We start from the raw sequence: 228,996 nt of genomic DNA on the forward strand, positions 1-228,996 counted from the left end.
AGAAATGACCGAGGAACCTACCAACGACATCGGCCAGGGCCTGTGGCAAGCCTGCGTAGAGCAGCTCAGCCAAGACCTGCCGGAGCAGCAGTACAACACCTGGATCAAGCCCTTGACCGCCGCCGTGGCCGAGGACTTCTCCAAGGTCACGGTCTACGTGGCCAACCGCTTCAAGCTCGACTGGATTCGAGCCCAGTATGCGGGCCGCATCGCCGCGCTGCTGGAGTCCTTGTACGGCCAGCCCGTGACACTGGAGTTGGCGCTCGCACACCGCGAAAGCGTTGTGCGTACTTATGTTCGCCCCGTCAACCCGCAGATGTCGCACGCCGCAGGTGCCGATGCATCGGTGGGCGCGGCCCCATCGGTCAACGAAGAAGTGGCCGCCCCGGTCTTTCGCACCCGCCTGAATCCGGCCCTGACCTTTGACACCCTGGTCGAAGGTACGGCCAACCGCATGGCGCGCTCGGCCGCCATGCATGTGGCGGGCTCACCCGGCCACCTCTACAACCCCTTGTTCATCTACGGCGGCGTCGGCCTGGGTAAGACCCACTTGGTGCATGCCGTGGGCAACCAGCTGCTGGCCGACAAGCCCGACGCCAAAGTTCTCTACATCCATGCCGAGCAATTCGTCTCGGATGTGGTCAAGGCCTACCAGCGCCGCACCTTCGACGAGTTCAAGGAGCGCTACCACTCCCTCGATCTGCTGCTGATCGACGACGTGCAGTTCTTTGCGAACAAGGACCGCACGCAGGAAGAGTTCTTCAACGCCTTCGAGGCCCTGCTGGCCAAGAAGAGCCACATCGTGATGACGTCCGACACCTACCCCAAGGGTCTGGCCAACATCCACGAGCGCCTGGTCTCGCGCTTTGACTCGGGCCTGACGGTGGCCATCGAGCCGCCCGAGCTGGAAATGCGCGTGGCGATTCTGATCAACAAGGCGCGCGCCGAAAACGCCGAGATGCCCGAGGAAGTGGCCTTCTTCGTGGCCAAGAACGTGCGCTCCAACGTGCGAGAGCTCGAAGGCGCGCTGCGCAAGATCTTGGCCTATTCGCGCTTCAACCAAAAGGAAGTCTCCATCCAACTGGCCCGCGAGGCACTGCGCGATCTGCTGTCGATCCAAAACCGCCAGATCTCGGTGGAAAACATCCAGAAAACGGTGGCCGACTACTACAAGATCAAAGTCGCCGACATGTACAGCAAGAAGCGCCCGGCCAGCATTGCCCGCCCGCGCCAGATTGCCATGTACCTGGCCAAGGAGCTGACGCAAAAAAGCCTGCCCGAGATTGGCGAGCTGTTTGGCGGCCGTGACCACACCACCGTGCTGCACGCGGTGCGCAAGATTGCCGGAGAGCGCCAACAGCTGACCGAGTTGAACCAGCAGCTGCATGTGCTGGAGCAGACGCTCAAAGGCTGACAACGGCTCTATTACTATTACGCCCCAGGGGCCCTGCCGCATACATAGCTTGTGCGGGGCTGCCGGGGCACAATGCGGTGTTTGGGCAGCGTGAGGGAGCATGGAAGTCCATGCCGCTGGCCCAGATGCCGCTCCCGATTCATCATCAGAGGTTGACATGATCGTCCTGAAAGCCACACAAGACAAAGTTCTCGCGGTCCTGCAATCGGTGTCCGGCATCGTCGAACGCCGCCACACCCTGCCTATCCTGGCAAACGTGCTGATCAAGAAGACCGGCAACGCGCTGCAGCTGACCACCAGCGACCTGGAAATCCAGATCCGCACCACGGCCGAGCTGGGGGGCGACACCGGGGACTTCACCACCACCGTGGGTTCGCGCAAGCTGATCGACATTCTGAAGACCATGCCCGCCGACCAGACCGTGAGCCTGGAGACGCAGCAGTCCAAGATCATCCTCAAGGGCGGCAAGAGCCGCTTCACCCTGCAGACCCTGCCGGCAGAGGACTTTCCGCTGGTGCAGGAAGCCGCCGCCTTCGGCCCCGCTTTCAGCGTGCCGCAAAAGGTCTTGAAGGACTTGATGGGCCAGGTGTCCTTCGCCATGGCCGTGCAGGACATCCGCTACTACCTGAACGGCATCTTGTTCGTGGCCGAGGGCAACACCCTCTCCCTGGTCGCCACCGACGGCCACCGTCTGGCCTGGGCCAGCGCCGAGCTGGATGTGGAAGCCGCCGTGAAGCAGGAAGTGATTCTGCCGCGCAAGACCGTGCTGGAGCTGCAGCGCCTGCTGTCCGACGTGGGTGGCGAGAACTCGCCCCGCATCGAGATGCAGTTCGCCAGCAACCAGGCCAAGTTCACCTTTGGCGGCATGGAATTCGTCACCAAGCTGGTCGAAGGCAAGTTCCCCGACTACAACCGCGTCATCCCGCGCAACCACGGCAACAGCATCACCCTGGGCCGCGCCCCGTTGCTGGCCAGCCTGCAGCGCACGGCCATCATGACCAGCGACAAGTTCAAGGGCGTGCGCCTGAACCTGGAGCCCGGCCTGCTGCGCGTGGCATCGACCAATGCCGAGCAGGAAGAGGCGGTGGACGAGCTCGATATCGACTACGGCGGCGATGCCATCGAAATCGGCTTCAACGTGACCTACCTGATCGACGTGCTGGCCAATATGGGCCAGGACATGGTGCAGGTGCAACTGGCCGACGGCAACAGCTCGGCCCTGGTGACCATTCCAGAAAACGAGCGCTTCAAATACGTGGTGATGCCCATGCGCATCTGAGGCACCGCACCGGTGCCCCAACACGGGTGCTAACAAAAAGAAGAGCAGCATGTGCATGCTGCTGCTTCGTTTCCACCCGTTACTTCGTTGAATTCAAGGCAGAACAAGCTTAGCAAGCTCTTGTTTTTGCAGCATCAAGGCAATTTCATTCATGACCGCAGACAACCAGCCAGACACCCAGAACCCAGCCCCCACCGGGGCGGACGCTAGCGGCTATGGCGAAGGCGCGATCCAGATCCTCGAAGGTCTGGAAGCCGTGCGCAAGCGCCCCGGCATGTACATCGGCGATACCTCCGATGGCACCGGTCTGCACCACCTGGTCTTCGAAGTGGTGGACAACTCCATCGACGAAGCCCTGGCTGGCTACTGCGACGACATCCTGGTCTCCATCCACGCCGATGGCTCGCTGTCCGTCATCGACAACGGCCGCGGCATCCCCACCCGCGTGAAGATGGACGACAAGCACGAGCCCAAGCGCTCGGCCGCCGAAATTGCGCTGACCGAGCTGCACGCCGGCGGCAAGTTCAACCAGAACAGCTACAAGGTCTCGGGCGGCCTGCACGGCGTGGGCGTGTCCTGCGTGAACGCGCTGTCCATCTGGCTCAAGCTCACCGTCAGCCGTGACGGCCAGCGCCATGAGATCGATTTCTCGCGCGGCTTTGTGCAAAACCGCCCCATCGAAATCGTCGACGGCGTGGAAACCTCGCCCATGCGCGTGCTGGGCCCCAGCGACAAGCGCGGCACCAAGGTGCACTTTCTGCCCGACCAGGAAATCTTCAAAGAGAACTTCGAGTTCCGCTACGAGATCCTGGCCAAGCGCCTGCGCGAACTCTCCTTCCTGAACAACGGCGTGCGCATTCGCCTCAAGGACGAGCGCGACGGCCGTGAGGACGACTTCTCGGGCGCCGGCGGCGTCAAGGGCTTTGTGGAGTTCATCAACGGCACCAAGAAGGTGCTGCACCCCACCACCTTCCACGCCACGGGTACCCGCCCTGCCGACAGCTACGGCGGTATTCCCGGCACCGAAATCGGCGTCGAAGTGGCCATGCAGTGGAACGACAGCTATGCCGAGCAGGTGCTGTGTTTCACCAACAACATCCCCCAGCGTGACGGCGGCACCCACCTGACCGGCCTGCGCGCCGCCATGACCCGCGTCATCGGCAAGTACATCGCCGACCATGAGCTGGCCAAAAAGGCCAAGGTCGAAGTCACCGGCGACGACATGCGCGAAGGCCTGTGCGCCGTGCTTTCTGTGAAGGTGCCCGAGCCCAAGTTCAGCAGCCAGACCAAGGACAAGCTGGTCAGCTCCGAAGTGCGCGCCCCGGTGGAAGACATCGTCGGCAAGCTGCTCACCGACTACCTGGAAGAAAAGCCGAACGACGCCAAGATTCTCTGCGGCAAGATCGTCGAAGCCGCCCGCGCCCGTGAAGCCGCGCGCAAGGCCCGCGAAATGACGCGCCGCAAGGGCGTGCTCGACGGCATGGGCCTGCCCGGCAAGCTGGCCGACTGCCAGGAAAAAGACCCGGCGCTGTGCGAAATCTACATCGTCGAGGGTGACTCCGCCGGCGGCTCCGCCAAGCAAGGTCGCGACCGCAAATTCCAGGCCATCCTGCCCCTGCGCGGCAAGATCCTGAACGTGGAAAAAGCCCGCTACGAAAAGCTGCTGTCCAGCCAGGAAATCATCACCCTGATCACCGCCCTGGGCACCGGCATCGGCAAGGCCAGCGAAGAATCCGGCAAGAGCGGCAGCGACGACTACAACGTCGACAAGCTGCGCTACCACCGCATCATCATCATGACCGACGCCGACGTGGACGGCGCCCACATCCGCACCCTGCTGCTGACCTTCTTCTACCGCCAGATGCCCGACCTGGTCGAGCGCGGCCACATCTACATCGCCCAGCCGCCGCTGTACAAGGTCAAGAACGGCAAGGAAGAGCTCTACCTCAAGGACGGCCCGGCGCTGGACCAGTTCCTGATGCGCATCGCCCTGCAAAACGCCAGCGTCAGCACCGGCGGTGACAACGCCCGCACCATCAGCGGCGAAGACCTGGACAAGCTGGCCCATATGCACCTGGCCGCCGAGGCCGTGATCGAACGCCTCTCCGCCTTCATGGACGCAGAAGCCCTGCGCGCCATTGCCGACGGCATCCAGATCAAGCTGGGCCATATCGAAGAAGCCCAGGACAGCGCCGCCGCCCTGGAGGCCAAGCTGCGCGAGCTCAGCGCCACCGGCATCCCCGCCGCCGTGACGGCCGAGATCGACCCCAACTCGCAAAACCCGGTGCTGCGCATCAGCCGCCACCACCACGGCAACATCAAGAGCTCCATCCTGACCCAGGAGTTCGTGGCCAGCCACGACTACGCCGCACTGGCAGACGAGGCCCAGAACTTCGTCGGCCTGCTGGCCGAAGGCGCCAAGGTCACCCGTGGTGAAGGCGAAAAAGCCAAGACCGAAAAAGTGGGCGACTTCCGCCAGGCCATGCGCTGGCTTATCAGCGAAGCCGAACGCACCACCGGCCGCCAGCGCTACAAGGGCCTGGGTGAAATGAACCCCGAGCAGCTCTGGGAAACCACCATGGACCCCCAGGTCCGCAGCCTGCTGCAGGTCAAGGTGGGCGACGCCATCGAAGCCGACCGCGTGTTCACCATGCTCATGGGCGACGAAGTCGAGCCACGCCGCGACTTCATCGAAGCCAACGCGCTGCGCGCAGGGAATATTGACGTGTAAAGCTGAGGCAGAGCAGAGCACGACCTCATGATCCACCGCCTGCCTCGTGCCGAATCGCTGTCGGTTGAGTTCAAGAGCGACCTGAAAAAACTCCCCGACCGCGAGTTGGTCGAGGCCCTGGTCTGCCTGGCCAATGCCGAAGGCGGCGAACTATGGCTAGGCGTAGAGGACGACGGCAGGCCTACCGGCCTGCATGCCGAGCACCTCAATCTGGCGGGTCTGGCCGGGCTGGTGGCAGCGCGGACCTCGCCCTCGCTGCGAGTCCAGGTGGAGCAGGTCGATGCAGCCGGTCTGCCCGTGGCACGCATTGCGGTACCCAAGGCACAGTCCATCGTGGCCACAGCGAACGGCGTCTACCTGCGCAGGCGGCTCAAACATGACGGCACACCCGAGTGCGCCCCCATGCTGCCGCACGAGCGTGAAAGCCGCGCCAGCAGCCTGGGTCTGGAGGATGTATCGGCCCAGCCGGTGGCGGGCGCCACACTGGCCGACCTGGACCCACTGGAGCGCGAGCGCCTGCGCCAAGCAGTACAACAGTACGGTGGCGACAGGGTGCTGCTGGAGCTGGACGATGAAGCACTGGACGGTGCGCTGGGCCTGACGACACGCCAGCCCGATGGCACGCGTGTGCCGACGCTCACCGGCCTGCTGCTGGTGGGACGAGAAAGTTCGCTGCACCAATGGGTGCCCACCCATGAGTTCGCCTTCCAGGTGCTGGCGCAACAGGCTGTGCGCTTCAATGAGTTTCGCCGCTTTCCGCTGCTGAAGGCGCTGGACTGGCTGGAAACCAATTTCCGCCCCTACAACCCAGAGGAGGAGATTCAGGTCGGACTGTTCCGCGTGCCAGTGCCCATGGTGGATATGGCGGCCTTTCGCGAGGCCGTGGCCAATGCACTGATTCACCGCGACTACCACCGCCTGGGTGCGGTGCATGTACGGCTGGAAGACGATGCGCTGGCAATCAGCAACCCCGGTGGGCTGGTGGACGGCGTGACGCTGGCCAATCTGCTGGTGACCGAGCCACGCCCACGCAACCGCGCTCTGGCCGATGCCATGAAGCGCATCGGCGTGGTGGAGCGCTCGGGACGCGGTGTGGATACGATTTTTCGCGGCATGCTCAAGTTCGGCCGCCCGAGTCCCGACTATTCGCGCACCGACGCCCACAGCGTGGTGCTGCGCCTGCCCACCGAGCCCGCCGACCAGGACTTCCGCCGCCTGGTCGTGGAAGAGGAGCGGCGCCGGACTGCCGAGCTGCCGATAGACAGCCTGATCGCCCTGGCAGCAATTCGCGCGCTGAAGCGGGTGACAGCCGATGAACTGGCCGAACGCATTCAACGCGATGCCGCCAGCGCCAAACGTACGCTGGAGGCGCTGACCGAGGCGGGGTTGGTACAAGCCCATGGCCACACCCGGGGGCGCAGCTATACGCTGTCGGCCTCTGTATACCGAGCCGCGGGTGACAAGGCAGGCTATACCCGCCAGGCTGGTTTCACCCCGATACAGCACGAGCAAATGGTGCTGAGTTACGTGCAGCAGCATGGGCAAATCCGCCGTGCGGAGATCATGGACTTGTGCCACTTGAGTGAAGGGCAGTCCAAGGATTTATTGAAACGGATGCAAGGTTCGGAGTTGCTACGACTGGAAGGTGCAGGGCGTGGGGCGTTCTATCGGATGGGAGAGCGTGGGCAAAAACGGATGAAAACGGATGAAAACGGATGAAAACGGATGAAGAGCATCCGATTCTGCTGGCGGGGAGAGCGTTGAGGGGCTGGGAGCTGGAAAACGCCGAGAAGCCATTTTTCGCGCAAATCTAGGCGCTGGGCAGGTCATACCCCAACCCCGGCGCCGCAGCTTTTCTGAGCGCATCCAGAGCAGCGTACAGCCCTCGCTTGATGGTGTTCACCATGCCCCTGGACACCTGGCTATGAAGCCGCCTGTCTACGCACCTTCCTCAGCAGAGGAAAAAAATCATCCCGGCAGGGCACGCATGGAGATGCAAGCAGCCTGCCTTGGCATATTTCAACCGCTCTGCTTTTCGCAGCTGCCGCAGCCGTCATTGCACCACTTTCACGCTGATAGGTATCTACAACGCGCTGTACATGGGCACAGACTGCTCACTTTTTCCGCTGCTGGTTTTGGATGCAGCCCAAGCCAACGGCTGCACTCCAGCGTGCTCCGACAACCGCCGTTGGGGCAGACGTTGAGGCAGGCGCTGGTTGTCAAAAATCAGGCTGCCGACGCCTTGCGGCCACGCGTTTTTTTGGCGGGGGCTTGGGCTGCACGCGCCTCGCGCAGGCGGCGCAGCAGCTCGGTTGCGGGCTCGTCATTGGGGTCTTGCGGCACCAGCTCGCCGCGAAAGGCCTTGGCCAGCAGCGCGGGGGTGAGGCGGTCGGCAGCGGTGCGGGCAGTTTGCAGCCGGGCTTCCAGCCGGTCGGCATAGGCAAACAGGATTTCGACGCGACGGACGATTTCGGCTTGTTCTTCATATGAAGGTAGTCGAAATACCAATGAATAAATTTTCTGACCAGAAATAACAGGTTGAGCCGTTGAGGAAATATTCTCACGCAAGTTAATCCCAAGCAGTGAAAAATAGAGAAAATTTTTATCTAGTATTTCGCTATCAAACTTAACTTTCAGCGCATTATCTGTAACCCAAGCGTGCTTTGGCGTTAAGTAAACACTCCCACAATAATAACCAACACGTCCAATAACGATTGTTGGTTCATAAACATTAAATCTATCGTGATATCCATTGACACCATTCCCGCCATAAACGGGGATATTGCCTTCTGAATTCATATTTTTTGCAACTAGCCCATCTCCGGAAGAGACTTTTATTATGTTTTTCAACAAGCATCGTTTCACCTCACCAAATGCACAATCCTCCGTCAACCGCCCCGAAGTGGCGGCAGCCAAGACGGACTGGCGGAAGCGTTTGAGCAAAGGGGTGATGCGGGCGAGGCGGTCGTTCAGGACATCGACGCGGGTCAGGATGGTGTCGAGTTTGTCGGCGATGCGGCGTTGTTCATTGCGTGGAGGAACAACAATCTGTGTCGCTTCAAACTTTCCTTTGGTGACGTGCTGCAATCCTGCGCCGCCGTGCGCTTTCCCAATTAAATCATTGAGCTTTTGATTGATTGCATGTCGAAATAACCTACGATCCAAAAATGAATCATCAAAATCAACACGAAAAATGTGTTGGTTTAATAGCGCCTCACCACCACGCCACACATGAGCTCCAAAGGAAGTACCCGGAGTCCCCGACCAAGCGAAAAGCAATTCACCGCCTTTTAAAAAATACTTATTCTCGTATTCACCTGAGTAACAATTAAATGAAGCATTTGGATTGTTTAAATTTTGAATTCGAACAATCGGCAAGCCTTCTAGGCTCCATTCAGTCGGTTTAAATGCTCGTCCATTTTTTAAATCGCAAAGCGAGCCAATCTCAGAAACTGCCCAAGAGCTAGGTAGCGAAGTACTCATTCCGCCCCCTCCCCCAACTCCGCCAAAATCCCTTCCAGCTCCTCCAGCGCCGCATTCAGCTCATCGGTAATCTCCCGCGCCAGCACAGCGGGTTCGGGCAGGTCGGCCGCGTCTTCCACGCTATCGTCCTTGAGCCAGGCAATGTCCAGGCTGTCTTGCTTTTCAGCGCGAATCCATTCGCGGCTGAAGCAGCGCCAGCGGCTTTGTTCGCCGCCATCGGTGCGCGTGCTCTTGCCGTTCGCATCCTCGCCATAGGCTTTGATGAAGTCCGCAAAGTGCGCGGCGGTCAGCGGGGTGCGTTTGCCAAACTTGGGGGCGTTGGCGCGCATGTCGTACACCCATACGTCTTGGGTGCTGCCGGTGGCGGCTTCGCCCACTTTTTCAAAGAACAGCACATTGGTTTTCACGCCCTGGGCATAGAAGATGCCGGTGGGCAGGCGCAGCACGGTGTGCAAACGGCATTTGTCCATCAAGGCGCGGCGTATGTCTGCGCCCACGCCGGCTTCAAACAGCACGTTGTCGGGCAGCACCACGGCGGCGCGGCCGCCGTCTTTGAGGTGTTTGACGATGTGCTGCACAAAGGCCAGTTGCTTGTTACTGGTCACATAGGTGAGGTCATCGCGCGTGGGGCCACCGCCGCCCTTGGCCGTGCCAAAGGGCGGGTTGCTGAGGATGATGTCGCTTTTGGGCAGACGCTGGCCGGCCGTGCCCAAGGTGTTGCCCAGGTGAATGGCGCCTTCCTGGTCACCCTCAATGCCGTGCAGCAGGCAGTTCATCAGCGCCAGGCGCCGGGTATTGGGCACCAGCTCCATGCCGGTGTAGGCCTTGCGAATCTGGAAGGCGCGCTGGGCTTCGCTCAGGTCAAGCAAGTCATCGGTCTGGGCGCGGATGGCGCGGTCGGCGGCAATCAAAAAGCCTGCGGTGCCTGCGGCGGGGTCTTGGATGGTTTCGCCGACTTGCGGGCGCATGACGGCAATCATGGCGTCAATCAGCGGGCGCGGCGTGAAGTACTGGCCTGCGCCGCTTTTGGTCTCGCTGGCGTTCTTTTCCAGCAAGCCTTCGTACAGATCGCCCAGGCCGTCTTTGTCGGTGTCGAACCAGTCGATGCGGTCCAGGTCGCTGATGAGCTGCTCCAGGTGGCGCGGCTCGCTCAGGCTGGTTTGGGCGTTGGCGTAGATGGCGGCAATGCGCGGGCTGGTGGACTCGGACAGCTGCTGCAGCGTGCGGCGGTAGGTGTTGAGCAGGTTGATGCCGGAGAGGCCACGCAGCTGCGTCCAGCGGGCGTATTCGGGCAGCAGCGGCGCTTGGATGACGCCGGATTCCAGGTTTTCATGCTCCATCTTGATGAAGAGCAGCAGCACGAGCTCGGTGACGTAGTCGCTGTAGTTGATGCCGTCGTCGCGCAGAACGTCGCAAAGGTTCCAGAGTTTCTGGACGATGTCAGAGGTGGTCATGCCAATGGAAAAATGTATGCTTTGTTTTGGATAGCTGCCTGTGCTTGTCAGCCAACGGCTTCAGCATGATTGGTGCATGAAAGCATTGAGCGGTAAGCACCAGCAGCTCTTATTTTTGAAGAGGCGACCCGCAGGCCCATACCGGGGTGAAGGCGGGCGCAGAGGCGGGTGCAAAGAGCGCTGAGCATAGCGCTTCGCCAAGCCCCATCAGGCCGCTTTTTGCCACAGCGCTTCGGCCAGGTGGCTGACCACGGCATCCAGCTGGCCGCCCAGAACTTTGTCGACCTGTTTGGTGCCGCCTTGCTGGCGGAAGGCTTCGTTGAGGAAGTTGCTGTCCACCACGGTTTCATGCTTGAGCTGCTTGGCAATGCGGTCCAGCCAGCTGCGCTGCGCCGTCGTCCAGCTGTGCAGGCTGTAGATGCGCTGCATGGCGCGGTTTACACGCTCTTCAAACGAAAGCAGGGCTTCGCCCAGCGCGGCTTTGCGGATATGGGCCACGATGCCGGCCGCAATGTCCTGGTTGCTTTGGCTGCGCCAGGCTGCTTGGAGGGCGGCTTCGCTGTAGCCTGCGCCATCGAGCAGCAGGCGCACTTCGCGCAGTTGCTCCCTGGTGAGGTCTTTGGGGCGGTTGACCACCACCGACAAGGCCACGGACTGGTTGAGCTGTTCTTTGATGAAGCTGGCAAAGCCGTCGAGGTAGTCCTCTGGCTTCGCATACTGGCCCCAGTTTTGCTGGCGCTCTTTCAGCTCATCATGGTGGCTGGAAATCACTGGGCGATAGGCTATGCCCATGAGCTCCTGCACCTCGCCCAGTTGCTGCAGCAGCCGGGTGTTGTCGCGCAGAAAATTGGCTGCCGCTTGCGTGCCCTGCTTTTGGGCCACTTCATGCAGATGGCGGTGCAACTGGGCCGGAGGCACACCCCAGCTTTGCTCCAGCTGCTGCAGCCGCTCTTTGAGCGCAGGTTTTTTCTCGGCCTTGTGCGCGGCCTTGCGCAGCACGCGCATGAGTTTTTGGTTCAACTGGTCCAGCACATCGTCGGCATGCTTGCGCTCTGGCGTGCTGCCTGGTGCCTGGTAGGACACGGGGTTGTGCAGCTCATCCAGCAACTGGTCGATGGTGATGTTGGGGTTTTTCACCAGGGGCTGCATGGTGTTCACGTTTTGCAGCGTGGCATACAGGTCCACCGGGTCGTAGATGCGAAAGACGGTTTTGCCAATCTCATCGCAACGGCGTGTGGCGCGGCCAATCATTTGCTCGTACAAGATGCGCGAGCGCACACGGCGCATGAAGACAAGGTTGCAGATGGGGGGCACATCAATGCCGGTGGTGAGCAGGTCCACCGTGACGGCCACCTTGGGATAGGCCTCGTTCTTGTAGTTGCGGATCATCTGGCTGACTTTGTCGGTCTTGCCAGTGATTTTGATGACGCTGGCCTGGTTGTAAGCGTCGCCATGCAGCTCTTTGAAGGCCTCGCCCAGCATGCGCACCACGGTGTCCGCATGGGTGTCGGTGGCGCAGAAGATCATGGTCTTCTCGTCACTGAAGGGGTCCAACTCCTGCGCCAGCTGGTTGCAGATGACGCGGTTGAAGTTGTCGTTGAGCACGCCTTTGTTGAAGCTGGCCACGTCGAAGTGCAACTCATCGTCCAACTCTGCCGTGTCGATTTCACCGGTTTGCAGGTGGATGCTTTCCACCGCATCGCCTTTGGCAAAGTGGATGCCGTTTTGCGTGAGCAGCGTGGTGTAGCGAATGGGGGGCTCGTGGTCGATCAGCCAATCATCGGCCACGGCTTCGCGGTAGCTGTAGGTGTAGATGGGGTGACCAAAGATGTCGCTGGTGTGCTTGGCTGGTGTGGCCGTGAGGCCCACTTTGATGGCGTCAAAGTAGTCCAGCACGCGGCGGTAGGTGGACAGGTACTGGGCTTGGTCGCGCAGCTCCAGCTCGCCTTCGGTCATGTCTTGGTCCAGCGTGTAGCCCCGGTGGGCTTCGTCCACGATGATGCAGTCAAACTGGTCCACGGGCGGCGGGCTGTCGCTGCCAAAAACACGCTTGACCATGGCTTGCACCGTGGCAACCTGCACACGGTCTTCCGCCTCGGCCGCCATATCGCCCAGTTCGGCAATGTTGTAGAGCCTGGAGAGCGGCATGTTCTGCTCCAGCACCATGTCGCCAAAGGCTTCCAATGCCTGGTCACCCAATGCCGTGCGATCGACCAGAAACAGAATGCGCTTGAAGCGCTCGGCCTTGAGCAGGCGGTAGATCAGCCCAATGATGGTGCGCGTTTTGCCCGTTCCTGTGGCCATGGCCAGCAAGCAATTGCGCTGGCCATGGGCCAGGCGTTGCTCCACCGCCTGGATGGCATTGAGCTGGTAGTCACGCAGGCCCAGGTAGATGGCGGCCTCGGTCTCCAGCTTGGCCTGTGCCTTGGCGATATCGCGGTGCAGCAGGTCCTGCAAGCCTTCTGGTGAATGAAAGCCCTGCAAAGGCTTGGCCAAGTTGGCCGTATGACGTAGGTCTCGAAACCATGTGCCACTGGATTGCTCGTGCTGCTTGACGTAGGGACGGCCATTGCAGGAGTAGGCAAACGGAATCTGGAACCAAGCACCTTGCCCGTCAGCCCATGGCTGCGCAGGCTGCAGTGCGCTCCAAGCCATCTCTGCATCACCCGCCACGGCAAAGCTACGTGCATAGCGCTCGGCCTGCGCAATCTTGCCGGCCACGTTTTGATTGAGGCGCTTGGCTTCCACCACGGCCACAGGCACCAGGCCGGCAAACAGCACATAGTCTGCGCTTTGCATGCCTTGCATGGGCCACTCGGCAATCGCCAGGTTCTGCCCGCGCACAGGGCGTGCGCCCTTGGCATAGGTCAGCTCGACGGTATCGGCCTTCCAGCCGGCATCGCACAGCATTTGGTCAATGATGAGGCGGGTGGCAGCTTCATCCATCTGCACCAGGCTTGCGGCCTTGCGAGAACGCTCACCCCAGGCGCGCACAGACTCAACGCTGGGGGCTTGTGCACTGGCTGCAGCTGCCTGTGCTTGGAGCAGGTCGGCCTGGAGTTGCTCAATGGTGGCGCTGGCTTCACTGGCCAGTTGCTCGTAAATATCGCGCTCTTGCAGCGCTTGAGCGGCCAGGCTCTTTTCCTGATCGGCTTGCTGCTGCAAGAGCTGGGCCATGGCCTCACGGTCGGATAGCAGCGCTTGTTCACTGCTCAGTCGCTCATTCAGCGCTGCAATTTGTTTTTGCAGCGCATAGAGCTTTTGACTGGGGTCATCCGGCAATTGAAATGGCCCAGGCTTGAATTGCGGGTTAGATCCAAAGGTTCGATGAAACCAGAGCGCTACTTCGCGAGCAACTTTGAGGCTTTCCAGTGCCTCGCGGTATCCAATGAGGGCGCCCACTTCATGCACCGCGTCGTTGCCACGCGTGCGCAGCAGATGAAACATCTGGCGCAATTGCGGATCCAGGCCAAGGCGGCTGTCAATGGCGCGCAGCAACTCGGCTTGTGTGGGCTGCTGCAACTGGATTCCAATGCGGTGGCCCACCTCTTTGGCAATGGCTTCCGCCAGCAAGCGCAGCTTGGCCACGCAGCTCGGTGGGTCGTGAGGAAAGATCTTCTCAGCAGCCAGGCCCAGAGCAGCCAATGACTGGGAATGCGTGCTCAGAAAGTCAAAGTTACTCACTCGCCATTGCCTCTATTTCTTAACGTATAGACACATTATGTGATCGTCGGCATGACGTTCTGAATCGACCTGCTTTCCCAGGGGCGCAGAAAGCTTCACGGCGTTGCCACATATTTCGGCTTCCCCGCATGCTTGGCCCGAATCCTGGCCATGGTCTCCGGCTGGCTGATGCGCTCCAGCTCGGTGTCGGCCTCGGCATGCATGTCCACGCCGCCGGCCTGGCACAGCGATGCCAGCGTGACCATGACGCCGCCCACCTCCTGCTGCAGCGCGCCGGCGGGGCGGCTGAAGACATAGTCCACCCATTGGTGGGCCTCGCTGGCGGTGCAGCCATTGGCCTGCACCAGCTCCAGCGCCTCTTCCAGAAAACGGCGGTTGCGCTCGGCCGGGTCGGCGGCGATCTCGGCGCCAAAGCATTGCTGCAGCCAGGGCTGCACGCGGTGTTGAAAGCTCTCGCTCATGTCATGGGTCCATCCGCTGCACCGGCATCACCCCTGTTCCATGCTGCGCGGCAAGCAAAGAGGCGCTCACCATGCGCTGCCAGAGCATGGCCAGCCAGGGTGCAGCCGTAAAAATTTCAGCAAAATACGGTGCTGATGCAGCATACATCAACACAGATAGCTATCAATTGATGAGTATTATGCCGCCCAGGCAACACATGGCGGCGCCCGCCCCTCGCCATGGCTACGAATATCACAGAGGTCCTTATACCAACCGCTATTCAAAATTGGTAAAACGAAAAAACTCGATTATCAAGGTTTCTTAATCTTCATCTTGGACGTTTGCTTGATTCTTGTAAGCTTACTTTTCCCTGACATTCATTATGGTGAATACAGGAAATTTCAGTAATTTCTGAAATTTAAAGAGGTTGCTTGGGATTTAGTCTGGGAGTGCCGTTGGCAACAACGCGCGGCATATCCCGTGCAAGGCCTTGGCCTTGTGTCTTGCCTTCCGCTGCGGCGGCCTGGTTGCACCTGCAGCCAGCAGGCGCTCATTTGTGGTGTCACTGATAGATAGGCCCTTGGTGCAAGCCTAGGCCGCTGCATTGCCATTGCAAAACAAGACAAAGGAAAAAGTGGAGGGAAAGGGTATGGAGTTCAACCGCTTGCGGTTATCAAACCCTTGATGAATTGAATCTATGACAGTGCGCACTCTCATTTTCTTTTCATGGATTTTGATTATCCCTGCGCACTCCTGAATATCTCTCTTTCCCCGCCTCCCAAGCAGTTGCTGTATTGCCTGCAGCACCAGCCATTGATTGGCACGACATAAGAAGTCCATGCGATGAAATTCAAACTCAACGGAAAAATGGTGGATGCCAACAAGGCATCCGGTGACACGCCATTGCTTTATGTGCTGCGCAACGATATGCAGCTCAACGGCCCCAAGTACGGCTGCGGCCTGGGTCAATGCGGCGCCTGCGCCGTGCTCATCGACGGCAAGGTAGCGCGCTCCTGCTCGGTGCCGCTGTCGGTGGTGCAGGGCAAGGAAGTGACCACGCTGGAAGGGCTGTCGCCCGCTGCCACGCAGCAGGCCCAGGCCGGCGTGGCGCAAGAACCCCAGTTCAAGGACATGCAGGACGCCAGCTTTGCCGTCAAGGCTCCCGTCACGGCCGCGCCCATCAAGCTGCACCCGGTGCAACAGGCCTTTATCGACACCCAGGCCGCGCAATGCGGTTACTGCGTTAACGGAATGATCATGTCGCTGACGGCCTTGTTTGATAAGCGCCCCAACGCCAGCAACGACGAGATCAAAAAGCAGCTGGCCCACCACCTGTGCCGCTGCGGCACGCATTTGGAAATTCTGGACGCCGCCTACCGCGCCCGCACGCTGATTGCCCAAGGCCATAGCGTGAAAGCCGCTGCCGCCACCGTGCAAGCCGCTTGTGAGCAACCCACTTGTGCCAAGGAGCTGGCGTGATGTTTGGAAAAAAAGACAAAGCGCTGGAATCCAGCCCCGCACAACTGACACGCCGCCAGCTGCTGAAAACCGGTGGCCTGATCATGGTCAGCGCCGCTGCCATGCCGCTGGCCACGCTGGCCAACGGCCCGGTGCTGCAGCCACCTGTGGCCGCGCAAGGCCCTTTCCCCGTGCCCGCCGGCACGCTGGTGGACAGCTTTATCGCCATCAGCGCCAATGGTGAAGTCATTGGCTACAACGGTCACGTGGACCTGGGCACCGGCATTCGCACCTCGCTGGCACAGATGATTGCCGACGAGATCGACACCGATTTCGCCCGCGTGCGCATGATCCTGGGCCACACCAGCCGCACCCCCGACCTGGGCCCCACGATTGCCAGCGACACCATCCAGAACTCGGCCACGCCCATGCGCCAGGCCGCGGCCCAGGTGCGCCAGCTGCTGCTGGACCTGGCTGCCAAGCGCTGGAATGTGCCGGCCAAGCAGCTGCGCACCGAAAACGGCTTTGTGATCGGCGCCGGCAAGCGCATAGGCTACGGCGAGCTGGCCGCAGGCCAGGACCTGCACGTGGACCTGGACACCCACATGCCGCTGCGCTCCAGCAAGGAGCACAAATACATTGGCCAATCGGTGCAGCGCGTGGACATTCCCAACAAGGTGCTGGGTGCGCTGACCTATGTGCACGATGTGCGCCTGCCGGACATGCTGCACGCCCGCGTGGTGCGCCCGCCCTATACCGGCGCCGACTACACCGCGCCGCTGGGCAACAGCCTGATCGCGGTGGACCATGACTCCATCAAGCACCTGCCCGGCATCGTCAAGGTCGTGGTCCAGGGTGACTTCATCGGCATCGTGGCCGAGCGCGAGGAGCAGGCGATTGCCGCCATGCACCAGCTCAAGGTGAAGTGGAAGGACTGGGCCGGCCTGCCCGATCTGAGCCCCACCGGCCTGCGCGACGCGCTGATCCAGAACGAGAAGACCGAGCGCATGCTGCGCGAGGACCCGGACTTCGCCGAGGCCAGCAAAAAGGTCAAGACGGCGATCGAGCGCGACTACATCTGGCCCTACCACATGCATGCCTCCATCGGTCCGTCCTGCGCCGTGGCGCGCGTGGCCGATGGCAAGGTGGAAGTCTGGACCGGCACCCAGAATCCGCACGATCTGCGCAAAGACCTGGGCAAGCTGGTGGACCTGCACCCCGACTTCGTCAACATCCACCGCCTCGAAGCCTCGGGCTGCTATGGCCGCAACTGCGCCGACGACGTGGCCGCCGACGCCGTGCTGCTTGCCCAGGCCGTGGGCAAGCCGGTGCGCGTGCAGCTGATGCGCGAGCAGGAAGCAGGCTGGGAGCCCAAGGGCACAGGCCAACTGATCCGCGTCAGCGGCGGTGTGGACGACAAGGGTGGTGTGGCGGCCTACCAGCTGCAGACCAGCTACCCCTCCAACCTCTCGCCCACGCTGGCCCTGGTACTGACCGGCAAGGTCAAGAACGAAAAGCGCGTGCTGCAAATGGGCGACCGCACCTCGGTGCCGCTGTACGACTTCCCCTCGGTGCGCATCGTCTCGCAAGACGCGCCCCCCATCGTGCGCGCCTCGTGGCTGCGCGGCGTCTCGGCCCTGCCCAATGTGTTCGCGCACGAAAGCTGGATCGATGAGTGCGCCTATCTGGCCCAGGAAGACCCCATCGCCTACCGCCTGCGCTATATGAAGGACGCACGCGCCGTGGGTGTCATCAAGGCCGCGCACCGCCTGGGCAAGTGGCAGGACGGCCCGGCCCACCGCAAGCCCGCGCCCGCCGACCAGAAGATCGTGCATGGCCGCGGCTTTGCCTATGCACGCTACTTCCACAGCAAGTTCCCCGGCTACGGCGCTGCCTGGGCCGCCTGGGTCTGCGATGTGACGGTGAACCGCGAAACCGGTGAGGTGAAGGTGGACAAGGTCTATGTCACCCACGACTGCGGCGCCATGGTCAACCCCGCCGGCGTGCGCCACCAGGTGCACGGCAACATCGTGCAGTCCACCAGCCGCGTGCTCAAGGAATTCGTCACCTTCGACAAGCAGGGCGTGACCTCGCTGGACTGGGGCGGCTACCCGCTGCTGCGTTTTGACGAGCTGCCCGAAGTCGAGATCGAGCTGCTGGAAATGCCGCACGAGGAGCCCATGGGCGCCGGCGAATCGGCCTCCGTGCCCAGCGCCGCGGCCGTGGCCAACGCCATCTTCGACGCCACCGGCGTGCGCCTGACCGAAGTGCCCTTCACCCCCAGCCGCGTGCTGGCCGCGTTGAAGCAGGCCAAGTCCAGCCAATAAGACAGACAAACACCGATGAAAACAGCCAAGAAAATCATCTACGGCGGCCTGGGCCTGGCCGCGCTGCTGGCCGGCGGCTTTTTTGCCGTCACCCACCATGCAGAAATCGCGCCGCGTGCGGCCATTGACGTGCAGGAGTTCTCGCCCGCGCTGATTGACCAGGGCAAGCTGCTGGTGACCATGGGCGACTGCGCGATCTGCCACACGGCCAAGGGCGGTGCGGAAAACGCGGGCGGCTTCCCCATGCCCAGCCCCTTTGGCCTCATCTACTCGACCAACATCACGCCCGATCCGGAAACCGGCATCGGCAAATGGTCGTACGAGGCTTTTGAGCGCGCCATGCGCCACGGCATAGACCGCGAAGGCCGCAACCTCTACCCGGCCTTCCCTTACACCGCCTTCACCCGCGTGACCGATGAGGACATGCACGCCATCTACGCCTATCTGATGTCGCAGCCGGCAGTGAAGAACCAGGCGCCCAAGACCGATTTGGGCTTTCCCTTCAACATCCGCCAGGGGGTGGCGCTGTGGAACTGGAAGTATCTGACGCCCGGCCCCGTGGCGCCCGATGCCAGCCAGACACCGGAATGGAACCGCGGTGTCTACATCGCCGAAGGCCTGGGCCACTGCAGCGCCTGCCACTCGCCACGCGACCAGTTTGCCGGCGAGAAAAAAGGCATGTTCCACCTGGCCGGTGGTTCTGTCGAAGGCTGGGATGCGCCCGCGCTGACCTCCGCCACGGCAGCCCCCCTGCCCTGGACGCATGAAGACCTGCTGACCTACTTCCGCACCGGCATCTCCGAGCGCCACGGCGTGGCGGCAGGCCCCATGGCGCCGGTGGCCCACGGCTTGGCCCAGTTGGGCGAGTCCGATCTGCAGGCGCTGACGACCTACATCATGTCGTACAAGGACGCCAAGGCCGAGCCCGGTGACGCCCAGGCCCTGGTGCAAAAGACCAACGACACGTTGCGCGTGCCGGCCGATGCCGAAGGCCTGCGCCTGTACCAAGGCGCTTGCATGAGCTGCCACAGCAGCGACCCCAAGAGCTTGCTGGCCGACACCACATTCGGCAGCCGCCCGCAGCTGGCGCTGAACACCAATATGCACGCCGACTCGCCCACCAATGCGGTGCTGGTGATGCTGGAAGGTATTCAGTCTCCGGCCCACCCCGAGCTGGGCACCATGCCCTCGTTCCGCTACACGCTGAGCGATGCGCAGATTGCCACCCTGCTCAACACCATGCGGGCCCAGTACGGCCTGCCCGAGTGGCAAAACCTGCAACCCGCCGTGGCCAAGCTGCGCGCCGAAACCGACCCGGCCAAGGCCTTGCACTAAGCCCTCGAACCGCTGCCGCGCTGCGCGCGGTGGCAGTTGCAGCCTGACGGCGCCGCCGTCAGGCCCAAAAAATTTTGCTCTACACAGAGGATGTGGGATGTCTGCAGGAGCGGGCCCAAGCAGTCCAGCAGGCACTGAATCCCACCCCACAACGGCCAGACAGCGCTTCAGGCGCGGCGTGTGCCCGCAGACAGTACTTCGGTACGGCAAGGGCGCACAACAAAGCATGAAGCGCTGTCTGGCCGCCTCCCAACGAGGCAACAGCCCAAGGACTTCCCAATGAACCACATCGACATCACTGTGCTGGAACAACTGCAGCGCTGGCGCGCACAGGGCCAGCACGCCGTGCTGGCCACGGTGGTGCGCACCTGGGGCTCCTCACCCCGCCCCGTCGGCGCCATGATGGCGCTGTGCGAGAACGGCCAGAGCGTGGGCTCGGTCTCGGGCGGTTGCATCGAAGACGATTTGCTGCAGCGCTTCACCCGCGTGGGCACGCAGATGCAGGACGCCGCCTGCTGGGCCCAGGCGCCGCAGCGCGTCAGCTACGGCCTCACGGCCGATGAGGCCCACCGCTTTGGCCTGCCCTGCGGCGGCACGCTGGAGCTGGTGTTGGAATTTGACCCCGACCCCGTGCATTTGCAGGCCCTGGTGCAGCAGCTGCATGGCGGCGCCCTGGTGCGCCGCAGCCTGGACCTGGCCAGCGGCCGCGTCACGCTGCGCGCCACCACCACGCCCGAGGAGCTGCGCCTGGACACGCACAGCCTGCACAACGTGCTGGGCCCGGGCTACCGCATGCTGCTGATAGGCGCCGGCGCACTGGCCGAGTACCTGGCCACCATGGCGGCCTTCAACGGCTTTGTGGTCACACTGTGCGACCCGCGCCAGGAGTACATGGATTCGCTGCAACTGCAGGGCCTGCAGCGCATGCACTCCACCACAGCCATGCCGGATGATGCCGTCATCGCCTTCCGTCCCGATGCGCGCAGCTGCATCATCGCCCTCAGCCACGACCCCAAGTTGGACGACATGGCCCTGCTCGAGGCCCTGCACAGCCCGGCTTTTTATGTGGGTGCCATTGGCTCGCGCCGCAACGCTGCCAGCCGCCGCCAGCGCCTGCAGGAACACTTCGACATCACCGCCGACGCCATGGCGCGCCTGCACTCGCCCGCCGGCCTTTACATAGGCAGCAAGACACCGGCCGAGATCGCGGTCAGCATCATGGCCCAGGTGATTGCGGCGAAGAATCTCTCCCCTGAGGCGCTGCGCGCCTTGCCCCCGCTCTTCGCGGGCTGCGCTCGCGGGCAGGGGGACGGCAACCTCGCTGCGGAACGGCCCTTGCACGGTGTCCCTGGCTAAAAAGGTCTCGGCATGCAACTGGGGGCTCTTGCTCCCTCGCCCGCTTGCGGGAGAGGGCAGGGGTGAGGGCGCTTTATAAAATTTGGATATGCAATCTCTTGCCACCGATGTCACCGCCGTGCTGCTGGCCGCAGGCCAGGCGCGGCGCTTTGGCAGCGACAAACGCCGCCTGCCCTGCCCGCCCCACGACAGCCTGATGGCCGCCGCGCTGGCGCCGCTACAGGCCGTGTGTGGCCGCGTCATCGTGGTGCTGCGCCCCGGCGATGCCTGGGGCGCACTGCAATGCCGCAGGCTGGGCGTGGATGTGGCCTGGTCGTTCCAACACCACCTGGGCCAGGCCGCCTCGCTGGCCGCGGTGCTGCCGCATCTGGCCTGCAGCGCCAGCCCACCGCAGGCCATGCTGGTGGCCCTAGCCGATATGGGCCAGGTGCAGGCCAACACGCTGCGCCAGCTGGTGACGGCCTGGCGCGCCGCGCCGGATCGTCTGGTATTGCCACACTGCCAGGGCCGCTCCGGCAATCCCCGTATCATTCCGGCGCCGCTGTGGCCGCTGCTGACCAACGCCACCGGCGACGACGGCGTGCGCCGCGCCCTGCCCTGGGCCCAGGCCTTGCTGCTGCCCGTCCACGACGCCGGCGTGCTGCAGGATGTGGACACGCCGCAGGATGCGCAGCAGTTGCTCCCGCCGCGCGCAACGCCGCCGTATCCTGCCCATTGAATCCAGCCCATTAAAAAGTGAGCTGTTTGTGTATATACGCCCTTGTTTTCAAGCTGTTTAAGGCTTGAAAGCCAGGGTGTATACGCACCAGCAGCTCCTGTTTTTTACAGCCCCTGACGCATGAAATCCTCCATACGCATCGTCGATGTCGACCGCCTGGAAACCTGGAGCAAGTACAAGCCCGGCCTGTGCGACAGCTGCGCGGCCAACTGCTGCACCATGCCGCTGGAGGTGCGCCTGCCCGAGCTGGTGCGCCTGGGCCTGGTGGATGCATTCGAAGTGGAACACATAGAGCCCAAGCTGATTGCCAAGCGCCTGCTGAAGCTGCGGCTGATTGACCATTTCAACCCCAAGCACGAGATCTTCACCATGGCCCGCCGCGCCAGCGGGGACTGTAATTTTCTGGACGCCACCACGCGCCGTTGCACGGTGTATGACAAGCGCCCGGACACCTGCCGCCTGCATCCCAAGAAGGGCCCAAAGCCCGGCTTCTGCGCCTATGGGCGAAAAAGCCCCCCCTGAGCCGCTGCGCGTCTTCCCCCTCTCTAGCGCTACGCGCCGGAGGGGGACGGCACCAGCGCGGCGGGACGGCCCTTGCGCGGTGCCCTGGCTTGGGTTGCGCCAGTTTTGAAGACTGTGGGTCAATTTGAGCGAAGAGGCCAGCCACTTTTCTGCTGACTGCAGGAGTGGGCCTGGGCAGCAAGCATTGGTGCTCAAGCCACCCCACACACCCCAAACGATTCAACAGACTTCATCCCAAAAACATGCACCATTTGCACATTGCCACCGCCTGTTTGTTCAACGCCCAAGGCCAGCTGCTGACCGTGCGCAAGCGCGGCACCCAGGCCTGGATGCTGCCGGGTGGCAAGCGCGATGGCGAAGAAACGCCGCTGCAGGCGCTGCTGCGTGAGTTGCAGGAGGAGTTGCAGCTGGAGCTGAGCGCGCAGGACTTTGGCGCGTTGGGCAGCTTCAGCGCCAGCGCCGCCAATGAGGCTGCCACCCAAGTCCATGCCCATGTGTTTGTGGGCCGCAGCCCGCTGCGCCAGCCCGTGCACATTGCCGCCGAGATTGAGGCCCTGCAATGGCTGCCGCTGGATGCGCCCTTGCCCGCCAGCCTGGCGCCGCTGCTGCGCGAGCAGGTGATTCCGGCGCTGCGGACGCAGCAGCTGCCAAGGCCAATGCCTGCACTGGCAGCATAAAAAAGGCTGCCCCAAGGCAGCCTCATGTTCCCCAAAGTCACCCCGCGCAGCGCACCGGGCGGTGCAGCACGCGGGGAGTTTTAGGGCGCTTCGATCACATGGTCCTGCAGCCTGGTGGCCTGGATCTTGTCGATGATCTTGCCGTCCATGTCCACCACTTCAAACTGCCAGGAATCCCAGACCACCTTGTCGGTCTCGGCAGGCAGCTTGCCGGTGAGCAGCATGATCATGCCGCTCAGGGTCTGGTAGCGGCCGCGGTCCTCTTCCGGCACGCTCTTCAGGTTCAGGCGGTCCTTCAGTTCCACGATGGGGATATGGCCGTCCAGCAGCCAGCTGCCGTCATCGCGCTGCACGGCCCAGGCGTCGCTGGGGTCTTCGGTCACGAATTCACCGGTGATGGCTTCCATCAGGTCGCGCACTGTCACCAGGCCCTGGACCACGCCGTATTCATCGATCACAAAAGCCATGGGCACGCCCGAGCTCTTGAAGTCTTCCAGCAGCTCCATGCCGGTGATGGTTTCGGGGATGTACAGCGGCTTTTCCAGAAAGGTGCTGGTGGGCATGAGCTCGCGCTCGCCCTTGAGGGCATGGGCCATCCACTCGCGGGCATTGACCACGCCCAGCAGATCTTCAAAGCTGCCGTTGATGAGCGGAAAGCGGGCATGCCCGTGGGTTTCGATCTGCGCCATGTTCTCTTCGAAGCTGGCGTTGATGTCCAGGCAGGCCACGTCGGAGCGCGGCACCATCAGCGAGGAGATGGGGCGGTCATCCAGGCGGAACAGATTGCGCACCATGGTGTGCTCATGCTGTTCGATGGCACCCGAGCTGGTGCCTTCGGCCAACATGGCGTGGATTTCGTCCTCGGTCACCATGGATTCGGTCTGCTTCACGCCCAGCAGGCGCAGCAGGGCTTGCGTGGAGCTGGTGAGCAGCACCACAAAGGGCTTGGTGAGCTTGGCCAGCAGATTGATGGGGCGGGCCACCAGGCGGGCAATGGCTTCGGGATTGGTCTGTCCCAGGCGCTTGGGCACCAGTTCGCCCACGACGATGGAGACATAGGTGATCAAGACCACGACCACGGTGGTGGCGGCGGTGCTGGCGTACACGGCCGGCACCCCCCATTGCACCAGCCAGACGGACAGCGGCTGGGCCAGGGCGGCTTCGCCAAAAATGCCGTTGAGCACCCCGATGGAGGTGATGCCAATTTGGATGGTGGAGAGAAAACGCGTGGGGTCTTCCCCCAGCTTGAGCGCAGCAGCAGCAGCGCTGTCGCCCTCATCGATCAATCTCTGCAGTCTTGCCTTGCGGGCCGTGACCAATGCGATCTCGGACATGGCAAACAGGCCATTGAGGAGGATGAGGGCGATAAGTATCGGAATTTCCATGATGGTGGGTTGCGGTGGCCTACCGCATGAGAGCTCCTAAAGAACAGGTGAAGGAATCAGGCCAAAGTGCAGACCCGCCAGAATCAGCAGGCCGCGCACTACACGGTACACAACAAAGAATGTAAAGCCCTTGTGTGACATCGGCGGTATCCGCCATGGGGTGAGAACGTAAGCAAGGGCAAAACCATGTCAGGCATGGCGTGCGCCCGCTGCAGCTACCGAGATCGGCAGCACGCAAAGCGGACACATGCTGCCCGAACCGCCCAGTGTAGCGCTCAGCCCGAAATATCAGCTATCGGGCCCCATGGCCGCCGCCTGCTGGGCCCAGCTGGGACGGCGCGGGTTGATGACGGGCAAGGCAATGGAGGCCACACCGCACACCCGGTTGCGCCCCTGCTCCTTGGCCTGGTGCAGCAGGCTGTCCGCCAGCCTGAACACCGAGTCCATGGTGTCGTCGCTGCGCACCTGGGCCAGGCCTATGCTCACCGTCACATAAGGGGCCGTGATCGAGGCGTCATGCGCCAGGTTCAGACCGTGCAGGTCTATGAGCAGCTGCTCCATGCGCGCGCGCAGCGAATCCACGCTTTCGTCATAGGCGGCCAGTGCAAACTCCTCACCGCCCAGACGCACCGCCATGTCCAGCGGACGGCGTGCATACCGGGCCAGGAGGTCTCCCACCCGGCGCAACACCTCATCGCCGGCCTGGTGGCCATACAAGTCGTTGTAGAGCTTGAAGTGGTCGATATCGATCAGCGCCAGGAACAAGGGATCTTTCTCACGCTTGGCATGCAAGATGTTGCGCTGGAACTGCTCGCGGAACATGCGGCGGTTGGCCAGCCCCGTCAGCGGGTCATGGCAGGACTCCCAGTCCAGCAGCTTGCGCAGCAGAAACTGCTCGCGCCATGCCCGCTCGCGGAAATAGGCCGTCACCCCTGACAGCACCAGCGTCAGCCACAGCATGGTCACCATCACCCAGTGCTCCTGCATCTGGGCCGGCGTCTCTAGCAACCAGGGCCCTGCCACGGTGGCGAAGATGCACACCGTGGCCGCAGCCGCCAGGGCCTGGCGCAGGCGCACACCCAGGGGGTACAAGGCCACCACCACCGTCAGCAACATGACGATGCTCACCTCTGGCGCCCCCAGAACCTTCAGCGTATAGGAAGACACCACCAGACCGCAGCCGCAGGCCACCACGGACATCTCCACCCACACCACATGGGTGCGCAGCCGGGTACGTGGGTGCAGCAAGATGTACAGGGTGCACAGAAAACAGCTGATCACCACCCAGCGCTGCAGCATGACGCCCAGCACAAACTGCAGCTCCTTGCCCGTGCCCAGAATGGACTGTATGCGCCACCAGTCAAAGGCCGCAAAAAACAGCCACAGCACTCCCAGAAAACCCAGCGTAAACAAGGTGCTGCGCCGCTGCTGCTGGCGCAAATCCTGGGCGAACTCCTGCTCCAGCGGTGGCGCAAAACGCAGCCACGCCAGCGGCTTGCCCATTTGCTGGCGCAACACATTGGCTTCGTTTGAAGAAAGAGAAGAATTCACCATGCAGCTTGATCCCTAAGTCTCCAGCCGCTGCAGCATGTGCTCACATCAAGGACTGCGCCGCTGGAGCCTCATTGTCGTCACCACCAGTTACATGCGACATCCTTCAATACATTTAACCAATGTAGGACAAGCCCTATTTATGACCAGTGCTTGATACCTGTCGGTATCGCACGCATGCACCGGCCATTCCGGGCAGCGGCATCGCGCCCCCGATAATCATCGGAGGCAAGCTTCCGCTCCCCCCCATTCCAGAAAGCACCACCGTGACCCAGGACGCGCGCAACCACATCCTGCAGCAGTTCGACCATCTGAGCCCCCAGCTTCAGGCTGCGGCCCGCTTCGTGGTGGACCACCCCAATGATGTGCTGATCCGCTCCATGCGCTCTGTGGCAGAGCTGGCCGGCGTGCCCCCTTCCACGCTGGTACGGCTGGCTCGCCAATTGGACTATGACGGCTGGCCAGCGCTGAAAGACGGCTTCGCCCATTCCATGGGCTTGGATGGCCCCCAAGGCTATGCCGACCGCGCCCAGCGCCTAAGCAACCAGGCCCACACGCACACCCTGGCAGATGAGCTGTTTGACGCGCACGGAGCCAACCTGGAGCGCACCCGCCAGCACAGCGCCTCCTTGTTGGTGCCGCTGGCGCAATGTCTGCAGTCGGCCAACCAGGTATATGTCGCTGGATTTCGCGCCAGCTACCCACTGGCCTTTGCTCTGCTGTACGGCTATCGCTTGTTCCGCGACAGCGTGCAATCGCTGGATGCGCATGCCCACAATCTGGAGATGCAGCTGCGCCCTCTGGGTGCTGAGGATGTGCTGGTCGCCATAAGCTTTGCGCCCTATTCGCGCGAGTGCCTGGAAGTGGCCCATATCGCCAAGGAGCGCGGTGCCCGCATCGTGGCGCTGACGGACAGCGAGGCCTCGCCGCTGGCGCGCATGGCCGATCATGCTGCGCTGTTCGCGGTGGACAGCCCCTCCTTCTTCCCCTCGGTCGCTGCTGGCATGGCCTTGGTGGAAGCGCTGCTGGAGCAATTGGTGGCCCTGGGCGATGCGCAGCTGCCCCAGCGCATCCAGAAAGCAGAGTCCGCGCTAGTGGACGGCGGCGCCTACGTGCAGGGCCGGCAAGCGCTGAAAGCGTTTCGCCACCGATAGCGCCTGCACACGGCGGCTCTCATCCGTATAAAGCTATTAAATACATAGCACCACCAGCCCATAGCGCAATGGGTTGCTGGGTATTTCTCATGCACCGCATATGTGTGCCCTCCCCAAACCGCGCCTGGACCTGGGCATGGCCGTGCTGCGCCAGCCATGGCCGCATGGCCTGCACTCTCTAGGCCGCGACCCCATCACGGCTGGACGTCTCGTGGTTTGCCCCATGGCGGGCTTCCCCTATTGGCACAAATGTTGCAAACAAATAAAACACGGATCGTTTGTTTCAATCACAGGGCCCACCACCGCCCCGGCGCTTTGCCGGTCGCACTGCCCGCCACCAGGAGATTCCTATGCGCACCGCCTTTCTTCCCGCCGCCCTGGCCTTGGCCGCTGCATCGCTGGCCGCCCCTGCGGCCATGGCCCAGTCGGCCAAATTCGTGACCATTGGCACCGGCGGTGTGACCGGCGTGTACTACGCCGCCGGCGGTGCCATTTGCCGCCTGGTGAACAAGGACCGCGCCAAGCATGGGCTGCGCTGCTCGGTGGAATCCACCGGGGGCTCGGTGTTCAATGCCAATGCCATTCGCTCTGGCGAGCTGGACATGGGGGTGTTGCAGTCCGACGTGCAATACGGGGCCTTCAAGGGCGAGGGCCAGTTCAAGGCCGCAGGCGCCTCGCCGGATCTGCGCGCCATGTTCTCCATGCATCCCGAGCCCATGACCGTGGTGGTGCGCAAGGAGCTCAATGCCCAGTCGCTGACCGATTTGAAAGGCAAGCGTTTCAACATCGGCAACCCCGGCTCCGGCCACCGCGCAGGGGCCGATGAGCTGCTGGCGGCCTTTGGCATGAAAACCAGCGACCTGGGCCTGGCCTCCGAGCTCAAGGCCGACGAGCATGGCCCCGCGCTGTGCGACGGCAAGATCGACGGCTTTGTCTTCGCCATCGGCCACCCCTCGGCCAATATCCAGGACCCCACCACCGCCTGCGGCGCCAAGCTGCTCAGCCTCAAGGGCGAGGGCGTGGAGAAGCTGGTGGCCAGCCACAGCTACCTGGCCAAGGCCCATATCCCCGGCGGCACCTACCCGGGCAACCCCCAGGCCACCGACACCTATGGCGTGCTGGCCACTTTTGTGACCAGTGCCAAGACCCCGCCAGAGACGGTGTATGCCGTGGTCAAACAGGTGTTCGACAACTTCGAGGACTTCAAGAAACTGCACCCTGCCCTGGCCCATCTGAAGCCACAGGAGATGGTCAAAAACGGCCTGAGTGCACCGCTGCATGAAGGCGCTGCCCGCTACTACAAGGAAAAGGGCTGGCTGCAATAAGCCCTGGAGCGTCCACCCACGCTTTCACTGCCGCAGCGGATCTCCCCCCTCACCACTGCGGTCCATCAACCGCCGGCCCCATGGCCGGCGGCCGGGGACTGGATTCACAAGGGACATGCGCTGAGCGCATGGCAACCCCATGGCAACTGATATTGAAAAAGCCCCCCAAGCCTTGCAAACCCTGGTTGCGGACAGCGACACGGGAGGCCGCAGTGCCCGGGGCCTGGCGGCCGGCGTGGTCTTCACCGTGTCCATTTTTTGGGCCCTGTTTCAGCTGTGGCAGGCCTCGCCCCTGCCCTTTGCGCTGCGCTGGGGTGTGCTCAACGACACCGAGGCCCGCTCCATCCACCTGGGCCTGGCACTGTTTCTCGCGTTTCTGGCCTTCCCGGCCTGGCGCAGCGCCAATGCGCGCCAGCAAGTACCCTGGTTTGACTGGCTGCTGGCCGCTGCGGCCGCTTTTGCCGGCAGCTTTCTCTTCACCTTCTACCAGGAGCTGGCCACCCGCCCTGGCCAGCCCAGCACCCTGGACATCGTGACCGCCACGGCCGGCATGGTGCTGCTGCTGGAGGCCACGCGCCGCGCCGTGGGCTGGCCCATGGCGGCACTGGCCATGGTCTTTATTGCCTACTGCCTGCTGGGCCCGTGGATGCCCGATGTGCTGGCGCACAAGGGCGCCTCCTTCAACCGCATGCTGTCGCAGATGTGGCTGGGCACGGAAGGCGTGTTCGGCGTGGCCCTGGGCGTGTCGTCCAGCGCCATCTTTGTCTATGTGCTGTTCGGCGCACTGTTGGACCGCGCCGGCGGCGGCAACTACATGATGCAAGTGAGCTTTGCCGCGCTAGGCCATTTGCGCGGCGGCCCGGCCAAGGTCGCCGTGGTGTCGTCGGGGCTGAACGGGCTGATCTCGGGCTCCTCCGTCTCCAATGTGGTTTCGGGCGGCATCTTCACCATTCCGCTGATGAAAAAGGCCGGCTATGGCGGAGTGAAGGCCGCCGCCATCGAGACCATGAGCTCGGTCAACGGCCAGATCATGCCGCCGGTGATGGGGGCCGCCGCCTTTTTGATGGTGGAGTACGTGGGCATTCCCTATTCCGAGGTCTGCAAGCACGCGTTTTTGCCCGCCATCCTCTCCTATATCGGCCTGTTCTACATCGTCCACCTGGAGGCGCTGAAGCTGGGCATGGAGCCCATGGTGAAGCCGCTGCACCGCAAGCTGCGCGACAAAGCCTTGCGCACCGCCCTGGGCTGCAGCGGCACGCTGGTGCTGGTGTGTACCTTGTACTTTGTGCTGGAAGCCGCCAAGGCCGTGCTGGGCGACCACGCGGGCTGGGCGATTGCCGCCGTGATGCTGCTGCTCTACCTGGTGGCCGTGCGCATGGCCGCACGCGAGCCCGATCTGCCCGAAGACATTGACGTGCAGCAGCCCAAGCGCCTGGACACCTGGGCCACCGTCAAGGCCGGCATGCATTTTCTGCTGCCCATTGGCACCCTGGTGTGGGCGCTGATGGTGGAAGAACTCTCGCCCGCGCTGGCCGCATTCTGGGCCATTGTGGTGCTGGTGCTGCTGATGGCCACCCAGCATGTGCTGATCGCGTTTTTCCGCCGCTCCGGCCAGCCCATCACCCAACTGCGCACCGGCCTGAATGATGTGGTGCAAGGCCTGAATGCCGGCAGCCGCAACATGATTGGCGTGGCCGTGGCCACGGCCACGGCCGGCATCATCGTGGGCGCCATCTCGCTCACCGGCCTGGGCCTGCGCATGACGGAATTTGTCGAGTTCGTGGCCCAGGGCAATGTGATGCTGATGCTGCTGTTCACGGCCTTTGTCTGCCTGGTACTCGGCCTGGGCGTGCCCACCACGGCCAACTATGTGCTGGTGGCCACGCTGATGGCCCCCGTCATCGTGGAGCTGGGCGCGCAAAACGGCCTGATCATTCCGCTGATTGCCGTGCACCTGTTCGTCTTCTATTACGGGCTGCTGGGCGATGTCACCCCCCCTGTGGGGCTGGCCACGTTTGCCGGCGCCGCCATTGCCCAGGAAAACGCCATTGCCGTGGGCATACAGGGCTCGCTCTATGGCCTGCGCACGGTGATCCTGCCCTTTATCTGGATCTTCAACCCAGCCCTGTTGTTGATTGGCGTGGACAGCTGGCTGGAGGTGGCCCTGGTCGCCACGGCCTCGCTGCTGGCCATGCTGGCCTTTACCGCCATCACCATGAACTGGTTGCGCGTGCGCTGCAAACCCTGGGAGCTGGCCCTGCTGGCGCTGGGTGCCTTCTTTCTGTTCCGCCCGGATTTCTTCATGGACCGCGTGGCAGCGCCCTACACCAGCGTGCCGGCCGCGCAGATCTACGCCGTGGCCGGCAATGCACCCGAAGGCGCACGCCTGGTCACCGTCATCACCGGCATGACGCTGGAGGGCGACGAGCGCACCAAGACCGTGGCCGTGCCCCTGGGTGCCGCCAACGCCGACGGCCGCAAGCGCGTGATCGACACCGGCCTGCAGCTGATGGTGCTGGGCGACAAGGTGCAAATCGCCGCCGTGAAGTTTGGCAGCGCGGCGCGCAAGGCGGGCTTTGAAGAAGGCTTTGAGGTGGCCGAAGTCCAGCTGCCCACGCCACGCCCATCGCCCTACTGGTTCTACCTGCCCGGCCTGCTGCTGCTGGCCTGTGTGTGGTGGCTGCAAGGCCGGCGCATGCCTAGAACATCTGCATCTAAACCGCTGGATACGCGCACTGCATAAGCATTGACAGCTCTTTTTTTCATAGAGACACCATGACCCACATCATCCACCGCTCCCTGCTGAAAACCCCGCGCATGGCCCAGACCTCGCAGGGCATCACCATCACCGACACCCAGGGCAAAAGCTATATCGACGCCAGCGGCGGCGCTGCCGTCTCCTGCCTGGGCCATGCCCACCCGGATGTGCTGGCCGCCATGCATGCCCAGCTCGACCAGCTGGCCTATGCCCACACCAGCTTTTTCACCAGCGCCGTGGCCGAGGAACTGGCCGACCACCTGGCCGACCATGCGCCCCAGGGCCTGGACCAGGTGTACTTTGTCTCCGGTGGCTCGGAAGCCGTGGAAGCCGCGCTGAAGATGGCCCGTCAGTATTTTGTGGACATAGGCCAGCCCCAGCGCACCCGCTTTGTGGCCCGCGGCCAGAGCTACCACGGCAACACCCTGGGCGCCTTGGCCGTGGGTGGCAACGAATGGCGGCGCAAGCAGTTCGCACCCTTGCTGATGGACGTGGGCCGCGTGGCCCCCACCTATGCCTACCGCGACCAGCGCGCCGATGAAAGCCCCACGCAATATGGCCAGCGCCTTCTGGCAGAGATCGACGCCCAATTCCAGGCCCTGGGCCCGGACACCGTGATCGCCTTTGTGGCCGAGCCCGTGGTGGGCGCCACGGCCGGCGCACTGACCGCGCCCCCCGGCTACTTTGCCGGCGTGCGTGCGCTGTGCGACCGCTATGGCATTTTGTTCATTGCCGACGAAGTCATGTGCGGCATGGGGCGCACCGGCACGCTGCACGCCGTGGAACAAGAAGGCGTGGTGCCCGATTTGATGACCATTGCCAAAGGCCTTGGCGGTGGCTACCAACCCATAGGTGCGGTGCTGGCCAAGGGCCAGGTGGTGGAAGGCATGCGCCGCGGCAGCGGCCTGTTCCAGCATGGCCATACCTATCTGGGCCACCCCATGGCCGCAGCGGCGGCGCTGGCCGTGCAGAAGGTGATACAGCGCGACCAGCTGCTGCCCCAGGTGCGCGCCCGCGGCGACTATCTGCGCGCGGCCTTGCAAGACCGCCTGGGCACACATGCCCATGTGGGCGATATCCGTGGACGCGGCCTGTTCATGGCGGTGGAGCTGGTGCAGGACCGCGCCAGCAAGGCCACTTTTGACCCCGCCCGCAAGCTGCATGCCGCCGTCAAGGCCCAGGCCATGGAGCTGGGCCTGCTGTGCTACCCCATGGGCGGCACCATCGACGGTCAACATGGCGACCATGTGCTGCTGGCCCCTCCCTTTATCGTCAGCGAATCCGACATCGACCAGATCGTGGACCGCCTGGCCCTGTCCATTGACGCCGCACTGCGTGCCACCGCCTGAATTTTCTGGAACCCCCAAACCCCATGTACACCCTGCAAGACGATCGCCTGCCGCCGATTCCCGAAAGCGAATGGACGCCCGAGCAGCGCCAGCTGGCCCAACCCATCATCGATGGGCCACGCGGCGCGCTGATTTCACCTTTTGTACCGCTGCTGCGCAGCCCCGAGCTGATGGACCACGCCCAGCGCATGGGCGAGTACCTGCGCTTTCGCAGCCGCATCGGTCTGCGCCTGTCGGAGCTGGCCATCTGCATCACTGCCCGCCAATGGTCGCAGCAGGTGGAATGGGCCATCCACGCCCCGATTGCCGAACGCGAAGGCATTGCGCCCGCAGCCCTTGCCGATATTGCCCAGGGCCGTACGCCGACGGCGCTGCAGCCGGACGAGGCCGTGCTGTATGCCTTTTGCACCGAGCTGCACCGCAACCACGGTGTCAGCGATGCCACCTGGGCCCAGGCCATTGCCCTGTGGGGCGAGGCGGGGGCCATCGACCTGATTGGCGTCAACGGCTACTACACCTTTTTGTCGATGGTGATGAACAGCGCCCGCACCACCGTGCCGCATTCCAGCGCCAGCCCGCTGCCACCGCTGGCCGGCTGAACCACCCTGCCCACCTCTTGCCCAGCCACCCTTGCGGTGGCTTTTTTCATGCCTCTTTGTACAAGCTCGCCCTCTGGCGAGCCCACTGCTGTATGGTTTCATATGAAATCATACAAACTGAAAATTGAGGCCGGGTTGCTGTTGAAAAACATTTTTCAATGATTTATGTCTCTAAGGCTTATATGTATTGCGATAGACGCTATGAATTTTGAAAATATTGATCTTCAAGCCCGGCTGGCCTGCTGAAGGATTGAGCAACCTCTAGCGATGGGGGAGAAAAAGCTGAAAAGACCATGAAAAAGCTTTTCAGACCGATGTTTCGCCCAAGCAGAGACTGGTGGACACCGCTTTTTTCAGGAGGTTTTCCACACAAGATGTGAACATCCACTCTCGCAGAATTGTGGATAACCATGGCATGTGGTTTCAGCAGCGCATCCCGTGCAATGTGGATAACTTTAATGTCCAGCAATGTGGACAACATCTCCATGTTCTGAAAAGATATTTTCAACGTGCAGAGCAGCTTGTACCCAGCCATATACCAGCTATGCACATAGTTATCCCGAGCCTGGCACGAGCCAGAATCCTGCTTTTCCAAGCCATCCCAGGGAGTGGCAGCAGGGATTTATGCCCGCTTTGTTCACAAGCAGGTGAAGGCTGCGACAATGGTTCTCAGCGCCTTGATTTGCGTACCGATGCACATGCCATGTCATCCCTGCGCATACACGCTACAAACCGGGTTTTGTAGATTGTTTGCATAAGATTTCACATCTTATCCACTACATATCCATGTATTTATTCTTATAAGAACGGTGCTCCCCTCGGGAAACCGTGCAGCCACCCCTTTCATGAGCCAGGAAAAATGGGCCGCACTGGCCCTTGAATCGTTCGATTCCGTCGTCGCCGCCATCCCGGGCTTTCGCAGCCGTGACGGTCAGCGGCGCATGGCCGAGCAGGTCTCCCGCACCTTCGCCCAGGCGCAGCTGGGCAAAATCGAAGAAGGCGCTCCAGAGCCGAAAAAATCCATCGCCGTGGTCCAGGCCGGCACCGGGGTGGGCAAGTCGCTGGCCTATTCCGTGCCCGCCATCAGCACGGCGCTGGCCCGTGGCACGCGGGTGCTGATTTCCACCGCCACGGTGGCGCTGCAGGAGCAGCTGGTGAACAAGGATTTGCCGGCCCTGGCCAAGCAACTGCCCCTGCCCTTCAAGTTCGCGCTGGCCAAGGGACGCGGCCGTTTTGTCTGCAAGCTCAAGCTGGAGCGCCTGTCCAGCACCGGCGAGCACACGGACGAGGCCGAAGATCTGTTTGCGGAAGAGCAAGCCGCCCAGCGCAAGGCCAGACCCCAGGCCGAAACCGAGGCCCGCATCCAGTTCTATGCCCGCATGGCCGATGCCCTGGCCACTGGCGAATGGGATGGCGACCGCGACAGCATGAAAACCCCGCCCGAGCCCGAGGCCTGGAGCCCGGTGGCAGCGGAAGGCAGCTCCTGCACCGGCAAGCATTGCCCGGTGTTCTCCAGCTGCACCTATTACGAGCGCCGCAAGGACATGGTGGCCGCCCAGGTCATCGTGGCCAACCATGACCTGCTCCTATCCAGCCTGGGCGCCCGCCTGCTGCCCGAGCTGGACAACTGCCTGCTGGTGCTGGACGAGGCCCACCACCTGCCACAGACCGCCCTCTCCCAGTTCGCCTGCGAGATGGACCTGAGCCGCCTGCAGTGGATAGACAAGCTCACCAGCCGAGCCCTGCGCGTGGGCCAGTTGATGGAGGTGGAAGAGATCGCCGAGCTGCCCAGCCACAGCGCCGGCCTGCGCCAGCACCTGGCCGACCTGGCCCGGCTGGTGATGGAGATCTACGGTGCCGACCTGAAAGGCCAGAAGGACAGCTGGGGCCCGGCCCGTGTGCGTGCGCCTCGCGGTGTTTTACCCGAACCCCTGCTCGCCCCCTTGGCGCAGCTCATGCACCACGCCAGCGGCTTTCTGGACGCTTTGCGCGCCATTGCCAAGGCCTTGCGTGCCGAGATCAAGGACAAGCCCGACGAGGCCCAGCGCCTGTCCGCCCTCTACGCCCAGGTAGGCACGCTGGCGCCCCGCCTGGAGGCCGTGCACGACACGGCCCAGCTGCTGAGCCAGCAGCCTGAAGCCCAGGCCGATGGCAGCCTGGGCGTGCCGAACGCCAAATGGTTCACGCTGGAAATCGATGGCGACTACATCGTCGTCAAGGCCCATGCCAGCCCCATCCTGCCCGGCGCCACGCTGCGCCAGCACCTGTGGAGCCAGGTGCGCGGCGCGGTGCTGACCTCGGCCACGCTGACCAGCTGCGGTGGTTTTGACTTCTTCCTGCGCGAGGCTGGCCTGCACGGCGATGCCGGCGTGCAGACGCTGGAGGTGGCCAGCCCCTTCGACTATGCCGCCCAGGGCACGCTGGTGGCCCACCAGACCCATGCCGACCCGCGTGAGGCCCAGGCCTTCACCGCCGAGATGGTGGACGCCCTGCTCAACGATCTGGCCCTGGTACAGGCCGGCGCCCTGGTGCTGTTCACCTCGCGCGACCAGATGCGCCAGGCCGTGGACGCCCTGCCCTCCCATATGCGCAGCTATGTGCTGGTGCAAAACGCCATGCCCCGCGCTGTGCTGCTGGCCGACCACCGCAGCCGTGTAGAGTCGGGTCTGGCTTCCATCATCTTCGGCATGCAGTCCTTTGGCGAAGGCCTGGATCTGCCCGGTGCCCTGTGCGAGTCGCTGTTCATCACCAAGCTGCCCTTTGCCCCGCCGGACGACCCCGTGGGCGAATCCCGGGCCGAATGGTTGCGCACCAGCGGCCGCAACCCCTTCAACGAACTGGTGGTGCCGGCCACGGCCATCCGCCTGGCGCAATGGGTGGGCCGTGCCATACGCACCGAGGAAGACATGGCCCATGTCTACTGCTACGACCGCCGCCTGGTGGCCACCAGCTACGGTGCCCAGCTGCTCAAGGGCCTGCCCCCCTTCACCTTGCAAAAGCGCTTGGCCCACTGAGTCTGCGCGCCAGGCAGTTGGCATGCTGCTTCGCTAACGATAGCTGTCACAGCGCAGCCACATTGGCTACGATGCGGTTTTCCCCTGAAAACCGCATCCTCTGCCTCCCATGACAGCCCACAGCCACCAGGCTGTGGAAAAGCTCTGCATCCATGCAAAACGCCATGGCGGACAGTCCCCGGCCACAAGTGCTGCTGTCAGCCTCTTTCAGAGGGGATTACCGAGCAAACCGCTCCCATGCAGGCACAGGATTTCATCCACAAGGCACTTGCCCACAGGCTGTGCATAGCAAGCATCAAAACGGCCTCGGTCCTGCCCGGGCAGCCTCCCAACCCAGGCCTGCCACCGCAACCGCTGACGCTGCAGTCCTTGCGCCGCACGGTCTGAAAAGAATATTTCAGCGCGCCGCAAGCACAGGCGAGGCCCAAGACCCCGCATGCCACAGCGCGCGCATCGTGCACAGCCAGCGATTGCCTTGTGCACAAATGCAAAAAGCCCAGGCATTGCACCCCACCAGCAACGAACCTGCACGTGAGCGCCCCACGCCATGGCGGCATTGAATTTTTTTGAACCAATTCCTTTACAGAGGGAAGTATCCCCAGTTATCAAGTGCTGTGCATAACTACCTGTGGACAAAACCGTCAAATTTACGGTGGATCGCAGGGTTCGCACACATGTCGTTTGAAAAAAGCTTTTCAGACGCATGGGTTGGAGTATGCCTGCTCGGCGCAGGTTTGGCACGGGAATCCCTTGTTTTTCAGAGTGGGATTCCACTTTTTGCAGCGAGGGCCATGGCCTGTGGCTGCTTTTCTATTGACTTGTTCATCTTTAAATTTAAATGAAATAGTCGTAGTAGTAAGTCATGCAGAAATTTGTGGATAACTTACGTTGCACCAACAATTTCAAGGACTTGGAGTGCCCAGAACCATGTGGGTCATGCACAGATGCTGCTGTGCCGGAAAAGTGAACAAGTTCCATGTCTTGAACATTTCTGTGGATAGAAGATTTCTTGTTCAAACTTTGTCCACATGCCGAAAAAGTGGATATTCACTATAAAAAATGCTTTAACGCTTGTAAACAAAGCATATGAAGCTATTAATTTTGTAGTGGATAAGTTTTTTTGGAAACTTGATCACATCGATTGATGGGGTGTGCGTAACCAAAACGGATGGGCCTGGATGCGTCCATCAGGGGTTGAAAAAAACGGAAGCCGACCTTGGACAAAAAGAAAGCGCGCCAAACTTGGCTACTGGTCGTTGTTCCTATCTTTTCTATTTTTGTTTGGTAGTAATAGTAAGCAAGGCCTTCTTCTGTGGGAAAGTCTTATTTCCTTTTTGTTTTCAATGCCTTGCATGCGTGAAAACCTTGTGCCTGGTGAGAGGGGTAACTGGGTGCCCGATTGGGGAGAAGCTGAAAAAAACTTTCCAGCCTGTGGGTAAGTGGCCTGTTGTTCTTTTTTTCTGCCCATGTTTGTCCACAGGCCTGGAGTGCCTTTTGATCCGGGGAATTGCCCCCTGTGCAAGGGCCAAGCTGGCGCATGCGGGATGTAACCGAGTTACATGGGGGCGAAAAACCAAGGCCTCGGAGGCCTGGTGGCAAACCCAGGGCGTGGGGTTACGACAGACGCCAGCGTGGAAAAAGTTGAAAAGAATTTTTCGCCAGCGGTGGGGCAAAAGGCGCGGCCACCGTGGCTGTCTGCATCCAGGCGTCTGTGAATGCGCAAATACAGACGAAAAAAAGCAGGCACAAGGCCTGCAAAGAGGGTTGAAGCCCCGGCCATGGCGGCCGGGGAGGGCGTAGGCGCTTTATGCGCCGGCCGGAGCGGGCATGGCACGCGGCCCTTGGCCACGCTCATGGCCTTGGCCGTGACCGTGGGCACCGCCATGGCCTTTGTGCATGCGCTGTCCATGCATGGGCATGGCGGCATCAAAGGCTTTTTGCTGGGGCGGATTCAGGCTGGCGTAGAAGGTCTTGGTGGCGCTTTCGCGGCGTTCGGCTGCGGCATTGCGTTCCTTGCGCAGGGTTTGCATTTGTTCAATGCGCTGGGGCGTGGTCAGCTTGCTCCAGGCTTCACGGTCCATATGTTTGCCCTGGCGTTCGGCGGGTTGGGTGCCATCCACAAACTGCTTCCAGGAAGCTTCTTGGGTATTGCTCAGCTGCAGCAGGGCTTTCAGGCGCTCCATATGCTGGGCATGCATGGCGGTGCGGTCCATGGCGTGACGTTGGCCGCGCTGAGCACCCATATGGGGGGCTGCTGGGGCTGTAGCGGTGGCAGCGGCCGTGGTCGGTGCCGTGTTGCTCTGGGCCCAAACGGGGAGGGTGAAGGCGCCCGAGATAGCGGCAGCGGCGGCCGTGGCCAGCAGAGTGCGTTGCAGGATTGCCATGGTGATGTCCTTTCCTTCTGAAGTGATGAGGCCCGCTGCACGTATCAAGATGTGCAGCGGTTGAAGGTCAGTGTGCGTGTTGTCTGTAAGCGTCCCATGTGCAGATGGTGATGCTGTGTAAAGTAATGCGAAGCCGGCGTTCACCGTCGCGGTGGGATGGCGTAGAAAATATGCAATGTTTTGGGCTTCTCAAGCAGACTTGGTGCGCTTGAGAAGCTCTTGTTTTGATAGATGGTAAATGGGGCCTGGCCAGAGCCGGCGGCCCCATGCTTTGGGAAGGAAAGGTGGCTGCGTGTTCAAGAACATGATCGTGTACCGCATTGCGGCGCAATGGCAGGGTGCACTGGAGCAGCTCGAAGAGGCGCTGCAAAAGACCCCGTTCACCCCTTGCGGGGCGACACAGGAAAAGTCTTCAGGCTGGGTGCCGCCACGGGGCGAGGAACATGGCCTGTTGGCCGAAAGCGTGGGCGGACAGTGGGTGCTGCGCTTTATGAGCGAGAGCAAGATGCTGCCGGCCAGCGTGCTCAACCGCAAGGTGGCCGAAAAAGCCGATGCGATTGAAAAAGAGTTTGGTCGCAAGCCGGGCAAGAAGGAAAAGCAGGAGCTCAAGGACGAGGCCAAGCTGGACTTGCTGCCCATGGCCTTCACCAAGCAAGGCGGCATGTGGGTGTGGATGGATCCGCAGGCCCATCTGCTGGTGCTGGACACGGGCTCTCAGGGCCGGGCCGACGAGGTGGTGACCTTGCTGGTGGAAGGCCTGCAGGGCTTTGGCGTGGCGCTGCTGGACACCCAGACCAGCCCCCAGGCCGCCATGGCGCATTGGCTGCTGACGCAGGAGCCACCGGTGGGCTTTTCCATCGACCGCGAATGCGAGCTCAAGGCCGCCGACGAATCCAAGGCTGTGGTGCGCTATGCCCGCCATCCGCTGGATATCGACGAGGTCAAGCAGCATGTGGAGCAGGGCAAGCAGCCCACCAAGCTGGCCATGACCTGGGACGACCGCGTGAGCCTGCTGCTGACGGATACGCTGCAGGTCAAGAAGATCGCCTTTCTGGACAGCGTGCTGGACGAGGCCGGCGACGAAGGCGGCTTTGACACCGATGTGGCCATTGCCACGGGCGAGCTGGGCCGGTTGATTCCCGACCTGATCGAGGCCCTGGGCGGAGAAGGCCGCACCGAACTGGGCCAGGATCTGCCGGCATCGCTGCCGCCGGCCGAAACGCTGGCCGTGCGTGTGGCGGGCGCAACTGGCAAGGGCCAGGGCACGGTCACCGGGCCGGCCGATGCACCCGTGGATAGCGCGCCCGGCGAAACGCCGTTTTAAGCGCGTATTTACCTAAGGCGCCGCCAAGCCTGCAGGGCCTTACCGCCCCAGCAGGCTGCGGGCCACAAGCTCCTTCATGATCTCCGAGGTACCGCCGTAGATGCGCAGCACGCGTGCATCGGTCCAGAAGCGTGAGATGGGGTATTCGGCCATGTAGCCGTAGCCGCCAAACAGCTGCAGGCAGGCGTCGGCCACGCGGCTGAAGAGTTCGGTGGTGTGCAGCTTGAGGGCGGACACGGCCTCGGGCGTGAGTTGGCCCTGGGTATAGGCGTGGACACAGGCGTTGAGAAAGGCCTCGGCCGCGGCAATGTCGGTGGCGCACTGGGCCAGGGTAAAGCGCGTGTTCTGGAACTGGGCAATGGCCTGGCCGAAAGCCTGGCGCTGCTGCACATATTCCAGCGTGGCATCCAGCGCGCCACGTGCGCCGTACAAGGCCTGCACGCCGATGATGAGGCGCTCGCGTGGCAGCTCGCGCATCATCTGCACAAAGCCCTGGCCTTCCACACCGCCCAGCAGGGCATCGGCGGGCACGCGCATATCCTCGAAAAACAGCTCCGAGGTATCGCCTGCGTGGTGGCCTATCTTGTCCAGATTGCGCCCGCGCGAAAAGCCGGGCGTGCGGGTGTCGACGAGGAACAGGCTCACGCCCTTGGCGCCGGCCGAGGCATCGGTCTTGGCGGCCAGCACCAGCAGGTCGGCATGCTGGCCGTTGCTGATGAAGATCTTGCTGCCGTTGATGACATAGTCGTCCCCATCCTTGCGCGCCGTCGTGCGCAAGGCCTTCAGGTCGCTGCCTGCACCGGGCTCGGTCATGCCGATGGCGGCCACGGCCTCACCGCTGGCCATGCGTGGCAGCCAGTAGGCCTGCTGGGCCTCGGTGCCGCAGTGCAAGAGATAGGGCGGAACAATGTCGTTGTGCACCTGCAGACCGCCCACAAAGCCCGCATAGCCACGGCGCGAGAGCACCTCGACCACGGCGAACGAAAACTGCACGGGGGCGCCCGGGCCGCCATGGGCATCGGGCACATCGGCGCACAGATAGCCTTGCTCGCCCATCTTCAAGAACAGCTCGCGCGGCACCTGCCCCGCCTTCTCCCAGGCCGCGTAGTGGGGCTCGATCTGGTCATCGCAAAAACGCTCCAGCGACTGCCTGAAAAGATCCAGCTCGGCGCGCTCCTCTGCGCTCAAAAAGTGATTGGTCAACATGCCCTGTCTCCATGGGTTTTGGTATTAACTCTGTGCTTTGTGGGCAGCCCCTCACCCCAGCCCTCTCCCCGAAGGGGCGAGGGAGTAAGGCACAGGGCGCCGCACACAAAACTGGCAGAGCCCAAGTCAGGGACAGCGAGCAAGGGCCGCCCCGCAGCGAGGCTGTCGTCCCCCTTTGGGGGAAGGCGCCGAAGGCGACTCAGGGGGGAGCGGGTTACACCCGCTCAAACACTGCCGCAATACCCTGGCCACCGCCGATGCACATGGTCACCAGCGCATAGCGGCCGCCGGTGCGGTGCAGCTCGTAAATGGCCTTGGTGGTGATGATGGCGCCGGTGGCACCCACGGGGTGGCCCAGGGAGATGCCGGAGCCATTGGGGTTGACCTTGGCCGGGTCCATGCCCAGTTCCTGGATCACGGCGCAGGCCTGGGCGGCAAAGGCTTCGTTGGCCTCGATCACATCCATGTCCTGGATCTTCAGGCCGGTGCGCGCCAGCACTTTTTGCGTGGCCGGCACGGGGCCTATGCCCATATAGGCCGGGTCCACGCCCGCATGGGCATAGCCCACCAGGCGGGCCAGGGGCTTGAGGCCCAGGGCGGCCACGCGCTCGCCCGAGGCCAGCACCACGGCGCCTGCGCCGTCGTTGATGCCCGAGGCATTGCCTGCGGTGACGGTGCCGCCGTCCTTTTTGAAGGCTGGCTTCATGCCGGCCAAGGCGTCGACCGTGGTGCCGCCGCGCACATGTTCATCGGTGTCGAACAGCACGGTGCCTTTGCGGGTGGCGATTTCCACCGGCACGATTTGCTCCTTGAAGCGGCCGGACGCTATGGCGGCGGCTGCACGCTGCTGGCTGAGCACGGCCAGCTCGTCCTGCATCTGGCGGCTGATCTTGTAGCGCTCGGCCACGTTTTCGGCGGTGATGCCCATGTGCAGCTTGTGCCAGGGGTCGTGCAAGATGCCCAGCATGTAGTCGATGCTCTTGGCGTCCCCCATGCGCTGGCCCCAGCGTGCGGCCTGGTCGAAGTAGGGGCCACGGCTCATGGATTCCGAGCCACCACCCACGGCGATCTCGCAGTCGCCCAGGGCAATGGCCTGGGCCGCCGAGACAATGGCCTGCAGGCCGGAGCCGCACAGGCGGTTCACGTTGAAGGCGGGCGTCTCGATGGGGCAGCCGGCATCGATGGCCGCCACGCGCGAGAGGTAGGCGTCCTTGGTGTCGGTGGGAATCACATTGCCCATGACCACATGGCCCACGGCATCCGGTGCAATGCCGGCACGGGTGATGGCGGCCTTCACCGCCGTGGTGGCCAGCTGGGTGTTGGGTACGTCCTTGAGGCTACCGCCAAAGGTGCCGATGGCAGTGCGTGCAGCGCTGATGACAAAGATGTCGCGGGTGGTCATGAACAGGTCTCCTTGGTCTTGAAATACACCATTGTGCAGATGTTGCTTGGGCGCGCAGCCGCCTGCGTGTCAGGCAGGCGGCCCGGCGGGCCTCGGGTCAGCGGCCCTGAAAGCTGGGCTTTTGCTTGGCCTGGAAGGCGGCAATGCCATGGCGCAGATCTGGGCCGTGGGCGCAGGCCATAAAGGCCTGGGTTTCGGCCGCGAGCTGGGTGGGCAGGTCGTTGTACATGCCGGAGCGCATCAGGCGGCGCATCTGGCCCAGGGCCTGGGTGGGGCCGGCCGCCAGGCGCTGGGCCAGGCCTTGCACGGCGGTATCGAGTTCGGCAGGGGGCAGGGTGCGGTTGATGAGGCCCAGGCGCTCGGCCGTGGGGCAGTCCAGGGTCTCGCCCAGCATGGCGATCTCCAGCGCGCGGGTGAGGCCTACGCGGCGTGGCAGCGCCCAGGAGGCGCCCACGTCGCAGCTGGTGCCGATGTTGATATAGGCCAGGTTAAAGCGCGTGCCTTCGGCGGCATAGATGAAGTCGGCCTGCAGCATCAGCGACAAACCAGCGCCTGCGGCCACCCCATGCACCTGGGCAATGACGGGGGCGTTGATCTGCGCCAGCAGCTCCACGGCCTGGTTCAGGGGGCCCAGCAGATCGGCCGCGCCTTGCGCTGGGTTGTCGGCCAGCGTGGCCAGATCGCCACCAGCCATAAAGCCCCGGCCCGCACCGCGCAGCACCAGGCAGCGCAGGGTGGCGTCGGCAGCGAGCTGCTGCATGGTTTGCAAAAAGGCCTGGGCCATGGGGACGTTGATGGCGTTCAAGGCCTCGGGGCGGTGGAAGGTGAGGGTGGCGATGGCGCCATCACGTTCCAGCAGCAGGGGGAGTTGTTCGGGCTTGGACAAGCGTGCTCCTTTTGAGAGAGCTTTCAGCGCTTTCTGCCACTGGTTTTCAGGTATTTTTGTGCCTGAAATCCTTTGTCATAAAGCGCTACTAGCTCATTTTTTAATGGTCAGCTCTCTCCCCTTTCCGGGAGACTTGGGAGGGAGACCTGCGGTCTAGGGACTTCAATAGGGTTGGTGTCGTACATGCTGCGGCCCCCATCCCAACCTTCCCCCGGCGGGGGAAGGAGCCATACCGGCGCCTATTGGTACAACGCGTCAATTTCGACGGCATAGGTCTTGTAGATGCTGGAGCGCTTGACCTTCATGGTGGCGGTGACTTCACCGTCATCGTGGTCCAGCTCCTTGGTCAGCAAATGGAATTTGCGTATGCGCGAGACCTGGGCCAGGCGCTCGTTGCCCTGGGCGATCTCGCTGTTGATGAGCTCGCGCACTGCGGGCGTTTCCACCAGGGAGCGGAAATGGGTGAAGGGAAGGCGCCGTGCTTCGGCCCATTTGCCCACGGTCTCCAGATCGATCTGCACCAGAGCGCTCACGAACTTTCGGCCCTCTGCCACGATGATGCATTCCTTGATGTAGGGGCTGCCCTTCATGGTGTTCTCGATCTCGGAGGGCGTGAGGTTTTTGCCGCCGGCCGTGATCATGATGTCCTTGAGCCGGTCCACGATCTTGAGCTGGCCTTGCTCCTCGCGCACCACGTCGCCGGTATGCAGCCAGCCGTTCTGTATGGACTGGGCCGTGGCTTCGGGGTTTTTGTAATAGCCGGCAAACACCATATCGCCCTTGATCTGGAACTCACCGTTGTCCGCCACACGCCAGTCCAGGCCGCGGATGGGGGGGCCCACCGTGCCCACCACCACCTTGTGCAGCTCATGGCCGGTGACCATGCCCGAGGATTCGGTGAGGCCGTAGACCTCAATCAACGGCACGCCAATCGAGCGAAAGTAGCGCACCACATCGGGTGGAATCGGGGCTGCACCGGTGAGCGCCACGTGCACATCGCGCAGGCCGATGAAGTTTTGCAAGGCGCGAAAGACCAGCCAGTAGCTGGCGGCCTGGGCCAGGCGCTCTGACAGGCTCCAGCTGCTGCGCGGTTTTTCGGCCAGTGGCGCGCAGGCGGCGAGCGCACGGTGGTACAGGGCCTGGCGCAGGCTGCCGGTTTCCTGCATCTTGATGTTGATGGAGGCGTGCAGTTTTTCCCAGATGCGGGGCACGCCCAAAAACATATTCGGCGCGACTTCGCGCAGGTCTTCCTGCACCGTGCGTATGGACTCGCCGAAATGGATTTGCGCGCCCAGGTAGATGGGGCAGAAGGTGGTCAGCATCTGCTCGGCCACATGGCACAGCGGCAGATAGGACAGATGGCGCGAATCGCGCGACAGGCCCAGGCGCTGGGCAATGCCGGGCACCACGCCGCGTATATTGCGCCAGGAAATCATGGCGCCCTTGGGCGCGCCTGTGGAGCCCGAGGTGTAGATCATCAGGCCGATGTCATCCAGCGTCTGGCGTGCCAGGGCCTCGTCAATGGGGGCCTGGCTGGCGGCCTGGGCGCCCAGCTTTTCCACCTCGTCAAAACTGGCGATCAGGGCGCGCTGCGCGGGGGCAAAGCTGCGCAGGCCCTTGGTCTCCATGACGATGATTTTCTTGAGGCGTGGCAACTGCTCCAGCGCCTCCAGCACCTTGTCGGTCTGCTCCTGGTCTTCGCAGACCATGATTTCGATGTCGGCATGGCCCACCACATAGGCCACCTCGGGTGTGGGGCTGGTGGGGTAGACGCCCACGGTGACCGCGCCCACCAGGCCAGCGCCCATCTGGGCAATCACCCATTCGATGCGGTTTTCGGCAATCACCCCCATATGGCCGCCGCGAGGCAGGCCCAGCGCCACCAGGCCCAGGCCGAAGTGGCTGGCACGCAGGTCAAATCCCGCCCAGTTCGTGGGCTTCCAGATGCCAAAGTCCTTTTGCCGTATGGCAACCCTGTCGGCATCGGTTTGCGCACGCTGGCGCAGCATCTGGGGCAGGGTGAGTTCAGGGATGTTCATATCGTCTGTGATCCGTTGTGTCATGCACTAGCTCAGGGCGCGCAGCGCCTTATGACAACCATCTTTTGCGACGTTTGTAGTGCTTGATGTCCTTGAAGCTCTTGGCTTCGCCGCTGCCACCCATGCCCAGGTAGAACTCGCGCACATCGGCGTCTTGCGAGAGGCGCTCGGCCGAACCGTCGATGACGATCTTGCCGTTCTCCATGATGTAGCCGCTGTGCGCCACGGCCAGGGCCACGGTGGCGTTTTGCTCCACCAGCAGCATGGAGGTGCCGCGCTCGGCATTGATGCGCGCGATGATGGCGAAGATGTCTTCGGTGAGCTTGGGGGAAAGGCCCAGTGAGGGCTCGTCCAGCAAGATGAGTTCGGGTTGGGCAATCAACGCCCGGCCTATGGCCAGCATCTGCTGCTCACCGCCCGAGAGATAGCCCGCCAGCCCCTTGCGACGCTCGAACAGGCGCGGAAAGTAGCTGTAGACCAGGTCGAAATCGGGCTTGGCCTGGCCGTTGCTTCGTCCCGTGAGTGCGTAGGTGGAGGCGATCAGGTTCTCCTCCACCGTGAGGTCTTCAAACACGCGTCGGCCCTCCATGACATGGGACAGGCCCCGACGCACCAGTTGCTGAGGCGCGTACTGCGCGGTGGACTGGCCGTTGTACAGCACGCGGCCACTGGCCAGCAGCCCGTCCTCCAGCGCGAGCAGGCCGGAGACGGCCTTGAGCGTGGTGCTCTTACCCGCGCCATTGCTGCCCAGCAAGGCCACGATCTGCCCGCGTGGCACGCTGAGGGACAGGCCGCGCAGGGCCTGCACCACCTTGTTGTAGATGACCTCGATATTGTTGATTTCGAGGACGTTCGCTGTGCCTGTGTCTGTCATGGTTGTGCTTCAGTTTTCACGGTGCATGCTGGGACTGCGATGCGGGCATGGCGCGGCCCAGGCCAGAGACGCCGAGCAAGGGCCGCCCCGCAGCGAAGGTGTCGTCCCCCTTCCCGCAGTGCGCAGCAATGCGAGAGAAGGGGGAAGCAGCGAAGCTGCTCAGGGGGATGCATCAGAGTTTTATCCAGTCGGAGGCTGGCAGCATCTTCTGGGCCTTCATATCGGCCTGGTAGACGCGGCCCACGGGGATGGAGTTGCCCTTGATGGTGATGGGCGTGCCGATCAGGCCTCCGGTGTCGAAGTCCTTGAGGCTGTTGAGTCCTGCCTTGAGGTTGGCTCCCGTCAAAGGCTTGCCCGCGTCCAGGCAGCGCTTGGCCGACTCCAGGAACAGCATGGCCGCCAGAAAGCCCTGGATATAGGCCGTGCTCTGGTAAGTGGGGCGCAGGGCGCGGATCTTTTCCAGCATGGGCGCTTTTTCCGTGTCGTAGTAGTAGCGAAAAGGCATGACACCCATGAAGCCATCGCCGGCCTCGCCCATCTTCATCACGGTGGAGCTGTCCATGGTCCAGAAGGTGCCCATCCATTTGGACTTCATGCCCTGCTGTTTGCCCTGGCTGATGAACTCGGGAATGGGGGCCAGGATGTAGCCGTGGAAGATGGTGTAGTCGGGCGCGGCGCGGCGCAGCTTGATGACCTCGGTGGACACGTCCACGCTGCCTGCAGGCGTCATGATCTTGATGGCAACGGACAGGCCCAGCTTCTTGGCCTCGGCCTCGCTGCGCTCAATGGGGTCGCGGCCGAACTCGGAGTCTGAATAGACGAAGGCCACCTTGGCGCCCGGCTTTTCCTTGGCGATGTGCTTGAGCAGGATGCCGAACATCTCCGTGTAGTCAGGGCCGACCAAAAACTGGTTGGGAAACTTCTTGGGGTCGTTGAGTTCGGAGGCGAAGGAGGCACCCGCCATCAAGATATTGCCGTTGCGGTCCAGCTCGGGGTTGATGGTTTTGGCAAAGCCGGTGGAGTCGCCGTAGTAGAGGTTGACCTTGTTCTGGCTGGTGATCTTCTTGAATGTGGCCACCGAGACATCGACCTTGTAGCCCGTGTCTTCGCCCACGTATTTGACCTTGCGGCCCTTGATGCCGCCTGCGTCGTTGACGATCTTCACGTAGTCGGCAATGCCGGCATTGATGCCCACGCCTGCAAACGCAAACACGCCGGTCATGGGAATCGAGCCACCGATCACGATGTCTTCCCCCGCCTGGGCATGGGCCAGCATGGGAATGCCCAAAGGGGTGGCCATGGCGGCGCCAGCGGCGAGCAGCAGCGAGCGGCGGCGGGAATTTGGTTGGTTGTGCATGCTTGTCTCCTTGGTTTTTTTGAGGTGTGGCAACCGCTTGGTCCAAAGCAGCGGCGCCGGAGGCGCCGGGGAGGCTGCTTTAATTTCGGAAGGGCCACAGATGGAAGAAGCGGCGTATGCGCCGCCACATTTCTGCGAGCCCCAGCGGCTCGAACACCAGAAAACCGATGATCAACAGCCCGAACAGCATGGTGCGCACGGGCGAGAGAAACACCGTGTACTCGCTGCCACCGGGCAGCAGGTCGACGATGAGCTTGAGCAGCTCGGGCACCATGGTCATGAAGACCGCGCCCAGAATGCCGCCCAGGATGGAGCCCATGCCGCCCACGATGATGGCTGCGAGGAAGAAGATGGACATCAGCAGCGGAAAGCTCTCGGGGGTGACCACGCGAAAGAAGTAGGCCCACAGCCCGCCGGCCACGCCCGCGTAGAACGAGGACAGTCCGAAGGACAGCAGCTTGTAGCGCAGCAGCGGTATGCCCAGCACCTCGGCAGAGATGTCCCGGTCGCGTATGGCGATAAAGGCCCGGCCGATGCGGGTGCGAAACAGATTGGCCGCACCGATGAGCATGACGATGGTGACGGGCACGATCAGCCAGTACAGCCGAAACGAGGTGTCGAGCTCCATGCCGAACAGCTGGGCCGGCGGCATCGAGATGCCCGCGGTGCCACCCGTGATCGCCAGATTGGCAAACAGAAAGTGGGCAATGAACGAGGCCGCAATCGTGGCGATGGCCAGGTACAGGCCTTTGACGCGCAGCGACGGTATGCCCACCACGATGCCACCCACCATGGCCACCAGGCCGCCTGCCAGCAGGTTGACGGCAAAGGGCAGATTCCAGCGGGTCTGCAAAATGGCCACCGTGTAGGCGCCCAGCCCCATAAAGGCGGCCTGGCCCAGGCTGACCAAGCCGGTGTAGCCGGTCAGGATGTTGAGCCCCGTGGCGCTGGCCACGTTGATGGCGACCAGGCAGGCCAGGTAGAGCCAATAATCGCTGGCCACAAAGGGAAACAGCAGCAGCAGGGCGCCGGCAATGGCCAGCCACATTTTCTGCGTGCGGGAGTCGAACAGCGTTGCGTCGGCAACGTAGCTTTCCTTGAAGGTTCCTATGCGCATTGCGGGTTTCCTAGAGACGTTCGATTTCGCGGGTGCCGAACAGGCCGTAAGGGCGCAGCATGAGGATGAGCACCAGCACGATGAAGGTGGCCAGCAGCTTGTATTCGCCGCCCAGATAAGAGCCGGCCAGGGCCTCGACCAGGCCGATGAGCAGCCCGCCAATGAGTGCGCCCAGCACGCTGTCCAGCCCGCCGACGATGACCACCACCAGCACGGACAGACCGAATACGCCCATGGACGAAGAGATGCCGCCTATGGAGCCGACGATGATTCCCGAGACCGCGGCGATCATGGCCGAGACCACCCAGGACAGAGAGAACACGCGTGGGACGTTGATGCCCACCGAATAGGCCGCGGCCTGGTCGCTGGCCGTGGCGCGCAAGGCCACGCCACCGCGCCAGAAGCGAAACAGCAGCAGCACGGCGGCAATGAACACGCCCGCCACCACGGCACCCCAGGCCACCTTGGGCGCGAGAAAGGCCTCGCCTATGACGATGGGGTTGCTGGGCATGAACTCGATCAGGCGGCGCTGGTCGGCCGTCCAGATCATCTCCACCAGGCCCACCAGCACCGAGGCCAGGCCCACGGTGACCATGAACACCGAGATTGGTGGCTCGCCCAGCAACGGGCGGATCATGGTGCGCTCTATGACCGCACCCAGCAGGCCCGTGCCCAGCACGGCGGCGGGAATGGCCAGCCACAGCGGCAGCGCGAACATGGAGGCAAAGGTGAAGAACAGATAGGCACCCACCATGAGCAGCTCGCCGATGGCGATATTGACCACGCGCGTGGCCTTGTAGACCATCACAAAGGCCAGGGCAGCCAGGGCGTACAGACCGCCGCTGGCCAGGCCTGTGAGGCTGATTTCAAACAGATAAGCCCAGTCCATCACGCGACTCCTTGTGCCGTAGCGGCCGCTTGCAGTTTGCGGCGCAGCTCGCCCACATCGCCCGAGCCCAGATAGGCCCGGCCCACCTCGGGATCGGCCTGTACATGGGCCGGCAGGCCCTGGGCAATCACCTGCCCGAAATTGAGCACCACCACGTGATCGGACAGGTCCATGACCATGCCCATGTCGTGCTCGACCATGAGCACGGTGACGCCCCATTCGGCACGCACATCAAGGATGAAGCGCGCCATGTCCTCGGTCTCTTCGCGGTTCATGCCGGCCACGGGCTCATCGAGCATGAGGATCTCGGGCTGCATGGCCAGGGCGCGTGCCATTTCCACGCGCTTTTGCAGGCCGTAGGACAGTGCGGCCACGGGGGCGTGGCGGATATGGTCGATCTCCAGGAAATCGATGATGCGCTCCTCGATGTCGCGGCGCAGATCGGCTTCTTCGCGGCGCGCACGGCCCATGTAGAGCAATGCATCGAAGACATTGGTTTTGAGGTGGGCGTGGCGACCCAGCTTGATGTTGTCCAGCACCGTCATGCCGCGAAATAGCGCAATGTTCTGGAAGCTGCGCCCCAGGCCCAGGCGGGCACGCTGCGGTGCGGGCACCCGGGTGATGTCCTGGCCGCGAAAGCGTATGGAGCCCCCGGTGGGCCGGTAAAAGCCCGAGATGGTGTTGAACAGCGAAGTCTTGCCTGCGCCGTTGGGCCCGATCACGGCGGTGATGGAGCCGGGCTGCACCGCAAAGCTCACCCCCGACAGCGCCTTGACGCCGCCAAAGGCCAGCGTGACGCCGTCCACTTGTAACAAAGGGGTGGACGCCCCCCGGATTGGTTTTGTCTCCATCGGTCTTCTGCTGCCATTTGTTTTTGTTAGAACAGGAATCTACTGGTGCGTAGATTGTTTACTCTCGAGTAGATTCTGGTGGTAACACTCCACTTGGAGCATTGGTGATTTCCCCGGTGTAATACGAGCTATGAAGAAGTTGACCGTCGAAACCAAGACCCGTCGGAACAAAAGCAACCCGTCCACGGTGGATTCGCCCTGGGCCAGTGCCCCCGATCGCGAGCGCCAGCGTGAGGTCAAGCGCAATGCCGTGCTGCAGGCTGCAGCCCAGCTGTTCAATGAGCGCGGCTTTCATGCCACCTCGCTGGATGACATCGCTGCACGGCTGAACGTCAGCAAGCCCACGCTGTACTACTACGTGAAGAACAAGGACGAGATCCTGTTGCAGTGCGTGAACAAGGGCCTGAGCATGACCCTGGAAGGCATAGAGGCCTCGCGCAAGGCAGGGGGCAAGGCCATAGACCAGTTGCGCGCCTGCATGGAGGCGTATGCGCGCGTCGTCACCCTGGACTTCGGCATGTGCCTGATTCGCGTGGGTGACGAGCAGGTGCCTGCCGAAAGTCGCAAGGAGCTGCGGCGCCAGAAATCCGCCATAGACCAGGCTTTCAGGCGCCTGGTGGCCGAGGGGGTGAAGGAGGGCACGGTCGCGCCCTGTGACCCCAAGATGACGGCCTTTGTGATTGCCGGTGCCTTGAGCTGGATAGGGCGCTGGTACCAGCCCGGGGGCGAGTACCCGGCCGAGGAGGTGGCCAAGCGCTGCATAGACACGTTGCTGGCGGGCGTGCTGCTGCGTGAGGATTCATCTGCAGCCGGGGGGCAGACCTCGGCACCCCAAACGCCGGCCAAAGCGGTCAAAGTGCAGGAGAAAGCCGAGGCCCGCAAGCCCGCTACCGCCCGGAAAGTGGCGGCAACGGCGGCCGCTGCGGCACAGAAGACCGTGGTGCCAAAGGCCGCGCGCAAGCGCACGGCCGGCGCTTGAATCGGCGCCTGGCTGGGACCTGGTTTACTGCGGCCTGGTATCGGCCGGCTGGGCTGCCAGATCGTCCAGGATGGGGCAGTCGGGCCTGTCGTCACCGTGGCAGCAATGCACCAGGGTTTGCAATGTGCGCTGCATGGCCTGCATGGCCGCAATGCGCTCGCCCAGTTCGGTGATATGCCGCTGGGCAATGCGCTTGACCTGGCTGCTGGCCCGGCCCTGGTCTTGCCACAGGCCTAACAGGGTCGCGATTTCCTCCATGGAAAAGCCCAGATCGCGCGAGCGGCGGATGAAGCGCAGCGTGTGCACATCGGCAGGGCCGTATTGGCGGTAGCCGCTGTCGGTGCGCGCCACGGCGGGCAGCAGGCCCAGCGACTCGTAGTGGCGGACCATGCGTGCGGACACCCCGGCGCGCTGTGCTGCGTCTCCAATCGAGACCGGCCAGTGCACCGGAGGGGCCGTCTTAAGCGGCGACTTGGTAGCCTTCTTCGGAGATGGCATGGCGCAGGGCCTCGCGTGTGGCTTGGCTTTGCACCACCACCTTGTTCTGGCCGCGATCGATCTGGATCTGGGCGGCAGCGTCCACTTCGTGCAGGGCATTGGTAACGGCGCGCTCGCAGTGGCCGCAGGTCATTCCGCTGACTTCAAATACATGTTCCATGGTGACGGTTCCTTGAGAGAAAAAAGGCATTCATTGCCGGGATGGGGGAATGATGAAGCTTGACATGATGGCAGAGTCAAGCGTTTGCAAGCGGTGTTCTCTGGTTTCACGTGAAACGCTGTGCTTTGCAGTGCGCGCACACGCACTGTGCATCGGATACGACAGCTACTGAAATCCAGTGCTTTCACGTCAGTTTCCCTGGTCTACGGAAAGCGGATGTCTGGCAAACTTTGCCTTTCCATCCAGGATTTGCATTTTTTTGCATTCAAGGTCGACAAGGGCTGTGCAGGTACTGGATCCATTGGTTGTTAGAGCTTGCGGAGGTTGTCGGTCATGAATGTTTTTGCGCTCATGCGGATGTTCACTATCAGGTTGCGCATGTTGGGTGCGATCGCCGTGGTGTTGCTGCTGCTTGGCATGCTGGGGGGCGCAGGAATGTGGGGAATGTTCCGCATCCAGTCCATGAGCCAGGACTTCCGCACCAGCTCGTATGAAAAGGTGCAACACCTGTCGCAGCTGCGGGCCAGCCTGGGACTGGTGCGCCAGTACGAGAAGGACATGATCATCCAGTACGAAAACCCGGAGCGCGTGACCAAGGCCAAGGCGTCGTGGATCCAGGGGCTGGAGCAGGTCAAGACGGTGGCCCAGCGGTTTGTGGGCGAGATCAGTGATGCGGATGACCTCATCGTCCAGGACCTGATGCAACGCATGAACAACTACCAGAAGCTGTTTGAGCCGGTGGTGCGCCAGCTGGAGGCCAATGGCTATGACACGGCCACGATTGCCTATCGCATGGGCAACAAGGCCATGACCGAGCTGGCGGAAGTGGACGCCCTGGTGCAAAAGCTGGCCCAGGTGCTGCAGGATGAGGCCGATGCCGCCCAGCTGCGTGAGGCCACGGTGGCGGAGCAGACCCAGTGGCTGTTCCTGCTGTCGGTGGTGATCACCGTGCTGGTGGTGGCACCGCTGACGCTGCTGAACATGGTGTCCATTTGCCGCCCGCTGGAAGCGGTGCGCCGCATGGCCCTGGCCATTGCCAAGGGCGATCTGTCGCAGCAGATACGGGTGGAAGGCAAGGACGAAGTGGCCGATCTGCAAAACGCTTTGAAGGAGATGCGCCACAGCCTGAACCATATGGTGGGTCAGGTGCGCGATGCCAGCGGCAACATCGGCACGGCCAGCCAGGAAATTGCCACTGGCAACTCGGATCTGTCTTCGCGTACCGAGCAAACGGCCGGCAATCTGCAGCAGACCGTGGCGTCGCTGATGCAGCTGACCTCGACGGTGCAGCAGACCGCATCGTCTTCACAGCTGGCGAACCAGCTGGCCAGCTCGGCCAGCGATACGGCATCGCGCGGCGGCGCCATCGTGCAGCAGGCGGTGCAGAGCATGCAGGACATCTCGGCCTCCAGCCGCAAGATTGGCGACATCATTGGCCTGATCGACTCCATCGCCTTCCAGACCAATATCCTGGCGCTGAACGCGGCCGTGGAAGCGGCCCGCGCCGGTGAGCAGGGCCGTGGCTTTGCCGTGGTGGCTGGTGAGGTGCGCTCCCTGGCGGGTCGCAGTGCGGAAGCCGCCAACGAGATCAAGCGCCTGATCCAGACCAGCGTGACCGCCGTGGACGGCGGTGTGCGCCATGTGGAAGAGGCCGGCAAGACCATGCAGGAAATGGTGGATGGGGTGCGCCGTGTCGGCGACATCATTGGCGAGATCACGGCCGCCACCAGCGAACAGTCGGCCGGTATTGGCCAGCTGAACCAAGCGGTGGGCGATATCGACCGCATGACCCAGCAGAATGCGGCGTTGGTGGAGGAGGCATCGGCCGCCGCAGACTCGCTGCGCGACCAAGCCGCACGTCTGTCTCAGGTGGTCAGCCAGTTCCACTTGGACCAGGCACTGCTGCATCAAGAGCATGCACAAGGCGGCATGGCAGCCTCTTTTGCTGGCATGCCCGCACCGCGCAGCCCTGCGCGTGTGGCTGCCGCATCGGGACCAGCCTTGCTGCGCTGATACGGCACCGCATAGCAAAAGGGCTTCCATCTGGAAGCCCTTTTTGTTTGACCAAATACCAGGATGCAAGGCCAATCCTGGTACATCAAACGGACGCACCCTAAGCCAGGGCACCGCGCAAGGGCCGCCCCGCAGCGCTGGTGCCGTCCCCCTCCCGCGTAGCGAGAGAGGGGGAAGACGCGAAGCGGCTCAGGGGGGGTTATTTCAACAAACCTTCGGCACGCATGGCCGCTTGCACGGCAGGGCGGCCCGCCATGCGACGGCGGAAAGCCTGCAAATGGCTGAGGTCGCCCAGGTCCGGACCCACCATCTGGGTCCAGTTGGATACGGTGAAGAGATAGGCATCGGCCACAGAGAAGTCGGGGCCGGCCAGGTAGTCCTTGCCCGCCAGCTCCTGGTCCACCCATTCAAAGCGCTTGCGCAGCTGGGCTTGCACGGTGGGTTTGTACTCGGCCGGTGTGTTGGGGTTGAACAGTGGCGCAAAGCCCTTGTGCAGCTCGGTGCCGATAAAGGTCAACCACTCCAGCACGCGGTAGCGGGCCATGGTGCCGGCTGCGGGAATCAGTTTTTTGTCTGGTACCTGGTCTGCCAGGTACTGCACGATGGCAGGGCCTTCGCGCAGGGTCTGGCCATCATCCAGCACCAGGAAGGGCACATAGCCCAGCGGGTTGATGCTGTAGAAGTCGGTGCCGTCCTGGAGCTTGTGGCTCTTGGTACTGGCCAGAATGGCCTCGTAAGACAGGCCGGATTCCTCCAGCACGATATGGGGAGACAGCGAACAGGCGCCGGGGCTGTAGTAGAGCTTCATGGTGTGTGGCATGCCCGAGAAAGGGCAGGGGTTGAACACCGCAACATGCTAGCGCAGGGGGCTGTTCCACGTGAAACAGGCTGCGTAGCTGGGTCTAAAGTGTTGATTCAGAAGGGGCCAAAGACAAGCTCTGCAAAGGGTGGGAAAATCTAAGGTTCGCCATAAGCCCACCAACGCTTGCACGCTGTCCGCACTGATGCGCAGCTAGCGCCTGCCGCCAGCGACGGAGTTTGAACATGCTGTATCCCCAAGAATTTGATGTGATCGTCGTCGGTGGCGGTCACGCCGGCACCGAAGCCGCACTGGCTGCCGCCCGCATGGGCAGCAAGACGCTGCTGCTGACCCACAATATTGAAACCCTCGGCCAGATGAGCTGCAACCCGTCCATTGGCGGTATTGGCAAAGGCCATCTGGTGAAGGAGGTGGATGCCATGGGCGGTGCCATGGCCCTGGCCACGGACAAGGGCGGTATCCAGTTTCGTATTCTGAATAGCTCCAAGGGCCCGGCCGTGCGTGCCACCCGTGCCCAGGCCGACCGCATTCTGTACAAGGCCGCCATCCGCGAGACGCTGGAGAACCAGCCCAATCTGTGGCTGTTCCAGCAGGCGGTGGACGACCTGATGGTGGAGGGCGACCGCGTGGTGGGTGCCGTGACCCAGGTGGGGATCAGCTTCCGTAGCCGCACCGTGGTGCTGACTGCTGGCACCTTCCTGGACGGCAAGATCCACGTGGGCCTGGACAACTATGCCGCGGGCCGGGCAGGGGATCCGCCAGCCGTCACGCTGTCGGCTCGCTTGAAGGAGCTGAAGCTGCCCCAGGGCCGCTTGAAGACCGGCACGCCCCCGCGCATTGATGGCCGCAGCATCGACTTCAGCCAGTGCACCCAGCAGCCCGGCGACGGCATGCCCGGTGGCATCAACGAAGGCCATGTGCCGGTGTTCAGCTTCCAAGGCAATGCGGCCATGCACCCGCAGCAAATGCCTTGCTGGATCACCCACACCAATGAGCGCACGCACGAGATCATCCGCAGCGGCTTTGACCGCAGCCCCATGTTCACCGGCAAGATCGAGGGCGTGGGCCCGCGTTACTGCCCCAGCGTGGAAGACAAGATCAATCGCTTTGCCGACAAGGACAGCCACCAGATCTTTCTGGAGCCCGAGGGCCTGACCACGCACGAGTACTACCCCAACGGCATTTCCACCTCGCTGCCGTTTGATATCCAGTACGCACTGGTGCGCTCCATGAAGGGTCTGGAGAACGCCCATATCCTGCGCCCCGGCTATGCCATCGAGTACGACTACTTTGACCCGCGCGCGCTGAAGAGCAGCTTCGAGACGCGCCAGATTCAAGGCCTGTTCTTTGCCGGGCAGATCAATGGCACGACGGGCTATGAAGAAGCCGCGGCCCAGGGCATGTTCGCCGGCATCAACGCTGGCCTCCAGGCACGGGGCCAAGGCCCGTGGACGCCGCGCCGCGATGAGGCCTATCTGGGCGTGCTGGTCGACGACCTGATCACCAAGGGCGTGACCGAGCCCTACCGCATGTTCACCAGCCGGGCCGAGTTCCGCCTGCAGCTGCGTGAAGACAATGCCGATATGCGCCTGACCGAGATCGGCCGCCAGCTCGGCGTGGTGGGTGATGTGCAGTGGGAGATGTTCAATCGCAAGCGCGATGCTGTTTCACGTGAAACAGAGCGCCTGAAAGCCACCTGGGTGAATCCGCGCAACCTGCCGGCTGCCGAGTCCGAGCGTGTACTGGGCAAAAGCATCGAGCATGAATACAACCTGTTCGACCTGTTGCGTCGCCCCGGTGTGGAATATGCCGCGCTGATGGGCATGGATGGTGGCCGGTACGCCGCAGCCGAGGTGTCGCAGGAAAACCTGGGCGAGCTGCGCGATGGCGTGCTGGAGCAGGTGGAGATTGCGGCCAAGTACTCCGGCTACATCGACCGGCAAAAGGACGAGGTGCAGCGCGCCGCCCATTACGAGGCGTTGAAGTTGCCGGCAGAGCTGGACTATATGCAGGTGGCGGCCTTGTCGATCGAGGTGCGGCAGACGTTGCAAAAGCACCGCCCTGAAACCCTGGGCCAGGCTTCGCGTATTTCCGGCGTCACGCCGGCTGCCGTGTCGCTGCTGATGATTCACCTGAAGAAGGGTGGCTTCAAGGGCTTTGCCCCCGGCCGCACCACGGTTGAGGAGTCCCAGGCATGAGCGCGTTGAAATTGCGCACTCAACTGGAGCAGGGCGCCCAGCAGCTGAATCTGGGCCTGGGTGCGGTGCAGATCGATACCTTGATGGCTTTTCTCGATCTGCTGCAAAAGTGGAACAAGGTCTACAACCTGACGGCCGTACGCGACCCGCAGGAAATGCTGACCCACCACCTGTTGGACAGCCTGGCCGCCGTGCCGGCGCTGCGCCGCCATGTGGATAGCCTGGGCAAGCAGCCGGGTGAGCGCGTGGCCCAGCTGGATGTGGGTTCGGGCGGTGGCCTGCCCGGTGTGGTGTTTGCACTGTGCTGCCCCGAGGTGGATGTGCACTGCGTGGACACCGTGGCCAAGAAGGCAGCCTTTCTGCAGCAGGCAGCGGTGTCGCTGAAGCTGCCCAACCTCAAGGGCATCCACGCGCGCGTGGAAAGCCTGGCCGGTCCCTACGACATCGTCAGCTGCCGGGCCTTTGCCTCGCTGGTCGATTTCAGCACCTGGTCACGCGCTGCGATTGCTCCGCAAGGGACTTGGCTGGCCATGAAGGGCAAGCGGCCGGATGAGGAGATGGCAGCCCTGGGCAAGGACGTGGCAGTGTTTCACGTGGAACCTTTGCAGGTGCCTGGTCTGGACGCCGAGCGTTGTATTGTGTGGATGAAACCTGTTTCAAAGACCAACTGAACGTGCATCGCCTCTCACCCTCGCATAAACTGATGGTTGTTCGATGGGGGTGAGGGCAGTGGCTGCTCACAGCGTGGCAGCCAGCAAAGCCCCCGCTCTCATGGAAAGGCCAGGCCGACTGCTTGGCCTTTTCCCTTTGTACACAAGTACTTGTATCTGTTCTTGTGGTGCAAATGGATGTGTTTTTTTCAGCTGGTGTCTTGGCACCAGTCCTACCTCTGCAGCATCTTCATGGCCAAAATCTTCTGTGTTGCCAACCAAAAAGGTGGCGTCGGCAAAACCACTTCGGCAGTGAACCTGGCCGCAGGCCTGGCCAAAATCGGCCAACGCGTGCTGCTGGTGGACCTGGACCCTCAGGGCAATGCCACCATGGGCTCGGGCGTGGACAAGCGCGCGCTGGAGTTGACCGTCTACGACGTGCTGCTGGAAAACGCCACTATCAAGGAGGCCGCGCTGCATTCCGAGCAAGTGGGCTACCACGTGCTGGGAGCCAACCGCGAGCTCAGCGGAGCCGAGATCGAGCTGGTGTCGCTGGAGCGCCGCAACGAGCGCCTCAAGGGTGCGCTCAAGGCGGTCGACGGCGACTATGACTTCGTGCTGGTGGACTGCCCACCTTCGCTGTCCATGTTGACCTTGAATGGTCTGTGCGCAGCCCATGGCGTGGTTGTGCCCATGCAGTGCGAGTACTTTGCGCTGGAAGGTCTGACCGATCTGGTCAACACCATCAAGCAGGTGCATGCCAATATGAACCCCGACCTGGAGATCATCGGCCTGCTGCGCGTGATGTTTGACCCCCGCACCACGCTGCAGCAGCAGGTCAGCGACCAGCTCAAGGAGCATTTCGGCGACAAGGTGTTCGACACCGTCATCCCGCGCAATGTGCGCCTGGCCGAAGCCCCCAGCTACGGCCTGCCCGGCGTGGTGTTCGACCCTTCCGCCAAGGGCAGCAAGGCCTTCATCACCTTTGCCAAGGAAATGGTGGCGCGCATCAAGAAGATGCGTATCTGACCGTGAGTAAAAAAGGCTTTTTGCGCAGGTGCAGAGCGCGCGAACAGCTATCAAAACGCAAGCAATGACCGTTTTCAACCCTTCCGATGTGTGGCTGCTGCCGGGCTGGCAGGACTCGGACGCCGGCCACTGGCAAAGCCGCTGGCAGCAACGCTGGGGCTACCAGCGCCTTGCGCAACATGACTGGCAGCGCCCGCTGCGGGGGGACTGGTCGGCGCGCCTGCAGGACCAGCTGGTGGACGCACCGGCACCCGTGGTGCTGGTGGCACACAGCCTGGGCTGCATGCTGACGGCCTGGTGGGCCGCGCATTCCCCGCTGGCCCGCAGCAAGGTGCGGGCCGCCTTGCTGGTTGCGCCGGGCGATGTGGAACAGCAGGATCTGCGCCAGCAGCTGCCGGGCTGGGCGCCGGTGGCGCTGCAGCCGCTTCCTTTTCCCTCGGTGCTGGTGGGCAGCCAGAACGACCCCTATTGCACCCCTGAGCGCGCCCAGGCCTTCGCCAAGGCCTGGGGCAGCCAGTGGGTGGACGCAGGCGCTGCCGGCCATATCAACACCGCCAGCGGGCTGGGCGACTGGGATGTCGGCCATGCCCTGCTGCAGAACCTGATGAAAGACAACTAAACCATGGCAACCAAGAAACCCAAGGGCCTGGGACGTGGCCTGGAAGCCTTGCTGGGCCCCAAGGTGGATGACAAGGCCGCGCAGGCCGAGGCCGTGCAATCCGGCCTGCCCAGCAGCCTGAATCTGGCGCAGATGGTGGCCGGTCAATACCAGCCGCGCACCCGCATGGACGAGGGCGCGCTGTACGAGCTGGCCGAAAGCATCAAGGCCCAGGGCATCATGCAGCCCATCCTGGTGCGGCAGCTGACCCAGGGCGACAACGCCGGCAAGTACGAAATCATTGCCGGTGAACGGCGTTTTCGCGCCTCCAAGATCGCCGGGCTGGAGAGCGTGCCCGTGCTGGTGCGCGATGTGCCCGACGAGGCCGCTGCCGCCATGGCGCTGATCGAAAACATCCAGCGCGAAGACCTGAATCCGCTGGAAGAGGCCCAGGGTCTGGCGCGTCTGGTCAACGAGTTTGGACTGACGCATGAGCAGGCCGCCCAGTCCGTGGGCCGCAGCCGCTCGGCCGCCTCCAATTTGCTGCGCTTGCTCAACCTGGCCGAGCCGGTGCAGACCATGCTGATGGCCGGCGATATCGACATGGGCCATGCCCGTGCGCTGCTGTCCCTGGGCAAGGCCGGCCAGATCACGGCGGGCAACCAGATCGCCGTGCGCAAGCTGTCCGTGCGTGAGGCCGAAAGCCTGGTCAAGCGCGTGACCGAAGAGGCCGATGGCACGGCCGCAGCCAAGGCCAAGCAAGTGGCCAAATCCCGCGATGTGCAGCGCGTGGAAGAGGAGCTGTCCGACCTGCTGATGGCCCAGGTGGAAGTGCGGGTCAAAAAGCGCGTCAAGCGCCACGGCAAGGTGCAGGACATGGGTGAGGTGTCCATACAGTTTGGCTCATTGGATGAGCTCAACGGCCTGATCGAGCGCCTGCGCGGTTGATTTGACCCTGTCCATATCAAAGCCTCCGTATGGAGGCTTTTTTCATGGGTCGCAGAGAATGGCTGGACGCCTCGGACTGCTCTGTTTGTTTCGTGATGTTTGTGAGCGCTCTCTGGTTGACGCTTTGTTGGCCACAACCTGATACAGGGCCTCAGGGTAACTGCTGTGCTTTGTCGGCATATGGAATGTTGGAATCGGTTCCACCTTATCGATCTCCACGTTCTTTCCACCACAGCCAAGCACGACATGACTCTTTCAGCCCTGATCAAGCCGTCGACACAGCTGGCACCGCCCCGCAACTCTCCCATGTGGCGCCCCGATTTCACCTGGGGAGTGGCCACTGCCGCCTACCAGATCGAAGGCGCGACCCGTGCAGATGGTCGCCTGCCTTCGATCTGGGATACCTACTGCGCAACGCCTGGCAAGGTGCTCAACGGTGACACCGGCGACATGGCTTGCGATCACTACCGTCGCTGGGCCTCCGATGTGGATCTGATCTCCGACCTGGGCGTGGATGCCTATCGGCTGTCCATTGCCTGGCCGCGTGTCATAGGCCTGGATGGGCAGCTCAACCATCAGGGTGTGGATTTTTATCGACGCCTGCTCGATCGTCTGGCCGACCTGGGCGTGCAGCGCTATGTGACGCTCTACCACTGGGACCTGCCCCAGCATCTGGAAGACCGTGGCGGTTGGCTGAACCGCGACACGGCCTACCGCTTTGCCGACTACGCCGACAAGATCAGCCGGGCCCTGCAAGGGCGTGTCACGGCCTGGTCGACGCTGAACGAACCCTGGTGCTCGGCCTATCTGGGCTACAGCCATGGCCGCCACGCACCCGGGCTCCGGCAGCCGCGGTACGCGCCCCAGGCCATGCACCACCTGCTGTTGGGCCATGGCCTGGCGCAGCCTGCGCTGAAAGCCAATGACCCGGGCGCGCAGCGCAGCATCGTGGTCAACATCGGCAGAGGCATGCCCGAAGACCCGAACAGCGCAGCCGACCGCGATGCAGCCCACTTGTTCGAGGTGCAGCAAAACGCCTGGGTGCTGGATGCGCTGCTTGAAGGCCGCTACCCGGACGAGCTGTTCCGCTTGTGGCCGGGCACCGAGCCCCTGGTGCTGGAGGGCGACATGGCACTGATCAGCCAGCCCCTGGATCACTTGGGCATCAACTACTACCACCGCAGCACCTTGCGCAGCGACGGAGCCCACGGATTTGTCGAAGTCTGCCGCCCCGGTGTGGAGCGCTCCCAGATGGGATGGGAGGTGGCTCCTGAGGCCTTTACCGAGCTGCTGGTCGGCTTTCGCCAGCGCTATGCCAATCTGCCGCCGATTGTGATCACCGAGAACGGCCTGGCCTCGGCCGATATGGTGGTGGACGGTGCCATCGAGGACCGCCAGCGCGTCATCTATCTGCAGCGCCATTTCGCGGCCGTGCACGACGCCATGGCTGCGGGAGTCGATGTGCGCGGCTATTTCGTCTGGTCGCTGATGGACAACTTCGAGTGGGCCTATGGCTATGAGCGGCGCTTCGGTCTGGTCCATGTCGATTACGGCACCCAGGAGCGCACGTTGAAGCGCAGTGCTAAGGGCTTGCAGGCCTTTTTGCGCGAACGCGCGGCTGGCATTGTTTGAGCCCATGGGCGCCCCAGATCCTGTCGCTGCTCGATCTGGAGAGTCAGGTCTGCTGGTGAGCCGTTTCGACCTCAAAGACCACGGCCTGTAGCATCTGCGTTTTCTCAGCAAGCGAGGGCGAAGACGAGATGGCGACCATCAAGGATGTGGCGAAACTGGCCGGGGTGGGCGTGGGGACGGCCTCTCGCGCGATCTCCGGGCGTGGCGCCATCGCCCCAGATACGTTGGAGCGTGTGCAGGCTGCAGCACATGCCCTGGCGTTTCGTCCATCGATGATCGCGCGAGCACTGTCGCTGAAGTCCGTGGGCATGCTGGGTGTCTATGTACCCACTTTCACCGGCTCCTTTTACGGGGCCATCCTGGCGGCGATCGATGCCGAGTTGCGCGCAGTCCAGCGCCATATGGTGGCTGCCAGTGGCTGCGGACAGGGTGATGCGCGTCAGCAGGCTCTGGATGGTGTGGATTTTCTGATTGCGCGGGAATGCGACGGCATTGTCGTGCTCAGCCATGCGCTGCAAGAGACCGACTTCATCGCGCTGCAGCAGCGTGCAGGGCAGATGGTGGTGCTGAACCGCGATGTGGCCAGCCTGGCAGAGCAGTGTTTTTCGGTGGACCACGCCCAGGCCGGCAGACTGGCTGCGCAGGCGCTGCTGGCGCAAGGCCACCGTGCCATGGCATTGATAGCAGGCCCGCAGCATGCCCCCGACAACCTGGCCCGGGTGGCGGGCTTTGAGGCGGAGCTGGCGCGCCATGGCGTGGTGGTTCAGGCCGCGCAGCGCTTTGACGGTGATTTCAGCTTTGCCAGCGGCCATGCCGCCGCCGACTACCTGCTTGCGGGCGCCGGGCGCGACTATACGGCGCTGTTCTGTGCCAACGATGAGATGGCCATCGGGGCCATTTCCAGACTCACGGGGGCCGGCTTGCGCGTGCCCCGGGATGTTTCGGTCATGGGCTTTGACGACAGCCCTGTAGCAGCCTATGGCGTGCCGCCGCTGACCACGGTGCAGATGCCCATGTGCGCGGTGGCCGTCAACGGCTGCCGCCATCTGATCAATCGCTGCTATGGGCTGGATCTGCCGGTGCTGCGCGCCTTTCCTGCGCAGCTGGTGTGGCGCGACTCCGTGGCTGCAGGGCCGCATCCCCCCTTGCACTGAGTGCCCACAAAAAAACCTCCCGAAGGAGGTTTTTTTCAGAGAGCACTGAGGCCTTACTTGCCGACCTTGAGCTGGCCGCCGCGGCCCAGGCCGCCCTTGACTTCCTGCGCCTTGTAGTTGCGCAGCGAAATCACCATGTTGTTGTAGGCGTCCATAAAGGCAGCCACGGTGGCCTTGCCTTCGGGAGTGCGCGAGAAGCCACCCATACCGGCTGCTGCACCGCCGCCCAGCGCGCCCACGGCTGCACCGAAGTTGGTGGATGTGGCGTTGCCTTCGGAGATGGAGATCTGCACGCCCGAGCGGATGTCGAACATGGACAGGGTCACGACCGACACCTTGCTTTGCATGGCACCGCCGACCAGGGCGCCCACGCTGCCGAACAGGCCGCCCACGCCGGCAGCCAGTTGGCCGGTGGCGTCGTTGTCGATGATGATGGAGGGCTCCATGAAGTAGTCAGCGGCCACGCGCTGGCCCTTTTGCTGCTTGGAGCCGGCACGGAATTCGCCCGAGTTGCGCTGCTTGTCGGTGATGTTGGCCAGCTTGCTTTCGGTGCGGTTGTTGCCGATGGAGGTGATGACAAAGCAGTTGGACTGCTGCACGGCCAGACGGATCAGGGGCTCGATGGAGGTGATCTTGGTGGCAGCGCCAAAGCTGGCATACCACTCCTTGCCGCGGCCATCGTCCACGGCCAGCGTGCCCAGGGGGGCATCGCAACGCTCCAGCGAGGGGTTGGCGTTGACGCTGGTAGCGCCACCAGCAGCACCCGTGGCGGCCGTGGGTGCGTTGCCGGTGGTGATGGTGCCGCCGCCAGGGGTGACGCAGCCTGCCAGGCCCAGCGATGCAGCCAGTGCAATCCAACGGAGGGAAGAAGTGGTCTTGGACATAAATGGATAACTCGTGAAAAAAGGGATGGAATAGAAAACGAAAGAGGTTGCTGCTCAGCGCAGATACCAGCCACTGGGTCCCCAGACCCAGTAGTAGGGAACGCTGTAATACCAGCCACCCCAGGATTTGCGATAGGTGTCGCGAATTTGGTAGAGGCGTTGCTCGTCCTGCTTGGCGGCCTGGGCCTCCTTGAGCAGGCGCTGGGATTCCTTGTCGCCACGCGCGGCGGCGCGGTCCAGCCAGGACTCGGCTTCGCCAGGGTCGGCACCCATTTCTTCCACGCCGGTCAGGTACATGCGGCCCAGGGCCACTTGGGCGGGAAGGTGTCCGCCATCGCCCGATTTGCGCAGCCATTCAATGGCCTGGTAGCTGTTGCGTTCCACACCATCACCGCGCAGCAGGCGCATGCCCAGGTCATAGGCGGCCTTAGGATCGCGCTCGGCCAGCTGCGCCAGGGCCTGCATGCGGCGCTCTGCCTCTGCATCCACCGGCGTCCCTTGGAAGGTCGCGGTGCTGCGGTGCTGGTCTGCGCAGGCATTGCCCTGGCAGATGCGCACGACTTCCGGTCGGGTCACCTGGTCTGCCGGCGACTGCGCCGCACAGCCCAGCAGTGCAAGCGTGAACAAAGGACCGGTCCACAAAATCTGGCGCATAGTCTTCCCTTGATGGGTGGTGTGTTTATGAACGGAAACTGAAAAAGTCACCGATGGTAGCAAAACGCTATTCACGGGTTCACTGTGTTCTCAGCTTGCTGTACGCTGGCTGAAACATAGTGTTTCAATTGTTCCGCCGTGGCAGCGCTGGTGTGCCGCGAGCAGGGCAGACGGCCTGTGACAAAGAGCACCACGGACAGACCGCCGCCCACCATGCCAACGGCTATCCTTGCCGTGATCTGTTTTCCGCTATCGCGGGTATATGCCATGTCTGCCTTTCTACGCTTGCCCTCCTTGATCTGGCCGCTTCCGGCCTTGCTGGCCTGGGCTGCGGCCTGGGCCGCGTTCTTGCTGTTGGGTCGCGTGCTGCCGGTCTGGCTGGCGCTGACTGTGGGCTGCGTGCTGGGCACGGCGGCCAGCTTGTTGGGCAAGACCTGGTGGCGCCGCTGCATGGTGGCCCTGGGTTTTCCGCTGTCGCTGGCGGTGGTGGGGGTTGTGGGCCTGCCGGCCTGGGCCTGGCTGCTGCCATTGGCATTGCTGCTGCTGGTCTACCCCTTGAATGCCTGGCGCGATGCCCCCGTGTTCCCCACGCCCGCGGGCGCGCTGCAGGGCCTGCCGGCCCATGTCACCTTGCCTGAAGGGGCCCGGGTGCTGGATGCCGGCTGCGGCCTGGGCGACGGCCTGCAGGCGCTGCGCGCCGCCTACCCCCAGGCTCGCCTGGAAGGGGTGGAGTGGAGCTGGCCGCTGCGTTGGCTGAGTGCCTGGCGCTGCCCCTGGGCGCGCGTGCGCCATGGTGATATCTGGGCAGAGGACTGGGGTGGCTATGACATGGTCTATCTGTTCCAGCGGCCAGAGAGCATGTCGCGGGCCGCGCTCAAGGCTGCGGGTGAGATGCAAAGCGGCAGCTGGCTGGTGAGCCTGGAATTCCCCATCCCTGACCTGCCGGCGCTGGCCAGCTTGCCCGCCGCAGGCCATACCTTGCATGTCTACCAGCTGCCCTTATGGCCCGGCGCTGCCGAGGAGGCACAGGCCGCGCTGGAGCAGGCACCACCGTCTCCCGCCGAGCAGGCCTGGCATGCCATCTACCCGCGCCGCGAGCCGCCCAGGCTCAAGCACCGCGAGCCCCCTCCCGCACCCAAGCGCCGCCTCTGGGGGCTGCGCAAGTAAAGCCTGCTTTGTGGGATGGTCCTGGCCTTGGTGCTGCTTGGTTTGACCGGGACCCAAGGTGCATTCCGGCCTGTCGCGAGCTATGAAAATTGATAGCTTCTTATGCAGTCTGACAAAAGCTTTGCTATTGAAAATACCTGATTAGATACTTGTCTCAGGCACTGCTGTGAAGTGATATTCCGAAGCCGGGACTCGCCCCGGCGAGCGACCTACCTTCTTGCTCGCACAAGAAGGTAGGCGAAGAATGCGCCCCTGCTATTCCCGACCCCAGCGCTACCGCGCCGGGGCAACCTGCGTCACCCAGCACACAGGGCCTGCCGCAGAACTCGTTACGCGCTTACAGCGCTCCGCTCGAACAGCCGCGGCAAGTCAGTTGACGAAGCATGGCTGTCCTACGGCAGCCATGCGGCCCTGTGTGCTGTGCGCCGCAGGCGTGTATAGAAGGGGGAACAACCGCAGCGCCAGCAGTGTGACGAAGCACCGGGCATTGAGGGTTTAGAGATAGGGTTCGCCAGCAGCGCCGTCCACGCAGGGCCGGTATTCGGTTCCCCCCTTTTGCCCATGGCTTGGCGCACAGAGCCCGGGGCGGGCAGCTGTGCCGCAGGACACAGCTGCTTCGTGGTCAAGCTTGCCGCAGCATGTTTGAGCAGAGCGGCCACGCCGCGCCGCGAGTTCTGCGGCACCGCCCTGGGATCGAGCACCGAGCTTGCCCGCAGCGCAGGGACATGGGCAGTAGGGGCGGTTTCTTTTGCTTCCGTTTTCTTGAGCGTTCAAGAAAATGAAGTCGCCTGCCGGGGCGAGTCCCGGCCTCAGAACGTCATATCCGCGCTGTAGCGCAATTCGTAGTGGAGCTTCATCTGAGGTATGTAGCTAATCAGGTGAAAATATAAGCAAAGCCTGTCTGTATGGGCGATAGCTGCTAGCAAAACAGGTGTTGTGTGCAACCGGCGCGGCCTAGATGAGGACACCGCGCAAGGGCCGCCCCGCCGCGCCGGTGTCGTCCCCCTCCCGCGCTTGCGCGAGAGAGGGGGAAGGCGCAAAGCGCCTCAGGGGGCGTCACCGGCATGCAACCCCAAAAACCGCGAGGGCGACATGCCCATGGTCTTGCGCACCATGGCGCTGAAGGCGCTGGGCCCATAGCCCAAAGAGGCGGCAATGTGCTGTATGGAGTGCCGGTGGGCCGCCATGGCCACGGCCTTGGTCAGCACCACCTGCTGGCGCCATTGGGTGAAGCTGCTATCCAGCTCCTGGCGGAACAAGCGGGCCACGGTGCGCGGGCTGGCGCCGGTGTCGCGCGCCCAGTCTTCCAGCGTGGCGTAGCGCGTGGGGTCGGCCAGCACCGCTTCGCACAGGCTGCGCAGTCGCTTGTCCTGCGGCAGGTTTACGCCCAGTTGCACGGCGCTGGCGCGGCGCAGCTCATCGAGCAGCAGCGCGCTGAGATGGTGTTCGCGGCTGCGCTGTTCGGGGGACAGCGGCAGTTGCTCATCGCTTTCGGTGGACAGCTCGCGCACCACGGCCCGCAGCAGCTCCGAGGCGTTGAGCACGCGGCACTGGCGCCAGGCCGCTTCGGCCTGCGGCGCCACATCCGGGCCGCAGCGGCCATCGGGCTGGTGAAAGTACAGGGTGCGCAGATCGGCGCTGCCCACCATGGTCACAGCATGCACCACGCCCGGGGGCACCCACAGTGCCCGTGAGGGCGGCACGATGTAGGTGCCTTGGGCCACGGTCAGGCGGATGGTGCCGGTGGTGGAGATGGCCAGCTGCGCCCAGGGGTGCTGGTGGGGCTTGACCTGGGTGTCGGCCGCCAGCCAGCGGCATTTGGCACGCACCGGCCGTTGCGCCGTGGGCATGTACAAATGGGGCGCCAGGCTGTCCACATAGGTGGATGCCTTGCCGACCTGCAAGGGGCGCGCGAGGGTGCTTGGCATGTTTTCAACAGAAATTGGCTGTCTATCGTAATTCAGACGCGCCCGTCCTGCCTAAGATCACCCTCCTATGACTGCCTCCGCTCCCACCTCTGCCGGCGACTTGCGCCAGGATGCCCGCACCATCGGCCTGATCGGCCTGGCCCATGGTTCGTCGCACTTTTTTCACCTGCTGCTGCCGCCGCTGTTCCCCTGGCTGATTGCCGACTTTGGCTACAGCTATTCGGAGCTGGGGGTGATGGTGTCGCTGTTCTTCATCGTCTCTGGCACGGGGCAGATGCTGTCGGGCTTTCTGGTGGACCGGGTGGGTGCACGGCCCATTTTGTTTGCCGCGCTGTCCAGCTTTGTGGTGGCCGGGGTGGTGGCCAGCATGGCGCAGAACTACGCCATGCTGCTGCTGGCCTCGTTCTTTGCCGGCCTGGGCAACGCGCCTTTCCACCCGGTGGACTTCACCATCCTGAACAAGCGCGTATCGCCCAAGCGCATAGGCCATGCCTTCTCGGTGCACGGCCTGTCGGGCAATATCGGCTGGGCCATGGCCCCGGTGTTCATGGCGGGCATCACCATGGCCACGGGTTCATGGCGACTGGCCTGTCTGTGTGGCGCGGCCTGGGCTGCGCTGGTGCTGGCCATCATGGTGGTCAACCGCCGCTGGCTGGACGACCGTGACCCGCTGGCCATTGGCAACCAGGCCAAGCCTGCCGTGGCCCAGAGCGGTGCGGCCAGCGCCAAGCCGGAGCACGCCATGGCCTTCTTGAAGCTGCCCTCGGTGTGGCTGTGCTTCTCCTTTTTCTTCTGGAGCACCTGCGCCATGAGCGCCATCCAGAACTCCGCCAGCCCCGCCCTGCATGCCGTGTACGACCTGCCACTGAGCGTGACGACCTTCATCGTCACCGGCTACATGCTGTGTGGTGCCGCCGGCATGGTGGTGGGTGGCTTTCTGGTGGGCCGTGTGCAGCGGCTGGAGAAGGTGATCTCGATTTGCATGCTGGGCTCGTCCGTACTGCTGGCGCTGGTGGGCACGGGCTGGCTGTCGGGCATGGGCGCGGTGGTGGTGGCCTCGATCGCCGGCCTGGGCACCGGCCTGGCTGGCCCCTCGCGCGACATGCTGATCAAGCGCGCTGCCCCCGAAGGCGCCACCGGCCGCGTATACGGCACGGTGTACTCGGGCCTGGACCTGGGCTTTTGCCTGGCTGCCCCGGTGTTTGGCTGGATGCTGGACCACCAGATGTACCTGGGCATCTTCTACGGCTCGGCCCTGGCCATGGCGCTGAGCGTGGTGTCGGCCGTGATCGTGGGCGACGGGGTGGAGAAGCGCAAAAAAGGAGCAATCACCACGCGTCCAGCTTGAGTCTGCGAGGTGTAGATAGCGAAGACCGAACCAGGGAGCGCACAAGGCGCTCCCTTTTTGTTTGCGGCAGCTATGCTGGAGCCATGAACTTGCAACTGCGTGCATGGGAGGAAGGCGACAGGGCGGCGCTGCGATCGCTGTATGCGGCGTCGCGGGATATGGCCTTTCCCTGGTCGGCCCCACACCAGGCGGAAGACTTTGATGCCCATACCGAGGGCGAGTGGGTGCTGGTGGCCTTGGTCGATGGCATGCCCGTGGGCTTTGCCGCCATCTGGGAGCCAGACAGCTTTGTGCACCATCTTTTTGTCCATCCTGCATGGTTGAGACAAGGCATAGGCCGAACGCTGCTGGCGGCTTGCGTTCACCATTGCGCTGCCCGGGCCACGCTCAAATGCCTCACGGCCAATGCGCGCGCGCTGCAGTTCTACCAAGCCCTGGGTTGGACGGTGCAGGAACAGGTCACCGGGCCGGACGGCCCTTATCTGCTGCTGGCCGGGCCGCAGCCCGCTCCGCGACCAGGTACATAAAAAAGGAGCATGGCCTGCGCATGCACCCTGGGTTTGGGACAGCGTTCAATAGCCAACGCCAAGCAGAGCGCGCAACAGGCGCTCTCTTTTTTATGCCGATCTGGGCCGCAGCAAGCCGATGGGCTGTTAAGTTGTGGCTGTGCCCATGCCTGCGGCGATAGCAGGCAGAGCCGCACTTCATTGATGGACTGTTGAGGAGACAAATCTCATGCACGCACTTCCCCCCCGTTTCACCCTGCACCGCGTGGCAGCGCTGGCCTTGGTCTGGGGCATCGCCGCCATGGGCCAGGCCCATGCCGCCCCCCAGGCCGACCTGCACCTGCAGGCCCAGCAGGCGCAAAAACCTTATCTCGATACGCTGCGCGATCTGGTGCATATCGAATCCGGCAGCAAGGATGTGGAGGGCGTGAAGAAAATCGCCGACTATGTGGCCGGCAAGCTGCGCGCCCTGGGCGGCAAGGTGGAGGTGATTGCGCCCACCGATGTCTACCGCCTGGACGACACCCCCGAGCAGGTCGGCCCCATGGTGCACGCCAGTTTTCAGGGCAAGGGCAAGAGCCGCATCATGCTGATCGCCCACATGGACACGGTCTATCTGCCCGGCATGCTCAAGGACCAGCCGTTTCGCATCGAGGGCGACAAGGCCTATGGCCTGGGCATTGCCGACGACAAGCAGGGCGTGGCCCTGATCCTGCATGTGGTGGAGCTGCTGAAAAAGCAAGGCATAGACGACTATGGCCAACTCACCGTGCTCATCAACGGTGACGAGGAAATCAGCTCGCCCGGTGCACGCAGCACCATCACCCGCCTGGGGGCCGAGCAGGATGCCGTGTTCTCCTACGAAGGCGGCGGCAGCGATGGCGGCGTGCGCCTGGCCACCAGCGGCATTGGCGCGGCCTACCTCAAGGTGCAGGGCAAGGCCTCGCATGCCGGCGCGAAGCCCGAAGACGGCGTGAACGCGCTGTACGAGCTTTCACACCAACTGCTGCAGATGCAGGACCTGTCCAAGCCCGAGCAAGGCCTGAAGCTGAACTGGACCGTGGCCAAGGCCGGCACCAACCGCAATGTGATCCCGGCCGAGGCCACGGCCCAGGCCGATGCGCGCGCCCTCAAGGTGGCCGACTTCACGGCGCTGGAGCAAGCCATGCAGGCCAAGGTGGGCAACAAGCTGCTGCCCGCCAGCAAGGTGGCGCTGAAGTTCGAAGTGCGCCGCCCGCCGCTGGAAGCCAGCGAGGCCGCGCGCAAGCTGGCCCTGCATGCCCAAAGCATTTACGACAAGGAGCTGCAGCTGCGCATGACCGTGATGGACAAGGCCACCGGCGGCGGCACCGATGCTGCCTTTGCCGCGCTGAAGTCCAAGGGCGGGGTGATCGAGGGCTTTGGTCTGTCGGGCTATGGCGCGCACTCCAATGACGCGGAATATGTGCTGATCAACACCATTGTTCCGCGCCTGTACCTCTCGGTGCGCATGATCCAGGATCTGTCAAAGCAAAGCGCGCCCTGAGAGCGCGTCTTTCCCCCTCTTTCTCGCGGCGAAAGGGAGGGGGCGACTCAGCTGCGGGGCTTGCCGGGGTACAGGCCCAGCTGGGCATCCAGCTGCTCGCGGGCCTGGGCACGTGCCGTCACCGTGGTGCGGCGCGACAGGCTCAGCTCCCCCACCAGGGCATTGCCCAGGGCGGTGAAGGCGGTGTAGGAGTCAAACAGCGCCGCACCTTGCGTGGGCAGCACCAGGGGCAGATCGCAGTGCAGCGCGATCGGGGCCAGGGCATCGTCGGTGAAGGCCACCACGGGTACGCCCCGGGTGCGCAGCCAGCGTGCAATCTCCAGCGTGCTGCGCAAATAGCGGCGCACGGACAGACACAGCACCAGATCGTTTTCACCATAGTCCTGCAGGCGCTCGGAGGCGCTTTGCTCGGGGTCGACCAGCTCCGTGGGCAGGGCCACGGCCAGCTGGTTGGCCAGTAGCTGGGCCGGGCCACGGCTGTAACGCCCTCCCACCACGGCCACCCGGCCCTGGCAGGTACTCAGCCAGGTCAGCAACTGGGCAAAGCCGGGCGACTGCAGCAAGGGCGTCATGGCCTGAAGGTTGCGCATGTCCTGCTCCAGCGCTTGCTGGGCAACGGACAAGGCCCCCCGTGGGGCTCCATCGCCCGTCAGGCGCTGGCCCGGTGCCTCGTATTGCCCGGCCAGCGTGGTTTGCAGCTGTTGCTGGGCCTCGGCATAGGAGGCATAGCCCAGGCGTGGAAAAAAACGCACCACGGTGGCAGGACTGACACCGGCCTGCGCGGCCAGGGTACGGGCCGACACAAACGCCACGCTGTGGGGATTGGCGCGGACAAACTCTGCCAGGCGCTGTTCGGCCGCACCGAGGGTGGGCAGTTTTTCGGCGATGTGGTGCATCAAATCCATGGGGCCGAGCTTAGGGCTTTTTGCGACGCTGGTGCAACACTCGTTGCATGTTTTGAATTTGATGCATATTATTGTTTCTTGATATGAGTTCAAAGAAACATCTGTTTCACACGCCACAGCCTCACCATGCCCCACGCCGCCGCGTTGGGCTGCTGGGGGTGGTGCATGAAACCAATACCTTCGAATCCGGCAGCACCCGCTATGCCGCGTTTGCCCAGCCCGCAGACCGCGAGCCCTTGATGCAGGGCGATGCGCTGTGGGCCATGCGCGGCACGCGCAGCGTCATGGGCGGCATGCTGGAGGTGCTGGAGCCGCAGCTGCCTACGGGTTTGCTGGAGCTGGTGCCCCTGTACCGGGCTTCGGCCGCACCTTCGGCCATGGTGGAGTCTGGGGCCTGGCAGCGCATCCAGTCCGAGGTGCTGCAGGCCGTGGCACAGGCCGGGCCGCTGGATGGCTTGCTGATCGAATTTCACGGTGCCATGGTGGCCGAGGGTGAACGCGATTGCGAAGGCGCCTTGTTGGCCGCGCTGCGAGCCTGCCTGGGCCCGCAATGTGTGCTGGTGGCCACCCTGGACTTTCACGCCAATGTGAGCGCGGCCATGGTGGAGCATGCCGATGTGCTGGTGCCCTACCGCACCTACCCGCATATCGACATGTTCGAAACCGGCCAGCGCGCGGCACGCCGCATGCTGGCGCGGCTGATGGCCGATGCCCCCGGCTGCCATGCCTGGGCCCAGGCCGCATTTCTGATTCCGCTGGCGGGGCAGTACACGGGGGACGGTGCCATGGGCGCCTTTATGCAGGACTGCGTCATAGCGGCCCGGCGCCATGCCGTGGACGTGGCGTTCTGCGGCGGCTTTGTGCTGGCGGATACGCCCGACACCGGCCCTTCGCTGGTGGTCTATGCCCCGGAGGGGAAGCAGGATGTGGCGCAGCAGGCGCTGCGCAGCCTGATGGAGCGGCTGCAGTCCTATCGCAGCGCACTGGCGCCTGCGCTGTGGGCCCCCAGCGAGGCCGTGGCCCGCTTGCGGCCCCAGGAGCGCAGCATTTTGGCGGATGTGGCCGACAACCCGGGTGCGGGTTGCGCGGCCGACAACCTGGCCACGCTGTGCGCCCTGCATGACGCCGCCATTCCCCGCAGTCTGGTGGCGACGCTGAATCTGCCGCATTGGGCCAGCCAGGCGCATGCCGTGGGCGTGGGCGCGGAGATCGCCGTGGACCTGCCGGGCCGTGACCTGCCCGTGGTCATGCGGGTGTTGGCGCTGGGCGATGGCCACTACCGCTGCAGCGGTGCCATGTGGCTGGGCCGGGAAGTGCGCCAAGGTCCCACGGCCAGGCTGCGCTGGGGGGCGGTGGAGCTCATCGTGGCCAGCCTGCCGGTGCAGGCGCTGGACCCCGGGGCGCTGATGTGCACCGGAGTCTCGGCCGACGACTACCAGGTGCTGTCGCTCAAGAGCAGCGTGCACTTTCGGGCTGCCTTTGGTCCATGGGCCCAGACCATCTTGAACGTGGATGCCTTTCGGCAACCGGGTGATCCGGCGCCAGAGCGCATCTACCAACAGCTGCGCAGCGGTGTCGCAGTTCTTTCCTGACAACAACATTTCTCGAGGAGACATTCATGCAAGCTTTGCAACGCCGCCAATTTCTGAACCAGGCGCTGGCCGCTACGGGTGCGCTGCTGGCGCCCACAGCGTTCGCCCAGAACGAGCGCTATCCGGACCGCGCCATCACCTTGCTGTGCCCTTGGCCGGCAGGCGGCTCCACCGACGTGACGCTGCGCGCCTTTGCCGAAAGCGCATCGCGCCATCTGGGCCAGAGCATTGTCATCGTCAACCGCCCCGGTGCAGGGGGCACGCTGGGTGCCACCGCCATGCCCAGCACCAAGGCGGATGGCTACACCATCACCCAGCTGCCGCCGGCCACCTTCCGCCTGCCGCAAATGCAGAAGACGGCATGGGACCCGCTGCAGGACTTCAGCTATGTGGTGGGCCTCACGGGCTACACCATGGGTCTGGTGGTGCGCCATGACGCACCGTGGAAAACCATACAGGAATTTGTCGAAGACGCCCGCAAGCGCCCCGGCCAGATCAGCTATGGCTCCACCGGCCTGGCCACCTCGCCCCACATGGTGGTGGCCGAGCTGGCACTCAAGCAGAAGATCGATTTGCTGCATATCCCGCACAAGGGCTCGGCCGATCTGGCCAACTCCCTGATGGGGGGGCACATCATGGCCGCATCGGATTCCAGTGGCTGGGCGCCCCATGTGGCATCGGGCCGCATGCGCCTGCTGGCGGTGTATGGCACCAAGCGTGCCAAGCGCTTCCCGGATGCGCCCACGCTGACGGAAGCCGGCTACGGCATCGTCTCGGAAGCCCGCTACGGCATCGTCGGTCCCAAGGGGCTGGACGCCCAGGTCAGCCAGCGCTTGCACGATGCCTTCAAGGCCACGCTGGACGACCCCAAGGTGCTGCAGGTGCTGGAAAAACTCGACCAACCCGTGCTGTACATGAGCGGTGCGCAGTACCAGCGCTACGCCAGCGAAGAGGTGGCCCGCGACCGTGAAATCGTCAAGCGCCTGAACCTGACGCTGGAAGGCTGAGAGGGCTGCTGGCGGATGAAAAAAGGCTTGCCTGTGGCAAGCCTTTTTTGTCACTGCGGCCGCGCTTATTGCGCGCTGATGCCCTTGTCGTTGGCGATCTTGCTCCAGCGGGCAAAGTCACTCGCCAGGCGTGCCTTCATGGTGGCGCTGTCCTGGTAGCGGGCAATGGCGCCGGCTGCCAGCAGCTTCTTTTGCAGCGCCGGGTCGGCCAGCACCACTTTCAGCTCCTTGTTCAATCGGTCCACCACGGCCTGGGGCGTACCCAGCGGAGCGATCAACCCGCCCCAGGTATCGGCATCAAACCCCGGGAAACCTTGTTCGGCCACCGACTTCACGCCCGGCAGCAACTGCTTGGCCTGGTTGGAGCTGACCGCAATGGCGCGCAACTTGCCCGACTGGATATGGGGCAGGGCGGCCACCACATCGGCAAACATCACCGGAATCTGGCCACCGATCAAATCGGTCACGGCCGGGGCGCTGCCGCGGTAGGCCACATGCTGCATATCGAAGCCGCCCAAGTCCTTGAGTTGCTCCATGGACAGATGACCAAAGCTGCCCGTGCCCGAGCTGGTGTAGTTCAGCGAAGGCTTGGCCTTTTTGGCATGGGCAATCAGGCTGGGCAAGTCCTTCACATCGGGCAGCTCGCGTGGGTTGACGATGACGGCCATGGGCAAGTCATACACCGTGGCCACGGGCAGAAAGTCCTTGCGCACGTCATACAGATTGTTGTTGAACAGCACCGGCGCCAGCAGCGCAGGCATGCCAAACATGGACAGGGTGTAGCCGTCAGGCGCGGACTTGATGAAGGTGGAGGTGCCGATGGAGCCCGAAGCACCGGCGCGGTTTTCGGTGATCACGTTCTGGCCCAGGCGCTCGGACAGGCTTTGCGCCACCAAACGCGCCGCAATATCGGTGGGGCCACCGGGCGGGAATGCCACGACCAGCTTGATCATTTTTTCGGGCCAGGCTGCTGCGGCCTGGGCCGGTGCCAGCAGACCACCCGCCAGGGCGGCGGCGCAGGCAATCAGGGTGTGACGGCGGGTGAAGTGGGTGGGCAGGGAATGCATGGATTTGTCTCCTGTGTTCTGGTTTGGTCGTTGTGAGAGGGTGGTCAGATGATCTGTTGGCTGCGCAGCGCGGCCACGGCGTCGGGTGCCATGCCCAGCAGCTCGTGCAGCACCTCGTCGGTGTGCTGGCCCTGATGGGGTGGCGGACGGCGCACGGGCAGGCGCTGGCCATCCATGGCATAGGGCGGCGCCAGCACGGCCTGGGGGCCGGCTTCGCTGTCGTCAAACTCGTGCAGCAGGCCGGCCTCGCGGGTGCGCGCCGAGGTCAATGCCTCCAGCAGGCCGAACACTTCGCCGCAGGGAATCTGGGCCGCGCGCAGCTTGTCCAGCAGCTCGGCACGGGTGAAGCGGCGCAGCGCCGCTTCAATCAAGGGCATCAAGGTCGTGCGGTGGGCGGAGCGGGCCACATTGGTGGCAAAACGCGCGTCCGTGGCCCAGTCTGGCTGATGAATCACTTCCTGGCAAAAGCGCACAAACTGGCCGTTGTTGCCCACGGTGATCACCAGGGGGCCATCGGCCGCCTCGAACACCCCATAGGGCACGATGGAGGGGTGGGCATTGCCGAACTTGGGCGGGTCGCCCGCTTTCAGCAGCGCTTCCATGCCGTAGTAGCTGGTGATCATCAGCCCGCAGTCGTACAGCGCCATTTGCACATGGCGGCCACGGCCGCTGCGTTCGCGCTCCAGCAAGGCGGCCAGAATGGCCTGGGCGGAATACATGCCGGTGAACATGTCCACCGCCGCCACGCCGAACTTCAGCGGCCCCTGGCCGGCCTCGCCATTCATGGCCATGATGCCGCTCTCTCCCTGTACCACCAGGTCATAGCCGGGGCGCTGGGCCTCGCTGCCGCTGCGGCTGTAGCCGGAGATGGAGCAATACACCAGGCGCGGGTTCAGCGCCGAAAGCTGCTCATAGCCCAGGCCCAGTTTTTCGGCGCCACCGACCTTGAAGTTCTGCACCACCACATCGCATTGCTGGGCCAGCTCGCGCGCCAGCTGGAGGCCGGTTTCGGACTGCAGGTCCAGCGTGATGGAGCGCTTGTTGCGGTTGGCACTGTTGAAGTAGGAGGTGTTGCGTGAACCCACGCGCACGCCCCAGTCGCGGGTGTCGTCGCCACGGGCGGGGTGTTCGACCTTGATCACATCGGCACCAAAGTCGGCCAGCGCCATGGCACACATGGGGCCGGCCAGCACGCGGGAGAGGTCCAGCACGCGAATGCCGGCCAGGGGTTGAAGAGGGGAGGAGCTGTTCATGTCTGCTGGGCTTGCCATCCGAAGGCTGGACGGCAGAAGGTTCAAGCAGGTCATTCTCAATATGTTTAATTATTTTGACAATTGTGCTGATAATTGAAATATATGTTGATTGAAAGTTGACAATGGATGTGAACGCCCTGGGCCTGCTGGTGGAGATCATCGACGCCGGCAATCTGAGCCGTGCTGCTGCCCGCTTGGGCATGAGCCGCGCCAATGTGAGCCACAGGCTGAGCCAGTTCGAGCGGGCGCTGGGCCAGCAGCTGCTGCGCCGCACCACTCGCCAGATCGAGCCTACGGAGCTGGGCCGCAGGCTGTACGAGCATGGCCGCAGCATCCGCCATGAACTGCTGGCGGCCGATGAATCCGTGGCCGCTTTGGGCCAGGCCCTGCAGGGCCGGGTGCGGTTGAGTGTGCCCAGCGGCTATGGCCAGCTGACCATGGCGGCCTGGCTGACCGACTTTATGCGCAACTACCCCGGCATTGCCCTGGAGGTGATCTTCGACAACGCCATCGAAGACCTGATGGAGGGCCGCGTGGACTGCGCCGTGCGCGTGATGAATGACCCGCCCGAGCACCTGGTGGCGCGCCATCTGGGACCGGTGCAATACGTGGCCTGCGCCACGCCGGCCTGCCTGGCGCTGTGGGGGCGACCGGGCACGCTGCAGGAGCTGCTGCGCCTGCCCTTGATTGCCTCGGGACTGACGGAGCAAAAACTGCGCATGGCGGGGCTGCAGACCCTGGGTCAGGGCGATGCCGCGCTGTCCATGCGACTGGTGTCACCCAATTTCTACTTTCTGCGCGAGGCCTTGCTGCAAGGCCTGGGCATAGGCCTGGTGCCCGACTACATGGTGCGCGAATCCATTGCCCAGGGCGCGCTGCAGGCACTGGACCTGCCCATGGGCAGCCTGGACTTTCTGGCCACGCACAAGTATTTGCTCTACATGCCCACGCGCTTTCAGACCCGCGCCATCCAGACGCTGACCCAGTATCTGCACGAGCGCGCGCTGGCCGATGGTGGTTGATAGCGCCGGGGTTTCCACGGTCTGACAGCGTGGGTTCGCATTGCCCCGCGACGGCATTTGTTTCTGCTTGTGAACAGCCCCCTAGGACCTTCCCGCAGCTGTCTACTGCGGCACAGACAGCTGTCACAAGCGCTGCCTACAGTGGGCGCCGTTCTTTCACTGTCAAGGAGCTTCCATGTGCCCATCCCCGTCGGCCGCGGCCGATCCCTCCAGCCTCTCCAGCGTGCAGCGGTACGTCAGTCCTGAGGAATGGCAGCTGCGCGTCGACCTGGCGGCCTGCTACCGCTTGGTGGCCCTGTATGGCTGGAGCGATCTGGTCTTCACCCACATCAGCGCGCGCCTGCCGGGGCCGGAACACCATTTTTTGATCAATCCCTATGGGCTGATGTTCGACGAGATCACGGCCTCCTCCCTGGTCAAGGTGGACATGCAGTGCAACAAGCTGATGGATTCGCCCTACCCGGTGAACCCGGCCGGTTTTGTCATCCACAGCGCCGTGCATGCGGCGCGTGAGGACGTGCAATGCGTGCTGCACACCCATACGCGTGCCGGCGTGGCCGTGAGCGCGCAGCGGCATGGTGTGCTGCCCATCAGCCAGCAAAGCACCTTTGTGCTGGCCTCGCTGGCCTACCACGACTATGAGGGCGTGGCCTTTCGCGAAGACGAGCAGCCGCGCCTGCAGGCCGACCTGGGCAGCGCCAATTTTCTGATGCTGCGCAACCATGGACTGCTGACCTGCGGGCACAGCATTGCCGATGCGTTTTTGTCCATGTACACCTTTGAGGCGGCCTGCAAGATCCAGATCGATGCCCTGGCCGGCGGCAGAGAGCTGACGCAGGTGAATCCCGCCATCTTGCAGGGCGTGGCCCAGGCGCTCAAGGTGCAGACCGGGGGCCTGGGCGGGGCCTTTGTCTGGCCAGCGCTGCTGCGCAAGCTGGATCGCATCGATCCTGGCTACGCGCTTTAACGCTCTTTTCCTTCCACGGCCTCCTGGCATGGAGGCCGGATCCGGTAATGGCTACCCCTTTTTCGGGAGCAAAGCATGGACGAGAACCAACTGTTGAATGCCTTGATGTTCGGCGTACTGGCTCTGGTGATGTTCGGCCTGGGTTTGTCGCTGACATGGGATGATTTTTCGCGCCTTCTGCGCTATCCACGGGCCGTGGTCGTGGCCCTGGGCCTGCAAATCGTGGCATTGCCGCTGCTGTGCTTTGGCCTGGTGACGGGCTTGGGACTGCCTGCGGTGTTCGCCATAGGGCTGATGCTGCTGGCCGCCTCACCCGGGGGCATCTCGGCCAATCTGTTCTCCCACCTTTTCGGTGGCAATGTGGCGATGAACATCTCGCTGACGGCGCTCAACACCGTGCTGTCGGTGGTGAGCATGCCCTTGATCATCAACTGGAGCATTGCCCATTTCGCGCAGGCCGGCCAGATCGTGCCCGTGCAATTTTCCAAGCTGGTGGAGGTTGTGGGCATTGTGCTGGTTCCCGTCGCGCTGGGCATGCTGGCGGCGCGGCGAGCACCGGGCTTTGCTGCACGCATGCACCGTCCGGTCAAGGCCTTCAGCATGCTGGTGCTGGCGGCCGTGGCCTTGCTGGCCATGGGCAAGGAATGGCGCGCGCTGGTGGCATCGTTTGGTGAGATCGGGCCTGCCGTGGTCCTGTTCAATCTGTGCAGCCTGGCGGTCGGCTACGGCCTGAGCCGCGCCAGCAGGCTGGACAAGCCGATCTGCATTGCCGTGGCTTTCGAGATCGGCATCCACAACTCGACATTGGCTATCTTCATCGCCTTGACCGTGCTGGGCAGCTACCCGCTGGCCTTGCCTGCAGCGGTGTATTCGGTGGTCATGTACCTGACAGCGCCGGTGTTTGGCTATCTGGTGGGGCGCCCGGACGGGGGCAGGCCTCAGCAGGCCTGAGCGTCTGCCGGTGCTGGCTTGTTTACAGCGCGAAGATCTTGCCCGGGTTCAGGATGTTCTTGGGGTCCAGCGCCTGCTTGATGGCGGCCATCATGGCGATGGCGCCATCGCCGCATTCCTCGCGCAGAAAGTCCTGCTTGTGGATGCCGATGCCATGCTCGCCGGTGCATGTGCCTTCCATGGCAATGGCGCGGCGCACCAGGCGGTGGTTGAGGTCTTCGGCGCGTTGGCGCTCGTCGGCGCTGTCGGGGTCGATCAGATAGCCGAAGTGGAAGTTGCCATCACCCACATGGCCCACCAGGAAGTAGGGAATGCCGCTGGCATTGACCTCGTCGATGGACTCCAGCAGGCAGTCGGCCAGGCGGCTGATGGGCACGCAGGTGTCGGTGGTGATGGAGCGGCAGCCCGGGCGGCTCTGGATGCCGGCAAAGTAGGCGTTGTGGCGGGCGGTGAAGAGGCGGGTGCGCTCCTCGGGCGTGTCGGCCCATTCAAAGCCCTTGGCGTCGAATTCGGCCGCAATGTCTTGCACCATCTCGGCCTGTTCCTTCACGCCATTGGGGCTGCCGTGGAACTCCATCAGCAGCATGGGTTCTTCGCGCAGCGTGAGGTTGCTGTGCTTGTTGACCATGGCCACGGTGGCGGCGTCCACCAGCTCCACGCGGGCAATGGGCACGCCCATCTGGATGGTCTGGATCACGGTGTGCACGGCATCGGCAATCGTGGGGAAGGAGCAGATGGCTGCGCTCACTGCCTCGGGCAGCGGGTACAGGCGCAGCGTGATCTCGGTGAAGATGCCCAGCGTCCCTTCGCTGCCCACCATCAGGCGTGTCAGGTCGTAGCCGGCCGCGCTTTTCTTGGCACGGTTGCCGGTGCGGATCACATTGCCCTGGGCCGTCACCACTTCCAGCGCCAGCACGTTCTCGCGCATGGTGCCGTAGCGCACGGCATTGGTGCCGCTGGCGCGGGTGGCCGTCATGCCGCCGATGGAAGCGTCGGCGCCGGGGTCGATGGGGAAGAACAGGCCCTGGTCCTTGATGGCGTCGTTCAGCTGCTTGCGCAAGATGCCGGGCTGCACGGTGACGGTCATGTCTTCGGCATTGACGCGCAAGACCTGGTTCATGCGGCTCACATCAATGCTGATGCCGCCTTGCACGGCCAGCAAATGGCCTTCCAGCGAGGAACCGGCGCCATAGGCAATCACCGGCACCTCGTACTGGTCGGCCAGCTTCACGGCGTCGGCCACGTCTTGTGTGCTTTCGGCATAGACCACGGCCACCGGGGGCGGTGCCTGGATGGCACCTTCATCGCGGCCATGCTGCTCGCGCACGGCCTGGGCCTGGCTGCAGCGGCTGCCGAAACGTGTGGTCAGCGCGTCCAGAAAGGCTGGCGCAATGGCGCGGGGTTGCAGGTAGGCGGCAGCGGTGGGGGCGTTCATGTAGTGGTCTCCTGTGAGAGCGTGTCGCAGGTCTCCTGGCGACGCGCTCTGAACCCAAAAGAATACCACCGCCCCTCTGGCAGCTGGACCGGGCCCGCTACCCTGGCCTGCGCCAAGGGCGGGGGCCGCCCTGCCCGAAGGCGCAAGCAGGCTCAGTGCTGCTTCAGGGCCAGGATGAACTCCTCGCGCGACAGCGTGCCGTTGCGGTCGGTATCGAACTGGCGGAAACGTTCGGCCACGGCGGGATAGCGCTCGGCCTCGCTGGGGGTGAGCGCGCCGTCGCCATTGGTATCGGCGCGCGCAAAGGCCTGCTCGGGGGTGGGGGTGGCCACTGCGGTCTGCGCCAGCAGCGAGGGTGTTGCGGGTGGTGCCGCAGGCGCATGCATGCCGCTGCGTTGCGTGGGGGAAGCGGGGTAAATGCTTTGCGCCATGATGGCGTGGGTGCCGCCCATGGTCAGGCTGGCGAACAGCACCAGGCTGCGGGCATCGAAACAGTGCAGAGAACGAAAACGGGTGGGTTGCATGGCTTGCCAACTCCTCTGTGCATCAAAACAAGGAGCACATTCCACCGCGCTGGAGCGCTTTGCACCAGTTTTTTTGCCCACTGTTTCTGGCGTACACATGACAGCCTGAATGTGTAACGCACAATGGGTGAAAAACTTTGTTTACCTCCCCATTCACCAAGGAGCAGGCCATGGGCAACCGTTTGACACAAATCGCTACCAGAACCGGAGATGACGGTAGCACCGGCCTGGGCGACAACAGCCGTGTCTCCAAAAACAGCCTGCGCCCGCATGCCATGGGTGATGTGGATGAGCTCAATTCCCACATTGGTCTGCTGCTGTGCGAGCCGTTGCCGCAGGATGTGCGCGAGTTGCTGATCGATGTGCAGCACCAGCTTTTCAACCTGGGGGGTGAGCTGTCCATGCCCGGCTACGAGCTGCTCAAGGAAGACGGCCTGCTGCAGCTGGACCAGGCCTTGCAGCATTACAACGCCGGCCTGCCGCGGCTGCTGGAATTCATTCTCCCCGCAGGCACGCGCGCCGCAGCCCAGGCCCATGTCTGCCGCACCGTGGCGCGCCGTGCAGAGCGCCAGGTGGTGGCGCTGCAGGAGGTGGAGGCCATGCGCCCCGCGCCGCGCCAATACCTCAATCGCCTGTCCGATCTGCTGTTTGTGCTGGCCCGTGTGCTGAATCGCGTGGAGGGCGGCGACGATGTGTACTGGAAGAGCGAGCGCCTGGCACGCCAAAGCGAAAAGTAGAGCTGCATCAGCTGATACCACCTCAATTTCCGGCATAAAACATGCTGAAGACTGCGTGTGAAGCGCGGTAGCCGCTCTCTTTTTTCTAACTCCGGAGACCCCAAGGCATGCGCTTGCGGCATATCGAAGTGTTTAACGCGGTGATGCAGACCGGCAGCGTCAGCGCTGCCGCGCGGCTGATCAATGTGACCCAGCCCGCCGTCAGCCGCACCCTGCAACATGCCGAGCTGCAGCTGGGCTTTGCCCTGTTCCAGCGCGCGCGCGGGCGACTCACGCCCACCAACGAGGCGCTGGCGCTGTTCCCCCACATTGAAAAACTGTTCGACCAGCTGGACGAGGTGCAGCGCCTGGCCGCCAGCCTGCGCCACGGCCAGGTGGCCGATCGCCTGCAGGTGCTGACCGTTTTTGCCTTGAGCCGCGAAGTGCTGCCGCGCGCCGTGGCCGGACTGCGCCAAAAGTACCCGCAGGTGCAGGTCCATGTGCAGGCCTTGCACACGCCCCAGGTGGTGTCGGCCCTGCTGCTGCAGGAGGCCGATGTGGGCTTTCTCATCAGCTCCGTTGGCCAGCCCGCGCTGGAGCATGAAAGCCTGGGCGAGGTGGACATGCACTGCATTCTTCCCAAGGGCCTGCTGCCCCCGCGCAAGGTGCGCGCCGAGGGCATGGCCCTGGCCGATCTGGCCGATCTGCCGGTGGTGGCCCTGGATGGCAAAGACCCGCTGGGCATGCGCATCAACCAGGCCTGCCGCGAGCATGGCGTGGGCCTGTCGCCGGTGGTGACGGTGCAGACCTACCATGCGGCCCTGGCCATGGCCGAATACGGCCTGGGCGCCGCCATTGTCGACGGTTGCACCGCTGCTGCCGCCGACCGCCACAAGGTGCATGTGGTGCCGCTGCTGCCGAGGCTGACCGTGGGGGTCAACGCGCTGTGCCTGGCGCAGCGCCCCAGCTCGGTGCTGGCACGGGCCATGATTCAGGAGATGCGCAAGGCCTTGCGTGAAGTCCTGGGCACCTAATGCACCGATGGTCCAAGCCTTGCGGCTTGGCTGGTGATCCGTTTACAGGCGCCCATATGGCACTTGATGCGTTGTTGCGCGCCCTTGCCGTGCATGCGCACTGTCTGCGGGCACGCGCCACGCCTGAAGTGCCATCTGGGCGTTGTGGAGGTCCGGCTGCGGCTGCCGGTGCTGCTTGAGCCCGCTCCGGCCCCTCCACAGACATCTAGGCTATGTGGAGGCCTTTTCCATCTGCTGCACCAGGCGCTGGGCCGAGCCAAAAGCCAGCGTCAATCCCAGCGCGCCATGACCGGTTTGCAGCCACAGATTGGCGGGGCCGCCGCGTTGGCGACCGGTGATGGGCAGGCCGGTGGGCGTGGCCGGGCGCATGCCGGTCCAGGGCTGGACATCGCCGCCCTGGGGCAGGTCGGGGAAGACCTCGCGCGTGGACTGCTGCAGGCTGGCAATCTTGCTGGCATCGAGCTGCTGGTCGCGGCCCACGATTTCCACCATGCCGGCCACGCGCAAGCGCTGGCCTATGCGGGCGAACACCACTTTGCGCGTGCTGTCGGTCACGCTGATCTGGGGCGCAGCCGCCGGGGTCTGGGCGGCATCCACGGTGATGCTATAGCCCTTGAGCGGGTAGACCGGCAGCTGCAGACCCAAGCGGCGGGCCTGGGCCGCGCTTTCCCAGCCGCTGGCCAGCACAAAGTGGTCGGCCGTGATGCGGCCCTGGCTGCTGTGCAGCGCGGTGATGGCGCCGCCCTGCACCTCATAGCCATCCACCGTAGTGGACCAGCAAAACCGGGCGCCGCGCTGCGCCAGCAACTGGGCCAGCTGCTCGCACAGCTTGCGGCAGTCGACCGTGCTTTCGCTGGGCGTGTGAATGGCGCCCGCCATGCGCGGCGCGTACTGGCCCAGGGCCGGCTCCAATTGCGCCACAGTGGCCGCGTTCACCACTTGCTGTTCCGGTCCGCCCAACTGGGCTTGCAGTGTCACTTGGCGTGCCGCGTTGTCCAGCGCCTCTTGTGTGGGGTAGAGCACCAGCTTGCCGGGCGTGTGGTGATCGCAGGCCAGCGCCTCGCGCGCCAGCATGGCTTCAAACACCTGGCGGCTCTCCGCAGCCAGGGTCAGCAAGGTCTGGGTGCTGGCGGCCGAGGTGCTGGCATTGCAGGCGCCCAGAAACTGCAGCCCCCAAGACCATTGCTGTGGGTCGGCCTGCAGGCGGAACTTGAGCGGCGAATCCTTGGCCAGCAGCAGCTTGGGCAGTTGCTTCCAGATGCCGGGCTCGGCCAGGGGCTGGACATAGGCATAGCTCAGCTGCGCGCCATTGCCGCCGCTGGCGCCGGAGGCGGGCTGGGCAGCGCGGTCCACCACGGTGACCTGGTGGCCTGCCTGCTGCAGGATATAGGCGGTGCTCAGGCCAATAATGCCGGCGCCAATCACACAAACATGCATGTTTTGCTTCTTCAATGTGGAGCTTGCACTGTAGGTCTGCGCAGGCGCGGCGTCGCATGGCGATTCGCACACAGGGTATGCACCAGGGTTATGGAAATCGCACCACAAAGCGGCAAGGTCTGTCTGGCCATGGTGCGCGGTGCATCAAGAGGCAAGCGGCTTGCACTGTCTTGGTGAAAACCCTTTGGTCCTATAAAAACAAGGCATGGATCAGGCCGCAATCGGTATCCCCCAAAGGCCTGTGCTGTTTCTACACTGGTCCCCACATTTGCAGCCAACGAGGGACACACCATGCAATTCCACACCACTTTGCTTTGCGCCGCACTGGGTCTTGCCAGCCTGACCACAGCCCATGCCGACACCTTGTCCAAGGCGAAGGAAAACGGTCAGATCACCCTGGCCTACCGTGAATCTTCCGTGCCCTTCAGCTATCTGAACGGCGGCAAGCCCGTGGGCATCACGGTGGACATCTCCAACGCCATTGCCGATGCCGTGAAGAAGGCCGTGGGCAAGCCCGACCTGAAGGTGAACTGGCAGGCCGTGACCTCGCAAAACCGTATCCCGCTGCTCATGAATGGCACCATCGATGTGGAATGCGGCTCCACCACCAACAACACCACGCGCGGCAAGGATGTGGACTTTGCCATCAACCACTTCTACACCGGCACCCGTCTGGTGGTGAAGAAGGACTCGGGCGTGAAGAACTATGCCGACCTGAAGGGCAAGACCGTGGCCATCACCTCGGGCACCACCAATTTGCAGGTGGTGCGCAAGGCCAATGCCGAGCAAAACTGGGGCATGAACATCATCATGCCCAAGGACCATGCAGATGGCTTCCTGCTGGTGGAGAGCGGCCGTGCCGCAGCCTTCGCCATGGATGACATCTTGCTGTATGGCCTGATCGCCAACGCCAAGAACGCCAAGGACTTCGAGGTGGTGGGAGATTCGCTGCAGGTCGAGCCCTATGCCTGCATGGTGCGCAAGGACGACCCCGCTTTCAAGAAGCTGGTTGATGGCGTGGTGGGCGGCATGATGAAGTCCGGCGAGTTCACCAAGCTGTATGACAAGTGGTTTATGCAGCCCATTCCGCCCACCAACACCGCACTGGGCCTGCCCATGGCCGATGCGCTGAAGAAGAACCTGGCCGAACTCAGCGACAAGCCGGCGTTCTGATCATGCTCCCCGGTGTGATGGCTCCCCCGCGTTCCGTGGGCATTCTGGGCGGCATGGGGCCAGCCGCCGGGGCAGATTTTGTGCGCCTGTTCGTGCAGGCCTGCACGGCCTATTTGCAGACCCATGCGCTGCCGGTGCGTGACCAGTCCTTTCCCGAGCATTGGCTGGCGCAGATGCCGATTCCCGACCGCACCCAGGCGCTGAGTCTGGATGTGCACAGCGTCCAGGACCCGGCGCCGCACATGCTGCAAGGCATGGGCCGCCTGGCCGCCCTGGGCGTGTGCAGCGTGGCCGTGGCCTGCAACACCGCCCATATCTGGCACGGCCAGCTGCAGGCCTTGTTTCCACAGCTGCATGTGCTGCATATCGCCCAGGAAACGGCGGCGCATTTGCAGCAGCAAGGCGCGCGCCAGGCCGTGGTGCTGGCCACGGCCGGCACCTACCGCACAGGCCTGTATGACGCGGCCTTGCAGGCCTGCGGCATCACGCCCCTGGTGCCCGATGCGCAAGGCATTGAGCAGCTGATGCAGGGCATTTACGACGGCGTGAAACGCGGCGACCAGGCGCTGGCGGTGCAATGCTTTGGCAGCGTGCTGGAGGGCATGCGCCAGCAGCATGGCGAGCTGCCGGTGATCATGGGCTGTACCGAAATTCCGCTGGCCTTGCCGCAGGCTCCGCAGGCGCAAGGCGCCACCTTGATCGACCCGGCCTGGATACTGGCCCAGGCCCTGGCGGACCAGGCCTATGGGGCGACATAGGGTGTTGAAAAAAGCTTTTCAAGATTTCGAACACTGAACCCACGCAGCCTGACGGCTGCGTGTTTTCGTGCCGGGTGTGAAAAGCGTTTTTCAGTCGCTGCCGCCTCGTCAGGCCATACACAAATACTTGGTCTGCAGATAGTCCTCTATGCCGTGGTGGGAACCTTCGCGGCCCTGGCCCGATTGCTTGATGCCGCCAAAGGGCGCCACCGCCGTGCTGATCAGGCCGGTGTTGATGCCCACCATGCCGTATTCCAGCGCGCCGCTGACGCGCCAGACACGGCGCACATCGCGGGAGAAGAAGTAGGCAGCCAGGCCGAACTCGGTGTCATTGGCCATGCGAATCGCTTGCTCTTCGGTCGCAAAGCGAAACACCGGGGCCACGGGGCCGAAGACTTCCTCGCGTGCAATGCGGGCATGCAAAGGCACATCGGCCAGCACCGTGGCCTCGTAGAAGCTGCCGCCCAAGGCATGGCGCTGTCCACCTTGGACCACGCGCGCGCCCTGGGCCACGGCATCGGCCACCAGCTCCTGCACCTTGTTCAGCGCCGCGCCATCAATCAGCGGGCCCAGCTGGGTGTCGGGCTGGCGGCCATCGCCCATGCGCAGCTGGGACACGGCCTGGGCCAGGCGCTGCACAAAGGCGTCGTAGATGCCGTCCTGCACCAGGATGCGGTTGGTGCACACGCAGGTCTGGCCGCTGTTGCGGTATTTGGAGAGCATGGCGCCGGCCACGGCCTCGTCCAGATCGGCGTCGTCAAAGACGATAAAGGGTGCGTTGCCGCCCAGCTCCAGCGACATTTTTTTGAGCGTGGGCGCGCATTGCCCTGCCAGCAAGCGGCCCACCTGGGTGGAGCCGGTGAAGCTGAGCTTGCGCACCTTGTCGCTGGCGGTGAGTACACCGCCGATGGCACGGGAGTCACCGGCCAGCACGCTGAGCACGCCGGCGGGCAAGCCTGCGCGCTGGGCCAGCTCGGCCAGTGCCAGCGCCGTCAGCGGTGTTTGCTCGGCGGGCTTGACGATCATGGTGCAGCCTGCGGCCAGTGCGGGTGCCAGCTTGCGCGTGATCATGGCGGCCGGGAAGTTCCAGGGCGTGATGGCAGCGCACACGCCCACGGGCTCCTTGGTCACCAGCAGCTGCCGGTCTTTCCAGGGTGAAGGAATGATCTCGCCGTAGATGCGGCGCGCCTCTTCGGCAAACCACTCGATGTAGGAAGCGGCATAGACGATTTCGCCCCGCGCCTCGTCCAGGGGCTTGCCTTGCTCGCTGGTCAGGATCAGGGCCAGATCGTCCTGGTGCTCCAGCAGCAGCGCATGCCAGCGGCGCAGCACGGCGGCGCGCTCATCCGCCGTCCGGCTGCGCCAGGCAGGCAAGGCCTGGTAGGCGGCCTCTACGGCGCGTTCGGTTTCGCTGGCATGGGCCTTGGCCACATGGGCCAGCAGTGCACCCGTGGCGGGGTTGTGCACGGCCAGGGTCTGTTCGTTGTCGGAGTCAATCCAGGTGCCAGCCAGGTAGTTTTGCTGGCGCAACAGGCCCGCATCTTTCAAAACGAGTTCGGTCATGGGGAAAGCAGTCATGGCAGTGGTGGCAACTTAGTAGACGGCGCCGCCCTTGGGCAGCGGCGCGCGGTGTTTGAACTGCGCGCACAACTGGCGCGCGGCCAGGGCCAGCAGCGAGGTGTCCACACCCACCGCCACAAACTGCGCGCCCAGGTCCAGATAGCGGCGTGCCAGCTGCGGGTCGGACACCAAAATGCCCGGCGCCTTGCCCAGGGCACGCACCGTGGCAATGCCTTTTTCCAGTGCCTGCTGCACCACGGGCTCGGTGGGGCGACCCAGATAGCCCATGGAGGCCGACAGATCGGCCGGGCCGAAGAACACGCCGTCCACGCCCTCCACGGCGGCGATGGATTCCAACGCCTGCATGCCGGTGACCGACTCCACCTGCACCAGCACGCACAACTCCTTGTGCGCCTGCTGCAAATAGTCGGGCACGGCATTCCAGCGCGAAGCGCGGGCAATGGACGCCCCTACGCCCCGCACGCCCTCGGGTGGGTAGCGGGTGGCGGCGACCACATCCCTGGCCTGCTGTGCAGAGTCGATCATGGGCACCAACAGGCTCTGGGCACCGATGTCCAGATACTGCTTGATCAAGGCCGCATCGGCGGACACCGGGCGCACCACGCCATGCGTGCCATAAGCGGCCATGCTTTGCAGCTGGCTCAGCACGCTGCGCACATGGTTGGGCGCATGTTCTGCATCCAGCAGCAGCCAGTCGAAATCGGCCGTGGCGAGTATTTCCGTGGCGTAGGGGCTGGCCAGGGCCGCCCACAGGCCGACCTGGGGCTGGCCTGCAAGCAGGGCTTGCTTGAAGAGGTTGGTAGGCAATTGCATGGGTGGTCTTCAGGGAGTCTTAGTCGATGCTGGCGCCCGATTCCTTGACGATGGGCGCCCAGCGCGCCATTTCGCTGCGGATGAAGCTGCCAAATTCGGCCGCCGTGCCTGGTGCGGGCTGCGTGCCCATGCTGATCAGCTTGGTCTGCACGGTCTTGTCGGCCAGGATGTCGGTGATGTGGCGGTTGAGCTTGTTGACGATGGCGGGATCGGTGCCGGCCGGGGCCAGCAGGCCGAACCAGGAGGTCAGGTTGAAATTGGGAAAGCCCGACTCCGCCACCGTGGGTACCTTGGGCAGCTGCGCGCTGCGCTTGGCGCCCGTGACTGCCAGCGGCAGCAGACGGTCTGCGCTGATGTGGGGCAGCGGTGCGGGCAGGTTGTCGATGGCGAAATCGATCTCGCCGCCATACAGGGCTTGCAGCATGGGCGCCGAGCCCTTGTAGGGCACATGTTGCAGGGTGACACCAGCCGTGGTGGCGAACACCGAGCCGATCAAATGCGTCAGCGAGGCATTGCCGGTCGAGCCAAAGCTCAGCCCGCCTGCAGATTGCTTTTGCTTGGCCGCGGCCAGCAGGTCGGCCATGGAGCGAATGCCCAGGCGGTTGTTGGGATTGGCCAGGAAGACATTGGTCACCGTGACCACGTTGCTCACAGGTGCAAACGCCGTGGCCGGATCAAAGGGCAGCTTTCGGTAGACCAGGGGGTTGATGGCCAGGATGTTGCTGGACACCAGCAGCAGGGTGTAGCCATCCGCAGGCGACTTGGCCACGGCATCGGCACCGATGTTGCCGCCAGCGCCCGCCTTGTTTTCCACAATGAAGGTGCCACCGGTGCGCTCCTGCAGCTGCTGGGCCACCAGGCGGGCCACCAGGTCGGTCGTGCCGCCGGGCGTGAACGGCACCACAATTTTGACGGCGCGGGCGGGGTAGGCATCGGCATGTGCCAGCACCGGGCCCAGCGTCAGGGTGGCGGCTCCGAGTGCAGTGAGCAGCTTGCGGCGCGACAGTTGGGGCTTCATAAAGGTCTCCTGGGTAGTAGTAAGAAAATGGGGAGCAGGCTGTCTTGGATGCAGCCCCAAAGCGCTCCGGGTCCGGGGGCTGGGTCGGCAGGTCTGAGAAAAGGCCTACAAAACCTTGCCGGGATTGAGAATGCCCAGCGGGTCCAGTGCCTGCTTGAGCGTGTGCATGAGGGCGATTTCCTCGGGGCTGCGCGACACCGACAGGTGCTGGCGTTTTTTGCGGCCAATGCCATGCTCGGCCGAGACCGCACCATGCTGGGCTCCCACACAGTCGTAGACCATTTGCTCGATGGCTGGGGCATGGGCGCCGCGGGTGCCCGGCACATCGACGACGATGTGCAGGTTGTTGTCGCCCAGATGCCCGAAGTACATGCGCGTGCAGCCCGGCCAGGCCGCTTCGGCACTGGCTTCGACATGCTGCACGGCCTGGGCCATGCCATCGAGGGGAAAGCTCACATCAAAGGTGGAGCGGTGCGGCAGGTGCACGGGGAACTCGGCCACGGCATCGCGCAGATGCCAAAAGCGCAGCTGGTCTTGCATGGACTGGGCAATGGCCGCGTCTTCCAGCCAGCCTTGCTCCAGGCAATGCGACAGCAGTTGCTCAAAGCGCGCTCCGTCCTGGGCTTCGTCGCCGCCCTGGGCTTCCAGCAGCAAATACATGCCGTGCTGGCCCTGCAAAGGCGAGTCCACACCGGGCAGACGGGTGACGAATGCGTAGAAATTGGGCCACATCACCTCAAAGGCCGACAGGCTGCCACCCAGGCGCGCACGCGCTTCACGCAGCACCCGCAAGGCCGCGTCCAGATCGGGCAAGGCCAGCAAGGCGCATTGGGTGGTGCTGGGCAAAGGGTGCAGGCGCAGCACGGCCTGGGTCACGATGCCCAGCGTGCCTTCGCTGCCGATGAACAAATGCTTGAGGTCATAGCCGCTGTTGTTCTTGATCATCTTGTTCAGCGAGCTGACCACCGTGCCATCGGCCAGCACCGCCTCCAGGCCCAGCAGGTTGTCACGGGCCATGCCATAGCGAATCACGCGATTGCCGCCGGCGTTGGTGGCAATGTTGCCGCCCAGCGTGCAAGAGCCGCGTGCGCCGATGTCCAGCCCGCAGCTGAAGCCTGCAGCCTGGGCTGCTTGTTGCACGGACTCCAAGATGGCGCCCGCCTGCACGGTGAGCGTGCCGCCGCTGACGTCCACATCGCCGATGGCGTTCATGCGCTCCAGCGAGAGGGCGATCTCATGGGCCTGGGGATGTGCGCCGCCCACCAGCCCGGTCAATCCGCCCTGTGCCACCACTGGCTGGCGGTGGGCATGGCAGATGCGCAGCATGGTGGACACCTCCTGGGTGCTGCGCGGCAGCAGCAGGGCCCGTGGGCATTGCGGGTCCATGCGCGTCCAGTCCGTGTGGTGGCGCGCACCAATGGCATCGCCCAGGCGTATGCGGTCGGCTGGCAGCGCGTCCTGCAGGGCTTGCAGGACGGGGAGAGGTTCTAAACAGTGGAGCGGTGCTTGGGTCATGTGCAAAGCCGTGGAACACGGTGGGCAAAGCGGTTGCGGAAGGCTTGGGACGATTGTGGGCAGGCTTGGCATGGGGGGTAAACTTCGGTTTAGGCACCGCGTATGAGAAAAACTCATGCCTGGTGAACAGACTCACCTTGGCAATGGGCTGCAGCGCTTGCAGCCCCAGCGACTGGAATCACGGTTTGGCGCGGCGCATCCCCCCTCTCAATCCCCTGCACACTTTTGAAGTGGTGGCCCGCACAGGCAGCCTGACCGTGGCTGCGGCCCAGCTGCATGTCACCCAGTCGGCGGTGAGCCGCCAGATCTCGACGCTGGAGCAGTATTTCGGCGTCGAGCTGTTCAAGCGCGAGCGCCAGGGTGTTTCACTGACCGAGGTCGGCCAGCGCTATGCCGCGCAAATCGTGCCGGCGTTTGCCGCCATTGCCTCGGCCACGGAAATGCTGTGGCACAAGCCGGATGAAGCGGTGCTGCGTGTGGGCACGTATTCCACGTTCTCGGCCAAGTGGCTGATTCCGCGCCTGCCCCAGTTCCTGGCACGCCACCCCGGCAAGGATGTGCGCATCCACCGCCTGGTGCCCTTGGTCAACTTTGACCGCGACCCTGTGGACGTGGCCATACAGCTGGCGGGCGACGAAATCGAGCGCCAAAGCGGGCTGTGTGTGGACCGGATCTTTCCCGAGTACCTGGAGCCGGTTTGCGCGCCGGTGCTGCTGCAGCGCCTGAGCGCCTCCCGGCAGGCTGTGGGTGCCTTGCTGGGGCAAAGGCTGCTGGTGTCCAAATACCATGCCAACGACTGGGATGACTGGCTGGGCGCCAGTGGTTTTGAAGCCGATGCTGCCACGGCAGAACGCATGGAGTTCAATGCCTCCATGCTGACCTGGCAGGCCGCCGTGCACGGCATGGGCGTGGCCATTGGCCAATGGCCTTTGCTGCAGCAGGAGTTGAGCGATGGGGCCTTGGTCCAGCCTTTTGGCCAGCCGCTGAAGACCACGCGCAGCTATTGGCTGCTGCGCCCGCAAGGGCAGCGCAGCAGCCCGCTGGTGCGGGCTTTCAGGCAATGGCTGCTACAGGAAGCGGCCAAGGAGCCTGTGCCGGGCGGCTGAGGCCCAGCGTATCAGCGCGGAGGCAAGATGGCCATGGTGATGCGCGAGACACAGGTCAGCTCGCCGGCCTCGTTCACCATATCGATTTGCCAGACCTGGGTGGTGCGGCCGATGTGGACCGGCTTGGCCGTGCCCGTGACCCAGCCGCTGGTGGCGGAGCGCAGGTGGTTGGCATTGATGTCCAGGCCCACGGCCAGATGGCCTTCGGGGCAGGCGTGGTAGGCGCCTACGGAGCCCAGGGTTTCGGCCAGCACCACACTGACGCCGCCATGCAGCAGGCCGAAGGGCTGCTTGGTGCGTGCATCCACAGGCACCCGGCCGACGAGGTAGTCCTCACCTTTTTCGATGATCTCAATGCCCAGATGGCCCACGGCGCAACCTGCGTTGCGGGCATTCATCTCTTCCACGGTGGCGGCTTTTTTCCAGATGGCCATGTCTTTTGTCTCCTATGCGAAGCCGCATGATGCGCGCAGAGGCTCTGGCGTGCTGCCCACTGCGTGACAGTGGCGGGAGATCGCCCACCGGCTTTCAGACCGCCGCAGGCAGCTGCAGATGGACCTCAAAACCCGGCTGCAGATTGGTGAAGTGCAGCTGCCCACCATGCAAGGCCACGATGGCCTGCACACTGGACAGGCCCAGGCCGTGGCCGGGCTGGCGCTCATGGGCGCGGAAGAAGCGCTGGGTGAGCTGGGGCAGGCGCTCGGGCGGCACGCCGGGGCCGTTGTCCTGCACCCGCAGGTCGACGATGCCGGCATCGGTGGCCTGGGCCGTGATGGTGATCTGGCCACCGGGCTGCTGGAAGGCGTATTTGAGGGCGTTCTCCACCAGGTTGGCGAGGGCACTGGCCAGCAGGTCGGCATCGGCCAGCGCGTGGGGCTGACCATGGAGCTGCACCTGCAGCGTGCCGCCCACATCTTCGGCCACGGGGGCATACAAATCCTCGATCTCGGCGAGCAGGGCACTCAGGTCCACGGCAGAGAATTCCTGGCGGCGCATGCCGGCTTCCAGCTCGGCAATCTGCAGCAGCTTTTCAAACACCGTGCCCAGGTCCTGCACCTCCTGCTCCACGCGTTCGATCAGGCGTTGCTGCTCGCCGGGACTCAGGTGGCTGGCGCTGCGCAGCTGCAGCAGCACGCGGGTCAGCGGGGTGCGCAGATTGTGGGCAATGGTGTTGGAGACATGGCGCACACCATCCATGAGGAGCTCGACCTGGTCCAGCATCTTGTTGATGTCCTGGCCCAGCCGGGTGAACTCGTCATCCTGGTCGGACAGGGGAATGCGCTGGCCGAGATCGCCCGTGGACACCTGCTGCAGGGTGCGGCGTATGCTGGCTGCGCGCTCGTCCACCAGGCGCCGGAAACCTGCACTGCCGGACAGCGCCAGAATCACCACGATGACCACCGCCGACAGGCTGGCGCGCATAAAGCGCTGCTCGATGTCGCGCAGCGCTTCCATATCGCTGCCCACGATCAGCATGTGGCCGCTTTCCAGGCGTGTGACGGCCACGCGGCCGCTGAGGGTGCGGCCGTCACGCTGCACCTGCAGCTCGCGCAGGCCCAGCGTGCTGAGGCTGCGTTGTGGCTGGATGCGGGCATTGCCTACCAGCATATTGCCCTGGGCATCGGTGAGGATGACGACCTCGGTCTGGCTGTCCACGCCGTCGTTGAGCAGGTTGCGGATTTCCTGCTGCAGCGAGGCCTCGCCGTAATGCCGGGCATGGGCTTCCAGCCGCTTGAGGTCTTGCCTGGCCTGCTGGTCGATGCGGGCGCTGAGCACGCCCACCATTTGCACATAGAAGATGGCCAGCACCACCACCATGGTCAACAGCAGCAGGGCGCCGTAGTACAGCGCCAGGCGAAAGGCGATGGAGCGCCAGGGATGCCCGTTGGTGCTGGGCGGGCTCATGCCGCCGGCGCCTGGGTGGACAGGCAGTAACCCACGCCGCGCACGGTGTGGATCAGGGGCAGGGCAAAGCCCTTGTCCACCTTGTTGCGCAGCCGACTGATGTGCACATCGATGACATTGGTCTGGGGGTCGAAGCGGTAGTCCCACACCGACTCCAGCAGCATGGTGCGGGTGACGGTCTGGTCCACATGGCGGGCCAGAAAGGCCAGCAGGCGGAACTCGCGCGGCTGCAGCAGCAGGGTGCGGCCGGCACGCTCGGCATGGCGGCTGAGCAGGTTGAGCTTGAGATCCGCCACCTCCAGCATGGGCACGGGGGCCTGGGTGTTCACGCGGCGCAGCAGGGCTTCCAGCCGGGCCTGCAGCTCGGAGAAGGCAAAGGGCTTGGTCAGATAGTCGTCGCAGCCGGCCTTCAGGCAGCGCACGCGCTCATCGGTGGTGGACAGGGCGCTGAGCACCAGCACCGGCGTGGTGTCGCCGGTGCTGCGCAGGGCCTGCAAGATCTTCAGCCCATCAAAGCCGTCGGGCAGCATGCGGTCCAGCACGATGGCATCCCAGTGGCCGGTGACGGCCTGGGTCAGGCCCTCCACCCCATCGGGGCAGACGCAGACCTCGGCCTGGAGCTCGCGCATGCCCTCGGCCAGAAAACGGGCGTTTTGGGGGTCGTCTTCAATGATCAGAAAGCGTGGCATGGCAATGTGGAGGCAAACAAGTCGCCTACTATAGACATGGGAGCCAGGCCAACGCCTTGCTGGGTCACTCTGCCGAGAAGGGCAATTGCCCCCGGGCCGCATTCAGTTCCCAGTCCGCCTGCCAGGCGCGCAGGCTCAGATCCAGGTACTGCTGCTGGTGGTCGGCCACCGACTCCATGGCGTCCAGCCATTCCAGGATGGAGCTTTGTCCCAGGCGGTAAGAGTCCTGGGCCATCTGGCGCAGCGGGTCGAGCTGGGTCAGGCCGCGGGTCTCGAAGGAGCGCAGGGTCTTGCGCAGCAGATTGCGCTGGGTATAGGCCTGTTGCAGGCGTTGGCGGGCCAGCTGCTGCGCTGTGTCTTCTTCCAGCTGGGCCTGGGTGTACTCCAGGCGTGCGCGTTCGATGGCGCCCTGCTTGCGGTCGAACAGTGGCAGCTCCACCGATACGCCCACCTGGTTGTAGCGGTCGCCATCGGGGCGGTTGCGGATGCGGGCCACACCCACGGTGGGTGTGGGCAGGGCTTCACGGGCCTGCTGGCGTATCAGCTGCTCGGTCTGCGTCACCTTGGCATGGGCGGCCTGCAGCTGGGGCAGACGGGTGCTGGCTTGCTGCCACATGCTGTCCAGCGATGGTTCCTCTTGCGTGGCCTTGGCCGGCAACAGGCTGCCAATGGCCTTGGGTGTCCATTGCGGCTGGGCCAGCATCTCGGCCAGCGCGGCCTGGGCGGCCAGGGTCTCCGATTCCTGCTGTTCCAGCAGGGCCTGGACCTGGGCACGCTGCAGCTCCACGCGCGCGCCGTCGTACTTGCTGCGGGCGCCCAGCTCGACCTGGCCCAGCACCACCTTGGCGGCCTGCTCCAGGTGCTGCATGGCCTGCTGCTTGGCCGCCAGCTTTTGCTGGGCCGTGAGCAGCTCGGCAAAGCGCAGGGCGGCCAGGCTCAGCACTTCCTGGGTCTCGACCGCGCGCTCGGCCTGGCCAGTGGCTGCGGCCAGACGCGCCGCTTCGGTGCGCATGCCGATCTGGCCAAAGATGGGCAGGGGCTGCTCTATGCCCCATTCCTTCTCATCGGGCTTGCGGGAGTAATGCACGCTGGGGTTCTCCCAGGTGCCGGCGGTGCGCACATCGGCTTGCTCCATGCCCTGAACCAGCGGCATGGCACGCAGGGCCGGGTGGTGGCTGCGCACCAGCGACAGAAACTCCACCAGGCCCAGCGAGGTAGGCAGGGCGGCGGTGCCGGAGACAGCCGCCATGGGCACCGAGGTGCCCATGGTCGGCGCAGACGGGCTGGCAGCAGCGGGTTGGGCCAGGGGCCCCGCCAGGCTGGCGCCGGCCACCAACAGGGCCGCAGCAGCGGCAATTGCTTTAACGGTTTTCATCCAGCTCATCCGATTTCTTCAAAGTCTTTGGGCCCAGCCAGGCATAGAGCACGGGCAGCAACACCAGGGCAATGACGGGCAGTATCAGCATGCCGCCCACAATCACCGAGGCAAAGGGGCGTTGGGTCTCGCTGCCCACGCCGGTGGACAGGGCCATGGGCAACAGGCCCAGCAGGGCCAGCAAGGCCACCAGCAGCACGGAGCGCATGCGCTCGGCCGTGCCATGCACCAGGGCCTCCATCATGGGCACACCTTGTTGGCGCAGCGACTCCACCGAGGAGATCACCAACAGGCCCACCAGCGCCACCTGGCCCAGCAGGGCGATGAAGCCAATGGCCGCGCTGATCGACAGCTCGATGCCGGTCAGGTGCAGGGCGGCAATGCCGCCCACCATGGCAAACGGAGCGCACAGCAAAATCACAAAGGAGCTGCGGGCCTGCCCCAGTGCGCTGAACAGCAGGGCGAAGACGATCAGCAGCGACAGCGGCACCACCACCTGCAGGCGCTTGGCGGCGCGCTGCTGGTTTTCCCACTCACCGCCCCAGACGGCCTGGTAGCCCTCTGGCACCTTGACATTGGCCTTGAAGGCGGCAAAGGTTTCCTTGACCACCGAGCCGATGTCGCGGCCTTCCACGTTGAACTTCATGGCCATGTAGCGGGCATTGTTCTCGCGGAAGATGGAGGCATTGCCGATCTTCACCTTGATGCTGCCCACGGCATGCAGCGGCACCGAGCCGCCATTGGGCGTGGGGATGGCAATGTCGCGCATGCTGGCTTCGTCCATGCGGTTCACATAGGGCAGACGCACGCGCACCGGCACGCCATGCTCGCCTTCCCACAGCGTGGTGGCGATGTCGCCGGCCAGGGCCAGCTCCAGCGTCTTTTGCGCGGTGTCCATGGCGATGCCGTGGCGTGCCAGGGCTTCGCGGTTGAACTCCACATGCAGCTGCGGCGCGGGGGCGTCGCGGTACAGGTCCAGGTCCACCACGCCGTCGATGCCCCGCACCTGCTCCATGGTCTGCATCAGGATGGCGCGCAGTTGCTCAATTTCGGGGCCGAACACCTTGAGCACCACCTGGCCACGGGCGCCGGAGGTGGATTCCTCCACGCTGTCGCGAATGGGCTGGGAGAAGTTGAAGGCCACGCCGGGAATGGCGCCGAGCTGCTGGCGCATGTCTTCGATCAGCGCCGGCTTGGTCAGGCCCTTGCGCCATTCGGGCAGGGGCTTGAGGCGGATCAGCACCTTGGCCATGTTCAGCGTTTCGTTGTCGGTGCCCGATTCGGGGCGGCCCTGCTCGGAGCTGACCGAAATCACCTCGGGGAACTGGCGCGTGATATGGCGCACCTCGGCCAGCACTTCCTGGCCTTTTTCCAGCGAGATGGAGGCCGGCATCTGCACCAGCACATAGGCATCGCCCTCATCCAGCTCGGGCAGGAATTCCGTGCCCAGGCGTGTGGCCGACAGGCCGGCAATGACCAGAATGGCCACCGAGATCAGCACCACGCCACGGCGGCGGCTCAGGCTGGCCAGCGTGCGGGTGATCCAGCGCTGGTAGCCATGGTCCATGCGCTCGAACACCACGGGCTCGGGTGCCGTCACATGCTTGGGCTTGAGCAGCAGCGCACACAGGGCCGGCACCAGGCCCATGGCAAACAGCAGGGCGCCCAGCAGCGCGAAGCTATAGGTCATGGCCAGCGGACGGAAGATGCGACCTTCGATGCTTTCCAGCGAGAACACGGGAATCAGCGCGGCGATCACGATGGCCATGGCGAACAGCGTGGGCTTGGCCACGGCCACGGCCGAGTCGATGATGATGGCGCGCATCTCGCGCTGGTTGCTGGGCTTGCGCAAGCGGGCGTTGCGGATGATGTTTTCCGCCAGCACCACGGCGCCGTCCACCATGATGCCGAAGTCGATGGCACCCATGGAAATCAGATTGGCCGGCATGCCCAGCAGATGCAGACCGATGAAGGCCACCAGCAGCGACAGCGGAATCACCGAGGCCACGATCAGCGAGCCCCGGATGCTGCGCAGCACCAGCCACAGCACGGCAATGATCAGGCAGGCGCCGAACAGCAGGTTGTGCTGCACGGTGGCCAGGGTGTGGCCCACCAGGTCGGCGCGGTCATAGGTGACCTCCATGTGCATGCCCTCGGGCAGCAGGCCGCCATTGAGCTGCTCCACCTTCTCGTGGATGCCTTCCAGCACCACCGAGGGGTTCTCGCCGCGCTTGAGCAGCACGATGCCCTGGACCACGTCGTTCTCGTCGTCCATGCCCACCGAGCCCTGGCGGGGTGTGTGGGACTGGCTGACATGGGCCACGTCGCCTATGGTCACCGGCGCACCGCCGCGCATCTCGACCACCACGTCCTTGATCTCCTGCGGCGAACGCAGCAAACCGATGCCGCGGATGATCAGCGACTGCTCGCCACGGCGCATCAGGCCGCCACCCACGTTGCGGTTGGACTTTTCCAGGGCCTCGGTCACATCGTTCAGCGACAGGCCCAGGCGGTACAGCCGGTCCGGGTCCACCTCGATGTGGTATTCCTTCACAAAGCCGCCGATGCTCACCACATCGGCCACGCCCTGCACCTGCTTGAGCACGCGCACGATGTGCCATTCCTGCTCGGTGCGCAGCTGGTCCAGCGTGTGGCGGTCGCTCTTCAAGCGGTAGTAGTAGATCTTGCCCAGGGGGGTGTAGTCGGGCGCCATCTCGGGCGTCACGCCATCGGGCAGATCGGCCTGGGGCAGGCGCTGGGCCACTTCGGCGCGGGAGCGGAAGCTGTCGGCGTCATCGTTGAACACCAGGTTCACCATGGACAGGCCGAAATAGCTTTCCGAGCGCAGCGACACCAGACCCGGTGTGCCATTGAGCTCACGCTCCAGCGGCACGGTGATCTGGCGTTCCACCTCTTCGGGGGCCAGGCCCGGGGCCTGGGCGATGATGCCGACCTGCACATTGGTCACGTCCGGATAGGCCTCGATGGCCGTGTGCAGATAGGAGTAGATGCCGTAGATCGCAATCAGCAAGGTGGCACAAAGAGCCACCAGACGGCGGTGTACGACGAAGTCGATGAATGCTCGCAACATGGGCGCTTTCCGTCTTTCTTACAGCATCTGGCTGGCAGCACCGTCCAGCATCAGGGCACCACGCACCACGATGCGCTCGCCGTCCTTGAGGCCCGAAATCACCGGCACCCAGCCGCGCACCGGCAGGCCCAGGGCCACGCGGCGCGCTTCAAAGCTGTGCTCGGCGGTCTGCACAAAGACCACGGTGCGGCTTTCATCCTTGATCAGCACGGCGCCAATGGGCACCATCATCTGAGGGGGGCGGTCCACGGCAATGCCCACGCGGGCCTGCATGCCGGCGCGCAAATTGGCTTGCACGTCGGCGCCTTGCAGCGACAGCAGAATGGGGGCGCGGCGGGATTCGGCATCCACCACGGCGCCGATCTGCATCACCTTGGCCTGCACGGGCTCGGTGCGCACCGGCAGCTCCACGCGGGCCTGGCTGCCCACCTTGAGGTTGGGCAGGTCCATTTCAAACACATGGGCCACCAGGCCCAGCGACTTGCTGTTGCCCACGGCGAACAGCACGGCACCTTGCTCCACCTGCATGCCCAGATTGGCCTGGAACTGGGCCACCACGCCGTCGCGCGGTGCGCGCAGCACAATGCGGTCGCCGGTGTCGCCACCCAGCAGCGCGGCCGTGCCGTTGGCGCGCGCCAGCTCCTGCTCTGCTTCCTTGAAATGGGCCTGTGCAGCGCGCAGCTCCACCTCGGTGCCCACGCCACGGTTCACCATGTCCTGGTGGCGCTTGTATTCGGCCTGGGCCGTGCCCAGGGCCAGGCGTGCGGCCTGCACCTCATGGCGGGTGCGCAGGGCTTCGGCGCTGACCAGGGTGGCCAGGGGTGCGCCGGCCTTGACGGCCTGGCCCAGCTGCACATGCAGCGTCACCACACGGGCCTGCAGCGGCGAAGCCACGGTATCGAGCTGTCCCGGCATGAACTCCACATGGGCAGGCGCCCAGATCACCTGGCCTTTTTCGGGGGCCTGCACGACCGCCACTTCCAGCATGCGCATGGCGGAAGGCTGAACCTTGACCACGGGTGTGGTCTCACTGAGCGCCGGCAACGCGCACAAGGCGGCCGCTAGCAGGGCTGCAGTGCTGCGCAGCCGCAGTTTGGGGGAGATGGCAGATGGGGAGAGCACGGCCTGGTCACGCATGAACGATCTTTCGAGGGTTGCAGCAGCGAGGGAACAGGAACCTAGCCTTTCCACACGCGCAAACCGGCGATGCTAGGAGGAGGCCTCGGCCATGCGCATGACAATCGAATTAACGATTGGTAATTTTTGATTTTTTTCAGTGAATTTTCAGCCCGAATGGTGTATCGGTTTTTTCGTATTGACAGCGTTCGACTGCTGTGCCGGTGGGCGCGGGTCGGTGGCCACGCCCACCGGTGTTTCAGGCGCGCATATCGCCGGTGTCGATAAAGCGCTGGTGCCAGGACAGAGCCTCGGTGAGGATGTGCGGCGTGTGCTGCGCGCCCTGGCTGCGGGCACGGTCAAAGTAGTCCTGCAGCTGGTCGCGGTAGTCCGGGTGGACGCACTTGCTGATGATTTCCTTGGCGCGCTGCTTGGGCGAGAGACCACGCAAATCGGCCAGGCCTTGTTCGGTGACGATGATCTGCGTGTCGTGCTCGGTGTGGTCCACATGCGAGCACATGGGCACGATGCAGCTGATGGCGCCGTTCTTGGCCACCGAGGGCGTGACGAAGAAGGACAGATAGCCGTTGCGCGCAAAGTCACCCGAGCCGCCGATGCCATTCATCATGCCCGTGCCCATCACATGGGTGGAGTTGATGTTGCCGTAGATGTCGGCCTCGATCATGGAGTTCATGGCGATGATGCCCAGGCGGCGCACCAGCTCGGGGTGGTTGGAGATCTCCTGCGGGCGCAAGATGATGCGCTCGCGGTAGAAGTCGATGTTGTCCTCGAAGTCCTGGTAGGCCTTGCTGGACAGCGAGATCGAGGTGGCCGAGGCGCGGCTCATCTTGCCGGCGCGCAGCAGATCCAGCATGCCGTCCTGCAGCACCTCGGTAAAGCCCAGCAGGTTCTCGAACGGGCCGGTCAGCAGGCCGGCCAGCACGGCATTCGCCACATTGCCCACGCCCGACTGTATGGGCAGCATCTCCTTGGGCAAACGGCCCATCTTCATCTCGTGCGAGAGGAAGTCGATGATGGAGGAGGCGATCTGGTTGGAGGTCTCGTCGGGCACGGCAAACACGTTGTCGCGGTCGCCCTTGTGCGTCTCCACCACGGCGATCACCTTGGCCGGGTCCACCTTCAGATAGGGCTGGCCGATGCGGTCATCGGCATGGGTCATGCTGATGGGCATGCGGCGCGGTGGGATGGCCGTGCCGTAATAGATGTCGTGCATGCCCTCCATCTTGGCGGGCGGCTTGGTGTTGACCTCCAGGATCACCTTGTCGGCGATTTCCAGCCAGGTCTTGTTGTTGCCCACGGCGGTGGAGGGGATCAAGAGGCCATCGGCCGTCACGCCCAGCACCTCGACCACGGCCACCTGCATGGGGCCCAGAAAGCCGAACCATGCATGCTGGGCCACATGGGACAGGTGCATGTCGATGAAGTCAATCTCGCCCGCGTTCACGGCCTTGCGCGTGATGGGGTCGGTATTGAAGGGCAGGCGCTGGCCCAGGGCCTGGGCTTCAGCCATCACGCCGTCGCATTCGGCAGCGGTGGAGGCACCGGTCCAGACATTGATCTTGTAGGGCTTGCCTTGGGCATGCTCGGCCTTGGCGCGGGCGGCAATGGCCTGGGGCAGGGCCTTGGGGTAGCCGGCGCCGGTAAAGCCGCTCATGCCGACGTTCACGCCATGGGGGATCAGGGCCGCAGCGGCCTCGGCCGACATGATGCGCGTTTGGAATTCTGGGAAGCGGACGCGGTCTGCCAGTGTCATCGGGGTTTCTCCAACTTTGCAAAAAACAAGCCGCCTGCATGGGCGGCTCTTATAGATCTCCATGGGAAATGGTATCAGCGTTATCCCGCAACCTAGGGTTTTTGCTTAATAACAGAGGGGGTGCGTCAGGCTGCTGATTTAACTTGTCTTCAGAGGGAGTGAATGCTTGCAATGCGGTGCGGTTTTCATGCTGCGCTGCAGTAAATCGCCGTATCCACACAGGCCGTGCCGGCCTTCGAGCGCCCAGGCAGAAAAAAACCCGCAGGTTTTGCCTGCGGGTTGGGGGCCGGATGGGCCGGCGCGATGTGCTGAAGAGCCTGTTCTAAGCCTTGCGCTGGGTGTTGAGCAGGGCGTACAAAATGATGGCGCCAAAGGTGGCGGTTCCGATGCCGCCCAGGGCGAAGTCACCGAACTTCAGCGTGAATTCGCCCGTGCCCAGAATCAGGGTGATGGCGGCCACGATCAGGTTCTTGGTGTCCGAAAAGTCCACCTTGTTGTCCACCCAGATCTTGGCACCGGCCACGGCGATCAGGCCGAAGACGACGATGGAGACCCCGCCCATGACCGGCAGCGGAATGGCCTGGATCAGGGCGCCGAACTTGGGCGAAAAGCCCAGCAGCACGGCCAGCACGGCGGCGCAGAAGAACACGGCCGTGGAGTAGATGCGGGTAGCGGCCATCACGCCGATGTTTTCGGCATAGGTGGTCACGCCCGTGCCGCCGGCCGCGCCGGAGACCATGGTGGCCACACCGTCACCGATAAAGGCCCGGCCCATGTACTGGTCGATGTTCTTGCCCGTCATGGCCGTCACGGCCTTGATGTGGCCCAGGTTCTCGGCCACCAGGATGATGACCACGGGCACGATCAGCAGCATGGCATTGGCGCTGAACACCGGAGCATGGAAGGTGGGCACGCCGAACCAGGCCGCGTTCATCACGCCGCTCAGGTCGATGGGCTTGCCCAGACCCAGCACATTGGTGAAAACGCCATACAGAATGCTGGCCACGATCAGGCCGACCAGGATCAACAAACGCTGCAACATGCCCTTGGTGAACACTGCTACCAGGGCCACGGAGACAAAGGTCAGGGCCTGCATCCAGGCCTCGAAGTTGTTGGCCGCCATGTTCTTGACGGGAATGGCGGCCAGGTTCAGACCGATGATGGCCACCACCGCACCGGTGACCACCGGCGGCATGAAGCGCTCGATCCAGTTGGTGCCGATCGCCTGGACGATGAAGCCGATCACCGTGTACACCGCGCCGCAGGCAATGATGCCGCCCAGGGCCACGCCGATATTGGCGTTTGGCCCCTTGCCGGCATAGGCCGTGGCGGCAATCACCACGCCGATGAAGGCAAAGGACGAGCCCAGGTAGCTGGGCACCTTGCCGCCGGTGATGAGGAAGAAGATCAGTGTGCCAATGCCGCTCATGAGCACGGCCAGATTCGGGTCGAAGCCCATCAAGATGGGTGCCAGCACGGTGGAGCCGAACATGGCGATCACGTGCTGTATGCCCATCAGGCCGGTCTGGGCCCAGGGCAGGCGCTCATCAGGGCCGATAACGCCGCCGCCTTGCAGGACGGCGGGGGACTTTTCAGTCCAGGAAAACATTCCCATGGTGGAGTACTCCGTAAAAAACTGGCGCGATGTTAGAGCATGTTGACGATCTCTACGCAGGCGCGTTGGAGCGCAATCGGGATGCGTTCGAGCTGATGGGGCGCAGCTTGCACCCGTGTGCAAGCAAGCCACAGCGCGAAGAAATCGCCCGATTTCGCTCCAACCCTGTGGGCCAGTGCCTTTGCGGGCGGTCTACTGTGTTGCGAATCCTCGCAATAGCGCGGCTATTGCTGCGGTATTGCGCCTTGTATCTCATCCCGCAAAGACACTGGCGCGCCGCGAGGAGATCGTCAACATGCTCCTAGGCAATCGCCCTGGAGCGGAGGACGAATTGCGGACGCCGGTCTCTGCATCTCGGGCATGTCCCGATTTGCCCCGCATGGGGAATGCAATAGTGATAGCTGCTTACGCATATGCAGCAATGGTTTCAGGTATTAATGCATCTGAAATCCAGTAGGTAAAAGCGATGGCTGCTATGTGATTTGATGATGCTCCCGGCCAACGCCTGCGGCCCATGCTTGCCCCGCAAGAGGCGGCCCGCAGCGCCGGGATGGCGCCGAAGGCAGCCCAAGGGCTGTTCAGCGCCCCAGGTCTTTGGCGCTCACGCCGGCAATGCCCCAGTTCTCCTTGGGCACGTCCTGTATCCAGACACGCACATTGGCCACGGGCGCACCCACGGCCTCGACCAGGGCCTGCGTGACCTTCTCGATCACCGCTTTTTTCTGCTCCTCGCTGCGGCCTTCCAGCATGTAGATTTGTGCGAATGGCATAGAACTTCCTTTTTCCGTCAGTAGTTATCGATTGCGCTGCGTTGGCTTGCCCCCTCACCCCAACCCTCTCCCCGAAGGGGCGAGGGAGCAAGGCAAGAGGCGCAGCGCCAAGAACCGGCACTGCCCAAAGCCAGGGACAGCGCGCAAGAGCCGCCCCGCCGCGAAGCTGTCGCCCCCTTGTCTCCCTGTTTCAGGGGAAGGCGCCGCAGGCGACCCAGGGGGATCAGGCTTTTATTCCCAACTTGCGAATCAAGTCACCCCAGCGCTTGTTCTCCGCGCGGATGAACTCCGCGAACTGCTGGGGCGTGTTGGCGCGCAGATTGCCCGAGATGTTGTCAAAGGCCTGTTGCACCTCGCCCGTCTTGGCCGCAGCCACCCAGGCCTCGTGGACCTTGGTGATCACGGCCTGGGGCGTGGCGGCCGGGGCCACCAGGCCAAACCAGGTCTCCACCTCAAAACCGGGGTAGCCCGACTCGGCCACCGTGGGCACATCGGGCAAGGCCTTGGAGCGCTGGGGCGAGGTCACGGCAATGGCGCGCAGCTTGCCGGCCTTGATGTGCTGCAAGGTGGTCACCAGCGAGCTTTCCATGCTCATCATCACCGTGCCGGACAGCAGGTCGGGCACGATCTGGCTGGAGCCCTTGTAGGGCACATTGGTGAGCTGGATGCCGGCCACGGACTGCAGCAGCTCGGCGGCCAGGTGGTTGCTGGTACCGATGCCCGAGGTCGCGTAATTCACCTTGCCGGGGTGGGCCTTGGCATAGGCCACCATGCCCTTGAGGTCGGAGAACGGGGCGCCCGGGTGGACCACCAGCGCGCAAGGCGTGGTGCCCACCAGCGAGATGGGGCGCAAGTCCTTCTCCACATCAAAGGGCATGCTGCTGTAGAGGTGGGGCGCAATGGCCAGGCTGCTGATGGCCGTCAGGCCAATGGTGTAGCCGTCGGCCACGGCCTTGGCCACGGCGTCCGTGCCGATGTTGCCGCCGGCCCCCGCCTTGTTCTCCACCACAAAGGGCTGGCCCAGCTTGTTGGCCATGGCCTTGGCGGCCGCGCGCGCCATCACATCGGTGGGCCCGCCGGCCGGAAACGGCACGATCATGCGCACCGGGCGCGTGGGGTAGGCCGCCTGGGCCAGGACACGGCCCGGCAGGCCCATGCCCATGGCGGCCAGGGCCGCCGCAGCCATCCACTCTCTTCTTTGCATGCTTTGTCTCCGTTTTTGTTTTTAAAAAATCCTGCTTGGATGAATCGTTTGGAGGCGGCAACACAGCGCTTCATGCGTTGTTGCCGGCCCTTGCCGTACCAAAGTACTGTCTGCGGGCCAGCGCCTAGCCTGAAGCGCTGTCTTGCCGTTGTGGGGGAACTTCTGGTGCCCACTGGATTTCCCAAGCCCGCTCTGGCTCAAATCCAAAACGCCTCCAAGCCTGGTGCGGGACCTTCAAAACCGGCACAGCCCAAGGTCAGGGACAGCGAGCAAGGGCCGCCCCGCCGCGAAGCTGTCGTCCCCCTTTCAGGGGGAAGGCGCGAAGCGACTCAGGGGGTGAACTGAATCGAGGTACTACCCATACCCTGCACGCGCAAACAGACATGGTCGCCAGCGGCTACGGCCACGGCCTCGGTGGCGCCGCCCGACAAAATCAGGCTGCCCGCCGGAATTTCCTGGCCACGGCGGCCCAGGTGGTTGGCCAGCATGGCAATGGCCGCTGCCGGATGGCCCAGCACCGCCGCACCCGCGCCCATGGCCACGGGCTGGCCGTTTTTCTCCAGCACCAGGCCCACGGTACGCAGGTCCACGGCATCGGGGCGCAGGGGCTGGCCGCCCACCACAAAGCGCGAGGCAGAGGTGTTGTCGGCCACCACGCTCTTGAGGTCGAACTTGAAGTCGCGGTAGCGGCTGTCGATGACCTCGATGCCTGGCATCACAAAGTCGGTGGCGGCCAGCACGGCGCCGATATGGCAGCCCGGGCCCTTGAGCGCATGTTTGAGCACAAAGGCGATCTCGGGCTCCACCTTGGGGTGGATCAGCTCCGAGGTCTTGACCGTGCCGCCATCGGGAACGCTGAAGTAGTCCACCAGAAAGCCGAACACCGGATCGGTGACGCCCATTTGCTTCATCTTGGCGTGCGAGGTCAGCCCGGCCTTGAGGCCCACCACGCGTGCGCCGCGTGCCAGCTTGCGCGCCAGGATGGCGGCCTGAATGGCGTAGGCGTCATCCCAATCCATGTCGGGGTGGGAGTCGGTGATCTTCAAGGTGTCGTGGGCCTGCAGCTCGCAGGTCTCCAGGTGTTCGGCCAGTTGTTCAATGGTGGAGGGGGAAAGTGCCATGTTGTGCTCCCGAATAAAGAAAAAAATGGATGTGCTGGTCGTTGGATCAGCACAGCTGGCGCTGCGCTGCGGCGGTGCTCATGCCGCCACCTCGGCGCTGCGGCGCAGCCATGTGCCTGTTCTGGCCTGTGGGGGCGCTGTGCTCAGCTGGGTCAGCGCAGCCTTGACCCGGTCATAGGCGGGCCGCACCTGCTGCGGTACCCGGCGGCGGACTTCGTCAAAGTCTTCGCTGCGGGCCAGGGCCAGCACCCCATCGCGTGCCTCCCGGTACGCCTGCAGGGCGGAAGCGAATTCCTGGGCTGCGACACCTGCTTGCGGGCTGCGGGCCCAGTGCGCGTCCACCAACTGGTCGATGGCGGTGATGCGTTCGACCACGGGCGCCACCTCGCTGAAGGCATCGGCATTCATCACCAGGATGTTGCAGGCGCGCATTTCCTCTATGCAGTCCGCAAAGACATCCACGGCACGGCGCGTGGGCACCAGCTCCGATGTCTCGTGCTTGAGCTGGCCGATCAGGCCCTGCACCACGCGCAGCTGCCCGTTGCTCTGCCCCACCCATTCCACGGACTGCCGGGCCGCCGAAGACAGGGCGTCGGCGTCGCGGATCAAACGCTGGCTCAGGCCGCCCTGGGTCTGGGCAGCGGCGGCCATGTCACTGGCCGCTTCCCGCGTGCGGCTGGAGCGCTCGCGGATGTCTGCTAGCGCCTGGCCCGTGTCCTGGGTGCGTTGCACGCTGCCCTGTATGTCCTGCAGCACGGTCTGCAAAAACTGGTCTGCCGCCGCTGTGCTGGCGGTGATGCCCAGAATCATCTGGCGGATCTGCTCCGTGGCCTCTCGTGTGCGGGCGGCGAGCTTGCGCACCTCGCCCGCAACCACCGAGAACCCGCGTCCCTGCTCACCGGCCCGCGCCGCTTCAATGGCCGCGTTCAGCGACAGCAGATTGGTCTGCATGGCCACGTTCTGGATCATGGCGACGATGTCCTCGATGCTCTCGGTGTGCTGGCGCACTTCGCGAAAGCGCGACTCCAGTCCATCGGCGGACTCGGCCAAGGACGCAATGCGCTGCGAGGTCTCGCGCAGCAAACCATCGCCGCGCACGGCCAGTTCGTGCATGGAGTCGACCTCGCCGCAGGTGGTGGTGGCGGATTCGGCCACCGTGTCCACGCTGCGTGCCAGCGCATCCACGCCTTCACGCAAGCCGGTCAGCGTGCCGGCCTGCTCGCGTGAGAAGGCCACCACCCGCGTGAACGAGGACATCATGCTGGCGTTGTTGACCGCCACGTCCTGCGCATGCCGGTCCACCCGGGCCAGCGCCTGGGCCACAGCGCGCGTGCGCCGCGTACGCGGGCCACCCCAGCTGGCCAGTGCGGCCAGACACAGCAGCACCAGGCCCAGCAGGGCTGCCTCACGCAACCAGGCCCATGGCACAGGCCACACAGGCCATGCCAGAGAGGCCAGGAGGAGTGCAGAAATCGCAGCAAGCACCCGTGCCATGGCCGTGCCTTCAGGCGACCTGCAGACCGCGCGCACGGGCCATGGTCAGCGCCGTGTCTTCGATCATGTCTTCCTGGCCGCCGACCATGCCGCGCCGGCCCAGTTCGACCAGCAGATCGCGTGCGGGAATGCCGTACTTCTTCTCGGCCCGCTTGGCGAACAGCAAAAAGCTGCCGTACACGCCGGCATAGCCCAGGGTCAGCGCGTCGCGGTCCACGCGGATGGGGAAGTCCATCAGCGGCACGACCAGGTCTTCGGCCACATCCTGGATCTTCCAGACATCGACGCCGGTCTGAATCCCCATGCGGTCGCATACGGCCACCAGCACTTCCATGGGCGTGTTGCCCGCCCCGGCGCCCAGGCCCGCAGCCGCAGCATCGATGCGGTTGGCGCCGGCCTCCACGGCAGCGATGGAGTTCGCCACGCCCATGGCCAGGTTGTGGTGGCCGTGAAAACCCAGCTCGGTCTCGGGCTTGAGTGCGGCGCGCACGGCGGCAATGCGTTCCTTGACCTGGTCGGGCAGCAGATAGCCTGCCGAGTCGGTCACATAGATGCAGTTGGCGCCATAGCTTTCCATGAGCTTGGCCTGCGTGACCAGGCCCTGGGCGCTGTTCATATGCGCCATCATCAAAAAGCCCACGGTGTCCATGCCCAGCTTGCGTGCCTGGGTGATGTGCTGCTCGCTGACATCGGCCTCGGTGCAATGTGTGGCCACGCGGATGGTGGACACGCCCAGCGCATGCGCCATCTGCAGGTGGTCGACGGTGCCAATGCCGGGCAGCAGCAGAGCCGAAACCTTGGCCTGTTTCATCAGCGGGATCACGGTGGACAGGTATTCCTCGTCGCTGTGTGCGGGGAAGCCGTAGTTCACCGAGGCGCCGCCCAGGCCGTCGCCATGCGTGACCTCGATCAGTGGCACGCCGGCCGCATCCAGGCCCTGGGCCACGCTTTTCATCTGTTCCAGCGTCATCAAATGGCGCTTGGGGTGCATGCCGTCACGCAGCGTCATGTCGTGGACGGTGATCTTCTTGCCTTTGAGTGTCGTCATGTCTTGTCTCCTTCAGGCGGCCACGGGAGCCAGCGTGAGCTTGCCGGCCAGCATTTGTTCGGCAAACATCTCGGCCGTGCGCGCGGCGGCGGCGGTCATGATGTCCAGATTGCCCGCGTACTTGGGCAGGTAGTCGCCCAGACCTTCGACCTCCAGGAAGACGGAGACGCGCTTGCCGTCAAACACCGGGCCGTTGACCAGGCGGTAGCCGGGCACGTATTTCTGCACCTCGGCCAGCATCTGGTGGATGGAGGCCGTGATGGCGGTCTGGTCGGGCGCGTCCTCGGTCAGGCAATGCACGGTGTCGCGCATCATCAAAGGGGGTTCGGCCGGGTTGATGACGATGATGGCCTTGCCTTTTTTGGCGCCGCCCACCTTCTCCACCGCACCTGCCGTGGTGCGCGTGAATTCGTCAATGTTCTTGCGCGTGCCCGGCCCCACGGACTTGGAGGACACGGTGGCCACGATCTCGCCATAGGCCACGGCCTGCACGCGGCTCACCGCTGCCACCATGGGGATGGTGGCCTGGCCCCCGCAGGTGACCATGTTCACATTCATGGCGCCGCTGCCCAGGTGCTGCATGAGGTTGACCGGGGGTACGCAGAAAGGGCCTATGGCTGCAGGTGTGAGGTCGATCATCAGTGCGCCCTGTTCGTTGACCTTGCGCGAGTTCTCGGCATGGACATAGGCGCTGGTGGCGTCGAACACGATTTGCACGCCATCGGCCTGCATATGCGGCAGCAGTCCATCCACGCCCTCGGCCGTGGTCTTGATGCCCATTTCACGCGCCCGCTTCAAACCATCGGAATCGGGGTCTATGCCCACCATCCACACCGGCTCCAGCACGGGGCTGCGCTGCAGCTTGGCCAGCAGATCGGTGCCGATATTGCCCGGCCCTATCAGCGCGCATTTGATTTTTTTCATCTCTTTTGTCTCCTCAGGAATTTCTTAGGCTGGCCAGCAGCCTCGGATACCGGCGCGCTCTAGGTCAGAGACGCCGAGCAAGGGCCTACGCCGGCCGCGCCGCCCCGCAGCGAGGGCATCGTCCCTCTGTCTCCCTATTTCAGGGGGAAGGCGCGAAGCGACTCAGGGGGTCATATGAACCGTACGGAACAACCGCCGATGCCGCCGATGGAAACGCGCAGGTTGTCCCCGGCCTTGACCGGCACCATGGCGGCCAGCGAGCCGGAGAGCACGACTTCGCCGGCCTCCAGTGCGATGCCGTGGGCACCCAGGGTGTTGGCCAGCCAGGCCACGGCATTGGCAGGGTGGCCCAGGGCTGCGCGGCCTGCGCCCGTGGCCACGATCTCGCCGTTTTTCTCCAGCACCATGCCGCAGGTGCCCAGATCCACATCACGCGGGTCGACCAGGCGATCGCCCAGCACAAAGACGCCGCAGCTGGCGTTGTCGGCCACCGTGTCCTGGATCTTGATCTTCCAGTCACGGATGCGGGAGTCGACGATCTCGAAGCAGGCCACCACGCCCTCGGTGGCAGCCAGCACATCGGCAGCCGTCACGCCCGGACCTTTGAGGGTTTTCTTGAGCAAAAAGGCGATCTCTCCCTCGGCCTTGGGCTGTATCAGGCTGCTCGCCGGCACGGCCTCGCCCTCGTTGAAGACCATGCCATCGGTGAGCCAGCCAAAGTCGGGCTGAAACACGCCCAGCATGTCCATCACGGCCTTGGAGGTGACGCCGATTTTTTTGCCCACCACGCGCTCACCGGCCTCCAGGCGACGCGCCAGCATGCGCTGCTGTATGGCGTAGGCGTCATCGATGCTGATGTCGGGATGGCGGTTGGTCAAAGGCTCGACCACCTTGCATTCGCGCAGGGCCGCATACAGCTCGTCGCCCAGGGAGTGCTGCAGTTCAGTGTTCATAGGAAAGGCTCACAAAAAACAAAGAAGGGAAAAGTCGTGATGCTGGCAACTCAGGCCCCTGGCCAGGGCGCAGCGCTTGAACCAGCGCACCCCAACTCAGAGACATCGCGCGAGGGCCGCCCCGCCCCGCCGCGCCGGTGTCGTCCCCCTCCGGCGCGTAGCGCCAGAGAGGGGGAAGCGGCGCAGCCGCTCAGGGGGTCAAAGCTTGATGCAAACGTTCTTCAGCTCGGTATAGAACTCCAGCGAATGCACGCCGCCCTCGCGGCCTATGCCCGATTGCTTGGAGCCACCAAATGGCGTGCGCAGATCGCGCAAGAACCAGCTGTTGACCCAGGACAGGCCGACCTGCATGCGCTGGGCCGTGCGGTGGGCGCGGGCCAGGTCGCGCGTCCAGATGGCGCAGGACAGGCCGTATTCGTTGTCGTTGGCTTTGGTCAGCACCTCTTCTTCGGTATCGAAGGGGGCGATATGGCAGCAGGGGCCGAAGATCTCTTCCTTGATGACGCGTGCCGTCTCGGGCAGGCCCGTCCAGATCGTGGGCTGCACCCAGGCACCGCCCGCATGCTGGGCGCCCATATCGGGCACGCCGCCACCCGTGACCACGGTGGCGCCTTCTTCCACTGCCAGCTGGTAATACGACAGCACCTTGGCCTGGTGTTCCTTGCTGATCAGCGGGCCCAGCTTGGTGTCGGCGTCTTCGGGCAGGCCGATCTTCCAGCCCTCGACCTGCTTTTTCAGCTCGGCCACAAAGCGCTCGTAGAGGGGGCGTTCCACATAGACGCGCTCCGTGCCCAGGCAGACCTGGCCGCTGTTGACAAAGGCCGAGCGCAACGTGCCTTCGATGGCGGCATCGAAGTCGCAATCGGCAAAGACAATGGCGGCGTTCTTGCCCCCCATCTCCAGGCTCACGGGGCGTGCGCCCTTGGCCGCCGCCTTCATGATGGCTTCACCCGTGCGCGTCTCTCCGGTGAAGGTGATGGCATCCACGCCGGGGTGGCTGGTGACGAACTCACCCGCCGAGCCCGGGCCAAAGCCATGGACCACGTTGTACACACCGGGCGGAATGCCGGCCTCGTTCATCACTTCACCCAGCAGGGCTGCGGTCTGTGGCGATTCTTCCGATGGCTTGACCACCACGGTGTTGCCGCAGGCCAGGGCCGGGCCTACCTTCCATGTCATCAGCAGCAGGGGCAGGTTCCAGGGGCAGATCACCCCGACCACGCCCACGGGGCCGCGATGGCCGTAGTTGATGGCACCGCGCCCATCGGGGGTGGCCATCTCGAAGAACTCCGTGGGCACGTTCTTGACCACGTCGGCAAAGATCTTGAAGTTGGCCGCGCCGCGCGGGATGTCGATATGGCTGGCCACGCTGCGCGGCTTGCCCGTGTCCGCGCATTCGGCGGCCAGGAATTCCTCGAAGCGGCGGTTGATGCCATCGGCCACGGCATAGAGCTTTTCCACGCGTTCGGCCACGCTCATGCGGCCCCAGGGGCCGTTCAATGCGGCGCGCGCGGCGGCCACGGCGGCATCGACTTCGCTGCGGCCGGCCTCATGCACCTTGGCAATGACCTGGCCCGTGAGCGGAGAGTGCTTGTCGAAGCTGCGCCCCGTGGCCACGTAGGCGCCGTTGATGAAGTTCTGGATGTCTTTCATGGTTTCTTTCCTGTCACGCATGCTTTTGCAGCAACGATAAATACGGTGTTCAATACTGTCCAATACTGAATTTTCTAAAATCAATACCTGCAAGGTATGAAGGAGCCGCCCCATGGACTTGAGGCAGATGAAGTACTTTTTGGCGCTCGCCGAGGAGCTGCATTTCGGCCGGGCCGCGGCCCGGCTGCACATGGCCCAGCCGCCGCTGACGCGCCAGATACGGGGCATAGAAGAAGCGCTGGGCACCAGCCTGTTTGTGCGCACGCCCAAGGGCGTGGAGCTGACCGCGGCCGGCCAGGCCTTGCTGGACGAGGTGCCCAACATCCTGTCGCTGGCCCAGCGCGCCCGCGAGCGCACGCAAAGAGCCGGTCAGGGGCTGACGGGACAGCTGGATGTGGGGATTTTTGGTTCCGGCGTGCTGGATGTGATTCCGCGCCTGCTGGCCGCGTTTCACCAGGCCAGGCCGGAGGTGCGCATCGAGCTGCACAACCTGACCAAGGACGAGCAGCTGCAGGCGCTGCGCGAACGCAGAATCACCATTGGCTTCAACCGTCTGGTGCCCGCCGAGCCAGGCATAGGCGTGCAGACCGTGCTCAAGGAGGCCCTGGTCGTGGGCCTGCCGGCCACGCACAGGCTGTGCGCGCGCGAGGAGGTGGCGCTGTCCGAGCTCGACAACGAGCCCATGATCCTCTACCCCAATCTCTCGCTGCACGGTCTGGCCCAGGAGGTCAGCAATGCCTTCCACCGCGAGGGCCTGCGCCTGAACGTGGCCCAGTCCGTGGAAGATGTGCTGACCTGCGTGGCCTTGGTGGCGGGCGGGTTTGGTGCCTGCATCACCACGCGCTCGGCCACCAGCCTGCGCCTGCCGGGTGTGGAATACCGGCCGCTGCGCTCGCGCCATTTGCGCGACATCGAGCTCAGCTGCCTGTACCGCAGCGACGATGCATCGCCGCTGCTGGCGGCCTTTCTGGACGTGGTGCGCACCTTTCCAGGCCAGGACAAAGCCTCGACCTGAAAGGGTAGGCAGACGCCAGGTTTCAGCCACCTTGCTGGTCCTTGCCCAGGCCCAGGGCCTGCAGACCGGCGCCTGCAATGATCTCGTCCTGCTGCTCGCTGCCACCGGACACCCCGATACCGCCAATGCGTGCGCCGTCCACCACCATGGGCAGCCCGCCACCAAAGCCCACAAAGCGTGGACGCAGGGCCAGGCCCTGGCGCACGGCTGGCGAATGCTGGGCCAGGGCCTCATGCCACTGGCCCGTGGCCAGGCCAAAGCTCACGGCCGTATAGGCCTTGTCCGTGGCAATGTCCATGGAATGCAGGGGAGCACCCGTCATGCGCACAAACGCGGCCTGCACCCCGGCCGCATCCACCACGGCCACGTTGACATGCACGCCCAATTCCACGGCCTTGGCCACGGCCGCACCCACGGCACGCAAGGCGGCTTCGGTGCGGATCACGGGTTGGGAAGCCATCAGGGAGTCCGGCATGGCAGGCCTCCTCAAAAAGCTTTTACCAAGGTGAAGCGCACCAGCGACCCCTTGGGCAGGGCACCTGTGCCGGCCGTGGCGCTCACTTCCTTGTAGACCGCGCCCTTGAGGAACACGCCCGCACCCGGCACCGGGTAGACCAGCTCGGCCCCCACGGCGTGGCGCGCGGAATGCTTGCTCGTTGTGCCCGGGCCTTTGTCATCGCTGATCTGCCATTGGCTATAGCCCACGATGCCGGCTTGCACAGCGCCGAAACTTTTGCCCAGACCCCATTCCAGCGTGACCTGGTTGCCATTGCGAAAGCCCATATCGTTCTTGCCGTTGCGCTCGAAGCGCATCAGGCCCGAGGCCGAAATGGTCTTGGCCGCGTCGAAGTAATAGGTCAGACCGCCGGTGAGCATGGTGCTTTTGTAGCCCTTGCCCGGTGAGGCCGGATCGCGGCTGCTGGCCGTATCCAGCCAGATACCGGCACCGGCCACGGCGTCCCACTGCGGGCCGTGCCAGCCCAGGACCAGGGGGCCCAGGTAGACGTCGCCCACACCCGAGCGGCTGTCGGAAATGCCGGCGGCATTCACCGTGAGCGAGGTGCGCATTACCGGCACGATGGCTTCCATGCCGTAGTCGGCGCCCAGCAGCTTGTAGTTGGTGATCCAGACAAAGCGGTTGGCCAGGGCCGTCACGGTTCCACGGTTGTGGCCGGGCAGGTTGTCACTGCTCCCCGGCGCGCGGAAGTCATTGATGTTGTAGTTCACCATATAGCCCAGGTAGTACATGCCGGGCGGCGGCACGCTGGGGCCTTGCATGCCCTCCACACCGGGAACGTAATGGCCTTCGGCCTGCACGGCCGTGGCTGCCAGCGTGCCCAACAGGGCCAGGGCAGCAGATGCAATCTTGTGGTTCATTTCTATCTTTCTTGTGGGTTCACAGATGTCTCGGGGTCCATGGGGCTGTGCAGGGGCGCTGCGCCAAAAACTGGCGCGGCCCATATCAGGGCTGCCGCGCAAGGGCCGCCCCGCAGCGCTGGCAGCGTCCCCCTGCCCGCAGCGCGCAGCGGTGCGAGAGCGGGGGGAAGGCGCGAAGCGACTCAGGGGGTGTTCCCTTTCAGGTGTACACATCCGTGAACGAAGCCACGAGCTCACCCGTGTGATAGAAAATGCCGCTTCCCAGACGGTCCTCGCTCCAGGTGGTCACGGGGCGATCGGGCTGGGCCAGATAGCCCAGGCCGGCAAAGGTTTCGTTGCGGTTGCCGCTGGGGTCGAAGAAGTAAATCGTCTCGCCGCGCGTGATGCCGTGGCGCGTGGGGGCCACGTCGATGCGCACCTTGTTCTTGGCCATGACGTCGGCGGCCTTGAGCACGTCGTGCCAGGAGTCCAGGAAGAAGGCGATGTGGTGCAGGCCCGAGGTGGGGCCGCCCACAAAGGCGATGTCGTGCGGCGTGGTGGAGCGCGCCATCCAGGTTGCGGCCTGCATAGTGCCTTCGGGGCCCACCAGAATCTGCTCGGTCAGGAAGAAGTCCAGGCACTCGGCCATGAAGCGGGTGTTGTCCTCCACGGTGTTGATGCCCGCCTCGGGGTTCATCTCGCACATCAGCAGGCAGTGGTCTATCCAGTGCGCACCCGCGCCCTTGAGGCCATCGGGCCAGGGATCGGGGTTCAGGGAGCCCACATCCGTGCCCACACATTCCTTCTTGGCGTACAGGCGCATTTCATGGCCGCTGGGCAGATTGAACTGCAGCATGCGGCCCACCGTGGGCTGGCTGCCTTCGGGCAGCATGGTGGTCTTCACCCCCCAGGCTTCGATGCGTGCCTGCAGGTTGTCGAGGTCGGCATCGTTCTGGACCTTGTAGGCCACATGGTTGAGGCCTGCGCGGTCGCTTTGCGTGAGGATGAGGGAGTACTTGTCCCATTCGTCCCAGCACTTGAGATAGACATTGCCCGCCGCGTCGCGCAGCGTGACCTTCATGCCCAGCACGTTCTCGTAGTGCTTGAGCGCGGCATCCATGTCCATCACGCGCAGATTGGCGTGGCCGATTCGCATTACACCCATGTTTGTCTCCTTCAGTTGGTTGTTGGTGTGTCGTGGGTTGTGGGGCTTGAGGAAGCGCGTGGTGGTGGCGCTCCCAGAAAAAAAGGTTTGCGCAGGCGCTGGGTGACTTCCAGGCACACGGCTTCCAGCGGGGCCACGCGGCAGGCCAGGGTGTAGCCCTGGTCGCGCTCCTGATCGCTCACATGGGCGCAGCTCACGGGGCCCAGGTGGCGCACCGCGCCCTGGAGCACGCGCACCTTGCAGACTCCGCAGCCGCCGTTGATGCAGCCCACGGGAATGCCTTTGCGCCCCAGGCGCAACATGCCAGACAGCAGGCTTTCCTCGGTGCCGCAGGCATAGCTGTCGCCGGTTTGCTCTATGCGCACCTGCACGCGGCTCGTGGGAGGGAATGGGCCAGCCATAGCCATCTCACACGCGCCTGAACAGTGGGCTGCGTGCGCCTTGCACATCGGCGGCCGAGAGGAATTTCTCGGTGTAGATGTCGCGCTCGAAAAGCCGGCCCTGCATGAGGGTGGAAATACAGGCCTCGACCATGGGCGGCGGGCCGCACAAATAGGCCTTGCAGCCCGCAAAGCCGCTGGCGAAATGGGCTTGTGCGGCCTCGTGCACAAAGCCGCGTGCGCCTTGCCAATCACCGCAGTCCTCGCCCGAGAGGGCAGGGATATAGGTGAAATGCGGGTGCTGCGCGGCCAGGGCGCGGAACTCGCTGTCGTAGTACAGCTCCTCGCGTGAGCGCTGGCCGTAGACCAGGGTGATGGGCTGTTCGCAGCCGCTGGCCAGCAGCTCCAAAATCATGGCGCGCGGGCTGGACAGTCCCGAGCCTCCGGCCATGAAGACCATGGGCTGGCGTGCCGAATGGCGCACAAAGAAACGGCCGTAAGGCCCGGCCAGCTGCAGGCGGTCGCCTTCGCTCAATGATTGGTGCAGCCAGGTCGTGCCTGCACCGCCCGGCACCAGGCGCACATTCAGCTCGATCTCCTGGGCACAACCGTCGGCACCGGGCGCATTGGCAATGGAGAAGGCGCGCGAGCTGCCCTGCTCGGCATCCAGTCCCGGTATCTGCAGCTGCACATACTGGCCGGCCTGGTAGCGCATAGTCTGGTCCAGACGCAGGTGCAAGGCCTTGATGGTGGGGGTGAGATCGACGATGCGCACCACGGTGGCGGCAAAGTCGCGCATGGGAATGATTTGCGCGTCGGGCTCGTCCTCGAAGTCGGCCTCGATGGTGGCATCGGACTGCAGCGTGGCGCAGCAGGCCAGCGTCATGCCGTCATCGCGCTCCATGTCCATCAGCGCAAAGGGATTGGCCGCGCCGTGGTCGACCTCGCCGTCGCAGACCTGGACCTTGCAGGTGCCGCACAGACCATGGCCGCAGGCATGGGGAATGTAAATGCCTTGGCGCAGCGCGGCGTCCAGCAGGGTCTGGCCTTCCTCCACTTCAATGGAGGTGCCCAGGGGTTCTAACGTCAGTTGATAGCTCATATCGTCTCGCTCTTGCTCTGTCTCACGGCAACGACCGAAGTGCTGCCGTGAGCGCTGCCCCGTTTTCAGCTACAAGACCCCTGGATACCGGTCAGGCCCGGCGTCCGAAAGCGGATCACGTCCTTGTGTGTCAGGCCGTTGTCCTCCAGCGATTTGGAGGGATCGGGTGACCAGGGCTGGCCCGACTTGAACCACTGCACCGCGCTCCAGTCGATGCGGGCAAAGTCGGGGTGTGCGCCATAGACACCGGGCAGCACGGCCTGGGGCAAGGCACCGAAAGGCATGTCGGCGGGCAGCGGAAGGGCCACGGGCGAGCAGAACATCAGGTGGTCTTCCCAGCCGATGTAGAGCAGGGGCGCAGGAAAGTTCTCGCGCACATCCTTGGCGGGAAAGCGGTAGGGCTGGAGTGCGATGACGCTCATGGCTGGGCCTCCTGGCTGGCGTTGGCGGAAGCGGAGGGCGGCGGTGGATCGCCGCGCCAGGCCGCGAAGTGGCGCTGGTCCTCCGACCCTTCGAAGTCGAGGTTGTCACGGCCAAACTGCAGGCCGTACCAGTCCAGCACGGCGGCCAGCGGATCAAAGCCTTCGGCCGTGGGGTCGACATCGGGCTTGAAGCAATTGCCCTGGTAGATCTGGTGCACGGGCAGCCAGGACTGCACGTATTTTTCGGGCTCGTGGTCGAACACATGCTTGCAGCCGTCGCTGCAGAAGTGGTATTTGCTGCCTTCGTAGTCCGACTCGCGATAGCAGATCTTGGTGGCGTCGCCAGGCTCGGTGAAGCCCATGGGGATCTGGCAGGTGGTGCACAGCATGGGCAGGGTCTTGCTGTAAAAGCGCTTGCCGGCCTGCTGCTCGGCACGGTAGTGCTCCAGGCGGGGGCGGTAGTGCTTGTCGAAGGTGTCCGGGTATTTCTCGGACAGCCACTGCATCTCCTGCTCGCCGGGCACCCAGGTGTGGAAGGGCGCGGCCGCCGTGTAGTTGTAGAAGATGTTCCAGGCCTGGTGGCTGATGTGATCCTTGCCTTCGCAGGCCTGCTTCCAGCCCTCGGGCTCGCGGATGCCGTAGCGCGCCAGGTCGCGGAACAGGGCGCCGCCGTTTTCCTCGGCGTACATCTCCCAGGCTTCCTTCCAGCTCATCACACGCTTGGGCAGCATGTAGTCCTGCATCATGGCCACCAGGGTCAGCACGCGGTAGCCGCGCCAGAACCATTTATCGATCCAGCGTTGCACGATGGGCACGTTGCCCGGGTCCTGCTCCAGCATGAACTTGATGCATTCGATGCCCAGCGTCATGTGGCGCGACTCATCGCTTTGCGCCGAGAAGCCAAAGGTCACGGTGGACAGATCGCCGTTGTGCGCTGCCCCCGACATAAAGGGCACGAACAGCAGGTTGGTGAGCACATATTCGAACGAGAAGCTCACGGCCGTGAGGAACTCGAAGGGGCCGGCACTCAGCGCGTCTTCGAAGAAGGACTTGGGCACGGACAGATACCAGACCCGGTCGAACCAGTGGGTGGAGCTGTGCATGCCGTTGAAGTACTTGTTGTAGTTCGACAGCGCATGGGTTTCGGTCTGGAAATGGCGCAGCTCGTCAATGGACTGCATCTGCGCCGCCACGCGTGCGCCGGGGCCGGTGAAGTGGCGGCCCGCGTGCGCAAAGCCACGGTGGGCGTAGTACTCCAGCGGCACCACGCCCTGGATGAACAGCTTGAGCGCGTTGATGTAGCGTGCGTCGGCCACGCCGAGCTGGCCGTTGTTTTGGGCAAAGGCCTCGATGACGGCGTAGAGCTTTTTCTCTTTTTCGCCCTGGTACTTCCAGTAGGCGTCCATGGTCAGGCGGAAGGGGTCTTCCCACTTGTCCCAGTCGTGGATCTTGATGCCCTCGAACTTGTCATAGGGGAAGACCTTGTCCATGGGCTGGTAGGTGGTCTCCCAGCCCAGGCCGCGAGTCATGGCGGTGTAGCGGTCCTTGAGGCCCAGCTTTTTCTTGATTACGGGTGCGTCCATGGTGTCTCCTTGGATGGCGTGATGGGTGATGGCCTGCGCTGTGCGAGCCGTGCTTAGTGGTTCCAGCTGAGGGAGAACTCGTCGTCGTCCTCATCCACATGGCCGGACAGCGTGACCAGGTTGATCTGGATCTGCTGCAGCTCGTAGGGGCGGCCGGTCTGCTCTTCGATGCTGGCGCGGCGTATGACCAGGCGGCCCGGGGCGTCGATCTTCACGAGACCCGGCGAGTGCACGGCCTGGGCATGGGGGTTGTCGGCGAGGATGGCGTCCACCACAGGGCGCGATTCCTCGTTGTCCTGAAAGGCGATGAACACCTTGGAAACCGTGGGGCTGCTAGCTTGGTTCATTTGCAACTTCCTGCGCTCAGATATCGAGGCCGGCCTTGCGGGCACGGGCATCCAGGCTTTGGCGGACTTCGTTCAGCGCGGTGGCGCCGCGTTCGCCCAGGGCGAGTTCGGCCACAGGGGCCAGGGCCACGCCGGCATGGTCGGCATGGGCCAGGTACCAGCGTGAGAGCTGGGCGCGGTTGGCGTCGGATTCGGCGGCGGCGACCTTGACCACGGCATCGATCCAGCGCGCGGTCTCGGCATGCCACTCGGGCATGAAGGAGGTGAGCATGGCCACGGCCGTTCCGCCCTGGACGGCCACGTCGTCGTCCACGAAATGGCTGTAGATCAGCGGGTACAGCAGGCCGTCCAGGGCCATGTTCTGGGCCACGAACAGCTCCATGGGGTCTTGCACCACCAGCAGGTCTTCGACCAGATGGCGCAGCGGCTGCCAGGCCGGGTGCTGCATCCAGTCGTTCTTGCCGGCTTCCAGCACACCGGGCTCGTCCATGACCAAGCCCAGGCGCGTGAGGTACTGGGCCACGCCCAGGTGGTCCATGGCATGCATCATGGCCGGGGCCGTGAAGGGCGTGCCGTAGCCGCGCGAGCAGATCTGGCTGTTGTTCATATTGCCGCCCCAGGCCACATGGCGCAGCGGCATCAGCACCTCGCAGACCTTGGCGCGCAGGCCGTCGGGCATCTTGCCGGCCAGGCCGCGCGACTCCACGAACTGGTAGCTGGCCTCCACGGCTTCCTGCTGCTTGGCGCGGGCCATGGTCCAGGTGGCGTAGTAGTACTGGCGCGGATCGCGCAGTGCATTCCAGTCGGCCATGCGGATCGCGGTGCGGCCGGTGTCGAACAGCTCGAACTCGGGCTCCCACAGCGGCCGGTAGTGGAAGTGGTGTGTGGGCTGCACGCCCAGCGTGGCCTCCAGATAGCGCGACGCGGGCTTGTCCCCCGTGTAGGCCGCCACGCGGGCAAAGGTGTTGCGCAGCGGCTGTATTTCGCGCGCCGAAAGCTCGATGTTCATGGGCTTGTCTCCTGTGTGGTCGTGGGATGCGAAAGCGGGTGGCCGCCTCAGAGCACGGTGGCTTTCTGGGTGTGGCAGAAGGCCTGGAAGTCGGCCTCGGTCATGGCGAGTTCCACCGTGAGCTCGGGCCAGCCCACGGAAAACTCGAAGTCCACAAAGCCATTGGCACGCTTTTGCAGCACGCGCACCGAGCGGCGTGTGAGGTCGCAGACGGGAAGGTCGAGGTGGGGTGTTTCCATGCGGGGCTCCTGGCGGGTTGTTGGCCTAGCTGTTGCACGGCCCATGCCAGATCGCTGGAATATCGATAAATCTAGGGTTACTCCCTAAATTTGTGCGCTTGGCCGCGCGCTTTGGCGTGCCAGGTTTCGGGCAAACCCTAGGGATTGGGTGCCGCAGTCCCTTCGCCTAATGCAGTGCAGCATGATCAAATCATCAACACCCAAGGCTGGGGGTTCGCAATTCATGAACTGATTGCTGCCCGAACAATGCGTTTGATGCGGGTCAATCCTCTAGCCGGGATGCATGGTTTTATCGATAGTTTGGAAATGTCACAGCCCATTCCCGCCCTGCCCTCCGATGCCGACTTGCGCAGCCTGGTCCGTTTTTCCACCGAAGACGGGCTGATCTGGCTCTCGGGCCAGCGCATGCTGCTTTTGCATCTGGCCTCGCTGCATGCCTTGCGCCGCGAGATGATGAACACCATGGGGCCCGACCACACGCGGCGCTTGCTGCTGCGCGCCGGCTATGCCGCAGGCGAGCGCGATGCGCTGCTGGCCCGCCAGATCCGGCCCACGGCCAGCCTGTTCGAGATGTTTGCCGTGGGCCCCCAGCTGCACCGCTTGGAGGGCGCGGTGCGCGCCACGCCGGAAATCTTCGAGGCCGATGAAGAGGCCGGCCGCTTTCGCTGCGTGGTGCGCTGGGAGCACAGCTGGGAAGCGGAAATCCATTTGCGCGAGTGGGGGCCGCAGGACCAGCCTTCCTGCTGGATGCTGCTGGGCTATGCCTCGGGTTATTCCAGCGCTTTTTTCCGCCGCCCCGTTTTTTTCAAGGAAATGCAATGCGCCACCTGTGGGCATGAGCACTGCCGCATAGAAGGCCGTTTTCAGCATGAGTGGCCCGATGGCGAGCAGATCGCGCGCGACTACGACCCCGACTCCATGCTGGTCCGCCTGGATGAGCTGCAGTCCCAGGTCGAGGCCTTGCGCACCGGGCTGGCCCCCAGCGACAACCAGGGGCCGCTGCTGGGGCATTCGCGGGCCTTCCAGGGCGCACTGGAGCTGCTGTCCAAGGCCGCGCCCACCCAGGTCACGGTGTTGCTCACCGGCGAGACTGGCGTGGGCAAGGAGCGCTTTGCACGCGCCCTGCACGCTATGAGCCCCCGGGCCGACAAACCCTTTGTGGCGGTGAACTGCGCGGCCCTGCCTGCAGACCTCATTGAGAGTGAGCTGTTCGGTGCCGAGAAAGGCGCGTTCACCGGTGCCACGGCCACGCGCATAGGCCGCTTTGAACGTGCCCATGGCGGCACGCTGATGCTGGACGAGTTGGGGGAGCTGCCCCTGGCTGCCCAGGCCAAGCTGCTGCGCGTGCTGCAAAGTGGCGAGGTGGAGCGCCTGGGCGGCCACCGCAGCACCCAGGTCGATGTGCGCGTGATTGCGGCCACCAACGTCGATCTGGAAAAAGCCGTGGAGCAGGGCCGCTTTCGGCGCGACCTGCTCTACCGCCTCAACGTCTACCCCATCCACATCCCGGCGCTGCGCGAGCGCGTGGACGACATCGAGCTGCTGGCCATGCATTTGCTGCAGAAATATTCGGCCCTGCATGGCAAGCCCGTTGCGGGCCTCAGCGACCGTGCGCTGACCGCGTTGCGCGGCCACAGCTGGCCCGGCAATGTGCGCGAGCTGGAGAACCTGGTGGAGCGCGGTCTCATTCTCACGCCGCCTGGCGAGCTCATCGATGTGGCCTGTCTGTTCCCCCAATGGACGGACAACGGCCAGACCACCATCGACGCCCAGGGCCATTTGGCCCAGGCATGCAGCGTGGACGGCGACCCGCGCACGGCCAGCCTCTATGACAGCATGCAAAACCAGGGCTTGTCCCTGGAGGCGCTGGAAGACGGCCTGCTGCAAGAGGCCGTGCGCCGCGCGGGTGGCAATCTCGCGGCCGCAGCCCGTGCCCTGGGCATGACACGTCCCCAGCTCAGCTACCGGCTCTCGCGCATCAGAGAACGCAGCGAAGGCGCTACCGATTCAAGAGAGTGAGCATGGCCAAAAAATCCTTTGTACAGCAGCTGCTGCATGCAGACATCGACGCTCCGGATGGCGGCGCATCGCGCACCCTGACCGAGCAAACCTATGCGCAGCTGCGCACCGACATCATCGAAGGCCAGCTGCTGCCCGGCAGCAAGCTGCGCATAGAGCATTTGCGCCAGGCCTATGGTGTGGGTGCGGGCACGCTGCGCGAGGCTTTGACGCGCCTGGTCAGCGACGCCCTGGTCACTGCCGAAGGCCAGCGCGGCTTTCGCGTCTCGCCCATCGCCATGGACGATCTGCAGGACATCACCCGCCTGCGCGTGCACATCGAAACCCATGCCCTGCGCGAATCCATACGCCATGGCGATGCGGCCTGGCGCGCCCAGCTGCAGGCCAGCTACGAGGAGCTTTCTGCGGCCGAGCAGCCCCTGTCCAGCGAGAATCGGCGCCAATGGGAGGCCTTGAACGTGCGCTTTCACGACAGCCTGCTGGCCGGTCATGCATCGCAGTGGACGGTCAAGGTGTTGCGCGTGCTCGCGCGCCACAGCGAGCGCTACCGCTGCTACGCCATGGGCCTGCCATCGCTGACGCGCGATGTGCATGCCGAGCACACCGAGATCTTTGAACTGGCCATGGCCGGCCAGGAGGCGCGTGCGGCTCTGGCCCTGGAAGCCCATATCTGCACCACCCCTCACCTGCTGCTGCAAGCCATGCGGGAGGGCAAGCTGGTGTTGCCGGGGAGGGTGCAGGAAGGGGAGGATTGAGCAGACATTGCGCGCCTGCCCGCTTTGCCAAGCGCTTCAGCGCAGGGCCGCGCTGTCGCTCCAGTGAAAGTGAATCCGCGGCGTGATGTCGGCGATTTCTGCGCGCAGCAGGCCATCCAGGCGCGCGGCCTCGCGGTGGGTGAGGCGGGCCTGGGTGGTGGACAGGCTGATGGCCGCAAAGGCCTGGCCGGCGGCGTCGCAGGCCGTGTGGCCCACGGCGGCGGTGTTGGTGTTCAAACAGCCGCCGCTGCGCGCATAGCCCAGGGTGCGGGTCTGCTCCAGCAGCTCGCGCAGCCGCGGTGCAGTGAGGCCGCCGTAGCGGCCCAGCACCTCGGCATGCTGTGCCAGGGCCTGCTCCACCAGGGCGTCATCCTGTGCCGCCAGCAGGGCCAGGCCGGCGGCGCCCACGCCCAGCGGGCGGCGGCCGCCCACGGTGACGGTGAGGGGGGCATCGGGGCGGCGCGTGGCGGTGTGGGCATAGCACACGGCCTCGGTGCCGCTGCGCACAAACAAATAGGCCGCGTAGCCGGTGGCGGCCGTCAGCCGCTCCAGGTTGGGAGTGAACAGGCCGGCCACATCGTGGCGGCTGCGCGCGGCCAGGCCGTATTCAAAGGCCAGCCGCCCCAGCACATAGCCGCGGCCATCGGGCTCGCGGGCCACCAGGCGTGCGGCCAGCAAATCCTGCAGCAGCCGGTGCACGGTGGCATGGGGAATGCCGGACTGGCGCGCCAGCTCCGACAGCGACTGGCCGCGCGCGTCGTAGCGCGAGAGCTGATCGAGGATGCGCAATGTGCGTTCCAGCACCACCGTTGCCATGTTTGTCCACCTGATGGAAAAAGCGATTGTAGGCGGCGCCTTCTTGCGAAGAATGCAGACCAACAACAACCAACCTCAGGGAGACAGACATGACAACCCGTCGCATTTTCATGGCCACGGCCGCATTGACCTTGGCCACCACCTCGGCCGCATGGGCGCAGAGCTTCCCGTCCAAGCCCATACGCTTCATCGTGCCCTACACCGCCGGTGGCACCACCGACCTGGTGGCCCGCACCGTGGGCGCCCACATGGCGCAGTCGCTGGGTCAGCCCGTCATCATCGAGAACCGGGGCGGCGCGGGCGGCAACATCGGCATGGATGCCGTGGCCAAGGCCGCACCCGATGGCTATACCGTGGGCATGGGCGCCATCTCGACCAATGCCCTCAACCCCCATATCTACCGCAAGACGCCTTTCGATCCGCGCAAGGACTTCAGCGCCATCAGCCTGCTGGGCAACTCCACCATCGTGCTCGAGGTCAACCCCGCCTTCCCGGTGAAGACCGTGGCCCAACTGCTGGACCATGCGCGCAAGCACCCGGGCGAAGCCTATTCCACGGCCGGTGCCGGCACTTCCATGCACCTGGCCGGCGTGCTGTTTGCGCAGATGAGCAAGACCGATTGGTCGCATGTGCCCTACAAGGGCAGCGCGCCGCTGCTCAACGATCTGCTGGGTGGCCAGGTGAATGTGGCCTTCGACAATCTGCCCGCCTCGCTGCCCCATATCCAGGCCGGCAAGCTGCGTGCCCTGGCCGTGGCCGGCAGCCAGCGTTCGCCCGCCCTGCCCAATGTGCCCACCATGGCCGAAGCCGGCCTGCCCGGCTATGACGTCGAGCCCTGGTTTGGCGTCTACGGCCCGGCAGGTCTGCCCGCAGCCGTGGTGCAGCGCCTGAATACCGCCCTGGTGGCGGCGCTGGCCGACCCCGCCATCAAGGACAAGCTGGCGCTGGCTGGTTTCACGCCGCGCAGCTCCAGCGCTGCCGATCTGCAGGCACTGACCCTGCGTGAATACGAGCGCCTGGGTGCCGTGGCCAAGTCCGCGCAGATGGTGTCCGAGTAATTTTTTCGAGAGTTTGCCCATGTCCCCCCTGATCGATCACACCCATGACGCGCAGCTGCAAAGCTGGGTCCCATCGGCGAATGCGCCGGACTGCGACTTTCCGCTGCAAAACCTGCCGCTGGCTATTCTTCGCCGCGCCGGCAGCAGCGAGGCCTGGCGGCCGGGCGCGGCCATTGGCGATCAGGTGGTGGACCTGCTGGCCCTGCGCGATGCCGGCCTGCTGCCCCAGGCCGCTGCCGATGCCCTGGCCGGCACCGAAAACGGCACGCTGAACGCGCTGATGGCGCGGGGCAAGCCTGCACGTGTGGCCCTGCGCCAGGCGCTGTCGGCCGGTCTTGCCGCCGGCGCGGCCCAGCAGGCACAGTGGCAAGCCCATTTGCTGGCCCAGGCCGAGGTGGAATACACGCTGCCGGCCCGCATAGGCGACTACACCGACTTCTACACCGGCATACACCACGCCACCACGGTGGGCAAATTGTTCCGCCCCGACAACCCGCTGCTGCCCAACTACCAATGGGTGCCGATTGGCTACCACGGCCGCGCGTCCTCCATCGTGGTCAGCGGCCAGGCCGTGCGCCGCCCGCTGGGCCAGACCAAGGGCCCGGATGAAGCCGTTCCGCAGCTGCGCCCCTCGCAGCGCCTGGACTATGAGCTGGAGCTGGGTATCTTCACCAGCCAGGCGAATGCCCTGGGCACACCCGTGCCCATGGAGCAGGCAGAGGACCATATCTTTGGCGTCAGCCTGTTCAACGACTGGTCGGCCCGCGATGTGCAGGCCTGGGAATACCAGCCGCTAGGCCCTTTTCTGGCCAAGAACTTTGCCTCCACCCTGGGCCCCTGGGTGGTGACGCTGGAGGCCTTGGAGCCCTTCCGCATTCCCTTTGTACGCCCCGAAGGCGACCCCCAGCCCCTGCCCTATCTGGACAGCGCCGATACGCGCGCACGCGGCGGGCTGGATCTGCAGCTGGAGGTCTGGCTGCAGACTGCTGCCATGCGCGCCCAGGGCCAGCCCCATGTGCGGCTGATGCAGTCCAACTTCCGCCACTCCTATTGGACGCTGGCGCAGCTGATTGCCCACCACACCATCAACGGCTGCAATCTGCAGCCCGGCGATCTGCTGGGCTCGGGCACCCAGTCCGGCCCCGAGGCCGGCCAGGGCGGCTCGCTGCTGGAGCTGAGCATGGGCGGCAAACAGCCTTTGAGCCTGCCCAATGGCGAGCAGCGCAGCTTTTTGCAGGACGGCGACAGCGTGCAGCTGCGGGCCTATGGGGAACGCGCGGGCTTTCGCCGCATTGGCCTGGGTATCTGCGAAGGGCAGATCCTGCCGGCGCTCTCGCTCTGAAATCTTGGTGGGTGATCCGTTTTGTGGCACCCATACAGCGCTTCATGCTTTGTGGAGTGGGATTCATAGCCCGCTGCGCTGCGAAGGACCGCCCCGGCTGCCTGTAGCGTTCTAAAAACGATAGCTACCTGTGCAAATTGAAAAAGGCTTTGCGAATCTTTTGACTCGCAAAGCCTTGTCGCATCAGCGGTGACTGCTATGCAAGGGATTTAGCCGCGGGCAATCCAGGGCGGTGGCGGCAGCTGGGACAGAATCATTTTCCAGGGGCTGCGACCCGTCAGCTGGGCTGCGATGGCGGCTTTGAGCGGCGGCAGATGGCGCGCGCCCTGCAGCACCACCTGGCGCACGATGCGGGGCAGGGGGCGGGCGTCGGTGTAGAGCTTCACCACGGTGTTGGTGCCGGCAAAAATCGGGAAGGCATGGCGGTGGTGGCCCTGGGAATAGGGTTGCAGCACGGCGGCATCGCCCCAGTCCTGGCCGGCCAGGCGTGTTCCTTGAATCGCCGCGGTGAGACGTTCCACACCGGCCAGCCCCAGGTTGAAGCCATGGGCCGTCACCGGGTGCATGCCCACGGCGGCATCGCCCAGCAGCGCCCAGCGCGCACCGCTGAAGCGGTGGGCATAGGTGGCCACCAGGGGGTAGCTGTGGCGCAAGCCAATCAGCTCCATGGGGCCTAGGCGGTCCTGGAATTCGCGCTGCACATGGGCCGCAAAGTCGGCGGGCTCCAGCTGCATCAGCTGCTGGGCGTCGGCCGAGTCGGTGGTGATCACGGCCGAGCACAGCAGCTCGCCGGTGTCGGGGTCGGGCTGCAGCGGCAGGATGGCCAGCGTGCGCTCGTAGCCAAAGCATTCGTGGGCGATGTCTTCATGCGGCAGCGTGTGGCGCAGACGGCAGACGATGACGGTGCGGCCAAAGTCCGTCATCTGCGCGCCCACGCCCAGCATGCGGCGCATGGCGGAAAAGCGGCTGTCGGCGGCCACCACCAGCGGGGCGGTGAGGGCCGGCGCTTCGCAGCGCGCGCCCTGGTCCTGGCGGGTGTAGCGCACTTCGGCATGCGTGGGGTGTATGGCCACGCCGGTGACCTGGGCCTCGGTGATGATCTCCACCCCCGGGGTGCGGCTGGCCACTTCCCAGGCCGTGCGGCGCAGTGCGTGGTTGGGCACGATATGGCCCAGCTGGTCCAGGCCGCTGCCCGTGGCTTCGATGGCCAGCATGGGGCGTTGGCCTACCGGGCCGTCATGGATCTGGGCTTCGCGAATCTGGCCGCGTTCATGGGGCTGCAGCAGCTCCCAGCTTCCCAGGCGCTGCAAGGTGTGCACGCTGGGATGGGTGAGGGCGATTTCGCGGCCGTCGGGCTGGGGTTGCTGCAGCGCTGCGGCTGCCTGCTGCTCCAGCACCGTCACCTGCAAACCGGCTTGGGCCAGGGAAATGGCAAGCGAGAGCCCCGCAGGGCCTGCGCCGACGATAAGGGCGTCTGTGTGCATGGACATGGGCAAATGGCAACGGAAAAAATCAACACAAGCAACCCTGTCAACAGGTTCTCGGGCTGCCGGGCGATTGTGAACGCATCCGCGCAGCCAGGGCTTGCACTGCCTCAAGTATGACAAGAACAGACAAGGCGGCAGAGGTGGTATGGCTTTGTCAATTGGTGCTCCTAGCATGGCGACAATTGGCGCCCCTGCCTACGCTGGCAGGCATGGCCTCTACGCTCTCCTCCCCCCGCCCTCCCCATATCCCCCAGATTCGCCTCTACCAGGAATGGCTGGCCCGGCAGCATGGGCTGCGCTTTGACAGCTATGACGCGCTGTGGCGCTGGTCCACCACCGAGCTGGATGCTTTCTGGCAAAGCATCTGGGATTTCTTTCGCATCGAATCCCCCACGCCCCACAGCGCCGTGCTGGCCCGCAATGTCATGCCCGGTGCCCAATGGTTTCCCGGCGCCCAGGTGAACTATGCGCGCCAGGTGCTGCGCCATGTGCAGCCGGCCCATGCTGCCGGCATGCCGGCCGTGGTGGCCGAGAACGAGCTGGGCCAGGTGACGGAACTCAGCTGGCCCGCGCTGCAGCAGCAGGTGGCTGCCCTGGCCCTGCATTTGCGCGCCCAGGGCGTGGGCCGGGGCGACCGCGTGGCCGCTTATTTGCCGAATATTCCCGAGGCCATGGTGGCCTTGCTGGCCGTGGCCAGCCTGGGGGCGGTGTGGAGTGTCTGCGCTCCCGATATGGGCACGGCGGCCGTGCTGGACCGCTTTCAGCAGATTGAACCCAAGGCCTTGATTGCCGTGGACGGCGTGTACTACGCCGGCAAGCCGCTGGACCGCAGCGAGGTGGTCAACGCGCTGCGTGCCCAGCTGCCCACATTGCAACATGTGGTGGTGTTGCGCTCGCCCCATGCGGCCCAGCCGGTGGCGGACAGCGCCGACCTGGCCCAGGTGCTGGCGCGCGACGATGCCGCCACCGCCGCCTTCGAGCCCGAATGGCTGCCCTTTGACCACCCGCTGTGGATCGTCTATTCCAGCGGAACGACCGGCCTGCCCAAGCCCATCGTCCACGGCCATGGCGGCATGCTGCTGGTGGCCATGTGCCTCAAGGGCCTGCACAACGATGTGGGCCCCAGCTACGAGGCCAACAGCTGGGGCGAACGCTTTCACTGGTACAGCTCCACCGGCTGGGTGATGTGGAACTCGCAAGTGGGCGGCCTGCTGGGTGGCACCACCTGCGTGATCTATGACGGCAGCCCCAGCGGCAGCAAGGCCAACCCTGATTGGGGCGTGCTGTGGCGCTTTGCTGCCCGCCATGGTGTGAGCAACTTCGGCGCTGGCGCTGCTTTTTACAGCGGCTGCATGAAGGCCGGGGTGGATTTGTCGGCCTGCGGCGATCTGTCGCATGTCCGCAGCCTGGGCAGCACGGGCTCGCCCCTGCCTGCCGATGTGCAGCAATGGGGCACGGAGCAGTTCGCCCAGTTGGGCACGCCCGGCATGTGGTGGAACAACCTCTCCGGTGGCACCGATTTTTGCGGCGCCTTCATCGGCGGCAACCGCGAGCTGCCCTTGCTGGCCGGCGAGATGCAATGCCGCCAGCTGGGCGCGGCCGTGGAGGCCTGGGACGAACAGGGCCGCCCCGTGGTGGATGCGGTGGGCGAGCTGGTCTGCACCCAGCCCCTGCCGTCGATGCCGCTGTATTTCTGGGGAGACAAGGATGGCAGCCGCTACCTGTCCAGCTATTTCGACAGCTATGCCCCCGGCCATGGCCGCCGGCCCGGAGGGGGCGATGCACCGGCCGAGGCCGGCGCCGTGTGGCGCCATGGCGACTGGCTGCGCATAGCCGCCCACGGCGGCTGCACCATCTATGGCCGCAGCGACGCCACCATCAACCGCCATGGCCTGCGCATGGGCACCAGCGAGATCTACAGCGCCGTGGAGGCCTTGCCCGAGGTGCTGGACAGCCTGGTGGTGGACCTGGAATACCTGGGCAAGGAAAGCTTTATGCCCATGTTTGTGGTGCTGCGCGAAGGCCTGGTGCTGGACGAGGCATTGCGCCAGCGCCTGGCCGCCGCCATACGCACCGCGCTGTCCCCCCGTTTTGTGCCGGACGAAATCGTGCAGGTGGCCGAGGTTCCGCGCACGCTGACCGGCAAAAAGCAGGAGCTGCCCATCAAGAAACTGCTGCAGGGCCAGCCGCTGGCCAAGGTGGTGAACCCCGACACCATGGCCAATGCCGGCTGCCTGCCCTGGTATGCCGACTACGCCCGGCGCTATCTGGCGCAGCAGGCGCAGACCGCATAAGGCCCCACCTCGCCCCCGGCATGGCTGGCAGGCCGGGGCGATGTTACGTACCGTGACCGGTGATGGAGCGTGCGGGGTACACTTTGCCGCTTTGAGATGGCGTCCCTACCACCCACTTCACACCTGCATCCACTCCATGGCCGTTGAATCCGCTCGTTCCAGCTTCGATCTGAGAAGCGCCCAGCTGCCCGTGGTGGCCGTGGTTCTGAAGGACACCAACATCCGCGTGCTGGAGGTCGAACTGGCCGAACGCCTGGCGGCTGACCCTGATTTTTTCGACCATGACCCGGTGCTGATCGACCTGACCCAGGTGCGCGAGGCCACCGATCCCGTGGACTTTGTTGCTCTGCGGCAGGTGCTGCGCAGCCACCACACCCAGCCGGTGGCGGTGCGCGGCGGATCGGCCGAGCAAATGGCGGCAGCCCATGCCGTGGGCCTGATGGCGGCACCCGACGCCATGCCCGCACGCAGCGCGGCCGCCGAGGTGCGGGAAGTCATACGCGAGGTGGAGGTGGTGCGCGAAGTGCCGGCCCCCCTGTCCAACGCCCTGGTGATCGACCGGCCGCTGCGCTCGGGCCAGCAGGTCTATGCGCGCAACACCGATGTGGTGGTGCTGGGCATGGTGAGCTATGGCGCTGAGGTGATTGCCGATGGCAATGTGCATGTCTATGCACCCTTGCGTGGCCGGGCCGTGGCCGGGGCGCGGGGCAATACCGAGGCCCGTATCTTCAGCACCTGCATGGAGCCGCAGCTGCTGTCCATTGCCGGTGTCTACCGCGCCATTGACTCCGCCTTGCCGGCCGATGTGGCTGGCAAGCCCGCCAAGGTCCGTCTCGAGGGCGAGAAGATCATCATCGAATCCCTGTAAGCTTCGGGGTAGATAGATTTTTTTCGACGCTTCACAAGCAACCACGCATTCAGTCTCTAAGGAAAAGTGCAAACATGGCCAAAATCGTCGTTGTGACCTCCGGCAAAGGTGGTGTCGGCAAGACCACTACCAGTGCAAGCTTTGCATCCGGCCTCGCCCTGCGTGGCCACAAGACGGCAGTGATCGACTTCGACGTCGGCCTGCGCAATCTGGACCTGATCATGGGCTGCGAGCGCCGCGTGGTGTATGACTTGATCAATGTGATCCAGGGCGAAGCCAATCTGAACCAGGCACTGATCAAAGACAAGCAGTGCGACAACCTGTTCGTGCTGGCCGCTTCGCAGACGCGCGACAAGGAAGCGCTGACGCAGGAAGGCGTGAAGAAGGTCCTGGATGACCTGAGCGCCATGGACTTCGAGTTCATCATCTGTGATTCGCCCGCCGGCATCGAAAGCGGTGCGCTGATGGCCATGCACTACGCCGACGAGGCCCTGGTGGTGACCAACCCCGAAGTCTCTTCCGTGCGCGACTCGGACCGCATCCTGGGCATGCTCAGCTCCAAGACCGACCGCGCCACCCGGGGCGAGAGCATCAAGGAGCATCTGCTGATCACCCGCTACAACCCCAACCGCGTGGAAGACGGGCAGATGTTGTCGCTGGAAGACATACAGGACATTTTGCGCATCGAGCTGATCGGCGTGATTCCCGAATCCGAAACCGTGCTGCAAGCTTCCAACCAGGGCCTGCCTGCCATCCACATTCAGGGCAGCGATGTGTCTGAAGCCTATGGCGATGTGGTGGCTCGCTTCCTGGGCGAGGACAAGCCCATGCGCTTCACCGATGCGCAAAAGCCCGGTTTCTTCAAACGTATTTTTGGTGGGAGGTAAGCGGGCATGTCGCTGATTTCGATGCTGTTGGGCGAGAAGAAAAAATCTGCCTCGGTTGCCAAGGAGCGGCTGCAGATCATCCTGGCCCGCGAGCGCGTGGGTGGCAGCGCCAACCAGCCGGACTATCTGCCGGCGCTGCAAAAGGAGTTGATGGCCGTGATCTCCAAGTACGTGGACATCAACCCGAATGACATCAAGGTCCAGCTGGAACGCCAGGACAACCTGGAAGTGCTGGAAGTGAAGATCGAGCTGCCCGACGCCCAGCGCTGAGCGCGGCAGGGTCCAGACCACAAAAAAGCCTGACTCCGCAAGGAGTCAGGCTTTTGTTATTGGGAGGTGCCGTGCGCGTCTCAATCTAGATAAGGCGCGGGCGGCACGCCATGCTGGGCGTACATATGGCCGCCATGGTAGAGCAGGGGGCGTGCGCCCTGCAGGTGCTGGCAGTGCTGCACCTGGCCCACAAAAATGGTGTGGTCGCCCTCGTCATAGCGGCTGCGGTGGGTGCATTCAAACACGGCGGCGGCGCCGGCAATCAGCGGCACGCCCTGGGCGCTGGGCTGCCAGTCCAGGTGGGCGAACTTGTCCGCCCCGCGTGTGGCAAAGCGCTGGGCCAGCGCCTGCTGCTCGGCCGCCAGCACATGGATGGCGTAATGCGTGCATTGCTGGAACATGGGCAGCGAGGCCGCACGGTGGCCCAGGCTCCACAGCACCAGCGGCGGATCCAGCGAGACGGAGTTGAAGGAGCTGACCGTGAGCCCCACGGGGCGGCCTTGGGCATCGGCCGTGGTGACAATGGTCACGCCCGTGGCGAATTGGCCCAGGGCATGGCGGAAATCACGGGAGGTAAAGGCGGCAGAAGCAAGCAAGGGGCTGGTCGGTGGTGGCACAAACAAAAAATTTGATGCCGATCAAACGAACAGCAACGCCCACCATTATCGGTGTACTGGGCCGTACTGCCCAATGTGGGCCGCATGGCCCCGCTGTGGGTGCGGTTCCGCAGGGCCTGAACCCGCATCGCCTCCCCTATCAGGAGCAGCGCGCAAGGGCCTGCTCCGGCCTGCCTTGCAGGCGACTCAGGCGGTGCTTTGCAAGAACCCCGCCGCAGCCCGTACCGCCTCGGCATCGGCCTGCACGGCGTCCGGCGCACCGCCCTTGCCCCACAGTGCACCGCCCCAGGGCATGGCCATGAATTCGGCGCACAGCAAGGCGGCATCGATGGAGGGCTGGGCCTTGCGGCGCTCGCCGCCGGTGCTGACCAGGTACAGGGGCTTGCCCGCCATGCGGGCCTTGAAGTCCAGCCCTGGCACGCGCAGCCAGCCGCTCCAGTGGTCCAGATAGGCCTTGATGGCCGTGGGCAGGCTGAACCAGTACACCGGGCAGACCAGCACCAGATGGGTCGCGTCCAGCGTGGCCTGCAGCAGCTCGGCCATGCGGCCCTCGGGAGGCGGATAAGTGCCGGGAGCGTTATGGCGCACATCCACAAAGGCGGGGATGGGTTCCTGGGCCAGCTGAATCCAGGTTTGCTGCACCGCGTCCGGCAGATGGCGGGCAGCCTCGCGGGCCAGCCATTCGGTGTTGCCCACGACATGGGGTTGGCGGGCCGAGGCGGTCAGAAAAAGATAGTGGTCTTGGCGCATGCCGCGATGGTAGCGTGGCAAAAACAGGAGCAGGTTCTGCTTTTGCTATGCCAGTCTGCGTAACAAATCACGGTGAAAGTGTGAGGGTTTGCCCAGCAGCTGCTACGCAAACCGGAGCAAAAGTTCAGGCTTCCAGCGGGCGCTGCTGCCAGGCGGCGGCGTTGCTGTCCTGGCCCAGGAAGTGGAACTGCATGTCCGGACGCTCGCCGCAGACCAGGGCCGCCATGGCCTTGCCGGAGCCGGCGCCATGGGTCCAGCCCAGCGTGCCATGGCCGGCATTCACCCACAGCTTGCCCACGCCGGTATGGCCTATGAAGGGGATGTTGGTGGGCGTGGCCGGGCGCAGGCCGCACCAGTACTGCGGGTTGCCGCCTTGCGCGGGGCTGCGGGTGTCGCAGACGCCGGGCAATATGGTCTCGATGCGCTCGCTCAGCATGCGGCAGCGGGCCTGGGCGATGGGGCTGTCCAGCGACAGATCAAAGCCGCCCAGCTCGATGGTGCCGGCCACGCGCAGCTCGTCGCCAAAGCGGCTCATGGCGATCTTGCGGGCGTCGTCTATGCAGGACACAAAGGGCGCGGCATTGGGCTTGAGGATGCGGAAGGTGGCGCTATAGCCCTTGCCGGGGTAGATGGGCAGGTCCACGCCCACGGTGCGCAGCAGCGGCGCGCTGTAGGAGCCACAGGCCACGACATAGGCGTCGGCCGTCAGCGTTTGCTCGGGGCCGGGGCCGTCATCTCGCAGCGGGCGTACTGTCACGCCATGGATCTCGTCGCTGCCGTGGTCAAAGCGCACGATGTCGTGGCCGTAGAGAAACTGTGCGCCGCGGGCTGCGCACAGCGCGGCCAGTTGCTGGGTGAAGGCACGGGCATCGCCGCTTTCATCGGTGGGGGTGAAGGTGCCGCCAAAGATGTGGTCGCGGTAGGGCGTGAAGGCTGGCTCTATGCGCAGCAGCTCATCGCGGCTGACCAGCTGGCGCTGCACGCCGTGCTGGCGCATGATGTCCACAGCCTCGCCGGCCTCTTCGAAGGCCTGGGCGCTGGAGTAGAAATGCGCAATGCCGCGCTCCAGGCGGTGGTATTGAATACCGGTGTCGGCCACCATGTGTTTGAGCGCGCTGTGGCTGTAGGCGCCCAGGGCCACGATTTGCTGCACATTGCGCGCAAATGCCTTGTCGTTGCACTGGCCCAGAAACTGCAGGGCCCAACGCCATTGCTGCCAGTCCAACTGGGGACGGAACAACAAAGGAGCCTGGGAGTCAAACATCCACTTCAGCGCTTTGAGCGGTGCCTCGCGATTGGCCCAGGGCTCGCAGTAGCTGACGGAAATCTGCCCCGCATTGGCAAAACTGGTTTCCAGTGCGGCATCGCTCTGGCGATCAATGACGACGACGTCATGGCCACGCAAAAGCAGGTGCCATGCCGTGCTGATGCCGATGATGCCGGCGCCGAGAACAATGGTTTTCATAGCCGCGTAGTGTGGTTTGCCCGCTGGCGGTCACCAAGCCGGATTACATTCCATGCGGTTGCATCAGAACAGCTAATACAAAGCATATACACAGGGGGAGGAGACCCTATGCAGCATTGGGATCCGGTGGCCTTGGAGTGCCTGGCCGCCATTGTTGAGTCCGGTGGTTTCGAGAAGGCCGCGCAACGCCTGCATGTCACGCAGTCTGCCGTGTCGCAGCGGCTGCGGGCGCTGGAAGAGCAGGTGGGCTCGGTGCTGGTGGTGCGCAGCCGCCCGCTGCGGCCCACACGTGCCGGTCAGTTGCTGCTCAAGCATGCGCAGCAACTGCGTTTGCTGCGGGCCGATCTGGCGCGCGACATGCAGGAGCTGGCCCCCCATGTTGCAGGCAGCAGCGCAGAGGCCAGCATGGCCGTGGCCGTGAATGCCGACAGCATTGCCACCTGGGCACTGGACGCCTTCACCTCGCTGGTGCAGGCCGGCCTGCCGCTGGAGGTGATTACCGATGACCAGGACTTCACCCAGGAATGGTTGCGCTCGGGCGCGGTGCTGGGCTGCGTGACCACGCTGGGCCAGGCGCTGCAGGGCTGCCAGGTGCTGCCCCTGGGGGCCATGCGCTATGTGGCGGTGGCCGCTCCAGACTATGCAGCCCAGCATTTGCCGCAGGGCCTGCAGGCCCACAATTTTCACCAGGTGCCGTTTCTGTGTTTCAACCGCAAGGACGATATGCAGGCCGAATTTGTGGCCCGGCTATTGGGGCTGTCACGGGTGGTGTTGCAGAGTCTGTATCTGCCCAATTCGGAAGCCCAGGTGCGGGCCGTGGAGGCTGGCTGGGGCGTGGGTGTGCTGCCCGAGCTGCTGGTGCGCGAACGGTTGACACACGGACGACTGGTGGATGTGGCCCCAGGTACCATGCTTTCCATCGATTTGTACTGGCATTGTTGGAACTTGGACTCCGCTTTGTTGCGCCAACTTACACAGGCTCTGCAAATGCACGCTAAAAGTATGCTGGAAGACAATCGTTCATAAACTCAGGTGGGTGTCTGATAGTTTTTTTCTGGGTGCAGTGTTACTTTGTGTGTACGCGATAAAAATTAATGACCGTGACGAACAGACCGCCCTTCAACCATGTCTCCTTTCGCGACATGATGCACCGGGCCCGCAAGGAAGCCATCCTGGAAGAATGCACGCGCTTGCTCAGTGACCGTGGCTATGACGCCATGACGCTGGACCAGGTGGCGGAAGCCGCAGGCATGGCCAAAGCAGTGCTCTACAAGCATTTCAAGGGCAAGGAAGACCTGTGCTGTGAAGTGATGGTGCGCGGCCTGGAGCGGGCGCAGGAGTTTCTGGACGGCCTGTCACCGCGTCTGGAGCCCAGCCAATGCCTGCAGGCCTTTGTGCGCTGGGTGTTGCAGGCCCAGCTCAACTCCGATGCGCCGCTGCTGCCGGAGCGCAAATCCGAAATACGCCATGCACTCAAGGCCTCGGAAACCTACCAGGCCGCCCTGGCGCGCCTGTGCGGACGGCTGGAGGCCTGGATTGTCCAGGCCCAGGAGCAGGGGCATATCCATATCGATTGGCCGCTGCTGGTGGCGCGGCAGATGCTGCTGTCGCGGGCGGTGGACCCCATGGTCGATGCCTTGCTGCAGACCCAGTCCTGCACGCATGAAGAGGTGGTGGACTGGTGCGCACGCGCCTGCATGGCCATGCTGCGGGCATCGCCCCTGGTCTGCCCCTGGCTGCAAGGCGGGGCCATGGATGAAAACCATGGCCGCCGTGCCGTGCCGTGCCGTGCGGCGTGGCTAAGGCATAAAAAAACCTGCCAGGGATATGGCAGGTTTTTGGCGGTGCAGGCCTTGGCACCGGGGTGCAGGGCCTGTGGCAGCTGCTTAGCGGATCAGCAGCACCGGCACGCTGCAATTGGCCAGCACCTGGGTGCTGACCGAACCCATGACCAGTTTACCCAAAGCGCCCAGGCCGTGCGTGCCCATGACAACCAGGTCGTAATTGCCTTCCACGGCTTCCTTGGCGATCAGCTCGCCAGCAGGGCCGACCTTGGTGATGCGCTGGGGATTGAGCTTGTGGCGCTCCAGGAACTCACACACCGGATCCAGCACCTTGGCGGCTTCTTCGGCGTAGTAGGCATCCACGGTGTCTTTGCCAAGCGCGGCGCGGGCGCGCGGAGGCAGGGCGGACTGCACCGAGATGGCGCTGTACGACTGGGCGCTGGCAATCAATTCTTCGTGTGTGGCCAGGTAGGCCAGCATCTTTTTGGTGTAGGGGCTACCGTCGACGGCGAGCAGGATTTTCATGGGAGGGTCTCCAGGTTAACGCTCTCAGATTAGGCGGCCCGCTGTGGTTTTGTCTTGACGCAAGTCATGTTTTTGCGCGGGCAGCCGTCTTAGAGCGAGTTGATGATCTTCGGGTCTCGCGACCCTACAGGCTGATGCTGCGGGCCGATTGGAAATGCACTTGCTCGCCCTTGCGGGCATAGCCCAGTGGGTTGGCGTGGACGCGGCAGCGCCAGGGGCTGCCGTCGGGGTGCTGCCCCTGGGCCAGGTAATCAATCGGTGTATGCACATGGCCATGCAGCCACAGCTGGGCGGCGGGCAGCAAATCGTCCAGCTGGTTGCAAAAGCCCGCCGTGCCGGCGGCCAGCCCATAGCGCGGGTCATGGCTGCGCAGGCTGGGGGCGAAGTGGGTCACGGCCACCGTGGGGCCGTCATGCGGCTGGGCCAGCGCGCTGCGCAGCCAGTCATGGCACAGCAGTGCCTGGGCGCGCATGGGCTCGGCCAGAAAGTCCTGGCCATGGCGTGTGCCGCCGGTTTTTTGCAGATAGAAATTGGCGGCACGAAAGGACTTGTCGCGCAGCTTAAGCATCCGGCCCAGATCGCCGGCCTGCACCTGCTCGTCCAGCAGGGCAATGGCATCGAAGTCGGTCCACAGCGTGGTGCCGACAAAGCGCACCCCGTCCAGCACGGTGGTTTCGCGCTCCAGCCAGATCAGCCCCAGGCGCTCGCACAGGCGCTGCAGCCGCAGATGGGCCTCATCCCAGTCCTGGGCGTCGTACTCGTGGTTGCCGGGCACAAAAATCACCGGGCAGGGCCAGCCCGCGTACTGGGGCAGGGGGGAAAACCGTTCCAGGCCGAAGTCGTCGCCCGAAAGCAGGCTGCCGCTTTGGTAGGAGCCAATATCGCCCGCCAGCACCAGCACCTGGGCGTCGGAGGCCGGTTCGGGCTGGAATTGCGGGTGGACTTCCAAATGCAGGTCGGACAGAAGCTGGATGCGCATGGCTGCCTATTGTCGGCCATGGCCGGTGCACGCGGCGGTATGTGCTCAAACTGTGCGCAGCGGGCCTGCCTGCACAGACCCCAGGGCGCGGTGGGCGGCGCGGCCCAGAGCCTGGACCATCCAGGCATAGGCCATGTGGTTGGCGCCGCGCTTGTGCCACAGCGCATCCACATGCACGGCCATCACTTCAAGGGGCAGCGGGGCGATATGCAGCTGCTCGGCCATATGGGTCAGGGGCACGAAGTGCCGGGGCATGACGGTCACCAGATCGCTTTGCGCCACCACGCGGGCGGCGGTGCCGTACTGGTTCACGGTCAGTGCAATGTGGCGGGTGCGGCCCAGAGAGGCCAGGGCCTCGTCGATAAAGCCCCAGGCCCGGCCCGAGAAACTCACCAGCGCATGGCGGGCCGCGCAATAGCCCTCCAGCGTCAGCGGCCCCTTGGCCAGCGGATGGTCATGGCGCATGGCGGCCATGTATTCACCGTCATACAGGCGCCGGCTTTCATAGGCCACCAGGGCGCCGGACTGGGCACGGGCCGTCAGATCGGCCAGCACAGCGGGAAAGTTGCCAATGGCCAGGTCGGCATTGTCCTCATCCAGGAGTCCGCGTGGGTCGCGCGTGGTCAGCGGCAGGGTGCGCACCGTCACGCCCGGGGCCTCGGCCTCCAGAATGGCCACCAGATGGGGGATCAGCGTGGCCGAGGTGGCATCGGCCATGGCCAGCACCAGCGTGGTCTTGGCGGTGGCCGGGTCAAAGCGCTCGGGGGCCAGGTTGTCGGCCAGGCTGGCCAAGGCCTCGCGCACCACAGGCCACAGCGCCTGGGCGCGGGGCGTGGGTTGCACGCCCTGGCCCTGGCGCACCAGCAGATCGTCGCCCACGGCATCACGCAGGCGCCGCATGGCGTTGCTGACGGCGGGTTGGGTGATGGCTAACTTTTCTGCAGCGCGTGTCAGGCTGCGCTCGGCCATGACTTCATCGAAGACGCGCAGTAGGTTCAGGTCCAGGGAGCGGAAGTTGAGTGGCGTCATGACAATTCATCACTAAAATGAATAATGTAGATTCAAAATATAAATTTGAGAATGCATGGGGTAAACCCTATAGTTCCTCTGTCGCCTGGCATTTCGCCACCGGCGCTGTCCACGGGGTATCAACACCATGAGCCATTTCATCTACAACTCTTACTGTGTCGTGCACGCCGGTGCTGTGCGTGTGGCCCAGGTGCCCGAAGGCGTGCAGGCCCAACTGGCCCAGCAGCAGGCCGCCGAATCGGCTGGCATTGCAGAGGCAAAGGTGTCCGTGACCATGCTGACCATGGCGGCCATCGCCATGTTGGCAGCGCTGGCCATTGGTGCGGGTGACGATGCCGATCCCCTGGCCAGCATGGCGCTGTGGGTGTCCGCCGGCCTGTCGCTGGTCTGGAGCCTGAGCCCTGTGCGCCACGTAGTTGAACGCCTGGACTCCGCCCTGGGACGCTGGCAACTGGCCCGCGAACGCGCCGCCGCTGACGAGGCCACCTGGAACGTAGCCCTGCAGGACGCACGCCTGATGGCCGACCTGGCCCGTGCCATGGACCGCCAGGAACGCTGAACCTAGCGACCACCGCCCACACGCAAAAAGCCGCATCCCAGGATGCGGCTTTTTTGTTTTGGAAGAATCAAAACATATAGCGCCATGTGCTTATGGAATAAGCATATGCGGCCCTTATTCATGAGAATGGAGCACGCCGCATAAAACTGGCACAGCCTTATCAGGGCACCGCGCAAGGGCCGCCCCGCAGCGCCTCAGGGGGGTGTCTCAGGCACCCAGCCGCTGTTCCAACTGCACCTTGGCATCCAGCAAGGCCTGGGGCAGGCCCTGGGCCAGCTGCTCAAAATGGGCGCTGTGCAGCTGCAGCTCTTCGGCCCAGGCAGCCTTGTCGATGCTGGTCACGCTGGCGAACTGCTCGGCCGAGAAGTCCAGGCCGGTCCAGTTGATTTCGGCGTACTGCGGAGCCACGCCAAAAGCGGTGGTCTGCCCCTGCACGCTGCCTTCGATGCGGTCGATCATCCACTTCAGCACGCGCATGTTCTCGCCATAGCCGGGCCAGACGAACTTGCCGTCGGCATTCTTGCGGAACCAGTTGGTGGTGAAGATCTTGGGCAGCTGGGCGCCTTGCGCTTCGATCTTGGCGCCCAGGTCCAGCCAGTGCTGGAAATAGGCGCTCATGTTGTAGCCGGCAAAGGGCAGCATGGCGAAGGGGTCGCGGCGCACCACGCCCTGGGCGCCAAAGGCGGCGGCCGTGGTTTCAGAGCCCATGGTGGCGGCCATGTAGACGCCCTCGGTCCAGTTGCGGGCCTCGGTCACCAGCGGCACGGTGGTGGAGCGGCGGCCGCCAAAAATCATGGCGTCGATCTTCACGCCCTTGGGGTCGTCCCAAGCCTCGTCCAGCGCCGGGTTGTTGGTGGCGGCCACGGTGAAGCGGGCATTGGGGTGGGCTGCCTTGGCACCGGTTTCCTTGGCGATGGCGGGCGTCCAGTCCTGGCCCTTCCAGTCGATCAGGTGGTCAGGCAGCTTGCCCTGGTCTTTTTCCAGACCTTCCCACCACACATCGCCGTCGTCCGTCAGCGCCACGTTGGTGAAGATGACGTCCTTGTCCAGGCTCTTCATGCAGTTCGGGTTGGTGAGCAGATTGGTGCCCGGCGCCACGCCGAAATAGCCCGCCTCGGGGTTGATGGCGCGCAAGCTGCCATCGGCCTGGGGCTTGATCCAGGCGATGTCGTCGCCAATGGTGGTGACGTTCCAGCCCGCAAAACCGGCAGGTGGCACCAGCATGGAGAAGTTGGTCTTGCCGCAGGCGCTGGGGAAGGCCGCTGCCACGTGGTATTTCTTGCCCTCGGGGTTGGTGACGCCCAGGATCAGCATGTGCTCGGCCAGCCAGCCTTGGTCACGGCCCATGGTGGAGGCAATGCGCAGCGCAAAGCATTTCTTGCCCAGCAGGGCGTTGCCGCCGTAGCCCGAGCCATACGACCAGATCTCGCGCGTTTCCGGGTAGTGCACGATGTACTTGGTCGTGGGGTTGCAGGGCCAGCTGGTCTTGTCGGTCTCGCCTGCGGCCAGCGGTGCGCCCACGGTGTGCATGCAGGGCACGAACTCGCCGTCTTCGCCGATCACGTCGTACACGGCACGTCCCATGCGCGTCATGATCTTCATGTTCACCGCCACATAGGCGCTGTCGGACAGCTCGATGCCGATGTGGGCAATGGGCGAACCCAGCGGGCCCATGGAAAACGGCACCACATACATGGTGCGGCCTGCCATGCAGCCGTCAAACAGCGGCTGCAGCGTGGCGCGCATTTCGTTGGGCGCCATCCAGTTGTTGGTCGGGCCTGCGTCTTCCTTCTTGGCCGAGCAGATATAGGTGCGGTCTTCCACGCGGGCCACGTCCGAAGGATCGGACCAGGCCAGATAGCTGCCGGGGCGCTTGGCGGGGTTGAGCTTCTTGAAGGTGCCTGCATCCACCAGTTGCTGGCACAGCGCGTCGTATTCCGCTTGCGAGCCATCGCACCAATGGATCTTGGCGGGCTTGCACAGTGCGGCCATCTCGGCCACCCAGGCGATCAGCTTGGGGTTTTTGACGTAGGCAGGGGCTTGTACCTGCAGGGCCTGGGGGGCGTGGGCATTCATCGAAAGGTCTCCTGATTGTGATTCAACGTGCTTGCCGAACCAGACTCAAAAAAAACGTGAGCGGGAGGGTGGTTGGGCAAGGGCGCTGACCTGCTGCATTGGCAGGAGCTGATCCGTGGGCGGTAGCTGGGAGAGCCATTCTAGGAAGGCAGCCGCAAAAAGCCAGTAGGGCGAAGGCAAAAACTATGCATCATATGCATCGATATATGTCTTTTTTGCGAATGCCGGGCGCAAAAAAAGCCCCTTGCGGGGCGGGGATGCGGCCGGGTGTGGGGCCTCAAGCCATGTTCACGGCGATAAAGGCCAACAAAAACATCATGATGGCTCCCACCAAGGGGATCACATAGGGGATGTAGGGCACCACCGCTTCGGCGGCGTCGTCCGGGTCGATCTGGGGCTGGGCATCGTGGGCGGTGTGCTCATGGCTCATGCGTTCACTCCTTGCTCGGTGGCGCGGCGCACCACATGCCAGCATTGTGAAAGCGCCGCTGACCCCTTGGCTACAGGGTTATCCACGCAGCGGTGTCGTCCTCCGCATGAAACTGGCGGGGCCCAAGTCAGAGACAGCGAGCAAGGGCCGCCCCGCAGCGAGGCTGTCGTCCCCTGGGGGAAGGCGCCGTAGGCGACTCAGGGGGGGTCAAGCTCGTTCTGCTTGCATCCCCGCCGCGCGCAGCGCCTCCAGCACCTGCTCCACATGCTGGGGGTTGCGGGTCTGCAGCACAAAGTCGATTTCCACATTCTGGGCGGCCAGCAGCGTGAAGGCACGCTGGTGGTGCACCTCCTCGATGTTCGCGCCGGCAGCGGCCACGGTGGCGGTGATCTGGGCCAGCACGCCGGGCACGTCGCGGGCGCTGACGCGTATGCGTGCCAAGCGGCCGGAGCGCACCATGCCGCGCTCGATGATGGCGGCCAGCAGCAGCGGGTCGATGTTGCCGCCGGACAGGATCAGGCCCACTTTCTGGCCCAGGAACTTGTCGCGGTGGCGGATCAGCGCTGCCAGGCCCGCAGCGCCCGCGCCCTCCACCAGGGTTTTTTCAATCTCCAGCAGCATCAGCACGGCCTGCTCCACATCGCCCTCGTCCACCAGCAGCAGCTCGTCCACCTGCTGGCGCACGACTTCGCGGGTGATGAGCCCTGCCGTGGCCACGGCAATGCCCTCGGCAATCGTGGACTGGCCCATGGGCAGCTCCGTGCCCTGCACGGCGTTGAGCATGGACGGAAAGCGCTGCGTCTGCACGCCCACCACGCGTATGCCGGGTTTGAGGGCCTTGGCTGCGGTGGCCACGCCGGCAATCAAGCCGCCGCCGCCCACGGCCACTACCAGGGTCTCCAGATCGGGTTGTGCGGCCAGCATTTCCATGGCCACCGTGCCCTGGCCGGCGGCCACGGCCTCGTCGTCAAACGGGTGCACAAAGGTGAGGTTGTGTGCCTCGGCCAGTTGGTAGGCATGCTGGCGGGCTTCTTCCAGCGTGTCACCGTGCAGCAGCACCTCGGCGCCAAAGCCGCGGGTGCGCTCCACCTTCACCCCGGGCGTGAAGCGCGGCATCACGATCACGGCGCGCAGGCCCATGCGCTGCGCGTGATAGGCCACACCCTGGGCGTGGTTGCCGGCGCTCATGGCAATCACGCCGCGTGCTTTTTCCTCGCTGCTTAACAGCTGCAGGCGGTTGCTGGCGCCGCGCTCCTTGAACGAGGCGGTGAACTGCAGGTTCTCGAACTTGAGAAACACCTGGGCGCCCACGATGTGCGAGAGCGTCTGCGATTCGACGCAAGGGGTTTGCAGCACCTGGTCACGCAGGCGGGTGGAGGCAGCTTGGATGTCGGCGTAGGTCAGCATGGTGCGGCCATTGTGGCGCAGGCCGGCCGGGCATGGAGGCCGGCCTGAATGTGGCTTTTGCTGCCAAGGGGGCGGGCGGCAGGCTTGTTATCTAAAATAGGAATCATTATCAAAAACTTGTTGGGCAGGGCATGGCTTCTCTCTTGGCTTGCCGCCCGCCGCGCTGGATGGGGCTGGGCACTTTGCGCGCATGCGACTTTGGCGCGCCGGACCTCAGTTTTCTCGATGCCGAGGTCCAGGCGCAACAGGTGTTGATGGCAGGCCATGTGCAGGCCCTGCAACTGCAGCGCGGTCTGTGGTTGCATGGGGTGGAGGCCAGCGATTTGTGTACGCTGCGCTCCAGCGTACCGGCCGAACCCGGCCTGCATCTGGTGGTGCTGCTGGAAGGACGGGTGGACGTGGCCTTTGGCGGGCAGCGCCTGCAGATGCAGGTCGACCCGCTGGCAGGGCCCCAGACCGGGGCCTGCGGAGCCGTGGTGCACTCACGTCCCGGCGATGCCTTTGTGCGCCGCTGGCAGCGTGGCAAATACGAGCGCAAGCTCAGCCTGAGCGTGGAGCCCTGCTGGCTGGAGGCCCAGACCCTGGATGGGGCCGCCCTGCCATTGCTGCGCCACTGGCGTCAACACCAGCAGTTGGTCATCCGCCCATGGCAGCCTTCGGTGCGTGCCGTGGCCGTGGCCGAGCAAATCATCCAGCTGGCACGTGAAGGCAAGGCGCCGGTGCTGCTGCTCAGCCGTGCGCTGGAGCTGGTGCATGAGGCCTTGCAGTCGCTGGTGGAAAGCGGTCAGGCCCTGAAAGCACAGAGCGCCCCGCCAGTGCTGGGCCTGCGCGAGCACCAGCGCCTGATGCGGCTCAAGGCGGTGTTGGACAGCGAGACCGAGTGCTTTCGGCCCCTGGCCGATATTGCGCGGGACATCGGCCTTAGCCCCAGCGCGCTGCAACGCCAGTTTCGCCAGGTGTTTGGCAGCAGCATGGACGAGTACCGCCGCGATCAGCGCCTGGAACGCGCCTGGGCCCAGCTGGAGCAGACCGGGCGCAGCGTGTCCGAGGTTGCCCATGCGGCCGGCTATACCAGCGCGGCCAATTTCTCCACGGCCTTCAAACGGCGCTATGGCATATCGCCGAAGTGGGTGCGGGGGAAAATTTAACCCCCTGAGGCGCTTTGCGCCTTCCCCCAAGGGGGGGGACGGCATCTTCGCTGCGGGGCGGCCCTTGCTGGATGCCTCTGAGATGGGCTCTGCCAGTTTGGAATGCTGCGAGCTATGGATTGGCTCTTTGCCCTGTTGAGGCTATCCCGGTGGGCACTGCCTTTGTGGAAAAGACAGCATCCACGTTGCAGGGAGGCGGCCCTTGCTCGCTGTCCCAGGCTGGGGGCGTGCGGGTTTAGACGCCGTGGAGATGGTGGCAGGTGATGAGGGCGTGGAGAGTTGAGTGGGCGCGGCATGTCTGCTCGATGGAGCAGAGGGTGTGCTTGCTTGGACTTTGCTGAAAACGCAAATGAAAATCGTTTTCGATTGTGGCGCAAACATCTGCGCGGCTGGCGCAAACCACGGGGTGGGAGGGCGGTGCTGGAATCGACGGCTGTCATGCCGGGCCGTTGGGGTCCGGCGCATCCATGGCCCGGAGTGGGGTCATGCAACAGCGCGTGGAACAGCTATGCAAACAAAGAAAAAAACGGCGGCGGCAGCTGCCTGGGGCCTGAAGGTAGGGGTGATGACCTTGGCGAGTGCCGCGACAGCGGCCTGGGGTCAGCAGGCGTCGTCGGAGGCGGATGCCCAGCTGGAGGCCGTGGTGGTCACGGCCAGCGGGGTTCAGCAGCGCATCAAGGATGCGCCGGCCTCGATCAGCGTGCTCACCCAGGAAGACCTGCAAAAGGGCAATTACCAGTCGGTGGCCGATGCTGTGCGCCATGTGGAAGGCGTGGCCGTGGTCGGGGACGGACCCAACACCACGGACATCATGATCCGCGGCCTGCCCGGCGAATACACGCTGATTCTCATCGACGGCCAGCGCCAGAACACGCGCGAGACCATGAACCGTGGCACCACGGGCGTGCAGGCCAATCTGCTGCCGCCGCTGTCGGCCATCGAGCGCATCGAGGTGGTGCGCGGCCCCATGTCCTCGCTCTATGGTGCCGATGCCATGGGTGGTGTGATCAACATCATCACCAAGAAAGTGCCGGCACGCTGGAGCGGCAGCGTGGCCGGCTCCATGACCCTGCAGGGCGACCATGACTATGGCAACACGCGCGGCGGCGAGTTCTGGCTGGGTGGCCCCATTCAAAGCGATGTGCTGGGCCTGCAGGTCTGGGGCAAGACCGAAAACCGCAGCGAGGCCGGCAACCATTACCCGGCGGCCGACAGCGCCTTTGGCCGCGACAACCGCAGCCTGGGCGCCAAGCTCACGGCGCGGCCCGACAGCCGCCAGGAAATCGTGTTCGACGTGGGTACCGAAGACACCACCACCGAAACCACACCGGGCCGCTCCATCCTGCCCAGCCAGGACTGGAGCAAGACGCGCCACACGCGCGAGCATTACGGCATCACCCACAACGGGCGCTGGAGCTTTGGTCAGAGCAAGCTGGCGCTGTACCGCGAAGTGGGCAAGAACGAGAGCTGGCCCCAGGCCCAGAACTACAGCCAGCGTGAAGTGACCAACACCACCTTGGACGGCAATCTGACCCTGCCCGTGGCCAACCACCTGCTGCGCCTGGGCGGCCAGTACCAGCGCGTGGCCCTGGATGGCATTCGCAACGAGGCCACGGTGGGCGGCTACCCGGTCAACGTCAACAGCGTCTCCCTGAACAACTATGCATTGTTCCTGGAAGACGACTGGCTGCTGACCGAACGCCTGACCCTCACCGGTGGCGTGCGCATGGATGATGACGAGCGCCATGGCCGTCACTGGTCGCCGCGCCTGTATGGCGTCTACCACGCCAGCGATGCGCTCACGCTGCGCGGCGGCGTGACCACGGGCTTCAAGGCCCCTTCCATACGCCAGAGCACGGCCGGCTATTGCATGAGCACAGGTGGGAACTCGGGCTTTCGCGGCCCGCTGTGCGGCAACCCCGACCTCAAGCCCGAAACCAGCACCACCCAGGAGCTGGGCTTGGGCTATGAATGGGCGCCGGCCAGCCGCTTCACGGCCACGCTGTTCAACACCAACTTCAAGAACAAGGTCGTGAGCTTTGACACCGGCAAGCCCGACCCCATGAACCCTACTTCCGCCAACCACCTCTATGTCTACGACAACGTGGACAAGGTGCGTATACGCGGTCTGGAAATGGGCCTGCAGCTGCCGCTGGCCAAGGCCTTGAGCCTGAATGCCAACTACACCTACACCCAGTCGCGCCGCAAGGGTGGCACGGAGACGGCGTTTGACGGTTCCTCACTGGATGGCAAGCCGCTGGAGAAAACGCCCAAGCACATGCTCAACGCCCAGCTGGACTGGCAGACCACGGAGCGTTTGAACAGCTTTGCGCGCCTGAACTTCATGGGCAAGGCCTCTTATGCCGCCTTCCGCAACGGCGCGCGCGGCGTGCGCGAGCGCGGCAGCTCGGCCACGCTGGACTTGGGCGGCAGCTACCAGCTGGTCAAGGATGTGTCGCTGCGCTTTGCCCTGCTCAATCTGACCGACCGCAAGGTGCCGGTGGATCTGCGTGAACGCAACACCGGCCTGAGCGGCAACTGGATGGCGGATGAAGGTCGACGCCTGTGGGTGGGCGTCAACGCCAGCTTCTGAGAGTGTGAACACGCTCTAAGTTCATCCCAAGTTATGGAGAAAGAATGGAAACGACATGGCTGAAAGCCCAGACCTCGGTGCTGCAGGAAAGCGCCGGGCAGGCCCTGGCGCTGATCGTCGAGCATATGCAGGAGCATGACCTGGCCGTGCGCCAGGAGGGCGAGCTCTGGCTGGTGGACTACGGGCAGGGCCAAGGCATTCTGTGGCACGAAGCGGACGGTGTGCATGCGATTGCCAAGGCCCCCAGCATGGAGGGTCTGCAGGACATGAAGCTCATGCTGGCCCACCTGATCCTGGAGGCCACGGGGGGCGCCGATAACTCCCTGGCATGGGAGGGCGATGGTGCGGCCCTGCAACGCCCGCCGGCCTTCAGGCTGCTCACGGTGCTGCAGGTGCGGGACCTGACCCCGCATATGCGGCGCGTGCGCTTTGGCTGTGACGACCTGGCGCGCTATGCCCAGGACGCCAACATCCACTGCAAGCTGCTGTTTCCCCAGCAGGGCGAGCAGGCCCCCGAATGGCCCACGCTGTCGGCCAGCGGCATGCTCAAGCTGCCCCAGGGCGACAAGCGCCTGGACATGCGCACCTACACCATACGGGCCATTGATGGCGCTGCGGGCTGGCTGGAGGTGGACTTTGTGCTGCACGCGGATGCCGGCCCGGGATCGGCATGGGCCACCAATGCCCAGCCCGGGCAGTTGGTGGGCATGAGCGGCCCTGGCGGGCGCACGGCCACGCCTGCCGACTGGATGCTGCTGGCTGCCGACGACACCGGTCTGCCCGCCATGCTGCGTGTGGCCGCCAGCCTGCCGGCCCATGTCTGCGGCCATGTCTTCGCGGAAGTCCACGACGGGCGCGACGAGCAAGTCGTTGCAGCCCCTGCGGGCCTGCAATGGCACTGGCTGCACCGCGGCCAGGCCAGGGCCGGCTCGCTGCTGCTGCCCGCTCTGCGCAGCGTAACTTGGCCTGCCCAGGGCGAAGGTCACAGCCGCTTTGTCTGGGCCGCAGGCGAGTTCGAGGCCGCCCAGTCCATACGCCAATGGGCGCGCGATGCATGCGGCCTGGCCAAGAACGAGCAACTGGTCGTGGCGTACTGGCGCCAGGGGATGAGCGAGGCGGAGTTCAAGCGCGCTGCCTGAGGCGCTTTGTGCCGCCTCCTGGAAAGGGGGCGGCATTCTCACAGCGGGCAGCCCTTGCTGTATGCGATCCCCGCGCCGTAGCGCTGGGATCGCAGCTGCGCTTCAGAAGTGGTATTTCAGGGTCAGCATGGCTTTGCGTGGTGCGCCGTAGTAAATCTGGGAGCCGGCAAAGTCGTAGTAGTGCTTGTCGAACAGGTTGCTGACATTGAGCTGGCCGCTGAGCTGGGGCGTGAAGGCATAGCCCAGCATCAGGTCGGCCTGCACCACCGACCCCTGATCACGCCGTGCCTGAATGCCTGTGGAGGTGGTGGATGTGGCATAGGTGCCACCGCGCCATTGCAGGCCGGCACCGATGGTCAGCTGGTTCCACGCGCCTGGAAGGCGGTAGGAGGTGAACACATGGGCCAGGTTGCGCGGCCGCTGGGGCTGCAGGCGTGCGCCGGCAGCGTCCTGCGCCAGGGTGCGTGCAAAACCGGTCGAGATCTGCCAGCCCTTGGCCAGCTCGCCTGACAGCTCGGCCTCGAAGCCCTTGCTGCGCACCCCTTTTTCGCCGCGGTAGGCCTGGTTGGCCGTACCGCTGACCAGGGCGTTGTCATCCAGCACGGCCACGTTGTCCTGGTTGATGCGGAACACGGCGAACGATGCGTTGAGGCGGCCATCCAGGTAGGCGGCCTTGATGCCTGCCTCGTAGCTCTTGCCTATCACCGGGTCCAGGTAGGCGCCGCGGGTGTCCTGGTAGTTCTGGGGCTGGAAGATGTCGGTGTAGCTGGCATAGACCGAATAGGTGGGATCCAGGTCATAGATCACGCCGGCATAGGGTGTGAACACGTCGTGCTGGCGCGTGGCCGTCAGGCTCTTCGCTTCCCAGCGGGTCTGCCGGCCGCCGACGATCAGCTTCAGTGCATCGGTCACGGACAGGCGCGCGGCGCCATACAGAGCATTCTGGCGGGTGCGGTCGTTGCCCAGCGCACGGAAGTCGCCCCATACGGGCTCGGGGTAGGAGCCGTCCCAGTCGAAGATGCTGCCCAAGGCTGCGGTCGTGGAGGCAAAGTTGCCATAGGTGTAGCGCGACTGGCTGCTGGCCAGCCCCACTACGGCCTCGTGGCGGCGGCCCAGCAGATCAAACGGCCCCGTGGCCTGCACATTGCCGCTGTTCTGGTTGAACTCCTGACGGGAGTAGTTGACGTAGGGGGTCACGCCCACGCCGGTGACGCGGTCGGGCTGGCCCAACAGATAGAAGAGCTTGGACTGGTAATCGCTTTCCAGCCGGCTGATATTGGCATTGAGGGACCAGCCGTTGTCAAAGCGGTGCTCCAAGCCGGCATACACGGTGTCGTTGGTGGTGTTCCAGAAGGTCCAGTCGGCACCGATGCTGAAGGACCGGTGCCAGTGGCTGGCCGTGCCGTCCGTATAGACCATGGGCAGCCCGCCCCAGGTCACGCTGCGGGGGCGTTTGGTCTGGTGCTCCCAGCCGATGCGCACGGTAGTGGCAGGAGTCAGGTCGGCCTCCACGGTGGCCAGCAGCGCCTGGTTTCGGCTGTGATAGCGGTCAAGGTGCGAATCACGCTCCTCGGCCATGGCCGCGATCCGGGCCCGGACACGCCCGTCCTCGGTCAACGGGGTCGACAGGTCTACGGCGCCGCGGTGGTGGTTCCATGAACCGATGCCCAGCGACGCCGAGCCGGTGAACTCCTTGCTGCTGGCGCGTTTGCGCACCAGGTTGACCGAGGCACCCGGACTGCCTGCACCGGTCATCAGCCCCGTCGCGCCACGCACGACTTCCAGGCGGTCGTACAGCGTGGGATCGAACATGGAGGTGCCGAAGAAGTCGTTGCTCGCCATGGTCGGCATACCGTCGTATTGGTAGGTATCGATATAGAAGCCGCGCGCATTGAGGTCGGTCCGGTCGCTGTCGGAGCTCACGGTGCTGATGCCCGTGATGTGCTTGACCGCTTCACCCAGCGTGATGAGGTTCTGGTCGTCCATTTGCTGGCGGGTGAGCACGCTGACCGACTGTGGTGTCTCGCGCAGCGACAGAGTCAACCCCGTGGCCGCTGCAGTGCTGCGCGTGGTGTAGCTGCCCGTGCCTTCGGTGGTGGTGCTGCGTGTGGCTTCGGCGGTTACCTGCACCTCGGCCAGGGTGGCTGCTGCGGCGCCCGCTGCAGACGTGGGGCGCACGGTGGCAAGGCGGCGTAGCGCATAGCTGCCGCTGGCATCGGGCTGGGCCTCCAGCTCGGTGCCGGCCAGCAGGGCTGCCAGTGCCTGCGGCACGGTGTAGTGGCCATTCAGTCCCTGGGTGCGCTCGCCTGCGGTGAGTGCGGGCGAGAAGGTGATCAACACCCCGGATTCACGCCCCAGCCGGTTGAGTGCACCCGCCAGCGGGCCTGCGGGAATGGCGTAGCTGCGGGCTTCGGCAACCGATGTGGTCGGGGCCGGCTGTGCCTGTGCAGTGCAGGCATACAGGGCCAGGCTGGCGCACAGCAGCTGCGCAGCAAAGGCGGTGCTGCGTGCGGCAGCTCCGGTGGTGAAAAAGTGGCGGCTCATGCGGTGGTTCCCTCGGCGTGTCGTGGCCTCAATGGCGTTGCGGGTGGCGCACCGCGCAGATCGCAGCGGTGTGTCTGTTTGGCTTGACACGCAGGGCGGCGCAAATGGCCGGGCTTTTTGTCGATTGACAGGGAAAAGGTCTGTGGCGCTCATGGATAAAGCACCGATAGCTATGAATTTGAAAGCGTTGGATCGGACTCAGTCGCGCCGCACCACCGTCACCCACCAGCGGGTACGGGTGTGGATGTCCACCGGCAACGAGCGTGTGAGCGCGGCCAGCACGCGGTCGGTATCAGCCAGGGGGTAGGAGCCGGAAACGCGCAGCTGCGCCGCATCGGGCGCGCAGCGCAGCACGCCGCTGCGGTGGCGGGACAGCTCGGCCAGAAACTCGGCCAGGGGCATGTCGTCGGCCACCAGCATGCCCTCGCTCCAGGCGGCGCCGGTTTCCTGCAGGGGCTGGGCCTGGCCCACCTCCTGGGCCGTGAAATGGCTTTGTTCACCAGCCTCCAGCCGCAGGCCGCGTTGCGGGTGCTGGGCGGGCCGTAGCTCCACCGCGCCCTGGAGCACGGCCACGGCCGTGCGGCCCTCCTGCTGGTGCACGGTAAAACGCGTGCCTATGGCGCGCACCAGGCCTTCTGCCGTGCGCACGTGCAAGGGGCGGGGTGCGCCGGTGGCCGCATCCGGCTGGTGGTCAGGGGCACTTTGCACCAGGATCTCGCCTGCGCGCAGCACGATCAGGCGCTCCGTGGCCGTGTAGTGCACATCCATGGCGCTGGCGGTGTTGAGCAGCACCCGCGTGCCATCGGCCAGCACGGCCTCGCGCCGCTGCCCGGTGGCCGTGGACCAGTCGGCGGCCAGCTGCTGCCAGGCTTGTTGGCCCAGGCCGCTGTGCTGTGCAGCCAGCAGGCCGCCGGCACCGGCAGACAGCAGCACGGCCAGGCGCACGGCATGGCGGCGGCCCATGCTGGGGGCTGCCAGCGTCTGCAGCGCCACCGGCGTGGGCAGGTCGCGCAGCTGGGCATCCACTTCGGCAATGCGCTGCCAGGCGCGGGCGTGCAGCGGATCGGCCGCCAGCCAGGCTTGCCACTGCTGGCGAGTACGTTGGGCTGCAGGTCCAGTTGCTGCCTCTCCCAGCTCCAGCAGCCAGTGCACCGCCGCACGTGCCACGGTGGGCGGGATAGGCGCCGTACTTGCCGGTGCGCCGGCATTCGCAGCATCCACAGTGCTTGCATCGAACATGGTGGTGCTTTATTCCATGCCGAAGAAGCATTGCTCGGCTGCCGCTGCCAAATGCCGGCGCACCGAGGTACGCGAGATGCCCAGCTGCGCCGCGATCTGCTCTTGCGTCATCTCTTCCAACCGCCACAGCAAAAAAGCCTTGCGCGCCACCACGGGCAGGCCGTCCAGCAGGCGGTCTATGGCCACCAGGGTCTCCAACACCATCAGGCGCACATCGGGAGGTGGGGCCACGGGCTCGGGCTGCAGGGCCAGCGCATCCAGATAGGCGCGTTCGATCTGGCGGCGGCGCAGATGGTTGGCCAGCAGGCGCTGTGCAATCGTGGTGAGGTAGGCGCGGGGCTCGGCCAGTTGGTCCAGCGCCGGCCCGCGCGCGGTCAGCAGTCGCAAAAAAGTGTTTTGCGCCAGATCGGCCGCATCCCAGGCGCAACCGATCTTGCGGCGCAGCCTGGCCACCAGCCAGCTGTGGTGCTGCAGATACAGGGCCTGGGTGGCTTGGGCGTGGGCAGAAGAGGGGGCGGACATGGTGTGGTTGCAAATGCGAACGAATCGCATTCTATATGTCATGTACCCCCGGGGGGCTAGAAGTCGTAGCGGGCGCTGACGTTCAGGCTGCGTGGTGCGCCCCAGGTGTAGAACAGGCCCTGGGCATTGAAGTTGGTCACGCCGGAGAAATAGCGCTTGTCGAAGGCGTTGTTCACATTGGCGGCCACGCTCCAGTGGCGATCGATCTGGTAGCGGGCCATCAGGTCCAGCAGCCAGTAGGCATCCTGGCGCAAAGTGGCCGTGCCCCGGCTGGCGGAGATGGCGCTTTGCCAGCGCGTGGCGGCGCCCACGGTCAGGCCTTGCAGGGCCGAGTCCCGGAACTGGTAGGTGGTGCCCAGCTTGAACTGGTATTTGGGTGTGGTGCTGGCGGTGTTCAGCGTGCTGCTGTTCATCACCACGCCGCCCTGGGCTTGCCAGCCGCGAGCCAGCTCGCCCGACAGCTCCAGCTCCCAGCCGCGCCGGGAGGCTCCGCTGACCGCGCGCGAAATGGTTTCGCCATTGGGTGTCTGGCCCACGGTTTCGGCCGTGTTGTCGGTCTTCATCCAGAAGTAGGCTGCGCTGGCGTTCAGGCGCTTGTCAAAGAACTCGCCCTTGGCGCCCAGCTCGTAGGTTTTGCCTTCTTCCGGCGGCAGGCTGCGTTCGTTGGCGTCCTTGGCGCTTTGGGCCTGGAAGATGCTGGCGTAGCTGGCATAGAGCGATATATCGCGGGCCACATCCACCACCACACCCGCATAAGGTGTGACCACACCGCGCTCGCGCAGCTTGTAGTTGTACCAGCTGACATCGGAGACGTCTTTCTGGTCGTAGTTGGTGGCGCGCGCGCCGACGATGAGCTTGAGCGGATCGGCCAGGTTGAAGCGGCCTGCGGCATAGACGTAGTTGCGCTTGCGGCTGAACAGATCGTTGGAGTAGTTCAGGCCGTCCATATCGGGCCTGGCCAGCATGCCGCCGCCTTGTGCATAGTCCAGGCCGAGGGCACCCAGCGTGGTGTTGCCGCCATCGCCACGCAGCAGCTTGATGCGGCTCTTGGAGGCGCCGGCACCCAGCAGCAGGTCATGCTCGCGGCCGAACAGCGTGAACGGCCCTTGCACATCCAGCTGCAGGCTTTGGTTGCGCGTGGTGTTGTCCTGATAACGGCCATAGTTCACCAAGCCGGGGATGGCGTTGTTCATATAGCCCAGCAACTGGTCGGGCACCTCGATTTCTTCATGCACCAGCTGCAGCTTGGCTTTCCAGCCTCGGCCAAAGTTGTGTTCCACGCGGGAGAACAGATTGATGCCTTTTTGGTCGTAGCCGGCCCAGCGTGCGCCGTTGTTGTAGGAGCGCGGCATCCAGCCCACGAAGGCACCGGAGCCGGAATAGGCCTGTATGGGCGTGGTGGCACTGGAGCCGCGCAGCGTGCGCTCGCGGTAGGTGAGGCCTGCGCTGACCAGGGTGTCGGGTGTCAGCTCGTACTCCAGCGTGCCATACAGCAATCTGCCGCTGGAGCGCTCGAAGTCGCGGAAGTTGTGAGCACGTTTTTCTGACACCACCAGGCGCCCGCGCAGACTGCCTTCGGCATTCAGCGGGCCGGCAATGTCGGCATCGGCGCGGTAGCTGTCCCAGCTGCCGGTGCTGGCTTCCACATGGGCCTGGAAATCCTTGGTGGGGCGCTTGCGGATCAGGTTGATGGTGGCGCCATAGTTGCCGTCGCCATTCATGAGGCCCGAAGAGCCCTTGAGCACCTCGACACGGTCGATGTCAGCCAGGTCGTCCGCGCTGTAGAGCGTGTGGGTGTTGAAACCCCAGCCACTGGAGAGTTGGCGCGAGCCGTCCACCTGCAGGTTGGCGGTGGTGCCGCGCACGTTGAAGGTGGCCCATTGGCTCTGGCGGCTCACCGTCAGGCCCGGGGTCTGCTCCATCACCTCGGTCAAGGTCTGCAGCTTGAAGTCTTCCATGCGCTGGCGGGTGAACACCGTGACGGACTGTGGTGTCTCGCGCAGCGTCAGTGCCAGGCCGGTGGCTGCAGCGCTGGGGCCGGCGGCGGTGTAGCGGCCCGTGCCTTCGGTGCTGCCGTCGCTGCGTTCAGCCTGGGCCTGCACTGTCACTTCCTGCAAGGCGGGCGAGGTGGACGATGGGGAGGCAGAGCGCACGGCGGGCGCGGTCTGCAGCATGTAGCCGCCGCCGGATGCCGCCACGGCCCGCAGGCCGGTGCCGGCCAACAACTGGGCAAAGCCTTGCTCTACGTTGAACTTACCTTGCAGGCCGCTGGTGCGTAGCGCCTGGGTTTGTTCCGGCGTGAAGGACAGCGACACACCGGATTGGCCGGCAAAGGCCGACAGGGCCGGGCCCAGCGGGCCAGGGGCGATATGGTAGCTGCGTGCCGTGGCCGCTGCGGGCTGCTGGGCCCGGGCAGATGGGGTGTAGCTGCTGGCGCCGGCCGCCAAGGCCAGCAGGCAGGCCAGGGAGGCCTGGGCTATGGGATGCAATGCGGGGGAGGCGGAGGTGGAAGATGCAGTCATGCGGTGGTCAGGGCAGTCGGTGAAAAAGCGGCCTGTGAACCAGGCCATCCCTCTCTTGCCGAACCAGGGACGGGCAAAGTGCCAGATGGCTCAAAAAATATGGCGCAAAAATAAATCAGCGCTGGCGCAGCGACACCGGCCTCATGCCTGCAAGGGGCCAACCATGACCCACCAGCGCGTGCGCTGGATCAGCGCGACCGGTAAGGTGGCGGCCAGCATGCGCAGCACCTGGTCGGTATCGGCCAGCTGGTAGGCGCCCGAGATGCGCAGCCCGGCCACTTCAGGGGCGCAGCGCAGCGCGCCGGGGCGGTAGCGTGCCAGCTCGGCCAGGAAGTCGTCCAGCCGCATGCCGTCGGCATAGAGCACGCCCTGGGCCCAACCGGGCTCGCCGGCCGCCAGACTGGCCTCGTCGGGGCTGGGCTGCAGCGGGCCGAATGTGCTGGCCGTGAAGCGCAGGCCCTGGCCCGCAGACACGATCTGCGGTGGCGCCGAGCCTGCGGCTGGCGTGACCTCGACGCGGTGCTCCAGCACCTGCAGCGCGGTGCTGGCGCTGCCGTCTTTCGCCGCACCGTGCAGGCGCACGGTAAACCGGGTGCCCAGGGCGCGCAGCTGGCCCTGGGGTGTGACGACCAGAAACGGCCGCTGCAGCGGGTCGGGCGCGGTCTGCACCAGAATTTCGCCGCGGTGCAGGCGCACTAGGCGTTGCCTGGGGCTCCAGTCCAGGTCGACGGCACTGGCGGTGTTGAGTGCAAGTCGGCTGCCATCGGGCAGATCCAGATGGCGGCGTTCGCCCGTGGCTGTGGCGTAGTCGGCGGCCCAGCTTTGCCAGGGGGCGTGCCGCCATCCCATCCAGGCCGTGGGTGCGACCACGCCCAACACGGCCAGGGTTTGGAACAGGGCGCGGCGCTGCACGACGGGAGTTTTGCGCGTCAGCACGGGCACGCCCAGTGCGGGTGGCACAGTGCCAAATTGGTGTGCCAGGCGCTCGGCTTTTTGCCAGGCCTGTTCATGGGCGGGGTGGGCCGCACGCCAGCGGGCACAGGCCGCATGGTCTTGTGCAGTTACGGGGCCTGCGTGCAGACGCACCAGCCACTGCGCGGCCTGGCGAATGACGGCGGGGTCCAGTGTGGGGCTGTGCATGTTCAATCCATCAGCGTCAGACACAGCTCGAAACCCTGGGCCATATAGCGTTTGACGGTGCGTTCGCTCACGTTCAGTTGAGTGGCAATCTGTGCATAGCCCAGGCCTTGCAGCTGCGAGAGCACAAAGGCCTCTCTGGCCTTGGGCGCCAGGCGGCCCAGCATATCGTCGAGCTGCTGCAGGGTTTCCCGCAGGGACTGGGTCTCTTCGGGGCTGGGCACCATGTCCTCGGGCAGGGCGGCCAGCGTGTCCAGCCAGACCTGCTCGAGAGAACGGCGGCGCCAGTGGTCATGCAGCAGACCCCGGGCGATGGTGGTGAGGTAGGCGCGTGGCTCGCGCAGATCGGGCACGACCTCGGGCCTTTGCAGCACGCGCACAAAGGTGTCGTGTGCCAGGTCGGCCGCGCCATGGGGGCAGTTCAGGCGGCGGCGCAGCAGCCCCAGCAACCAGCCGTGGTGGGCGGTGTACAAGACCTGTACCGGATCGGCCGAGGTCTGGCTGCGAGGAGGGGAGCCGGCGGGCATGGAATACAAATGACTGCGAATGAGAACTTTTCTCATTCTATATGCAGTATTTCATTTCTGCACATCGGGTCGTGGCTTGCTCTTGAAGCAGGAGCATTCATCGCTGATGTAGAAAGCCAAAGCGGTCAGTTTGACCCTGCTGCGCAACTGCAGTTGGCGGTGCTGCGCTCAGGCCGGCAGTGCGCGCTCCAGCAGGGCCGCCGTATCCAGCGCTCGGACATCGATGGCGCCCAGCACGCGGGCATCGGCCTGCACGACGCGGGTGGCGATAAAGGCATCGGCCACGGCCGCCGGTGCATGGCGGCGCAGCAGACAGGCCTGGGCCAGCAGCACCAGTTGCTGCGCGATGCGGCGGGCCAGCAGCTCCTGCTCGTCGGCGGGGCGTTGCAGCAAGGCCTGCAGGTTCTGTATGGCGGCGCGCAGTGCGGCGTCGTCACCTGCGGCATCGATCAGGTCGGCCAGCAGCGCCTGGGTGCATTCCGGCTCGCGCGCCATGGCGCGCAACAGGTCCAGGCACATGATGTTGCCGGAGCCTTCCCAGATGCTGTTGACCGGCGCGTCGCGGAACAGCCTGGCCACCACGGCAGGCTCCACATAGCCGTTGCCGCCCAGCACCTCCATGGCCTCGCCGGTCACCTCAATCGCGCGCTTGCATACCCAGAATTTGGCGGCCGGTGTCATCAAGTGCTTCCAGGCGCGTTCGGCAGGTGCAGGGGCCATGCCCTCGCAGGCCTCAAAGGCGGCAGCCAGGTGCATGGCCAATGTGGTGGCGGCTTCGCTTTCCAGTGCCAGATCCGCCAGCACCGCGCGCGCCAGCGGCTGTTGTGCCAGGGGTTTGCCAAACACATGGCGGTGCCGGGCGTAGTGCAGGGCCTGGACCAGAGACTGGCGCAACACCGCGCTGCTGCCCAGCACGCAGCACAGCCGGGTGGTGGTGGCCATCTCGATGATGGTGGGAATGCCCTGGCCGGGCTCGCCCAGCAGCAGGCCATAGGCACCATGGAATTCCACCTCGCTGCTGGCATTGCTGCGGTTGCCCACTTTTTCCTTGAGCTGCTGTATCCGTACGGCGTTGCGCGTGCCATCGGGTTGCCAGCGCGGGACCCAGAAGCAGGCAGGGTCGGTATCCGGGGTCCGCGCCACCACCAGGTGGGCATCGCTCATGGGGGCGGAAAAAAACCATTTGTGTCCAGTGAGGCGGTAGGCCTGGCCACGGCCGCCGGCGCCATCGGGTGTGGCCAGCGTGGTGCTGGCGTGTACGTCTGAGCCGCCTTGTTTTTCCGCCATGCCCATGCCCACCCACAGCGCTTGTTTTTCGGGCCAGGGGCGGTCCTGGGCATCGAACTGGTGGGACAGCAGGCCGGCTTTGACCTGGGGCCACAGCGCTTCCCGGCGCAACACGCCAATGGCAGCGGTGGTCATGGTGGGTGGGCACAGCGAGCCTTGCTCCACCTGGCCGTGCAGGTAAAAACCTGCAGCCCAGGCGCTCCAGCGGCCAGGGCGGCTGCTTTCATAGGGCAGGCCGACCAGGCCTTGCTCGCGGTACAGCGTCAGCAGCGCATGCCAGCAGGGGTGGTAGTGCACGGTGTCTATGCGCCGCCCGCGTGCATCAAAGCTTTGCAGCTTGGGCATGTGGGCGTTGGCCTGTTGCGCCCATTGCCAGGTCGAGGGCGCGGTGACGTGCTGGGCGTAGTCGTGCAGAGAGGGCTGGGCCCAGGCTGCGTGGCTGTGGAGCAGGGCATGGAGCAGGGCCGCGTCGTTGTGCAGCAATGCCTGCTGGCAGGGCTCGTCAACCTGGTTGAGCACCTGGTGCGTGTCGAAAGAAGTCATGGCCATACCTCTCAACTGCTGGAGTCGATCAGTATGGCGGATGGAATATGACGGCCTGGATTAGAAGGTTTCCCAGTCGGCGTCGGAGCCTGCGGTGGCAGGCGCCGGGGCTGGCGCTGCGGCGCTGGCCGTCGATTTTTGCAGCTGGCGGGGAGGGCTGCTGGGGCGTGCCGCCGCAGACTGGGGGGCGGTGCGGGGTGCATTGGCCGGGCGGCTGCCACCAGCAAAGGACGGCGCATGTGAGGCATTACCCTGGGGGCTGTGCATGCTGGCAGCAGCGCGGTTGTCCAGCTGGAACACGGCCACGGCCTGGACCAATTTTTCGGCCTGGGATTGCAGATTGGAGGCCGCAGCGGCGGACTCCTCCACCAGGGCCGCGTTCTGCTGCGTGGTGTGGTCCATCTGTGTGACGGCCTCGCCCACCTGGGCCACGCCCTGGCTTTGCTCGCTGCTGGCGGCGCTGATCTCACCCATGATGTCGGTCACGCGGCGGATGGCGCTGACCACCTCGGTCATGGTGGTGCCAGCCTGGTCCACCAGCTGCGTGCCCTGGTCCACCTGCTGCACGCTGGCGTCGATGAGCTGCTTGATTTGCTTGGCCGCATCGGCACTGCGCCCGGCCAGGGTACGCACCTCGGTAGCCACCACGGCAAAGCCCCGGCCCTGCTCGCCGGCACGTGCGGCTTCCACGGCGGCATTCAGCGCCAGGATATTGGTTTGAAAGGCAATGGAGTCGATCACGCCAATGATGTCGGCAATGCGCTGTGAGCTGCTCTGTATGCCCTTCATGGTCTCGACCACGCGGTTCACCACATCACCGCCTTCCACCGCCACGTTGGAGGCGCTGCATGCCAGCTGGTTGGCCTGCTGGGCGTTCTCGGCGTTCTGGCGCACGGTGGAGCTGAGTTCTTCCATTGAGGCCGCCGTCTCTTCCAGCGCACTGGCCTGCTGTTCGGTGCGTGCGCTCAGGTCGTTGTTGCCCTGGGCAATCTCGGCGCTGGCGGTGGCCACGCTTTCCGCGTTCTGGCGCACGGTGTAGACCACGCCGGTCAGGCTGTCGCGCATGGCCGAGAGCGAGGACAGTACGAGAGCCACCTCGGCCAGCCCTCTGACTTCGATCTGCTGCGACAGATCGCCATGGGCCATCCGATCGGCAGCGCCGCCGGCCGTGGCCAGCGAGGTGGTGATCTGCCGGTACATATACCAGAGGATGGCCGCCATGATGACCACCATCAGGGTCGCCATCGTGCCCAGGGCCACAAACCACAGGCCTTTCTCGGCCTCGGCCGCTGCCACGGCACCGGAGGTGCGCTGGTCCAGGGCGGTCAGAAACTCGTCCACCGGCTTCATGATCTTGGCCTTGATGGCGTGGTATTCGAGGCCGTGCACCATCTTGCGGGCCTCTTCCAGATTGGGCTCGCGCTTGACGGTGAACTTGCCCGTGCCATCGTCGTACAGGCCTTTTACCATGAACATGGCCGCAGTCTCCAGCTTGACCAGGGCATTGGATTGGTCTTCCGCCTGTTTGAGCAGGTGAAACTCTTGCTCGGTGAAGCCTGCTTTTTTCATCAGATCGTTCAGTGCGGCCGCTTGATCGAAGCCTTTGCCAGGGTCGATGTCGGCGGCCCGGAAATCCCAGTAAATCTTCTCGTACTGTTTGGGCCGGGGCTTGGCGCCGTTGCGTATGTCCAGAATCTCCTGGTATTGCTGCTCCCAGCGCGGGTCACCGGTGACCACATAGGTGCGGGCCAGCCGGGTCAGATCGTCCGAGCTCTGGCGCATTTCATCGGCCAGCAGATAGGAGTTGTAGCGCGCGGCCTGCGCCTCGGTCAGGTGGAGTGAGGCCTGGGAGAGCTGAAAGATGCAGAACCCACCCAAGGCCAGCACCAGGGCCACCGTGGCCAGTGCAAAGGTGAAAAGTTTTTTGATGCTTGGCTGCATGACCCTACCCTGCTGTTGATTCCACAGAAAAACAGTGTAGGAGCCGGCCTTGCGTAGGTGCAGGCTGGCTTGATGGGCGGCACTCCGCTGTCACCGCCAACCCACAGTGTGTGGATGGCCAGGGTGGTGTGTTCAGCCCGCGTGGGCAGCGATGACGCGCAGCACCTCGCTGCCATAGGCATCGAGTTTTTTGCTGCCAATGCCGCTGATATGGCCCAGGGCCTCCAGCGATTGCGGGCATTGCTCGGCAATGGCTGCTAGCGTGGCGTCCTGGAAGATCACATAGGCCGGCAGATTGTGCGATTTGGCCACCTCGGAGCGCCAGGCCTTGAGGTTGATGAAGCGGGCCTGTGCATCCGGCCCCAGATTGGCCGCTGCCGCATTGGGTTGGGTGCCGCGCTTGCTGTTGCGGCTGCGTGGGGCAGCGGTGGTAGCGCGCAGGTGCACGCTCAGATCGCCGCGCAGCACGGCGCGCGAGCCTGGGGTCAGGCACAGGGTGTCGAAGACATGGCCGCTGTTCTCGCTGGTCACCTTGTGCAGGCCCAAAGCGCCCGTGGCCAGCAGCTGGCGCATCACGCCGCGCAGCTGGGGCTCGCTGTACTCCTTGCCAATGCCGAAGGTGGAGATTTTGTCGTGCAAAAACTGGCGCACCTTGTCGGTGTCCTTGCCACGCAGCACGTCCATGATGTGGCCGGCGCCAAAAGTGAGTTGGCTCATCTCGTGCACGCGGTAAATGGTGGACAGCAGCTTGCGCGCCGCATCCGTGCCATCCCACACGGTGGGTGGCTGCAGGCAGTTGTCGCAGTTGCCGCAGGCATGGGAGGCCTCGCCAAAATACTGCAGCAAACGCACCCGCCGGCAGTCCGTGGCCTCGGCCAGCGACAGCAGGGCATCCAGCTTGCCGCGCAGCACCACCTTGAACGGCTCTTCGGCATTGCCTTCGTCGATCATGCGGCGCTGGTTGACCACGTCGGACAGGCCATAGGCCATCCAGGCATGGGCGGGCAGGCCATCGCGGCCGGCGCGGCCGGTTTCCTGGTAGTAGCCCTCGATGTTCTTGGGCATGTCCACATGGGCCACAAAGCGCACATCGGGCTTGTCTATGCCCATGCCAAAGGCGATGGTGGCCACCATCACAATGCCGTCTTCGCGCAGAAAGCGGTCCTGGTGCTGTTGGCGCACTTCCGAAGGAAAGCCCGCGTGGTAGGGCAGGGCGTTGATGCCGGCCTGTTGCAGGGTCTGGGCAATTTCCTCCACACGCCGGCGCGACTGGCAATACACCACGCCGGCCTCGTCCGTATGCTCGTTCTGTATGAAGCGCAGCAGCTGGTTGGTGACGTCTTTTTTCTCGACGATGGTGTAGCGGATATTGGGCCGGTCAAAGCTGCTGACGAACTGCTGTGCCTGCTCCAGGTGCAGGCGCTCCACGATGTCGGCATGTGTCAGGCTGTCGGCCGTGGCGGTGAGGGCAATGCGCGGCACGCCGGCATAGCGCTCGTGCAGCACCGACAGTGCCCGGTATTCGGGGCGAAAGTCGTGGCCCCACTGGCTCACGCAGTGGGCCTCGTCGATGGCAAAAAGGCTCAACTGGCCCTGGGCATGCAAATCGTCCAGCAGGCCCAGAAAGCGCGGGGTCACCAGGCGCTCGGGCGCCACATACAGCAGCGTCAGCTGGCCGCTTTGCAGCTGCCACTCCACCTGCTGGGCCTCGTCATAGCTCAGCGATGAATTGAGAAAGGCCGCATCCACGCCGGCCTCATGCAGCGCACCCACCTGGTCGTGCATCAGTGCAATCAGCGGCGACACCACCACGGCCACGCCTTGACCCGCACGCTGGCGCACAATGGCCGGCACCTGGTAGCACAGGCTTTTGCCACCGCCGGTGGGCATCAGCACCAGGGCATCGCCCCCTCCAATGACATGGTCGACGATGGCTGCCTGGGGGCCGCGAAAGGACTGGTAGCCAAAAACGTCGTGGAGAACGGACAGGGCAGCGGACAAGGGAAACTCGAAAAAGTGAGCGCTTAGAGCGTGGTGCTTGCTTGAGAACGCGATAAAGCACTCAAGTGCGGGGCCGGAGCAGGCGAGGGCAGCAGGGCAGCAGGGCTGCGCTGCTGCCGCTATTGTGCGCCGACCAAGGCCACAGCCCATCCGCAGGGGCAATGCCTGAGTGCAAGGCAGCAGCGCCCAGCCCGCGCATTCCGTGCACGCCCGCCTGCCTGATGGGCAGCCACGGAATGGCCCCGATGCAGGCAGCCTGCCGCGCATGGCGTGACAATATGTAGAGGCACTCTCCCATAGCTCCCGCACCATTCCGGGGGCTGTGTGCCGTTTGAAAAAGGTTTTTCTTTCATGTCCCACGACTCCTTTCTTTCCGCCCTGGTACAGCAACTGGGTGCGGATTGCGTGCACATCGGCTCCCAGGTGGAGGCGCGCTTTCACACCGACTGGAGCGGTCAGCCCCCTGTGGCGCCGCTGGCCCTGGTGCGCCCCCGCAGCACCGAGGCGGTGGTCAGCCTGCTGCGCCTGTGTCATGCGCACCGCATCCCCGTGGTGCCCCAGGGTGGGTTGACGGGCCTGGCCGGTGCTGCCGTGCCCACGCCGGGCTGTGTGGCCCTGTCGCTGGAGCGCATGCAGGCCATAGAGGACATCACCCCCCGCACCGCGCTGATGACGGTGCAGGCCGGCGCCACGCTGCAGTCCGTGCAAGAGGCCGCCGTGGCCGCCGGCATGGTGTTTGGTGTGGACCTGGGCGCGCGCGGCAGCTGCCAGATTGGTGGCAATGTCTCCACCAATGCCGGCGGCAACGGCGTGCTGCAGCACGGCATGATGCGCGAGCAGGTGCTGGGCCTGGAAGTGGTGCTGGCCGACGGCACGCTGTTGCCCATGTTGCGCCCCATGCTGAAGAACAACACCGGCTACGACCTCAAGCAATTCTTCATCGGCGCCGAAGGCACGCTGGGTGTCATCACCCGCGTGCTGCTGCGCCTGCGCCCCGCACCGCAGGCCAAGGCCACGGCTCTGGTGGCCATGCCGGACTTCGACGCTGCCCTGGCCGTTTTGCAGCGCATGCAGCGCCACTTCGGCAACAGCGTGGCCGCTTTCGAGCTGATGTGGGACAGCTTTGTCCAGGCCTCCATCCGCTGGCAAAAGCTGCAGCCGCCTTTTGCGCAAAGCCATCCGCTGCTGGCGCTGATCGATGTGGATGGCAAGGACGAAGCCAGCCTGCGCGCAGCCGTGGAGGAAGCCCTGGGCGAAGCCATGGAAGCGGGCGAGGTGGTGGATGCCGTCATCGCCCAGTCCCAGGCCCAGGCCAAAACGCTGTGGAAGCTGCGTGAGGCCCCGGCCGAGCTGAACACCCAGATGCACCCGCCCATCAACTTCGACGTCAGCCTGCCCCAGGCCGACATCGGTCGTTTTGCCGATGCGGTGCAGGCCGCCTTCGATGTGCGCTGGCCCGGCCACCACAGCCTGTTCTTCGGCCATGTGGGTGACGGCAATCTGCATGTCTCCACCGATGGCGCCACGGTGAATAGCGAATGTGAAGCGGTGGAGGCCGAGCTTTACCGCCTGGTGGGCGAATTCCGCGGCAGTGTCTCGGCCGAGCACGGCATAGGCCTGCACAAAAAGCCGTTTCTGCATGCCAGCCGCACGCCGCAGGAGCTGGCCGCCATGCGCGCCATCAAGGCCGCGCTGGACCCACTGGGGCTGATGAACCCGGGCAAGGTCTTCGACTGACCCGCCGCTCTTTCTTTTCTTTTTGACAAGCAATGCCCCGGGTTCGCCCGGGGCGCCCAGATTTTTGGCCATGACCGTGAATTCCGCCGCCCTGGCACGCGCCGAAGTGCCTGCCCTGCCCGCCTATAACGCCGGCCTGTCCTCCGACGCCGTGCGTGCCCGCTATGGCGTGGCCCATATTGCCCGACTGGGCAGCAATGAAAATCCCTATGGATGCAGTCCGCGTGTGGTGGCTGCCATGGGGGATCTGGCACGCCAGATCCCCTACTACCCGGACGCCAGCTGCAGCGCGCTGCGCGAGGTGCTGGCCGTGCGCCATGGCGTGCAGCCTGAGCAACTGGTGCTGGGCAATGGCTCGGAAGACATCATCCAGATGCTGTGCCAGGCCTTTACCGGCCATGGCGATGTGGTGCTGACCCAGCGCCCCTCCTTTGGCCTGCACGAAATCTACCCACGCATGATGGGCGCCACCGTGGAACTGGTGGCGTTGACGGCAGACCTGGAGTTTGACCTGGCCGCCTGGTGCGCGGCCCTGCAACGCGCGCCCAAGCTGGCTTTCATTTCCAACCCCTCCAACCCCGTGGGCTGCATGTGGACGGCGGAGCAGTTTGCCCAGCTGTTGCAGGCTGCATCGCCCGACACCTTGCTGGTGGTGGACGAGGCCTATGTGGAATACGCCCAGCACACCCCAGGCTACCCCGACACCCTGGCCCTGCTGCAAGGCTGTGGCAAGCCCTGGGTAGTGTTGCGCACCTTCTCCAAGGCCTGGGGCCTGGCCGGTTTGCGCGTGGGCTATGGCGTGGCGGGTGACGCCGCCACCATCGCCCTGCTGGACCGGGTGCGCACGCCCTTCAATGTGAACCAGGCGGCACAGATTGCCGCCCTGGCCGCCCTCAAGGACGAGGCCTTTATGCGCCGCAGCGTGCAGGCCACCGTGACCGAGCGCGATGCCCTGGCTCAGCGCCTGCGCGCGGCCGGGCTGCGGGTGGCGTCGTCGGCCACCAATTTTCTGTTCATGGACCTGGGCCAGGATGCGGCCGTGGTGGCCGAAGGCCTGCTGGCCCAGGGCATCATCACCAAACCCTGGAAGGAGCCTGGCTTCAGCCAGTTTTTGCGCGTGTCCGTGGGCCTGGCGGAAGACAACAAGCGCTTTGCCCTGGCCCTGGCCTCGGTGCTGGGCCGGCCTATCTAGGCGCAGCTATCATGACGGCCTCGCTGTTCGATGACCCGCCCCAGTCCGTGGAGCGGATCGCTATCGACGACGGGGCCTGGCTGTTGCGTGGTTGGGCGCTGGCCGCGCAAACGCAATGGCTGGCCACTGTGCAGCAGGTGCTGGCAGCCCAGCCTTTTCGCCGCAGCCTCACGCCCGGTGGCCGGCCCATGTCGGTGGGCATGAGCAACTGCGGTGCCTGGGGCTGGGTGACCGACCGCGCAGGCTACCGCTACAGCCCCACCAACCCGGACACCGGCCTGCCATGGCCCGCCATGCCTGTTTTTCTGCGGCAGCAGGCGGTGGATGCAGCGCTGGCTGCGGGCTACCCCGGCTATGCGCCCGATGTCTGCCTGATCAACCAGTACCAGCCGGGCGCCAGAATGGGTCTGCACCGCGATGCAGACGAGATGGACTGGCAGGCCCCCATCGTTTCTGTCTCGCTGGGCCTGCCCTGCACGTTTCTATGGGGTGGGCTGGAACGCAGTCACCCGGTGCGCCGCCTCTCGCTGCTGCATGGCGATGTGCTGGTTTGGGGCGGGGCCACACGCATGGCCTACCACGGCGTGCAGCCGCTGAAAGACGGCCAGCATGCGCTGCTGGGGGCGCAGCGCTGGAATCTCACCTTTCGCATGGCACGCACAGCCTTGGCGGGCGGTCTGCCGCGTTGCAAATCCGCGCAATAGCAGGCTATTGCTGTGGTGTTGCGCCTTGCATCCCATCCCGCAAAGGCAGTGCGTCAGGTGCTGTAGCGCTCACTCCGCCGTAGGCATTGCATCGCCCAGCCAGCGCCTGGGCCCGGGTCCGTTTTGGGCACACAGGTCACCGGGGTTGGTAAACATGCAGGTCTTCATGGACAGGCAGCCGCAGCCTATGCACTGGTTGAGGCCGTGGCGCAGGCGCTGCAGTTCGGCAATGCGCTCGTCCAGTCGCGCCTGCCATAGACGCGACATCTTCTGCCAGTCGCCACCCGTGGGCACATGGCGGTTGGGCAGGCTGGACAGTTGCTCGGCGATTTCTTCCAGCGTAAAGCCCACGCGCTGGGCAAAGACGATGAAGGCAATACGCCGCAAACAAGAGCGGTGGTAGCGCCGGTGGCCGCTGCTGCTGCGCACGGCCTCGATCAAACCCAGTGACTCGTAAAAGCGCAGGGCCGAAGCCTTGACGCCGCTGCGCTGGGCGATTTCACCAATGGCGATCAAAGGATCATCCTCAATTTTCATAGCGGTATTCCTTTGTGGGTTTGACTTAAAGTTTACTTGAACTTGAAGAATCCAGGCATCGGTTTGCAGCAGCGCTGCAGTGGCCAAGGATTTCTTTGAGGAGTGTGGAGATGAGGTTTTTGCAAGTGCCGATCAGGCACACCACGCTGGCGGTGGCCTTGGCTGCCGCAGCGGTATTGGCAGGATGTGGTCGCCAGGGCGTGGACCAGGCCCATGCGGCCGGCGCACCACCTGCGCCCGAGGTGCTGGTGGCCCAGGTGGCCGCCAGCAGCACCCAGGTGTGGGACGCGTTCAACGGCCGCATCGAGGCCGTGCAAGCGGTGCAGCTGCGCCCGCGCGTCTCGGGCTATATCGAGCGTGTGGCCTTCAGCGAAGGCCAGGAAGTGGGCAAGGGCCAGCTGCTGTTTGTCATTGACCAGCGCCCCTACCGCGCAGCCCTGGCCAGCGCCCAGGCCCAACTGGAGCGTGCCCGTGCAGCCGCCGGGCTGGCACGCAGCCAGGACGAGCGTGCGCGTTCGCTGATGGCAGGCCAGGCCATCTCGCGCGAGGAGGCAGAGGCCCGCGCGGCCGAGCTGGCCCAGGCCGTCGCCCAGGTGCGTGCCGCCGAGGCCGAGTTGGCTGCCGCGCAGCTGAATCTGGACTTCACCGAGGTGCGGGCCCCCGTGGCCGGCCGCGTGGGCCGCGCCCTGCTGACCATGGGCAATATGGCCCAGGCCGACCAGAGCCTGCTGACCAGCCTGGTCTCGCAAGACCCGGTCTATGTGTACTTCGATGTCGATGAGCACAGCTATCTGCGCTATCAAAAGCTGAGCCGCGAAAGCCGCAAGGGCCATGACGCCCGCCCCGTGCGCGTGGGCCTGGCCGGCGAGGACGGCTTTGTGCACGAGGGCGTGCTGGACTTCACCGACAACCAGCTCAACGCCGACACCGGCAGCATGCGTTTGCGTGCCCGCCTGGCCAATCCCGAGCGCAGACTCACTCCGGGCCTGTTTGCGCGTGTGCAGCTGCAGGGCGGCGGTAATGCCCAGGAGCTGCTGCTCATCGACGACAAGGCAGTGCTCACCGACCAGAGCCGCCAATACGCCTATGTGGTCGAGAGCGTTGAAGGGCAGGGCCATGTGGCCCAGCGGCGCGAGCTGCAACTGGGCCGCCTGGTCGACGGCCAGCGCGTGGTGGAGCAGGGCCTGAGCGCGGGCGACCAGCTGGTGGTGGGTGGGCTGCAGCGCATTTATTACCCGGGCATGCCGGTCAGCCCCAAGGCCGTGGAGCCTGCCAAGAAGGCCCCCGCAAAGACGCCTGTTGAGCCCCAGCCTCAGGCTGCGGCCCAGTGAAGAAGAGAGGGCATATGGATTTTTCCAAATTCTTCATAGACCGGCCGATTTTTGCGGTCGTGCTGTCCATCATCTTGTTCGCCGTGGGTCTGGTCGCAATTCCGCAGCTGCCCGTGGGTGAGTACCCCGAGGTTGTGCCCCCCAGCGTGGTGGTGCGCGCCACCTATCCCGGCGCCAACCCCAAGGATGTAGCCGAGTCGGTGGCCGTCCCCCTGGAAGAGGCCATCAACGGCGTGGAAGGGTTGATGTATATGAAATCCGTGGCCGCAGCCGATGGCAGCTTGCAGGTGGTGGCCACCTTCCGCCCCGGTGTGGATCCGGACACCGCCGCCGTGCGCGTGCAAAACCGCGTGAGCCAGGCGCAAAGCCGGCTACCAGAGGAGGTGCGCCAGTACGGTGTGACCACGCAAAAGCAGTCTTCCACCCCGCTGATGTTTGTGGGCCTGACCTCCAAGGACGGCAATCACGACGCCCTGTACCTGCGCAACTACGTGACGCTTAACGTCAAGGACCAGCTGGCCCGCATTCCCGGCATCGGCGATGTGGGCGTGTACGGCGCGGGCGACTATGCCATGCGCGTCTGGCTGGACCCGCACAAGGTGGCGGCGCGCCAACTCTCGGCTTCCGAAGTGATTGCCGCCATTCGCGAGCAGAACATCCAGGTCTCGGCTGGCCAGTTGGGGGCCGAACCCAATCCCCAGGGGGCGGACAAGCTGCAGTCCATTCATGTGCGTGGGCGCCTGAAGACGCCCGAGGAGTTTGGCGACATCGTGCTCAAAAGCGGTGCCGATGGCCAGGTGGTGCGTCTGGCCGATGTGGCCCGTGTGGAGCTGGGCGCCAGCGACTACACGCTGCGTTCCTGGAGCGACGACAAAAACATGGTGGCCCTGGGCATTTACCTCTCGCCCGGCGCCAATGCCCTGGAGGTGGCCGATCAGGTCTATGCCAGCATGGACAGGCTGTCGGCCAAGCTGCCCGAGGGGGTGACTTTTGAGTCGGTCTGGGACCCCACGGTGTTTGTGCGCGACTCCATCAAGGCCGTGCAGACCACGTTGATCGAGGCCGTGATCCTGGTGGTGCTGGTGGTCATCGTCTTCCTGCAGACCTGGCGCGCCTCCATCATTCCGCTGCTGGCCGTGCCGGTGTCCATCATCGGCACCTTTGCCGGCCTGTATCTGCTGGGCTACTCCATCAACACGCTGACCTTGTTCGGCCTGGTGCTGGCCATAGGCATTGTGGTGGACGACGCCATCGTGGTGGTGGAAAACGTGGAGCGCTTCATCGAGGCCGGCCACACACCGCGTGAGGCCGCTCACCTGGCCATGCGCGAGGTGTCGGGCCCCATCATCGCCATCGGCCTGGTGCTGTGCGCGGTCTTTGTGCCCATGGCGTTTTTGAGCGGCGTGACGGGGCAGTTCTACAAGCAGTTTGCGGTGACGATTGCGATCTCCACCGTGATCTCCACCATCAACTCATTGACGCTGTCGCCGGCCCTGGCCGCCAAGCTGCTGCAGCCCCATGGTGCCCCCCGCGATGCGCTTGCGCGTGGCCTGGACAAGGCCTTTGGCTGGCTCTTCCGCCCCTTCAACCGCTTCTTTGACCGCAGTGCCCAGGGCTACCAGGCCACGGTAGGCCGTTCGCTGCGCCGGCGCGGCCTGGTCTTTCTGGTTTATGCAGGCCTGCTGGCCGGCACGGCGCTGCTGTTCCAGGCCGTGCCCGGCGGTTTTATCCCGCTGCAGGACAAGCTTTATCTCTTCGGCGGCGCCAAGCTGCCCGAGGGTGCCTCGCTGGCCCGCACCGACGCGGTCACGCGCCAGATGGTGGAAGCCGCCAAGAGCGTGGAAGGCGTGGACAAGATCGCGGCGTTTGCAGGCTTCAATGCCCTGCAGGCCACGACCACGTCCAACCTCACCAGCGCCTACATCATGCTCAAGCCCTTTGGCGAGCGCACGCGCAGCGCCGAGGACATCAACGCCGAGCTGGGTGCCAAGTTCGCGCAGATCGAGGGCGGCTTTGCCTATGCGCTGATGCCACCACCCATACAAGGCCTGGGCAATGGTTCGGGCTATTCGCTGTTTCTGCAGGACAAGGCCGGCCTGGGCTATGCGGCCCTGCAGCAGGCGCTTTCGGCCTTTCAGGCCGAAGTGGCCAAGACGCCGGGCATGACCTACCCGGTCAGCAGCTACCAATCCAATATCCCGCAGCTGGAAGTCAAGGTGGACCGCACCAAGGCCAAGGCCCAGGGCGTGGCATTGACCGATCTGTTCCAGACCTTGCAGGCCTATCTGGGTTCGGTCTATGTGAACGACTTCAACGCCTTCGGCCGCGTCTGGCGCGTGATGCTGCAGGCCGATGCCGACTACCGCCAGACCGTGGAAGACATTGCCCAGCTGCGCACGCGCAACGCCAACGGCGAGATGGTGGCCATTGGTTCCATGATCACCGTGGAGCCCAGCTTCGGCCCCGATCCCGTGCTGCGCTACAACGGCTTTGCGGCGGCCGACCTGATCGGTGACTCCGACCCGCATGTGCTGTCCTCGGCCGAGGTGCTGACCAAGCTGGAAGAGATTGCCGAGCGCACGCTGCCGCGCGGCATCGAGTTGGCCTGGACCGATCTGAGCTACCAGCAGGTGGAGCAGAGCAATGCCGCTGCCGTGGTCTTTGTGATCGCCGTGATGCTGGTGTTCCTGGTGCTGGCCGCGCTGTACGAGAGCTGGACTTTGCCGCTGGCGGTGATTCTCATCGTGCCGGTGTGTATCTGCGCGGCGCTGTTCGGCGTCTGGCTGGCCGGGGGGGACAACAACGTCTTTGTGCAAGTGGGCCTGGTGGTGCTGATGGGCCTGGCCTGCAAGAACGCGATCTTGATCGTGGAGTTTGCGCGCGAGCTGGAGATGCAGGGCACGGACATGGTCACTGCCGCCCTGCATGCCTGCCGCCTGCGCCTGCGCCCCATCGTGATGACCTCCATCGCCTTTATCGCGGGTGCTGTGCCGCTGCTGATTGGCAGCGGCGCCGGCAGCGAGGTGCGTGCCGCCACGGGCGTGACCGTGTTCTCCGGCATGTTGGGCGTGACATTGTTCGGCCTGTTCCTCACGCCGGTGTTTTATGTGGCGTTGCGCAAGCTGTCGGGCCGTTCACTCGTGGTCCACAAGGCTGCGGTGCCCGCTGTTGTTTCGGAGGCCAAGCATGACTGAGATACGTCGACTTCTTTCCCGCCACGCCGTGAGCATGGCCTGCGCCACCCTGATCGCGGGCTGCGCCGTGGGCCCGGATTTCAAGGCGCCAGCATTGCCGGAGACCGGCGCGCATTTTGTGCGCGATGCGGCGCAGGCAGAGCCTCGCCATGCTGTTGCAGACCAGGCCTTCTGGCGCCAGTTCAACGATGCCGAGCTCACGCGGCTGGTGGAGCGTGCCTTGCAGGCCAACCAGGATCTGCGCCAGGCCATGGCCCGGCTGGATGGTGCCCAGGCCTTGCTGCGCCAGGCACGCTTTGACCAGATCCCCACGCTCACGGCCTCGGCCCAGGGCCAACAGCAAAAGCGCAGCGAAAGCCAGGCAGCAGGTGGAGCGCGCAGCCAGCGCAGCTATGGTGCCAACCTGCAGGCCAGCTGGGAGATCGATGTCTTCGGCCGCGTACGCCGCAATATCGAGGCCCATGGCGCCGATCTGCAAGCCGAAACGGCAGACCTGGCGGCCCTGCAGCTGGCGATTGCCGCCCAGGTCACGGCCAGCTATGCAGACCTGCGCGGCTGGCAGCAAAGGCTGGCGGTGGCGCATGCCAACGCAGACAGCCAGGAGCAGACGGTGCAACTGGTCCAGCTGCGGCTGGCACTGGGCCGTGACACCCAGTTCGATCTGGCGCGAGCCCAGGCACAGCGGGATGCCACGCGCTCGCGCATTCCCGCGCTGCAGGCCCAGATCGCCGTGGCCCAGCACCGGCTGGCCGTGCTCACGGGCCAGCAGCCCGGCGCCCTGGTGGAACGCCTGGATGCCGCAAGCCCTTTGCCCACATTGCCGGAGGCCATGGCCCCCGGCACGCCGGCCGATCTGCTGCGCCGCCGCCCCGATGTGGCTGCGGCAGAGGCCAGGCTGCATGCGGCCACGGCACGCATCGGCGTGGCCACGGCCGATCTGTTTCCGCGCCTGTCTCTGGGCGGGCTGCTGGGCAGCGCGGCCCTGGGCAGTGGCAGCCTGTTTGAAGGCACCAACGCCACAAACAGCGTGTTCTTGGGCGTGGACTGGTCGTTTCTGGACGTGGGCCGGGTGCGGGCGCGCATCGCGGCCAGCGAGGCCGGAGGCCAGGCCGCGTTGGCCGGCTACCAACAGACTGTGCTGCTGGCGCTGGAAGACACGGAAAACGCCCTGGTGCGTCTGCAGCGCACGCGGGATGAAGACCAGCACCTGGCCCAGGCCGCTGCACAGCGCCTGGTCGCCGAGCAACTGGCCCAGCGCCGCTACCGGGCCGGCGCCATAGGCTTGTATGAAGTGCTGGACGCCCAGCGCGACCTGTATGCCGCACAGGACGCGGCTTTGGAGAGCCGCACGCGTGGTCTGCACGCAGCCGTGAGCCTTTACCAGGCCCTGGCCGGAGGCTGGAAGCCAGCAGAAAAATCGTGAACAGGGTCTGACTTCCAGACCGGTTCCCCCCAAGGCGGCATAGGCCGCCTTTTTTATGTGTCCACCCCGGTGTAAACCACGATTTGCTCAAAATTTTCCTATCCGATAATTTTCCCATCGGAAAAATGTGAGAGAAAAATGGAGCAAGCAATCTTCGATTTCGCCGTGGTCGGCGCGGGTATGGCTGGGGCCTCGGTGGCCTATCGCCTGGCGCAGGCGGGTGCTTCGGTGTTGGTGCTGGAGCGCGAGAGCCAACCCGGCTACCACGCCACGGGCCGCTCGGCCGCCATGTTCATGGAGAGCTATGGCACGCAGCAGATTCGGGCGCTCACAAGGGCCAGCCGCGCCTTCTACAGCCAGCCGCCGCTAGGATTTTGCGAGCATGCCTTGCTGCAGCCACGCAGTGTGCTGTATGTGGGCGCAGAGGGGCAGGAGGCGCTGCTGTCGGACGCCCTGTCCATGTACCTGCGCGAGGGCCTGCGGGCCGAGCACCTGGACGCACAGGCCGCTTGCGCGCTGGCACCCTGCCTGGAGGAGAAACAGCTCATAGGCGCGGTGCACGATATCGATGCCATGGACATCGACGTGGCCGAGCTGCACCAGGGCTTTTTGCGCGGCATGACACAGGCCGGAGCCCAGCTGCGCTGCAACGCGGTGCTCCGCGAGGCCGAGTGCAGCGATGAAGGCCTGTGGGCCTTGACCTTGGGGAATGGTGAAGTCGTGCGGGCCCGCTCCGTGGTGAATGCCGCAGGCGCCTGGGCCGATGAGGTGGCCCAGGTGTGCGGAGCCCAGGCCCTGGGCATACAGCCCCGGCGCCGCTCCGCCTTCACCTTTGCCGCGCCCGAAGGTGTGGCCGTGCAGGACTGGCCCGCTGTCATCGGTGTGGACGAGAGCTTTTACTTCAAGCCCGATGCGGGCCAGTTGCTGGGCTCGCCCGCCAATGCCGACCCTGTGGAGCCGCACGACGTGGTGGCCGAGGAGCTGGATGTGGCCACCGGCATTTACCGCATCGAGTCCATGACCAGTCTGCGCATACACAGGCCGCGCCATGTCTGGGCGGGGCTGCGCAGCTTTGCCCCGGACGATGACTTTGTCATGGGCTGGGATGCGCAATGCCAGGGCTTTTTCTGGCTGGCGGGCCAGGGCGGCTATGGCATTCAGACGGCGGCCGGCGCCTCCGAGGCCGCCTGCGCCCTGCTGCTGGGCCAGGCGTTGCCTGAGGCCCTGCTGGCCCAGGGCGTGGATGCCGCCCAGCTCAGCCCGGCGCGCTTTGCCAGCCCGGCCAGTGCGCAGGGCTGAGAGCGTAAACACGCTCTGAACCACTTTCACACACCCTAAAAATCAAAGGAGACAGAGATGCATGCGTTCAAGGAGATATGCAAGATCGCCGGGGCTTTTGTCGGCGTCATCGTGGGCGCGGGCTTTGCCTCGGGCCAGGAAATTCTGCAGTTCTTTGCCAGCTTCGGCAGCCAGGGCCTGTGGGGTTGCGTCGTGGCAGGGCTGGCGTTTGTGTTTCTGTCCATGGCGTTTTCCACCATGGGCCAGCGCCTGCGGGCCGAGTCGCACAAGGAAGTGGTGCAGGCCTTGCTGGGCAAGCATGTGGGCTGGGTGTTCGATGTGCTGATCACCTTCTTTTTGTTTGCCATCACCGTGGTCATGTTGGCGGGGGCGGGCTCGCTGCTGCACCAGTGGCTGGGTATTTCCGAGGTCTGGGGCAGCGTGCTGGCCACCGTGGCCACGGCGCTGATCGTCTGCCTGGATGTCGGCCGTGTCATCGCCTTCATTGGCGCGGTCACACCGCTGCTGATGTTCATGACCGTGGTCGTGGCCGGCTATGTGCTGGGCACACCCCATGCCGATGTGGCCACGCTGCAGGCCGCTGCGACCGAGCAGCCCAAGGGTGCGAGCCACTGGCTGGTGGCGGCCCTGCTCTATGTCTCCTACAACGTGGTGGCGGGTATGCCTTTTCTGGTCATCATGGGCGGCCAGGCCAGCTCGCGCCGCGTGGCCCTGTGGGGCGGGGTGCTGGGGGGCTTGCTGCTGGGCCTGCTGATGCTGCTGATTGCCGCCGCCATGTACTGGCGCATGGACACACTGGGCGGCCTGTCCATGCCCATGCTGTCGCTGGCCACGCAGATCTCGCCCTGGTTGGGTCACCTGATGTCCCTGGTCATCTTCGGCATGATCCTCAACACGGCCGTGGGCATGCTCTACGCCTTCATGGCCCGCATCGTGCCGGTGGCCACGCCCAAGTTCCGCTGGGGCACAGCCCTGGCCTCGGTGCTGGCCCTGGGCGGCAGCTTTGTGGGCTTCATCGCCCTGGTGGGCATGGTCTACCCCATCTACGGCTATATCGGCTTTGCGCTCATGGCCTGCGCCTTGCTGGGCTGGCTGCGCATGGACCGTAGCCAGGTGGTGCCCGGGCGGGCCTGATCGCGGGGGCGAGGCAGGGGCCGAAAGCCTGGCGGGAGGGCCGGGGCGCTGGGGCATCAACAGGCCCTAGAATCTGCGCATCACAAGCCCCACCACGCCCCGCATGCCAGGCCCTGGTTCTCGTCCATCGCCCAACCAAATTCTTGCCTCCGTCCTGCCCGGTGCGGCAGGTGCGGCCCCTGTTTCTGCACCCGTGGGCAAGCAGGAGGTGGGCGCCAAGCTGCGCAAGGAACGCAAGCAGCGCGGCATGACCTTGCAGCAGCTGGCCGAGCGCAGCGGGCTGGCCGTCTCCACCATCTCCAAGGCCGAGCGCGGAGCGATGGCGCTGAGCTACGAAAAAATGCTCAAACTGGGCGCGGCCCTGGACATCGACATGACGCGGCTGTTCATGGGGGCCGATGCCGTGGTGCCACCCAAGGGCAGCCGGCCCACGGTGGTCAAGGACTGCTTTGACGATGTGCAGCGCTACGAGACCGATCAGTATGTGTACAGCGTGCTGTGCGGTGCCTACCCGGACAAGAAAATGCAGCCGCTGATGGCGGTGATCAATGCCCGTGAGGCGGCCGATTTCTCCGAAACCATACGCCACCCGGGCCAGGAGTTCGTCATCGTGCTCTCGGGGCGGGTGCGCATTCTGTTTGAGAACGGGGAAGTGCTGGAGCTGGGCCGCCATGAGGCCGCCTACTTCGACAGCGGCATAGGCCATGTGTATGTCAGCCTGAGCAAGCAGCCGGCCCAGGTGGTGAGTGTGTGCTGTTGAGACCCCCTGAGTCGCCTGCGGCGCCTTCCCCCTGAAAGGGGGATACAAGGGGACGGCAGCCTCGCTGCGGGGCGACCCTTGCGCGGTGTCTCTGGCTTGGGGGTGCCCGTGTGGCCTTGCTGGGAGGGTAAGGTCGTTGCAGCAAGCCGTGGCTGGGCAGGGTCTGTGCGGAGTTCCTACAATCTCGGGCCATGAGCCTGCCCACCTATACCCGCGCCCAAGAACTGCCTGCCACCCTGGCCCAACGCCTCGTCATTTTGGACGGCGCCATGGGCACCATGATCCAGCGTTTCAAGCTGGGCGAGGCCCAGTACCGGGGTGAGGGCTATAGCGGGCCGGACGGCGTGGGCCAGCGCTTTGCCGACTTCCCGCGCGATGTGAAGGGCAACAACGAGCTGCTGTCCATCACCCGCCCGGATGTGATCCGCGACATCCACGAAAAATACCTGGCCGCCGGCGCCGACCTGATCGAGACCAACACCTTTGGCGCCACCACCGTGGCCCAGGATGACTATCACATGGCTGATCTGGCGCGTGAGATGAATCTGCAAAGCGCCCGCCTGGCCCGTGCGGCCTGCGATAAATACAGTGTCAACGGCCGCATCTGCTATGTGGCCGGCGCCCTGGGCCCCACGCCCAAGACGGCCTCCATCAGCCCTGATGTGAACGACCCCGGCGCGCGCAATGTGACTTTCGAGCAGCTGCGCCGGGCGTACTTTGAGCAGACCGTGGCCTTGATCGAAGGCGGGGCCGATGTGATTTTGGTGGAGACCATCTTCGACACCCTCAACGCCAAGGCCGCGCTGTTTGCCGTGGACGAGGCCTTCGAGGCCACGGGCGAGCGCCTGCCCATCATGATCAGCGGCACCGTCACCGACGCCTCGGGCCGCATCTTGAGTGGCCAGACCGTGACCGCCTTCTGGCACAGCGTGCGCCACAGCAAGCCCCTGTCCGTGGGCCTGAACTGCGCCCTGGGCGCCTCGCTGATGCGCCCCTATATCCAGGAGCTGGCCAAGGCCGCGCCGGACACCTTCATCAGCTGCTACCCCAATGCCGGCCTGCCCAACCCCATGAGCGATACCGGCTTTGACGAGACGCCGGAGGTCACCAGCCGCCTGGTGCACGAGTTCGCGGCCGAGGGCCTGGTCAACATCGTGGGCGGCTGCTGCGGCACCACGCCCGACCATATCGGAGCCATTGCCAGCGCGGTGCAGGCCACGGCGACGCGCAAGTTGTTCTACCCAGAAAACGCGTAACACCCCCCTGAGGCGCTGCGCGCCTTCCCCTGGAATAGGGAGACAGGGGGACGCTGCCGGCGCTTACCAACCGTACAAGGCGGCCCTTGCGCTGTGCCCTGGTGTGGGCGGGGCAGGGCAGTGTGGATAGTGGGCAACACAAAATGCCGCAGAGATAGGTACAGGGTTTTTTGTAGATAAAAAGCGCTGAAGCACATAGCCATAGGGATTGTGTAGCTCCTTTTTGCAGAGCAGATTCCCATCTGCCGAAGATGGCGCCTGCTGCCCGGCCCGCCACTTTCCCCTACAGTCGCACCGTGACCTCTAGCTTGCCCCCTTCCATGCCCAGTACCGCAGCGCCGGTAGCGTCTCCCGTGCCTGGGGCGGGCACGGCGAGTCCGGTGGCGGGCGTGACGCAGACGGTCCCGACGCCGGCCGTATTCAGCGTGCCCGGCGTGTCTGGGGTGGCCGCTGCTGCCCAGGTGGCGCCGATTCTGGCGGCTGCCCAGGCGGCGCTGGCCAGCCAGGTCAATCTCTCGCCCCAGGCGCAGCAGGCCATCAAGGCCGAGGCCTTTGCCCAATTGGTGGCCCAGCTGGTGCAGCAAATCCAGGGCAGCAATGTGCAGCAGCCAGCCAACTGGCCGGCCGGGGGCGTGACGCCCCAGTGGCAGGCCCTGCTGCAGGCCCTGGTGCAACAGGCATCGGCCGGCCAGCCCCTGCCCCAGCAACTGGTCAGTGCCCAGTCCTGGCCATCGACCCTGGTGCAGACCGTGCTGCAGAACCTGGGCGCCGGGGCCCCGCCGGCCCCATCACCACAGGTGCCGGCCCAGCCTCCGCCTTCGTTGACGGCGCAGCTGCCCGCTGCAGCGGGCAACGCGGTGCCGCCAGGCAGCGGGCCAGCCGGCATGCTGCGCCCGGCTCTGCCGCCGTTGCAGAACTGGCTGGTGCAGCAAGGCGTGTTGCAGGGGCCAGATGGTGACCGGGCCTTCACGCTGACGCTGCGCGTGCCCGTGGCCTGGGCCCAGGCGCAAAGCGTGCTGGGCCAGGCGCTGGGTGCGCAGCCTGCAGCCAGCCCGGCCTTGCTGGGCGGTGGCAGCGGCCCATTGGGAGCAGGCAGCGCATTGGGGGCGTTGCTGCTGCCCTATGGCAGCAGCGTCCAGCCCTTGGCCAACACCAGCTTTGGTTTGGTATTGCAGCCCCAGGGCCTGCCTGCTGCCCAGGCGCAGGCCATGCGCACCAGTGCCGTGCTGCAGCTGGAGTTTCAGCCGCTGCCCAATGCGGCGGCCAGTGCGGCCCAGCAATCGGTGGCTGCCGCCCTGCTGCCCGCCGGCATGCTGCCGCAAGAGGCCTACCAGGCCTTGCTGGCGCGCGGCGGCGATCCCTGGCTGCACATGGCCCAGCAACAAGCCAGCGGCCAGTTGCCACGCGAGCGCCAGCACCATGGTGAGGGCCAGCAATGCGACCGCGCCGGCTGCCAGTATCAGGGCCGGGCCGAATGTGCCCAGCCGTTTTGCGCCGAGATGAACAGCATCTGGGCGGCGGATAGGGCGGGGAGACGGTGACACCCCCCTGAGGCACTACGTGCCTTCCCCCCGCTCTCGCGTCGCTGCGCTCGCGGGCAGGGGGACGACAGCCTCGCTGCGAGGCGGCTCTTGCTCGCTGTCTCTGGTTGGGGGCGGTGCGAGCGCTGTGCCGGGGGCAGCGCTTTTTGGTAGGTCCGAACGAGGCGCTATGAGCGCTTAAAAACTTCCTGTGAACTGGTAGCGCGAGGCGGGGTGCCACAGCGCCGATACCGAGGCAACCTGGCCTTGCGAGTGGGTGCGTCGGCGCAGCACCAGGCAGGGTTCCTGGGCTTCCATGCGCAGCAGCTCGGCCATTTCTGCGCTGGGCATGCCGGCCTCGATGGAGAACTCCACCCCTTGCAACGGCGCCACGCGCATCAGGTAGGCGTTGGGGGTCTGGCTGGCAAAGTCCTGCGACAGGTAGTCGGGCGCCACGGCGGGGTTGACGTAGCGATCTTCCAGCTGGATGGGTAGATCGTTTTCGTAGTGCACGACCACCGAATGGAACAAGGTGTGCGGCAGCTCCAGCTTGAATTCGTGCATCAGCGCGGGCTCGGCCTTGCAGCGTTCCAGCCGCTGCAGCTCACCGCGGTGCAGATGGCCGCGTGCCGCGATCTCGTCCGCAATATTGCGCAGCTGCACCAGGGTGGACTGGTATTTGTGCTGGGCCACAAACGTGCCCGATCCCTGGACCCGCGTCAGTGTCTGGTCGTCGCTGAGTTCGCGCAGCGCGCGGTTCACCGTCATGCGTGCCACGCCGAACTGCTTGGCCAGCGCGGCCTCGCTGGGGATGGCCTGGCCCTGTTGCCACTGCCCGCTTTGAATTTGCTGCAGCACATAGTCCTTGATGCGCTGGAATGCAGGGGCTGCGGCAGAGGGCGATGGGTCAGGTTGAGAAGGCGGACGCATAGGGTTTGTCAGGAGCAGAAAGTGGTCGCAGGAGATTGACGTTGCCCGCAAGTGAATCACAGAATTGGTATAGACAACTTATGAATTTTCAATTGTTTGTTGTATGTATCAGTTTGGTCCGGGCAGGCACGCCGCTTTCGTCGCCTGACAAGCCAAACCGCTTTGCCACCTTTCTCTGATGGACACCACCATGAACGCCAATGACGCCATCCTCCACACCGATCCCCGTTACGACGCCAGCCGCGTGATCCGTGCCCCCCGTGGCAATACCCTGCATTGCAAAAACTGGCTGGCCGAAGCCGCCTACCGCATGCTGCAAAACAATCTGGACCCCGATGTGGCCGAGAACCCCAAGGCCCTGGTGGTCTACGGGGGCATAGGCCGTGCGGCGCGCAACTGGGCCTGCTTTGACGAGATCCTGGCCCAGCTGAAAAAGCTGGAGGCCGACGAGTCGCTGCTGATCCAGTCCGGCAAGCCCGTGGGTGTGTTCAAAACCCATGCCGATGCACCGCGCGTGCTGCTGGCCAACTCCAATCTGGTGCCCAAATGGGCCACCTGGGAGAAGTTCAACGAGCTGGACCAGAAGGGCCTGTTCATGTACGGCCAGATGACGGCGGGCAGCTGGATTTACATCGGCAGCCAGGGCATTGTGCAAGGCACGTTCGAGACCTTTGTCGAGGCCGGTCGCCAGCACTACAACAACGACCTCACAGGCAAATGGATTCTCACCGCCGGCCTGGGCGGCATGGGCGGTGCCCAGCCCCTGGCCGCCACGCTGGCCGGTGCCTGCTCGCTGAACATCGAGTGCAAGCAATCCAGCATCGACTTCCGCCTGCGCACCCGCTATGTGGACAAGCAGGCCAAGGATATTGATGACGCGCTGGCGCTGATCAAGCACCACACAGGCCGGGGCGAGGCGGTCTCCATCGCCCTGCTGGGCAATGCCGCCGAGGTGCTGCCCGAGCTGGTCAAGCGCGCCAAGGCGGAGGGCCCCCGCCCCGACATCGTGACCGACCAGACCTCGGCCCACGACCTGGTCAACGGCTACCTGCCCGTGGGCTGGACCGTGGTGCAATGGGAGGCTGCAGCGGCCGATCCTGCCCAGCACGCCAGGCTCACCAAAGCCGCAGCCCAAAGCTGTGCCCAGCATGTGCAAGCCATGCTGGACTTCCAGGCCATGGGCATTCCCACGGTGGATTACGGCAACAACATCCGCCAGGTGGCCCTGGATGAAGGCGTGAAAAACGCCTTCGACTTCCCTGGCTTTGTGCCGGCCTATATCCGCCCGCTGTTCTGTGAAGGCAAGGGCCCGTTCCGTTGGGTGGCCCTGTCCGGCGACCCCGAAGATATTTACAAGACCGACGCCAAGATCAAGGAATTGTTCCCCGAGAATAAGCACACACATCGCTGGCTGGAAATGGCCCGTGAGCGTATCGCTTTTCAGGGACTGCCTTCACGCATCTGCTGGTTGGGCCTGGGCGAGCGCCACAAGGCGGCCCTGGCCTTTAACGAGATGGTGAAAAACGGCGAGCTCAAAGCACCCATCGTCATCGGTCGCGACCACCTGGACTGCGGCTCCGTGGCCAGCCCCAACCGTGAAACCGAAGCCATGAAAGACGGCACCGATGCCGTCTCCGACTGGCCGCTCTTGAACGCCCTGCTCAACACCGCAGGTGGCGCCACCTGGGTCAGCCTGCACCACGGCGGTGGTGTGGGCATGGGCTACTCCCAGCACTCGGGCGTGGTCATCGTCGCCGATGGCACGGAGGAAGCCGCGAGGCGCCTGGGCCGCGTGCTGTGGAACGACCCGGCGACCGGTGTGATGCGCCATGCCGATGCGGGTTATGACATTGCCGTGGAAGCCTCCAAGCGCCATGGTTTGAACCTGCCGATGGTGGGGGAGTGAGATGCACCCCCTGAGCCGCTTCGCGTCGTCCCCCTCTCTGGCGCTGCGCGCCGGAGGGGGACGGCACCAGCGCGGCGGGGCGGCCCTTGCGCGGTGCCCTGGCATGGGCCGCGCTGGTTTTTGCGTCTGTTGGCTTGGATTGCGTCGGTGTGACGCGTTGGGTTCTCTCTGTCTTACTCCCTCGCCCCTTTGGGGAGAGGGTGGGGGTGAGGGGCCTGTCAAGCACAGCGCCATAGATGGCGGACATATCCGTTGCTGAGCGGCCCCTGCCGCAGCGAATTTCTTCATACCGCGCCGCATTGGCGGCGCCCAAGGAACCAAGATGAACAATCTGCACATTCACCCCGGACAGCTGAGCCTGGCCGATCTGCGCCACTGCTATGCCCAGCCTGTGAAGCTCACGCTGGACGCCAGTGCCGGCGCAGGTATCGATGCCTCCGTGGCCTGCGTGGAAGCCATCATTGCCGAGGGCCGCACGGCCTATGGCATCAACACCGGTTTTGGTCTGCTGGCCTCGACCAAGATTGCCCCCGAAGACCTGGCCAAGCTGCAGCGCTCGCTGGTGCTGTCCCACGCTGCCGGTGTGGGCGAGCCTTTGGATGACGCCATGGTGCGTTTGATCATGGTGCTCAAGATCAACAGCCTGGCGCGCGGCATTTCCGGTATTCGCCGCGTCGTTATCGACCATTTGATCGCCCTGGTGAATGCCGGGGTCTATCCGCATATTCCGCTCAAGGGTTCGGTGGGCGCATCGGGTGATCTGGCGCCGCTGGCCCATATGTCGCTGGTGTTGCTGGGCGAAAGCCAGGCCCGCTATCGCGGTGAATGGCTGCCCGCCAAGGAAGCGCTGGCCAAGGCCGGGCTCCAGCCTTTGACGCTGGCCGCCAAGGAGGGCCTGGCCCTGCTCAATGGCACCCAGGTGTCCACGGCCTATGCGCTGCGCGGTCTGTTCGAAGCTGAAGACCTGCTGGCCGCCGGCCTGGTGTGCGGCAGCCTCAGTGTGGAAGCGCTGCTGGGCTCGCGTCTGCCTTTTGATGCGCGCATTCATGCGGCGCGCGGGCAGAAGGGCCAGATCGATGCGGCAGCGGCTTACCGTGACCTGCTGACGGCACACAGCGAAGTGGGCCAATCGCATGAGCGCTGCGAAAAAGTGCAAGACCCCTATTCCCTGCGCTGCCAGCCCCAGGTCATGGGCGCATGTTTGACCCAGCTGCGCCAGGCCGCCGAGGTGCTGGCGGTGGAGTCCAACGCCGTGTCCGACAACCCGCTGGTGTTTGCCGAGCAGGGCGATGTGGTCTCTGGCGGCAATTTCCACGCCGAGCCGGTGGCCATGGCCGCCGACAACCTGGCGCTGGCGCTGGCCGAAATCGGCGCGCTGTCGGAGCGCCGCATCTCGCTGATGATGGACAAGCATATGTCGCAGCTGCCCCCGTTTCTGGTGGACAACGGCGGGGTCAACTCCGGCTTCATGATTGCCCAGGTCACGGCAGCGGCCCTGGCCTGCGACAACATCTCCCTGGCTCATCCCGCCAGCGTGACCAGCCTGCCCACATCGGCCAACCAGGAAGACCATGTCTCCATGGCACCCAACGCCGGCAAGCGCCTGTGGGCCATGGCCGAGAACGTGCGCGGCATTCTGGCCATCGAGTGGCTGGGGGCCTGCCAGGGACTGGACTTCCGCAAGGGCCTGAAGACCTCGCCCAAGCTGGAAACCGCCCGCAGCCTGCTGCGCGCCAGCGTCCCCTACTACCAGGAGGACCGCTTTTTTGCCCCGGACATCGAAGTCGCCAGCAGCCTGCTTGCCAGTGGTCAGCTGAACGCCTTGGTTCCCGCCGGGCTGCTCCCCAGCCATTGAGACCCAGCGTGTGACGACAGGCTCGGCGTCCAGGCATGCCCTGGGCCCGGGCCATGCAGCCGCGAAAAAAACCAACACAAGGAGACAACGTGGGAAACGCCTTGCATAGAAAACTGGGAGCCAGACACATCAACTTTCTGGCATTGGGCTCGGCCATCGGCACGGGGCTGTTCTATGGCGCTGCGGAGGCCATCAAGCAAGCCGGGCCATCGGTCATCCTGGCCTACATGATTGGTGGTGCGGCCATCTATATGGTGATGCGGGCCCTGGGGGAAATGGTGGTGCACGAGCCGGTCTCCAGCTCCTTTGGCCACTATGCGGCCGAGTACCTCAGCCCATTGGCCGGCTTTCTGACCGGATGGACCTATGTGCTGGAAATGGTCATCGTGGCCCTGGCCGATATCACGGCCTTTGGCATCTATATGAGCTTCTGGTTTCCGGACACGCCGCAGTGGATCTGGGTGCTGGGCGTGGTGGTCATCATCTGCGGCCTGAACCTGTGCCATGTGCGTATTTTTGGCGAGATGGAGTTCTGGCTGACGCTGGTGAAAGTCACGGCCATTGTGGCCATGATCGTGGGCGGGGTGGCCATCTTGTTCGCCGGCATCAAGCTCAACGGCAACAGCGCGCCCAGCCTGGGCAACCTGGTCAACCATGGCGGTTTTTTTGCCAATGGCATACAGGGTTTCATTGCCTCGTTCGCGGTGGTGATGTTTGCCTACGGCGGCATTGAGATCATCGGCCTCACGGGGAGCGAGGCGCAGCAGCCGGAAAAAGCCATACCCAAGGCCATCAGCGTGATTCCTGCGCGCATTTTGCTGTTCTATGTGATGACCATCACCGTCATTCTCAGCATCATGCCGTGGACGGAAATCGGCACGCAGGGCAGCCCCTTTGTGCAGATCTTCCAGGGTCTGGGCATCCACTCCGCCGCCACGATTCTCAACATCGTCGTCATCACCGCTGCGGTGTCCGCCATCAACAGCGACATCTTTGGCGCCGGCCGCATGTTGTTTGGCCTGGCCGCGCGCGGCCATGCGCCGCGGGCGTTGACCAAGGTGTCGCGCTTTGGTGTGCCCTGGGTCACGGTGCTGTGCATGAGCCTGGTGCTGTTGGGCGGGGTGCTGCTGAACTACCTGATCCCCGAGCAAATCTTTTTGCTCATTGCCTCGCTGGCCACCTTTGCCACGGTCTGGGTCTGGCTGATGATTTTGCTGTCGCAAATTTCCATGCGCCGGCGCCTGTCGGCCCAGGATGTGGCCGCGCTCAAGTACAAGGTGCCGTTCTGGCCGCTGGGTCCGGCCCTGGCCGTGCTCTTCATGGTCTTTGTGATGGGTGTGCTGGGCTATGTGGAAGCCACGCGCATCTCGCTGTACGTGGGCATTGTGTGGATGGTGTCGCTGTCGGTGCTGTGGATCTGGGTGGTGCAGCCACGGTTGATGGCGCGCAAGGCCGCCGTATCGGAAGCGCCGCGACACCACGGCCCGTCTGCCGATCTGCTTCAGCAGGAGGCTTTGTGATGCCGCTGGAAGCGCAAACCATGCACGGCTTTGATTGGCAGCAGATCGTGCCCACGCGCTGGAAAAACGGAGGCGGCAGCACGCGTGAGATTGCCTGCGGGCCCCGGGGCGCGGGCCTGGACGACTTTGGCTGGCGCATCAGCGTGGCCGAGATTGCAAAGGCAGGCCCGTTCTCCGTCTTCCCCGGCATAGACCGGCACATCATGCTGCTGGAGGGCGATGGCGTGCAGCTGCACAGCAGTGCAGCAGGCATAGACCATGCGCTTGCGCAGCGCTGGCAGCCTTTTGCCTTTGCCGGCGATGTGGCGCTTTCCTGCAGCCTGTTGGGTGGACCTTCCACCGACTTCAATGTCATGACCCGGCGCGGCCTGTGGAGCGCCCAGGTCCAGGTGGTGCAACAAGCCCAGTTGCTGGGTGTCAGCCCGGCCGGCCTGGTCATGGTGTTGCAAGGGCAATGGCGGCGCGCCAGTGCGGCGCCGCCCTTGCTGCCCGGCCAGGGTTGCTGGTGGTCGGCGTCAGATGCCGGCAGCGGATTGCTGGTGCCGCAATCTGGTGATGCCCGTTTGGTGCATGTGGCACTCCACCCGGCCCAGCCTTGAGTCCAGGCGCTTCTCACGCTTTACCTGATTGCAATGCATGCTATGAATTTTGAATCTGACCCACACGCTAGCGCCGACGGCCGCTGGCAGCCCGTGCGCCTGGCCCCTGGCTTGTTTCAGGCCGATCAGGTCGTGGCCGAGCAGGAGCCGGCTTGCATCGTGGTGCAGCAAGGCCGGGTGGTATGGGTGGGGCCGCAGGCCGCCGTGCCTGCCGCCTATGCCTCGCTGCCCGTGCACGATGGACAGCAAATGCTGGTCACCCCCGGCCTGGTGGACTGCCACACCCATTTGGTTTATGGCGGCGAGCGCGCCAACGAATTCGCCATGCGCCTGGCGGGTGCCAGCTATGAAGACATAGCGCGCGCCGGCGGCGGCATTGTCTCCAGCGTGCAGCACACCCGCGAGGCCACGGAAGACGCGCTGTTCGCCGCTGCCCTGCCGCGTTTGCAGCAGTTGCTGGACGAGGGCGTGACGGCCATTGAAATCAAATCCGGCTATGGCCTGAGTTTGGCGCACGAGCGCAAGCAGCTGCGCGTGGCGCGGCGCCTGGGCCAGGCCTGCGGCGTGACCGTGCGCACCACGTTTTTGGGTGCCCATGCGCTGCCGCCCGAATACGCGGGCCGCAGCCAGGATTACATAGACCTGGTGTGCCAGCAGATGCTGCCCGCCCTGGCCGCCGAAGGCCTGGTGGATGCGGTGGATGTGTTTTGCGAGCGCATTGCGTTTTCCCTGGCCGAGACCGAGCAGGTGTTCCAGGCCGCCAAGGCCCTGGGCCTGCCGGTCAAGCTGCATGCCGAGCAGCTCTCCAACATGGAAGGCGCGGCCCTGGCTGCGCGCTACGGCGCCTTGTCTTGCGACCATATCGAACATCTCTCGGCCCAAGGCATTGCGGCCATGTGCCAGGCCGGCACCGTGGCCGTGCTGCTGCCCGGCGCCTTCTACACGCTGCGTGACACGCAAGTGCCGCCGATTGCGGCCCTGCGTGCGGCCGGCGTGCCCATGGCCGTATCCACCGACCACAACCCCGGCACCTCGCCGGCCTTGAGCCTGCTGCTGATGGCGAATATGGCTTGCACGTTGTTCAGACTCACCGTGCCCGAGGCCCTGGCCGGCATCACCACCCATGCAGCCCAGGCCCTGGGCTTGCAGGACGAGCAAGGTCTGCTGGCCGCAGGCCGCCCCGCCAACTTTGTGCTGTGGCCGGTGCAGCATGCGGCCGAACTGGCCTACTGGCTGGGTGCCAAGCCGGACTGCACCATCGTGCGCCAGGGGCGTATTGCCCGCCGTGCAGCAGCGCGGGCCTGATGTTTTGTCTTCTTCTCACCATGTGTTTATGAGCCATATCCCCGCTACCCGCCATGCCCTGTTTGCCACCGATGCCTTGCTGCCCACGGGCTGGGCGCGCCATGTGCTGCTGCGCTGGAATGCCCGCGGCCAGCTGGTGGAGGTGCAGGCCGATCAGGCCGCACCGGCCGGTGTGGCACAGGCTGCAGGGCCTGTGATTCCGGGCATGCCCAATCTGCACTCCCATGCCTTTCAGCGCGCCTTTGCCGGTTTGACAGAGTTCCGCGGCCAGGCCCAGGACAGCTTCTGGAGCTGGCGCAACCTCATGTATGACTTTGCCAACCGCATCACGCCCGAAGCGCTGGAAGCCATTGCCACCTGGTTGTATCTGGAGATGCTGGAGGCGGGCTATACCGCGGTCTGCGAGTTCCACTATGTGCACCACGACACAGGCGGCCAGCCCTATGCCGATGACGCCGCGCTGTCGCTGGCCCTGCTGCGTGCGGCACAGCGCACCGGCATGGGCATGACGCTGCTGCCCGTGCTCTACCAGAGCAGCGGTTTTGGTGGCCAGCCGCCGCGCGCCGACCAGGCGCGCTTTATTCGCAGCACCGACAACATGCTGCGTTTATTGCAGCGCCTGTTGCCCGCTGCACAAGCGCAAAACGCGGTTTTGGGCCTGGCCCCGCATTCGCTGCGTGCCGTGCCGGCCGACAGCCTGCACCAGGCCGTGGCCGGCCTGCATGCACTCTCGCCCCAGGCGCCGGTGCACATCCACATTGCCGAGCAGCTGCAGGAGGTGGATGACTGCATGGCATGGAGCGGCCAGCGCCCCGTGCAATGGCTGATGGAGCACGCGCCGGTGGACACACGCTGGTGCCTGGTCCACGCCACCCATATGACGCCCACCGAATACATGGCGGCGGCCCGCAGCGGCGCGGTGGCCGGCATCTGCCCCAGCACCGAGGCCAATCTGGGAGACGGCATTTTCGACATGCCGCGCTGGCTGCAGCATGGTGGGCGCTGGGGTGTGGGCTCGGACAGCCATGCCACGGTAAACGCGGCCGAAGAGCTGCTGCTGCTGGAATACAGCCAGCGCCTGGCGCTGCGCCAGCGCAATGTGCTGGGCAGCAATGCCCAGCCCCAGGTGGCTACGGCCATGACGCTGCAGGCCGTGGCCGGTGGCGCCCAGGCCGCAGCACGCCCCATTGCCGGCCTGGCTGTGGGCCAGCAGGCGGACTTTGTGGTGCTGGACCACAGCCATGTGGCACTGGCCGGCCTGGATGCCCACAGCGCCCATGCCAGCCATGTGTTTGCCAGCCACCGCAGCTCGGCCGTGGACCAGGTCTGGGTGGGTGGCCAGCAGCGGGTGCAGCAGGGGCGCCATGCTTTGCGCGCCACGGCACAACAGGCTTTTGTCCAGGCGCGAATGCGTTTGTTGACAACACCTTGATCTGCCCCTGGCCCTGTGGCCGGGCCGGTTTCTTCGCTATGCGTGACCGGCATGCCGGGCCATTCCGTATGGCGCGCGGCGCCCATGTTTTTACAATGCACGTCGTGGGCCGCTTCGCGCGGCCCGCAGGCGCCTTTTGTTCGGGATGGCCGCAGACCTTGCGGCCCCTGTGATTCCTGAACCCTCTATTCCAGGCGCCGTCCTCGTCCCGTCCACTGTCTGCACGGCGGGTTTTTCTCTCAGCTGCCTACGGCAGCGCCTGCTGGCGCGGTTTCCTGCGGAAACGGCGTCACGCGATTTTTCAGACCAGGAGCTCCCCAGGATGCACCCATCCCTCCGCCTGCCTTTGGGCATCACCGTTATTTTCTCCGCCATTGCCTTGCCCGCTGCGGCCCAGTCCCAGGTCACCGTCAGCGGCTATCTGGACGCCGGCATGTACCGCGACTACGACAAGACCAACCGCCTGGGCACCATCCAGCGCAGCAACCTGGCCTTTGCCGGTGTGGAAGAGTTGGGCGGCGGCCTCAAGGCCACGTTCCGCCTGAGCACCCGTTTCGAAATGGGTACGGGCGCCCCCGAGGGCCAGGGCTCCAAGCCCTTCTGGCATGACGAATCCACCGTGGGTCTGCAAAGCGGCTGGGGTCATGTGCGTGTGGGCCGCGCGCTGAGCGCCATGTGGAGCCAGGAATGGAAGTACGACGCCTTCTCCAACGTCAACCGCATTGCCTCCACGGCCTGGCATATGGCCCATACCTTCTCGCCCACGGACCGTGCCAGCAACAACGGTGACCCCGAATACGGCCGCATGGCCAACGGCATTTTTTATGACTCGCCTAACTGGGGCGGTGTCACCGTGCACCTGAGCGCCTCGCCCGAACGCACCCAGGCCCCGGGCCGCGATGGCCGCGCCACCTCGGCCGCGGTGAACTACGACCAGGGCCCCGTGGCCGGCATGCTGGGCTATGAGCGCAACGGCAGCGGCGACAAGGACTGGTTTGCCGGCGGCAAATACCGCTTTGGCGCCGCCGCCGTACTGCTCAGCTACAACCGCAGCACGGCAGGCGACTCGAGCGACAAGTCGCGCATGGTTTCGGTGGGCGGCACCTATGACATCGGCGCCACCACGCTGCGCGCCAGCTACGGCCAGCAGCGCGTGCACCTGGACGCAAGCAGCGGCGATGTGACCAACAAAATGGCCTCGCTGGGTGCCGAGTACAAGCTCTCCAAGCGCACCATGCTCTACACCAGTCTGGGCCACCAGCGCTTTGCCGGCCAGAGCTCACACACCGCTTTCGGTGCGGGCATGGCGCACGCGTTTTAAACCGCGCATGCGGCAGGTCGCCTTCAGCGCGCCTCGCCAAGGTCCATGGCCGTCCACAAAGCCGGCCATTGCTGTGCCCAGCAGCAGTGGTGATCGAACGCCGGCAACACCACCACTGTGGGCCGCTGAGCTGCTGCAAAGCGCTGTGCAAAATCTTGGGCCAGTGCGGGCGGCAGCACCGCATCGCGGCCGCCCGTGTAATGCCACTGGCGTATGCCAGCCAGCGGGGCGATTTGTTCGACCGGATTCAGCGATGCACGCAGAGGCGCCAGCCCCTTGCGTTGCACCCAGCCATGGGGGTCGAGGTTGCCTGCCACGCTGACCAACTGATCGACATCCTGGCGTCGGGCCGCGACCAGGGCCGCCACAGCGGCCCCGCCGGAGTAGCTGACCAAGGTGATGTGCTGGGCCGCATAGGCTGATTTGAGTGCATCGACGGCCTGGTCGGTGGCTGTGATCACCGCCTCCGAAAAACGGGCGTTCGTCCAATACATGGATGGGCATCCCGTATGTTCGGCATCAACATACTGGCAGGGCCGCGCCAAATAGACCGCATGGCCTTGAGGCTGCAACAGGGCCAGCCGCAACGCCACGGGGTCGCGCGGCGTAGGGTCGGCAGAGGGTATGGCAGGCGTCACCCAGGCAAAGCCATCGCCTTCAATATAAATCGTCAGGCGCTGCTGTTGGGCGAGGGAGGCCGGTCGCCACAGCGCCAGGTGAAAGGCGCCGGCGCGCAGTTGCTCATGCTGCCAGCCCTGCTGCCCGGCCAAAGCATCCGCCGCCTGCCAGCGCTCGGAAGGCGAGGGAATAGAGGTGCAGCCGCTGCACAGCGCCAGCAACAGCGCGCAACCCAACAGTCTCATAAATGGATCTGCCCGGTGAGGATGGAAAAACCACCGGGGGCTGCCCCCGGTGGCCGTCAGACCTTGCCCGGTCTCAGAACGCCCAACGCGCCTTGGCCGACAGCGTGTGGTTGGAGTAGCCGGAGCTGCGTCCCTCTGCGTCATAACGCAGGCTGTATTCCACACCCTTGCGGTCGTTCTTGACCAGACCCAGACCAAGTCGGAAGACCCAAGGTGACACCTCCAGACCCAGGGCTTCAAACGCTGCGCCCCCCCCCGTGAAGGTCGACACCGTCTTGGCCTGCTTGTTGATGAAATCGTAGCCCACGCCGCCATTGCCCACCAGCTTCAGGCTGTCGCTCAGCTGGTGGGAAAACTTCACATCCGCCGACAACAGAAACTCCCGGTAGGTGCTGTCCTGCACCTGCAGGTTGAGCACTCCGGCCCCGCTTTCCGCGTAACCAGGGGTGCGCATGTGCATGTAGTCAGCCCGCAGCGAAGGGGTGACGCTGGTCTTCTCGCTCAGGTCCAAGGTGTGGCCGACGCCCAAGCTGCCATGCCAGGACAGGCTGTTGAAGTCGGCCGAGGCCGTCGTGCCCATGAATGCAATGTCCCGGCGGCTTTGTGCCTGGTTCTGCCCCACATCGATCTGGGCATTGAGGTCGGTCTTGGGCCCCAGGTGGTAGCTGGCGTAGCCGACCAGCTCGTAGCTGTCCACGTCCACACGGTTGCGGGCCGCGCTGGCACTGCTCTTGATCTGGCTTTTGGCATAGGTGAATGCGCCACCCAGCAAGAGCTTGTCATTCACCGGTGCATCGGCGCCGACGATAAAGCCTGCGGTGTTGGAGCGAAAACCGGAGGCGCCATTGCGGTCGTTCTGGTTGCCATGGTTGCCCAGGGCGCGCACCCAGAGGTGGCGCTCGGCCACAGCGTCTCCGGAGGACAGGCCCAGATTGGATTCGATGCGCGACTGGATCACCTTGTTCATGCTGCGCAAGACATTGCCGCCGGCCTGCGACAGGGCGCCTTGCATGGTGGGCAGGGTCTGGCTCACGGCCTGCGATACCTGCTGGCTGGTGCTGAACTGTCCCAGCGCAGTTCGCACCTCGGCCCAGGCCGGAGCATTGCCCTGCACCACCTGGTCCAGCACCACGGCGGCGCCCAGGCCGGGGGTGTTGTGTTGCTCCTCCACGCTGCTCCGTACCGAAGCATTCTGTGCCGCGATGATCTTCAGGCCGAAATCGTTGGGGTCGTAGACCCCCTCGAAACTGAAGAGCAGGGAATTCGTCTTCACCTGTGCAAAGCTGCCGGTGACGCCTGCATCTGCATGGATGACGCCGTTCAACACAGCGCCCGCAGTGAGCTGGGGAATGCCGAGCACATTGACGCTGACATCGCCTCCCAGCGTTGCTGTGCCAGACACATTGACCTTGCCATAGCTGGTCATGCCGGCCACGGCGGGGCTGAAAACGCCGGTGGTGGTGAAGTTGCCGGTGATGGCGGCTGTGCTGTCGGCGCCCACCTTGAGCGTGCCGGCATTGGTGAAGCTGGGCGTGGTGAAGTGGTTGCCATCGCGCAGGGTGTAGCTGGCGTCCGAGGCGACCGTCACCGGCGTGTTGGGCGCATACACGGCACCCAGGAACTTGGCGCTGTCGTTGCCTTCGATATAGATGTGGCTGAGTGTCGCAGGGGACTCCGCCGTTCCTCCCACAAAGACGGCATAGTCACGGCCACCGATCACGCCGCTGTTGTGCAGATTGCCCACGCTGCTGTTGCTGCCGTCAATGTTGATGCCGTAGCGAAAGCCTTGGATGGTGCCGGTGTTGACGATATCGCCCAGTTGTGAGGCCTTGAAGGTGTTGCCCACCCGAATGCCCGACTCATCGCCCCAGCCTGCGTCTTCGGTCTGGATGGTGCCCGTGTTGCGTATCGAGACATTGCCGCTGACGCCGGACAGCCCGCCCATGGAAACGCCCAGCAACTCAAGACCATGGCCACGGGCCTGGATCGTGCCGCTGTTGTCGATACCTCCAGCGACCGTGCTGCCCTCGATCAGCATGCCACGCCCGCCTCGCGGGTTGGCGTTTGCGATGGTTCCGCGGTTGATGATGTCGCCATCGATGGTGGTCAACGGGCTCCAGATATACAGCCCGGAGCTGGCGGCGCCACCGCCCAGGCCGCCACGGATCACGCCTTCATTGAGAATGCCACCGTGAATGACGCTGTCGTTGTAGATGCTGATGGCATCGTTGCCTTCCATGAGCCCGGTGTTGACGATGCCGCCGTTGACCGTGGAGTGTTCCAGGAGCAGGGCGCTGGCCAGAAAGGCCTTGGTGCTGGTGGCCCGGATCGTTCCGTGGTTGACGATGCCGTTGTCCACCTGGGCATTGACGATCTTCAGGGCCGCACTGTTGGTTCCCGGTGATTGGATCAGGCCGCCCGCATGGTTGAGGATGCCTCCGGTGATATGGGCGCCCGGATTGGGGTAGGGGTAGGTCATGCCATTGCCTGCCGTGCCGCCGTTGATCTCGATGGCCGCGGTGGAATCGCCCTTGAGTGTGCCGTGGTTGACGATGGCAGACGCCGTGGTGCCTGAGCCCTTGACTGCGACGGCGGGGACGTAGAGGCCGCTGGCCGAGACCGAGGCACTGGCGTCCACGGTGATGCCAGAGCCATTGCTGAGCGTGCAGCTACCGGTTTGGGCGCCAGATACCTGGACCGTACTGCCGTCGCTGGCACCACAAGCAGCCTGTGCAGGGGCCGTGCCCAGCACCAGGGCCACCGCAGTGAGCGCACCCGCCACGGTGCTGGCCGGTCCGCCTCCCGTGGCGGCTTTTTCATGGGCCACGACATAGCACTGGCGCGCGTGGCTCCAGACGGTGCTGTGAATTTTGTTCATGCTTCTCCCCCTCTGCTGGCGTAACGATTTGGCCGGGGAGAATATCGATGGCTTACGTTTTGAAACTGAGCAAATCTGAGCGCGAAATCTCCTCTGCGATGGTGGTCTGCATGGCTTGTGCCAATCTCCGACGGTCTTGATGGGGTGGGCAGTTGAGGGTGTGCGAGGCCGGGGCAGGCCATCGCATCTCAAAGGGGGATCAGGCCCGGATCGTGACGGACGCAAAAAAGCAGTAGCCTGCATTGCGTGCCGTATTGAGTGGCAGGGCCATGCCTGTGGCCACTTCGACCTTGCGGCGCAAACGCCGTATCTGGGTATCCAACCTGCGTTGGTCATAGGCGAAAAAGTCCTCGCCCAGTGCCGTGACGATGTCCCGCCTGCTGACCAGCCCCCCCTGGCGGGCCATGACCGCATGCAGCACCAGATAGTCCTGCTGGGACAGCGGAATAGGGGGGTGGCCGGGCGGTGTCAGGTGTCGAGGGGCTTGCTCCAACAACCAGACCGGCTTGGTAGGGAAGCTGCTTTCCAGCCGGCGGGACAGGGCTGCCAGCGTGGCATCGATCTCATCCAGATCGGCCGTCTTGGGCAGATAGTGATCGGCGCCCTCCACCAGGCCCATCACTCGGTCTGGCACGGCGCTGCGCGCGGTGAGCACCACGATGCCCAGAGGGTTGCCGCTGGCGCGCAGCTCACGGACCAGGTCCATGCCATCGCCATCGGGCAAGCCCAAGTCTATGACGGCAATCCGGTGGTGGGCCGGGGCATAGCATGCCCTGAAGGTTTGCAGGTTGGCGACGGCGTCGACAATCCAGCCGGTCTGGCCCAGAAAATCGGCCAGTTCGTGGCGCAGGATGTCTTCGTCTTCAAGCAGGATGAGGGGGGCTGCCATAAGGGCGCTGGGCCGTAGAGGCCGTGTCGGTTGGAAGGGGCCGCCCTGCCAGGACGGCCGCTGCGGGGTGCTACGCTTGCGGTCTATGAGACGTGCTTACCTGTTCGTGCTGGTGCTGTGGTTGTGCATGCCATGGAGTGTTCGGGCCCAGCATGCGCTGCTGCTGACAGCCGATACTCCCCATATCTCGGGCACGGGCGCATTGTCCCTGTTTCAGGACCGCACCGGCCAAGAGGAACCAGACCTGGTTCTGGCCGATGTGCCATGGCGGGCGTTACCGGGTGAGCTTAGCGCGGGATATACGACGGACAGCCTCTGGCTTTCGCTGCGGGTAAGGCGTGACGCCGCAGCGCCCTCCGCATGGGTGTTGACGTTGAGCAATGCATTGTTCGATCAGGTGGAGCTGTTCCAACGCACCCCAGCGGGTGGCTGGTTGCGCTTTCAGGCCGGAGAGGATCTGCCGCGCACGGCGTGGCCACTCAACACGCGTCATGCCTCGTTTCCGCTGGACCTGCCTGCGGAGCAGGAGGTGGTGTTGCTGCTGCACATTCAGTCGCGCAACGCCATCTCCAGCACGGTCGGTGTCTGGCAGCGGGACGCCTTCGACAACGACTCCCGCAAGGATGCGCTGTTCCACGGGCTTTATTTCGGCTGCTATGTGCTGCTGATCGTGTTGCACATTTTTTTCTGGCGCATGACCCGGGAGGCGCACAGCGGCTGGTATTTGCTGTACGTGGCGCTGGCCCTCACGGTACAGACGCTCACCGCCGGAATCCCGCAGTGGATTTTTCAGCTTCCAGGTGCCCTCTCAGACTTTTTGCTGGCGGGCAGCATCTGCATGGCCTTGATCGTGGGGGTCAAATTTGCGGTGCTGCAGCTCGATATGGCCACGGTCTGGCCGCGCTTTTCCCGTGTATTGACTGGCTCGGTGGCCCTGCTTGGCCTGTTGTGCATGGGGTTGGTGCTGACGCTGGGTTATGCCCAGGGCGTCGTCCCGGCGCAGCTGTTGTCGCTGTTGCTGATCGCATTGATGCTGGGTCTCAGCCTGTATTTGCTGCAGCAAGGCCACCGACCCGCCCGTTTTTTTCTGTTTGCCTTTGGTATTTACTACGCGGGCATCGTGGTCAGCTTCATGCGCAACCTTTCGGTGCTGCCCTCGAATTTCTGGACCATCAATGCGGCCTCGTTCGGCACGTTGATCCATATGCTGGCCATGAGCATGCGACTGCACGCCCGCTATGACGGCTTGCGCAAGCAGGCCGCCCAAGCCCAGGAGCAGACCATGCAGGCGGTGCGCAGGCTCAACGAAGGTCTGGAAGAAGAGGTGGCCGTGCGCACGGCCGATCTGGAGCATGAAATCGAGCGCCGCAAGCTGCTGGAAAACGAGCTACGCAGCTCGCTGGACACCGAACGCCGCGCCAAGGAAGAGCAGCGCAGCTTTGTGGCCATGGTGTCCCATGAGTTCAGAACCCCGTTGGCCATCATCAACATGACGGCCCAGCAGATTGCACGCAATCCCCAGGCCTCCCGGGATGAGGTGCTGGTGCGCTGCCAGAACCTGCGCAACACCACGCGGCGCATGTCGGACATGGTGGACCAGTACCTGGCCGCAGACCGCATGGATGCGGCGACGCCGTCGTTCTCACCCCGATCCTGCCATCTCGTGGAACTGCTGGATGCGTTGGCCAAGGAGTGGCCGCAAGGGCGGGTGAGGCTGGACTGCGGCATATTGCCGGAGCGCGTGTACTGCGACCCGGAGCTGATGAAGGTGGCACTGCGCAATCTGCTGGCCAACGCCGACCGCCATGCACCACCTGAAAGCGAGGTGCTGCTGCATGCTGAGAGCGCTTCCGATTCAGGCATTCACATTCATGTGCGCCATGGTGGCGACGCCATTCCGTTGGAAGAAGTGCCGCGCCTGTTCCTGAAATACTTCCGAGGTCGGCTGGCCCAACACCGCCCTGGCGCAGGGCTGGGCCTGTATCTGGTCCAGCAGATTGCCCAAAGCCATGGAGGCAAGGTGTGGCTGGAAGAGGCCGGTGGAGCGGGCCGCATCACATTCAGTCTCTGGCTTCCCTCCAACCGGTCTGAGTGAGGGGCTGAGTCACACCGTGTGCGTGCCAAAAATCTAGAGCACGTTCTTGTCGCGCAGCGCCTGCAGCTGGGCTGCGTCAAGCTGCAGTCTTTCGCGCAGCACTTCCTCGGTGTGCTGGCCCAGGGCCGGTGGCGCGTAGCGCAGCGTGGCCGGGGTGTCGGACAGGCGCAGAGGGCTGGACGTGGTAGTGACTTGGTTGATGAACTCGCCTTCCGGCATCTGGCCGTCCGGGTAACGCTGCTGCGTGATGCGCAGGCCACGCGCCTGCACATGGGGGTCGTCAAAGGCCTGGCGGATGTTGTTGATGGGCCCGCAGGGCACGGCGCGGGACTCGAGCAGGGCGATCCAGTCGGCCGTGCTGCGGCTGCGGGTCAGCGCCGTCATCATCGCCACCATCTCGCCCCGGTGGATGACGCGCCCCGCATTGGTGGTGAAGCGCGCGTCCTGGTGCCACTCCACACCGGCGGCCTCGCAAAAACGTGCGAACTGGCCGTCGTTGCCAATGGCCAGCAGCATATTGCCGTCGGCCGTGGGGAAGTCCTGGTAGGGCACCACGCTGGGGTGGGTGTTGCCCTGGCGGCCGGGAATATTGCCGGTGTTCAAAAAGCCTGCGCCCTGGTTGGCCAGCACGGCCATGGCCACGTCCAGCAGCGCCATGTCGATATGCTGGCCGCGGCCGGTGTGGTGGCGCGCTTCCAGCGCGCTCAGGATGGCACTGGTGGCATACATGCCTGTGAACAAATCGATTACCGCCACACCCACACGCAAAGGGCCGCCGCCGGGCTCCGTATCGGCACGGCCGGTGATGCTCATCAAGCCGCTCATGGCCTGGATCAGCAGGTCATAGCCGGCACGCGGCGCGTAGGGGCCGGTGTGGCCAAAGCCGGTGACCGAGCAGTAAATCAAACGGGGGTTGAGGGCAGACAGACTGGCGTAGTCCAGACCGTAGCGCTGCAGGCCGCCGGTCTTGAAGTTCTCCACCACGATGTCGCTGTCCTTGGCCAGTGCGCGAATGATGGCCTGGCCCTCTGTGGTGGCCATGTCCACTGTGACCGAGCGCTTGTTGCGATTGCAGGCCGCGAAGTAGCAGGCATGCTCGGACGCATCGCCCTGTGCATCGGCAAAAAAGGGCGGACCCCAGTGGCGGGTGTCATCGCCCTCGCCGGGCTTTTCGATCTTGATGACATCGGCCCCCATATCGGCCAGATTCTGTGTGCACCAGGGGCCGGCAAGCACGCGGGAAAGATCCAGCACACGCAGATGGCTCAGAGCGCCTGTGCGGGTGGTGGCAGAAGAGGCAGGGGCAGCAGCAGTCATGGAAAAAGCTCAGGTCCGAAGAGGGGGGCTGGCAGCCATCGTAGGCAAGCCGGGCCGCTGCGTGTTTCGCATTTGTGGAATGCCGGGTTTGCCCGGGACGGCGGTTCATACCGTGCATCTCCGCGCCAATGCGCGACAGCCGATAGCTTGCTGCGTTCTTACAATGCAGCGCATGTCCATGCACTTTGACCTCGTAGACCTGCGCCTGATGACCCATATCGCGGAGGCCAACAGCATGACCCGCGGTGCCGAGCTCTCCTGCATCTCGCTGCCCGCCGCCAGCACGCGCATCAAGAACCTGGAAGACAGCATTGGCACCAAGCTGCTCTACCGCACCAGCCAGGGCGTGACGCTGACGCCACCCGGCCAGGCTTTTGTCACCCATGCCCGCATGGTGCTCAGCCAGATCGAACATTTGCGCGGTGACATGCAGGAGTATGTGCGCGGCATCAAGGGCCATTTGCGCGTGTATGCCAACACCACTTCGCTGAGCGAATTCCTGCCGCCGGTGCTGCGCGAGTTTCTGGGCCGCAACCCCGATGTGAACGTGGACCTGCGCGAGCGCCTGTCCCACGATATCGTGCGTGCCGTGACCGAGGGGCAGACCGACATCGGCATCGTGGCCGGCCTGGTGCGCACCGAGAACCTGGAGACCCTGCCCTACCGCAAGGACAGGCTGGTGCTGGTGGTGCCCAAGGGCCATGCCCTGGACGGGGTGATGCAGCTGGCGTTTGCCGACACGCTGGACCTGGACTATGTGGGCCTGCACGAATCCAGCGCCATCCACGCTTTTCTGCGCCAGGCCTCGGACCAGCTGCACAAGCCCATCAAGCTGCGCATCCAGGTGGGCAACTTCGAGACGGCCTGCCGCATGATCGAGTCCGGCGTGGGCGTGGGCGTGCTGCCGGAGTCTGCCGCCAGCCGCCACGCGGCCTCCATGGACATCGCCATCGTGCCGCTGTCGGATGCCTGGTCGGTGCGCGATATGCAGATCTGCATGCGCAGCCTGGATGCGCTGCCCAGCTTTGCCAAGGAGCTGGTGGAGTTGCTGGTGATGGATGCGGCGGGAACACCTGATACCGACGAGATGCTTTAAGCGTCTTCTAAAACCAGAGCACGCTGTGCGTATGACAAGCCGATCTTCAAGCTGTTTAGTTTGTAGGTCGGCTATTTATCAGCGATCGCTACTCACTTTTTATCCAACGTGGTCGGCGCCAACCAGTACTTGAACGTGCCCTGTGCGGTGGCCACCAGCGTGCCCTGCGCGTCGGTGATCTGGGCGGCGCAGCTGCACAGGCTGCGGCTGGCCTGCACCACCCAGCCTTCGGCCAGCAAACCGCCGCGACCGGGGCGGTGAAAGCGGCTGCTCATCTCTACCGTCACAGCGGTTTGCGACGGGGCATCTGGCAGTGCGCCAGCGGCGCGTGACATCACGGAATCGAGCAGGCTCATCAGCACGCCGCCGTGGGCGGCGGGCAGCTGGTTGAGCAGTTCCTCGCGCAATTCGGGCAGCCGTACCTGCACCTTGCCGGGTGGTGCATCGGCCACCTGGCTGGCGCCCAGCAGGCGCATAAAGGCGCTGCGCTCCTGGGCCGGTGTGGGGGCTGGAGTTTTGGCGCTCATGCGTTGGCGCGGGCTTCGCGCACCATGTTGCGGGCAATGATGATTTGCTGGATCTGCGTCGTGCCTTCGTACAGGCGGAACAGGCGCACATCGCGGTAAAAGCGCTCTATGCCGTATTCCGACATATAGCCCGATCCGCCCAGAATCTGCACCGCGCGGTCGGCCACGCGGCCGCACATTTCGGTGGCAAACATCTTGGCGCTGGAGGCCTCGGTGGACACATTGCAGCCATCGTCGCGGCGGCGGGCGGCGTCAACCGTCATGCACTCGGCGGCATACAGCTCGGCCTGGCTGTCGGCCAGCATTGCCTGCACCAGCTGAAAGTCGCAAATCGCCTGGCCGAACTGCTTGCGCTCCAGCGCGTACTGCAGGGCGTCGCGCAGAATGCGCTTGGCGCAGCCCACGGCCACGGCGGCAATGTGGATGCGGCCTTTTTCCAGCACCTTCATGGCGGTCTTGAAGCCCTTGCCTTCCTGCAGGCCGATGAGGTTGGCGGCCGGCACCTTGACGTTGTCAAAGATCACATCGCAGGTGTGGGCGCCGCGCTGGCCCATCTTCTTGTCGTATTTGCCAAAGCTGATGCCGGGGGATTTGGCGTCGACGATGAAGGAGGACACGCCACCCGCGCCCTTGTCCTCAGGGTTGGTGCGGGCCATCAGCGTGAACATACCGGCATGGGGTGCATTGGTGATGAAGCGCTTGGTGCCGTTGACGATGTAGTGGTCGCCGTTCTTGATGGCCGTGGTGCGCAGCGAGGCTGCATCCGAGCCGGCCTCGGGCTCGGTCAGTGCGAACGAGGCTATGACCTCACCGGTGGCCAGCTTGGGCAGCCACTGCGCCTGCTGCTCGGGCGTGCCATCCATCAAAATGCCTTGCGATCCAATGCCCACGGTGGTGCCGATGACGGAACGAAAAGCCGGTGCGGTCTGGCACAGCTCCAGCAGCACGCGCACCTCTTCCTCCATGGTCAGCTCCAGACCGCCGAACTGCTCGGGAATGGTCAGGCCAAACAGGCCCAGATCGCGCATTTCCTGCACGATGGCTTCGGGGATTTCGTCGGTCTCTGCCACCTCGTTTTCGGCGGGCACCAGGCGCTCGCGCACAAAGCGGCGCACGCTGTCGAGCAGGGCTTCAAGGGTTTCGGGGTCGCGAATCATGTGATTTATTCCTTGTCTCAGTATTGGCATGTCTTGCCCAGTGGGTAACTTTGAAAACCACCAAACAAGTGATGCCCGTGAAGTAAAAAACTGGCGCAACCCAAAGTCAGGGACAGCGAGCAAGGGCCGCCCCGCCGCGAGGCTGTCGTCCCCCTCCCGCGAAGCGAGAGAGGGGGAAGGCGCGCAGCGACTCAGGGGGTGAGGGCCTCCGCCGTTCCCAGAACCGCCGTGGCTTGGCTGGACAGCGTGCCGCCGTTGCCATGCACCACGGCCGTGCGGTGGCGCTCCAGCTGGCGCTGGCCGGCCTGGCCACGCAGCTGGCGCACGGCCTCGATCAGCAGGAAGACGCCATACATGCCGGGGTGTACGCAGGACAGGCCACCGCCATTGGTGTTCACGGCCAGGCGGCCGCCCGGCGCAATGCCTCCGTTTTCGACAAAGGCGCCGCCTTCCCCTTTCTTGCAAAACCCCAGGTCTTCCAGGAACAAGATGGTGTTGATGGTGAAGGCGTCATACAGCTGGGCCATGTCCATATCGGCCGGTGTCAGCCCCGCCATGGCAAAGGCCTGCTGGCCGGATTGCGTGGCCGAGGTCACGGTCAGGTCGGGCATGCAGGAGATCTGGCGGTTCCAGCAGGCCGTGGCATTGCCCAGGATGTAGACGGGGGGCTGGGCCAGGTCCTTGGCGCGGTCCGCACGGGTGAGCACGATGGCACCGGCCCCATCGGTGACCAGGCAGCAGTCGCGCACCCCCAAGGGGCTGGAGACCATGCGTGCCTTCAGCACCTCGTCGATGGTGAGCGGGTCGCGCATAAAGGCTTCGGGGTTGAGCTGGGCCCAGGCGCGGGCCGCCACCGCCACCTCGGCCAGCTGCTCGCGCGTGGTACCGTACTGGTGCATATGACGCTGGGCCGCCAGCGCGTAGGCCGAGGCCGGCAGCAGCGGGTCATAGGGGTGCTCGTAGGGCTGGGGGTCCATGGCACGGCGCGCGGCCACGATGTCCTTGCGGCCTGCGGCGCCGGAGCGCTGGGCGCTGCCGTAGCAGATCAGCACGGCCTTGCACTGGCCGGCTTCCAGGGCGCGCATGGCGGGCAGCAAATGGGCCACAAAGCTGCTGCCGCCCAGCATGGTGCCGTCGATGTAGCTGGGGTTGATGCCCAGGTGCTCGATCACGGGCATGGCCCACATGCTGGCCGTGACGCTGCAGGTGGCAATGCCGTCGATGTCCTGCATGGTCAGGCCGGCATCGGCCACGGCCGCGTAGGCGGCGCGCACCAGCAGCGTCATATCGTCCATGCCGGGGGCCTCGCCGCAGCCATAGGTGGCGGCGCCGGCAATGGCCACCTTGCCACGCAGGGTGCGGTTCACGGCAGCGGCGTCCAGGCTGGACTGGGGCACTTGCAAAGCGGGGTTCATGCGGTGTCTCCCGGGGCGTTGGCGGCAGGGCGGAAGACGACCAGGCCCTTGCCGTTGTGCGGCGTCACCTGGGCGCTGACGCGCATGCCGATCTGCACGCGCTCGGGTGCAATGCCTTCGACGCGGCCCATCATGCGCACGTCTTCATCCAGATCGATCAAGGCCACGTTGTAGTCGCCGCCGGCTTCGGGTTTGCGGGCAATGGTGGTAGTTGAATACACCGTGCCCTGGCCGCTGGGGCGCACCCAGCGCAGCGGGCTGGCGCCGCAGTGCGGGCACAGCTCACGCGGGGTGAATACATGCTGCTTGCAGGCCGTGCATTGCTGGATGGCGAAGCGGCCGGCATCCAGCTCGGCCTGGTAGTGGGTCTGTGCGCTTAAGTGCATGGTGAGGCTTTCGGTCTCCTTGTTCTGTGAACAGCATGCCTGCATAGTGCCCTGGCCTCAATTCGTGAATCTGAAACACCGTCTTCGCCGAGAAGCAGGCGATGGTGGTGGGGGCACGCCGCCGGAGGCCACCATCCCCTGCGCTTGGGGATGGGGCAAAGTTTTCCCTGGCCTTTGCAGCCGATGGCACGGGATCAGCCGGCCTTGATGCCCGCGGTCTGTATCACCTTCTTCCACTTCTGCAGCTCGCTTTTCAGGCGCTGGCGCAGGTCTTCGGCCGTACCCGGATCGCCTTCGGCACCGGCCTCCAGCAGGCGGGCCTTCACGGCCGGGTCGCTCAAGGCCTGGTTGAAGTCGGCGTTCAGCTTGGCCAGAACGGCCTCCGGCGTCTTGGCTGGCGCAAACAGCGCGGCCCAGGAATAGGCCTCGTAGTGGGGCAGGCCACCGGACTCGGCAATGGTTGGCACCTGGGGCAGCATGTCCGAGCGCTTTTTGCTGGCCACGCCCAGCACCTTGATGCGGCCGGTCTTGATGTGCTGCAGGGCCGAGGGGGCATCGGCAAACATCAGCTGGATCTGCCCGCCCAGCAAATCCGTCATGGCGGGGGCGCTGCCCTTGTAGGGAATGTGCTGCAGCTGGGTGCCGGCCTCCATGTTGAACAGCTCGCCGGCCAGGTGGGTGCCGCCGCCATTGCCCGAGGAGCCATAGCTGAGCACTGTGCCCTTTTTGGACAGGGCAATCAGCTCCTTGACGTTGTTCACCGGCACCGAGGAATGGGCCACCAGAAACACCGGGAACATGGCCGCAAAGCTGACGGGGACAAAGTCTTTTTCAATGTCATAGGACAGCTTGCCCATCAGCCAGGGGTTGACGGTATGGTGGATGGAGGCGACGAAGAAGTTGTAGCCGTCGGCGGGCTCTTTGGCCGCAACAGCCGCGCCCACCACGCCGCCCGCGCCGGCGCGGTTGTCGATGATGGTGGGCTGGCTCCACATCGTGGCCAGCTTTTGCGTGAAGATGCGCGCCGTGGTGTCCACCGGGCCACCGGGTGGGAAAGGCACGGTGAATTTCACCGCCCTGGCAGGCCAGGGGCTGGTCTGGGCCCAGGCGGTGGTGCCCAGGGGGCTGAGGGCGGCCGTGGCCAGCAGCTGGCGGCGGGTCAGGGATATAGCGTGGGATGGCATGGGGGTTGTCTCCTAGAGGGGAAGGGCCTCGGCCTGGGCTTGCAGCAGGCGCTTCACAATCTTGCCGTTGGGGTTGGTGGGCAGCGCGGCCACGGTCTCGATGCGGGATGGGCGCTTGTAGGGCGCCAGCTGCTCGCGCAAATGGGCTTGTAGCGCCGCACTATCCAGCTGGCAGCCGGGGCGCAGTTCCACAAAGGCGATCACCTGCTCGTTGCCATCGGCCTCCTTGCGCCCGACCACGGCCGAGCGCTCGATGCTGGGGTGGGCATTCAGCGCGGTCTCGACCTCGGCGGGATAGACGTTGAAGCCGGAGCGGATGATCATTTCCTTCAAACGGCCCACCACCCACAGCGCGCCGTCAGCGGCCAGCTCGCCCAGGTCGCCGCTGGCATACCAGCCACCGGGACGCATCACGGCAGCCGTGGCCTCGGGGTCGCGGAAATAGCCGGGCATCAGGCCACGGCCGCGCACCCACAGCTCGCCGCGCTCTCCGCAGGGCAAGGCCTGGCCGGTGGCAGGGTCGGTCACCTGCACCTCGGCCTCGGCCACGGCATGGCCGGCACTGGTGTCCTTGCGCCACTCGTTGATGCGGGTGATGTGGACCGAGCCGGCGTATTCCGACAGCCCATAGCCATGGTGCAAGGCCTGGCCGAACAAGGCCTCCACGCGTTCCTTGAGGGCCATGTCCAGCGGGCCTGCGCCGGTGTAGACAAAGCGCAGCGCCGGGGCCTTGACATGGGTGATGCCCTGCTCCTGCAAATAGGCCAGCAGGCGAGAGAACAGCGCGGGTGGGCCTTGCAGCTGGGAGACGCCATGGTGCTCCAGCGCATCGAGCAGATCGGTAGGGTCGAACTGCGGGCGCATCACCAACTGGGCCCGGGCCTGCAAGGCTGTGAGCATGACGGTGGCCAGGCCAAAGATATGCGTCATGGGCACAAAGGCATAGCAGCGGTCGGCCGGCGACAGCGCACGGGATGCCGCAGACTGCTGGGCAAAGTGGCACAGCGCGTCATGGCCCAGCATCACGCCCTTGGGCTGGCCGGTGGTGCCCGAGGTGAAGATCAGCCCCGCCACCTCGGCTTGCAGCGGCCCGGTTTCGGGCTGGCTGTCGGCCTTGACGGGGCTGTAGGCCATGCCCGGCAGGCAGCTGGGCAGGGCCTGGTGGCGCTGGGCATGGGCTTGTGCGCTGGCGGAAGCGCTGGCCGTGAAATACACGGTGCGCGCATCGGCGCGCTGGGCGAAGGCATCGATCTCTGCCGGCGCCATGCGGGCGTTGACGCCGCAGGACCAGGCGCCGATGCGGCTGCAGGCAAAGATCAGCGCCGCGTGCTCGGGGCAGTTCTCGGCCACGACCATGACGCGGTCACCGGGGCGTACCTGCAGGCTGCGCAACTCCTGCTCGGCCTGGTCGGTCAGGTGGGACAGATCGGCAAAGCTGAGGCTGCGGTCGGGCAGCAGGATGAAGGGCGCATCGGGCGCTTGCTCCAGGCTGCGTTCCAGTAAATGGTGGATGCGTGCTGCCATGGTCAGTTGATCTCGATGCCCTGGGTCACGGTGGCCCACATGGCACGTTCCTTGGCGGCGCGATCCGTGAGCGTCTGGGGGGCGCCGGTCCATTCGTCATAGCCCAGCTCGGCGTAGCGCTTTTTCAGCTCGGGCTGGGCCAGGGCGGCGTTGATGGCCTTGTTCAGCTGCTGCACCAGCTCGGGCGCCATGCCCTTGGGTGCGAACACGCCATACCAGCCGCCCACGTCAAAGCCCTTGAGGCCTTCGATGCCGGACTCGGCAAAGGTCGGCACATCGGGCAGAGAGGGGTTGCGCTTGGGCGATGTCACCGCCACGGCCCTGACCTTGTTGCTATGGATATAGGTGCTGGCCGTGCTGATGATGTCCATCATCATGCTGATCTGGCCGCCGATCACATCGGTCATGGCCGGGGCATTGCCCTTGTAGGGCACATGGTTGAGATCAATGCCGCTGCGCTTGGCAAACAGCAAGGTGCCCAGGTGGTTGGAGCCGCCTATTCCGGCCGAGCCATAGCTCAGTCTTCCGGGGTTGGCCTTGGCATAGCCCACTAGCTCGGCCACGTTCTTGTAGGGCTCGTTGTTGTTGATCACCAGCACGTTGTAATAGCTCAGCACCGGTGCCAGTGCCGTCAAATCCCTGGCCGGATCGAACTGCATTTGCTTCATCACATTGGGGCTGATGGTGATGGTGGGGCTGGCGGCAAACCACAGTGTCTTGCCGTCGGGCTTGGCGCGCACCACTTCGCTGCCTGCCAGCGTGGCATTGGCGCCGGTCTTGTTTTCCACGGTGACGGGGCTGCCCAGCTCCTTGGAGAGGGCCTGTGCAAACAGGCGCGCACCCTGGTCCACAGGGCCGCCGGCCGAGTAGCCGACCATCAGACGAACGGGGGCGTTATTGCCTCCGATTTGGGCCATGGCCGTGGTGGCAGCGGTCAGCGCCAACGCGGCCAGCAGAATGTTGCGGCGTGTGCTTGTGGGCATGTCTTGTCTCCTGGTGATGGGCCCGTTATGGGAATGCATGAAGGCCATGCATATCGGGCTTGGTTGACCTACAAGACGCCATGGTGGGCGAGCCCGCTGCCTAGGGGAATCTGCATTTTGCGAACCCAGGCTTTGCACGCATTTATGGGGTAGTAACCCTGAGGGTGCCTTGCGCAACCACGCAAAAAAGCCACCGGCTGCCAAGACTGCCGGCGGCAAACACAACCGAGGAGACGGTGTTGAGAGCGTGTTGACTGTCTCTACGCAGACGCGCCGCGAGGAGATCGTAAAAACGCTTTTAGTAGCGCTCGAACACAGCGGCAATGCCCTGGCCGCCGCCTATGCACATGGTCTCCAGGCCATAGCGGCCCTTGCGGCGCTCCAGCTCATGCAGCAGCGTGGCCAGAATGCGCACGCCGGTGGCGCCAATGGGGTGGCCCAGCGAGATGCCGGAGCCGTTCACATTCAGCTTGTGGTCAATCGCATCCTTGTCGTTCCATTCCCAGCCCTTGAGCACGGCCAGCACCTGGCAGGCAAAGGCCTCGTTCAGCTCCACCAGGTCCATTTGGTCCAGCGTCAGATTCAGGCGTGACAGCAGCTTTTTCACGGCCGGCACAGGGCCAATGCCCATGTGCGATGGCTCGCAGCCCGCAGCCGCCCAGCCCACCATGGCGGCCATGGGCGTGAGGCCCAGCTCGGCCAGCTTGTCCTCGGCCACGATCAGGCAGGCGGCCGAAGCATCGTTTTGCTGGCTGGCATTGCCCGCTGTCACCGTGCCGCCTGGCATCAGCACACGCAGCTTGGCCAGGCTGTCCATGGTGGTGGCGGCGCGAAAGCCCTCGTCCTGGCTGAACAGCAGGGGCTCGCCCTTGCGCTGTGGCACGGACACGGAAACGACTTCGTCGTGGAAGCGGCCGGCCGCCCAGGCATCGGCCGCACGCTGGTGGCTGCGCATGGCAAAGGCGTCGGCCGCGTCGCGCGTGATGCCGTAGTCGCGGGCCAGGTTCTCTGCCGTCTCGATCATTCCCGAGATCTTGCCAAAGCGTTCCACAGGCTGGGAGCGCTCGCGGCCGCGATCCAGGCGGTCAAACATGCGCACATTGCCCGAGCGTGCGCCCCAGCGCATATCGGGGCTGTAGTACTCGATGTTGCTCATACTCTCCACGCCCCCGGCAATCACCACGTCGGCGGCGCCGCTTTGCACCATCATGGCGGCCGTGGCAATGGCCTGCAGGCCACCGCCGCAGCGGCGGTCCAGCTGCATGCCCGGCATCTCCACCGGCAGACCGGCCTGCAAGGCGGCCCAGCGGCCCACGCAAGGTGTTTCGCTGCTGGCATAGGACTGTGCAAACACCACATCGTCGATGCGGGCGGGGTCAATGCCGCTGCGCTCCACCACGGCGCGCACCGTGGTGGCGGCCAGCTCCTCCACGGGAACGGGACGTAGACTGCCGCCGAAAGTACCGACGGGGGTGCGAAGCGGGGAAACAATGGCGGCACGGCGCATGGGGTGGACTCCTTGTGGTGATGTTGTGATGCGGTGATGAGGGCGGCGGCTCAATGGAGGAAAGCTGCCCCGCATTGGCGCAGCAGGCCATGGGCCTCCTGCTCCAAATGTTCTTGGTGCTCGGGCGCGGCAATGTCTATCAGGCGGCGCACGCGCCGGGACAGCGGCTGGCCGCGCAGATCGGCCACGCCATGCTCGGTGACGATCAAGCCGGCATCGGCACGCGGCGTGCTCACCGGGCCGGAGAGGCTGGCCACGATGCGGCTGTGGGCCTTTGCGGTGGAGGGCAGGGCCACAATCGGCAGGCCGCCCTTGCTGCGGGCGGCGCCGCGCAGAAAGTCCATAGCCCCGCCCACGGCACCCATATAGACGCCACCGGCAACCTCGGCATTGATCTGCCCCGTCAGGTCCACCTCGATGGCGGCGTTGATGGCCACCAGCCTGTTCATGCCCGCCAGCACCTCGGGGTGGTGGGTGTAGCCGGTTTCGCGCAGTTGCAACTGGGGGTTGTGATGGGCCCATTGGCGCAGCCGCGCTCCGCCCATGAGCAGGCCTGCCGTGCCCACGCCCGGGTCTATGTTTTTGCGTGCATGGGTCAGCACACCGGCCTCGGCCAGGGCGACCACGCCGTCGCCTATGGCGCCGCTGTGCAGGCCCAGATCCCTGTGCTGGCGCAGTGCGGCCAGCACGGCCTCCGGCAGATTGCCCACGCCCAGCTGCAGGCAGCTGCCGTCTTCGACCAAACCGGCGATATGGGCCGCAATCGCTTGCTCTGCCGCGCCGGGCGCTGTGCGCGCCATCTCGGGCAGATCGCTGTCGGAGTCAATGAGCAGATCAAAGTCGTTGGCCTGCAGATAGGGGCCGCCAGCGGTCCACGGCACATCGGGGTGGACCTCGCCCACGATGACGCGGGCGCGCGCCATGGCGGCGGGCAGGTATTCGCGCACCTGGCCCAGGCTGTGGCGGCCCTGGGCGTCGGGTGGTGACACCTGGAGGAACACAACATTGGCGGGAATCGCACCACGCTCCACCAGCGGCGGTAGCTGCGAGTAGTGGGACGGAATGATGTCCAGTACACCGGCCTGGGCCAGCGCGCGGTGAGGGCCGCTGGCGGCATAGCCCAGAAAATCCAGCACATCGGCATGCGCGGGCTGCAGCGTGTCCGACAGGCCCAGGCCCACAAACACCTGCAGCCGGCCGCCTTGGGCCAGTGCATGGCGGTGCTGCACCAGGCTGCGGGTCAGTGTCAGCGGCTCGGCCGTGGCCTGGCCCCACCACAAGGTGTCACCGGGGCGTAGCAAGGCCTGCAGCTGCGCGTCAAGTGCGCTCATTCCTTGCGGTCCCAGTCAAAGCGCAGAGGCTGCTTGTCCTTGAAGCGGCCAATGGCGTCCAGGTGGTAGTCGGAGCCGCGGCAAATGGCTTGCGCGCTGGCTTCCAGCTCGGCCATGGCATGGGCGTTCAGCTCGAAGGCCTGGTTCATGATGTTCTTGGCCATGCCAATGGCCACCGTGGACGCGCCGGCAAAGCGGGCCGCCAGTTGCTGGGTGGCCTGTTGCAGCGCTGCGGCGTCTTCCACGATGTCGTAGACCATGCCCAGTGCCTTGGCCTCGTCCGCACCCACGGTGCGCGCGGTGAAGACCAGCTCCTTGGCTTTTTGCAGACCCACAATGCGCGGCAGCAGCTGCATGGCACCCAGGTCGGGCACCAGGCCGATGCGGCCAAACACGGCGCAGAACTTGGCACGGCGCGTGGCAAGCACAAAGTCGGCGGCCAGGGCCAGGCTCAGGCCGGCGCCAAAGGCCGGGCCATCCACGGCGGCAATCACCGGCTTTTCCATGTTCACCAGCTCGGCAAACCACTGGTGCAGGGCGCGCATGCGTTCGCGGTGGGCCACGCTGCCTTGCTGGCTGTTCATCATCAGGCTGATATCGCCCCCGGAGCAGAAGGCACCGCCGGCACCGGTGAGCACCACGGTGTGCACATGGGCGTCATCGCGCATCTGGACCACGGCCTGGGCCAGTCCGTCGCGCACTTCCAGGCCCAGGGCATTGCGTGCCTCGGGGCGGTTGAGGGTGATGGTGCCCACACCGTTTTCCACGGTGGTCAATACGGCAGAGTGGTTCATGGATGGTGCCAATCAAAGAGAAAAAAGTGGAATGTGCAGGGGGAGGGGGGACGTCACTGCCACTTGGCAAGCAGTCCCTCACCCCCACCCTCTCCCGCAAGCGGGCGAGGGAGAAAAGCCAAGCCAGGGCAGCCCCGCCGCATATAGCGCCCCTTTCGCCAGGGACAGCGAGCAAGGGCCGCCCCGCAGCGAGGCTGTCGTCCCCCTGCCCGCAGCGCGTAGCGATGCGAGAGCGGGGGGAAGGCGCAACGCGTCTCAGGGGGGTGTCTCACGCCAGTTCCGCAAACCCATGACTCAGCACCACCTTGTCCCGCTCCTGCACCTTGGCGCGCAGCTGGTAGTGGCTGGGGCTGCCGGGCACGCGCCAGATTTCGGTGACCAGGGTCTCACCCGGAAACACCGGTGAGGCAAAGCGAATGTCCAGCGCCCTGAAACCTGCGGCATCACCGCCCGCACACTGGCGCAGCAGGGCGCGGGCGACCAGGCCATAGCTGGCCAGGCCATGCAGAATGGGGCGCTCAAAGCCTGCAGCCTGGGCCACGGCCGGGTCGGCATGCAGGGGGTTGTAGTCACCGCTGAGGCGGTAGAGCAGGGCGGCCTCGGGGCGGGTGGTCTGGATGTCGGTGAAGTCCGGGGCGCGGTCTTCGGGTGTGGGCTGCAGCGCGGGCAACGGGGCATCGCTGGGCTGGCCGCTGCCTGCCTGTCCGGTTTGGCTGAAGCCGCCATCACCGCGCAGAAACGAGACCTGCTGCACGGTTGCCAGCAACTCGCCGGCAGCGGTTTCCAGGCGGCGCTCGGTCACCATGATGCAGCCCTTGCCTTCGCCCTTGTCTGTCAGATGGGTGACCTGGTTGTGGCCCACCACTTCCGCCGCCGGCGGCAGCGGCCGGTGCAGCCGCATGCGCTGCTCGCCATGCAGTACCTTGATCCAGTCAATGCCGGTATCGGGCTCGCGCGCCCAAAAGCCGGGGTAGCCCAGCACCACGGCCTGCGAAGGCAGGGTGCGCAGGCCCTGGCCATCCTTGCCCTCGTACACATAGGGCAGGGCGCTGTGGTCCAGCGGGTCATTGCCCAAGCCCAGGCTGAGCGCATACAACATGCTGTCGCGCGCGCTGTAGCGCTGGCGCACAGGCGCAAAGTGGCGCGCCTTGAGGTGGTGGTAGTCAATGGCCATGGAGAGGCTCCTCGGTGTGATTCGCTAGGGGGACAGTGCTTGTGATGTGGCGCATCCAACGAACGCCTTGCTGTGTGGGGCCCCCTCACCCCCACCCTCTCCCCCACGGGGGCGAGGGAGTAAAGCCAAGCCACGGCGCAGTGCCAAAAACTGGCGCAGCCCATGTCAGCAGACAGCGAGCAAGGGCCGCCCCGCAGCGAGGCTGTCGTCCCCCTCTGGGGGAAGGCGCGCAGCGCCTCAGGGGGAGTCGTCAGACTGGATCCCAGCTGAACACGTCGGCAGAGCGATCCATGGGCACAAACGAGGCCTTGAGCGCCGGCATGCCATGCTCGGCAATGAACTCGGGCGTCCAGCCTTCGCTGCGGTGTACCGAGCGCAGCGGGCGGGGTTGGCTCATCAGAAAGATCTCGTTGTTGCGCACGGCAAAGACCTGGGCGTTCACATCTTTGGCCTGGTCGGACAGCAGATAGACCGCCAGCGGCGCGATTTTGTTGGGCGTCATCTGCTGGATCTTGGCCACGCGCGCCTGCTGCTCGGGGGTGTCGGTGGGGATGGAGCCAATCATGCGGCTCCAGGCAAAGGGGGCGATGCAGTTGGAGCGCACATTGAACTTGGCCATGTCCAGCGCAATGGACTTGGACAGGGCGGTCAGGCCCAGCTTGGCGGCGCTGTAGTTAGCCTGGCCCAGATTGCCTATCAGGCCGGAGGTGGAGGTCATGTGCACCAGGGCGCCGCTTTCCTGCTCCTTGAAGTGGTTGGCGGCGGCGCGGCTCATGTAGTAGCTGCCGTAGAGGTGGACCTTGATGACGGCATCCCACTCGTCCAGGCTCATCTTGTGGAAGAAGCGGTCGCGCAGAATGCCGGCGTTGTTGACGATGCCGTCGATGCGGCCAAAGCTGTCCACGGCGCATTGCACGATGCGGCCGGCGCTGACCGCTTCCGACACGCTGTCGGTATTGGCCACGGCCTGGCCGCCAGCGGCCTTGATTTCGTCCACCACTTTCTGTGCCGGGCCGGCGTCCGTGCCTTCGCCTGTGGTGGAGGTGCCGATGTCGTTGACCACCACCTTGGCACCCGCTGCCGCCATGGCCAATGCGATGTCACGGCCTATGCCACCGCCGGCACCGGTCACTACGACGACCTTGTCTTGCATCATCTTCTGGGCCATGGTTTGTCGTCCTTTTCTGTGGTTGGGAGAGATGGAACGAGCATGCCGGCAAACCGGCGCAGGCGCCATTTGGCAATCCCAAGGGAGGACTTCGGCAATGTGAAACCAGCCCCTGAGACAGGCCCTTAGGCAGAGCCGAAGACACGCTTTCAAAAACGCAGCTTGCCTGCGGGCTGCGCTGCCGTAACCATGGCAGGCATGACAGAACCGCAACATGCAACCATCGATGCCGCCATGCAGGCGCATCTTCAGACTTGGCAGGGCAAGAGCGAGTCGCGCGTCGACCTGGTGGCTGCTGCGCCCGTGGCGGCCATGGCGGCCACGCTGGACTGTGATGACCCAGCGCCGGTGGCAGGCACGGCCTTGCCGCCGCTGTGGCACTGGATGTACTTTTTGCCCCACGCACGCCAAAGCGAAATCGGTCCCGATGGCCACCCGCTGCGGGGCGGTTTTCTGCCGCCCGTGCCGCTGCCGCGCCGCATGTGGGCCGGTGGCCGCCTGCGCTGGGAAGCGCGCAATGCGCTGGCTGTCGGGCAGGAGGTGGAGCGCGTCTCCACCATACAGTCCGTCAAGCACAAGGCCGGGCGTTCGGGCGAGCTGCTGTTTGTGCAGGTGGAGCACCGGTTCCGCAATGCCGGCGGCCTGGCGCTGACCGAAGAGCATGACATCGTCTACCGGCCGCTGGCCCAGCCTGGCGAAGCCGCACCCGCGCCGCAAACACCGCCGCTGGCCGGCCAGGCCGCATGGTCGCGCACCATCGTTCCCGATGATGTGCTGCTGTTCCGCTATTCGGCACTGACCTTCAACGGCCACCGCATCCACTATGACCGCCAGTACGTCACCCAGGTGGAGGGCTACCCCGGGCTGATCGTGCACGGTCCCTTGATTGCAACGCTGCTGGTCGATTTGCTGCGCCGCCACCTGCCGGACGCACAACTGCTCAGCTTCGATTTCCGGGCCGTGCGCCCCACGTTTGATTTGCATGCGTTCAGCGTGCATGGCAAGCCCTCGCAGGACGGAAAAACCGTGGAGCTCTGGGCCCAGGACCATGAAGGCTGGCTGACCATGCAAGCCACAGCCACGCTGGGCTGAGAAGGACTATCGAAACAAGAGCTGCTTGTGCATATGCAGCAAGCGCTAGAGGCCTGAAAGGCTTGAAACAGTTGGAATCGACAAGGCCATGATTGAAAAGACACTGAGCAACAACTACCCCGAAATCCGCGATGCCATCCGTGACCTGTGCCGTCAGTTTCCGGATGAGTATTTCCGCAAGGTGGACGAGGCGCGCGCCTACCCCGAAACCTTTGTGAATGCGCTGACCGAAGCCGGCTGGCTGGCGGCGCTGATTCCGCAGGAATACGGCGGCTCCGGCCTGGGCCTGACCGAGGCCTCGGTCATCATGGAAGAGATCAACCGCTGCGGCGGCAACTCCGGCGCCTGCCACGGCCAGATGTACAACATGGGCACGCTGCTGCGCCATGGCTCCAAGGCGCAAAAGGACAAATACCTGCCGAAGATTGCCAGCGGCGAATGGCGGCTGCAGTCCATGGGCGTGACCGAGCCCACCACCGGCACCGACACCACCAAGATCAAGACCAGTGCGGTGAAAAAGGGCGACCGCTACGTCATCAACGGCCAGAAGGTGTGGATCAGCCGCATACAGCACAGCGACTTCATGATTTTGCTGGCCCGCACCACGCCGTTGGCCGAGGTGACCAAGAAGAGCGAGGGCATGTCGATTTTCATGGTGGACCTGCGCGAGGCCGAGCAAAACGGCATGACGGTGCGGCCCATTCCCAATATGGTCAACCACGAGACCAATGAGCTGTTCTTCGAGAACCTGGAGATTCCGGCAGAGAACCTGATTGGCGAAGAGGGCAAGGGCTTCAAGTACATCCTTGATGGCCTGAATGCCGAGCGCACCTTGATTGCCGCCGAGTGCATAGGCGACGGCTACTGGTTCATGGACCGCGTCACCAAGTATGTGAAGGACCGCCAGGTGTTTGGTCGCCCCATTGGCCAGAACCAGGGCGTGCAGTTCCCCATCGCTGAGACCTTTATCGAACTGGAAGCCGCGAATCTGATGCGCTGGAAGGCCTGCGAGCTGTTCGACAAACATGAACAAATGGGTGCTCAGGCAAATATGGCCAAGTACCTGGCAGCCAAGGCCAGTTGGGAGGCAGCCAATGCCTGCCTGCAATTCCACGGCGGCTTTGGCTTTGCCTGCGAATACGACGTGGAGCGCAAATTCCGTGAGACGCGCCTGTACCAGGTGGCGCCGATCTCCACGAACTTGATCTTCTCTTATGTGGCCGAGCACCTCCTTGGTCTTCCACGTTCTTTCTGAGGGAGCTCTTATGGTTCGACCGCTTGATGGCATCACCGTGGTCTCGCTGGAACATGCGGTCGCCGCACCGTTTTGCACGCGCCAGCTGGCCGATCTGGGCGCGCGCGTGATCAAGGTGGAGCGGCCCGGAAGCGGCGACTTTGCGCGTGGTTATGACCAGCGCGTGAAGGGCCAGTCCTCGCACTTCACCTGGATCAACCGCAGCAAGCAAAGCCTGGCGCTGGATGTGAAGCAGCCCCAGGCCAAGGCGGCGGTGCTGGAGCTGTTGAAGACTGCCGATGTGCTGGTGCAAAACCTGGCGCCCGGCGCGGCGGCGCGCATGGGGCTGTCGTATGAGGCATTGAAGGCGCACAACCCCAGGCTCATCGTTTGCGACATCAGCGGCTATGGCAGCGATGGCCCGTACCGCGACAAAAAAGCCTATGACCTGCTGATCCAGAGCGAGGCGGGCTTTCTGTCCGTCACCGGCACGCCGGAGACGCCCAGCAAGTCCGGCATCTCGGTGGCCGATATTGCGGCAGGCATGTATGCCTACACCAACATCCTCTCGGCCCTGCTGCTGCGTGGCAGAACGGGCGAGGGCAGCCATATCGATGTCTCCATGCTCGAGGCCATGGGCGAATGGATGGGCTACCCGCTGTACTACGCCTACGACGGTGCCACGCCGCCGCCGCGCACCGGGGCCTCGCACGCCAGCATCTACCCCTATGGGCCGTTTACGGCCGGCGATGGCGGCACGGTGATGCTGGGCCTGCAAAACGAGCGCGAATGGAAGGTGTTTTGCGACCAGGTTCTGCTGCGCCCCGAGGTGGCCGTGGATGCGCGCTTTCACAGCAATGCCCAGCGCAATGCCAACCGTGCCGAGCTGCAAGAACTGATCTTGCAGGAGTTTGCCCCACTCAGCGCGGCCCAGGTGGTGCAGCGCCTGGACGCGGCCGGCATTGCCAACGCCCATGTCAACGATATGGCGGGGCTGTGGGCCCACCCGCAGCTGGCCGCACGCCAGCGCTGGCGCAGCGTGGCCACGCCCGTGGGCGAGGTGCCAGCCCTGCTGCCCCCGGGCGTGAACAGCGCCTTTGACTACCGCATGGACCCCATACCCGCCGTGGGCCAGCACAACGCCGCCATCCTGGCCGAGCTGGGCTGGAGCAGCGCGCAGATCGCGGCGCTGCAGCAGGCGCAAAGCGCCAAGGCCATGGATGTCTGAAACCCGAAAACAAGAGCAGTCCATGCAGATGCAGACTGCGTTGGAGACCGATATGAAGCAAGAAAGCCAGGTGGCGGTGCACCCGTTGGCAGCGTTTGCCGCCACGCTCGTTTGGAGCGATGTGCCCGTCGCCGTGCAGCGCAAGGCCGAAGATCTGTGGGTGGACTGGTTTGGCTCGGTGCTGGCCGGGCAAGGCGCCCGTCCGGTGCTGAGCCTGGCGCGTTTTGCGCTGTCGCAAGGGCCGGCGCAAGGCCCCAGCGAGGTCATAGGCCAAAGCGCCACCACCTCGCCCATGATGGCCGCCCTGGCCAATGCCGCCGCCTCGCATGTGGCCGAGCAGGACGATGTGCACAACGGCTCGGTGTTTCATCCCGCGGCCGTGGTGTTTCCGGCGGCCGTGGCTGTGGCGCAAAGCTTGGGTGCCAGCGGTGCACAGCTGATGGCGGCCTGCGTGGCTGGCTACGAGGTGGGCATACGCGTGGGTGAATTCCTGGGCCGCAGCCACTACAAAATCTTCCACACCACGGGCACGGCCGGCACCTTGGCCGCAGCCGCTGCCGTGGGCAATTTGCTGGGGCTGACGCCGGCGCAAATGCAGCACGCATTCGGCTCGGCCGGCACGCAGTCCGCAGGTCTGTGGGAGTTTTTGCGCACCGCTGCCGACAGCAAACAGCTGCACACGGCGCATGCGGCATCGGCGGGCTTGATGGCGGCCTATCTGGCACAGGATGGCTTCACCGGCGCGCAGGACATCTTCACCGGCCCGCAAGGCCTGGCCGCAGGCATGTCCAGTGACAGCAACCCCGCCAAGTTGACTGATGGTTTGGGCACGCGCTGGGCCACGGCCGAGACCAGCTTCAAATGGCATGCCTCCTGCCGCCACACCCATCCGGCGGCCGATGCCTTGCTGCAGGTCATGCAGCAGCATGGGGTGCAAATGGGCGATATCGCGCAGGTCATCTGCCATGTGCACCAGGGTGCCATCGATGTGCTGGGGCCTGTCACCTCGCCCACCACGGTGCACCAGAGCAAGTTCTCCATGGGCACGGTGCTGGCGCTGGCGGCGCGCTTTGGGCATGCGGGTTTGACCGAATTCGATACGCACTATCTGGCGGCTGACACTGTGGCAATGCGCGACAAGGTCAGCATGGTGCTGGACCCGGAAGTGGATGCCGCCTACCCGCAACGCTGGATTGGCAAGGTGACGGTGCAGACCACGGATGGACGCAGCCTGCACGGCAGGGTGGACGAGCCCAAGGGCGACCCGGGCAACACCTTGAGCCGCGAGGAAATCACCGCCAAGGCCTTGCGCCTGGCCGCCTATGGCAGTGCGCTGCCGGCCGAGCGGGTACAGCAGACGGTGCAGCAGCTGTGGCAAGTGGCCGCGTGGCCGCAGGTGGCCAGGTTGCTGGGCTGAGCACGTTCGGAGGGAGGTCAATCTCTGGCATGTCTGCGGCGGGGGCCGTGGACATGCTTTTCCCCGGGGACTGAGGCATCACAGAAATGCCGGCCCCATGACACCAGGAGACTTTGCATGACCCATTTATTCACTTCCCGACGCTGGACCCTCAAGGCCTGTGCGGCAGGCGCTGTGCTGGCGCTGGGTGCCGGCACGGCCATGGCCAACAGCTGGCCCGACAAACCCATCACCCTGGTCGTGCCCTACAGCGCCGGCGGCCCCACCGATGTGGTGGCCCGGCTGATTGCCGTGCCCATGAGCCAAAGCCTGGGGCAGAACGTGCTGGTGGAAAACACTGTGGGCGCGGGCGGCACCATTGCCCCCAACCGCGTGGCCAAGGCCAAGAACGACGGCTACACCATCCTGATCCACCACATGGGCATGGCCACGGCCCCGGCGCTGTACAAAAAACTGCCCTACAACCCGCTGACCGACTTTGAATACATAGGCCAGGTGCTGGATGTGCCCATGACGCTGTTGTCGCGCAAGGACTTCCCTGCCAACAACTTCAAGGAGCTGCAGGACTACGTCAAAAAGCACCAGGACTCGGTCTCGCTGGCCAATGCCGGCATTGGCGCGGTGTCGCAGCTGTGCGGCATGCTGTTCATGCACCAGCTGGGCGTGAAGCTGACCACCGTGCCCTACAAGGGCGCGGGCCCGGCCATGAACGACTTGATGGGCGGCCAGGTGGACTTGCTGTGCGACCAGACCACGCAGACCGTGCCGGTGATCCAGGATGGCAAACGCGTCAAGGTGTTTGGCGTGACCACGTCCGAACGGCTGAAGTCCCTGCCCGATATCCCCACGCTGAACGAGCAGGGGCTCAAGGGCTTTGACGTCAAGGTCTGGCATGGCATGTACGCCCCCAAGGGCACGCCCAAGGAGGCGCTGGACAAGCTCAACAAGGCCTTGAACGTGGCGCTGAAGGACGAGAACGTGAAAAAGCGCATTGCCGACCTCAGCTCCGATCTGGTCTCGCCCGAAAAGGCCACGCCCGACGGTCTGCGCAAGCATCTGGAGACCGAGGTCGCACGCTGGGACAAGGTGATCAAGGCCGCAGGCGTGTCGGCAGAGTAAGCGCCTCTGCGCAAGCACCGGCAAGGCTGCTCTTCGCATGGCCTTGCCGGCTTCCCCTGCCCTGCTGTATGACTGGATTGATAGCCTGCCCAGGACCACCTGGTCCTGACCACTGCCCGTGAAGCCGAATGCGTGCATTTTTTTGCCGCGCACCGGCGCGAGCGGCCCCATACGCTCGGTCTACGCGCGTGACCCCGATCTGAACCTGATCGAAATTTTCGAATACCTCTGACCGTTTTCGGTCTGTCTTGAGAGACCTTCCATGTCCGCGTTGGCACAACACGCCTGCTCTTTTCTGTTTGTTCCGGCCAACCGTCCCGAACGCATTCCCAAGGCCTTGGCCAGCGGCGCCGATATGGTGATTGCCGACTGGGAAGACGCCGTCGCCCCTGTCGACAAGGGCGCTGCCCGTGCGGCATTGCTGGCGGCCTGCCAAGCATTGGAGCCTGCCCAGCGTGCGCGTCTGCTGGTGCGCATCAATGCCGAAGGCACGGCCTGGCATGCCGAGGATGTGCGTGCCCTGGCGCAGCTGGTGGGCCAGGGCGTGGCCGGTGCGGTGGTGGCCAAGGCCGAGTCACCGGGCACGCTGGCCGGCGTGGCTGCCGTGGCAGGGGCAGGTTGTGCGCTGCTGCCGCTGGTGGAATCGGTGGCCGGTCTGGATGAAGCCCATGCCTTGGCACGGGCCCCCCAGGTGGTGCGCCTGGCCTTTGGCCATCTGGACTTTCAAGTGGACGCCGGCATGCAATGCGGCCCGGATGAGGCCGAACTGCTGCCCGTGCGCATGGCCCTGGTCTTTGCCTCGCGCCGGGCGGGGCTGGCCCAGCCCGTTGACGGCGTCACGGTGGACACGCGCGATGCGGCCCTGACCACGGCTGACACCCAGCGTGCGCAGCGCATGGGCTTTGGTGCCAAGCTGTGCATACACCCGGCCCAGGTGGCGGCCGTGCATACGGTGTTCGATCCGGATGAGGCCGCCGTGGCTCAGGCCAACCGTGTGCAGCAGGCTTTAAGAGAGGCTGGCGGCGGTGTGTGTGTGTTGGATGGCCGCATGGTGGATGCGCCCGTGCTCAAACACGCCGAGCAGGTGCTGCAGCGCCATGCCTGGGCGTTGCAGCGGACCGCCATGCGGTGACGGGGAAGGCGGCGCGGACTTGATGGAGCCAGGCCTGATGCCAGGCGTGGGTGCAAGGTCGTGATGTAATCGCGGCACTTCGGACAGCGCTCGCGGCGAGTCTCGCCTCACGACAGGCTGCCGACGGTTTCCAACTTCCCATAGAGAGATCACCATGAGCGCATTGGTCATAAAGGCCTGGAAGGCCAGCGAACAACCCATTGACGAGAGGGGCAACCACATCGCAATCACCGGGCGCGAAGGCGGCCTGGTGGCCTGGATTCTGTCTAAGGTGAACATCGACCCCACCACCACCATCTTGGTGGGCAGCGAACGTCTGGAATTCAGCAGCGCCTCGCTGTCTGGCACACAGTCGCGTTTGATTCCGCTGCAAGGCGTGTGCTCTACGTATTACGGCTACCACAAGCCCTGGAAAACCGCCGCTGCCATCAGCCTGGCCGCTTTTTTCATGGGTGCGTCCATGCTGAACCAGAGCGTGATTGCAGGCCTGCTGACGATGCTGGTCGGCTTTGGCGTGGCCGCGCTCATTTATTTCCTGAACCGCACATTGACTTTGGGCTTTGTGGAAAACAGCGGCGCTGTCAACGGCATTCAGTTCAAGCGCTCGGTGATCGAAAACATCGACATCAGCGAAGAGCAGGCCCGAGAGGTCTGCCAGCTGATGCAAAAGCTGATTGAAGCCAAAGAGAAGCGTCTCTGAGGTCTGCCTGCGGCATCCGTGTGATGCCCCGGGCCTGCTTTTTACACTGCAATTTCTTGCAGGATGGAGCGCCATAAAAAAAGCCAGCCAGGGTCGCCCCGGCTGGCTTTTTTGCATGTGCCGGATGGCGGCTTATGGGTACAGACCACGCATTTCGCGGGCATGCAAAATGCGCTTGCAGGCCACGATGAAGGTGGCGGTGCGCAGCGAAACCTTGTTCTCCTGCGCCACCTGCCAGACGCCGGCAAAGGCTTCTTGCATGATGCGCACCAGGCGGGCGTTGATTTCGTCCTCGGTCCAGAAGAAGCTGGAGAAGTCCTGCACCCACTCGAAGTAGGACACGGTTACGCCGCCGGCATTGGCGATCACGTCGGGCAGCACCAGCACGCCCTTGTCGTTCAGGATGTCGTCGGCCTCGGGGGTGGTGGGGCCATTGGCACCCTCGATCACCATCTTGGCCTTGATCTTGCCGGCGTTGTCCTTGGTGATCTGGCCTTCCAGTGCGGCGGGGATCAGGATGTCGCAGTCCACGGCCCAGAAATCGTCGTTTTGGATGGCATCGGCGCCGGCAAAGCCACCCACGCCACCGGTGTTGCCCACATGGTCCAGCAGGGCCTGTACGTCCAGGCCGCCAGCGTTGTAGATGGAACCGGTGTGGTCTTGCACGGCCACGATCTTGGCGCCGGCTTCGGCAAACAGTTTGCCGGCGGTGCCGCCCACATTGCCGAAACCTTGCACGGCCACGCGGGCACCTTGCACAGGCAGACCGGTCAGACGGGTTGCCTCCATGCCCACGGTGAAGACACCGCGGCCCGTGGCTTCCACGCGGCCCAGCGAGCCACCCAGGTCAACCGGCTTGCCGGTGACCACGCCGGTGGCCGTGGCCCCGGTGTTCATGGAGTAGGTGTCCATCATCCAGGCCATGATCTGGCCATTGGTGTTCACATCGGGTGCGGGGATGTCCTTGGAGGGGCCGATCAGCAGGCCGATCTCGCTGGTGTAGCGGCGCGTCAGGCGCTCCAGCTCACCACGGCTCAGCTTCTTGGGGTCCACGCGGATACCGCCCTTGGCGCCGCCGTAGGGCACGTTCACGGCCGCGTTCTTCACCGACATCCAGGCCGACAGCGCCATCACTTCGGACAGTGTCACATCCTGGTGAAAGCGCACGCCGCCCTTGCCGGGGCCGCGGCTGAGGTTGTGCTGCACGCGGTAGCCCTCGAAGTGGGCAATGCGGCCGTCATCCATTTCAATGGGCACGTCCACTATCAGAATGCGCTTGGGGCGCTTGAGCGTTTCCACCCAACGCGCCAGCGAACCCAGGTAGGGGGTGACGCGGTCCACCTGCTGCAGGTAGTTGCCCCAGGGGCCGAGGTCGTGCGGATTGAGGTAGGAGGGCAGGGGGTGCGCCGCCGAGGGCGCTGAAGTGGCAGGGGTGTGCATGGTGAAACCCGGAGGAATATGAAATAGAGGTGCGCTGTAGTGCGTACTTCCACCTGTTTTTGCAGCGTAGGCACTGCGCCTCGGTCTGTCCAAGGCCTGTTGTGGGTCGCATTATGCGTTTTGTGCATAATCGATAAATGTCATGCTTTTTTCGATAATTTACGCCCTTTTGCAGCTTTCGTGCGTGGTGCGTCCTGGGCGTAGATGGCCACGCGACGGCGCAGCGGCGATGGCTGGACCCCAATGACCCCTGCGAACGCTGGGAAAAAACGGAATGCGCAAGGTCCCCGAGCTGCTGATGGGGAGCGGAATAGGCCATCATTGCGCCTATGTCGGAAACCTCTGAATGCCGCAGCGGCAGCTGTGGCCCCGCCCCTTTTGCCAACACCCCGCCCATAGGCCTGGCCCCGGACCTGCAGACCCAGCATGAGCTGCTGCCGGACTGGAAGCAGATCGCGCCGGAGCTGCACGAAGATGCCTATGCCATGGCCGATGCGCTGTGGTGGGCACGCAAGCTGGGCAGCTCCCAGGCCCTGGGTGCAGACGTGGCGCCGCTGCTGCGCGGCCCCGAAGATGCCCGGGCCGTGCAGCAGGCACTGGCCCAGGTCTATGGCTGGTGGCCCGCCAACCGTGCCCCGCGCTATTGGAAAAGCGGTGGCCCCAGCCGCAGCCAGCCTCTGGTGCATGCCCCCTTGCCCGAGCCCGGCGTGCTGACCGGGCTGGCGCTGGCGCCTGCGCCCAGCACCGTTTTTCAATTGCGCGGTGTGGAGGCGGAAATCGCCTTGCGCATAGGCCAGGACGTGACGGCCGAACAGGCCGCCGCATTGGACCATGCTGGCGCGCTGGCCCTGGCCGATGCCTGGTGCCTGGCCCTGGAATGGGTGGATGTGCGCTGGCGCGATGGCCTGCAGGCCCCGGCCCTGGCCCATTTGGCCGACGGCCAATGCCATGGCGGCCTGCTGCTGGGTGCCTGGCAATCCATGCAAGCCTTGCAGGGCAAGGACTGGAGCGCCCAGACCTGCACGACCACGCGGGATGGTGCTGCGGCACAGTGCTTTACCGGCACCCACAGCCTGGGCGATCCAGCCTGGCTGTTGGTGGACTGGCTGCAGCATGTGGCGCGTGAGTACGGCAGCGTGCCCGCCGGCACGGTGGTGACTACGGGCTCCTGGAGCGGCTGCCAGCAGTTGCAGGCCGGCCAGCGCTTTCAGGCCGAATTTGCCGGCCTGGGCGCGTTGGGGTGGCAGTTCTGAGCGCCCTGCACACGTTCGACACTAGAGCGTGATCTGCGCCTTGCGGATGATGTCCGCATTGTTGGCGCTTTCCAGCTGGAGCAGCGCGGTGAACTCCAGCGGTGTGAGCTGCAGGCCCACGTTGTCGGTGCTGCGCAAGGCCTCTTGAATGCTGGCGGTGGCCAGCTGCTCCAGCACCACGGCGTTGAGCCGGTTGACGATGTCGGCAGGCGTGCGTGCCGGCGCCATAAAGCCGAACAGCGAGGTGATGTTGGCCTCGGCCACGCCTTTTTCGGCCAGCGTGGCGATCTGGGGTTGGTTGGGTGCACGCTGCGGCCCGGTGGTGGCCAGCACGCGCAGCTTGCCCTGCGCAATGAGGCCGTTGATAGTGCCAAAGGGGTTGGCGGTCATGATCTCGAAATGCCCGCCCACGGCGTCGTTCACGGTCTGGCCCACGCCCTTGTAGGGGACATGGATGAACTGCGCCCCCGTCTTGTGCTGGATCTGCTCCAGCATGATGTGGCCTACCGAGCCCACGCCCGAGGTGGCAAAACGGATGGTGCCGGGCTTGGCCTTGGCGTCGGCAATCAGCGCCTCCCAGCTCTTGCCGGCATAGGCCGAGGTGGCCAGCACATACACCGGGGAATACATCATCGGCGCCACCGCCACCAGGTCTTTGGCGGGGGTGTAGCTCAGCTTCATCAGATGGGGTGACAGCGTCAGCGGGCTGATAGCGGAGAGGGCCAGGGTATAGCCATCGGGCGTGGCCTTGGCCACTTCGGCCATGCCTACGGTGCCACCGGCCCCGCCCTTGTTTTCCACCACCATGGCCTGGCCCAGGGCTCGGGCCATTTGCTCGATCAGCTTGCGGCCCACGTTGTCGGTCACGCCGCCCGCGGCATAGGGAATCACCACGCGTATGGGCTTGCTGGGCCAGGTCTGGCTGCGGGCCAGCAAAGGCAGGGAAGTGGCAGCAGCCAGTGCGCTGCTATGGGCCAGAAAACGGCGGCGATGGAGCATGGGAAGCAATCCTTGAGACAGAGGGGAGAGGGTCCCGATGCTCCGCGCGGGTGCAGGCGGCGTCCATTGACGATGTCCCTAGGACGGACTGCGCTCCGCGCTGCTGAAAGCGTGTTAACGCTGCTGCGTGGACGCTGCGAATTCCAGCATGGTGCCCAGCAGTTTTTGCAGATGCGGCTGCACCTTGTCTGCGCGCTCGGGCAGATAGTCAAAAGGCAGGGCCTCTTGCATATAGCTGCTTTGCGTCATCTCCAGCTGCACCGCATGCACCTGGCTGGCGGGCTGGCCGTAATGCCGGGTGATGTAGCCGCCGGTGAAGCGGCCATTGAGCACGCTGGTGTAGCCATCCTCGGCGGCTTGCTGTGCGGTTTGCAGCAGCCGCTCGCCCAGGCCCGGTGCGCAGCTGGCGCCCAGGTTGGTGCCCAGGTTCAGATCGGGCAGCGTGCCCTCAAAAAAGCGTGGCAGCACGGAACGTATGGAGTGGGCATCCCACAGCAGGGCCACGCCGTGCTGCGCCTTGATGCGGTCCAGCTCGGCGCGCAGCTGGTCGTGGTAGGGCTGCCAGATGGCGGCGCGGCGCTGGTCGATTTCGGCCGCACCGGGCTCCAGCTCCGGGCTGCGGTACAGCGGTGTATCGCCAAAGCTGTCGACGGGGCACAGACCGGTCACGTTCTGGCCGGGGTAGAGACTGGCGCCATCGGGAGGGCGGTTCAGGTCCACCACATAGCGCGAGTGCGTGGCCACCAAGGTGGAGGCCCCCATGGCCTTGGCAAAGGCGTACAGGCGCGGCAGATGCCAGTCGGTGTCGGGCACCTGGCGGGCCTCATCGCTCAGTCGCTCGGCTACGCAGGCCGGCACATAGGTGCCCACATGGGGAAAGGACAGCAGCAGCGGCGCTGTGCCCTGGTGGAACTCGAAGGCCACGCGGTCGGTGGTGAATGGCATGCTGATTGACTCCTGGATCAAGGCGCTGCGCGCCTGCACGAATGCGGCTCTTTGCAGAGGGGAAAGGGTGAAAATTTATTCGGTGAGTGCATGTGAAATCCGGGCCGCAGCGGTCAGCGTCTGCTGCAGCCATTGCGCCTCCTGCTCTTGCACACGTTGTTGGGGGGCCATCAGCGTGAGTGCGGCGATGGCGCGGCGCCCGGCGCCAAACAGCGGCACGCTGCAGCCCCAGACGCCGGCATCCACCTCGCCCACGGTGATCACATAGCCGGCGTCGCGAATGGCTTGCAGCCGGGCCTGGGCCTGGGTGCGGGCTTCCAGATCGTGGGCGTAATGCTGGTGCAGCACGGCCTCGCGTTGCGCCGTGGGAAGATGGGCCAGCAGGCACAGGGCCGAGGCACCGCGCTGCAGCGGCACGCTGCGGCCTTCGGCAAAAGAGCAGCGCAGCGACTGCGGACTTTCTGCCATGGCCAGGCATATGGCCTGGCCGCCGCTGGCCACGATGAGGCCGGCGCTTTCCTGGGTCAGTTGCGACAGCTGCGCCAGAAAAGGGCGGGCGGTGTGCACCAGGCTGGAGCTGCGCTCAAACCCATTGGCCAGCTGCAGACACAGCGGGCCGGGGGCGTACAGGCCCGCCTGCTCCTGCACCAGATCAAAGCGTTTGAGGCGGGCGAGCTGGCGGTACAGCGCACTGCGCGGCAGGCCGCTGGCCAGCACCAGCTCGGCGGCGGACAGGGCCCGGGGGGCACGCGCCAGCACCGTCAGCAGATGCAGCACGCGGTCTGCGGCGGGGATAGCGGTGTCCGGGCTGTGGGTGGCTGGCATGGTGCTGGATGGTAGGAAATTTGGTTCCCAATTCATGGGACATCTATTTCGGCAGTTTTTATAAACTCAATGCCTGGGATTGTCTGTAGATGCAGGAAATATACGCATGTATTGGCCTAGGTGCATTCCCTAGGCGTGATCGGTAAAAAAGTATCAGTCCCATAAATTGGGACTTTATGCTGGGCGGGAAAAGCCCCCGACAGGCCATGGTCGCTGTCGCAGTGTCTGGGGCGGGTTGATGTTCCCGGAGCTGGTTGACGCCCGTCAGGTTCGGGGGCGTTCGCGCAGCATCTGTACAAAGCGCTGGCCGGCCAGGCCCAGCGGGCGGGCCTTGGACCAGACCCAATCCACAAATAGCGTGCTGCCGTTGCTGATGCTTTGCATGGGCACTTCCATCAAGGTGCCTGCGGCGATATGGGGCTCCACCATGCCCCTGGGCAACCAGCCCCAGGCCAGCCCGGTATGGATGAGGGACAGGGCGGCCTGGTAGCTGTCGCAGCGCCACAGCTGGTGGGCAAACACAAAGCGCGGGTGGGTCTGCAGCGGGTCACGGCTGGTGACCAGTACCTGGCGGCTGGCGGCGAGCTGGTCCGTGCTCAAGCGCACGTCGGGGCCATGGGCTGTTTGTGCGGCGCGCCAGGGGGCGAACTGCGGGGCCATGACGGCCACCAGGGTTTCATGGCCCATGCCTTGAAATTCCTCGCGCCCATCCATGGCCGGGCGCTCGAACATCAGGGCCAGCTGGGCCCGGCCGGCGTGCAGCAGCTCCAGTGCGTCGGCCTGGGGCGCGGCCAGCACTTCCACCGTCAGCCCGGGAAACTCCTGTGCCAGGGGCACCAGGCCATCGGCCCAGGCGGTGGAGAGCAGCTCGGGCGCAATGGCAAAGGTCAGCCGCTCCTCCAGCCCCTGGTGCAAGGCCTTGGCCTGCTGGTTGAGCTGCTGCAACTGGGCCGCCAGCAGGCGGGCCTGGGGCTCCAGCGCACGGGCGGCGGCGGTGGGGCGGGGCTCGCGCCCGCTGCGGTCAAAAAGCGGGAGGTCCAGCTCGGCTTCCAGCTGGGCGATGGCCATGCTGACGGCTGAGGGCACGCGCCCCAGCTGGCGTGCAGCGGCGGAAAACGATCCATGGTCCAGCACGGAGAGAAACAAAAGAACTTGCTCAGGGGGAAAAGCCATGGCGGCCAATCTATCAAGAAAACTGAAAGAATCTGACTTTTGTGCTCAATTTACGGCACATATACTGCCGGCCATGTCGAAACCTGTCAGTGCGATGGCACCCGCAACCTCTCTCTCTGCCGCTTCTTCTCCTGTCTCCACCGCCCCCTCCGCATCCCCCAAAAAACCTACCGGCCTGCAAGGGCCCTGGCGCCGCGTGGTGTTTGTCGGTCTGTACGAGCTGATCGCCATCATTGTTTCCAGCCTGTTGTTCATGGCCACGGGCCAGAACTCGGGCGACTCCGGTGTGATGGCCGTGGCGGCCTCCACCATTGCCATTGCATGGAACCTCACTTTCAACTGGCTGTTCGAGCAATGGGAGCTGCGCCAAACCCAAAA

187 protein-coding genes and 2 pseudogenes (1 of these 189 only partly in view) are annotated in these 228,996 nt (G+C 64.6%); 86 read left to right on the forward strand and 103 right to left on the reverse strand.

Annotated elements, in window-relative coordinates:
- Positions 1–4 precede the first annotated feature (4 nt).
- The 4 genes from dnaA to ACA027_RS00020 all read left to right on the forward strand — a co-directional run bounded on the left by dnaA (position 5) and on the right by ACA027_RS00020 (position 7,143).
- Entirely contained in the window at positions 5–1,414 is a 1,410-nt protein-coding gene (dnaA, locus tag ACA027_RS00005; protein ID WP_370680362.1) for a chromosomal replication initiator protein DnaA, read from the forward strand.
- A 157-nt stretch (positions 1,415–1,571) separates the two neighbouring features.
- On the forward strand, positions 1,572–2,693 hold the full coding sequence (gene dnaN, locus ACA027_RS00010) for a DNA polymerase III subunit beta (RefSeq protein WP_370680363.1): 1,122 nt from the start codon (positions 1,572–1,574) through the stop codon (positions 2,691–2,693).
- Positions 2,694–2,844: 151 nt separating this feature from the next.
- Positions 2,845–5,424 carry a DNA topoisomerase (ATP-hydrolyzing) subunit B gene (gene gyrB / locus ACA027_RS00015; protein WP_370680364.1) on the forward strand — a complete coding sequence of 860 codons (2,580 nt, stop codon included), beginning with the start codon at positions 2,845–2,847 and terminating at the stop codon, positions 5,422–5,424.
- 27 nt (positions 5,425–5,451) lie between these two features.
- The gene (locus ACA027_RS00020) at positions 5,452–7,143 is read left to right on the forward strand and encodes an ATP-binding protein (RefSeq protein ID WP_370680365.1); all 1,692 of its coding nucleotides are present in this window, start codon (positions 5,452–5,454) and stop codon (positions 7,141–7,143) included.
- Between the two features lie 507 nt (positions 7,144–7,650).
- On the opposite strand, the gene ACA027_RS00025 is transcribed toward ACA027_RS00020, so the two are convergent.
- From ACA027_RS00025 to ACA027_RS00040, 4 genes are all read right to left on the reverse strand, one after another.
- Complete coding sequence (locus ACA027_RS00025; RefSeq protein WP_370680366.1) at positions 7,651–8,907, reverse strand: restriction endonuclease subunit S; 1,257 nt, start codon at positions 8,905–8,907, stop codon at positions 7,651–7,653.
- Positions 8,904–10,361 carry an N-6 DNA methylase gene (locus tag ACA027_RS00030; protein ID WP_370680367.1) on the reverse strand — a complete coding sequence of 486 codons (1,458 nt, stop codon included), beginning with the start codon at positions 10,359–10,361 and terminating at the stop codon, positions 8,904–8,906. Before ACA027_RS00030 ends, ACA027_RS00025 begins: the two co-directional genes overlap by 4 nt.
- Before the next feature lie 207 nt (positions 10,362–10,568).
- Complete coding sequence (gene hsdR, locus ACA027_RS00035; protein WP_370680368.1) at positions 10,569–14,045, reverse strand: type I restriction-modification system endonuclease; 3,477 nt, start codon at positions 14,043–14,045, stop codon at positions 10,569–10,571.
- Positions 14,046–14,140: 95 nt separating this feature from the next.
- Positions 14,141–14,506: a hypothetical protein gene (locus ACA027_RS00040; RefSeq protein ID WP_370680369.1), complete on the reverse strand. Its 366-nt coding sequence runs from the start codon at positions 14,504–14,506 to the stop codon at positions 14,141–14,143.
- Between the two features lie 71 nt (positions 14,507–14,577).
- On the opposite strand from ACA027_RS00040, the gene ACA027_RS00045 reads away from it, so the two are divergent.
- From ACA027_RS00045 to ACA027_RS00080, 8 genes are all read left to right on the forward strand, one after another.
- Entirely contained in the window at positions 14,578–14,811 is a 234-nt protein-coding gene (locus ACA027_RS00045; protein ID WP_370680370.1) for a hypothetical protein, read from the forward strand.
- Between the two features lie 518 nt (positions 14,812–15,329).
- On the forward strand, positions 15,330–15,965 hold the full coding sequence (locus ACA027_RS00050) for a (2Fe-2S)-binding protein (protein ID WP_370680371.1): 636 nt from the start codon (positions 15,330–15,332) through the stop codon (positions 15,963–15,965).
- Positions 15,965–18,271: a molybdopterin cofactor-binding domain-containing protein gene (locus ACA027_RS00055; RefSeq protein ID WP_370680372.1), complete on the forward strand. Its 2,307-nt coding sequence runs from the start codon at positions 15,965–15,967 to the stop codon at positions 18,269–18,271. The genes ACA027_RS00050 and ACA027_RS00055 overlap by 1 nt, the downstream gene beginning before the upstream one ends.
- A gap of 15 nt (positions 18,272–18,286) precedes the next feature.
- Positions 18,287–19,606 carry a cytochrome c gene (locus ACA027_RS00060; protein ID WP_370680373.1) on the forward strand — a complete coding sequence of 440 codons (1,320 nt, stop codon included), beginning with the start codon at positions 18,287–18,289 and terminating at the stop codon, positions 19,604–19,606.
- A gap of 279 nt (positions 19,607–19,885) precedes the next feature.
- Positions 19,886–20,962 (forward strand): XdhC family protein, encoded by a 1,077-nt coding sequence (locus ACA027_RS00065; RefSeq protein ID WP_370680374.1) that lies wholly within the window; start codon positions 19,886–19,888, stop codon positions 20,960–20,962.
- 88 nt (positions 20,963–21,050) lie between these two features.
- On the forward strand, positions 21,051–21,680 hold the full coding sequence (locus ACA027_RS00070; RefSeq protein WP_370680375.1) for an NTP transferase domain-containing protein: 630 nt from the start codon (positions 21,051–21,053) through the stop codon (positions 21,678–21,680).
- 120 nt (positions 21,681–21,800) lie between these two features.
- A complete protein-coding gene (locus tag ACA027_RS00075; protein WP_370680376.1) occupies positions 21,801–22,202 on the forward strand; it encodes a YkgJ family cysteine cluster protein in 402 nt (133 codons plus the stop codon).
- 242 nt (positions 22,203–22,444) lie between these two features.
- A complete protein-coding gene (locus ACA027_RS00080) occupies positions 22,445–22,879 on the forward strand; it encodes an NUDIX domain-containing protein (RefSeq protein WP_370680377.1) in 435 nt (144 codons plus the stop codon).
- 80 nt (positions 22,880–22,959) lie between these two features.
- On the opposite strand, the gene ACA027_RS00085 is transcribed toward ACA027_RS00080, so the two are convergent.
- Complete coding sequence (locus tag ACA027_RS00085; protein ID WP_370680378.1) at positions 22,960–24,264, reverse strand: hemolysin family protein; 1,305 nt, start codon at positions 24,262–24,264, stop codon at positions 22,960–22,962.
- A gap of 288 nt (positions 24,265–24,552) precedes the next feature.
- Complete coding sequence (locus ACA027_RS00090; protein WP_370680379.1) at positions 24,553–25,818, reverse strand: diguanylate cyclase domain-containing protein; 1,266 nt, start codon at positions 25,816–25,818, stop codon at positions 24,553–24,555.
- A 263-nt stretch (positions 25,819–26,081) separates the two neighbouring features.
- Here ACA027_RS00090 and ACA027_RS00095 point away from each other — a divergent pair, with 263 nt between their 5' ends.
- From ACA027_RS00095 to ACA027_RS00115, 5 genes are all read left to right on the forward strand, one after another.
- Positions 26,082–26,969 carry a MurR/RpiR family transcriptional regulator gene (locus tag ACA027_RS00095; protein ID WP_370680380.1) on the forward strand — a complete coding sequence of 296 codons (888 nt, stop codon included), beginning with the start codon at positions 26,082–26,084 and terminating at the stop codon, positions 26,967–26,969.
- A gap of 350 nt (positions 26,970–27,319) precedes the next feature.
- On the forward strand, positions 27,320–28,294 hold the full coding sequence (locus ACA027_RS00100) for a TAXI family TRAP transporter solute-binding subunit (protein ID WP_370680381.1): 975 nt from the start codon (positions 27,320–27,322) through the stop codon (positions 28,292–28,294).
- Between the two features lie 139 nt (positions 28,295–28,433).
- Positions 28,434–31,037 (forward strand): TRAP transporter permease, encoded by a 2,604-nt coding sequence (locus tag ACA027_RS00105; protein WP_370680382.1) that lies wholly within the window; start codon positions 28,434–28,436, stop codon positions 31,035–31,037.
- Between the two features lie 32 nt (positions 31,038–31,069).
- The gene (locus ACA027_RS00110) at positions 31,070–32,401 is read left to right on the forward strand and encodes an aspartate aminotransferase family protein (RefSeq protein WP_370680383.1); all 1,332 of its coding nucleotides are present in this window, start codon (positions 31,070–31,072) and stop codon (positions 32,399–32,401) included.
- 23 nt (positions 32,402–32,424) lie between these two features.
- Entirely contained in the window at positions 32,425–33,000 is a 576-nt protein-coding gene (locus tag ACA027_RS00115) for a carboxymuconolactone decarboxylase family protein (protein WP_370680384.1), read from the forward strand.
- Positions 33,001–33,199: 199 nt separating this feature from the next.
- Here ACA027_RS00115 and ACA027_RS00120 read toward each other — a convergent pair whose 3' ends face one another.
- Entirely contained in the window at positions 33,200–33,481 is a 282-nt protein-coding gene (locus ACA027_RS00120; RefSeq protein ID WP_370680385.1) for a hypothetical protein, read from the reverse strand.
- A 364-nt stretch (positions 33,482–33,845) separates the two neighbouring features.
- Here ACA027_RS00120 and dinG point away from each other — a divergent pair, with 364 nt between their 5' ends.
- The gene (dinG, locus tag ACA027_RS00125) at positions 33,846–36,014 is read left to right on the forward strand and encodes an ATP-dependent DNA helicase DinG (protein ID WP_370680386.1); all 2,169 of its coding nucleotides are present in this window, start codon (positions 33,846–33,848) and stop codon (positions 36,012–36,014) included.
- A gap of 1,805 nt (positions 36,015–37,819) precedes the next feature.
- Here dinG and ACA027_RS00130 read toward each other — a convergent pair.
- Positions 37,820–38,398, reverse strand: a complete 579-nt coding sequence (locus tag ACA027_RS00130) for a Spy/CpxP family protein refolding chaperone (protein WP_370680387.1) — start codon at positions 38,396–38,398, stop codon at positions 37,820–37,822.
- A 292-nt stretch (positions 38,399–38,690) separates the two neighbouring features.
- Here ACA027_RS00130 and ACA027_RS00135 point away from each other — a divergent pair, with 292 nt between their 5' ends.
- Positions 38,691–39,722: a recombination-associated protein RdgC gene (locus ACA027_RS00135; RefSeq protein WP_370680388.1), complete on the forward strand. Its 1,032-nt coding sequence runs from the start codon at positions 38,691–38,693 to the stop codon at positions 39,720–39,722.
- 39 nt (positions 39,723–39,761) lie between these two features.
- Here ACA027_RS00135 and ACA027_RS00140 read toward each other — a convergent pair whose 3' ends face one another.
- From ACA027_RS00140 to ACA027_RS00180, 9 genes are all read right to left on the reverse strand, one after another.
- Positions 39,762–40,928, reverse strand: coding sequence for an acyl-CoA dehydrogenase family protein (locus tag ACA027_RS00140; RefSeq protein WP_370680389.1), 1,167 nt, complete (start codon positions 40,926–40,928; stop codon positions 39,762–39,764).
- Between the two features lie 214 nt (positions 40,929–41,142).
- Positions 41,143–42,330: an acetyl-CoA C-acyltransferase family protein gene (locus ACA027_RS00145; RefSeq protein ID WP_370680390.1), complete on the reverse strand. Its 1,188-nt coding sequence runs from the start codon at positions 42,328–42,330 to the stop codon at positions 41,143–41,145.
- Between the two features lie 97 nt (positions 42,331–42,427).
- Entirely contained in the window at positions 42,428–43,216 is a 789-nt protein-coding gene (locus ACA027_RS00150; RefSeq protein WP_370680391.1) for an enoyl-CoA hydratase/isomerase family protein, read from the reverse strand.
- 239 nt (positions 43,217–43,455) lie between these two features.
- On the reverse strand, positions 43,456–45,255 hold the full coding sequence (locus tag ACA027_RS00155) for a long-chain fatty acid--CoA ligase (RefSeq protein WP_370680392.1): 1,800 nt from the start codon (positions 45,253–45,255) through the stop codon (positions 43,456–43,458).
- A 49-nt stretch (positions 45,256–45,304) separates the two neighbouring features.
- The gene (locus ACA027_RS00160; protein ID WP_370680393.1) at positions 45,305–46,129 is read right to left on the reverse strand and encodes an ABC transporter ATP-binding protein; all 825 of its coding nucleotides are present in this window, start codon (positions 46,127–46,129) and stop codon (positions 45,305–45,307) included.
- A 172-nt stretch (positions 46,130–46,301) separates the two neighbouring features.
- Positions 46,302–47,486, reverse strand: a complete 1,185-nt coding sequence (locus tag ACA027_RS00165; RefSeq protein WP_370680394.1) for an ABC transporter substrate-binding protein — start codon at positions 47,484–47,486, stop codon at positions 46,302–46,304.
- A gap of 79 nt (positions 47,487–47,565) precedes the next feature.
- Entirely contained in the window at positions 47,566–48,603 is a 1,038-nt protein-coding gene (locus tag ACA027_RS00170; RefSeq protein ID WP_370680395.1) for a branched-chain amino acid ABC transporter permease, read from the reverse strand.
- A gap of 10 nt (positions 48,604–48,613) precedes the next feature.
- On the reverse strand, positions 48,614–49,492 hold the full coding sequence (locus ACA027_RS00175) for a branched-chain amino acid ABC transporter permease (RefSeq protein ID WP_370680396.1): 879 nt from the start codon (positions 49,490–49,492) through the stop codon (positions 48,614–48,616).
- Positions 49,492–50,343 (reverse strand): ABC transporter ATP-binding protein, encoded by an 852-nt coding sequence (locus ACA027_RS00180; RefSeq protein ID WP_370680397.1) that lies wholly within the window; start codon positions 50,341–50,343, stop codon positions 49,492–49,494. Before ACA027_RS00180 ends, ACA027_RS00175 begins: the two co-directional genes overlap by 1 nt.
- 130 nt (positions 50,344–50,473) lie before the next feature.
- Here ACA027_RS00180 and ACA027_RS00185 point away from each other — a divergent pair, with 130 nt between their 5' ends.
- Positions 50,474–51,322: a TetR/AcrR family transcriptional regulator gene (locus ACA027_RS00185; protein WP_370680398.1), complete on the forward strand. Its 849-nt coding sequence runs from the start codon at positions 50,474–50,476 to the stop codon at positions 51,320–51,322.
- A gap of 24 nt (positions 51,323–51,346) precedes the next feature.
- Here ACA027_RS00185 and cueR read toward each other — a convergent pair whose 3' ends face one another.
- Both cueR and ACA027_RS00195 read right to left on the reverse strand, forming a co-directional pair.
- Positions 51,347–51,820: a Cu(I)-responsive transcriptional regulator gene (gene cueR / locus ACA027_RS00190; RefSeq protein WP_370680399.1), complete on the reverse strand. Its 474-nt coding sequence runs from the start codon at positions 51,818–51,820 to the stop codon at positions 51,347–51,349.
- Positions 51,783–51,980: a heavy-metal-associated domain-containing protein gene (locus ACA027_RS00195; RefSeq protein ID WP_370680400.1), complete on the reverse strand. Its 198-nt coding sequence runs from the start codon at positions 51,978–51,980 to the stop codon at positions 51,783–51,785. The genes cueR and ACA027_RS00195 overlap by 38 nt, the downstream gene beginning before the upstream one ends.
- A 333-nt stretch (positions 51,981–52,313) precedes the next feature.
- Between ACA027_RS00195 and ACA027_RS00200 the strand changes: the two genes are divergently transcribed.
- Positions 52,314–53,993 (forward strand): methyl-accepting chemotaxis protein, encoded by a 1,680-nt coding sequence (locus ACA027_RS00200; protein ID WP_370680401.1) that lies wholly within the window; start codon positions 52,314–52,316, stop codon positions 53,991–53,993.
- 199 nt (positions 53,994–54,192) lie between these two features.
- Here ACA027_RS00200 and gstA read toward each other — a convergent pair whose 3' ends face one another.
- Positions 54,193–54,801, reverse strand: coding sequence for a glutathione transferase GstA (gene gstA, locus ACA027_RS00205; protein ID WP_370680402.1), 609 nt, complete (start codon positions 54,799–54,801; stop codon positions 54,193–54,195).
- A gap of 236 nt (positions 54,802–55,037) precedes the next feature.
- Between gstA and mnmG the strand changes: the two genes are divergently transcribed.
- The 7 genes from mnmG to ACA027_RS00240 all read left to right on the forward strand — a co-directional run bounded on the left by mnmG (position 55,038) and on the right by ACA027_RS00240 (position 63,022).
- A complete protein-coding gene (gene mnmG, locus ACA027_RS00210; protein ID WP_370680403.1) occupies positions 55,038–57,011 on the forward strand; it encodes a tRNA uridine-5-carboxymethylaminomethyl(34) synthesis enzyme MnmG in 1,974 nt (657 codons plus the stop codon).
- Complete coding sequence (rsmG, locus tag ACA027_RS00215; protein ID WP_370680404.1) at positions 57,008–57,682, forward strand: 16S rRNA (guanine(527)-N(7))-methyltransferase RsmG; 675 nt, start codon at positions 57,008–57,010, stop codon at positions 57,680–57,682. Before mnmG ends, rsmG begins: the two co-directional genes overlap by 4 nt.
- 231 nt (positions 57,683–57,913) lie before the next feature.
- Complete coding sequence (locus ACA027_RS00220; RefSeq protein WP_370680405.1) at positions 57,914–58,690, forward strand: ParA family protein; 777 nt, start codon at positions 57,914–57,916, stop codon at positions 58,688–58,690.
- Positions 58,691–58,754: 64 nt separating this feature from the next.
- Positions 58,755–59,309 (forward strand): RBBP9/YdeN family alpha/beta hydrolase, encoded by a 555-nt coding sequence (locus ACA027_RS00225; RefSeq protein ID WP_370680406.1) that lies wholly within the window; start codon positions 58,755–58,757, stop codon positions 59,307–59,309.
- Positions 59,310–59,312: 3 nt separating this feature from the next.
- A complete protein-coding gene (locus ACA027_RS00230) occupies positions 59,313–60,236 on the forward strand; it encodes a ParB/RepB/Spo0J family partition protein (RefSeq protein ID WP_370680407.1) in 924 nt (307 codons plus the stop codon).
- Positions 60,237–60,482: 246 nt separating this feature from the next.
- On the forward strand, positions 60,483–61,868 hold the full coding sequence (locus ACA027_RS00235; RefSeq protein ID WP_370680408.1) for a GH1 family beta-glucosidase: 1,386 nt from the start codon (positions 60,483–60,485) through the stop codon (positions 61,866–61,868).
- A 128-nt stretch (positions 61,869–61,996) separates the two neighbouring features.
- Positions 61,997–63,022 (forward strand): LacI family DNA-binding transcriptional regulator, encoded by a 1,026-nt coding sequence (locus ACA027_RS00240; RefSeq protein ID WP_370680409.1) that lies wholly within the window; start codon positions 61,997–61,999, stop codon positions 63,020–63,022.
- A gap of 53 nt (positions 63,023–63,075) precedes the next feature.
- Here ACA027_RS00240 and ACA027_RS00245 read toward each other — a convergent pair whose 3' ends face one another.
- The 3 genes from ACA027_RS00245 to ACA027_RS00255 form a co-directional block, all read right to left on the reverse strand.
- On the reverse strand, positions 63,076–63,906 hold the full coding sequence (locus ACA027_RS00245; RefSeq protein WP_370680410.1) for a hypothetical protein: 831 nt from the start codon (positions 63,904–63,906) through the stop codon (positions 63,076–63,078).
- A gap of 54 nt (positions 63,907–63,960) precedes the next feature.
- The gene (locus ACA027_RS00250) at positions 63,961–64,560 is read right to left on the reverse strand and encodes a tetratricopeptide repeat protein (protein WP_370680411.1); all 600 of its coding nucleotides are present in this window, start codon (positions 64,558–64,560) and stop codon (positions 63,961–63,963) included.
- Between the two features lie 71 nt (positions 64,561–64,631).
- On the reverse strand, positions 64,632–64,829 hold the full coding sequence (locus tag ACA027_RS00255) for a hypothetical protein (RefSeq protein ID WP_370680412.1): 198 nt from the start codon (positions 64,827–64,829) through the stop codon (positions 64,632–64,634).
- On the opposite strand from ACA027_RS00255, the pseudogene ACA027_RS00260 reads away from it, so the two are divergent.
- Positions 64,828–65,562: pseudogene (locus tag ACA027_RS00260) on the forward strand (class I SAM-dependent methyltransferase); the annotation flags it as partial. The gene ACA027_RS00255 and the pseudogene ACA027_RS00260 sit on opposite strands and share 2 nt — an antisense overlap.
- A 1,211-nt stretch (positions 65,563–66,773) precedes the next feature.
- Here the strand turns inward: ACA027_RS00260 and ACA027_RS00265 are convergent.
- On the reverse strand, positions 66,774–67,655 hold the full coding sequence (locus ACA027_RS00265) for a helix-turn-helix transcriptional regulator (protein ID WP_370680413.1): 882 nt from the start codon (positions 67,653–67,655) through the stop codon (positions 66,774–66,776).
- A 67-nt stretch (positions 67,656–67,722) separates the two neighbouring features.
- Between ACA027_RS00265 and ACA027_RS00270 the strand changes: the two genes are divergently transcribed.
- The 3 genes from ACA027_RS00270 to ACA027_RS00280 all read left to right on the forward strand — a co-directional run bounded on the left by ACA027_RS00270 (position 67,723) and on the right by ACA027_RS00280 (position 71,034).
- Positions 67,723–69,003, forward strand: a complete 1,281-nt coding sequence (locus tag ACA027_RS00270) for an MFS transporter (RefSeq protein ID WP_370680414.1) — start codon at positions 67,723–67,725, stop codon at positions 69,001–69,003.
- An 83-nt stretch (positions 69,004–69,086) separates the two neighbouring features.
- On the forward strand, positions 69,087–69,530 hold the full coding sequence (locus tag ACA027_RS00275) for a GNAT family N-acetyltransferase (RefSeq protein WP_370680415.1): 444 nt from the start codon (positions 69,087–69,089) through the stop codon (positions 69,528–69,530).
- Between the two features lie 208 nt (positions 69,531–69,738).
- On the forward strand, positions 69,739–71,034 hold the full coding sequence (locus tag ACA027_RS00280; RefSeq protein WP_370680416.1) for a M20/M25/M40 family metallo-hydrolase: 1,296 nt from the start codon (positions 69,739–69,741) through the stop codon (positions 71,032–71,034).
- Between the two features lie 47 nt (positions 71,035–71,081).
- Here ACA027_RS00280 and ACA027_RS00285 read toward each other — a convergent pair whose 3' ends face one another.
- Positions 71,082–71,939 carry a MurR/RpiR family transcriptional regulator gene (locus ACA027_RS00285; protein ID WP_370680417.1) on the reverse strand — a complete coding sequence of 286 codons (858 nt, stop codon included), beginning with the start codon at positions 71,937–71,939 and terminating at the stop codon, positions 71,082–71,084.
- An 83-nt stretch (positions 71,940–72,022) separates the two neighbouring features.
- Between ACA027_RS00285 and ACA027_RS00290 the strand changes: the two genes are divergently transcribed.
- Complete coding sequence (locus tag ACA027_RS00290) at positions 72,023–73,531, forward strand: M81 family metallopeptidase (protein ID WP_370680418.1); 1,509 nt, start codon at positions 72,023–72,025, stop codon at positions 73,529–73,531.
- Between the two features lie 26 nt (positions 73,532–73,557).
- Positions 73,558–74,538 carry a tripartite tricarboxylate transporter substrate binding protein gene (locus ACA027_RS00295; RefSeq protein WP_370680419.1) on the forward strand — a complete coding sequence of 327 codons (981 nt, stop codon included), beginning with the start codon at positions 73,558–73,560 and terminating at the stop codon, positions 74,536–74,538.
- Between the two features lie 65 nt (positions 74,539–74,603).
- On the opposite strand, the gene ACA027_RS00300 is transcribed toward ACA027_RS00295, so the two are convergent.
- Together ACA027_RS00300 and ACA027_RS00305 are read right to left on the reverse strand one after the other, a co-directional pair.
- Positions 74,604–75,605, reverse strand: coding sequence for a tripartite tricarboxylate transporter substrate binding protein (locus ACA027_RS00300; protein ID WP_370680420.1), 1,002 nt, complete (start codon positions 75,603–75,605; stop codon positions 74,604–74,606).
- Between the two features lie 44 nt (positions 75,606–75,649).
- Positions 75,650–76,858, reverse strand: a complete 1,209-nt coding sequence (locus ACA027_RS00305; protein WP_370680421.1) for a CaiB/BaiF CoA transferase family protein — start codon at positions 76,856–76,858, stop codon at positions 75,650–75,652.
- A 122-nt stretch (positions 76,859–76,980) separates the two neighbouring features.
- Between ACA027_RS00305 and ACA027_RS00310 the strand changes: the two genes are divergently transcribed.
- The 3 genes from ACA027_RS00310 to ACA027_RS00320 all read left to right on the forward strand — a co-directional run bounded on the left by ACA027_RS00310 (position 76,981) and on the right by ACA027_RS00320 (position 79,798).
- Positions 76,981–77,880, forward strand: coding sequence for a LysR family transcriptional regulator (locus ACA027_RS00310; RefSeq protein WP_370680422.1), 900 nt, complete (start codon positions 76,981–76,983; stop codon positions 77,878–77,880).
- A 175-nt stretch (positions 77,881–78,055) separates the two neighbouring features.
- Positions 78,056–78,847 (forward strand): class II aldolase/adducin family protein, encoded by a 792-nt coding sequence (locus ACA027_RS00315; protein ID WP_370680423.1) that lies wholly within the window; start codon positions 78,056–78,058, stop codon positions 78,845–78,847.
- A gap of 75 nt (positions 78,848–78,922) precedes the next feature.
- On the forward strand, positions 78,923–79,798 hold the full coding sequence (locus ACA027_RS00320; RefSeq protein WP_370680424.1) for a bile acid:sodium symporter family protein: 876 nt from the start codon (positions 78,923–78,925) through the stop codon (positions 79,796–79,798).
- A gap of 22 nt (positions 79,799–79,820) precedes the next feature.
- Here ACA027_RS00320 and ACA027_RS00325 read toward each other — a convergent pair whose 3' ends face one another.
- A complete protein-coding gene (locus ACA027_RS00325) occupies positions 79,821–81,233 on the reverse strand; it encodes an FAD-binding oxidoreductase (protein WP_370680425.1) in 1,413 nt (470 codons plus the stop codon).
- Between the two features lie 152 nt (positions 81,234–81,385).
- Positions 81,386–81,757: an EF-hand domain-containing protein gene (locus tag ACA027_RS00330; RefSeq protein ID WP_370680426.1), complete on the reverse strand. Its 372-nt coding sequence runs from the start codon at positions 81,755–81,757 to the stop codon at positions 81,386–81,388.
- Positions 81,758–81,927: 170 nt separating this feature from the next.
- On the opposite strand from ACA027_RS00330, the gene ACA027_RS00335 reads away from it, so the two are divergent.
- The gene (locus ACA027_RS00335) at positions 81,928–82,494 is read left to right on the forward strand and encodes a cob(I)yrinic acid a,c-diamide adenosyltransferase (RefSeq protein ID WP_370680427.1); all 567 of its coding nucleotides are present in this window, start codon (positions 81,928–81,930) and stop codon (positions 82,492–82,494) included.
- A gap of 107 nt (positions 82,495–82,601) precedes the next feature.
- Positions 82,602–83,507, forward strand: coding sequence for a LysR family transcriptional regulator (locus ACA027_RS00340; protein WP_370680428.1), 906 nt, complete (start codon positions 82,602–82,604; stop codon positions 83,505–83,507).
- 210 nt (positions 83,508–83,717) lie between these two features.
- Here ACA027_RS00340 and ACA027_RS00345 read toward each other — a convergent pair whose 3' ends face one another.
- Positions 83,718–84,944 carry a D-amino acid dehydrogenase gene (locus ACA027_RS00345; protein ID WP_370680429.1) on the reverse strand — a complete coding sequence of 409 codons (1,227 nt, stop codon included), beginning with the start codon at positions 84,942–84,944 and terminating at the stop codon, positions 83,718–83,720.
- 291 nt (positions 84,945–85,235) lie between these two features.
- On the opposite strand from ACA027_RS00345, the gene ACA027_RS00350 reads away from it, so the two are divergent.
- Both ACA027_RS00350 and ACA027_RS00355 read left to right on the forward strand, forming a co-directional pair.
- Positions 85,236–86,117: an amino acid ABC transporter substrate-binding protein gene (locus tag ACA027_RS00350; RefSeq protein ID WP_370680430.1), complete on the forward strand. Its 882-nt coding sequence runs from the start codon at positions 85,236–85,238 to the stop codon at positions 86,115–86,117.
- A 17-nt stretch (positions 86,118–86,134) separates the two neighbouring features.
- Complete coding sequence (locus ACA027_RS00355) at positions 86,135–86,875, forward strand: aspartate/glutamate racemase family protein (RefSeq protein WP_370680431.1); 741 nt, start codon at positions 86,135–86,137, stop codon at positions 86,873–86,875.
- Between the two features lie 108 nt (positions 86,876–86,983).
- Here ACA027_RS00355 and ACA027_RS00360 read toward each other — a convergent pair whose 3' ends face one another.
- The 4 genes from ACA027_RS00360 to ACA027_RS00375 form a co-directional block, all read right to left on the reverse strand.
- Positions 86,984–88,453 (reverse strand): NAD-dependent succinate-semialdehyde dehydrogenase, encoded by a 1,470-nt coding sequence (locus ACA027_RS00360; RefSeq protein ID WP_370680432.1) that lies wholly within the window; start codon positions 88,451–88,453, stop codon positions 86,984–86,986.
- Between the two features lie 15 nt (positions 88,454–88,468).
- Positions 88,469–89,269 carry a 4-hydroxy-2-oxoheptanedioate aldolase gene (gene hpaI, locus ACA027_RS00365; RefSeq protein ID WP_370680433.1) on the reverse strand — a complete coding sequence of 267 codons (801 nt, stop codon included), beginning with the start codon at positions 89,267–89,269 and terminating at the stop codon, positions 88,469–88,471.
- Positions 89,270–89,288: 19 nt separating this feature from the next.
- A complete protein-coding gene (locus ACA027_RS00370; RefSeq protein WP_370680434.1) occupies positions 89,289–90,287 on the reverse strand; it encodes a Bug family tripartite tricarboxylate transporter substrate binding protein in 999 nt (332 codons plus the stop codon).
- A 105-nt stretch (positions 90,288–90,392) separates the two neighbouring features.
- Positions 90,393–91,802, reverse strand: coding sequence for an FAD-binding oxidoreductase (locus ACA027_RS00375; RefSeq protein WP_370680435.1), 1,410 nt, complete (start codon positions 91,800–91,802; stop codon positions 90,393–90,395).
- Positions 91,803–91,987: 185 nt separating this feature from the next.
- Between ACA027_RS00375 and ACA027_RS00380 the strand changes: the two genes are divergently transcribed.
- A complete protein-coding gene (locus ACA027_RS00380; RefSeq protein ID WP_370680436.1) occupies positions 91,988–92,908 on the forward strand; it encodes a LysR substrate-binding domain-containing protein in 921 nt (306 codons plus the stop codon).
- Between the two features lie 11 nt (positions 92,909–92,919).
- On the opposite strand, the gene ACA027_RS00385 is transcribed toward ACA027_RS00380, so the two are convergent.
- From ACA027_RS00385 to ACA027_RS00460, 16 genes are all read right to left on the reverse strand, one after another.
- A complete protein-coding gene (locus ACA027_RS00385) occupies positions 92,920–93,342 on the reverse strand; it encodes a hotdog fold thioesterase (RefSeq protein ID WP_370680437.1) in 423 nt (140 codons plus the stop codon).
- Positions 93,343–93,436: 94 nt separating this feature from the next.
- Entirely contained in the window at positions 93,437–94,813 is a 1,377-nt protein-coding gene (locus ACA027_RS00390; protein ID WP_370680438.1) for a sensor histidine kinase, read from the reverse strand.
- Positions 94,810–95,502: a response regulator transcription factor gene (locus tag ACA027_RS00395; protein WP_370680439.1), complete on the reverse strand. Its 693-nt coding sequence runs from the start codon at positions 95,500–95,502 to the stop codon at positions 94,810–94,812. Before ACA027_RS00395 ends, ACA027_RS00390 begins: the two co-directional genes overlap by 4 nt.
- A gap of 64 nt (positions 95,503–95,566) precedes the next feature.
- Positions 95,567–96,877: a TolC family protein gene (locus ACA027_RS00400; RefSeq protein WP_370680440.1), complete on the reverse strand. Its 1,311-nt coding sequence runs from the start codon at positions 96,875–96,877 to the stop codon at positions 95,567–95,569.
- On the reverse strand, positions 96,864–99,968 hold the full coding sequence (locus ACA027_RS00405) for an efflux RND transporter permease subunit (protein WP_370680441.1): 3,105 nt from the start codon (positions 99,966–99,968) through the stop codon (positions 96,864–96,866). The genes ACA027_RS00400 and ACA027_RS00405 overlap by 14 nt, the downstream gene beginning before the upstream one ends.
- Positions 99,969–99,986: 18 nt before the next feature.
- Positions 99,987–101,105, reverse strand: a complete 1,119-nt coding sequence (locus ACA027_RS00410; protein ID WP_370680442.1) for an efflux RND transporter periplasmic adaptor subunit — start codon at positions 101,103–101,105, stop codon at positions 99,987–99,989.
- A gap of 238 nt (positions 101,106–101,343) precedes the next feature.
- Entirely contained in the window at positions 101,344–102,858 is a 1,515-nt protein-coding gene (locus tag ACA027_RS00415) for an acetyl-CoA hydrolase/transferase family protein (protein ID WP_370680443.1), read from the reverse strand.
- 322 nt (positions 102,859–103,180) lie between these two features.
- Positions 103,181–104,473, reverse strand: a complete 1,293-nt coding sequence (locus ACA027_RS00420) for a solute carrier family 23 protein (RefSeq protein ID WP_370680444.1) — start codon at positions 104,471–104,473, stop codon at positions 103,181–103,183.
- A gap of 578 nt (positions 104,474–105,051) precedes the next feature.
- The gene (locus ACA027_RS00425) at positions 105,052–105,243 is read right to left on the reverse strand and encodes a 2-hydroxymuconate tautomerase (RefSeq protein ID WP_370680445.1); all 192 of its coding nucleotides are present in this window, start codon (positions 105,241–105,243) and stop codon (positions 105,052–105,054) included.
- A 223-nt stretch (positions 105,244–105,466) separates the two neighbouring features.
- The gene (locus tag ACA027_RS00430) at positions 105,467–106,447 is read right to left on the reverse strand and encodes a Bug family tripartite tricarboxylate transporter substrate binding protein (RefSeq protein WP_370680446.1); all 981 of its coding nucleotides are present in this window, start codon (positions 106,445–106,447) and stop codon (positions 105,467–105,469) included.
- A gap of 329 nt (positions 106,448–106,776) precedes the next feature.
- Positions 106,777–107,568, reverse strand: coding sequence for a 2-oxo-3-hexenedioate decarboxylase (dmpH, locus tag ACA027_RS00435; RefSeq protein WP_370680447.1), 792 nt, complete (start codon positions 107,566–107,568; stop codon positions 106,777–106,779).
- Positions 107,569–107,646: 78 nt separating this feature from the next.
- Positions 107,647–109,005: a methyl-accepting chemotaxis protein gene (locus ACA027_RS00440; protein ID WP_370680448.1), complete on the reverse strand. Its 1,359-nt coding sequence runs from the start codon at positions 109,003–109,005 to the stop codon at positions 107,647–107,649.
- A 67-nt stretch (positions 109,006–109,072) separates the two neighbouring features.
- Positions 109,073–110,110: a 4-hydroxy-2-oxovalerate aldolase AphG gene (gene aphG / locus ACA027_RS00445; RefSeq protein ID WP_370680449.1), complete on the reverse strand. Its 1,038-nt coding sequence runs from the start codon at positions 110,108–110,110 to the stop codon at positions 109,073–109,075.
- A 12-nt stretch (positions 110,111–110,122) separates the two neighbouring features.
- Positions 110,123–111,034, reverse strand: a complete 912-nt coding sequence (gene aphF / locus ACA027_RS00450; protein WP_370680450.1) for an acetaldehyde dehydrogenase AphF — start codon at positions 111,032–111,034, stop codon at positions 110,123–110,125.
- Between the two features lie 170 nt (positions 111,035–111,204).
- Positions 111,205–111,987, reverse strand: coding sequence for a 2-oxopent-4-enoate hydratase (dmpE, locus tag ACA027_RS00455; RefSeq protein ID WP_370680451.1), 783 nt, complete (start codon positions 111,985–111,987; stop codon positions 111,205–111,207).
- A 198-nt stretch (positions 111,988–112,185) separates the two neighbouring features.
- The gene (locus ACA027_RS00460) at positions 112,186–113,640 is read right to left on the reverse strand and encodes a 2-hydroxymuconic semialdehyde dehydrogenase (protein ID WP_370680452.1); all 1,455 of its coding nucleotides are present in this window, start codon (positions 113,638–113,640) and stop codon (positions 112,186–112,188) included.
- A 112-nt stretch (positions 113,641–113,752) separates the two neighbouring features.
- On the opposite strand from ACA027_RS00460, the gene ACA027_RS00465 reads away from it, so the two are divergent.
- Positions 113,753–114,655, forward strand: a complete 903-nt coding sequence (locus ACA027_RS00465; protein WP_370680453.1) for a LysR substrate-binding domain-containing protein — start codon at positions 113,753–113,755, stop codon at positions 114,653–114,655.
- A gap of 22 nt (positions 114,656–114,677) precedes the next feature.
- Here ACA027_RS00465 and ACA027_RS00470 read toward each other — a convergent pair whose 3' ends face one another.
- From ACA027_RS00470 to ACA027_RS00515, 10 genes are all read right to left on the reverse strand, one after another.
- Positions 114,678–115,130 (reverse strand): heme-binding protein, encoded by a 453-nt coding sequence (locus ACA027_RS00470; RefSeq protein WP_370680454.1) that lies wholly within the window; start codon positions 115,128–115,130, stop codon positions 114,678–114,680.
- Positions 115,131–115,141: 11 nt separating this feature from the next.
- Complete coding sequence (locus ACA027_RS00475; protein ID WP_370680455.1) at positions 115,142–116,032, reverse strand: transporter; 891 nt, start codon at positions 116,030–116,032, stop codon at positions 115,142–115,144.
- A gap of 199 nt (positions 116,033–116,231) precedes the next feature.
- Positions 116,232–117,176, reverse strand: a complete 945-nt coding sequence (locus tag ACA027_RS00480) for a catechol 2,3-dioxygenase (protein ID WP_370680456.1) — start codon at positions 117,174–117,176, stop codon at positions 116,232–116,234.
- Positions 117,177–117,187: 11 nt separating this feature from the next.
- Entirely contained in the window at positions 117,188–117,577 is a 390-nt protein-coding gene (locus ACA027_RS00485) for a 2Fe-2S iron-sulfur cluster-binding protein (RefSeq protein ID WP_370680457.1), read from the reverse strand.
- 7 nt (positions 117,578–117,584) lie between these two features.
- Positions 117,585–118,658 (reverse strand): NADH:ubiquinone reductase (Na(+)-transporting) subunit F, encoded by a 1,074-nt coding sequence (locus ACA027_RS00490; RefSeq protein ID WP_370680458.1) that lies wholly within the window; start codon positions 118,656–118,658, stop codon positions 117,585–117,587.
- A gap of 65 nt (positions 118,659–118,723) precedes the next feature.
- On the reverse strand, positions 118,724–119,080 hold the full coding sequence (locus tag ACA027_RS00495; protein ID WP_370680459.1) for a phenol hydroxylase subunit P4: 357 nt from the start codon (positions 119,078–119,080) through the stop codon (positions 118,724–118,726).
- Positions 119,077–120,663, reverse strand: a complete 1,587-nt coding sequence (locus ACA027_RS00500; RefSeq protein WP_370680460.1) for an aromatic/alkene/methane monooxygenase hydroxylase/oxygenase subunit alpha — start codon at positions 120,661–120,663, stop codon at positions 119,077–119,079. The genes ACA027_RS00495 and ACA027_RS00500 overlap by 4 nt, the downstream gene beginning before the upstream one ends.
- A gap of 53 nt (positions 120,664–120,716) precedes the next feature.
- On the reverse strand, positions 120,717–121,010 hold the full coding sequence (locus tag ACA027_RS00505) for an MmoB/DmpM family protein (RefSeq protein ID WP_370680461.1): 294 nt from the start codon (positions 121,008–121,010) through the stop codon (positions 120,717–120,719).
- 16 nt (positions 121,011–121,026) lie between these two features.
- Positions 121,027–122,019: an aromatic/alkene monooxygenase hydroxylase subunit beta gene (locus ACA027_RS00510; protein WP_370680462.1), complete on the reverse strand. Its 993-nt coding sequence runs from the start codon at positions 122,017–122,019 to the stop codon at positions 121,027–121,029.
- Positions 122,020–122,066: 47 nt separating this feature from the next.
- Positions 122,067–122,258: a phenol hydroxylase subunit gene (locus tag ACA027_RS00515; RefSeq protein WP_370680463.1), complete on the reverse strand. Its 192-nt coding sequence runs from the start codon at positions 122,256–122,258 to the stop codon at positions 122,067–122,069.
- Between the two features lie 306 nt (positions 122,259–122,564).
- On the opposite strand from ACA027_RS00515, the gene ACA027_RS00520 reads away from it, so the two are divergent.
- Positions 122,565–124,277 carry a sigma 54-interacting transcriptional regulator gene (locus ACA027_RS00520; protein ID WP_370680464.1) on the forward strand — a complete coding sequence of 571 codons (1,713 nt, stop codon included), beginning with the start codon at positions 122,565–122,567 and terminating at the stop codon, positions 124,275–124,277.
- 2 nt (positions 124,278–124,279) lie between these two features.
- The gene (locus tag ACA027_RS00525; protein ID WP_370680465.1) at positions 124,280–125,032 is read left to right on the forward strand and encodes a GntR family transcriptional regulator; all 753 of its coding nucleotides are present in this window, start codon (positions 124,280–124,282) and stop codon (positions 125,030–125,032) included.
- A gap of 36 nt (positions 125,033–125,068) precedes the next feature.
- On the opposite strand, the gene ACA027_RS00530 is transcribed toward ACA027_RS00525, so the two are convergent.
- Positions 125,069–125,848, reverse strand: coding sequence for an IclR family transcriptional regulator (locus ACA027_RS00530; protein WP_370680466.1), 780 nt, complete (start codon positions 125,846–125,848; stop codon positions 125,069–125,071).
- 89 nt (positions 125,849–125,937) lie between these two features.
- Between ACA027_RS00530 and ACA027_RS00535 the strand changes: the two genes are divergently transcribed.
- Positions 125,938–126,906: a Bug family tripartite tricarboxylate transporter substrate binding protein gene (locus ACA027_RS00535; protein WP_370680467.1), complete on the forward strand. Its 969-nt coding sequence runs from the start codon at positions 125,938–125,940 to the stop codon at positions 126,904–126,906.
- A gap of 19 nt (positions 126,907–126,925) precedes the next feature.
- Positions 126,926–128,248, forward strand: a complete 1,323-nt coding sequence (fahA, locus tag ACA027_RS00540; RefSeq protein WP_370680468.1) for a fumarylacetoacetase — start codon at positions 126,926–126,928, stop codon at positions 128,246–128,248.
- Positions 128,249–128,457: 209 nt separating this feature from the next.
- Here fahA and ubiM read toward each other — a convergent pair whose 3' ends face one another.
- Entirely contained in the window at positions 128,458–129,738 is a 1,281-nt protein-coding gene (ubiM, locus tag ACA027_RS00545) for a 5-demethoxyubiquinol-8 5-hydroxylase UbiM (protein WP_370680469.1), read from the reverse strand.
- A 206-nt stretch (positions 129,739–129,944) separates the two neighbouring features.
- Between ubiM and ACA027_RS00550 the strand changes: the two genes are divergently transcribed.
- The 4 genes from ACA027_RS00550 to minE all read left to right on the forward strand — a co-directional run bounded on the left by ACA027_RS00550 (position 129,945) and on the right by minE (position 134,054).
- Positions 129,945–132,029 (forward strand): acetoacetate--CoA ligase, encoded by a 2,085-nt coding sequence (locus tag ACA027_RS00550; RefSeq protein WP_370680470.1) that lies wholly within the window; start codon positions 129,945–129,947, stop codon positions 132,027–132,029.
- A gap of 136 nt (positions 132,030–132,165) precedes the next feature.
- Positions 132,166–132,897: a septum site-determining protein MinC gene (gene minC / locus ACA027_RS00555; RefSeq protein WP_370680471.1), complete on the forward strand. Its 732-nt coding sequence runs from the start codon at positions 132,166–132,168 to the stop codon at positions 132,895–132,897.
- 74 nt (positions 132,898–132,971) lie between these two features.
- Complete coding sequence (minD, locus tag ACA027_RS00560) at positions 132,972–133,784, forward strand: septum site-determining protein MinD (protein WP_370680472.1); 813 nt, start codon at positions 132,972–132,974, stop codon at positions 133,782–133,784.
- Positions 133,785–133,790: 6 nt separating this feature from the next.
- Positions 133,791–134,054, forward strand: a complete 264-nt coding sequence (minE, locus tag ACA027_RS00565) for a cell division topological specificity factor MinE (RefSeq protein ID WP_370680473.1) — start codon at positions 133,791–133,793, stop codon at positions 134,052–134,054.
- Positions 134,055–134,134: 80 nt separating this feature from the next.
- On the opposite strand, the gene ACA027_RS00570 is transcribed toward minE, so the two are convergent.
- From ACA027_RS00570 to ACA027_RS00580, 3 genes are all read right to left on the reverse strand, one after another.
- Positions 134,135–134,650, reverse strand: coding sequence for a flavin reductase family protein (locus tag ACA027_RS00570; RefSeq protein ID WP_370680474.1), 516 nt, complete (start codon positions 134,648–134,650; stop codon positions 134,135–134,137).
- Between the two features lie 207 nt (positions 134,651–134,857).
- Positions 134,858–135,421 carry a flavodoxin family protein gene (locus ACA027_RS00575; protein WP_370680475.1) on the reverse strand — a complete coding sequence of 188 codons (564 nt, stop codon included), beginning with the start codon at positions 135,419–135,421 and terminating at the stop codon, positions 134,858–134,860.
- 124 nt (positions 135,422–135,545) lie between these two features.
- Positions 135,546–136,886 (reverse strand): D-amino acid dehydrogenase, encoded by a 1,341-nt coding sequence (locus tag ACA027_RS00580; RefSeq protein WP_370680476.1) that lies wholly within the window; start codon positions 136,884–136,886, stop codon positions 135,546–135,548.
- A 108-nt stretch (positions 136,887–136,994) separates the two neighbouring features.
- On the opposite strand from ACA027_RS00580, the gene ACA027_RS00585 reads away from it, so the two are divergent.
- The gene (locus ACA027_RS00585; RefSeq protein ID WP_370680477.1) at positions 136,995–137,912 is read left to right on the forward strand and encodes a LysR family transcriptional regulator ArgP; all 918 of its coding nucleotides are present in this window, start codon (positions 136,995–136,997) and stop codon (positions 137,910–137,912) included.
- Between the two features lie 860 nt (positions 137,913–138,772).
- Here the strand turns inward: ACA027_RS00585 and ACA027_RS00590 are convergent.
- The 3 genes from ACA027_RS00590 to ACA027_RS00600 form a co-directional block, all read right to left on the reverse strand.
- Positions 138,773–139,195 carry a universal stress protein gene (locus tag ACA027_RS00590; protein ID WP_370682664.1) on the reverse strand — a complete coding sequence of 141 codons (423 nt, stop codon included), beginning with the start codon at positions 139,193–139,195 and terminating at the stop codon, positions 138,773–138,775.
- Positions 139,196–139,319: 124 nt separating this feature from the next.
- Positions 139,320–140,174, reverse strand: coding sequence for a metallophosphoesterase (locus ACA027_RS00595; protein WP_370680478.1), 855 nt, complete (start codon positions 140,172–140,174; stop codon positions 139,320–139,322).
- Between the two features lie 45 nt (positions 140,175–140,219).
- Positions 140,220–141,203: a LysR family transcriptional regulator gene (locus ACA027_RS00600; protein WP_370680479.1), complete on the reverse strand. Its 984-nt coding sequence runs from the start codon at positions 141,201–141,203 to the stop codon at positions 140,220–140,222.
- Between the two features lie 127 nt (positions 141,204–141,330).
- Between ACA027_RS00600 and ACA027_RS00605 the strand changes: the two genes are divergently transcribed.
- On the forward strand, positions 141,331–141,762 hold the full coding sequence (locus tag ACA027_RS00605; RefSeq protein ID WP_370680480.1) for a hypothetical protein: 432 nt from the start codon (positions 141,331–141,333) through the stop codon (positions 141,760–141,762).
- Positions 141,763–141,969: 207 nt separating this feature from the next.
- On the opposite strand, the gene ACA027_RS00610 is transcribed toward ACA027_RS00605, so the two are convergent.
- The 3 genes from ACA027_RS00610 to ACA027_RS00620 form a co-directional block, all read right to left on the reverse strand.
- Positions 141,970–143,838 carry a phosphoenolpyruvate carboxykinase (GTP) gene (locus ACA027_RS00610; protein ID WP_370680481.1) on the reverse strand — a complete coding sequence of 623 codons (1,869 nt, stop codon included), beginning with the start codon at positions 143,836–143,838 and terminating at the stop codon, positions 141,970–141,972.
- Between the two features lie 277 nt (positions 143,839–144,115).
- Positions 144,116–144,268: a hypothetical protein gene (locus ACA027_RS00615; protein WP_370680482.1), complete on the reverse strand. Its 153-nt coding sequence runs from the start codon at positions 144,266–144,268 to the stop codon at positions 144,116–144,118.
- A gap of 207 nt (positions 144,269–144,475) precedes the next feature.
- Positions 144,476–145,675: a threonine ammonia-lyase gene (locus ACA027_RS00620; RefSeq protein ID WP_370680483.1), complete on the reverse strand. Its 1,200-nt coding sequence runs from the start codon at positions 145,673–145,675 to the stop codon at positions 144,476–144,478.
- A 131-nt stretch (positions 145,676–145,806) separates the two neighbouring features.
- On the opposite strand from ACA027_RS00620, the gene ACA027_RS00625 reads away from it, so the two are divergent.
- From ACA027_RS00625 to ACA027_RS00635, 3 genes are all read left to right on the forward strand, one after another.
- Positions 145,807–146,823 carry a helix-turn-helix domain-containing protein gene (locus ACA027_RS00625; protein ID WP_370680484.1) on the forward strand — a complete coding sequence of 339 codons (1,017 nt, stop codon included), beginning with the start codon at positions 145,807–145,809 and terminating at the stop codon, positions 146,821–146,823.
- A gap of 565 nt (positions 146,824–147,388) precedes the next feature.
- Complete coding sequence (locus ACA027_RS00630; protein WP_370680485.1) at positions 147,389–149,416, forward strand: TonB-dependent receptor domain-containing protein; 2,028 nt, start codon at positions 147,389–147,391, stop codon at positions 149,414–149,416.
- A gap of 44 nt (positions 149,417–149,460) precedes the next feature.
- Positions 149,461–150,555: a siderophore-interacting protein gene (locus ACA027_RS00635; protein ID WP_370680486.1), complete on the forward strand. Its 1,095-nt coding sequence runs from the start codon at positions 149,461–149,463 to the stop codon at positions 150,553–150,555.
- 102 nt (positions 150,556–150,657) lie between these two features.
- On the opposite strand, the gene ACA027_RS00640 is transcribed toward ACA027_RS00635, so the two are convergent.
- From ACA027_RS00640 to recQ, 9 genes are all read right to left on the reverse strand, one after another.
- The gene (locus ACA027_RS00640; RefSeq protein ID WP_370680487.1) at positions 150,658–153,099 is read right to left on the reverse strand and encodes a TonB-dependent siderophore receptor; all 2,442 of its coding nucleotides are present in this window, start codon (positions 153,097–153,099) and stop codon (positions 150,658–150,660) included.
- Positions 153,100–153,297: 198 nt separating this feature from the next.
- Complete coding sequence (locus ACA027_RS00645) at positions 153,298–154,338, reverse strand: FecR domain-containing protein (protein ID WP_370680488.1); 1,041 nt, start codon at positions 154,336–154,338, stop codon at positions 153,298–153,300.
- A gap of 9 nt (positions 154,339–154,347) precedes the next feature.
- A complete protein-coding gene (locus ACA027_RS00650; protein ID WP_370680489.1) occupies positions 154,348–154,860 on the reverse strand; it encodes a sigma-70 family RNA polymerase sigma factor in 513 nt (170 codons plus the stop codon).
- 56 nt (positions 154,861–154,916) lie between these two features.
- Entirely contained in the window at positions 154,917–157,382 is a 2,466-nt protein-coding gene (locus ACA027_RS00655; protein WP_370680490.1) for a TonB-dependent siderophore receptor, read from the reverse strand.
- Between the two features lie 141 nt (positions 157,383–157,523).
- Positions 157,524–158,522, reverse strand: a complete 999-nt coding sequence (locus tag ACA027_RS00660; protein WP_370680491.1) for a FecR domain-containing protein — start codon at positions 158,520–158,522, stop codon at positions 157,524–157,526.
- A 2-nt stretch (positions 158,523–158,524) separates the two neighbouring features.
- Positions 158,525–159,046, reverse strand: a complete 522-nt coding sequence (locus tag ACA027_RS00665) for a sigma-70 family RNA polymerase sigma factor (protein ID WP_370682665.1) — start codon at positions 159,044–159,046, stop codon at positions 158,525–158,527.
- 168 nt (positions 159,047–159,214) lie between these two features.
- On the reverse strand, positions 159,215–160,876 hold the full coding sequence (locus tag ACA027_RS00670) for an acyl-CoA dehydrogenase family protein (protein WP_370680492.1): 1,662 nt from the start codon (positions 160,874–160,876) through the stop codon (positions 159,215–159,217).
- Between the two features lie 60 nt (positions 160,877–160,936).
- Positions 160,937–162,817 carry a methyl-accepting chemotaxis protein gene (locus ACA027_RS00675; protein ID WP_370680493.1) on the reverse strand — a complete coding sequence of 627 codons (1,881 nt, stop codon included), beginning with the start codon at positions 162,815–162,817 and terminating at the stop codon, positions 160,937–160,939.
- Between the two features lie 132 nt (positions 162,818–162,949).
- Positions 162,950–164,818 carry a DNA helicase RecQ gene (gene recQ / locus ACA027_RS00680; protein ID WP_370680494.1) on the reverse strand — a complete coding sequence of 623 codons (1,869 nt, stop codon included), beginning with the start codon at positions 164,816–164,818 and terminating at the stop codon, positions 162,950–162,952.
- Between the two features lie 351 nt (positions 164,819–165,169).
- Between recQ and ACA027_RS00685 the strand changes: the two genes are divergently transcribed.
- The 3 genes from ACA027_RS00685 (at position 165,170) to alkB (ending at position 168,451) form a co-directional block, all read left to right on the forward strand.
- A complete protein-coding gene (locus ACA027_RS00685; RefSeq protein ID WP_370680495.1) occupies positions 165,170–166,555 on the forward strand; it encodes an FAD-binding oxidoreductase in 1,386 nt (461 codons plus the stop codon).
- A 70-nt stretch (positions 166,556–166,625) separates the two neighbouring features.
- A complete protein-coding gene (locus ACA027_RS00690; RefSeq protein WP_370680496.1) occupies positions 166,626–167,747 on the forward strand; it encodes a histidinol-phosphate transaminase in 1,122 nt (373 codons plus the stop codon).
- 11 nt (positions 167,748–167,758) lie between these two features.
- Entirely contained in the window at positions 167,759–168,451 is a 693-nt protein-coding gene (gene alkB, locus ACA027_RS00695; RefSeq protein ID WP_370680497.1) for a DNA oxidative demethylase AlkB, read from the forward strand.
- A 69-nt stretch (positions 168,452–168,520) separates the two neighbouring features.
- On the opposite strand, the gene soxR is transcribed toward alkB, so the two are convergent.
- Positions 168,521–168,988: a redox-sensitive transcriptional activator SoxR gene (gene soxR, locus ACA027_RS00700; RefSeq protein ID WP_370680498.1), complete on the reverse strand. Its 468-nt coding sequence runs from the start codon at positions 168,986–168,988 to the stop codon at positions 168,521–168,523.
- Positions 168,989–169,098: 110 nt separating this feature from the next.
- Here soxR and ACA027_RS00705 point away from each other — a divergent pair, with 110 nt between their 5' ends.
- The 8 genes from ACA027_RS00705 (at position 169,099) to ACA027_RS00740 (ending at position 180,926) form a co-directional block, all read left to right on the forward strand.
- Positions 169,099–170,319 (forward strand): efflux RND transporter periplasmic adaptor subunit, encoded by a 1,221-nt coding sequence (locus ACA027_RS00705; protein ID WP_370680499.1) that lies wholly within the window; start codon positions 169,099–169,101, stop codon positions 170,317–170,319.
- A 14-nt stretch (positions 170,320–170,333) separates the two neighbouring features.
- On the forward strand, positions 170,334–173,513 hold the full coding sequence (locus ACA027_RS00710; RefSeq protein ID WP_370680500.1) for an efflux RND transporter permease subunit: 3,180 nt from the start codon (positions 170,334–170,336) through the stop codon (positions 173,511–173,513).
- Complete coding sequence (locus ACA027_RS00715; protein ID WP_370680501.1) at positions 173,506–174,936, forward strand: efflux transporter outer membrane subunit; 1,431 nt, start codon at positions 173,506–173,508, stop codon at positions 174,934–174,936. Before ACA027_RS00710 ends, ACA027_RS00715 begins: the two co-directional genes overlap by 8 nt.
- 138 nt (positions 174,937–175,074) lie before the next feature.
- Positions 175,075–176,235, forward strand: coding sequence for an NAD(P)/FAD-dependent oxidoreductase (locus tag ACA027_RS00720; RefSeq protein ID WP_370680502.1), 1,161 nt, complete (start codon positions 175,075–175,077; stop codon positions 176,233–176,235).
- Positions 176,236–176,292: 57 nt separating this feature from the next.
- Positions 176,293–177,369, forward strand: coding sequence for a hypothetical protein (locus tag ACA027_RS00725; protein ID WP_370680503.1), 1,077 nt, complete (start codon positions 176,293–176,295; stop codon positions 177,367–177,369).
- A gap of 103 nt (positions 177,370–177,472) precedes the next feature.
- The gene (locus tag ACA027_RS00730; RefSeq protein ID WP_370680504.1) at positions 177,473–178,129 is read left to right on the forward strand and encodes a helix-turn-helix domain-containing protein; all 657 of its coding nucleotides are present in this window, start codon (positions 177,473–177,475) and stop codon (positions 178,127–178,129) included.
- A 191-nt stretch (positions 178,130–178,320) separates the two neighbouring features.
- Positions 178,321–179,385, forward strand: a complete 1,065-nt coding sequence (locus ACA027_RS00735; RefSeq protein ID WP_370680505.1) for a homocysteine S-methyltransferase family protein — start codon at positions 178,321–178,323, stop codon at positions 179,383–179,385.
- Between the two features lie 296 nt (positions 179,386–179,681).
- A complete protein-coding gene (locus tag ACA027_RS00740) occupies positions 179,682–180,926 on the forward strand; it encodes a Fe-S oxidoreductase (protein ID WP_370680506.1) in 1,245 nt (414 codons plus the stop codon).
- A 177-nt stretch (positions 180,927–181,103) separates the two neighbouring features.
- Here ACA027_RS00740 and hutC read toward each other — a convergent pair whose 3' ends face one another.
- Positions 181,104–181,835: a histidine utilization repressor gene (hutC, locus tag ACA027_RS00745; RefSeq protein WP_370680507.1), complete on the reverse strand. Its 732-nt coding sequence runs from the start codon at positions 181,833–181,835 to the stop codon at positions 181,104–181,106.
- Between the two features lie 190 nt (positions 181,836–182,025).
- Here hutC and hutU point away from each other — a divergent pair, with 190 nt between their 5' ends.
- The 7 genes from hutU to ACA027_RS00780 all read left to right on the forward strand — a co-directional run bounded on the left by hutU (position 182,026) and on the right by ACA027_RS00780 (position 191,773).
- Positions 182,026–183,741: a urocanate hydratase gene (hutU, locus tag ACA027_RS00750; RefSeq protein ID WP_370680508.1), complete on the forward strand. Its 1,716-nt coding sequence runs from the start codon at positions 182,026–182,028 to the stop codon at positions 183,739–183,741.
- A 322-nt stretch (positions 183,742–184,063) separates the two neighbouring features.
- Positions 184,064–185,596 carry a histidine ammonia-lyase gene (gene hutH / locus ACA027_RS00755; protein WP_370680509.1) on the forward strand — a complete coding sequence of 511 codons (1,533 nt, stop codon included), beginning with the start codon at positions 184,064–184,066 and terminating at the stop codon, positions 185,594–185,596.
- A gap of 89 nt (positions 185,597–185,685) precedes the next feature.
- Positions 185,686–187,116: an amino acid permease gene (locus ACA027_RS00760; RefSeq protein ID WP_370680510.1), complete on the forward strand. Its 1,431-nt coding sequence runs from the start codon at positions 185,686–185,688 to the stop codon at positions 187,114–187,116.
- A gap of 20 nt (positions 187,117–187,136) precedes the next feature.
- Positions 187,137–187,715, forward strand: coding sequence for a HutD family protein (locus ACA027_RS00765; protein ID WP_370682666.1), 579 nt, complete (start codon positions 187,137–187,139; stop codon positions 187,713–187,715).
- Between the two features lie 42 nt (positions 187,716–187,757).
- Positions 187,758–189,020, forward strand: coding sequence for an imidazolonepropionase (hutI, locus tag ACA027_RS00770; protein WP_370680511.1), 1,263 nt, complete (start codon positions 187,758–187,760; stop codon positions 189,018–189,020).
- 28 nt (positions 189,021–189,048) lie between these two features.
- Positions 189,049–190,452 carry a formimidoylglutamate deiminase gene (locus ACA027_RS00775; protein ID WP_370680512.1) on the forward strand — a complete coding sequence of 468 codons (1,404 nt, stop codon included), beginning with the start codon at positions 189,049–189,051 and terminating at the stop codon, positions 190,450–190,452.
- A 322-nt stretch (positions 190,453–190,774) separates the two neighbouring features.
- Entirely contained in the window at positions 190,775–191,773 is a 999-nt protein-coding gene (locus ACA027_RS00780) for a porin (protein WP_370680513.1), read from the forward strand.
- A gap of 23 nt (positions 191,774–191,796) precedes the next feature.
- On the opposite strand, the gene ACA027_RS00785 is transcribed toward ACA027_RS00780, so the two are convergent.
- The 3 genes from ACA027_RS00785 to ACA027_RS00795 form a co-directional block, all read right to left on the reverse strand.
- Positions 191,797–192,636 carry an alpha/beta hydrolase gene (locus tag ACA027_RS00785; protein ID WP_370680514.1) on the reverse strand — a complete coding sequence of 280 codons (840 nt, stop codon included), beginning with the start codon at positions 192,634–192,636 and terminating at the stop codon, positions 191,797–191,799.
- A gap of 73 nt (positions 192,637–192,709) precedes the next feature.
- Complete coding sequence (locus ACA027_RS00790; RefSeq protein ID WP_370680516.1) at positions 192,710–195,514, reverse strand: autotransporter domain-containing protein; 2,805 nt, start codon at positions 195,512–195,514, stop codon at positions 192,710–192,712.
- A 199-nt stretch (positions 195,515–195,713) separates the two neighbouring features.
- A complete protein-coding gene (locus ACA027_RS00795; protein WP_370680517.1) occupies positions 195,714–196,403 on the reverse strand; it encodes a response regulator transcription factor in 690 nt (229 codons plus the stop codon).
- Positions 196,404–196,488: 85 nt separating this feature from the next.
- Here ACA027_RS00795 and ACA027_RS00800 point away from each other — a divergent pair, with 85 nt between their 5' ends.
- Complete coding sequence (locus ACA027_RS00800; RefSeq protein WP_370680518.1) at positions 196,489–198,498, forward strand: 7TM diverse intracellular signaling domain-containing protein; 2,010 nt, start codon at positions 196,489–196,491, stop codon at positions 198,496–198,498.
- Between the two features lie 33 nt (positions 198,499–198,531).
- Here the strand turns inward: ACA027_RS00800 and ACA027_RS00805 are convergent, their stop codons facing one another.
- Positions 198,532–199,815 carry a CaiB/BaiF CoA transferase family protein gene (locus ACA027_RS00805; protein WP_370680519.1) on the reverse strand — a complete coding sequence of 428 codons (1,284 nt, stop codon included), beginning with the start codon at positions 199,813–199,815 and terminating at the stop codon, positions 198,532–198,534.
- Positions 199,816–199,987: 172 nt separating this feature from the next.
- On the opposite strand from ACA027_RS00805, the gene ACA027_RS00810 reads away from it, so the two are divergent.
- Positions 199,988–200,911 carry a LysR substrate-binding domain-containing protein gene (locus tag ACA027_RS00810; RefSeq protein ID WP_370680520.1) on the forward strand — a complete coding sequence of 308 codons (924 nt, stop codon included), beginning with the start codon at positions 199,988–199,990 and terminating at the stop codon, positions 200,909–200,911.
- A 92-nt stretch (positions 200,912–201,003) separates the two neighbouring features.
- On the opposite strand, the gene ACA027_RS00815 is transcribed toward ACA027_RS00810, so the two are convergent.
- The 12 genes from ACA027_RS00815 to ACA027_RS00870 all read right to left on the reverse strand — a co-directional run bounded on the left by ACA027_RS00815 (position 201,004) and on the right by ACA027_RS00870 (position 214,061).
- A complete protein-coding gene (locus ACA027_RS00815; protein WP_370680521.1) occupies positions 201,004–201,438 on the reverse strand; it encodes a PaaI family thioesterase in 435 nt (144 codons plus the stop codon).
- Positions 201,435–202,595 carry an acyl-CoA dehydrogenase family protein gene (locus tag ACA027_RS00820; protein ID WP_370680522.1) on the reverse strand — a complete coding sequence of 387 codons (1,161 nt, stop codon included), beginning with the start codon at positions 202,593–202,595 and terminating at the stop codon, positions 201,435–201,437. Before ACA027_RS00820 ends, ACA027_RS00815 begins: the two co-directional genes overlap by 4 nt.
- Before the next feature lie 191 nt (positions 202,596–202,786).
- Entirely contained in the window at positions 202,787–204,010 is a 1,224-nt protein-coding gene (locus ACA027_RS00825) for a thiolase (RefSeq protein WP_370680523.1), read from the reverse strand.
- Positions 204,007–204,396 (reverse strand): Zn-ribbon domain-containing OB-fold protein, encoded by a 390-nt coding sequence (locus ACA027_RS00830; RefSeq protein WP_370680524.1) that lies wholly within the window; start codon positions 204,394–204,396, stop codon positions 204,007–204,009. Before ACA027_RS00830 ends, ACA027_RS00825 begins: the two co-directional genes overlap by 4 nt.
- A 194-nt stretch (positions 204,397–204,590) precedes the next feature.
- On the reverse strand, positions 204,591–205,580 hold the full coding sequence (locus ACA027_RS00835; protein WP_370680525.1) for a Bug family tripartite tricarboxylate transporter substrate binding protein: 990 nt from the start codon (positions 205,578–205,580) through the stop codon (positions 204,591–204,593).
- 12 nt (positions 205,581–205,592) lie between these two features.
- Positions 205,593–207,104, reverse strand: a complete 1,512-nt coding sequence (locus ACA027_RS00840; protein WP_370680526.1) for a class I adenylate-forming enzyme family protein — start codon at positions 207,102–207,104, stop codon at positions 205,593–205,595.
- A 2-nt stretch (positions 207,105–207,106) separates the two neighbouring features.
- Positions 207,107–208,087, reverse strand: a complete 981-nt coding sequence (locus tag ACA027_RS00845) for a Bug family tripartite tricarboxylate transporter substrate binding protein (RefSeq protein WP_370680527.1) — start codon at positions 208,085–208,087, stop codon at positions 207,107–207,109.
- A 298-nt stretch (positions 208,088–208,385) separates the two neighbouring features.
- The gene (locus ACA027_RS00850) at positions 208,386–209,594 is read right to left on the reverse strand and encodes an acetyl-CoA C-acetyltransferase (protein WP_370680528.1); all 1,209 of its coding nucleotides are present in this window, start codon (positions 209,592–209,594) and stop codon (positions 208,386–208,388) included.
- A 50-nt stretch (positions 209,595–209,644) separates the two neighbouring features.
- Positions 209,645–210,925, reverse strand: a complete 1,281-nt coding sequence (locus ACA027_RS00855) for an acetyl-CoA hydrolase/transferase family protein (protein ID WP_370680529.1) — start codon at positions 210,923–210,925, stop codon at positions 209,645–209,647.
- Positions 210,922–211,719 carry an enoyl-CoA hydratase/isomerase family protein gene (locus ACA027_RS00860; protein ID WP_370680530.1) on the reverse strand — a complete coding sequence of 266 codons (798 nt, stop codon included), beginning with the start codon at positions 211,717–211,719 and terminating at the stop codon, positions 210,922–210,924. The genes ACA027_RS00855 and ACA027_RS00860 overlap by 4 nt, the downstream gene beginning before the upstream one ends.
- Positions 211,720–211,987: 268 nt before the next feature.
- The gene (locus ACA027_RS00865) at positions 211,988–212,893 is read right to left on the reverse strand and encodes a MaoC/PaaZ C-terminal domain-containing protein (RefSeq protein ID WP_370680531.1); all 906 of its coding nucleotides are present in this window, start codon (positions 212,891–212,893) and stop codon (positions 211,988–211,990) included.
- Positions 212,894–213,143: 250 nt separating this feature from the next.
- Positions 213,144–214,061: an SDR family NAD(P)-dependent oxidoreductase gene (locus ACA027_RS00870; RefSeq protein ID WP_370680532.1), complete on the reverse strand. Its 918-nt coding sequence runs from the start codon at positions 214,059–214,061 to the stop codon at positions 213,144–213,146.
- A gap of 189 nt (positions 214,062–214,250) precedes the next feature.
- Between ACA027_RS00870 and ACA027_RS00875 the strand changes: the two genes are divergently transcribed.
- From ACA027_RS00875 to ACA027_RS00910, 8 genes and pseudogenes are all read left to right on the forward strand, one after another.
- On the forward strand, positions 214,251–215,153 hold the full coding sequence (locus ACA027_RS00875) for a MaoC family dehydratase N-terminal domain-containing protein (RefSeq protein WP_370680533.1): 903 nt from the start codon (positions 214,251–214,253) through the stop codon (positions 215,151–215,153).
- Between the two features lie 88 nt (positions 215,154–215,241).
- The gene (locus ACA027_RS00880; RefSeq protein ID WP_370680534.1) at positions 215,242–216,408 is read left to right on the forward strand and encodes an acyl-CoA dehydrogenase family protein; all 1,167 of its coding nucleotides are present in this window, start codon (positions 215,242–215,244) and stop codon (positions 216,406–216,408) included.
- Between the two features lie 10 nt (positions 216,409–216,418).
- Complete coding sequence (locus ACA027_RS00885; RefSeq protein ID WP_370680535.1) at positions 216,419–217,615, forward strand: CaiB/BaiF CoA transferase family protein; 1,197 nt, start codon at positions 216,419–216,421, stop codon at positions 217,613–217,615.
- Between the two features lie 52 nt (positions 217,616–217,667).
- Complete coding sequence (locus ACA027_RS00890; protein ID WP_370680536.1) at positions 217,668–219,032, forward strand: MmgE/PrpD family protein; 1,365 nt, start codon at positions 217,668–217,670, stop codon at positions 219,030–219,032.
- Between the two features lie 117 nt (positions 219,033–219,149).
- On the forward strand, positions 219,150–220,151 hold the full coding sequence (locus tag ACA027_RS00895; protein ID WP_370680537.1) for a tripartite tricarboxylate transporter substrate binding protein BugD: 1,002 nt from the start codon (positions 219,150–219,152) through the stop codon (positions 220,149–220,151).
- Between the two features lie 142 nt (positions 220,152–220,293).
- A pseudogene (locus ACA027_RS00900) lies at positions 220,294–220,383 on the forward strand (VOC family protein); the annotation flags it as partial.
- Positions 220,384–220,413: 30 nt separating this feature from the next.
- Entirely contained in the window at positions 220,414–221,283 is an 870-nt protein-coding gene (locus tag ACA027_RS00905) for a CoA ester lyase (RefSeq protein WP_370680538.1), read from the forward strand.
- Positions 221,284–221,437: 154 nt separating this feature from the next.
- Positions 221,438–221,983, forward strand: coding sequence for a hypothetical protein (locus ACA027_RS00910; protein WP_370680540.1), 546 nt, complete (start codon positions 221,438–221,440; stop codon positions 221,981–221,983).
- A gap of 132 nt (positions 221,984–222,115) precedes the next feature.
- Here ACA027_RS00910 and ACA027_RS00915 read toward each other — a convergent pair whose 3' ends face one another.
- Positions 222,116–223,423, reverse strand: coding sequence for a Glu/Leu/Phe/Val dehydrogenase (locus ACA027_RS00915; protein ID WP_370680541.1), 1,308 nt, complete (start codon positions 223,421–223,423; stop codon positions 222,116–222,118).
- A 329-nt stretch (positions 223,424–223,752) separates the two neighbouring features.
- On the opposite strand from ACA027_RS00915, the gene ACA027_RS00920 reads away from it, so the two are divergent.
- The gene (locus tag ACA027_RS00920) at positions 223,753–224,676 is read left to right on the forward strand and encodes a fumarylacetoacetate hydrolase family protein (RefSeq protein WP_370680542.1); all 924 of its coding nucleotides are present in this window, start codon (positions 223,753–223,755) and stop codon (positions 224,674–224,676) included.
- 21 nt (positions 224,677–224,697) lie between these two features.
- Here ACA027_RS00920 and ACA027_RS00925 read toward each other — a convergent pair whose 3' ends face one another.
- From ACA027_RS00925 to ACA027_RS00940, 4 genes are all read right to left on the reverse strand, one after another.
- Complete coding sequence (locus tag ACA027_RS00925) at positions 224,698–225,675, reverse strand: Bug family tripartite tricarboxylate transporter substrate binding protein (RefSeq protein WP_370680543.1); 978 nt, start codon at positions 225,673–225,675, stop codon at positions 224,698–224,700.
- A 114-nt stretch (positions 225,676–225,789) separates the two neighbouring features.
- Entirely contained in the window at positions 225,790–226,620 is an 831-nt protein-coding gene (hutG, locus tag ACA027_RS00930) for an N-formylglutamate deformylase (protein WP_370680544.1), read from the reverse strand.
- 75 nt (positions 226,621–226,695) lie between these two features.
- Positions 226,696–227,445: an IclR family transcriptional regulator gene (locus ACA027_RS00935; RefSeq protein WP_370680545.1), complete on the reverse strand. Its 750-nt coding sequence runs from the start codon at positions 227,443–227,445 to the stop codon at positions 226,696–226,698.
- 264 nt (positions 227,446–227,709) lie between these two features.
- Entirely contained in the window at positions 227,710–228,618 is a 909-nt protein-coding gene (locus ACA027_RS00940) for a LysR family transcriptional regulator (protein WP_370680546.1), read from the reverse strand.
- Between the two features lie 73 nt (positions 228,619–228,691).
- On the opposite strand from ACA027_RS00940, the gene ACA027_RS00945 reads away from it, so the two are divergent.
- Positions 228,692–228,996, forward strand: partial view of a PACE efflux transporter gene (locus ACA027_RS00945; RefSeq protein WP_370680547.1) — the 5' portion only. It continues 226 nt past the right edge of the window; 305 of the gene's 531 nt are visible here — the first part of the coding sequence; the start codon lies at positions 228,692–228,694; its stop codon lies beyond the right edge, outside the window.

Origin of the sequence: Comamonas sp. GB3 AK4-5, from assembly GCF_041320665.1 — a bacterium.
In the GTDB taxonomy this organism is placed as follows: Bacteria; Pseudomonadota; Gammaproteobacteria; order Burkholderiales; family Burkholderiaceae_C; genus Comamonas.

What these genes read in the sequence shown, in the direction of transcription:
- dnaA (WP_370680362.1), top strand. Translation starts at nt 5, where the DNA reads ATGACCGAGGAACCTACCAACGACATCGGCCAGGGCCTGTGGCAAGCC.
- dnaN (WP_370680363.1), top strand. Translation starts at nt 1,572, where the DNA reads ATGATCGTCCTGAAAGCCACACAAGACAAAGTTCTCGCGGTCCTGCAA.
- gyrB (WP_370680364.1), top strand. Translation starts at nt 2,845, where the DNA reads ATGACCGCAGACAACCAGCCAGACACCCAGAACCCAGCCCCCACCGGG.
- ACA027_RS00020 (WP_370680365.1), top strand. Translation starts at nt 5,452, where the DNA reads ATGATCCACCGCCTGCCTCGTGCCGAATCGCTGTCGGTTGAGTTCAAG.
- ACA027_RS00025 (WP_370680366.1), bottom strand. Translation starts at nt 8,907, where the DNA reads ATGAGTACTTCGCTACCTAGCTCTTGGGCAGTTTCTGAGATTGGCTCG.
- ACA027_RS00030 (WP_370680367.1), bottom strand. Translation starts at nt 10,361, where the DNA reads ATGACCACCTCTGACATCGTCCAGAAACTCTGGAACCTTTGCGACGTT.
- ACA027_RS00040 (WP_370680369.1), bottom strand. Translation starts at nt 14,506, where the DNA reads ATGAGCGAGAGCTTTCAACACCGCGTGCAGCCCTGGCTGCAGCAATGC.
- ACA027_RS00045 (WP_370680370.1), top strand. Translation starts at nt 14,578, where the DNA reads ATGCGCTGCCAGAGCATGGCCAGCCAGGGTGCAGCCGTAAAAATTTCA.
- ACA027_RS00050 (WP_370680371.1), top strand. Translation starts at nt 15,330, where the DNA reads ATGAAATTCAAACTCAACGGAAAAATGGTGGATGCCAACAAGGCATCC.
- ACA027_RS00055 (WP_370680372.1), top strand. Translation starts at nt 15,965, where the DNA reads ATGTTTGGAAAAAAAGACAAAGCGCTGGAATCCAGCCCCGCACAACTG.
- ACA027_RS00060 (WP_370680373.1), top strand. Translation starts at nt 18,287, where the DNA reads ATGAAAACAGCCAAGAAAATCATCTACGGCGGCCTGGGCCTGGCCGCG.
- ACA027_RS00065 (WP_370680374.1), top strand. Translation starts at nt 19,886, where the DNA reads ATGAACCACATCGACATCACTGTGCTGGAACAACTGCAGCGCTGGCGC.
- ACA027_RS00070 (WP_370680375.1), top strand. Translation starts at nt 21,051, where the DNA reads ATGCAATCTCTTGCCACCGATGTCACCGCCGTGCTGCTGGCCGCAGGC.
- ACA027_RS00075 (WP_370680376.1), top strand. Translation starts at nt 21,801, where the DNA reads ATGAAATCCTCCATACGCATCGTCGATGTCGACCGCCTGGAAACCTGG.
- ACA027_RS00080 (WP_370680377.1), top strand. Translation starts at nt 22,445, where the DNA reads ATGCACCATTTGCACATTGCCACCGCCTGTTTGTTCAACGCCCAAGGC.
- ACA027_RS00085 (WP_370680378.1), bottom strand. Translation starts at nt 24,264, where the DNA reads ATGGAAATTCCGATACTTATCGCCCTCATCCTCCTCAATGGCCTGTTT.
- ACA027_RS00090 (WP_370680379.1), bottom strand. Translation starts at nt 25,818, where the DNA reads ATGGTGAATTCTTCTCTTTCTTCAAACGAAGCCAATGTGTTGCGCCAG.
- ACA027_RS00100 (WP_370680381.1), top strand. Translation starts at nt 27,320, where the DNA reads ATGCGCACCGCCTTTCTTCCCGCCGCCCTGGCCTTGGCCGCTGCATCG.
- ACA027_RS00105 (WP_370680382.1), top strand. Translation starts at nt 28,434, where the DNA reads ATGGCAACTGATATTGAAAAAGCCCCCCAAGCCTTGCAAACCCTGGTT.
- ACA027_RS00110 (WP_370680383.1), top strand. Translation starts at nt 31,070, where the DNA reads ATGACCCACATCATCCACCGCTCCCTGCTGAAAACCCCGCGCATGGCC.
- ACA027_RS00115 (WP_370680384.1), top strand. Translation starts at nt 32,425, where the DNA reads ATGTACACCCTGCAAGACGATCGCCTGCCGCCGATTCCCGAAAGCGAA.
- ACA027_RS00120 (WP_370680385.1), bottom strand. Translation starts at nt 33,481, where the DNA reads ATGTTGTCCACATTGCTGGACATTAAAGTTATCCACATTGCACGGGAT.
- dinG (WP_370680386.1), top strand. Translation starts at nt 33,846, where the DNA reads ATGAGCCAGGAAAAATGGGCCGCACTGGCCCTTGAATCGTTCGATTCC.
- ACA027_RS00130 (WP_370680387.1), bottom strand. Translation starts at nt 38,398, where the DNA reads ATGGCAATCCTGCAACGCACTCTGCTGGCCACGGCCGCCGCTGCCGCT.
- ACA027_RS00140 (WP_370680389.1), bottom strand. Translation starts at nt 40,928, where the DNA reads ATGTTGACCAATCACTTTTTGAGCGCAGAGGAGCGCGCCGAGCTGGAT.
- ACA027_RS00145 (WP_370680390.1), bottom strand. Translation starts at nt 42,330, where the DNA reads ATGACCACCCGCGACATCTTTGTCATCAGCGCTGCACGCACTGCCATC.
- ACA027_RS00155 (WP_370680392.1), bottom strand. Translation starts at nt 45,255, where the DNA reads ATGAACATCCCTGAACTCACCCTGCCCCAGATGCTGCGCCAGCGTGCG.
- ACA027_RS00160 (WP_370680393.1), bottom strand. Translation starts at nt 46,129, where the DNA reads ATGACAGACACAGGCACAGCGAACGTCCTCGAAATCAACAATATCGAG.
- ACA027_RS00165 (WP_370680394.1), bottom strand. Translation starts at nt 47,486, where the DNA reads ATGCACAACCAACCAAATTCCCGCCGCCGCTCGCTGCTGCTCGCCGCT.
- ACA027_RS00170 (WP_370680395.1), bottom strand. Translation starts at nt 48,603, where the DNA reads ATGCGCATAGGAACCTTCAAGGAAAGCTACGTTGCCGACGCAACGCTG.
- ACA027_RS00175 (WP_370680396.1), bottom strand. Translation starts at nt 49,492, where the DNA reads ATGGACTGGGCTTATCTGTTTGAAATCAGCCTCACAGGCCTGGCCAGC.
- ACA027_RS00180 (WP_370680397.1), bottom strand. Translation starts at nt 50,343, where the DNA reads ATGGAGACAAAACCAATCCGGGGGGCGTCCACCCCTTTGTTACAAGTG.
- ACA027_RS00185 (WP_370680398.1), top strand. Translation starts at nt 50,474, where the DNA reads ATGAAGAAGTTGACCGTCGAAACCAAGACCCGTCGGAACAAAAGCAAC.
- cueR (WP_370680399.1), bottom strand. Translation starts at nt 51,820, where the DNA reads ATGCCATCTCCGAAGAAGGCTACCAAGTCGCCGCTTAAGACGGCCCCT.
- ACA027_RS00195 (WP_370680400.1), bottom strand. Translation starts at nt 51,980, where the DNA reads ATGGAACATGTATTTGAAGTCAGCGGAATGACCTGCGGCCACTGCGAG.
- ACA027_RS00200 (WP_370680401.1), top strand. Translation starts at nt 52,314, where the DNA reads ATGAATGTTTTTGCGCTCATGCGGATGTTCACTATCAGGTTGCGCATG.
- gstA (WP_370680402.1), bottom strand. Translation starts at nt 54,801, where the DNA reads ATGAAGCTCTACTACAGCCCCGGCGCCTGTTCGCTGTCTCCCCATATC.
- mnmG (WP_370680403.1), top strand. Translation starts at nt 55,038, where the DNA reads ATGCTGTATCCCCAAGAATTTGATGTGATCGTCGTCGGTGGCGGTCAC.
- rsmG (WP_370680404.1), top strand. Translation starts at nt 57,008, where the DNA reads ATGAGCGCGTTGAAATTGCGCACTCAACTGGAGCAGGGCGCCCAGCAG.
- ACA027_RS00220 (WP_370680405.1), top strand. Translation starts at nt 57,914, where the DNA reads ATGGCCAAAATCTTCTGTGTTGCCAACCAAAAAGGTGGCGTCGGCAAA.
- ACA027_RS00225 (WP_370680406.1), top strand. Translation starts at nt 58,755, where the DNA reads ATGACCGTTTTCAACCCTTCCGATGTGTGGCTGCTGCCGGGCTGGCAG.
- ACA027_RS00230 (WP_370680407.1), top strand. Translation starts at nt 59,313, where the DNA reads ATGGCAACCAAGAAACCCAAGGGCCTGGGACGTGGCCTGGAAGCCTTG.
- ACA027_RS00235 (WP_370680408.1), top strand. Translation starts at nt 60,483, where the DNA reads ATGACTCTTTCAGCCCTGATCAAGCCGTCGACACAGCTGGCACCGCCC.
- ACA027_RS00240 (WP_370680409.1), top strand. Translation starts at nt 61,997, where the DNA reads ATGGCGACCATCAAGGATGTGGCGAAACTGGCCGGGGTGGGCGTGGGG.
- ACA027_RS00245 (WP_370680410.1), bottom strand. Translation starts at nt 63,906, where the DNA reads ATGTCCAAGACCACTTCTTCCCTCCGTTGGATTGCACTGGCTGCATCG.
- ACA027_RS00250 (WP_370680411.1), bottom strand. Translation starts at nt 64,560, where the DNA reads ATGCGCCAGATTTTGTGGACCGGTCCTTTGTTCACGCTTGCACTGCTG.
- ACA027_RS00255 (WP_370680412.1), bottom strand. Translation starts at nt 64,829, where the DNA reads ATGGCATATACCCGCGATAGCGGAAAACAGATCACGGCAAGGATAGCC.
- ACA027_RS00265 (WP_370680413.1), bottom strand. Translation starts at nt 67,655, where the DNA reads ATGCCAAGCACCCTCGCGCGCCCCTTGCAGGTCGGCAAGGCATCCACC.
- ACA027_RS00270 (WP_370680414.1), top strand. Translation starts at nt 67,723, where the DNA reads ATGACTGCCTCCGCTCCCACCTCTGCCGGCGACTTGCGCCAGGATGCC.
- ACA027_RS00275 (WP_370680415.1), top strand. Translation starts at nt 69,087, where the DNA reads ATGAACTTGCAACTGCGTGCATGGGAGGAAGGCGACAGGGCGGCGCTG.
- ACA027_RS00280 (WP_370680416.1), top strand. Translation starts at nt 69,739, where the DNA reads ATGCACGCACTTCCCCCCCGTTTCACCCTGCACCGCGTGGCAGCGCTG.
- ACA027_RS00285 (WP_370680417.1), bottom strand. Translation starts at nt 71,939, where the DNA reads ATGGATTTGATGCACCACATCGCCGAAAAACTGCCCACCCTCGGTGCG.
- ACA027_RS00290 (WP_370680418.1), top strand. Translation starts at nt 72,023, where the DNA reads ATGAGTTCAAAGAAACATCTGTTTCACACGCCACAGCCTCACCATGCC.
- ACA027_RS00295 (WP_370680419.1), top strand. Translation starts at nt 73,558, where the DNA reads ATGCAAGCTTTGCAACGCCGCCAATTTCTGAACCAGGCGCTGGCCGCT.
- ACA027_RS00300 (WP_370680420.1), bottom strand. Translation starts at nt 75,605, where the DNA reads ATGCATTCCCTGCCCACCCACTTCACCCGCCGTCACACCCTGATTGCC.
- ACA027_RS00305 (WP_370680421.1), bottom strand. Translation starts at nt 76,858, where the DNA reads ATGAACAGCTCCTCCCCTCTTCAACCCCTGGCCGGCATTCGCGTGCTG.
- ACA027_RS00310 (WP_370680422.1), top strand. Translation starts at nt 76,981, where the DNA reads ATGGATGTGAACGCCCTGGGCCTGCTGGTGGAGATCATCGACGCCGGC.
- ACA027_RS00315 (WP_370680423.1), top strand. Translation starts at nt 78,056, where the DNA reads ATGTGCCCATCCCCGTCGGCCGCGGCCGATCCCTCCAGCCTCTCCAGC.
- ACA027_RS00320 (WP_370680424.1), top strand. Translation starts at nt 78,923, where the DNA reads ATGGACGAGAACCAACTGTTGAATGCCTTGATGTTCGGCGTACTGGCT.
- ACA027_RS00325 (WP_370680425.1), bottom strand. Translation starts at nt 81,233, where the DNA reads ATGAACGCCCCCACCGCTGCCGCCTACCTGCAACCCCGCGCCATTGCG.
- ACA027_RS00330 (WP_370680426.1), bottom strand. Translation starts at nt 81,757, where the DNA reads ATGCAACCCACCCGTTTTCGTTCTCTGCACTGTTTCGATGCCCGCAGC.
- ACA027_RS00335 (WP_370680427.1), top strand. Translation starts at nt 81,928, where the DNA reads ATGGGCAACCGTTTGACACAAATCGCTACCAGAACCGGAGATGACGGT.
- ACA027_RS00340 (WP_370680428.1), top strand. Translation starts at nt 82,602, where the DNA reads ATGCGCTTGCGGCATATCGAAGTGTTTAACGCGGTGATGCAGACCGGC.
- ACA027_RS00345 (WP_370680429.1), bottom strand. Translation starts at nt 84,944, where the DNA reads ATGCATGTTTGTGTGATTGGCGCCGGCATTATTGGCCTGAGCACCGCC.
- ACA027_RS00350 (WP_370680430.1), top strand. Translation starts at nt 85,236, where the DNA reads ATGCAATTCCACACCACTTTGCTTTGCGCCGCACTGGGTCTTGCCAGC.
- ACA027_RS00355 (WP_370680431.1), top strand. Translation starts at nt 86,135, where the DNA reads ATGGCTCCCCCGCGTTCCGTGGGCATTCTGGGCGGCATGGGGCCAGCC.
- ACA027_RS00360 (WP_370680432.1), bottom strand. Translation starts at nt 88,453, where the DNA reads ATGACTGCTTTCCCCATGACCGAACTCGTTTTGAAAGATGCGGGCCTG.
- hpaI (WP_370680433.1), bottom strand. Translation starts at nt 89,269, where the DNA reads ATGCAATTGCCTACCAACCTCTTCAAGCAAGCCCTGCTTGCAGGCCAG.
- ACA027_RS00370 (WP_370680434.1), bottom strand. Translation starts at nt 90,287, where the DNA reads ATGAAGCCCCAACTGTCGCGCCGCAAGCTGCTCACTGCACTCGGAGCC.
- ACA027_RS00375 (WP_370680435.1), bottom strand. Translation starts at nt 91,802, where the DNA reads ATGACCCAAGCACCGCTCCACTGTTTAGAACCTCTCCCCGTCCTGCAA.
- ACA027_RS00385 (WP_370680437.1), bottom strand. Translation starts at nt 93,342, where the DNA reads ATGGCCATCTGGAAAAAAGCCGCCACCGTGGAAGAGATGAATGCCCGC.
- ACA027_RS00390 (WP_370680438.1), bottom strand. Translation starts at nt 94,813, where the DNA reads ATGAGCCCGCCCAGCACCAACGGGCATCCCTGGCGCTCCATCGCCTTT.
- ACA027_RS00395 (WP_370680439.1), bottom strand. Translation starts at nt 95,502, where the DNA reads ATGCCACGCTTTCTGATCATTGAAGACGACCCCCAAAACGCCCGTTTT.
- ACA027_RS00400 (WP_370680440.1), bottom strand. Translation starts at nt 96,877, where the DNA reads ATGAAAACCGTTAAAGCAATTGCCGCTGCTGCGGCCCTGTTGGTGGCC.
- ACA027_RS00405 (WP_370680441.1), bottom strand. Translation starts at nt 99,968, where the DNA reads ATGTTGCGAGCATTCATCGACTTCGTCGTACACCGCCGTCTGGTGGCT.
- ACA027_RS00410 (WP_370680442.1), bottom strand. Translation starts at nt 101,105, where the DNA reads ATGCGTGACCAGGCCGTGCTCTCCCCATCTGCCATCTCCCCCAAACTG.
- ACA027_RS00415 (WP_370680443.1), bottom strand. Translation starts at nt 102,858, where the DNA reads ATGACACTGGCAGACCGCGTCCGCTTCCCAGAATTCCAAACGCGCATC.
- ACA027_RS00420 (WP_370680444.1), bottom strand. Translation starts at nt 104,473, where the DNA reads ATGGGAATGTTTTCCTGGACTGAAAAGTCCCCCGCCGTCCTGCAAGGC.
- ACA027_RS00425 (WP_370680445.1), bottom strand. Translation starts at nt 105,243, where the DNA reads ATGCCATTCGCACAAATCTACATGCTGGAAGGCCGCAGCGAGGAGCAG.
- ACA027_RS00430 (WP_370680446.1), bottom strand. Translation starts at nt 106,447, where the DNA reads ATGCAAAGAAGAGAGTGGATGGCTGCGGCGGCCCTGGCCGCCATGGGC.
- dmpH (WP_370680447.1), bottom strand. Translation starts at nt 107,568, where the DNA reads ATGGCACTTTCCCCCTCCACCATTGAACAACTGGCCGAACACCTGGAG.
- aphG (WP_370680449.1), bottom strand. Translation starts at nt 110,110, where the DNA reads ATGACGACACTCAAAGGCAAGAAGATCACCGTCCACGACATGACGCTG.
- aphF (WP_370680450.1), bottom strand. Translation starts at nt 111,034, where the DNA reads ATGAAAAAAATCAAATGCGCGCTGATAGGGCCGGGCAATATCGGCACC.
- dmpE (WP_370680451.1), bottom strand. Translation starts at nt 111,987, where the DNA reads ATGAACACTGAACTGCAGCACTCCCTGGGCGACGAGCTGTATGCGGCC.
- ACA027_RS00460 (WP_370680452.1), bottom strand. Translation starts at nt 113,640, where the DNA reads ATGAAAGACATCCAGAACTTCATCAACGGCGCCTACGTGGCCACGGGG.
- ACA027_RS00465 (WP_370680453.1), top strand. Translation starts at nt 113,753, where the DNA reads ATGGACTTGAGGCAGATGAAGTACTTTTTGGCGCTCGCCGAGGAGCTG.
- ACA027_RS00470 (WP_370680454.1), bottom strand. Translation starts at nt 115,130, where the DNA reads ATGCCGGACTCCCTGATGGCTTCCCAACCCGTGATCCGCACCGAAGCC.
- ACA027_RS00475 (WP_370680455.1), bottom strand. Translation starts at nt 116,032, where the DNA reads ATGAACCACAAGATTGCATCTGCTGCCCTGGCCCTGTTGGGCACGCTG.
- ACA027_RS00480 (WP_370680456.1), bottom strand. Translation starts at nt 117,176, where the DNA reads ATGGGTGTAATGCGAATCGGCCACGCCAATCTGCGCGTGATGGACATG.
- ACA027_RS00485 (WP_370680457.1), bottom strand. Translation starts at nt 117,577, where the DNA reads ATGGCTGGCCCATTCCCTCCCACGAGCCGCGTGCAGGTGCGCATAGAG.
- ACA027_RS00490 (WP_370680458.1), bottom strand. Translation starts at nt 118,658, where the DNA reads ATGAGCTATCAACTGACGTTAGAACCCCTGGGCACCTCCATTGAAGTG.
- ACA027_RS00495 (WP_370680459.1), bottom strand. Translation starts at nt 119,080, where the DNA reads ATGAGCGTCATCGCACTCCAGCCCTACCGCTTTCCCGCCAAGGATGTG.
- ACA027_RS00500 (WP_370680460.1), bottom strand. Translation starts at nt 120,663, where the DNA reads ATGGACGCACCCGTAATCAAGAAAAAGCTGGGCCTCAAGGACCGCTAC.
- ACA027_RS00505 (WP_370680461.1), bottom strand. Translation starts at nt 121,010, where the DNA reads ATGAACCAAGCTAGCAGCCCCACGGTTTCCAAGGTGTTCATCGCCTTT.
- ACA027_RS00510 (WP_370680462.1), bottom strand. Translation starts at nt 122,019, where the DNA reads ATGAACATCGAGCTTTCGGCGCGCGAAATACAGCCGCTGCGCAACACC.
- ACA027_RS00515 (WP_370680463.1), bottom strand. Translation starts at nt 122,258, where the DNA reads ATGGAAACACCCCACCTCGACCTTCCCGTCTGCGACCTCACACGCCGC.
- ACA027_RS00520 (WP_370680464.1), top strand. Translation starts at nt 122,565, where the DNA reads ATGTCACAGCCCATTCCCGCCCTGCCCTCCGATGCCGACTTGCGCAGC.
- ACA027_RS00525 (WP_370680465.1), top strand. Translation starts at nt 124,280, where the DNA reads ATGGCCAAAAAATCCTTTGTACAGCAGCTGCTGCATGCAGACATCGAC.
- ACA027_RS00530 (WP_370680466.1), bottom strand. Translation starts at nt 125,848, where the DNA reads ATGGCAACGGTGGTGCTGGAACGCACATTGCGCATCCTCGATCAGCTC.
- ACA027_RS00535 (WP_370680467.1), top strand. Translation starts at nt 125,938, where the DNA reads ATGACAACCCGTCGCATTTTCATGGCCACGGCCGCATTGACCTTGGCC.
- fahA (WP_370680468.1), top strand. Translation starts at nt 126,926, where the DNA reads ATGTCCCCCCTGATCGATCACACCCATGACGCGCAGCTGCAAAGCTGG.
- ubiM (WP_370680469.1), bottom strand. Translation starts at nt 129,738, where the DNA reads ATGTCCATGCACACAGACGCCCTTATCGTCGGCGCAGGCCCTGCGGGG.
- ACA027_RS00550 (WP_370680470.1), top strand. Translation starts at nt 129,945, where the DNA reads ATGGCCTCTACGCTCTCCTCCCCCCGCCCTCCCCATATCCCCCAGATT.
- minC (WP_370680471.1), top strand. Translation starts at nt 132,166, where the DNA reads ATGGCCGTTGAATCCGCTCGTTCCAGCTTCGATCTGAGAAGCGCCCAG.
- minD (WP_370680472.1), top strand. Translation starts at nt 132,972, where the DNA reads ATGGCCAAAATCGTCGTTGTGACCTCCGGCAAAGGTGGTGTCGGCAAG.
- minE (WP_370680473.1), top strand. Translation starts at nt 133,791, where the DNA reads ATGTCGCTGATTTCGATGCTGTTGGGCGAGAAGAAAAAATCTGCCTCG.
- ACA027_RS00575 (WP_370680475.1), bottom strand. Translation starts at nt 135,421, where the DNA reads ATGCGCCAAGACCACTATCTTTTTCTGACCGCCTCGGCCCGCCAACCC.
- ACA027_RS00580 (WP_370680476.1), bottom strand. Translation starts at nt 136,886, where the DNA reads ATGAAAACCATTGTTCTCGGCGCCGGCATCATCGGCATCAGCACGGCA.
- ACA027_RS00585 (WP_370680477.1), top strand. Translation starts at nt 136,995, where the DNA reads ATGCAGCATTGGGATCCGGTGGCCTTGGAGTGCCTGGCCGCCATTGTT.
- ACA027_RS00590 (WP_370682664.1), bottom strand. Translation starts at nt 139,195, where the DNA reads ATGAAAATCCTGCTCGCCGTCGACGGTAGCCCCTACACCAAAAAGATG.
- ACA027_RS00595 (WP_370680478.1), bottom strand. Translation starts at nt 140,174, where the DNA reads ATGCGCATCCAGCTTCTGTCCGACCTGCATTTGGAAGTCCACCCGCAA.
- ACA027_RS00600 (WP_370680479.1), bottom strand. Translation starts at nt 141,203, where the DNA reads ATGACGCCACTCAACTTCCGCTCCCTGGACCTGAACCTACTGCGCGTC.
- ACA027_RS00605 (WP_370680480.1), top strand. Translation starts at nt 141,331, where the DNA reads ATGAGCCATTTCATCTACAACTCTTACTGTGTCGTGCACGCCGGTGCT.
- ACA027_RS00610 (WP_370680481.1), bottom strand. Translation starts at nt 143,838, where the DNA reads ATGAATGCCCACGCCCCCCAGGCCCTGCAGGTACAAGCCCCTGCCTAC.
- ACA027_RS00615 (WP_370680482.1), bottom strand. Translation starts at nt 144,268, where the DNA reads ATGAGCCATGAGCACACCGCCCACGATGCCCAGCCCCAGATCGACCCG.
- ACA027_RS00620 (WP_370680483.1), bottom strand. Translation starts at nt 145,675, where the DNA reads ATGCTGACCTACGCCGACATCCAAGCTGCCTCCACCCGCCTGCGTGAC.
- ACA027_RS00625 (WP_370680484.1), top strand. Translation starts at nt 145,807, where the DNA reads ATGGCTTCTCTCTTGGCTTGCCGCCCGCCGCGCTGGATGGGGCTGGGC.
- ACA027_RS00630 (WP_370680485.1), top strand. Translation starts at nt 147,389, where the DNA reads ATGACCTTGGCGAGTGCCGCGACAGCGGCCTGGGGTCAGCAGGCGTCG.
- ACA027_RS00635 (WP_370680486.1), top strand. Translation starts at nt 149,461, where the DNA reads ATGGAAACGACATGGCTGAAAGCCCAGACCTCGGTGCTGCAGGAAAGC.
- ACA027_RS00640 (WP_370680487.1), bottom strand. Translation starts at nt 153,099, where the DNA reads ATGAGCCGCCACTTTTTCACCACCGGAGCTGCCGCACGCAGCACCGCC.
- ACA027_RS00645 (WP_370680488.1), bottom strand. Translation starts at nt 154,338, where the DNA reads ATGTTCGATGCAAGCACTGTGGATGCTGCGAATGCCGGCGCACCGGCA.
- ACA027_RS00650 (WP_370680489.1), bottom strand. Translation starts at nt 154,860, where the DNA reads ATGTCCGCCCCCTCTTCTGCCCACGCCCAAGCCACCCAGGCCCTGTAT.
- ACA027_RS00655 (WP_370680490.1), bottom strand. Translation starts at nt 157,382, where the DNA reads ATGACTGCATCTTCCACCTCCGCCTCCCCCGCATTGCATCCCATAGCC.
- ACA027_RS00660 (WP_370680491.1), bottom strand. Translation starts at nt 158,522, where the DNA reads ATGCACAGCCCCACACTGGACCCCGCCGTCATTCGCCAGGCCGCGCAG.
- ACA027_RS00665 (WP_370682665.1), bottom strand. Translation starts at nt 159,046, where the DNA reads ATGCCCGCCGGCTCCCCTCCTCGCAGCCAGACCTCGGCCGATCCGGTA.
- ACA027_RS00670 (WP_370680492.1), bottom strand. Translation starts at nt 160,876, where the DNA reads ATGACTTCTTTCGACACGCACCAGGTGCTCAACCAGGTTGACGAGCCC.
- ACA027_RS00675 (WP_370680493.1), bottom strand. Translation starts at nt 162,817, where the DNA reads ATGCAGCCAAGCATCAAAAAACTTTTCACCTTTGCACTGGCCACGGTG.
- ACA027_RS00685 (WP_370680495.1), top strand. Translation starts at nt 165,170, where the DNA reads ATGTCCCACGACTCCTTTCTTTCCGCCCTGGTACAGCAACTGGGTGCG.
- ACA027_RS00690 (WP_370680496.1), top strand. Translation starts at nt 166,626, where the DNA reads ATGACCGTGAATTCCGCCGCCCTGGCACGCGCCGAAGTGCCTGCCCTG.
- alkB (WP_370680497.1), top strand. Translation starts at nt 167,759, where the DNA reads ATGACGGCCTCGCTGTTCGATGACCCGCCCCAGTCCGTGGAGCGGATC.
- soxR (WP_370680498.1), bottom strand. Translation starts at nt 168,988, where the DNA reads ATGAAAATTGAGGATGATCCTTTGATCGCCATTGGTGAAATCGCCCAG.
- ACA027_RS00705 (WP_370680499.1), top strand. Translation starts at nt 169,099, where the DNA reads ATGAGGTTTTTGCAAGTGCCGATCAGGCACACCACGCTGGCGGTGGCC.
- ACA027_RS00710 (WP_370680500.1), top strand. Translation starts at nt 170,334, where the DNA reads ATGGATTTTTCCAAATTCTTCATAGACCGGCCGATTTTTGCGGTCGTG.
- ACA027_RS00715 (WP_370680501.1), top strand. Translation starts at nt 173,506, where the DNA reads ATGACTGAGATACGTCGACTTCTTTCCCGCCACGCCGTGAGCATGGCC.
- ACA027_RS00720 (WP_370680502.1), top strand. Translation starts at nt 175,075, where the DNA reads ATGGAGCAAGCAATCTTCGATTTCGCCGTGGTCGGCGCGGGTATGGCT.
- ACA027_RS00725 (WP_370680503.1), top strand. Translation starts at nt 176,293, where the DNA reads ATGCATGCGTTCAAGGAGATATGCAAGATCGCCGGGGCTTTTGTCGGC.
- ACA027_RS00730 (WP_370680504.1), top strand. Translation starts at nt 177,473, where the DNA reads ATGCCAGGCCCTGGTTCTCGTCCATCGCCCAACCAAATTCTTGCCTCC.
- ACA027_RS00735 (WP_370680505.1), top strand. Translation starts at nt 178,321, where the DNA reads ATGAGCCTGCCCACCTATACCCGCGCCCAAGAACTGCCTGCCACCCTG.
- hutC (WP_370680507.1), bottom strand. Translation starts at nt 181,835, where the DNA reads ATGCGTCCGCCTTCTCAACCTGACCCATCGCCCTCTGCCGCAGCCCCT.
- hutU (WP_370680508.1), top strand. Translation starts at nt 182,026, where the DNA reads ATGAACGCCAATGACGCCATCCTCCACACCGATCCCCGTTACGACGCC.
- hutH (WP_370680509.1), top strand. Translation starts at nt 184,064, where the DNA reads ATGAACAATCTGCACATTCACCCCGGACAGCTGAGCCTGGCCGATCTG.
- ACA027_RS00765 (WP_370682666.1), top strand. Translation starts at nt 187,137, where the DNA reads ATGCACGGCTTTGATTGGCAGCAGATCGTGCCCACGCGCTGGAAAAAC.
- hutI (WP_370680511.1), top strand. Translation starts at nt 187,758, where the DNA reads ATGAATTTTGAATCTGACCCACACGCTAGCGCCGACGGCCGCTGGCAG.
- ACA027_RS00775 (WP_370680512.1), top strand. Translation starts at nt 189,049, where the DNA reads ATGAGCCATATCCCCGCTACCCGCCATGCCCTGTTTGCCACCGATGCC.
- ACA027_RS00780 (WP_370680513.1), top strand. Translation starts at nt 190,775, where the DNA reads ATGCACCCATCCCTCCGCCTGCCTTTGGGCATCACCGTTATTTTCTCC.
- ACA027_RS00785 (WP_370680514.1), bottom strand. Translation starts at nt 192,636, where the DNA reads ATGAGACTGTTGGGTTGCGCGCTGTTGCTGGCGCTGTGCAGCGGCTGC.
- ACA027_RS00790 (WP_370680516.1), bottom strand. Translation starts at nt 195,514, where the DNA reads ATGAACAAAATTCACAGCACCGTCTGGAGCCACGCGCGCCAGTGCTAT.
- ACA027_RS00795 (WP_370680517.1), bottom strand. Translation starts at nt 196,403, where the DNA reads ATGGCAGCCCCCCTCATCCTGCTTGAAGACGAAGACATCCTGCGCCAC.
- ACA027_RS00800 (WP_370680518.1), top strand. Translation starts at nt 196,489, where the DNA reads ATGAGACGTGCTTACCTGTTCGTGCTGGTGCTGTGGTTGTGCATGCCA.
- ACA027_RS00805 (WP_370680519.1), bottom strand. Translation starts at nt 199,815, where the DNA reads ATGACTGCTGCTGCCCCTGCCTCTTCTGCCACCACCCGCACAGGCGCT.
- ACA027_RS00810 (WP_370680520.1), top strand. Translation starts at nt 199,988, where the DNA reads ATGTCCATGCACTTTGACCTCGTAGACCTGCGCCTGATGACCCATATC.
- ACA027_RS00815 (WP_370680521.1), bottom strand. Translation starts at nt 201,438, where the DNA reads ATGAGCGCCAAAACTCCAGCCCCCACACCGGCCCAGGAGCGCAGCGCC.
- ACA027_RS00820 (WP_370680522.1), bottom strand. Translation starts at nt 202,595, where the DNA reads ATGATTCGCGACCCCGAAACCCTTGAAGCCCTGCTCGACAGCGTGCGC.
- ACA027_RS00825 (WP_370680523.1), bottom strand. Translation starts at nt 204,010, where the DNA reads ATGAACCCCGCTTTGCAAGTGCCCCAGTCCAGCCTGGACGCCGCTGCC.
- ACA027_RS00830 (WP_370680524.1), bottom strand. Translation starts at nt 204,396, where the DNA reads ATGCACTTAAGCGCACAGACCCACTACCAGGCCGAGCTGGATGCCGGC.
- ACA027_RS00835 (WP_370680525.1), bottom strand. Translation starts at nt 205,580, where the DNA reads ATGCCATCCCACGCTATATCCCTGACCCGCCGCCAGCTGCTGGCCACG.
- ACA027_RS00840 (WP_370680526.1), bottom strand. Translation starts at nt 207,104, where the DNA reads ATGGCAGCACGCATCCACCATTTACTGGAACGCAGCCTGGAGCAAGCG.
- ACA027_RS00845 (WP_370680527.1), bottom strand. Translation starts at nt 208,087, where the DNA reads ATGCCCACAAGCACACGCCGCAACATTCTGCTGGCCGCGTTGGCGCTG.
- ACA027_RS00850 (WP_370680528.1), bottom strand. Translation starts at nt 209,594, where the DNA reads ATGCGCCGTGCCGCCATTGTTTCCCCGCTTCGCACCCCCGTCGGTACT.
- ACA027_RS00855 (WP_370680529.1), bottom strand. Translation starts at nt 210,925, where the DNA reads ATGAGCGCACTTGACGCGCAGCTGCAGGCCTTGCTACGCCCCGGTGAC.
- ACA027_RS00860 (WP_370680530.1), bottom strand. Translation starts at nt 211,719, where the DNA reads ATGAACCACTCTGCCGTATTGACCACCGTGGAAAACGGTGTGGGCACC.
- ACA027_RS00865 (WP_370680531.1), bottom strand. Translation starts at nt 212,893, where the DNA reads ATGGCCATTGACTACCACCACCTCAAGGCGCGCCACTTTGCGCCTGTG.
- ACA027_RS00870 (WP_370680532.1), bottom strand. Translation starts at nt 214,061, where the DNA reads ATGGCCCAGAAGATGATGCAAGACAAGGTCGTCGTAGTGACCGGTGCC.
- ACA027_RS00875 (WP_370680533.1), top strand. Translation starts at nt 214,251, where the DNA reads ATGGCAGGCATGACAGAACCGCAACATGCAACCATCGATGCCGCCATG.
- ACA027_RS00880 (WP_370680534.1), top strand. Translation starts at nt 215,242, where the DNA reads ATGATTGAAAAGACACTGAGCAACAACTACCCCGAAATCCGCGATGCC.
- ACA027_RS00885 (WP_370680535.1), top strand. Translation starts at nt 216,419, where the DNA reads ATGGTTCGACCGCTTGATGGCATCACCGTGGTCTCGCTGGAACATGCG.
- ACA027_RS00890 (WP_370680536.1), top strand. Translation starts at nt 217,668, where the DNA reads ATGAAGCAAGAAAGCCAGGTGGCGGTGCACCCGTTGGCAGCGTTTGCC.
- ACA027_RS00895 (WP_370680537.1), top strand. Translation starts at nt 219,150, where the DNA reads ATGACCCATTTATTCACTTCCCGACGCTGGACCCTCAAGGCCTGTGCG.
- ACA027_RS00905 (WP_370680538.1), top strand. Translation starts at nt 220,414, where the DNA reads ATGTCCGCGTTGGCACAACACGCCTGCTCTTTTCTGTTTGTTCCGGCC.
- ACA027_RS00910 (WP_370680540.1), top strand. Translation starts at nt 221,438, where the DNA reads ATGAGCGCATTGGTCATAAAGGCCTGGAAGGCCAGCGAACAACCCATT.
- ACA027_RS00915 (WP_370680541.1), bottom strand. Translation starts at nt 223,423, where the DNA reads ATGCACACCCCTGCCACTTCAGCGCCCTCGGCGGCGCACCCCCTGCCC.
- ACA027_RS00920 (WP_370680542.1), top strand. Translation starts at nt 223,753, where the DNA reads ATGTCGGAAACCTCTGAATGCCGCAGCGGCAGCTGTGGCCCCGCCCCT.
- ACA027_RS00925 (WP_370680543.1), bottom strand. Translation starts at nt 225,675, where the DNA reads ATGCTCCATCGCCGCCGTTTTCTGGCCCATAGCAGCGCACTGGCTGCT.
- hutG (WP_370680544.1), bottom strand. Translation starts at nt 226,620, where the DNA reads ATGCCATTCACCACCGACCGCGTGGCCTTCGAGTTCCACCAGGGCACA.
- ACA027_RS00935 (WP_370680545.1), bottom strand. Translation starts at nt 227,445, where the DNA reads ATGCCAGCCACCCACAGCCCGGACACCGCTATCCCCGCCGCAGACCGC.
- ACA027_RS00940 (WP_370680546.1), bottom strand. Translation starts at nt 228,618, where the DNA reads ATGGCTTTTCCCCCTGAGCAAGTTCTTTTGTTTCTCTCCGTGCTGGAC.